We start from the raw sequence: 230,686 nt of genomic DNA, 5'->3' as shown, positions 1-230,686 counted from the left end.
CCGCATCGACAAACGGAGCAGCCAGTTCGTGATCCTTGGTAATCGTCACGGCGAGCAGCTCGCATTCGCCCCGACTCTGCAGCGCGTGAATCAAGCCGAGAGCCAGCACGTCGTCGATGTCGTTCCCACTGTCAGTATCGAAAATCAACGGCACCGGCTCGCCGGCTGCACTAAAGTTGACCAGCCCACCCGAGACAATCGCTCCGGCGAGAAGAACAAGATAAAGAGGCTTCCAGTTCATGAGTTTGCTTTCTGAATAGGTGTCTCTCACGACTCAATCGATGCGATGGAGCCGCGCTGATGAATTTGAACAGGGATGCGATGGACTTTCTTGCGGGGCTTTTTCCCCGATGTCATTTGATCAATCAGCAGCCGGGCGGCCGTCCGGCCAATTTCGCTTACGTTCTGTGAGGCGACCGTCAACGGCGTGGCGACGTACTCGGCGAAGGGATGATCGTCGAACGTGACGAGCGACAGGTCTCCCGGAACCGTCAACTCGGCTTCGCGAATGGCTCGCATGCAGCCGAGGGCGATCTGATTGCTGAATGCGAACAGGGCGGTGAGTGATTTCTTTCCGGACTTCAGCAGCATTCCGGCAGCCCGATAGCCGGACTCTTCACTGAAATGCGTCCCGACAATCTGCTCTGGATCCCATTCGATGCCGGCTCGCTCGAATTCAGACTGTACGCCTTCGAGTCGCTCTTCGTTCGGCAGCGTCCCCGGTTCCCCCTGGACGATGCCGATGTGGCGATGGCCGGCTTCAATCAGCAGCCGCGTCAGTTGAGCCGCCCCGAGGGTATGTTCGGACGTAACGGTCACGGTAGAACCGTCGGAGAAGCCGCGGTCGACATGCACAAGCGGAATGCCCGCTGCCTCGAGCCGCTGAAGATGACGCGATTCGTGCCCCACGGGGCAGACGACCAGCCCTTCGACCTGCCGGGAGAGAAACTGTTCGACCGCCCGCTGTTCGGTCGCCGTCTGCTCACCGGTGTCGGCCAGCAGGACGGCATAGCCATTCTCCTCGGCGGCCCGGGTCACTTCACGAGCGATCGCGGCAAAGAAGGGATTGGCCACATCGGGCACAACCACGCCGAGCAATCCGGTCTTCTGAGAACGCAGCGCCTGAGCCGTTCTGCTCGGACGAAACTTCAACTTCTGAGCCGCCTGCTGGACGGCGGCTTCGGTCCTCGAACTGATGCGATACTCCCGCGCCTTCCCGGCCAGGGCGCGAGAGGCCGTCGACACGCTGACCCCAGCGGCATCGGCGACCTGTTGCAACGTCGAGGGTGAAGAAGACACGGCGGAATTCCGGAAATGACTTAGAACAATCGTTTGTGCAAGATGGCAAACCAGAGACAGAATTGCAAGCGTTGATGGGTCTCTGGGGGTGTCGATGTTCCAGTCGACGTGAAAGAAAGGCCTCCTGTTGCGTTGCAACGTCGAACCGTTCACGGTGCGCATTCAACACAGAGATGAATCTCTGTGCCATCCCTGCGATCCCAAATGGCTGGGCTTCATTAAAGAGGATGGCTCAGACGCGTGCGTCTGAGTGGCGCAGCCACAAGAGGTCGCTCACCGGCATTGATCCAGAAAGCCCACCCAGTCCACCCGGGTGGCCCCGAAAGATTCTTTCGGGGCGGCGCAGCCGTCGGAGTACGGAGTTGGACGGCTTATTGTGAAGTGACTTCGTTGTCAGGAGGGAAGACGGGGGAGGGTCGAGATTTCACCCTCGTCAAACGGCGGTCTCCTACGGCTGCGCCGCCCTGATAGACAAGCTATCAGGGCCACCCCTGCAGTGTTCTTCCCGGGACTTCGTCACCCAGACGGGTGGGGTGACTTTCTAATCAGTGCGAACGGAGGTACTGGACTTCGTAGTCTTCGGGAAGAGGCGTGACCTGATTCGCTTCGGCCCAAGTGTTCCATTGCTGGTGCAGATCGGCGGCGATTTCGGGATGCGCGCGGATGAGGTTGTTCTGTTCAACGCGGTCGCGCTGCATGTCGTACAGTTCCCACGGCCGATCGCGGAAGGCGACGAGTTTCCAGCGGCCGGCGTGAATTGCTCGATTGCCTTCGTGTTCGAAGAAGAGCGGTCGCTCCACGTTCGTGGACTTCACATACTTCTGCAGACTTTGCCCCGGATAGCGGTCATCGACCGTTCCGCCCGCCGCTGTTACGAGCGTGGGGAGAAGATCAATCAGGTGTAGCGGGATGTCGCTGATCTGTCCGCCATCCGTATGGTTTCGAGGATCGAAGACAATACAGGGCGATGTGATTCCTCCTTCATGGACATAGTGCTTATACATCCGGAAGGGCGTATTGCTGGCGTTCGCCCAGCCGGAGCCGACACTGTGGAAGGTGCCGGGCGTTCCCATCTGATCGAGTTCGTCGCCGCGATGCAGAATGTTGTTCGGACTCGAAGAGATGTCGAAGCCGTGCGGGTCCCATTCGGCACAGGCTCCGTTATCGGAGAGGAACACAATGACGGTGTTATTAAGTTGATCGGACTGTTCGAGTTGCTCGACCACGCGACCAATCTGTTGATCCATGCGGTCGATCATCGCGGCATAGATCGCCATGCGTCGGGCGAGATCGGCTCGGCGGTCCTCAGGGAGATCGGTCCACGCCGGGTTGATTCCCGTTTCCGTTTCTCCGTAGTTCGCGTAGGGAGAACGAGCCGTCAGCGGCGTCTCGGGCGGCAGGATGCCAAGCTCTTTCATACGAGCCAGCCGCTCTTCGCGAATAACATCCCAGCCGTCGTGATAGCGGTCGGCATAGCGGGCGATGTCTTCCTGCGGAGCCTGCAGCGGAAAGTGCGGAGCGTTGTAGGCCAGGTACAGAAACCAGGGCTGATCCGGATTGCTCTGCGCGATTTCCAGAAACTGCAACGCATGATCGGTCACCGCATCGGTTGCGTAGAACTTGTCGGCGGGGTACTCGATTCGTTTTCGATCCGCCGGAAGTCGCGTGAAATGATCGGGATCCCAGAAGGTCTTTGCACTCACGAGGGTGCCGTAGAATTCAAGGAAACCGTGAGCGGTCGGATCGTCGGTGCCGAGATGCCACTTCCCCGCAAGATAAGACTGATAGCCGAGCGGCTCGAGCACCTCGGCGATGGTCGGAACGCCGGGAGTCACGCGGCCCCGATAGCCGGGCCGCTGGAGATCCTGCGTCATATGGCCCAGTCCAACCGCGTGCGGATACTGCCCCGTCAGCAGGGCTGCTCGCGACGGACAACAGCGTGAAGTCGTGTAGAAGCGGGTGAACCGCGTCCCCTGCCCGGCCAGTCGATCGAGATTGGGCGTGTTGATTTCTCCGCCATAGCATCCGAGGTCACTGAAGCCGAGGTCGTCTGCGACGATGACGAGGAAGTTCGGCTGCTCGGCGGCGAATGTCGGCACGAATGGAGCGGCGGCGATTCCAAGGAGAAGGATCAGGGAGCGGATGCCGAACGGCGGATTCATGAGCCAACCTCGGTTGAATTTCGGATTTCAGCGCGAACAACACCACGCTGTCCGGGACGGATGAGTCGTGACTGAGGAGAAGTTGATGGACAAATCGTACACGGCGGCCCGTCTGCTTCGCATCTCCACGTGTTGATTTTAACGATTAGGCAAGAACGTCCGGCACTGGGCGGCAAGCCGATTGCGTTCATGGCAGGCCCCTTAAATCGGCAAAGTCGCGAATTCCCGGAATTCCGATTCAAGGAGTACCCGACCAGTTTCGCGTTCTGAACGAGGCGGGTCCGGAGAGACCGATCACGAGGGTCGGCCGCTCGGGCGTCGCGAATGTTGAAGGAGCAACGTTCCAGGTCCATCCATGACCGGCGGGTTTCAGGGAGGAGCAGAGGTTGAGGCAAACGCCCCGCGCGAAGTGCCTCCACGAACTCCCGCATTGACACACTTGCTCTTCGATTCGTTCGAACTTCCAGGAAGGAATTCAGATGTTGTTTAAGAAACTCGCCCTGGCCACCGGGGTCGGCGCTTTACTCGGCGTCTGCTTTGCCGACTCGCTGCCAGCCGCAGAAACGAGCGGCAGCGACATCCGCCTCGTCTCCTGCTCGACGGAGGACTGCTGCGACGACTGTGTCGACCGCTGCGTGGATGACTGCGTCGACGGCTGCTGCTCAATCGATGTCTTCGAAGATTGCGAGAAGCCGTTTCTCCCGGAACTCGAACCTATTACGTTCGAGAACTGTGTCTGGAAGGGCGAAGCCGGGATGGCGCTTCGTTATCGCTATTTGCATGAGATGAACCGTCTGCGACCGGGCGGGCCAGGCTTGAGCAGTTACGATCAGTGGCGCTGGACGCCGCACGCCTCCGTCACCTGGAACGATATGGTCACCGGTTACGTCGAAGCGATCGACTCCAGCACCTTCGGCGAAGAACTGCCGATCCTGCCGATCGATGAAAATCGGGCCGACCTGCTGCAATATTATGTTGATGTCAAACTGATGGAGCTGGAGAACGGCGAAGTCCACGGCCGCTACGGACGGCAGACGCTGCTCTACGGCGACCAGCATGTGATGTCGCCTCTCAGCTGGGCCAACACCTTTCGGAACTTTGAAGGCTACAAAGCCTACTACAAAGGAAAGGAATGGGACATCGATGCCTTCGCCGTCCAGCCGGTCAACGGGGCGGCTCGGGGCACGGTCTTCAAAACGGAATCGTTCGACACGCCCGACCAGAGTGAATGGGTCAACGGCGTTTACGCGACCTATCGTGGCCTCGACGAAGGGACGATGGATCTCTACTGGATCTGGGATGTGGAGAACGAGCCGGCTCTGAATCGTCAGGACGGGAATCGTCACACATTCGGTGCCCGCTACTACGGGAAGAAAGAAGTCAAAGACTGCTGCGACACCGTGGAGCGAACCTGGGACTACGATATTCAGGGAGCCTTTCAGGTCGGCGAAGATGACTTCCAGTCGGGGGGACCTGATCTCGATGTCTTCGCGGGATTCTTCAATGCGACCGTGTCCCACACCTGGAACAAGGTCGACATGAAGCCGACGGTCTTCGCCCTGTACTACCTTGGCTCGGGCGATGAGGATCCAACCGACGGACGCGACAGCACCTACTTCTCGCTGTATCCGCTGGGACACGCTTACTGGGGTATTCTCGATAACCTCGGCGGGCAGAACATGGTCGACTACTCGATTGGCTCCAGGATCGCACCGACGGAGAAACTGTCGCTGCTCGCTCAGTGGCACTGGTTCGACAAGCACCGGGCGCAGGATTACGTCTACAACATCGCCGGCGCTCCGCTGGGCCCGCGGTCCACAGACGTGGGCGGCACCGAAGACAGCCACATCGGGAACGAGCTCGATCTGATTGCAACGTACGTCGTCAACAAGAACCTCACCCTGCAGAGCGGCTACTCCTGGTTCTGGTATGGCGGAGCCGTGACGAACACCGCACTGAACCGGGACGATGCCCGTCAGTTCTACTTCCTGGCGAACTATCAGTTCTGAGATTCGCGATAAGAACACGCAAACCTTGTCTCTCGACGAAGCAGGGCCGGACCTTCCGGCTCTGCTTTTTTTGTTGCCTGCGGAATGCTGCTGACGTGCGCACAAACTATGCGAACCTGCTGCCTCTTTCCCCAGCACAAAAGGACCGATCAAAGTTCTCGCGTCCGTCAAACAGGCACTGAAGATGAATTAACAGGCACCGCTGTGGGAGACCACGTGTCGCCTGATCCGCGCTGTTCGGTCGGCCACGGGGATGGGAGTTCTGCTGCCGTGAATGGCACAACCATTGCTTTTCCACCCATTGTCTTCGACGCGCTCTCGTGAGGACAAACAAGTTGGAATTATTCAGGCAATCGTTGTGAGACTCCTTCACGAAAGCGCCCTGCTGATGATCTGCACTCTCCGTGCTTCACTGTTTCTTTCTGCCCTGGCTCTTTGTGCGTGCCTTCCCGGATGCAGTACCGGCGAAGGAGCCGTGCCACTTCAGCTCGAACTGACCGAAGCGGATCTCGCGGAAGCCGACAAGCTGGCTCCTGAAGATCTCGAGATCGCCACGAGCGGCACGAAAAAGCTGACACTCGAAAAGACCGATCTCAAGTTCGGCTTCATCAAGCTGACCGACTGTGCTCCGATCGTCATCGCCCGCGAGAAAGGCTTCTTTGCCGATGAAGGACTTTCGGTCGAAGTCGTCGCTCAGCCGAACTGGAAGACGCTGCTCGACAACGTCATCAGTGGCAACCTCGACGGAGCCCACATGCTCTCCGGCCAGCCGATCGCCGCCACGATCGGGTTCGGCACCTCCGCTCACGTGATAACCCCATTCACGATGGATCTGAACGGAAACGGCATCACAGTTTCCAACAGCATCTGGGAGCAGATGCAGCAGAACGATCCTGCTCTGCGATCCGAACAGCCGCCACACCCGATTACCGCCGACTCGCTGGTGCCGATTGTGAAATCGCGTCTCGCCTCGGGCGAGAAACTCCAGATGGGCATGGTCTTCCCGACCTCAACGCACAACTACGAACTTCGCTACTGGCTGGCCGCTTCGGGGATTAACCCGGGGATGTATACCGAAAGCGATATCGGGGGTCGGACCGATGCCGAGGTCGAACTTTCTGTCACGCCTCCTCCCATGATGCCGGCCACTCTCGAAGCCGGCAACATTCAGGGTTACTGCGTCGGCGAGCCGTGGAATCAACAGGCGGTCGCCAAAGGCATCGGCGTGCCGGTTTCGACGAACTACGACATCTGGAAGAACAACCCCGAGAAAGTCTTCGGCGTCACCCAGGAATGGGCCAACGCGAATCCCGACACGATGGTCGCCGTGGTGAAGGCGTTGATTCGAGCTGGGAAATGGCTCGATGAAACCGACGACACCGGCAAGCTGGTCAATCGCGAAGAAGCCGCCCGCATCCTGTCGCGATCCGATTATGTCGGAGCCGACTTCGACATCATCCGCAACTCGATGACCGGCTACTTCTACTTTCAGAAGTCGGACAAACGTCCGATGCCGGACTTCAACGTCTTCTACAAGCACTACTGCACTTACCCCTGGTACAGCGATGGCGTCTGGTTCCTCACGCAGATGCGTCGCTGGGGGCAGATCACCGAACCGAAGCCCGCCGAGTGGTACGACGAGATCGCCCGCAAGGTCTACAAGCCCGAGATCTACCTGCAGGCCGCCCAACTGCTGCTCGATGAAGGTCTGATCGAGAAAGACGAAGTCCCCTGGGACTCCGACGGATACAAGCCGCCGACTTCGGACTTCATCGACGGAGTGAAGTACGACGGCCACGATCCGATCGGATATCTGAACTCGCACAAAATCGGCAACAAAGATTCCCTCTAAGAGCACCGAATCCCCAGCGGCGTTCCGAACTTGAAACAAGCCTGCCCACGCGAGCGTGAGCATCCCAGACAACCGAGAAACGATCTCTTACGAAAGTAAGTCATGGAAAGCCTGAAATACACACTGCTGAAGATCATCCACGTGAGTGGACTGACGTTTCTCGAGCCGGTCGTTCGTCTCTGCTATGGCGAAGAGCCGCAACTGCAGCTCAAGAAGATCGGTCGATTCATCGTCATCCCCTCGCTGACCTTCCTCGCGTTTCTGGTCGCCTGGGCGCTGATTGCTCCCGTTTACAAAACGAAATCGGGCGAAGTGCCAACGCCGGCCGTGGTCTGGGATGCCGCTCAGGGAGTGAAACGATTTCACGAACGCGAAAGCGATAAGCAGGTCGCCTACGGATTGAGCGGCGAGGAACGGGAAGCCAGCCTGGCAGAAGTGTCGGAGCAACGGGCGGTTCTGAATGCGATGAAGGCCAACGCCGATGAGCAGGTCGCCGCGGCAAGCGAAGAACGCACGACTCTCATCGCCGAAGAAATGGAACCGCTGGCTACCGCTTACGAAACGAAAAAAGCCGAATTCGAGCAGGCTGAGAAACGCCGCGAAGCCGCTCTCATCGTGAAGGCAACGCAGATCGACCAGCGGGACATCGAGGCCAAGAACGAACTGCTCGCCTACATTCGCGGCCACAAGTTCCAGACCGAACAGGAACGTGAACTCCTCAAGACGCTCAAAGCCGAACAGGACGACGTTCGCAATCTGACTTACGCTCCGCTCCAGAACGCGATGCGGTTTCAGACCGAGATCGCAGAAGAAGAGCAGTACCTCGCCAAGAAGGAAGAGATCCTTTCAAAGGCCAACCGGAGTCTGAAACTCGAGGAAGAAGCTGCCAGGCTGAAAGAACTCAAACTGCAGTATGCCGCGACAACCGGCCCCGACCTGATGCCGATCGCTCAGCAGATGCTGCAGATTGAAGGCCGGATGCAGAAGATCGTCGACTCGGAATATGCCAAACCGTGGACACTGCCGATGCAGATCATGCGATCGCTGGCCTGTGTCTTCGCCGGCTTCTTCCTGGCGACGGCGATCGCGATTCCGATCGGAGTCCTCTGCGGCGTCAGCCCGACGTTCATGGCTGCCGTGACACCGTTCATCGCTCTGTTCAAACCGGTCTCACCGATCGTGTGGCTGCCAATCTCGTTGATCATCGTCGGCGGCGTCATCACCGATCCCGAAACCCACTGGCTGATGGTCGGCATGTCGAATCTGCCGCTCATCGGCTGGCTCCAGATCAACCCCGCCTTCATCGCTTCGGCAATCACGGTCGCTCTCTGCTCGCTCTGGCCGACTCTGGTCAACACGGCTCTCGGAGTCGCGTCGATCGACAAAGATCACCTGAATGTGGCTCGCGTGCTGCGGCTCAACTTCTTTCAGCGTCTCACCAAGATCGTCATCCCTTCGGCTCTGCCGCTGATCTTCGCCGGTCTGCGAATCTCACTCGGCGTCGGCTGGATGGTGCTCATTGCCGCCGAGCTGCTCAGTTCGAGTGAAGGAATCGGCAAGTTCGTGTGGGACATGTTCAACAACGGGTCGTCGGAAACCTTCGCCCAGATGTTTGTCGTCGTCTTCGTGGTCGGAGTCATCGGCCTGATGCTCGATCGCATCATGATCATCTTCCAGCGACTCGTCAGCTTCGACGGAGCCCCCGCCGCAATCTGATCCACGAATAACATTTATTCCCAGTCGGAACTTTCTCTCATGCCCATTCTTGAATTCGACAACGTCTCTTTCGGCCACGGGATCGGCTCGGACAAATACGAAGTCCTGACCGATGCCAGCCTGGCTGTCGAAGAGAACGAGTTCGTTGCCATCATCGGCTTCTCCGGCTCCGGCAAGAGCACGGTTGTCTCGCTGCTCGGCGGGCTGATCGAACCGGATCAGGGAACCGTCAAGATGCACGGCAAACCGATTGGCCCTCCGGGTCCCGATCGCGGCATCGTCTTCCAGAACTACTCGCTGCTTCCCTGGCTGTCGGTGCACGGCAACATCGAACTGGCCGTCAAGCAGGTCTTCCCCGGCATGTCGCCGACTCAGCGGGAAGATCACATTCAGCATTACATCGATCTGGTCAGCCTGACGGGAGCTGAGTGGAAGAAGCCGAACGAAATGTCGGGCGGAATGCGGCAGCGACTTTCGCTGGCCCGCACCCTGTCGATGCAGCCGGAAGTGTTGCTGCTCGATGAACCCCTTTCCGCTCTCGACGCCATTACCCGTTCGGTGCTTCAGGATGAAATCACGCGGCTCTGGGAACAGGACAAACGGACGGTCGTCATGATCACCAACGATGTCGACGAAGCCGTGCTCATGGCCGACCGGATTGTCCCGCTCACTCCGGGGCCGCGGGCCACATTCGGCAAAGAATTCGCCGTGCCGCTCGAACGCCCGCGCGATCGAGCCACGCTCAATTTCAATCCCGAGTTCAAGCACATTCGCAACGACGTGACCCGTTACATGATGGACATCAATGCCGAGTCGAAACGGCTCAACGTCGCCGGAAACCTGAAGCTGCCGCAGATCCAGCCGATCTCGCTGGATGCTGCCCCGAACATCGAAATCAGCGTCGTTTGAGTTTGTCGCCCGTCCCTTGTCTCCCGGACAGAAAGTATCAGTCATGAGCAATCCAGCCGAAGAGCGATACGTCGAGATGTCCAATCTCATCAAGGCGTACCCGAATCCCTACGGCGACGACATCAAGGTCATCGACGGCTTCAACCTCAAAATTCGCAAAGGCGAAGTGGTCGGCGTCATTGGCCACTCCGGCTGCGGCAAGTCGACTGTCCTCACCATGCTGGCCGGCCTGAACCCGATCACCTCCGGCGGGATTATTGTCGATGGCCGGGAGATCTCGGGACCGGGACCTGACCGAGCCGTGGTCTTTCAGTCTCCCTGTCTACTCCCGTGGATGACCGCGTACGGCAACGTAAAGCTCGGCGTCGATCGCGTTTATCCGCATGCCACCCCGCAGATGCGACACGACCTGATCGCCTACTACCTGGGAATCGTAGGACTCTCGGACGCAATGCACCGCTATCCCCGCGAGCTGTCTGGCGGGATGCAGCAGCGGGTCGGCATCGCGAGAGCGATTGCTTTGCAGCCGAAAGTGCTGCTCCTTGACGAACCCTTCGGCCGGCTCGATTCGCTCACTCGTATGGAACTGCAGGATGTGATTCTCGAAATCCTCGATCGCGAACAGCTGACCACGGTGCTGATCACTCACGATGTCGACGAAGCGATCTACATGTGCGATCGCGTCTGCATGATGACCAATGGACCGGGAGCCAAAGTCGGCAATCTCATGTCGATTCCGTTTGAACGCCCCCGCCGGCGAGCCGAGATCCTCGAGCACGCCGACTACTACAACTATCGCGGCGAGTTGATCTGCTTCCTCGAAGAACAGGAAGAACTCAAGGGCGACCGTCCGGCGAAGTCCGAACCGAACAACGGTGTCGGCGAAGACACCCGCACGGACCTGGCGGCCCAGGAAGACACTTCGACCGAGATTCCGGTCCTCAACGACGAACTGGAAAGCCGCGTTGCTGACACTGAGATGGTGAAGGTGAACTGAGTGATGAATTCTCCCATGCCTGTTGAAAACTGCGCTTCGCTATCACGAGCTGCCTGTATCGGACTCTGGCGGATCGACCACAGTCACGTCGTCTTCGAATCGGCGATGACGTCGGATGCCGAACCGCTGGCCGAGCTCCGCCTTCTCCAGGGGCTCGCTGAACAGGCCGCCCGGACGCAGGCTCCACAGATCCGATCGCTGCAGCCCCGTGATGACATCCGTCTGTTCCTGCTGGCGATCCCGGTTGTGCACCGCGATCGAACCCGGTCCGTGGTCGGCTTTGTCCTGGGAGAACCGGTCGTTCGGGGCTCCGCTCTGGAACGCTGGGAACTGGTCGAAGATCGGGCCGAACTGAGCCTGACCGATGGCTGCTATGGCGAGCTGAACTACTTTCAGGAGATCAGCCGCGAAGTTCGCTTTCCGCTCGGCACCGGACTTCCGGGCATGACCTGGAAGACGGGCGTCCCCCGTTTACTTCATCCGCTCGCCACATCGCCGGAGTTCCTGCGAGCTGGCGAAGCCGGAGAAGCCGGACTCGAAATCGGAATCGGCTTTCCCATTCTCGGGGAAGGCAGCGAAGTCCAGTCGGTTCTGCTGTTGCTCTCCTCTTCGGGAATCTCGTTCGCTGGTGAGTTTCAGATCTGGACCGAATCAGCCGGTCGCTGCACGCAAACCGACCGCCTCATCGTCGAACAGAGTCCCGTCGCGAACTCGGAAGAACAGAAGATGCTCGATGGCGTCATCGAGGACCTCGTGCTGGAAGCCTTCGCCCGGAAGACCGCCATCGTCGAACGCATTCCGGCTCCCTCCGGTCGCGAGACCGGACTGGTCGTTCTGCCTGTGCTGTACGACTTCGGAATCTCTTCGGCTCTCGTCCTGGTCATGAACGGAAAGTAAACGCGATCAACCATGATTAACGCCGTCCTCAATCCTGAGAATGACTCGACGATCGGTGCCCACAGCGATCTGCTCGGACTTCTGCTGCGCGATCAGCAGGAGATGTCCGCCGTCGAACGCTTCTCGATGCGGCACGACGAACAGAGTTCCTGCCAGGTCAGCCAGTATCGCTCCCTGCTCCCGGTCAGCCCGCTCGAAGAAGGCGAACAGTACGCCTTCTCGGTCGATCTCGATCGCTGCTCGGGCTGCAAAGCCTGTGTCACGGCCTGCCACAACCTCAATGGTCTCGACGATCATGAATCCTGGCGGGATGTCGGCCTGCTCTACAGCACTTCGACCGAACTGCCGATGATGCAGCACGTCACGGCGGCCTGCCATCACTGCGTTAATCCGGCCTGCATGAACGCCTGCCCGACGAACGCGTACGAGAAAGATCCGATCACCGGAATCGTGAAGCATCTCGATGACCAGTGCTTCGGCTGCCAGTACTGCACTCTGGCCTGCCCATACGGAGTGCCCAAGTATCACGAGAAGAAGGGCATCGTTCGCAAATGCGATATGTGCAGCCAGCGGCTCGCCAACGACGAAGCCCCCGCCTGTGCCCAGGCCTGTCCGCACGAAGCCATTGCGATCACCAAAGTCAGTGTGACGGAAGCCCGCAGTCGCGCCACCGAAGGTGAGTTCATCACCGGAGCCCACAACCCGGCTTACACCACGCCGACAACCGTTTACAAGTCCCGCAAACCGCTGCCGAAAGATCTGCTCAAAGGCGATCAGCACGATCTGACGCCGGAACATGCTCACCTGCCGCTGGTCATCATGCTGGTGCTGATACAGATCTCCGCTGGAGCCTTCCTGTTCCTGCAGCTGGCACGAATGCTGAACCCGGCCGCAATTGTCGACCCCATGTTGCCGCTCCTGACAGTCGGCATCTTCGGCGTGAGTCAACTCGCGTTGGCGGCCAGCACGATTCATCTCGGGCGTCCGTTGTACGCCTTCCGCGGAATCCTGGGCATCCGCCATTCCTGGATGAGCCGCGAGATTGCCGCCTTTGGGGCCTACTCAGCCGCCGCCGGGACTTATGCCGCCAGCTTCTGGATGCCGGAATTCCTGATGCCGTTCCAGCCGCTGTTTCAGCAGTATCTGGGCTATGCAGCCGTCCTGACCGGATACGTGGGACTGGCCTGCTCGATCATGATTTACCAGTGCACGCAACGCCGCTTCTGGAATGGAATGGCGACCACGGTGAAGTTCGTCGGCACGTCCCTGTGCGGCGGGACGGCTCTGCTGATGATGCTCGCCCCAATTGTCGCCCTGCTCGCCGGCGATGCTTCCGTTCGCGACTTCGCGAGCAACTGGTCGGGGCGACTCGCAATGGCGGCCGCTGCACTGACGCTGATCAAACTGGCAACCGACGCCGGTGTCCTGCGGCATCTGGTCGAAACGACATTCACATCGCGTAAGAAATCGGCTCGTCTCATCATCGGCCCGCTGCGGTCGATCACGGCGGGACGAGTTATCTGCGCCACGCTGGGGATTCTCCTGGCCGGTGCACTGGGGGTGCTCGAAGGCTCGCTGCCCCTGATGGGAACTGCTGCGCTCGCGGCGGTCTCTGGATCGCTGATTCTGGCTGGAGAGTTCGCGGAGCGATACCTCTTCTTTGCTGCTGTTGATGCCCCGCGAATGCCCGGAGGTCTGACGTCATGAGTTCCGCCCTGACAAAACCTGTCTCGCTGGTGCGGGATCTGATTCACCAGAAATCAGGTCCGCTCACCCGCGAACTGATTCAGCAACCCGGAGGCTTCGGCCTCGGCAACATCCCCGCCAGTGCCAGGCCCGATCGCACCACCATGATGGTCTGCGGTTTCTGCTCGACCGGCTGTGGACTCAACATCCATCTCAAGGACCGCCAGGCCATCGGATTGACGCCGGCGAAGAACTCTCCCGTCAATCTGGGAATGGCCTGCCCGAAAGGCTGGGAGGCTCTCGAGGTTCTCAAAGCCAAAGATCGCGCCACGATGCCCCTCACGCGATGTGCCGGCAGTGGAGAACTGCGACGGACCGAATGGCATATCGCTCTCAATGAGTTCTGCGATCGTTTCAAGTCGATTCAGCAGGAACATGGAAACGACTCCGTCGCGTTCATCAGCACCGGTCAGATTGTCAACGAAGAGATGGCCTTCCTCGGGGCACTCGCCAAGTTCGGCATGGGCATGATTCACGGCGACGGCAACACCCGCCAGTGCATGGCGACCGCGGCGACGGCGTACAAGCAATCGTTCGGTTTCGACGCTCCCCCCTTCACCTATCAGGACTTTGAAGAATCGGACGTCCTGGTGTTCGTAGGAGCCAACCCCTGCATCGCTCATCCGATCATGTGGGAACGGGTGATGCGGAATCAGAACAATCCGGAGATCGTGGTCATCGACCCCCGGAAGACTGAAACAGCCATGCAGTCGACACAGCACCTGGCCCTGGCTCCGAAATCTGACCTGACGCTCTTCTACGGTCTGGCCCGACTGCTCATCGACAAGGGATGGATTGATCGCGAATTCATCGACGCCCACACCACCGAATTCGACGCCTTCGCCGAACATGTCGCCCCGTTCACCCTGGAGCGAGTCTGCTCCGAAACCGGAATCTCGCCCGATGCGATCCTGCATCTGGCTCATACCATTCACGAAGGGAAGAAGGTTTCCTTCTGGTGGACGATGGGAGTCAACCAGAGTTACGAAGGGACCCGACTTGCTCAGAGCCTGATCAATCTGTCGCTGATGACCGGCAACATCGGTCGCCCGGGCACGGGAGCGAATTCGATCACCGGGCAATGCAATGCCATGGGCTCGAGAATGTTCAGCAACACAACCGGGCTGTTCGCCGGTCGCAACTTCGAGAACGAGCAGGACCGCAAGGATGTCGCCGAGATTCTGGGCATCAATGTCGAATCGATCCCTCAACAGAACAGTCTCGCCTACAACGAGATCATCGATGGCATTGAGTCGGGCAAGATTCGCGGACTCTGGGTCATCGCGACGAATCCGGCTCACTCGTGGATCAATCAGAACCGCCTGAAGGAGCTCCGCGAGAAGCTCGACTTCCTGGTCGTACAGGACATGTACTCGACCACCGAGACGGCTCAGATCGCCGACCTTGTTCTGCCGGCTGCCGCCTGGGGCGAAAAGGAAGGGACGTTCATCAACTCCGAACGCCGGATCGGACTGGTCAAGAAAGTCTCGGCTGCTCCGGGGCAGGCGTTGTCCGACTTCTTCATCTTCCGCCTCATCGCCGAGTACTGGGGATGCGGCGAGATGTTCGAAAACTGGGGCTCACCGGCCGATGTCTTCGAGATTCTCAAGAAGCTGACCGCCGGTCGTCCGAACGACATCACCGGCATCACCGATTACCACATGATCGACGAAGCCGGCGGGATCCAGTGGCCACTCAAAGCCGGCGAAGAACTGAAGGATTCCCAGCGGCGTCTCTTCGAAGACGGCCAGTTCTATCACGCCGATGGCAAAGCGAAGTTCTACTTCGAAGAGCCCCGCGAGATGCCCGAGCCGCCCGATGACGACTACCCGTTCACCCTGCTGACCGGACGCGGCAGCGCCTCGCAATGGCATACGCAAACCCGAACCAGCAAGTCGGCCGTACTGCGAAAGCTCTACCCGAAAACGATTTTCGCCGAAATCCATCCCGACGATGCCAGCCGCCTCGGCATTCGACCGGAAGACTGGGTCGAAGTCGCCTCCCGTCGAGCGGCCATTGAAGTCAAAGCGCTGGTGACCGTCGCCGTGCAGCCGGGGCAGATCTTCATTCCGATGCACTACAAGCTGACCAATCAACTGACACACGACTCCTTCGATCCCTATTCGAAACAGCCATCGTACAAAGCCTGTGCGGTCACCATCCGTCAAACGCGAGGAGGATCCCGATGATCGATCGAAACGACGCCTTCACCGACGAGCAGAAGAACTATCTGCAGGGCTTCCTGATGGGCTCGGATGTCTCACGAGCCGTCCGTGGCCTGCCGATCCTCAGCGGCACTAACGGAAGCAATGGCAGCTCGATACAGGTCGGCGGACAGAAGAACCTCGCCGACGAGATGCCGGCCGGTCCCGAGCGCGTTCACTTCGAAGCTCAGAACCGTCAGCTGCAGGACGGGAAGAAACTGTGTGCCGAAGAAAATGCGAAGCGGAAGAAGAACCCGCTCGATATGTGGAACGAGATGCAGGCCCACGCCCGCGAGGGCAAGTTTCCCAAAGGGACCGATGTCTTCCTCTTCAAGTTCCAGGGGCTGTTCTACGTTTCGCCGGCTCAGAATTCATACATGTGCCGCCTGCGGATTCCCGGCGGTATCCTGAAGACCGGACAGTTTCGCGGGCTGGCCGATCTGGCCGAACAACATGCCGGCGGATACATCGATGTCACCACGCGGGCCAACATTCAGCTGCGGGAAATCGGTCCGTCCGATGGCGTCCCCCTTCTGATGGGACTGCACGATCTGGGCATCATCAATCGCGGCTCCGGCGGAGACAACATCCGCAACGTAACCGGCAACCCGACCAGCGGCATCGATCCCCAAGAGTTGATTGAAACGCTGCCGCTCGCCCGGGAGATGCATCATCACATTCTGAACCACCGCGAACTGTATGGCCTGCCCCGCAAGTTCAACATCGCCTTCGAAGGGGGCAGCTCGATCAGCAGCCTCGAAGACACCAACGACATCGGCTTCACAGCCGTGCGTGTCAGTGAAGAAAACGCCACAGCCGAGGTTCCGGCGGGCGTTCACTTCCGCCTCACACTCGGCGGCATCACAGGACATCTCGACTTCGCCCGCGACACCGGCATTCTCGTTTCGGCTGAAGAAGCGGTAACCGTAGCCGATGCGATCGTTCGCGTTTTCATCGAACACGGCGACCGCACCGACCGCAAGAAAGCTCGCCTGAAGTATCTGCTTGATGCCTGGGGCTTCGAGAAGTTCATTGAACACGTTCAGGAGAAACTCCCCTTCCCGTTGCGACGCTTCGCTCTCGACCAGTGCGAACCGGCACCGGCTGCCGATCGTTATGGGCATGTCGGCGTGCATCCCCAGAAGCAGCCGGGACTTAACTACATTGGAGTCGTGCTGCCGGTCGGCCGCCTGACGCCCGATCAGGTTCGCCAGCTGAGCGATCTTTCCGAAATGTTCGGCGACCGTACGATCCGCCTGACCGTCTGGCAGAATCTGCTGCTTTCCGGCATTCCGGATGAACGGGTCGACGAAGTCTGCCGTCGCATCGAAGCGATGGGCCTCGACTGGAAAGCGAGCAATGTTCGCGGAGCACTCGTCGCCTGCACCGGGAACGCCGGCTGCAAGTACGCCGCCGCGAACACCAAGCTGCACGCCCGACAGATCGCCGACTATCTGGACGAGCGGATCGAACTCGACTCGCCGATCAACATTCACCTCACCGGCTGTCATCACTCGTGTGCCCAGCACTACATCGGCGACATCGGTCTGATCGCCACGAAAGTCGACGTCGGTGACGACGAAGACATGGTCGAGGGTTACCACATTTTCATTGGCGGCGGCTACGGCCGCGATCAGGGCATCGGCCACGAGTTTCGCACGTCCGTCACGCACGACCAGTGCCCGATCGTGATTCAACAGCTGTTGATGACCTACCTCGAGAATCGCCTCTCGCCGGAAGAACAGTTCGTCGACTTCGTCCGGAGAGTCGACCTCGAAGAACTCCGCTCGATGTGTGATCAAACCGTCGCCGTCGCCTGAGACGAATAAACACAACACTTTCTGATTTAATTGACCTCAACAGGACAGACGAATGTCGATCTCCCTCCTGCCTGACAGTGCTCCCTTCAACGAAACCCAGCGGGCCTGGCTCAACGGATTCCTCGCCGGCATGCTCGGAATCGATGAGTCCAATCCGGCCATGGTCGATGCAGCCGTCGGACTGATGCCCGCACCCGCGGAAGCGGACGTCGCGGAAGGCGACGACGATGCTCCCTGGCACGACCCGGGACTTCCGCTGGAAGAACGAATGGAACTGGCTGAAGGCAAGCCGCTGCCCAGGAAGCTGATGGCCTGCATGGCTCAGCTCGACTGCGGAGCCTGCGGCTATCTCTGTCAGTCGTATTCCGAGAAAATCGCTTCGGGTGAAGAGAAAAATCTCAAGCTCTGCGTCCCGGGTGGCAAGGAAACCTCGAAGATGCTCAAGCAGGTGCTGAGCGAATCGGATGGAGCCGCCACGCCAGCTGAGACTGCCGTCGCCGAGAAGCGTGTCACCAATGGTTTCAGCCGCCAGAATCCGTTCCCCGCGAAACTGATCCGCTCCGACTCGCTCAATGCCGAAGGATCCGCCAAGGATGTTCGCCATGTCGAAATCGATCTGGCCGGCAGCGGACTCAACTACAAAGTCGGCGATGCCCTCGGCGTCTACCCGACGAACTGCAATGAACTTGTCGCCGCGATCCTGACCGAGTTCGAGACCGATGGCTCCGAAGCGTGCGAAGTCAACAGCGAGGCGACAACGTTCGCCGAAGCTCTCAACAGCCGCTGCTGTCTGAAGGATGTCTCCGACGAACTGCTCGAACTGATGATCGACACGGCTCAGGATGAACTGCAGAAATCACAATTGAAAGAGCTCGTCGACAGCGATCTGCTCGATGAGATGGACATTCTCGACCTGCTCAGGGACTACCCCGGCGTCCGTCCGGCACCAGCTGCGTTCATTGAAACACTCACAGCTCTGGCACCGCGACTTTATTCGATTGCCAGTTCCCAGAATATCGTCGGAGAAAGCGTGCATCTGACGGTCGGCCGCGTCATTAAAGATATTCGCAACCGCCCCCGCAAAGGCGTCGCCTCGACGATGTTCTCCGATCGATTGCAGCCGGGCATGGATGTGAAAGTTTTCGTGCATGCCTCACACGGCTTCGGCGTGCCGCCCGCGGATGAGACTCCGCTGATCATGGTCGGACCGGGCACCGGGATCGCTCCCTTCCGCGCGTTTCTGCAGGAACGGCAGGCCCGTAACGCTCCCGGAAAGAACTGGCTCTTCTTTGGCGATCAGAAATCGGCGACTGACTTCCTTTATCAGGAAGAACTCTCCCAGTTCGTCGGAAGCGGGCTGCTCACGCGGCTCGATACGGCGTTCAGTCGGGATCAGGAACAGAAAATCTACGTGCAGAACCGGATGCTCGAGAATGCCGAGGAGCTGTTCAACTGGCTCGAAGCCGGAGCCTGGTTCACGGTTTGCGGCGATGCCCGACGCATGGCCGTCGATGTCGACCGGGCCCTGCATCAGATTATCGAACAGGCGGGCGGCAAGTCGCCCGAAGAAGCCAAAGCCTACGTGAAGGAAATGGCCGCAGCCGGGCGTTATCTCCGGGATGTCTATTAATCGGGTGAACGGGGCTGTTCTGCCTCTGTGATCTCGCTCCCCTCTTCAACTTCGTTATACTCGGATCGTTTCCAACTGCGATGTCCGTTCTCAATTGTCTTTCTGATATGTCCGTTCCCACTCCGACTCCGGAGGAGCTGTTGCAACAGAACCGCCAGCTCCGCCGCCAGGTTGTTGACCTTACCGCCGCAGTGGGCCGGTTGAAGGAGACGTCGGACCTGTATCGCATCGTCGCCGACACAGCTGCCGATGCCATCCTCTGCGTCGATGAACAGGGCGAGATCATCTACGCCAATCCCAGTTCGAAAACGTTGCTCGGATACTCACCCGCTTCGTTGATTGGGAAGTCACTCTTCAATCTGGTCAGTGAAGAACATCGAGCGATTCCGAAGCAGGCCGTCGAGTCGTTTCTGTCGACGGGCGAAGAACCCGGCAACTGGTCGGGCATGGAACTCGACGTGATCAGCAGCGACGGCACACCGGTCCCGGTCGAGGTCTCGTTTGGGGAAGTTCGGGGCGAGGACGGACACTACCGCTTCTCCGGATATCTGAGAGATCTTCGGCCTCGCAGGAAGCTGGAAGAACAGGCCCGCGAACGCCTGTCGGCTCTGGCTCATGCGAATCGCCTCAAATCGGTCGGCGAACTCGCGTCCGGACTGGCTCACGAACTGAACCAGCCGCTGTCTGCGATCTGCCTGTACGCCGATCTCGCGCTGACCCAGGCCCGCGAGTTAACGGAAGACTCTGCCCCGCTGCTCGACGGACTCGAAACGATCGTGACCCAGGCTCAGCGAGCCGCCGAGATTATCAGCATTCTGCGAGAACTGATTCGCAAGAACGAACCCCGCCGCCAGCCGATCGATCTGAACGCAGCCGTCCAGGCGGTGCTGCACCTCTTAAAGTCGGAACTCGAAACCCGTCGCATTCAGGTGACGGTTCAGCTGTCGGACGAAGATCCGCAGATCGACGCCGATCGGACCCAGGTCGAACAGATCGTGCTCAACCTGTTGCAGAACGCCATGGATGCCATGGAAGATGTGATCCCGGCTCAGCGGACCATTCAGATTATTTCTCAGGTGAACGACGATCTTGTGGAGCTGCAGATCGTCGACTCCGGATGTGGACTCCCCGAAGACGGTGAGCAACAGGTCTTCGAGAACTTCTTCACGACCAAGGCTCAGGGAATCGGCATCGGACTCGGGATCTGCCGTTCGATCGCGGAGATGCATCGCGGTCGCATTCTGGCGGAGAACGCCTCCCCGCAGGGAGCCCGTTTCACTCTTCAGTTACCTCGCCATCAGGACGAAAGCGGGGAGACAGCATGAATCAGCACTCCGTCATCAACGTCGTTGACGACGACCCCGCGGTCGCACAGGCGATCTCGGTCGTCTCCCGATCGCTGGGTTATCGCGTCGCCGTGTATCGCTCCGCCGAAGATTTTCTGTACGGGCACGACCCGAACCAGCCCGGCTGTATTCTGCTCGATGTGAAGATGCCGGGCATGTCGGGCCTCGAACTGCAGCGCATGCTGTGTGACGCCGGCGTCACCTTGCCGATCATCATGATGAGCGGCCACGGCGACATCCCGATGGCGGTCGAAGCGATGAGCAGCGGAGCGGTCACGTTTCTCGAGAAGCCATTCCGTATGAAGATGCTGGCCGAGCAGATCGCCCGCGCCATCGAGATTGACGATGCCCGCCGCGAAGAACGCGAACGATGCCAGGACGCCCGCGCCCGGATGGATCAGCTGACCGACAAGGAACGGGTCGTGCTGGAAGAGATTGTCCACGGGCTGACCAACAAACAGATCGCCGAAAAGCTCGGGCTCTCCATCCGCGCCATCGAAGACCGCCGCTCCCGGGTCATGCGAAAACTCGGCACGAATTCGATCATCGAGCTGATTGAACTGGTCAAGCACGTTCCGCCGAACCAGTCCTTCTCCCCGTGAGCGTCACGGCTCCACTAAGGTAGCCCCGTCTCAGCTTCTCGATTCAGGTTTGCGGCTGCGCGCACTTCCGTGTTAAAACGTAGGCACACACTGATATCAAACGTGTTTACGAAGAAGGCGGAGCGATGAAACCAGTCAGATCGGGCGGCGGCTGGCGTGCCATCATGTATACATTCCGGAAGTCGCAGGAAGCGGGCGGCCTCTGGAAGCTGTGGAAGGCAATGCGGAGCAAGAACTCCTGCAAGACCTGCGCGCTCGGCATGGGCGGGCAGAAAGGGGGCATGGTCAACGAGCTCGGCACCTTCCCCGAAGTCTGCAAGAAGAGCCTGCAGGCGATGACGGCCGACATGCAGGGAGCGATTCCGGCTTCCTACTTCAGTACCTATTCCGTCTCTCAGATGCAGAAGTTCACGCCGCGTGAGCTTGAACATGCCGGCCGCATCACGCAGCCGATGCTCTACAAAGCGGGCGAGAATTACTACCAGCCGATCAGCTGGGACGAGGCCTTCGACCGCATCGCCAGCAAGCTCAAAAGCCTGACGCCAGCCGAGACGTTCTGGTACTTCAGCGGCCGCAGTTCCAATGAAGCCGGCTTCCTGCTGCAACTCTTCGCCCGGCTTTACGGCACCAACAATGTCAACAACTGCAGCTACTACTGCCATCAGGCGAGTGGCGTGGGGCTGAGCAACACGTTCGGCACCGGCACGGCGACACTGCTGCTGGAAGATGTCGAGCATGCCGACCTGGTTTTCGTCATCGGCGGCAACCCCTCAAGCAACCATCCGCGTCTGATGAGCACGCTCAAGCATGTTCGCCGTCGCGGCGGCAAGGTGATCGTGATCAATCCGGTCGTGGAGCCGGGCATGGTCAACTTCAGTGTCCCGAGCGATCCAATCAGCCTCGTCTTCGGCACCAAAATCGCTTCGCTGTATGTGCAGCCGCACATCGGGGGAGACCTCGCGCTGCTCACCGCGATCTCGAAACGGATCGTTGAGCGCGGCAATCACGACGAGCAGTTTCTCAATACGCACACCACATCCTGGTCGGAACTTAAGAGTCATCTGGAAAGCCTGAATCTCGATGATCTGTGCGCGAGCGCCGGAGTCGACTCGGACACGGTCGAGCAGATTGTCGACATGTATGCGGCTTCGAAGAACACCGTCTTCTCCTGGACGATGGGCATTACCCACCACGCCCACGGCGTCGAAAACGTCGAAGCAATCGGGAACCTCGCCTGCCTCCGCGGTATGGTCGGGCGTCCGAATGCCGGCATGTTGCCGATTCGCGGACACTCCAACGTGCAGGGCATCGGCTCGATGGGCGTCACTCCCAAGCTGAAGGACGCCATCTTCAATTCGCTCCAGTCGAACTACGGCATTCAACTGCCGACCGACAACGGAATGGATACGCTCGCCTGCATGGAAGCCGCCCATACCGGAGCGATCAAGTTCGGCCTCTGCCTCGGCGGAAACCTGTACGGCTCCAATCCCGATGCCAAGTTCGCGGGCGAGTCGCTCAGCAACCTCGACATGCTCGTCACGCTCAGCACGACCCTGAACACCGGGCACGCCCATGCTCTGGCGAAAGAGACGATTATTCTGCCCGTTCTGGCCCGCGATGAAGAACCGCAGCCGACGACCCAGGAGTCGATGTTCAACTACGTTCGCCTCAGCGACGGCGGACCGGCTCGGCATCAGGGGCCGAAGAGTGAGATCGAAGTCATCTCTCAACTCGGGCGACGCGTTCTCGATGACTCCGGCCCGGTGAAATGGTCCGAGATGGAGCAGACGAGCCGCATCCGTGAAATGATTGGCAAGGTCGTCCCCGGTTACGAAGCGATCGGGCAGATCGATCAGACGAAGCAGGAATTCCAGATCGCCGGCCGAACGTTTCATGAACCGCAGTTCGCCACCGCCGACGGCAAAGCGAAACTGCACGTTCATGACATGCCGGCTCTGCGACCGGATGATCGCCTGCATTTGATGACCGTCCGCAGCGAGGGACAGTTCAACACGGTCGTTTACGAAGATTACGACCTGTATCGCGGCGTCGACCGCCGGGATGTGGTCCTGCTCCACCCCGATGATCTGCAGCGGCTTGGCCTGCAGAAGAATCAGAAAGTCAGCGTCCGCAGCGACACCGGTACCCTGAGCGATGTCCTCGTCTACGAGTTCCCGGGCATCAAAGCAGGCAACGCGCTGATGTACTACCCCGAAGCCAACGAACTCGTCCCCCGAACCCGCGACCCCCGCTCAAAAACCCCGGCCTTCAAGGGGATTCCCATCGAGATCGTACCGTAGGTTGCGGACAGAGTCGCGAAATTGAATTGAACCACGGAGACACAGAGAACACAGAGGTTCCTATTTGGGATTTTCGGTTGATCCCAGAAAAAGCGGATCTCCCAGATCAGAAAAACTTCAGGGTCTCCTTTCGCATCAGACCCTGTATGACAACAATCCCTCTGTGACCTCTGTGGTGAAAACACTCGCGAAACCGTCGCCGATTTGCGGGGACTTTGAATCTTTTCTGAATTTCTTTGTCGGTTCACGATCGGGGCTCCCGCTTTGCAATCCTGTCGCGGTTTTTGATGTAAAAACGACAATCAGATTGCAATCTTTGCCCGTTTGCGACTCCCCTTGCTGCTCATCAGGGAACGCCGGTATCGTGCCTGCCCGAGCGGCTGACGGACCGGCCGTTCGCCGTATTGCTTCGCGCGAACTCTCTGCAGACAAGGATGTCTGGCGATGGCACGCAAAAAATCGCAGCCCAGCTGGTGGATAGCCGTTGGTATCCTCGTGGTCGGGCTGTTTTCGTTTCTGGGCAAGATGCAACTTGGCCCGGTTCTGCCGACCAGTGATCCGGGCAACGGCTCGGCTTCAAGTGGCGGACAATCCGGCCCGACCTCGCCGGCTCTTCCTCCCGCGAAAGCCGCCGATCGTATTCGCATGGCGACTTTCAACATTCAGGTCTTCGGCGAATCCAAGCTGAGCGACGCCAAAGTCACCGAGCAGCTCGTGAAGATCACGAAGCAGTTCGATCTGGTGGCGATTCAGGAAATCCGAGCCGCCGACCAGACGCTGATGGACCGCTTTCTGGCCAAAGTGAACGCCGGTGGCGGCGATTACCGGTATCTGCTGGGCGAACGCCTCGGACGCACGATCAGCAAAGAGCAGTACGCTTACCTTTACAGAGTCTCCGTCATCGAGCCGATTCCGGGATCGCTGTACACAATCGATGATCGCGAAGACCGTCTGCATCGGGAACCCCTCGTCGCTTCGTTCCGCACACGGACTCCCAACGGCAGCGAGCCATTCTCGTTCACGTTGATCAACATGCACACCGATCCGGATGAAGCGGAATGGGAAGTTTCCCAGCTGGCCGAAGTCTATAAGTTCGTGAAGTCACACAACCCGAACGAAGACGACATCATCCTCCTCGGCGACCTGAACGTCGACTCGAGCAAACTACAGCCACTGACCGAAATCCCGCTCCTGCGATCGGTCGCAGGGAACGCACCGACGAACACAAGAGGCACGAAGCAGTACGACCATGTCGTGGTGAATCACCAGAACACACTGGAGTTCACCGGACAGGCGGGCGTCTTCGACATGGCCGGCTTCTTCCAGATCTCTCAGGACGCGGCCCTCGATATCTCCGACCATCAACCGGTCTGGGCCGAGTTCAGCACCATCGAAAAATATGGCCCGGAACGCCTCGCCTCGCCCTTCGATGAAAGCCGAATGGTTCGTTAAGGCGTCGCTTCGGGTTGGGATGTCCTTTAAACCACGGTGTCTCAACAAAAAAAGGCCCCTTCGACAGGGGCCTCGCGTGCTAGTGGTTTCGTCAGTTCGAACTACACCGGTTCGACAGCTCCGGAGGGCAGCATCCGCATGCCCGGGCCGGCTTCTTCCGGCGGACGAGACAGAATGCCCACGGTCACCGCGTCGCTTGTTTCGGTTTCTTTGAGGCAGCCGACGATTTCGATCATGTTGCCTTCTTCGAGTTGCAGATCCAGATCTTCCCGCAGAGTGCGGTAGAGAATCGAGTCCACGCGAGAGAAGCAGTCGAGCAGCAGCTTCAGGTCGAAGTCGAAGGCCATGCGGGCCCGGCAGCCGTCATGTCGGCCGCCAAAGATTTCGGCATCGCCCAGGTAGAACAGGACCTGCCAGCCGCCTTCGTTGTAACGACAGTCATAACCAACACGGCCGGTATCGGCGAGAGGCACGAACAGCTCGGCGGCTTCGTAGATGAACTCGGTCAGCCAGCCGGGACGGATGTCCTTGCGAGCACGTTTCTCCGCGAGTTGTTCCGCTTGCTTGATCAGGAATTCCAGAGACGTGTGTGAGTGCATTGTTTCGGGTCCAAACTAGTTGCGCGTTGTCAATCGAATGGTGCAGTCCATGTTTACAAAATTCCGTCCCGGAACATGCAGTCCATGCATTTCTCGTACCAGCGCCGTTATGCATACCTCCTGAAGCGGTAGCGCGGGTGATGCGAAAAAGAGTCAATCTGCCGACTCCCGTTGGTCCCTCAACTTGCGATCCTGCCTGATCAGAGTGCCCAAAAACCGCGTTCTGCGGCTGCTGCGACCGTGAAGAATTCTTTTCTTCACCAGCGGGTCGCGGGCTGTTCTCTGCTACGCATCCTAAGACGAGTTATCGAACGGGATGCGGGCTTTCCACCACAAAAACTTCGAGACACTTTCCGCGGTCGCTCATTCGCCACGTAATTAAGGGGACGTGCCACGGAAACGGGTCATGCGATTGCATCTCGGGAAATCTGCTCCAAAATGGGTGTCTGACACTGGTTTTGCTACAATCCCGCCGAACCCGTCAGAACCGGAGTGTTCATCACAATGGGGAACCCCGGTCGAGTTTTCGGCCTGTGATTATTTTTCGACTTAATTTTGACCGGACACTATCACGTCATGACCGCATCCACTGAACACTCTTCTCCGCTGTCTCAAGACGATGTCGTCCGTAAAGCGAGGACTCTTGTCGAAGCGGGCGCGTGGATCCGTCAGTTTCGCGATCGCCATGTCGTCATCAAGCTGGGCGGCAGCGCCCTCGAAGAGGAAGACTCGGTTCGCAGTTTTCTCACCGACGTCATCTTCATGGAGACCGTGGGGGTGAAGCCGATTCTCGTGCACGGCGGGGGAAAGTCGATTAACAAGGCCGTGGCGGCAGAAGGAATTGAACCGCGGTTTGTTCGCGGCCGCCGTTATACCGACGAGCAGACCCTCGAAATCGCCGCCCGCGTTCTTGCCGGAGAGATCTGCGAGCATCTCGTTGATGAGATCCGCAGCCAGGGAGGACGAGCCGTCGGACTGAATCATCTCACGCAGCCGGTGCTGAATGGCGAACCACTGCTGATGACCGACGAGAATGGCGAACAGATCGACCTCGGCCGCGTCGGCCATGTGACCGGTATCAACCGCGATGTGCTCCTCGCAACCTGCCGCAGCGACACCATTCCCATTTTGCCCTCGATCGCTCTCGACAGCGAAGGCGGCAAATTGAACGTGAATGCCGACACCGCCGCGGCGGCTGTCGCACAACATCTGCGAGCCGAGAAACTGATCTTCGTGAGCGATGTTCCCGGCATCTTCCTCGATCGCAACGATCCCTCCACGCTGCAATCGCACCTCAACGCCGAACAGTGCCGCGATCTGATCAAGAAGGGCATCATCGATTCCGGCATGATCCCCAAGGTCGAAGCCTCTCTCGATGCCCTGGCCGCCGGCGTGAAGAAGGTCCACCTGATCGACGCCCGCATTCCGCACTCCCTGATGCTCGAAATCTATTCCAACCGCGGAATCGGCACAGAAATTGTTCTGTAGGCCAGCCGTCACATTCACACACTGGCACTCCTCTGCAGTGGCCAACATTGTCGGACATACTCCTGAGTTACCGAAAGGGGGTGGCCCCGAAAGATTCTTTCGGGGCGGCGCAGCCGTTGGCGAAGTGGAATTGGACGTCGAATCAAGAGACAGGATTGTCACCCGAAAAACAGGCGAAAGGGAGCACGTTGAGGCATGCGGCAGTTGCATCTTCCGACCGCCGCGCCGCCCTGATAGCACAGCGATCAGGGCCACCCCTAAGGTCTTCGTCTGCAGAGAATTCCCGAAACTGCCATCTACTGATTCCTGTCTGTAACCGGAAACCGTGACAGCGGAATCAACGTCGTATCAGGGATGGCCCAGACGTGCACGTCTGGGTGACGAAGTCACAGGAAGAAGCGGTGCAGCGTGGGATCTGTTTCGAAGTCTCAAATCAAGCTCTGGCTGTAAACACGAAAACCGCCGGTTAGCGACCTCTTGTGGCTTTGCCACTCAGACGCACGCGTCTGAGCCATCCGCTCAATAGATTCGTCGTGTCCGCCCGGCGGCCACTGGATTGATTTCCATCTCCCAATCTGCCTATAACGGATCATCGATATGAATTGCCGGCGCGATGACTGCGGCCGGGTAGAACTGCCATTCCGATGACGCCCTCATGAAGCGGCGCTGCATCCCTGTTGATCTCACCTCAAGGAACTTTGCATGACCTCGATACGTATCTGTTTGATTCCCGTTCTGGCTCTCGCCCTGTCGGTCTCAACTGCCGCAGCTGGCGAGTGGAAGTCGCTGTTCGACGGTAAGTCGATCGATGGCTGGATTCAGAAGAACGGCACCGCGACCTACCGCGTCGAAGAGGGCGCCATCGTCGGCAAGACCAATGAAGGCAGCCCGAACTCCTTCCTGTGTACTCCGAAAGACTACGGTAACTTCGAGCTGGAATTTGAAGTCAAAGTGGCTGACCAACTGAACTCCGGAGTCCAGATCCGTTCCAAGACCAAGGAGCCAAAGGGCAACGACGAGAAGTTCGGCCGCGTGTATGGCCCTCAGGTCGAAATCGAAGCCAGTGGCGAGAAAGGAGCCGAAGCCGGTTACGTCTATGGCGAAGCGACCGGACGCGGCTGGCTGACTCCCAAAGATCAGCTGATTCCTCACAAGCACATGAAGGATGGCGAGTGGAACAGCTTCCGCATCGTCGCCAATGGACCGAACATCAAGACGTGGATCAACGGCAACATGGTCTCCGACCTGACCGACGAAGCGATCTATGAAACGCATCCTTCCGGTTTCATCGGTCTGCAGGTTCACGGCATCAAGAAGGGCACTGGCCCTTATGAAGTCTCCTGGCGGAACATTCGCATCCGCACAATCGACTAAATGAAGGCAACACCCGCTGGTTCGTTCCAGCGGGTGTTTTTCTTTTGTCCCCCTTGAGGGTCGGACGCCATGGCTGAGCCAGTTCCACCGCCCCCGCAGACCGATGTGCTGAATGACCCGGTCGTCCAGCAGGCAATTTCGCGCTATCAACTCGGCCTGCCCCGACTGCCGACCGCGGGACGAACCGGCGAACTGCTCGGCCGCGGCACCGGAAGCTCGCTTGAGTTTCAGGAATACCGTGAGTACGTGCCCGGCGACGATCTGCGGCACGTCGACTGGGGCGCCTACGCCCGCTCCGATGCCTTGATGGTCCGACTGTTCCGAGAAGAGATCAGCCCGCGCACCGAGATCATCGTCGACGGCTCGATTTCGATGACAACGCAGAACGGCGTCAAACAGCAGTTGGCGCTGCAGTTGACCAGCCTGTTGGCGCAGCTGACCGGCCGTCTCGGCGGCGCTCCTGCGATTCACCTGCTGAACTCCGTATATCCTCCGTTGCGGCTCGATCTGAATTCGCTGGGCAAAGCCCGCCGGTTCTCGTTCGACGGCACGGAATCGCTGTCTGAGCTGCTCAACCAGAGTGCACTCACGCTCAAGCCGCAGTCGATTCGCATCGTCATCAGCGACTTTCTTTTCCCGCACGATCCCGATCAACTCGTCAAGCGTCTGGCGACGCGAGCCAGTGCGCTGTGGTTGATTCAGGTCCTGGCCGATTGGGAATGGAACCCGCAATCAACTGGCGGTCGCCGCCTGATCGACATCGAATCGCTGCATCATGCCGACATGATCGTATCACAGTCCGCGATTCAGACTTACAAAGAACGACTCAACCGCCTGCGCGAAGGCCTGATGATTGCCACGCGGCGTGCTCATGCTTCGTTCGTTGCCCTCACCGCCGAAGACGGCCTCGAACAGGTCTGCCGCAACGAACTCTCGGCCTCAGGCCTGCTCCGCCCCGTATAGACGACTGTCGCGGTGTCGTGACGGGGGTGTCGCGATTCACGTTCAAGGTCGAATCGCGACGTCTATCGAACCCGCTTGTGAATTTCAACGTGCGCTGATATCACGAGCGAATCAAACCCGTTCCGACAACTCTGGGAAGGAAACTTCAATGAAAACGTTGCTCGCATTTCTACTCACGCTGCTGATTCTGCCGGCAGGGCTGATTCGTGCCGAAGACCTCGTCACACCGACGACAGTGGAACTTTGGCCGGACGGTGCTCCGGCGGCCAAAGGCGATGAGCCGGCTGATCGTCCCACGGTCACTGTCTACCAACCGTCAGTGCGATTCGACAAGAAGTGTGCCGTCATTGTCTGCCCGGGCGGCGGGTACGGTGGACACGCCATGGGGCATGAGGGAGCCGAGATCGCAGGATGGCTCAACTCGAATCGCGTGACCGCATTCGTCCTCAAGTACCGGCTCGCGCCCTATCAGCATCCGGTTCCCATGCACGACGTGCAGCGGGCGATTCGGCACGTGCGGGCCAATGCCAAAGAGTACGGAATCGATCCGAACAAGGTGGGCGTGCTCGGCTTCTCCGCCGGCGGCCATCTGGCTTCGACCGCGGTCACGCATTTCGACGAAGGAAATTCCGAAGCCAGCGATCCAGTCGACCAGCAGAGTTGCCGGCCCGATTTTGGCATTCTCTGTTATCCGGTCATTACGATGAAGACACCGACGACGCATGGCGGATCGCGCAAAAACCTGCTCGGTTCCGATCCCCCGGAGGATCTCGTCGAACTGATGTCGAACGAACTTCAGGTGACCGACAAAACACCTCCGACGTTCCTGTTTCACACGTTCGAAGACACAGCGGTCCCACCGCTCAACAGTGTGCTGTTCTATCAGGCGATGATCGAACACAAAGTCCCCGGCGAATTGCACATCTTCCAGGCGGGTCGCCATGGCGTAGGACTGGGCCGCTCGATTCCGGCCACAAACGCCTGGTCCACACTGGCGGAAAACTGGATGCGGAGCAACAGCTGGATCGACTGAAGCGGAATCGCTTATTGCACGGACGCGACGCGCAAAAGAAAACCCGCCGGTGACCTGAAGTCGCCTGCGGGTTTTTTGCTGATTGCAGACTCCTGATCCCCGATGACCGAGCCACCAGGAAGCGGCTCAGTCGGTCGGGAGCAGGGAGACTACTGCTACTCGCTCTTCACTCAGTCAACTAGTTGCAGCACTTGCGGCAGTTCGAATGACCGCAGCGGTTGCCATTGTTGTAGACCTTGCACTCGACGGTTTCTTCAACCATCCGGCAGACCTTCACTTCAACTTCTTTTTCAACCTTGACCGGCACGCAAACGGTGTAGGCCTTGGTCACTTCTTCTTCGACGCACTCACGAACGGTGACGTCGTATTCTTCGGTGCGAGTCTTTTCGACCGGGACCTTCACGGTGTAGGTCTTGGTCTTTTCGACGGGAACCTTCTTGCAGCAGACCACGGTCTTGGTGCGAGTTTCCGGAACGCATTCGGTCACGGTGTACTCGAATTCTTCTTCAACCGGAACACAGTTCACGACTGTGACCATCTTGGTCTTTTCTTCTTCTTTCCACTCGGTGACGCAGTACTCGTACTCTTCTTCGACGCATTCCCACTTGCAAACTTTAACCGTCTTGGTGAAGGTTTCCGGCTTGCAGACGGTCACGGTGTACTCGTACTCTTCGTGGCGAGGAACTCGCTTGCAAACGGTGTAGCTGACTTCCTTCTCTTCGATTTCCGGAACCCAGCATCGCTTGGTGATCGAACCCTTACCGCAGCACTTCGAGCAGACGCTGTTGCAGCAGGAGTTGCAGGGTGCACAGCAGGACTTGCAGGGAGCTTCGGCCTTCTGATCGCCCGCACAACCGCATTCTTCGGTCACGCATTCCCAGTGTCCACGATTGATCGTGACCAGGCGGGTCTTCTCTTCTTTGACGACGTCGTAGACGCAACGGCTACCGGTGCGAACTTCTTCGACCGGAACCATCCGCGTGTATTCCTTCTCGACTTCAACCCAAACCGGCTTCATCACCTTGCGGGTGCCGGTCTTGGTCACTTCGTGAGGAACGCGAACGGTGTACGTCTTCTCGACGTCTTCCCGTTCTTCTTTCATGACGGTACGGGTTCCCGTCTTGACGACGTCACGAGGAACCATGACTTCGTACTCGACTTCCTTTTCTTCCTTTTCAGTTTCGTAAACGGTGTAGGTCTTTTCGCGTTCTTCTTCGGCCCACTCCGTGTACGAGACTTCGCGAGTCCGGGTTTCCGTCTTCGGAACCATCTTGCGGACCGTGTAGGTCTTCTCGCGCTCTTCTTCTGCATACTCAGTGACGTGAATGGTCTTTGTTTCCGTGACCCAACGCGGCTTCATGACCGTCTTTTCGACGATCTCGTACTCGCAGGCTCCGCCCTTGCAGGCATCGTCGCAGCAACTCTCGCATGCCTTCGCGCAATGAGACGCACACGTGTTGCAATGTCCTGCCATCGCTGGAGTAGCAACTGCCACCAGACATGCCATTGCCAGGTACCGCAGCAGCGATGCCTTTAACTGACTACCCATCTTCTGTTCTCCCCTCTCAAGAATCTATAAACCGGCCTGTGATTGCGTATTCCCACTGAGTCGAGCAGCACATCAGCAGTAAACTGGGAAACACAAACAACCTGAGATGGATAATCCATCATCAACAGGCGGGGTGCAACAGGAAAAATGGAGAAGCACGCTAATTTAGCGGACTTCTAACGTTGCACGAAGCGAACAGAAGGGATGATCAGATTGCGCGAAAGAGACGAATCAGCAACCACTGATGCGACCGTTGGGGAGACGTCGATATCGAGACGCAAAAGTGGAGCATCGCCCGGAGAAAACCCGAAGGCATCCAGGCGATCGCGATTGGAGTGAACCTTTGCCGATCAGCGGAGTCCCAGGCAGTGACGGCAACCCGCTGGAACCACGAAATCAGGGCAGACCGGCACGCGAACTTCGGGGAATTGAACCTCGGAGGCCGCCCGCGGAGTGCGACCGATTCCGGCCTGCATCAGAGGAGCTTCCAGCTGGCCGGTTTCAATCGGCAGGCCAGTCAGCCCCATGCGGCGGTCGAGCCAGCAATGGTTGGCCTCCACGTCGAGAATCAGGCCATTTTCAAGGAAAACTTCAGCAATATGTTCACTGGCTGAATAGCCGACTCGTACAAGCGGATAACGGGTCCGTCCATCGTAAGGATCGACCCCCGAAATCGCGTGAATGCAGTTGCTGATTTCAGTGAGATAGACCGGATCGATCGCCTGATACGACAGCAGATCTTTGTTCATGATGCCAATGCGATGAACCGCACGCTGATACGTGTCGCACGAGATCTGATACGGCCCCCACTTCTTCACGTCGGCCCCGTTTTCCCACGCCCAGCAGAGCGTCTGTTTCAGCGAGTAGTTGTCTCCCTCTTCCGGCACCATCTTCCAGGGCTTGATGTCCATCGTCGCCGGGAGCCAACTGATCGTGTGCACTTCCAGATCGTAGTTGCTCCAGTCATCGCCGCACCCGGTCGCGCGGACGAACGTGGCGAACGAATGGACGTACTTTCCTTTCGGAGGCTGACACTGCGACCCGAACACGGTCATGAAGTGGTACGTCTCGGCCTGAACGACGGAAACTGGAGCTGCCAGAATCAAGGTCAGGAGGGCAAGAAGCAGCGAACGCGAGCGGCGTAGAGACATTGTCGTTTTCCTGCCACCCCCAGGAACTTCCATCGGGCGGGCTTCTAGCATTGAGACCGGGAACAGGACGAAAAAACTTCACGTGGCCTGTCCTCTGATTCATCGACGCTCCCTGCTCCACTCGCGTAGACAAACCCGAAAGTTCCGCCCAGGGCGGTTGAACAGAAGAAATCGGTTTTGCCGAATGCGCGTAAAAAAAAGGACGCCCCGGCCAATTGCCGGAACGTCCTTTGACTTCTCGACTTACTGAGTTTAGTACACTCCGACGGTCGTCGATTTGGCGAAGATGTGATAGGGCCGCACGCCGCTCACGCCGTCCCACGGATACTTCTCGTGAGGCAGCTCGCGTTCACCTTCATCCCGCTCCAGGAAGCCCGGAATGAACAATTCCTGCGTGAGCGTGTACAGCTTCACGCGACCGGTTTCATCGTAGCCGACAACCTGTTCGTGATTGTCGAAGTCGACGACTTCAACCACGGCTCGGGGTTGTGGCGCATAATAAGTAATCTTGAAGTTGTCTTCCGGAACGAACGGCTTGCCGCAGGCGAGGCCCATCAGTGTATTCCCGTAGGTCGGCGTGATGTACACATCAGGACCGAGCAATTCCTCGCGGGCAAAGCGGTACCACTGCTGCGTGAACTCGGTCCCGCCGCAGAAGATGCCCTTGATACCGGCTTCGGCAATACTGCTGCCCTCGTCCATCAGTCGCAGAGCGAGCGCTTCGAGCAGCTTCGGCGTGGTGAACATGCACTGAATCTCGTGACCAGCCGAGAGGATCGTCATGGCCTGATCGATTACGTGGGCGCTGTAATCCTTGGCTTCGTCGATTTTTCCCTTCTTGAGCACCTTAACGACCCAGCGGGGATCGAGGTCGACACAGAAACAGATCCCGCCGCGGTACTGGCAGAGATGTTCGACTGCGAGCCGGAGCCGCCGCGGCCCCGAGGGCCCGAGCATCATCCAGTTGGCGCCCTTGGGGAAACTCTCATCGGGCAGCGTGTGGCTGAACTGCTCGTAGTCGATGCGGAAGTCGTCGACGACGCAGCGGCTCTTCGGAATCCCGGTCGTGCCGCCGGTCTCGAAGACGTAAGTCGGCTTGTCGTACCATTTCTGTGGCAGGAAGCGACGCACCGGGCCGCCACGAAGCCAGTCGTCTTCGAAGAGCGGGAACTTCTTCAGGTCGTCAAAACAGTTCACATCCTTGAGCGGATCGAAGTCATAAGTCTTGGCCTTCTCCAGCCAGAACGGAGCTCCCTGCTCGGGATGGAAGTGAAGTTGAACGATCTCGACAACCTGCTTGTCGAGTGCTTCACGGGCCTGCTTGGCCCGATCTGCAAGTTCCGGGGCGAGGGTTGCGTCAGTCACGTAGAGTTCCCGTCATGCATCAAGTGATTCGGAAGGACCTTACCAAGGCAAAGATGTCCCTGATTCTATGCATTTTCAGACCTATTTCCAAATCCACCGGACGAATCCGCCGCCCGGGCGAAATGTGTCCAGAGCGTTGGCTGCAAAGCAGTTCCGCTCAGCACGTCTTGCCCTGTAACCGGGAAATCGTCTAGAACTCCGACGGAAAGCGTCCGGGAGGGGCCCGGGACACGTACGACAACGACGCTTCGCGAGGGGTGGCATGGACGCCAAAACGAGTCCTCTACAATCCAAATCCGTCCGTTTCCGGGCGATTTCCCGCATCAGCTGCAGAAGCAGAAGCTTCTTCGCGGCTCTTCTGATTGCGGTCACCGCTGTCTTCTGGTGCCATCTGCTAATCACCACGTGGGGCTTCGGCTCGATCGTGGGGCTTGGCGGAGCAGTCGGCCTGCTGATCGCCACCGCACTGCCGGGCATCGATCGGACTTGGAGCCGATCCGTTGCCGCCGGCACACTGACACTCCTGACTGCTCTCAGTCCCACATGGTGGCCCGCCTGGCATTCGGCGAGTATGACGCTGGTTTCCGCGACTTCCGGAACCGTCGCAGTCGGCCTTCTTCATGCCCTGCTGCTGGCCGTGCTCTGTTACGCGGCTCGCTGTAGCCTCATCCCGGCTCGAAAGTCCGGCGCTGGAACATCGACTCTACTTGGGTTGACGGCAGGTCTGGCATTGGGAGGCATTGCTCTCCCGGTCGCTCTGCCGACCTACTGGACCGCTGCCATTGCCAGCTGCCTGCTGCTGACGATGCACCTGGCGACATCCAACCGCTCCGCCCTGTTCGCCACGAGAGCGAAGAAACGCCCGCAGTCTGTCCGTTCTGAGTCACTCTGGGTGACTGCGTCTCTGGCCATCATCCTCGGCCTGTTGATTCCGACCGCGTTCCGATATCTGGCTCAGCTGCAGCCGGAGTCGACGTTCCTGTTCTACTGCTCAATTACGGCTCTGCTGTTCGGGGCGTTTGTTTCGGCTCGATTTTTCCGAAACGCTTCGCTCATTCGGCTCGCTGCCGTCATCGTGGTGCTCTATGCCGCGTTCCCATTGTGGATTCGCGCCTACCTCGTCATTTCAGCGACCATCTCAATTGTTCCGCTGGCGATGCTGACACGAGCCCTCGCGATTCACATTCTGCTGATGCCCGTTGGAATTCTCGCCGGTCGTGTGCTGATTTCCTGTACGTCGTCCGGATGTTCGCCCCTGTCCCGTCTGCTGCCGACGGCTGCGTTTCTCGTTGCCTTCGCCATTGCACCGAAGGTGTTGACCGTCACCGGCCTTCCGGTTCTGATGCTCGCCTGTTGTGGTGGCCTGGTACTCCTCGCAACTCGGCTTGAGCCAGTGTCATTCAACTGGAGTGGTTTACGGGAACGTCGGGGCGTATTCAAGCGTGTCGGTTTTGGAGCGGCCGGTGCTGCAGCGGCGGCAATGCCATGGCTCTATGACCCGGCCCTGTCAGCTCGGACTCTGTTCTCCACGAACTCGTTCATCGCCTGGCACAACGGGACCGGACTGGATGAACTGGCCGGACTGGACGACAGCCGGCTGATGAAGATTGAAGAAACTCCGGACGGCACGCTCTCCTACTGGAAGCATCAGGGCACGCACGTCCAGATTCGGATGAACGGCATCCCTCAGGGACGAATCAGCCTCAACGATGAAGTCGTTCCGCAGCCCACGGGCACGCTGCTGAGTGCCGTGCTTCCGCTCTCGTTTCATCCGGCTCCGCGCGATGTGCTGCTGCTCGGCCTCGAAGGCGGACTGGCTCTGGAAACGGCACTCGAGTTCCCGGTCATCAACGTGCAGTGTTGCGATGCGAACTCCCGACTCTGGTCGGAAATGAAAGAGGGCCTCCTGGCTCCAGCCATGGACGTCGCCACCGCTGACGACCGCGTTCGGTTCTCCACCACAGCCGGGTACCATGGTGACCGAAAATACGATGTCATCATCGAGTCGCCTCATCACTCAGCCAGCTATCGGGCGGCTCACGAGTTCAACGAGATTCACTATCAGGAGATGTCGCAGCTGTTGAGCGAGAACGGCATCTACTGCCAGCGGTTCGTCTTCACCGATTACGGTCCCGGTGTTCTCGCGAGCCTCGCGAAAACATTGCAGCGATCCTTTGGCTACATGACGGCCTTCGATACCGCCCCCGGAGAACTCCTCTTCGTGGCGGCTCGCAACAAGGAGAACGTCCTGGCGGAAGGATTGATTGATCGCATTTCTGCTCCGCAGGTCCAGCGCAGCCTGGCTCGAGTCGGCTGGGACTGGTCGATTGCCATGAACCTCGCCCGTTTTGAACTCGAAGACCTCGACGACGCCCGCGACTTCGGACCAGCCTCAGTCTTCCGAGGCACCGAAGCGTTTGGACGCTATGCCGAGATGATGCGGTGGGCCGACAAGTGGAACGAAGTCCGCAACCTGCTGGCCGCCAAACCGCGTCGCTTAATGAACCACTACGCCGGCGACAAAGCTGTGGACGACATTCTGCGTCGACTCTCCGATGTCGCCGCCCGCGAACAAGTCCTTGAAAATCATCCCGACGAGTTCTGGGTCTACCGCAAGTCGGTCAAAAAGCGGCTTCAGGACAACCCGCGTTCGATCATCGAGCCGGTCAAGGGCGAAGGACTGCAGCAGAAAATGCATCCGGAAGACCGACGACGCATTGCCTACTTCGAGAGCCTGGGCAAAGCGACTCAGGAAACCCCGTGCACGTTGTCTTCACTGACCGCGGTCGAAGATTTCGAGGCTCCGTACGATCCACTGATCAGTCATTTCATGCATGCGGAAATTGCCAAACTCTACCAGCGCTGCGAACCGGCTCAACCCGACCGGGAACTGCGTCACTGGCTGCATGCCGTCCACTTCGGTGGACGAAAGGAACGATCTGTCCGAGGCATCCATCGCTCGCTGGAATTGCTCAATGGCGACGTCAACCTGCCCGACGAAGAACGATACGATCAGATGAACGCCCTGCTCGAAGTCCTGAAGGTTCGCTGGCAGATGCGACGCGGTAAGACCGATATCTCGCAGCCTGTGCTGCTGATCGACCTCCAGGACTCGATTGAAGCCTGTCAACAGTCGTTGACGACCATGGGAGATCTCGCATCGAGAACTTCGATTGACGAAACCGAGTTCGAATCGCGCAAGAAACACATCGAACGCACTCTGACCCGCTATCTCCGCAGTTATCGCACGGAGATGCTGGCCAAGTCGTCGCGTCCGGTGCTGCCGCCGCGAGCCGCAGCGAAGTAAGACACGGGAAGTGGGATCCGGCCGTCGCACGGCCGGATCGCCAGACCCCGCGAAGCTGTACCCGTTGCGTGACAGGTCAACAGCAGTTGACTGCAAAAGCATCGCTCAGCGAAGGCACTGCAACCTGAAATCAGACGGTTATCGACCGCGAAATCTCTTCTCATGATGTAACTTGTTCAAATCCACCGGGGTTGTAAAAGATCGCTTGACGCATCACGCCGAATTCTCAAAGATCCGCCCGCGTTGCTCAGACGGGCAACACCAAAGCGGGAACCCCATCTCGAGTACGATTACTTTTCCGTAGCGTGTGAAATACTTCACGACGAAGTCTTTTGCTCCAACGTTCCACAGTACTGGACCGTGTCCAGCCTCCCGCAATACAGATTCACCGGTCGGCAGGAGGCTGACCCTGAACTCCCCTCTCGCATCCCATCACACAAAACGGAACCTACCCAGGAAAGGGACTTAACGATGAAATCACTTTTGACCGGACTGGCCTGCTGCAGTCTGATCCTCGCCCCGATGTTCGCCCAGGCGGAGACTGCTCGCACAACTACCGCGACCAAGCCCGCGATCAACGACGTTGCTCTGTCCGAAGCGGGAACCCTTCAGGGTCGCGCTGTCGATGGACAGGGGAAGCCTCTCGACGGAGCCAAGGTTTCCGTTCGCCAGAACAGCGAAGTCGTTGCCACAGCCGTGACCGACGCCGAAGGCAAGTTCGCCGTCGCCGGTCTCGGAACAGGCATTTACGAACTGCAGGCCGGACAGGGTCAGGGACTCGTCCGTGCCTGGGATACGCACATCGCTCCGCCGGCCGCCAAGAACAACGTTCTGATCGTCAGCGGTGCCACCGCCCGGACTCAGTCGGGTCTGTTCTGCGATCCGCTCGACACCATCACCCTCGGCCTCGCCATCACCGGTACTGCACTGGGTGCAGCCGCTCTGGCCGACGACGGCGGTGAAACTCGTATCATCGTCAGCCCGTAATCACTGCGACTGACAACGCGTCCAACGCAAAAAGAGCACTCGTCTGAATCAGACGAGTGCTCTTTTTCTTTATTGCCCACATCGCCGGACATCCCCCCGGGTGCCATCCCCACGCTCGCGTGGGCATGCTTGTCTTTGAGCTTAGAGCATTTTCATAATTGCCTGCAGTATAACCGCAGTGTCGGAGATAGTTACAGCATTTCGTTCCGCTGTACTGATCCATGACCTCGGGGAGGCGGATAAACCAGGCTGGCATCCGCGGACTCGATCGCTTCTCTGACTCCCGATCGCTTATGGCTGGAGAGATTATCCAAGACCACGATGTCTCCCGGCCGGAGTTCTCGCAGCAGGTGCTGCTGCACGTAGCCAGGAAAGATCTCCCCGTTCATGGCGCCGTCGACTACCAAAGGGGCAATGAAGCCACGTGTGGTCAGACCCGCCAGAAACGTCGTTGTTTTCCAGTGCCCGAACGGGACTTCACTGATCACTCGAGTGGACTTCGGTCCCCAGCCGTAGCGGCGGATCATCTTTGTGTCCAGGCCGGTCTCATCGAGAAAAACAAAGCGATCTCGACTGTGGCCCCAAAAGAAGAACGACAAGCCGCCGCGTCCTCCGAGAATCCGACCGGCCAAACCACAGGAAATCCGCCCGGCCCAACAACTTGGCTTCCACGTCCTCAGGATTTAGTGAACGGCGTTGCATGGCATCCTGCCAATACTGTTCGGCACGGGGGAGATTGGCTTTCAGTCTGGAAGCGAAGTCGTAATGCTAACGGGAGCCTGCTCGTTCTTAATTTCGACACGAAAACAGGATCCCGCCATGATTCGCTCCTTTGCTTGTTCGCTCCTTTTGATCTGCACGCTGTTGACGGCTCTCGATGTTCGAGCCGAGGCGAAACGGGAGCGACCGAATGTCCTGCTGATTGTTTCGGACGATCAGGGGTACAACGATCTCGGGGTGCTCAACGAGGACCTCATCACGCCGGCGCTCGATCGGCTGGCACGGGAAGGGACGCGGCTGACGAACTTCTATGTCGCCTGGCCGGCCTGCACGCCATCGCGGGCCAGTCTGTTGACGGGGCGTTATCCGCAGCGGAACGGCATCTACGATATGATCCGCAACGAGGCACCGGACTACGGTCACAGGTACAAGCCGTCGGAGTACGAAGTGACGTTCGAACGCATCGGCGGGATGGACGAACGGGAGATCATGATTCCCGATCTGCTCGGCGACGAAGGGTATCGATCGGCCATCTTCGGGAAATGGGACCTCGGTTCGCTGAAACGCTATTTGCCGACCGCACGCGGGTTCGATGAGTTCTATGGCTTCGTGAATACCGGCATCGATTATTTCACGCACGAGCGGTACGGCGTGCCAAGCATGTATCGGAATACCGAGCCGACGCAGGAAGATCGTGGGACCTACTGCACCGATCTGTTTGGTCGCGAAGCGTTGCGGTTCGTTGATGAAACCGCCGGGCAGCAGCGGTTCTTTCTCTACCTGCCGTTCAATGCACCGCACAACTCATCGGCTCTGGAGCCGGAGATCCGCACGACCGTCCAGGCTCCCGAGGAATACAAGAAGATGTATCCGCCCGTGGAGCCGGAATATCGTGACGTCGCCGCGTATCGCTATGGAGGCGCGGCCCGTGTTGTGACGAAGGAAGCCCGTCAGCGCGATTACCGGGCGGCTGTTACGTGCATGGATGCCGCGATTGGCAAGGTGCTCGATGAGCTTGAACAGCGCGGCGAACTCGACAACACGATTGTGATTTTCTTCTCCGATAACGGCGGCAGTGGCGGAGCCGATAATTCGCCGCTTCGCGGACACAAGGCACAGATGTGGGAAGGGGGGATTCGTGTTCCCTGTCTGATCCGCTGGCCTGCGGGAGGCATCCCGGCTGGCGAAGTGAATGACGCCTTCCTGACATCGCTCGAACTGCTGCCCAGTCTCTGCATTGCGACCGGGACGGAAATCCCGGCTGACCTGGTCCTGGATGGCTTCAACTGGTGGCCCACGCTCAAAGGCGAAGTCGACTCGCCGAGGCAGGAGATGTTCTGGAAACGGCGAGACCTGCAGGCGGCTCGTGTCGGCCAGTACAAATGGGTCGATGAAAAAGGAAAGGCGGGCGGGCTGTTCGATCTGTCGAAGGACATCGGCGAATCGAACGATCTGAGCGAGTCTCATCCTGAAATTCTGAAAATGGTCACCGGGCGGTATGAGCGCTGGCTGGAGAATATGGAGAAGGCGGAGCCAAGGGGGCCATTCCGGGATTTTTAAAGCCGGGCTCAGCGAAATGCGTCTTTGTCGTTTTCCGGCAAGGAGTTACACTGCATCTGTTGTTGTGTCGAAATGGACTTCCTGAACAAGCAGGAGAACCAGGGATGGTCATCTCTCCGAAATGGCAATACGCGTTTGTCAGCACGGTCAAAGGGGGCACGAACTCACTGTATGAGGTGCTCACTTCCAGCTACGACGGTCACCGCTACGGCGACTTCCATTGCTGCGATGTCAGCGAGATTCCCTCGGACTGGCTGCTCTTCACGACATGCAGAAACCCTTACACCAGAGCGGTTTCGATCTGGTGGAGCACCTGTATGCGGGGCAAGGACCGGTATCAGTTCCGTCAGATGTGCGAGAACCCCGATTCGTTCGAAGCGTTCGCCCGGTGGGCCGCCTCCGTCCAGCCGCATCTGGGAGACATGTCGTCCTCACAACAGCAACTCCTGATGACGCAGTCGGCCCGACATGGCGACATCAACTTCAGCACGATTCTGCGAATGGAGCATCTGGAACGCGATTTCGCTCAGCTCCCCTTTGTCATGGGGCGGGGCGGGAAATTGCCGCAGCTGAATCCGACTGTCGGTCAGCGGGACGGTGCTCATACCTATCTGACGGAGGAAGCGGCACTTGCTGTCCAGAAATGGATGGGCGTTGACTTTGATCGCTACGGTTATTCTCGAGAAATTGCGAAGATTGAAACGCTTGAAGCGAGCCCCCAGCGCTGATTTCTCGGCCTGAGAATTGGGCTGACTGTACGATGAATACAGTCTCGTTTACACTGCCGGCCATTCTCTCGCCCTGAAAAACAGGGCTCCGTCCCCGGCCCCAGTGAAGATTGCCATGCGTAAAGAAATCATCGCCGCCCTGTCGAAACACATGCCGGACGTGATGCGCTGGTCCGGCAGCCTGGCTCGGGAACTCCGCAAGCATAACATTGCGATCACGGCTAAGACGTCCGGCAGCGCGTTGACCGATGCCCTGACGCTGGCTGATCTTACGATTCAGGACCTGCTCATCAATGCCATGCGGGATCGGGCTCCGGAACTGCTCAAATGCCGGATTGAAGCCGAGGAATCGACCGGCGATCTGACCCGGTTTGCCTCCGAAGGCGAATACATCATCGCTCTGGATCCGATCGACGGCACCAAGCAGTTCCGGGACAAAAGCGGCGATGGCTACGCGGTGATGCTGCATCTGCGAACCGTTGATGAGGTCATCTATTCGCTGGTCTATCTGCCGGCGTTCGGCGAACATGGCGGCTGGGTCGAAGTTCATCCCGATCGAATCGTCACCGGAGCAGACGATCCAGCTCGCCCGGCCCGGGATGTCCTCGATTCCCTCACCCCGATTGACGCGAAGACTCGCCCGCATTCAAAGAAGATCTATCTGATCGGCTTCCAGCAGCGGGATGTGGAACGGTCCGAAGATGTGACGCGGGCCGGGCTGGAAGGCGTGGCTCCGGATGATATGCCCGGCAGCATTTACCCGTTGCTGGCGACGGGCGAATTCGGCGGTTCGCTCATTCACACGCCCAATGTGTATGATTACCCGGTCTCGTGGCAGATCGCCCGACAACTGGGAGGCGACTCGGTCTGGGTTCACGATGGTCAGACCGTGAATTTCTCGGAAATGTGGATGGATGAACGGGCCGATATGCTGCGGTTGCCCGGTATTGTGGCGACCTCGGCGGACCAGTCGACGCTCGAGATTCTCTGTGATCTGGCTCGAGAGTGGAGTCGCGAACGGTACGAAAACCGCTAAGAGCGGGCGATTCTGGACGAATTTCGGATGGCGATCCGGTCTTCACGCAAAACTCCGAACAGATTGTTTTCGCCGTCCGGGACGAAGACTGATATCATGTCGGCAACTGCAGACGGCCGGTGACGCAGCGCCTGCGTCAAACGAGCGTTAAATTGGCTTCGGGAAACGAGTTTTGTGATTTTGCGAACCTGTCACGATCTGGACGATAGCGTCGATGCTGGACAGGAAGCGGTTGCGCGGCTCGCGGCTGGCGAGATCGTCGGGGTAGCGACTGATTACGGCTACGCGGCGGCCTGTCGCAGTGCCCGAAAGCTGCACAGTTGCCTCGAAGGGGGGGAGAATTCGGCCGAGATCGTCCTCGCGTTGCGGCATCCCGAAGAGATTCACGATTACCTGCCTGAGTTGCCCAAGCCGGCGTGGCGGCTCCTGTCCCGTTCGGCAGCCGGTTCTCTCGTGCTGCGATTTCCTTCGACGAACAAGACTTTGCTGTTCGACCGACCCGAGGATCTTTCCCTGCTGGAGTCGGAAACGCGGCGGGTCGCCTGGTCCCAGGTGTCGACCAGCCGATCGGTTCTGGCCAGCTCGGGATCTCTGTCCAAGTTTATCCATCCTTACACGGCCTGGCCGCTCTACCTGCTCTGGCCTAGGGAAATCACTGGAAACACGGCGTTTCGCTGCTGTCAAACAGCGTCCAGCCTTGTAGACTGCCTTCCAAACTGTTTGAATTACGTGATCGAGACCGGCATCGTGCAGGCCGATGGTCCGCCCGCTATCGTGGAGTTTTCCGACGAGGGAGTCAGAATTATTCCGTCCAGCGAAATGAATGAATCAACGATTCTGGAGAAAGGTCGCGCCGGCGTGCTTTTCGTTTGTACTGGCAACACCTGCCGCAGTCCGATGGCGGAAGTCCTGTGTCGCAAAATGCTTGCGGAACGATTGAACTGCTCACCGTCCGAGGTCTCACGATACGGAATTGAAGTCGCATCCGCCGGGATCGCGGCGGATTACGGGTTGCCGGCCAGTGCCGAGGCGGTTGAATTACTCGCAGCCGAAGGCGTCGATCTGACGGCTCATCAGAGCCAGCCTTTGACACAATCGCTGTTGGAACGCTCCGATCATGTGTATACTTTGACCAGACATCATCGTGATATCATCGTCACGCATCGTCCCGAACTCCAGGATCGGGTCTCGGTCCTCGGCCGCGACGGCCGCGACATCCCGGATCCAATCGGTGGAGATCTGGCGATTTATCGAGAGTGCAAAGACGTTATTGAGGCGAATTTGAAGCCCATCGTCGATGACCTGATTGCTCACCTGGATAAGTGAGCCGAGTCCGCTGCTTTCAGTGCTGCAGCTGGTGAAATGTCCCGAAATCCGGGATGACTGGAAGCCTCCCGATCTTTCGATCCTTCCGATCGAGGATCGCCCGAACATTGTGAGACAGAATCCGAATGAAAGTAGCCGTCGCAAGCGATCACCGGGGATTTGACCTGAAATCGCGTATTCTTGATCGACTCACCAACCTGGGACACGAATCCGTGGATATGGGCCCGGAATCTGGTGAGAGTGTCGACTATCCCGACTTCGCCATCAAAGTTTCCAAGGCTGTTGCAGCCGGGGAAGTGGATCGTGGTATTCTGATTTGCGGCACCGGCATGGGCATGTGCATTGCCGCCAACAAATTCTCCGGCGTCCGGGCCACGGCCTGTCACGATGAAGTGACTGCGGAAATGAGCCGTCGTCACAACGATGCCAATGTGCTCTGCCTGTCTGCGGAACTGCTCGGCGAACAGCTGGTCGATCGCATGACCGACATCTGGATGACGACCGAATTCGAAGGGGGCCGCCACGCCCGCCGTCTCGGTAAAATCGCCGACTTCGAACAGAAGTAGGGATCCGCGAAGCCCCGGCGACCGCGAATGCCGCTTTTTTGAGCCGGCAGGGTGGCAGAGTCTTTCCCGTCTGTGCAGAATTGACGCTGTTCAACGCGGAAGCTCGCCCGTCCCCGGTTCCAATTGCCCGGATCTGCAGGCGCCGCTTCACACAGTATTCTCTCCTTATTGGCAGACAGGGGTGTTCGGGATGGATCTTTCTTCCCTCCGGTATTCGCAGACGCATGAATGGGTGCACTGGGACGGCAACGTCGCCACGATCGGGATTACCGACTTCGCCGTCTCTCAGCTGACCGATCTGGTCTATGTCGATCTGCCGAAGGTCGGAAGCGAGATCAAAGCGGGCGAAACCTGCGGCGAGATTGAGAGTGTGAAAGCGGTCGGCGAGCTGAATTCGCCCCTCGATGGCACTGTGGCCGAAGTCAACGAGTCGCTCGAGAACGAACTGGAAAAACTGTCGGACAGCCCGTTTGAGGCTGGCTGGATTTTCCGGCTGACTCCGAGTGATCCGTCTCAGATCGATGCTCTCCTCGATCGAGCCGCCTACGAAAAGCTCTGCGACGAAGAAGGGCACTGATTCCCGCTTCGGTCAAATTGTCACAGCTTCAATTTCTCGGGCCGCAGCGACTGTAGCTCGAGGCGGAGTTGTCTATAATGCGGCAGCGCCGGTCGAGAACTCCTTCGCTTTATCCGTGAAGTGATCCCAGGTTTATCCCGCTCATGAAACCGGCTGCCGCCAATGGAAGCTGTCTCGTGGCCCGTTGAGCCTTCCTCCCGGCCTAAACCTTCTTCGATCACCCCACGCACCCAGGATCGAACAGCGTGTCCTATCTATTTGCAACCCCGGAAGAACAACAGCAGATGCTGGCCGCGATCGGGGTCGAAAACCTCGACGATCTTTTCGAGCAGCTGCCCGAAGACGTGCGGCTCAATCGCGAACTTGATCTGCCGCCGGCGCTGTCGGAAATCGAACTCGACCGGATGCTCCGGAAAATCAGTTCCGATTTCGCCACGCACGGAGACCGCGTCTGCTTCCAGGGGGGCGGAGCCTACGATCATTTCATCCCGGCGACGGTCGATGAGATCTGCTCCCGCGGCGAGTTCTACACCGCCTACACGCCTTATCAGCCAGAAGCCAGTCAGGGGACGCTGCAGGCATTCTTCGAATTCCAGTCGCTGATCACCGCCCTCACCGGCATGGACGTCGCCAATGCCAGCCTGTACGAAGGGGCGAGTGCTCTGGCTGAAGCGATCATCATGGCGATCCGCTCGACCAATCGAGGCAGCCGGGTCGTCATCTCTGGAACGGTGCATCCCGAATACATCGAAACTGTTCGCACGTACCTGATGCGAAACGAATGCGAGATCGTCATTGCCGACGCTGTCGATGGTGTCACCGACTGGCAGCAGGCCGGCTCGCTGATCAACGATCAGACCGCAGCCGTCGTCGTGCAGCATCCGAACTTCTTCGGCTGCTTTGAAGATGTGCAGTCCGTCGTTGATCAGGCTCACGCAGCCGGGGCTCTGGCGATCGAAGTCTTCGATCCGGTCAGTCTCGGCGTGATGAAGCGGCCCGGCGACTACGGCATCGACATTGCCGTGGCGGAAGGGCAGTCGCTCGGTATTCCGCTACAGTTCGGCGGGCCTTACCTCGGCATCATGGCCTGTCGTGAGAAGTTCGTCCGCAAGATGCCGGGACGTCTGATCGGACAGACTGTGGATCGCGATGGACGCCGTGCGTTCGTGCTCAATTTCCAGACGCGTGAACAGCACATCCGCCGCGACAAGGCGACCAGTAACATCTGCACCAACCAGGGGCTGATGGCTCTGCGGGCGTCGGTCTACATTTCTCAGCTCGGCCCGAAAGGCTTTGTCGAGCTGGGCGATCAGTGTCACCAGAAAGCAGCCGCCCTGGCCGATCGATTGACGGAAGCTGGCGTGGGACAACTGGCGTATGCCCAGCCGTTCTTCAAAGAGTTCGTTTTCCAGTTCAACCGTCCGGTGGACGAGGTGATCGCCGCTGCTCAGAACGCCGGCTTCAACCTCGGACCTGTTCTGGATCGATTCGAGTTCCCGAATGGTGTTCCGGAAAACTCACTGCTGATCGCTGTCACCGAGAAGCGGACCTTCGACGAAATCGACCGCCTCGTTGCCGCCCTCAGCCGGTAATTCATTTCCTTTTGTGACTCTTTCACGATTTGGCCGCAGCCATGGAAAATCAAATCGCCCTTCAGCTTCTGCAGGATCTCTCCGTTCCCGGACGCCGCGCGACCGCGTTCCCGCCGGAAGAACTGGCCGAAGCCGGCACGAGTTCGCAGATCCCCGATGAACATCGCGCGGATCACACGTTGAGTCTGCCCGAGTTGTCCGAAGGGGATATCGTTCGGCACTATGTGAGTCTGTCTCAGCGGAACATGTCGGTCGATACGCACTTCTATCCGCTCGGCAGCTGTACGATGAAGTACAACCCGAAGCGGCACGAACGCTGGGCGGGGATGAACGGCTTCATCAACGCTCATCCCTATGCCGAAACCAATGATATTCAGGGGCTCCTGGCTGTTCTGTACGAGATGCAGGAAATGCTGGGAGAGATCGCCGGACTGCCTTCGGTGTCGCTGCATCCAGCCGCCGGGGCTCAGGGCGAGTTCGCCGCGATTTTGACGGCTTCGGCTTACTTCGCCAGCAAAGGCGAGGACCGGAAAACCGTTGTCTTCCCGGCGAGTGCTCACGGCACGAATCCCGCCAGTGCGGCTATGGCCGGTTACAAGTGCGTCCAGCTGAAACCTTCTTCGACCGGGCTCGTCAATCTCGACGATCTGAAGCAGCACCTGTCGGAAGAAGTGGCCGTGTTCATGATCACGAATCCGAACACGATCGGACTGTTCGAGAAGGACATTCAGAAGATCAGCGAGATGCTGCACGATGTCGGCGGACTCGTCTACATCGATGGCGCGAACATGAACGCCATTCTCGGCAAGACGCGTCCCGGCGACTTCGGCGGCGACATGATGCACTACAACGTGCACAAGACCTTCACTGGCCCTCACGGAGCCGGCGGGCCGGGTGCAGGGCCGATTGCGGTCCGTGATTTCCTCGGCGACTACCTGCCGGGGCCAATCGTGACCCGTGAAACCGATGCTCAGGGCAAGACGGTCTACAAGCTGTCGAAGCCACCCAAGTCGGTCGGTCAGCTGCGGTCGTTTATTGGCAACATCGGCATTCTGCTGCGGGGGTACTTCTACATTCGCACGCTCGGCGGCGTCGGACTTCGGGAAGTTTCTGAACACGCCGTGCTCAACGCCAACTATCTACTGTCGCAGCTCAAGGATGTCCTCGACGTCCCCAACGGAGATCGCTGTATGCACGAGTTCGTCGCGTCCGCTGCTCCGCTGAAGAAGCAGGGCGTGACGGCGATGGACATCGCGAAGCGGCTGCTCGATTACGGCTTCCACGCCCCGACGGTCTACTTCCCACTGGTCATTCCGGAAGCGATGATGATGGAGCCGACGGAAACCGAATCGAAGCTCACCCTCGATCGGTTTGCCGATACTATCAAGGCGATTCTGGCCGAAGATCCGGAGACGTTGCGGAGCGCTCCGCTAACGACGCCAGTCAGTCGTCCAGATGAAGTCAAGGCGGCCCGCGAGCCGGTGCTGAGCTACTGCCCCTGTCCGACAGCCTTCGAAGTTGAGGCTCCCAAGGGCGTGAAAGAAACGGTCCCGTCGTATATTTAGGGCGTTGAGGACAGGGATGCAGACAGACTTTTCCACAGCCGTCGGCTCCCTGTTTCTCGAGTTCTTCCCGCGCTCCGGCGAAGAGAATATGGCCATCGACGAGCAACTGCTCGCGCGGGCCATCGACGATGAACAGATCTCCTTCCGCTTCTACCGCTGGGCCGAAGCGACCCTCAGTCTCGGTCATTTTCAGGCGAAGCAGCGTGCGCCGCTCGCGGAACGATTTGCCGATTTACCCGCAGTCACACGACTCTCCGGCGGTGGAGCGATTCTCCACGACCGCGAATTGACCTATAGCCTCGCCCTCCCCGCTGCTCATCCGCTGGCAAAGAATCCAACGTCACTCTACGCGATCGTCCATACCGCGTTCATCGCAGCACTGGCCGAACAGGGAATTCCGGTCCAGATGCGGGGGGAAGAGCTGGCCGCTCAGAATGGCGAGTTCCTCTGCTTCCTCCGCGGCGACCGGCATGATGTCCTAAGCAATGGACAGAAGGTCCTGGGGAGTGCCCAGCGTCGTCGAAAGGGTGCGGTGCTTCAGCACGGCAGTCTGATTCTGGAAGCCTCACCGCTGGCTCCGGAAGTCCCGGGGCTGAGCGACCTGTCAGGCCGGGAAGTCCAGGTCGATAGTCTCGTCTTTGGAGTGATGAGCCGGCTGGGAGATCTGGCGGCATCCTGGGAAAATGCCTGAGTTTTACGGGGACCAGCAGGGGCGGGCCGGCCCTCTCGTAGCGGCGGCATCCTGCCGCCGTTTGTGCGTGTTCGACAGCGAACAGGTTCCAGGCTACTGGCGGAGAATCGGTCGAAGCGATTCAACGTGGTCTGAGGTTCCCGCGTCCTTTCGGCGGCAAGATGCCGCAGCTACGAATGAGTTATCAAGTCTCGCTATTCTCTTCATTTTCTTGTCCGGCTCTCGGGAAATCTGGTCTCGCGTCCATTGGCGGGGGTGTGCTAGGATCCGGCTCTTCTCGACAGGGCGATTCTGCGCACCTGCCGAACCGCGAAGGATTTGCGGAATCTGACCGATCAGCCGTTGCGACAAGGATGTTGCCAGCGCGACCATGCTCACCACGTTTGAACGTCAACTTTTTCGACAGTTCCTGTTCGTCAACGCCGTCTATCTGTGCGTGATTCTGGGGCTGTTCACGGTGATCGACCTGTTCGACAACGTGGACGACTTCGTCAATCACAGCGATGGAAAGCCGTTGTCGATCGTGCTGAATATTGCCGCTTACTACGGCAAGATGGGCTTGTTCATTTTTGACGCCGCCTCGGTTCCCATGATCGCCATGTCGGGACTGACGACCCTTCTGCTGTGCAAGCGTCGCGGCCAGGTCAAACCGTTTCTCTCGGCCGGAATTCCGACGTATCGCGTTCTTGCTCCCGCCTTATTGATGGGGGCCTGCGTGATGGTCGGTATGAAGATGGTCAACCGGGAAGTCTTCCTGGGAGACGCCGTGCATCATCTGCATTCAAGCCGTGGCGGAGGCGGAGCCGAAACGCTGCACCTCGTCGCCCCGCGATACGACCATGCGTCCCAGATTCTGATCGACGGCTGGGCGGTTTACCCGCATACACAGCGGATTGAGAAAGCGGCGTTCGTGTTGCCGCCCGAGATTGCCGGCCAGGACATGATCTGCCTGAAAGCCGATGAAGCTGAGTTTTATCCACGGCAGGGGAATCGACCTTCCGGGTGGCTGTTGCGAAACGCGAATCCATCAATGACCGAGATCCCGCTGACCGAACAGGGGAAATCGTATCTGCTGCGTTCCAAGCAGCCGGAGAATATCTTCGTCGTCAGCGATGTGACGCCGGACCTCATTTATAAAGCCAAGGAGTCGAGCGGCTTTCTGAGCACTGCTCAACTTGTCGAGCGGATTAACAGTCCCGCCATCGACAACAACACCGCTCGAGACCTCGAGTTTAATTTCCATGCCCGAGTGATCGAACCGTTTCTCACCGGGCTGATGATCTGGATTGCGATCCCGGTCATTCTCCAGAAGGAAAGCCGGGGAATGATCGTCAATGCGGGAGAGTGCGGCTTCTGGCTGTTCGCCATCATCGGCAGCACCTATGCAGTGCGGTTTCTGCCCGCCCTGCAGGTGGCTGAACCGGTTCAGGCGGCCTGGATTCCACTCCTGTTGACGACGCCGTTGACCGTCTGGATGCTCGATCGTGTCGAGACCTGAACGAATTCATAAGAAATCAAATAGCTGAGAACTGATTCAATGCCTGCCATTACCGAAACCCAACCGTCTCCATCAGGACAGGGGCAATCGCTGGTCGAACGACTCAAAGCGTCCCTGGCACAGAGGCCACTCTCGTGGCTGATCGGGACGCTGCTGCTCGTGCGGCTCGGCTTTATTCTGTCTTCGCCGGTCGATTTGATCGCCGATGAATCCTATTACTGGGACTGGTCGCGGCGGCTCGACTTCGGCTATTACAGCAAGCCTCCGATGATCGCCTGGATCAACTGGCTTTCGACGACGCTCCTCGGCCCGAGCGAATTTGCGGTCCGTCTCCCGGCTGCGCTGCTGGGCACGTTCGGGCTGCTCTGGGTGTATCATCTGGGAGCCCGGCTCTTCTCGTATCGTGTGGGCGTGCTGTCGGTCCTGCTGCTGGCGCTCACGCCCGGGCAAACGGCTCTCAGCTTTCTGATGACGATCGATGCTCCATTTCTGTTCTGCTGGGCCGGAGCGTTGTACGGTTTCTGGATGATGACGTCGGTCAAGACGCCTCCACTCAAGTGGTGTGCAATCACGGCTCTGTTGCTCGGTCTGGGAATCCTTTCGAAGCAGACGATGCTTGGCTTCTTCCCGCTTGCCGGTCTGTTTCTGCTGGCAACGCCCGAACGCCGGGCGATGTGGTTTTCGGGCCGCATCTGGTCGACGGCTGCGGCGGGGCTGGCGTTCCTGGCCCCCGTCCTCATCTGGAACATGCGGAACGACTGGATCACACTTGAGCATACCGCGTCGCACTTCTCCGAGAACTCCGTCACATGGATGACCCAGTTTGCCCGGTTCGCGGAGTTTATTCTGGGGCAGGTGGGCGTCGCCTCGCCGATGCTGTGGTTCGTGATCGTCGTGACCATGTACGCCGCCTTCCGAAAGTTCAAAACGCTGACGCCTGGCGAACGCTACCTCGTCTGCTTCTCCGGCGTGCCGATGTTAGGGATTCTTGCCCTGAGCGCGACCCGTCGACTGGAGCCGAACTGGCCAGCGGCCTGTTATCCGGCCGCGGTCATCCTCGTCTCGGCTGTGCTGCTGGGGCGATCGACGTTGAACAACCTGTTCAAGTCCCGCGAGAAAACGCTGAGTCGCTGCTGGCAGACCGGGCTCGTTTGTACCGCCATTACTTATGCCGCGGTGACTGTCGTTCCCTTGTCTCCGCTGGCGGGAAGTCCGCTCGACATCACCTGCCGATTGCGGGGATGGGAGACGCTGGCTCAGCAGTTCGATGACGTCGTTAAGAACGATGCGAAGTCGACCGGCGTGGAAAATCCGTTGATCATCTCTACGGCTGGCCGGGATATCACCAGCGGCCTCGCTTTCTATCTTCCTTCGCAGCCGTTGATTCCCCTCTGGTCGCAGGATGACGCCGGGGTGCAGTGTCAGTACGACCTGTGGCCCAAGCCGGATACGGACCAGGCGGGAGCAGCCTACGTGATTACCGACGTGAACCCGAAGCTCCCCGCTTCGTTGAATCAGTCGTTTGCCGAATGGGAGTCGCTTGGCACGATTTCGACCGAGCTCGGAAGCGGGCGACTGCGAGAGTATGAGATTTTCCGCACCCGGAGCGCCTCCGCTGCGGAAGCTGACGCGATTGAACGCACTGCCAGGAACCCCGCCTCACGCACCATCAGATAAGACCGACCCATGCTGCAGAGCTTCGTTCAGACCTACCGTAACGCCGGGCAGATTACTCGCCTGCGACTTCCGCTGGCGATCCCTCTCTGCACGCTGCTGCTGGGGACCGTGCTACTGGAGTGGAGTCGATGGGATCTGGAGATCTCGCGGTGGTTCTATGACGTTAATGCGAAAGAATGGCCGCTGGCCGATGTCGATCCGTGGCAGACGATTGATGAATGGTTCGTGTTCCCCGGCGTGGTTGTCGGTGTGATTGCCTTGTTCTGGGGACTGATTGCCTGTCTCCGCTGGCGCTGGGACGATCGCGCCCGAGCTGCGGTGGTGTTGACCTGGGTTTTGCTGATTGGTCCCGGACTGCTCGTGAATGGTTCGTTGAAACCGTTCTTCAGCCGCCCGCGTCCCCGGGAAGTGGTCGAACTGGGGGGCGTGAAAGCGTATCAACCCGCGTTCGGTTTCGGGGACAAAGTCCACTACAACTCGTCGTTTCCGTCCGGACATGCCTCGATTGGCTTTTATCTGATCACGCCCGCATTCCTGTGCCGCACCCGACGCTGGCGCTGGTCGCTGCTGACTGTGGGGCTCTGTTACGGCGGATTGATGAGCCTCTCCCGTATCGTTCAGGGCGGACATTATCTAAGCGACACGCTCTGGTCTCTCGGCATCGTGTATGCGGTCGGGTGGGCGGTATCGACATTTGTGACGGCGATTCAGATTCACCGCATCCGGCCACTGGCTGTAGAGACCACACCCATCGCCGAGCAAACGAGGCTCGCCGCCTGAGAGCAGGGCAGGCTTCCGCCTCCCGTGGGTGGGACGATTTCGGTTCGTCGATCAGCTCGGATCTTCGATCCGATGAATCGTAACCCGAAACGTTAGTAAGGGAATCGCGTTCCCCTGTGCCTGACGGATGCTTCGCGTTAAGAAGGGAGGCTCGTCGGCCGAGGTATGCATCTCACTCCGCGGAGCCCTCGCCGCTGTCGTGGGGGAAGCCGAGTTCGGAGAGGCGTTCCAGCAGGAAAGCTCGAACTTGCTGGAAGTAGGACGGGTCGCCGGAAGCCATGGCAATTTCGAAACTGTCGATAATCTCTTCAAACGCCTGCCGTTCCTGGGGCGAGATTTCCCCCAGGACCCGTTCGCTGAATCGCAGCAGCTGCTGATTCTCAACTTCGTCGCGCGGATAGAACTTGAGGTCCTGCAGTTTGCTGACCGCGTCCTCGATTTCCTTCTTGGAAAGATGCTGGGCGTGGTTGGTCAGCACGGTGCTGAATTTGCGACCGGTGCTGTCGACGAGGGCTTCGACTTCGAGCAGGCCGTTCAGATCGTAGGTGAAGCGAATCCGGATCGGCACGCCGGCGGGAGCGGGGGGGATGCCGGTGACGCGCAGTTCACCCAGAGACAGGTTCCCCTCGATTTTCCGATGCTCGCCCTGGTAGACCCGGATCACCACTTCCCGTTGATTGGCACGCACGGTGGAAACAATTTCTTCGGCCGATACGGGCAGGGTTGTGTTGCGATGGATGATCGGCAGAAAGAAGCCTTCGACATCGTGACCGCCAATGTGCTTGGTGATTTCAACGCCCAGCGTGAACGGACAGACGTCCGTCATCACGATGTCCTGCACCGCTTCATCGTTGGACAGCAGAGCCGCCTGAATAGCTGCGCCGAGGGCGACGACTTCGTCTGGATTGTGGGTGCAGAGTGGTTCCTGGTCGAAGATCTCCCGCACACACGTCTTGAGCACGGGCATGCGGGTTGCCCCGCCGACGAGGATGACGTCCTCGACCTGATCGGGGGAGAGTCCGGCATCGCGAAGGACACGGGCAATGGGGCGACGGACCCGCTCCAGCAACGGCTGGACAATCTCGGAGAAAAGAGCCGTCGTGATGGAAACGGTCCGCGGTGATTCGGCAAAGTGACCATCATCCTCCGGAATGCGAATGTCGATCTGTTCGACGTTGCCCAGTTGACGTTTGGCTCGTTCGCACTCATCCCGCAGTCGGGAGACCATCAGAGGCAGTCGAATCTCAGCTGACTCCAGATGCATCTGCATGGTCTGCAGCACGTGTCCGAGCAGACGATCGGTGAAGTCTTCTCCACCGAGTGTGCTCTCGCCGGCCGAAGCGATGATCTCGAGTGTCCCTTCAAAGACTTCCATCATTGTGACATCAAAAGTGCCGCCGCCGAGGTCGATGACGAGCAGATTCTTCTCGGCATCGCGATCGTGAAATCCATAGGCGAGCGCGGCTGCAGTCGGTTCGTTGATGATGCGGTTCACCCGCAGCCCGGCCAGTTCGCCGGCCAGTTTCGTGGCTCGTCGCTGCAGTTCATTGAAGTAAGCCGGCACGGTGATGACGGCATCGGTCACGTCTTCGCCGAGGTACGCTTCGGCATCCTGCTTGAGCGATTTCAGGACGAGGCTCGAGAGTTCAGCCGCGTTGAGCTGTTTACTGTGGAGCGAAACCGTTTCCTGCGTGCCCATCAGCCGCTTGAACCGGGAGGCGACGTGTTGAGGCCGGGTGACGCGAAGATCGCGAGCCGCGTCGCCGACGAGGAGTTCGCCGGAATCGAGCACGCCGACGATTGACGGGGTGAGGCTGCGACCATGACTGCTGGGAATAATGACCGGTTGCCCGTCCTGAAAAACGGCGCAAAGGGAATTCGTCGTACCCAGATCGATGCCGACAATCATGAAAGAAACTTACCTGCTCAGACGTAATAGAACGACAGTCCGCCGGGAATCCGGTCGAGAGCTGAATGTCCACTGAAGTAGAGGGATCGTTAGGAATCCGTTCCCCAACCAGCAGCGACGTCACTCAAATATGAAGAGTCAACAAAGGGACTGTCAACGATGGAAGGACATCGCGGGGAGGAACCGGTTCGCCAACACGGCCCCCGCGACAAAATGGCGGGTCGTACAAAGGCTCGGTCTCATTTAGAATACCCGAACGAATCCCGAGGTCTGACACATGGATAGCTTCGATGGACGTTCTTCTGCTGTCGCGATTGCAGTTCGCTTTCACGATCATGTTCCATTACCTGTTTCCTCCCCTCACCATCGGGCTGGGAGTGATTCTGGTTTACCTGGAAGGCATGTATCTGCGAACGAAGCAGCCTATCTTCGAGGAGGCGGCTCGCTTCTGGACCAAGATCTTCGGGCTCAATTTCGCACTCGGCGTCGTGACCGGCATTGTGATGGAATTCGAGTTCGGCACCAACTGGGCCGCTTATTCCCGCTACGTCGGCGATGTCTTCGGCTCCGCTCTGGCGGCTGAGGGGATCTTCGCTTTCTTTCTGGAGTCGGGATTTCTTTCGCTGCTCCTGTTCGGCTGGGATCGCGTCGGGCCGAAGATGCATTTCTTCGCCACGCTGATGGTCTGTCTCGGCGGAATTTTCTCGTCGGTCTGGATCACGATCGCCAACTCCTGGCAGCAGACGCCGACCGGTCATGAGATTCGCGAGGTTGTGATTAACGGTCAGACCTTTGAGCGAGCCGAGATCGTCGACTTCTGGGCGATGGTCTTTAATCCCTCGACAATCGACCGGCTGATTCACGTCTGGATCGGCGCGTTCATTCTCGGGGCGTTCTTCGTGATGAGCATCTCGGCCTGGTACATACTCAAAGGTCGGCATCTGGAGTTTGCGAAGCGATCCTTCACCGGGGCGCTGCTGCTGGCGACAGTCTCTTCTCTGGCCCAGCTGGTTTCGGGACATTCGAATGCCAATATGGTCGCCGAATATCAGCCGGCGAAACTGGCGGCGATGGAGGGGCTTTACGAGACGGAAGAGAGCACCGGGTTATATCTGTTCGGCTGGCCGGACGATGAAACCGAAACCGTGAAGTACGGCATCGAGATTCCCGGCATGCTCAGCTTTCTGGTTCACAACAACTTCAAGACGCCGGTCCCGGGATTCGATCAACTCGAAGATCAGTGGGGCCGCCCGCCCGTCTGGCTCACATTTCAGGCGTATCATCTGATGATCGCCATCGGCAGCCTGTTCATCGCCAGTACGCTGTTCGCCTGCCTGCTCTGGTATCGAGGCACATTGTTCGAAACCCGCTGGCTGCTGTGGTATTTTGTGTTCGCGGTCGCTCTGGCGTTCATCGCCAATGAAGCGGGCTGGGTCGCAGCTGAGGTCGGACGCCAGCCGTGGATTGTGGCCCCGAGTCTGATCGATGGCGAACTGGTCGGCGGACTCCGCACGAGTGAAGGACTTTCGGAAGCCGTGCGAGCCGAGCAGGTGCTGGGGTCGATTATCTTCTTCGGCTTCATTTACTTCCTGCTGTTCATTCTCTGGGTGACGCTGCTGCATCAGAAGATTTCGCACGGCCCGGAACTTTCCGACGACGAAGACCCGTACCACGATCGAGCCCACATTGAGAAGGCGGTCTGATGGATTGGAATCTGCTCTGGTTTTTCCTGCTCGGAATTCTGCTGGCCGGCTACGCGATTCTGGATGGCTTCGACTTTGGCGTCGGCATGCTGCATCCGGTGGCGAAGACCGATGAAGAACGTCGCATCCTCATCAATGCGATCGGGCCGCTGTGGGATGGCAATGAGGTCTGGCTCGTCACCTTCGGCGGCGCCTTGTTCGCGGCCTTTCCGGAAGCGTACGCCACGATCTTTTCCGGTTACTATGAAGCGTTGATGCTTGTGCTCGGCTGCCTGATTTTTCGGGCGATCTCGATCGAGTTTCGCAGCAAGCGTCCCGAACGCTGGTGGCGGTCGACCTGGGACACCGCATTCTTTCTGTCGAGCCTGATTGTCTCGTTCGGCTTCGGCCTCGCGGTCGGCAGCGCGATGATCGGGATTCCGCTCGACGAACGTGGTATCTTTCGGGGATCAATCACGGACCAGATCGGCCTCTATGGGCTGTTTGTCGGTTTACTCACGGTGGCCATGTTCCAGATGCACGGGGCCATCTTTCTCGTCTTCAAGACAAAGGACGATCTGCAGCAGCGACTGATCCGCTGGACCTGGCGAGGCTACTACGCTTTTCTCACGATGTTCGTTGTCGTGACCGTTGCGACCTGGCTGTGGATTCCCCGGGCGGTCGCCACCTTCGAGCATTTCCCGATCGGCTGGCTCGTTGTCGTGCTGATGTTCCTCGCCGTCGCCAACATCCCGCGAAGCCTCAATCATCAGTGGTACATGCAGGCGTTCTTCTCCTCCACCTGCACCGTCGCCGCCCTCGTGTTCCTGCTTGGCGTAGCCCTCTTTCCGAATATGGTGACCTCGTCGCCCCATCCGGAGAACAGCCTGACGATCTACAACGCGGCGTCCTCGCAATCGACGCTGAAGCTGATGAGCCTGATCGCACTGCTCGGCATGCCGTTCGTCATCGGCTACACCATCATGGTCTACCGCACCTTCCGCGGCCCGGTGAAACTCGACAAACACAGCTACTGAGGTTGGGCACCCTACGGGAGTCTACGGCAGTGGAGTTCGTGGTCCCCGCCGTTGAGACTTCTTAACCCGAAGCGTGAGCGAGGGCCGGTCCACGTGTGCGACGCCGATTCCCCTCGCTCACGCTTCGGGTTGGGATGCCCCGGGGCATCTGGTTGGTCAATCGTTCTCCGCCTCGTCTTCGTCGTCATCCGGGCGGCCGGTGCGGATTTCGTTCAGTGAGGGGAGCGGGCGGCTGCTGAAGCCTTCCTGGACTTTTTCGAGTTCCCGCTCGAACGGTCCGACTTCGATCGTTCCATCTGTTCGCTGCAGAAGCAGATCCCGATAGCGGAGGGGGCTGACGACGATGTAGCGATCCGGGGTCTCAGGAATCGGAGAAGCCACCAGTTCCAGGCCCTGATAGCCTCGGCTCCACAGGAGTGGAAACCGTGTGATCTCCTTACCATATCTCTGTTCGATGGTGCCGGCGAAGTTGGGGCCGAGGTACTCGAATGGCTCGGCCGTCCAGGGATCCAGCGGAAGAGCGTCCAGATAGTCCGGCACGAGCTCGATCAACGTGGCGGGATACGCCTCGTTCTCCTTCGCGTACGCCAGCAGCGCCAGTTCGGTCGTCAGGAACCGGTAGTCTCGGATCAGTTCGACATAGGATTGATAAAGGTTATTGCGACGATAAATGAGATCGTTGACGGCGAGTGTCGATTCGAACTCTCGTGTGACTTCGTACTCATCGACCTCCGGCGGCAGGGGGAGTGACCAGTTCCGTTCTTCAATCGCCGGCCAGAGCTGGTTCAGCGGAGCATCGACGCGGAGGAACTGGTCGATACGCTCGGCATCGGCGTTTCGTCCCCGCTGGGCGATATCGACCAGCCGCCGTGCTCGCTCGTATTCGGAAGGCAACAGGGTGATCCGTCCATACATGAGCTCGTGCACGAGTTGCTGGTATTGCTGGCTTCTGTAAATCTCGTTCGAGAGCTGAATAAACTTACTGAGGTAAAGCCAGAAATAGGTATCGTCATGCTCAAGCTCGTACAGAATTCCGCAGTAATCGAGCGTCAGCAGGTCAGCCAGCGGAGTGATCTCGTTCTGGCGATCCCTGGCTTCCTTCGCCAGTTCCCGCAATTCTTCCGCAGTCGACTCATGAGCGAGCTGGGCCAGGATCATGCTTTGGTGGAATCCGAGAAACTGAAAATTCGAAACCGGCGTGACATAATCCTGAAAGCGACTGAGGAACTGATGCCCGCGGTCGAGATTCCAGGCCAGGCGCAGCGTCTCCGCGATCGACAGGGTCGAAAAATAACGTTCCTCGCGATCCGGCCGATAGGTCGGACGCAACAGATCGATGATCTTCTCGACGGGCAAGCCGAAGGAGTTCTTCCATTCTTCGTACGGCGTGTGCTGTTGCGGATGCCAGATGTGGCTCAAATCAAGCTGCATCGGCTGGGCGGTGACGTACTGCCGCTGCATGAGAGCCGCGAGTTCCTGAAGCGGTTCGCGGGCCTCTTCCAGAAGCTGGCGTCGGTAACTCCAGTACAGATCGCGTTCTTTCAGCTGGAAGGTGCCTGAATGAGGGCTGACGTTCGCTCCGAGTTGGGCTCGAACGGCCTCTTTGACGATCCGATCGAGATCGTCGTGGTTCGGAAGTTCGTCGACAAGTTCCTCGTAGCGCTGCTGGTACTCGTCATCATGTTGATAGGGACCGCGGCTCAAACCTTCGGGGCCGATCTTAAGAGCCAGTTCGGGGTCGGGCGGAAGTTTGAACGCCGTTCTGGCCGGGATCTCGACCACGGTGACCATGCGATATGAAAAGAAGCCGATTAAAGCAATCACAACGGCGGCGGGCATCGGCAGATCGAACCGTCGCAGCCAGGTCCCCGGTTCATCAAGGTCACGAAGTGTATCGCTGGTCGCGCGGAGATTGTTGATCACAAGGGCAATCAGGATCGGCGTGAAGAAGACCCAGAGCGGGACGTAACTGACCTGGCTGAGATGCATCGGCACGTAGATCAGCAGCGCGAGAGCACAAGCCATTGCGACGGAGAAAACAATGACGACCTTCGGAAGTCGAATCGTCGCCCACTGACCGAGCAGGAACAGCGCCAGAGCGAAGACCCAGGGGTTGGAGGCATAGTCTTCTGTCGAGGGCACGAGAGACTCGATCACATTTTCAAGATGGCGATTCCCCCCCGCGGAGAAGTCGGGCAGAATCATCCAGGGGAGCAGGTAGAGGAACGTGAACAGTGGGAACGTGACCGTCAGCCAGATGGCCGTTTTCATGCTCCAGAACCCGACGGCCGAGCAGCCCCGGTTGTACCAGAAGCGGGCCCGTTCGGGCTGGCGATCCCGATAAGCCGACGCGATTCCCAGAATGAACGGAACCGCGACCCATGTCAGCGACGAACGCAGATCGCCGGCGTTGTGATAGTTGATGAGCGTGTCATAAAGAATCGCTCCCAGCGCCACGGCGAGCCAGATCCAGATGCTCTGCCGCACTTCGAGCCAGAGAAAGCGGCTCGCGAAGCGAGGGAACGGAGATAGGGTGTGCCCCAGTTCGAGCACCCGCGACTGCCGTTCGGTCGATGTCTCCGCCCAGTCCCACGAGAGCCGCTTTCCGGCGGTCCAGCGAGGAAGAGCCAGAGCGTTCGCAACGATCAGAACAAACAGGCAAATCCCATTGACGAGCATCGTCCTGGCAAGCTCGGTATCGGCACTCAGGAACGGACCACCTCGCATCGTTTCGGCGAGGAAAACAACACCGGTGACCATCACAATGACCGTTAAGACGAGTGTGCCGAGTACATTTCGAATCTGCGAGGAAATCAGACTGCCAAGCAGCATCGCTTGCACCGCGACTGTCAGAAACATTAGTGCCTGCGGCAGGTTGGGCTGGAATCCCGAAAGACGCCCCCCGTTGTCGGTGAAGAGCGTGCTGAAGAACAGGACGATGAGAGAGGCGATCGTCAGCGTCGCCCAGAGGACAATCAGAGCCGTGAACGCGGCCGAAAGTTTGGCCTGCCAGATCGTCGGGCGAGGGACGGCGAGCCGCCGCAGGAGCAGATCGGTGCGGTACTCGGTCTCGGACGCGAACATCGCCGCACCGGCGGCCAGCCCCAGCGCGACGGTCAGCAGGCCAATGATTTCGGCGGACCGCTGGTACGCTTCGTGGGGACTGGTGTCGAAGCCGATGCCGATAATCAGGATCGTACCGGCGACGAGCATCAGTCCTCCCAGACGCAGCAGGAGGTACCATTCTTTCCAGAACAGATGTCGAAACGCACGAAGGGATGCAGTGCTCATGATTGGATCTCGAAATCGAATCGACGGGAAGGGATCATGATCAGACAGTCGGTTACGGTGTTGTCGGTTGCGGCGTCTCCCGGGAGGAATCGCTTGCGGCCTTCTGGTCCACACGGGAGGACTTCAGCATCTGCAGCAGAATCTCTTCCAGGGAAGGATGCCGGAGTTCGTAGGTGAGGCCTTCGTACTCATCGAGCCGAAGCTTCAACTGCTCCGCGTCGGCATCGAGCATCAGCCATTGCTGCTGGTGTCCACTCGTTTCCCGATGGATGAGTCGACCGGGAATTCCATGCGGGTCAACCTGAGTGGCGCCCGAGCCGAGGATGATCTCGCAGGCCGAGGACTTCAGTTCATCGAGCCGGGCCTTCAGGATCAGTTTGCCTTTGATGAGGATCACGACGACATCGGCGACCCGTTCGACTTCACTCACCTGATGGCTGGCCAGCAGCACGCCGTGACCGCGGGCGGCGACATCGACCATGCTTTCGAGGAACTCGCGACGAATCAGCGGGTCGAGCCCCGAGGTCGGTTCATCGAGAATCAGCAGATGTGGTTCGTGAGCCAGCGACAGGGAAAGGGAGACTTTGGCCTGCATCCCTTTCGAGAGCGTGCGGATCTTCTTCTTGAGCGGGACATCGAACTTCGTGATCTGAGCACGATACTGCTCGTGATATCCCGAAGCGTAGAACCCAGAGGCGAACCAGCCGAGTTCATCGACCGTCATCCAGTCGTAGAAGGCGGGACGATCGGGGACGAAGCCGACCTGCTGGCGAATCTCGAGGGACTGCCGGCTGCTGTCCATTCCGAGCACGCGAGCCTGACCGGAATCGGGTTTGAGGGAGCCGAGCAGAATGTTGATGGCCGTAGTCTTGCCGGCGCCATTGTCGCCCAGCAACGCCACAACCTCGCCGGAATGACCGGCAAAGCTGACATGGTCCAGAGCGTGCACATTGCGAAACGATTTGGTGACATCATTCAGACAGAAGATGGGTTCGCTCATGATGAGACATCCTGACGGGCGCTGACGGACTGTGACGCCCACTGGTCAAAGCCAGTGGCACACGAATGGATCACTGCGGGTTCTTCCAGAGCCGATTCATCTCGCGTTCGATGAACCGGTTCACATCATCACGTGAAATCTGACTGGCCTTGGCTTCCTGCAGAACGGACGCGATCCGTTCCTGGATGAGTCGTTTGCGTTCCTTCTGACAGAGCTGCGTGGCATCGGTTGCGATCTGCATGCCGGTGCCGCGAACGGACTCAATGATTCCTTCCCGCTGGAGCTCGCCGTAGGAGCGGGCAACGGTATTCGGGTTCACGGCCATCTTCTGAGCCATCTCTCGCACCGACGGAAGCAGTTCGCCGGGAAGATAGGCCTTGTCGGCAATGGCGAATTTCACCTGCCGACAAACCTGCTCGAAGATCGGGATGCCATTCTGAGGGTCGATGACGGGAAACATGACTGGCGAATCCTGCGATTGAGTGTACTAGTTCTCTAGTACGGTACGGCGGCTGGCGAAAGTTGTCAATCACATTCTTTAAAAAATCCTGAAACCGCGTGTTGGGGGCCGGGGCGATCGCGTCGTAAGTTTGCCATTTCCTCAACTGGACAAATCAGTAGGCTGACATGCGTTAAGGGAGCGATTATTATGGGGATCGCTGTTAGATGGCAGCCGGTTCTCGGCTGCAACCAACTCCGGGCCCACTTCCTCTGGTGTGGAAAGAAGTCACCGATGGCGCTCAAGACCAGGTGTACTCACTGCGGAGCCTCTTTTGCGATGAAGAATCGTGATAAAGAAGGGGCGAAGATTCGCTGCAGGAAATGCGGTGAACCATTTGTCGTTCAGATTGAAGAGGCGAAAGAGAAGAAACGCAAAGCATCCCGGCCAGCCTCGACCAAAGAGTTCGCGGAATTGCCAGCCAAGGTGATTGGTGCGAACGCAGTCACAAAGAAGCAGTCCGCCGCGGAGGAATCGGAGGCTTCGGCCAATAAACCGTTCATTATTGTCGGCGGAATCGTGTTCTTTATCGCCGCCTGGACCGGCATTATTTACGGGCTGAGTCTGCTCGACGTCAAAACGGAAACCGGGCCGACGGAAGTTCAACAGGTCGATCTTCCTCTGAAGTTCGGCACCTCGGAGCAGAAGAATTTCGCGGTGCAGTACCCGAGTGAATGGTCCTTCGAAACCGGCGGCGGGACGGGCGGTTCACCAGAGTGGATTCGGGTCCAGGGCGACGATATCTCAGTCAATATCCGGACGAATCTGCGCGCCTCCGCTCTTGGAGACATCACCTCGGGGGGAGGAACGATTCAGGATGAGGAGATGCCTGAAGAGCTGGAGCCGATCGCCCAAGTTCACGAGATGATGAAAGCGGACCTCGTTTCCGAGATGGAATCCTACGAGGAGGAAGCGCCTGAGAAAGTCGAGGCTCGGGCAGGAAACTCCCGCATCTCACGTTTTATCGGGAACCGTGGTTTCGTGGGTGGTGGGATGGCCTATGGCTTTCGCGCGACTGTGCCCCGAGGCAACGATAAACTGAAAGTCACCGCAGTCTGTGAGTCTGAAAAGGTCTTTGAAGCCCACGAGCAGCTGCTTCGCAAAATCATCCTCAGCATCGGCAGTCCGCCGAGTTGATGCAGGGGACTTCTCAATTGCGGCGGGCTGGAGAAGCTCTTATGAGCCGTTCACTCGCATTCGCTGTTGCGCTGTTCGTCGGTTGGTCTCTTCACATGGCGATGGCCGACCCGGGCGGCGAGCCTCAGGCGGAGTCCATGGCTGCGCCGGAGTACCGTGTCATGTCGCTGATTGACATGTTCAAGGAAGACGAGGTCGCCCGGAAGAAGATTGGTGAAATGATGTTCCAGGTTCGCAAGTCGAGCGACTCGCCCAGAGTCACCCGGACCGATCTGGATGTCGCCGATTATCAGCGGGCACTCGATCGGCTGGCGAAGGAGGGCTGGCGGCTGGTGACGGTGAATAAGTCGAACTACTGGGTTTTTATGCGGGAAAATCGAGCCGCGGATTGACTGGCCGGCTCAGGCTGTCGGTCGATGGGAGCGAAAATAGCCCTGAAATCGAGGGATATCCGGGGCAATCGTCCGGAATCGGGACGGCTCCCCGATTCGACGGACCGCACGCTGGAGTCTGCCGGAAGGGGTGGCTACACTGGTGCGTGGGAAACGTCGGATGCTTTCCGGCGTTTTGTTTTTTGCGCGTCTAGATATCAACCGGAAGAGTCTCGTGTCTGCAACAGCGGTCGTAGGGTTACAATGGGGCGATGAAGCCAAGGGAAAAATTGTCGATCTTCTGACTGATCAGCACGAGATTGTCGTGCGGTATCTGGGCGGGAACAACGCCGGGCATACCGTCAAGTTTGATGGCAAAACGTTTAAACTTTCGCTCCTTCCGGCCGGTGTGCTTCGTCCCGGCGTGACATCGGTCATCGCCACGGGCGTGGTGATCAATCCGGAAGCCTTGCTGAACGAAATCGCCGGAGTCGAATCTCAGGGCGTGTCGATCGGCGAGGATCTGCTGATCAGCGATCGAGCTCATGTGATCTTCCCGTATCACATGGCCGAGGAAGCGATCTACGAAAAGCAGAGCGGCTCTTCGGCTATCGGCACCACGATGCGGGGCATCGGCTTCTGCTATCGCGAAAAAGCCGGCCGGAGCCACGCGATCCGAGTGGGCGAGCTGATTCGGCCCGATGTGCTTCGCAGCAAGCTGCCGGAAATCATTGAGTTCAAGAACCGATTGCTCACGGCTCTCGATCCGGAACATACTCCGTTCAAAGCGGACGAAGTGATCGAGAAGTATCTCCATCTCGGTGAAAAACTGAAGCCGCATATCACTGATACCACCGCGTACCTGCACCGTCAGTTGAAGGCGGGACGTCGTCTTCTGTTCGAAGGCGCTCAGGGAAGCCTGCTCGATCTCGATCATGGTACGTTCCCGTTCGTGACGTCCTCCAACAGTTCCGGAGCAGGCATTCACTCCGGTTCCGGTGTGCCGGAACGTCATATCTCCCGGATGATCGGGATCGTGAAAGCCTACACCACTCGCGTGGGTGGCGGACCCTGTCCGACGGAACTGCTCGACGAAGTCGGACAGCATATTCGCGATGAAGGAAACGAGTACGGGACGGTCACTGGTCGACCACGACGCTGCGGCTGGCTCGATGCCGTGGCGACTCGCTACGGGGCCAACGTGAGTGGAGTCGACTGCCTGGCAGTGATGTTGCTCGACGTCTTGAGCAAACTGCCGGAACTCAAGATCTGCGAAGCCTACGAAATCAACGGTCAGCGGGTCGAAGACTTCCCGAGCCAGATTGATGATCTGGCAGCCGCCAAGCCGATCTATCGGACACTGAAGGGCTGGCAAACTGATATCTGCGGCGTGCGGAAAATGGCCGACCTGCCTGCTGAAGCTCTCGAGTATGTGAAGGTCGTCTCGGATCTGGTGGGCGTGCCCGTCCAGATCGTGTCGGTCGGACCGGACCGCGCTCAGACAATTCTCGAGTAGACCGGCTTGCTGCGTGTGCCGCTCAGCGCAAAATGAAAGCCTGCTGGTTGGGACAGCAGGCTTCCGTCGGGAGATTTCCATCTCCGTCAGTAGTCTCGACTGGCTGACCAGTCGTCCAACGACTATTCCTCGTCCATAGCGAGCGAATATTCGGGATTGTTGGCGTCGAACTCTTCTTCGCCAGGGCACTTATCGAGTGTCAGGTCGCTATAGACATACTTCTCGGCGATTCCCGCCGGCTCCCCCTTGTAGTCCCACTCGCAGATAATCACGCTCTGCAGAAGTTTCGTTTCCGCATCGAACTGATATTCACAGGTCGAGTAGGGCGATTCCTGCGGTGAGGGGAAAGCGATATTGAAGACGATCATGGGACGACCGTTGATCTGATTAATGGTGTGACCACACGTCATCGTTTCCGTGCGATGTTCGTCGTAGAAGGCGGTCACTCGCTCGTTCATCTTCTTGATCCCGAGTTCAGTCACCGGATAGCGGTTGTTCTGCATTGCCTTCCGGCTGTCCGGCTCCAGCTTCCAGACCCCTTTCAAAGCGGCAAACCCCTGCGTCGCACGAGCGAGCACGCAGTTGTCGTGCTTCCCTTCGACATACAACGCTTCCTGACCATCGGCTTCCCACTTCAGATAGACACTGAAGGGTTCGTGTCGAATCTTCACGAGCATCTGCTCTTCTTCCTGAAGTTCGCCATCGATTCGAACCTGCTTGGTGAGCATGCCACAGTAGCCGTCCATTTGATCGAGCGTCTGCTGCGATTCATCGAGCAGCGTCCGGAACAACTCGTAGGAGTTCGCGGGATTCCGGGGATCCGGTTGGATCGTGACTTCCTTGCCCGGAATGATTCGCGCCTCAGCCAGTTGAAGCGGCTGATCGGGTTGCCGTTCCTGCCCCTGTGCTGACGTCAGCCCGAGAATTGGCAATACCAAAAGTTGTGCGGCCCAGAATGTCAAATTCGCCCGAATCTTCATGGCTGTTTCTCCCTCACTTCTTGATCCCTCGCGTCGGAAAAGATCTCGCAAACCGCGCGCCAATCGCCCGGGTGCCAATCTAAGCAACGCGCAAGTTGTTTCCAGCAGAACAGTTACCATCGGAAAAATCGTTCGGTCGGGCCGTTCCATGTGACGGCAACGGCCGAACGCAAATCAGCCAGTCATCGGTCGGGCCAACCAGTTGACCGCACGTGATCGTGAAGACGCTCGGGGGAAACCCTCAAGATATCTCGGGGATTATCCGGAATGATCGGAAGAACGATGTCACGGCTGCGTTCCTGTTCCCGCTTGCAAAGCATCCAAATTCATTCCCCACAGGAGACTCACTCTCACCACAAAGGGCCAAAGACATGACTTCGATCTTCAAGAAGGTAAGCCGTTCCCTGCAAACTCTGTTCATCAAGCCCGCCCGGCGACGCTTGAAGACCTACCACGGTCAGGGAGAAACGCTCGAAACCCGTCAGCTGCTGTCGGTCTCCAAGCTCTGGATGAGTGGGTCAACGCTGGTGGTCAAAGCCAATGACTCCGCGACCCATGTTAAGGTGCGACAGAACGGCTCCAAGGTTCAGATTGAAGATGTCACCACCCGTCGAAAGTGGAATGTCTCCAAGAGCAAAGTGAGCACCGTCGAGTTTCAGGGAGGCAGCGGGAACGACCGTTTCGTGAACTACTACCGCTATCTGCCCGTGCGTGCCTTCGGAAATGCGGGGCACGATTATCTGGAAGGCTACCACGGAGCCGACTACCTCAACGGCGGAACCGGGAACGATACGCTCAAAGGCTACGGCGGAAACGATCGCCTGAATGGGAGCTACGGGAACGACCTCATCAAAGGGGGCTCCGGGAACGACACCGTCTGGGGAGGGAGCGGCAACGATCGGATCGATGGCGAGTCGGGACACGATAAGCTGATCGGTCAGAACGGCAACGACATCCTTGAAGGGGGAAGTGGTAACGACACCATCTGGGGCGGAAACGGCCACGACACCCTGCTCGGCGAATCGGGCCACGACAAACTGATCGGCCAGTCGGGTAATGACCACATCAACGGAGGAAGTGGAACCGACAGGATGTGGGGTGGCTCCGGCAACGATATTCTCATTGCCATCGATAACGGAGTGCTCGACTACGTTCAGAGTGACTCCGGCCGCGATGCCGTCTGGGTCGATCGCAACGGACGCAGTTCCGACCGGATGTATGGCAACACCACCAGCGATGCCGTGCAGAAAGTCAGCTACTTCTCCAACAGTGCCGATCGGACTCTGAATGGAGACAATATCTCCGATCCCAAAGTCGCCAACAGCGGCGAGACTTACCGCCGCTTCTCCAATAATCCGCTGTACTCGACCCGGGGACCCCGCGTGACTGATATTCGGCAGGGGAGCATCGGGAACTGCTACTTCCTGGCCGGGCTGGGAGCGATTGCGATCGATAACCCGACCGCTCTGCGGCAGAACATTGTCGATTTCAACGATGGCACCTATGGCGTTCGTTACGGGAACCGCTTCTACCGGGTTGATAACCAGTTGGTCGTGAAGTCGGGCCGGACGACCCCCGCTTATGCCAAACTGGGGCTGCAGGGCAGCATGTGGGTCGCCATTGCCGAGAAGGCCTGGGCCCATTACCGGAAAGGCCAGAACAGCTTCGCCAGTACCGAAGGCGGCTGGTCGGTGGAGGTCAACCGGGCCTTCCGCACGCGATCAGCTGCAGACCGCAGCTTCCGCGGGTTCAGTAATTCCCGGTCACTGGGGAACTACATTGGCTCGCTCTGGAGTCGATCCCAGGCGGTGACGGTCGGCTTCAGCGCCAACTCCACGAAGTCGACTTCGGGCACGATCGTGCTGGGGCACCAGTATACGGTGACCGGCGTCCGCCGAAATTCGGCCGGAACGGTCATCCAGATCACCCTCCGCAACCCCTGGGGGGTGGATGGGGCGTCCGGATACGGCAACAGGAACGACGGCTACATCAAGGTTACCCCGGCTCAGTTGTTCCGACTGGCCGGACGGGTGAATGGCGGACGAGTCTGAGCCGGACTCGTTCGACTGCCGGCGGGCCGAGTCGATCACTGGATCAATCGTGTGCCACAACGTATTCCTGCTCAAGGGGATGCGAATCCAGCGATCGCCGGCCGCGGCTTACGTCTTGAGTCCGCGACGTCAGCCGTCATCACAGGGCTGAGTTGAGCGGAGAGTCTCCGAAAAAAATCTTTTCGGAATTTGTGGAATACAGATGTCACTGCTGCGTTGTCTATGACGCTCCATGATTATCGCAACCACTTTCACACTCTCCAATAAGACAAGGGCCACGGAAATGAAGTCGATCTTTACGAGGATTAACCGCTCGCTTTCCACGATGTTTTCGCAGCCGGCTCGTCGCCGAACCAAAATGTATCACAGCCAGGGGGAAGCTCTGGAAACTCGCGAACTGCTTTCGGTCTCCAAACTGTGGATGAGCGGTTCAATGCTGGTCGTCAAAACCGATAACGCTTCGACCCACGTCAAGGTTCGTCAGGTTGGCTCCAGCGTGCAGGTCGAAGACGTTGGTTCCAGCAAGAAGTGGAACTACTCAAACACCCAGGTGAAGTCGGTCGAATTCCAGGGAGGCAATGGGAACGATCGCTTTGTGAATTACTACCGCACGTTGCCCGTCCGAGCCTTCGGTAATGCCGGCAACGATTACCTCGAAGGTTACGACGGAGCCGACTACCTGAATGGCGGAAGTGGAAATGACACCCTGAAGGGATTCGGAGGCAATGACCGGCTCAGTGGAGGATCTGACAACGACACTATCGACGGCGGCAGCGGGAACGATATCGCCTGGGGTGGAACCGGAAACGATGTGCTGCTCGGGGGCTCGGGAGATGATCAACTCATCGGAGAAGACGGCAACGACCACCTCAACGGCGGTAGCGGAGCCGACAAGATGTGGGGCGGAGCCGGCGATGACATCCTGATCGCAATCGACAACGGGGTTCTCGACTATATCCAGAGCGATTCGGGTCGCGACGCGATCTGGGTCGACAGAACCGGCTCAAGCACCGACCGGATGTACGGCAACAGCAGCAGCGATACCGTCCAGCAGGTCGGCAGCTTCGCCAATGGAGCCGACCGTACGTTGAACGGCGATACCATCACTCCGCCGAAGGTGCTGAAGAGCGGGCAAACCCACACAGCATTCCGCGATCGGCCTTTGTTCTCGACCTCCGGTCCAACCGTGAAGGACATCGATCAGGGGGGACTGGGCGACTGTTACTTCCTGGCGGGACTGGGAGCGATTGCGATCGACAGTCCGACAGCTCTGAAGCATAACATTGTTGACTTTAACGACGGAACCTACGGCGTCCGCTATGGCAACAGCTTCTACCGGGTCGACAATCGTCTGGCGGTCGATTCCGGTTCCTCGACTCCAGCTTACGCCGGGCTCGGGGCTCAGGGCAGCATGTGGGTCGCGGTCGCCGAGAAGGCCTGGGCTCACTACCGCACGGGACAGAACAGTTACGCCTCCATTGAAAGTGGCTGGTCGGTCGAAGTGAACCGGGCATTCCGAACAAGTTCGGCCGTCGATCGGAAAATCAGCAGCTTCTCCAATGCGAAATCCTTCGGGAATTACGTCGGCACACTCTGGAACGGATCTCAGGCTGTCACGATTGGATTCGAAGGCGACAGCAAGAAGGAGACTTCCGGTAAGCTGATCCTCGGTCATCAGTACACGGTCACCGGAGTTCAGCGTGACTCAGCCGGGAATGTGACGTTGATCACCCTTTACAACCCGTGGGGAACGGACGGAGCAGCAGCCGAAGGAAATAAAACCGATGGCTTTGTCACCGTAACTCCCGCTGACCTGTTCAAGCTCGCCGGCCGTGTGAATGCAGGACGCGTTTAACGGGTTTGCGTAAGACCGAAAACGGAATGAAGTGCGGGCCGAACACCGGGCGGGCAGGAATGCCGGTCCGGTGTTCTTCATTTCAGGGGTTCACCGAAAGCCCGTTGGACACCGGTCGCGTTCGAAGAAGACCTCGCGAGTCGCTATAACATCCGCGAAGCCGAATTCTTGACTCAAATCAATGAGAGAATCCATGCGCGCAGAAGTTCTGTCTGAAGTCATTCGCGAACGTTGTACCGAGAAAGTGCTGTCGTCTGAACCATTTCCTGCTTCGGCGGAAACGACGCTGACCGACCAGTTGCTGGAACTAGCCGCCTGGGCTCCCTTTCATCGGCCGGCGGATGCGACGCATCTTCAGGGCAGAGAACTGGCAGCCGTTATGCCCTGGCGGTTTTACGTTCTCGATGCCGCGAGTTGCCGCAGGCTGAGAGATCGGCTGCTGGGAAAGGACAGCTCCAAGATCATGGAGATGCTGGCGACTGCCGACTGTCTGGTGCAGGCGACCTGGCTGCCGAACCCGGCCGAATACCAGACCGACGGTCTGTTTGCTCCGACGCTGGAGAATATGGAACATCTGGCGGCCGCCGGAGCAGCGGTGCAGAACCTGCTGCTGGGAGCGACGGCCAGCGGAATCCGTAACTACTGGTCGAGTGGCGGCATTCTACGGACGCCGGAGGTGTTTGACCTGCTTGGCATCCCGCCACGGGAACTTCTACTCGGTTCTTTGTTCTTCTTCCCGCAGGACGTGAGGAACGCCACCGTGGCGACCAGCAAGTTGCGTGACAAACGGGGGCCGCTATCGGGCTGGGTCGAGCGGGTGTCGGTTCGTTAGAGCATTTTCATGCTTCTCCTGCAGTCGAATCCTGAATTCGCTCTAGACGAACGCGGAGGCTGAAACCCGATTGCGCCTTGCTATTCGTTCACCAAACGTTAAAAAAACAGACCGAGCATCAGTCCTGTCTCTGTTGAAAACCGACTGTTCTGTCGCTTTCCAGTCACTTCACGGCCATTCGCGTCCTGTCCTGCGATGAGGAACCCCTATGATCCCACAGCATCGATTCGCCGCACGTCGTGAGAAGCTCAAGAAGGTTCTCAAGAAAGAGAAGCTTCCCGCAGTTCTCATCTGCAACGAAACGAACATCCGCTATCTCACCGGTTTCTCGGGTGACAGCAGCTGGTTGCTGATTGGAGAAAATGTGGAGCGGATCATCAGCGATGGCCGCTTCACGACACAGCTGCAGGAAGAGTGCCCCGATGTGGAAGCGGTCATCCGCTCGGTTGACCGGACCCTGTTGCAAACTACGGCCGACAATCTTCGCTCCCTCGATGTTCCCGTCTGCGGCTTTGAATCCACCGCCATCAGCTACGATGCCGCCGCTCAACTGGAAGAGGTGGTTGAATCCCCGGATCTGATTCCGGTCAAAGGGCTGGTTGAGCCGCTGCGGGCGATCAAGGATCCGGATGAAGTTCGGGAAATCCGCGAAGCAGTCCGTCAGGCGGAAAAAGCGTTTGACTATTTACGGGCGACGCTGACCAGGGACATGACCGAACTTCAGGCCGCTTTTCTTCTGGAAGAGGGGATGCGCAGGTTCGGAGCGGTGGGTGCCGGGTTCGAAATTATTACCGCGGTGGGCGAGCGAGCGGCGTTACCTCATGCCCGTCCGGGGCAGACAACCATCGGCGAGTCCCCGTTCCTGCTGGTCGACTGGGGCGCCCGGACACACGCGGGGTATGTCAGCGACTTGACGAGGATGATCATCACAGGTAGCATCTCGTCCAAACTTCAACGCATGTATGAGGTTGTGAAAACTGCCCAGGAGGAATCGATCAAAGCGATCGGCCCCGGGGTTCGGGCCAGCGATGTCGATCGCATTGCCCGGAAGGTGATGGAAGATCACGGTGTTGGTCCGAAGTTCAACCACGGTTTGGGGCACGGTTTCGGTCTTCAGGTTCACGAAGCCATTCGGCTCGGTCCGACGTCAGAAGACGTCTTCAAGCCGGGAATGGTTGTGACTGTGGAGCCGGGGCTGTATTTTCCCGGGTGGGGCGGCATCCGCATCGAAGATGACGTTCTGGTAACCAAAGACGGGATTGAGGTTCTGTCCTCACTTCCGAAAGACCTGGAATCAAGTGTAATCCGGTGACGGCAGCACTCGCGCAACGCCCAGTCTGCTGCCACCGCCCGTCTCGAACAGCTCTTCACTGACAGTATCAAGGGCTCTGGTGAGCGATAGAAAGCATATGAACGACAAACCAAAAGGCACTTCCGCAAAGGGCTCTTTCGATCTTGCGCAGCTGCGGCAACTGATCGAGATGATGGAAGCTCATGATGTGACCGAGGTCAACCTGCGAAATGGCGACGAACAGTGGCGTCTCCGTCGTGGCCCTCAGGTGACGGCCATGCCAATGCCAGCGATGCCGGCCATGCCGCAGGCTCCGGCACCAGCCGCCGCCCCGGCAGCGGCTCCTGCTTCTGCAGCCGGCGCAGCTGCGGCCCCTTCGGCCGCTGATGAAGGCCTGATTGAAATCAAGAGTCCGACCGTGGGCACGTTTTATTCATCGCCCAGCCCGGACGATCCAGCGTTCGTGAAGGTCGGCTCAACCGTCTCTCCGGACACCACGGTCTGCCTGGTGGAAGCGATGAAGGTGTTCAACCAGATTCCCGCCGAGTGTTCCGGTGTCATCGAGAAGGTCCTCGTCAAAGATGGCGACGCCGTGGACTTCAACCAGCCGCTGTTCAAGGTGCGTCCGAAATAGTTGTGGAGCAGCTGCGGACGTCCGCCCGCTCTCATCCCGGGGAGACTTACGGAAGCGCGAATCACTCGGGAATCGATTTCGATTTCCGCTCACATTCAGTTCTCATGTCGGATGATGATCCGATAGGCAAACGGGTTTATGTTCCAGAGAATTCTGATCGCGAACCGCGGCGAAATCGCCCTGCGAATTATGCGGGCCTGCCGCGAAATGGGCATCGAAACCGTCGCGGTTTACAGTGAAGCCGATCGCGGCGCCCATTACCTCTCGCTGGCCGACGAGGCTTATTGCATTGGCAAAGCCCCGGCAGGCGAAAGTTATCTGCTGATTGATCGCATCATTTCCGCGGCCGAGATCGGCAACGTTCAGGCGATTCACCCCGGCTATGGCTTCCTGGCGGAGAACGCTCACTTTGCCGAAGTCTGCCGCGAGTGCAGCATCGAGTTCATCGGCCCGCATCACACCGCCATGGAGAAGCTGGGCGACAAGGTCTCGGCTCGCAAGATTGCAGCCGAAGCCAAGGTGAATGTCGTTCCAGGAAGCGATGGCCTCGTGGTCGACGAGAAAACCGCCCTCGAAGTGGCCGGCCGCATCGGTTATCCCGTCCTGATCAAAGCCACCGCTGGTGGCGGCGGAAAAGGGATGCGGGTCGCCATGAACGAGATCTCGCTGAAATCCGGCTTCAGCGCGGCTCGGCAGGAGGCCGAGAAGGCGTTCAAGAACCCGGGCGTTTACCTCGAAAAGTACATCGAACGTCCGCGGCACGTCGAAGTGCAGGTTCTTGCCGACCAGCACGGCAACTGTGTCCATCTCTGGGAACGCGACTGCTCCACGCAGCGGAAGCACCAGAAACTGGTCGAAGAAAGCCCGGCTCCGGACCTGCCGAAGTCCGTCCGCGAAGATATCTGCAAATCGGCCGTTCGGCTCATCAAGACCTGCGGATATTACAACGCAGGGACGGTTGAGTTCATCGTCGACAAGGAGCATCAGTTCTACTTCATCGAAGTGAACGCCCGCATTCAGGTCGAGCACCCGGTCAGTGAAATGGTGACTGGTATTGACCTGATCAAGCAGCAGATCCGCGTTGCCGCCGGCGAAGAGCTGACGGTCAAGCAGAAGAACATCCAGACCAACGGCTCGGCGATCGAGATTCGCATCAACGCCGAGGATCCGGAGAACGACTACCGTGGTTGCCCGGGGCGAATCACGAAACTGCGTGTTCCGGGGGGGCTGGGGATTCGCTTCGATTCGCACGTCCACGAAGGGTACATGATCAGCCCGTATTACGATTCGATGATCGGAAAGCTGATCGTCCATCGCCCGACGCGGGAAGAATCGATCGCCTGCGCACTGGCGGCTCTAGACGAGTTCGTCATCGAAGGCGTGAAAACGACGATTCCGCTGGCTCGCCGTGTACTGGCTCATTCGGCGTTCAAAGAGGGGAAAATCGATACCACGTTCCTCGAACGGACGTTTTGAAATCTCGCTCGCAATTCATTAAGCTCTGGGCGCAACAGAGGCAGCACGCGCTTTGCCTCTTCTGATGGACAGGATTTCGCCATGTCGGCCTGGGGCTGGCACTGGAACCCGGACGTCGGCTGATGGCTGACACGAGAGCAGTTTATTTCGCGGTGTCGCCGTTCCGTTCGCATGGCGTCCTGATTTTCAGGCCCAAACGTTCCTACGCGGCCATACGGTCGAGTGATCGGCTCAAGGCCCACTGTCCATCTGACCCAGGGTACATTCCGTAACGATAACTAGAGGAATCATAACGATGAAAGTTGGTCTGCTTACTGGTGGTGGGGATTGCCCGGGTCTGAATCCCGTGATTCGTGGCGTTGTCAAAGTGATCGACAATGCTGGCGGCGAATGTCTGGGACTGCTGGAAGGATGGCGCGGCGCCATTACCGGCAACCATATCCAGCTGACGCCCGCAAACACCGATTCGATTTTCGACAAGGGCGGCACGATTCTCGGTTCGTCCCGCACGAACCCCTGGAAGAATCCGGCGGAAATTGATCAGATCCTCGAGACCTTCAAGAAGCTCGGACTCGACTGCCTCGTCGCCATCGGCGGTGACGACACGCTGGGCGTGGCCAGCAAGCTGTACTCGGAAAAGAACTTCCCGACCATCGGCTGCCCGAAGACCATCGATAACGACCTGAGTGCCACCGATCAGACCTTCGGTTTCGATACCTGTATCAATATCGTCACCGACGCCATCGATCGCCTCCGCACGACCGCCGAATCGCATCGCCGAATTCTGGTCGTCGAAGTGATGGGACGTCACGCCGGCTGGATTGCCTGCTACTCGGCCATCGCCAACGGAGCCGACTACTTCATGGTTCCGGAAAAGCCGGTCGACCTGGACGACATGGTCGAGACGCTGAAGCGAAAGCTCGATTCCGGCAAGAAGTACGGCATCGTCGTCGTGAGCGAAGGCGCGAAGCTGAGCAAAGACTTCGTGACCAAAGACCAGGAACTGGACGAGTTCGGTCATGTGAAGCTGGGTGGAATCGGCGATCAGGTTGCCAAGATCATCGAAGAGCGGATGGAAATCGAAACCCGTTCGGTCATCCTCGGCCACCTGCAGCGTGGCGGAAGCCCGAGTGCCTTCGACCGCGTGCTCGGAACCCGCTGTGGTGTCCACGCCGGTCAGCTGGCCCTCGACAAAGACTTCGGCAAGATGGTCGCACTGAAGGGGACCCGAATCGTCGGCGTGCCTCTCAAAGATGCCGTCGACAAGATGCGAGTCCTGGATGACTCCTTCTACGAAGAAGCCGCCGTGTTCCTGAAGTAATCTCGGAATACAAACAGAATCCAATAGCACCCGTCAGAATCAGACGGGTGCTTTTTTTTTGCGACCAGCGATCCGAACGAGGGACACTGGACATCCCAACCCGACGCGTGAGCGAAGGCGTGTGAGGTGTGTCCCTCACTGACGTTTTGAGTTAAGAGGTCTACTTTGCAAGCGGGGCGCCGCTAGAGAAGTCGACTCCCGTAGCGACGGCGTAAAGGTTCGTAATATTCCGAATGACAGGGGATTCTTCGCAATCAGGGTGTACGTTATGATAAAATCATGGTCGTATCCTGTACCTCATGATGAACTCTCATTGACGGGCCTGTCTAATGTCTTGCCGCGTTTTGCGAATCATGCTTGCGGTCTGCCTGCCGATTGCTCCGCTTCTGGGGGGCTGTTCAGAGCCGGAGACGCCGCCACCGGCGACGACTTACTCGTACTCTTCGGACTCCGACTACGGCAACGACTACTACAATGTCACGCCGGAGAACATCGTCTTCAAAGACGAGTTGGCCTCGAATACGACTCCGCCTCAGGGGTTGGATGATCTGCAGTTCGTGGACACGGACGGCAACCCGGTGCTGCTGAAGGATGTGCTGGGCGAGAAGAATGTCGTGCTGATTTTCACGCAGGGTTTCTACGGCACACTCTGTCCGTTCTGTACCACGCAGACAGCTCGCCTGATTGCCAATTACGACAAGTTTAAAGAACTTGAGACAGAGATTCTCGTTGTCTATCCGGGGCCTCGGGATCATCTTGATGAATTCATCAAGGTCGCGCAGACCGACAGCAAGGCGCAAATGGATCGGGTCCCGTTCCCGATTCTGCTCGACGAAGAATTCAAAGCCGTCGATTTTTTCGATATCCGTTCACAGAACGCCCATCCTTCGACGTATGTCATCGATAAGCAGGGGAATGTCCTCCTGGCCTACGTGGGGAAAGATCACACTGCCGACCGGCCGTCGGTTAAGAAGATTCTGGAGAGTCTCAAGGCCGCTCAGGACTGAAACATTTCCACACCATGGATCAACAGAGCGCAATTTCTGAAATCACCCTGCTGAATCTCGTCATCCGCAAGGGGTACCTGGATGCCGACGAGGTGGAGCGACTGACGGAAGTCGCCCGTGAGAAGGATCTCGCGACACTTGACGTAGCCTACGAACAGGGACTGCTCGATCCACAACAGGTCGAGAATCTGATTCCGCTGACCGATCCGACCAACTTCATTCCCGATTATGAACTGCTCGACCTGCTCGGCAGCGGCGGCATGGGGGCCGTCTACAAGGCGCGGCAGTTGAATCTCGATCGGATCGTCGCGCTCAAGTTAATGAAGCTGAGCGACGCCAGTTCGGCAACACGAAGTCAGCAGGAAGCCCGGCTCGTGGCGCGCCTGCGGCATCCGAATATTGTCGCCGCTTACGATTACGGCCTTTGTCAGGGCCGCATTTACCTGGCGATGGAACTGGTTGATGGCGAAACTCTCCAGGAATGGATCACGCGGGAAGGTCCTCTTCCGGAACGAACCGCCCTATTACTGCTGCGGCAGGTGACGGCTGCGCTTTCGCACGCCGGGGCCCAAGGGATTACCCATCGCGATATCAAGCCTGCCAATCTGCTGCTGACGCGGGACGATACCGCCTTGCATCGCGATTCGAACCTGCCGCTCGTCAAAGTGGCCGACTTCGGTCTGGCCCGAGCCACGACCAACGAACAGGACAAGACACGACTCACGCTCGATGGCTCAACGATCGGCACGCCGTCGTACGCCGCCCCCGAACAGATGAAGGACTCCCATGTCGACCAGCGAGCCGATATCTATTCGCTGGGAGCGACCCTCTTTTTCATGCTGATGGGGCGGAGTCCGTATGCCAACAAATCGGTGATGCAGGTGATCTCCGCCAAATGGAATGGCGACACCGACTGGTCGCGCACGTTTCCTGCTCCTGTCTCGCAAGGTTGCAGCGAACTGTGCGCAGCGATGACCGCCCCCGATGTCAACGAGCGGATCGCCCGCTACGAGGATGTCCTGCATCGCATCGACGATTTGCTCGAACAGACAACAGTGTCCACTCCGGCGCCTCGACCTGATATCTGGGCTTCAAAGTCGAAACACTTTCTGATCGGCGGCGGTGTGCTGCTGGCTGCTCTCCTGATCGTCGGGTTCGTCATGATTCCGCGCCAGGCCGCCGCCCCACCCGGCCCGGTTCATGTGGACTTGATCCCGGCCGACCGTCCGCTGGCTCCGCTGTTTAATGGAGTGAGCGTGCCACTTCGCGGTGCGCAATCGGGAACATGGGTCACCGCAGCGGAAGACCTGGGCGATGGTCTGACTGGAGCGACCGTCCTGGCCGGGACCGACGGGGCGCACGAGTTCCGCCTTCCCTCTGGCGACATCTCCTACTATCAACTCACGTTGAGCATCAATCCGCTTGAAGGAGCGGAAGTCACGGTTCTGCTCGGCAGCAGCCCGCGGCAACAACCGGCCATCCGGCTCGCGGGCAATCAGATTATCATGGGACTCATCGACGGACCGAGCGGTGAATTCCGTCCGTCCGTGAACCTCGTAACCGTAGCGTTCGACCAGTCGGGAGATCAGCCCCACTACCAGCAGCTCACAATTCTGCATCAGCCTGACGGCTGGGTGGTTTCCGCGAACGGAACGAGCCTCGGCGGCATTCATCATGAGCAGGAGGCGCAAACTCGCACGGTGGAACTGCTGGTTCGGAACGGCACCGCTCACTTCTCCGACTTCGGTGTGCTTCAGCTTGAGCCTCGAAGTGGTAACCGTCCAGAAACGCCCTGACTACTGACTGGTCCACCAGCTCGGCTCGACGAACAGTTGTTCGACGTCACACTCAAACCCGGGCAGCTGGCTTTCCGTCAGCGTGTCACCTTCTGCCAGTCGCTGTTCCCTGCCCGTCTGATCGAGCAGCAGCAACTCGCGGCTGGCCGGATCGATGATCCACAATCCCGCGACGCCCCAGGCCAGATAGTCTTCGGCCCGGCGGGGCAGCGACTGGCGGCGATCGGACGTGGAAGCCATTTCGATCACAATCGCCGGCAGCGTGTCGGTGTAGGTCTTGTCCGTTTCGTCGAAGCGGTTTCCCCGCAGGAAATAACTGGCAGCCGGGAAACGAATCGTATCCGGATCCGTCTCCATCAACAGACCGAGATCGAAGCACGGATAGCCGTGTCGATGAGTCTGAACATAGTCCGCGAGAACTTTCGACAAATTCAGAATCGCAGTGCCATGATCGAGATCGGGCGGCTGAAAGATCTGAACTTTCCCGCCGTGCAGTTCGGCCCATTGTCCGCTTTCCGGCAACGAAAATCGGGAGTCGATGAACTGTTCGGCTGTCAGCAAAGGGCCGTCGAGCATGGATAGATTCTCAGAGTAGCAACAGCGATTGAAGGGAAAATGGACGAGGATTCCGTCTCCAGAATTATAGGCGTTGATCACAAACTCAACCACTCCCTGATGACCAGCGCACAAAGGACAGGGGTTGCGTGGTTCCCGTCGCGTGGGAGAATAAGCCAACCAGCCACCGCGAACCCTTAACGGAAGATCTCCGACCATGTCCACCTGGTTTACGTATCTTTGGGATCTCCTGAAGACTAATTTCGGGATTATCCCGGCCCTGCTGCTTCTGGTAGGCATCATCCTGGGGTTCATCTTCCCGGCTATTGAGATGCAGACCGATCAGCCGATTAAGGAGTGGCTGCCCTACACGCTGTCTCCCGATTCCGACACATTGCTGATGCAATCGATGATCGCGATTCTTTCGACGGTTTCAGGGGTTGTCTTTTCAGTCAGTATGCTGGTGATTGCTCAGGCGAGTTCGCAGTTCGGACCACGAATTATCCGCATCTTCGCCAACCGACAGATCACGCAATGGACGCTGGGAGCGTTTCTCGGCTCGACGCTTTACTGCCTGCTGGTACTCTGGCAGATTCCGATCAACGAATCGACCCGCAGCCTCACCCCGGGAACGGTTCTGCTGGGCCTTCTGGCGGGACTGACAAGTCTACTCCTATTGATTCGTTACATCTGGGCGGTGGCGGAAATGATGCAGGTCCAGGTGGTCATCCGGGCGGTCTCGCACGATCTGAACAGCAGCATCGATCGGCTCTTCCCCAAAGTTCGCGACGAAGACATCCGCCGCAAAGCCCTTGAACAAAAGAACGAACGCGCCGAACAGATCGACTTCTCGGAATCGGGGCAGCCGGTGACCGTCAATTCACGCGGTTATATTCAGGCAATCGCCTACAACGATCTGGCTCATCTCGCGACCGAGAAGAACTTCTGCGTTCAACTTATGGTGCGGCCGGGGGATTTTCTGACGTCCGCCGACACGGCTCTGTATGTCGCTAGCCAGGAGCCGATTGATGACGGCCTGCAGAGCCAGATCGCCGGGCTGTTCCTCACGGGCAAACAACGAACTCCTCGGCAGGACGTGGAGTGCTGCATTCGCGAACTGGTGGAAGTCGCCGTGCGGGCTCTGTCTCCGGGAATCAACGATCCACACACGGCGATGTCGTGCATCGATTATCTGGGAGCCAGTCTGGCCGAACTGGCCCGGCGGGGCGAACAGCAGGCGCAGTTTCTGGATGAGGAAGGCAAGATTCGGATCCTCGCACCTCGCGACGGGTTCAACGAAGCTTTTGTCGTCGCCTTCAACCAGATTCGCCTTTACGGCGGCAGCAATCCGGTTGTCGTGCTCGCGTTGCTCAAGGCGATGCTCAGAATCGCCCGTGCCACCGATCAGCCAATGCATCGGGAGGCGATCCGCCGCGAAGTCGAAACGCTGCGGTCGATCATCACTGAAACCTGGTCGCATGCAATCGATCGGGAACCGGCCATGCAATGGTACGAGCTGGTCGACGCGGCTCTCGAATGCGACGCCGATCAGAAGCAGGATGAAGACGAAACCGATGCAGCATGACGTCCAGGCAACTCGCAGTCGTCACGAAGCCAGATTCCCCGCTCGGCAGCCTCCGTGGCCGCGCTAAAGTGTCACATCGGCCTGCGTGAACTTTCCGAGAGCTGATCTTTACGACCGGCTGTTTCTGCACGACAGTAGCAGAAGCAGGATTCGATTCTCCTTCGAACAGAGAAGACACCGACCATGAGCGAAGAAAACACGATTTTTCAGGATGCCCTGGGGCGTCTGGATGAAGCCCAGAAGTACGCCACGATCGATGAAGAGACTCTCCAGCGGATGCAGTATCCGATTCAGATCCTGCAGGTTTCGATTCCTGTGCGTATGGATGACGGATCACTTCGCATTTTCAAGGGCTATCGCGTCCGGCACGACGACACACGCGGCCCCACCAAAGGTGGAATTCGTTTCCATCCTCAAGTCGATCTCGAAGAGGTCAAAGCCCTGTCGCTGTGGATGACCTGCAAGTGTGCGGTGATGGACATCCCGTACGGCGGCGCCAAAGGGGGCGTGATCGTCAATCCCAAGGAACTTTCGCCGCTCGAACTGGAACGCCTCTCGCGAGGCTTCATCGAGAAGATGGCCGATTTCATTGGTCCCGATCGCGACATTCCGGCTCCGGACGTCTACACGAACGAACGAATCATGGGCTGGATGATGAACGAGTATTCGAACATCGTCCGTCGTCATTCGCCGGGAGTGATTACCGGGAAGCCCATCGCTCTGGGCGGCAGCCAGGGCCGGGCCACCGCCACGGGACGCGGCGCTTACCATTGCATCAAGCAGCTGGAGAAAAAACGGGGCTGGAAGCCGGCCAATACGACCGTCGCGATTCAGGGCTTTGGCAATGCCGGCCAGGGAGTGGCCGAGTTGCTGCATCACGATGGTTATCGGATTGTCGCCGTCAGCGATTCCCAGGGAGCCATCTATCGTGAAGAAGGCTTCGACGTCCCCAGCATCATGCACGCCAAGAACGAATCGCGGGAGTTGAAGGCGGTTTACTGCGAAGGTTCGGTGTGCGAGTCGGTCGATGCTCAGAAACTCTCCAATGAGGAACTGCTTGAACTCGACGTCGACATTCTGATTCCCGCCGCGATGGAGAACGCCATCACGAAAGACAACGCGAAGAACATCAAGGCGAACGTGATCGTCGAAGTCGCGAATGGCCCCATCACCGTCGAAGCCGATGCCATCCTCGGGAAACGGAAGGACGTGCTCGTCGTTCCGGACATCCTCGCCAACGCGGGAGGCGTGACGGTCAGCTACTTCGAGTGGGTCCAGAACCGCTGCGGCGACTACTGGGAGGAAGAGCATGTCTTCCATCGTCTCGAACAGACCATGTGCAAACAGTTCGAGAAGGTCTACGACATGATGAAAGAACACGAAGTCCCCATGCGAACCGCAGCCTACACCCTCGCCCTCAACCGCATCGGAGCAGCCGTGGCCTCGACCGGAACGGTTCGATACTTCTCAGGGCAGGAGTGACTCGCATCGCATCCGGGCAAGGAATGTCTGTCCCACTTTTGAAAGTTGAACCATGACGTCCCATCCCGATCCTCTACAGGTTCGCAAAGCTGACCATCCGATTGAAGAGTTGTTCCTGCGGCGCTGGTCCCCGCGGGCGATGTCGGGGGAGTCGCTTCCGGAAGCTCAGTTGCTCTCGCTGTTCGAGGCGGCTCGCTGGGCTCCGAGTACCTATAACGAACAGGAGTGGCGGTTTCTGTACGCTCATCGCGACAGCAAACATTGGGCGACGTTCTTCAACCTGCTGCTGGAGGCGAACCAGACGTGGTGCAGGAATGCAGCCGTGCTCGTGCTCGTCGTTTCGCACAAGGTGTTCGCGAGGAACGGCAAACCGAATCCGGTGCACACCTTCGATGCCGGAGCCGCGTTCGAGAATCTGTGCCTCCAGGGGGCGGCCATGGATCTGGTGGTGCATGGGATGGCGGGATTCAACCGGGGGAATGCCCGCCGCGAGCTCAAGGTGCCCGATGACTACGAAGTCGAAGCGATGATCGCCATCGGTCAGGCGGGAGATCCCGAACAGTTGCCGGAAGAACTGCAGGCACGGGAAGCTCCCTCAGGACGGAAGCCCGTGGGCGAGATCATTTGTGACGGTCCGTTTTCCTTCTGAAAGGGCGTCGTTTATTGATTTCGCGACCGTCTCTGTGCAGAATCGAGTGATCACCCTTTTGATCTCTACTTCCGCTGACTGAATGTTCTGCAAGGAGAGCTTTCATGATCCGTCTGATCCTTCTCGCCGCCGTGGCGCTATCGACCGCCAGTCTGGCCTATGCCGCCGCTCCGATCGCTCCGGCCAAAGTCGTTTCAGTCGACCTGCTGGTTGCCGGTCTGGAACAGAAAATGGAAACCCTGGGCGAACTGCTCGCTGATCCCGAAAAGTACGACGACAACGAAGAGTTTGTTGTCCGAGCGGGAGGCGTGATTGCCGTGCTGTCTCAGGCCCTGATTGAACACGATGAGAGCAGCAAGTCAAAAATCGCCGCTCCCGCTCTGCGCGATATCGGTCTCGGCCTGCAGGATTATGTCGGCCACGAAGAAGCCTCGGATCTGTACCAGCAGGCTCAGTCCGCGATGAAAGGCGAAGCCGAAGGCGAGCACGAAAAGGACCATCCCTGGGATGAACTGATCGGCATGTACGAAATGATGGAAGAGATGAACGATCGCAACGGGGGCCTGTCCCGTTCGCTGCGACGTTCCCGCGGCAAGGTCGAAGAACAGCTGAACGCCTCGACCAACGCCGTGCTCTCGATCGCCATGCTGGCCGACCACAGCTACCTCGAAGACGAAGACCAGGCCGAACAGTGGGACGAGTGGTCGAAGCAGTGCATTGAAGCGATGAAGGGACTGACGAAAGCGATCGAAGAGAAAGATCAGACGAAGATCGCCGAGTTCTACAAGGCCGCCAATCGTGCCTGCGATCAGTGTCATGAAGTTCACCGGGCGGAATAGTCTGTCTCTGCACAGCGTCCGTTAACCGCGTTGTTCGTTTCAACCTTAAGGAGCGATTGGGATGAGTCAATCAGGCTGGCGGAACGTTACGGTGATCGTGATGCTCGGAATCGGCCTGATGTGGAGCTCGCTGCAGGGTCAGTCTCGACGGTCCTCGCGGTCTGCACAGAGGATTGCCGAGCGAACCCGTTCTTCGCTGCAGGAACAGATTCCCCAGGCCGTTGAAACGCTTCGCGAAGACTACGATGAATTCGCGGCTCAGTATCTGTCTGCCGATTTCCGGGAGCGACACTCCCAGCCGCTCTCGGACTCCGAACAGCAGCGGCTTACGAAGGTGCTGCTGCAGTTTGTCGAGGCTCCCGTCTCGGTCAGTCCAGACGGAAAGGACGCGATCGCTGCTGTTGAGATCAGCTCGGACGCAGCCGCCGCACTGGAACCGCCCGAACCGGTGAAGCCTCCAGGCACCTCGGAGACATCATCATCGGCGCCGGGCTATGGCGAAGATCTTGACAAGGCGATCCGCCAGATGATCGCTGCTCTGGAAGCGCGCGAATTCACAAGCTTTATCCGCCATACCTACCCCCTGGCCGAGTTGAAACAACTGAAAGAGTCCGATCAGCTCGACCTCCAGGCCGAGTACTATTCCGGCAATCCGGGACTGACCGCCCTGCTCGTCGCCGACCTGAGAAAGATGCTGGCTCTGGAGCCCGAACTCGAATCTGATACCGGCAGAGAACTGGCGCTCTACAAAGTGCCGACAGCCCCCCCCGCGGATGCCAAACCGTTCAGTCCGACTCCGAACGACCGGCTCGTCATTCTCGAGAACGTCGCCGGCCACTGGCGGTTCCACGATGGGAATGCCGAGGTTCGCGAAGAGATGCTGAAACAGCGAGCCGGCGTGAGAGGCGAAGACGAGATCTATTTGTACTGGTCCCGCACGGAAGAAGGCTGGCGGATCGATCAGATTCCGTTCTTTTAAACCGCTGGCGAGTTCCCCATCGTTCCCCAGTCAGGAAGCCCGAAGATGTCGTGCGACACGCTCAAACCAGGACGAAACCGCCCGGCCGGTTTCACGGTGCTCGAGTTCCTCATCGTGCTCGGGATTGTCGTTGTCATCACGACACTTCTGCTCCCGGCCGTTCAGGAAGCGCGGATGCAGGCGCGGGAATCTCAGTGCAAGAACAACCTGAGGGCGCTGGCCATCGCGATGCACAATTACCACGACGTGCATCAAACATTTTCACCCGGGTGGATTAACCCGACAGGGGAGGCTCAGTCTCCGGCGGGATTCGGCTGGCAGGTTTTCCTTCTTCCCTACCTGGAAGAGCCCCGCCTCTACGACCAGATTGGGGAGGGGATGCGGGTGCCTCGCGAAGAATCCGCGTTCGACCAGGTCGACCATCAGCTACTGAAAGCCGAGCTCTCGCAGTATCGCTGCCCGGCGGATCCGACGCTCGGGACGAACTCAATGCGGGGCGACTGGGGAACGTCGAACTATTCGGGCAACTTTGGTTCGCTCGCGCCGCCACGACCGGGCAGCCTGACCGCGTCGGTCTTCTGGCCGGGAGCCGCACCGACTCCCTCCATGAGAGCGCTTCCCCCTCGCGTGACTGGCCTGTTCGGCTGGAACAGTAAGATTCGCTTCCGCGACATTTTGGACGGAATGAGCAACACGATCATGTTGGGCGAACGATCGGTCTCGAGTGCCGCCGGCATCTGGCCGGGAGTGCGATCGAACAGTACGGAATCGGATCAGGTGACAGACACCGCGTTTGGACATGAACCGAACGCGCATGCCGATGCCTTTTCGAGTCGACATCGCGGCGGCGTTCACATCGCGCTGGCCGATGGGGCGGTCCTGCTGCTCAATGAGAACGTCGATTCTCACCCTCAGGGCGGGACGTATCAATTGCTCGGCAATCGCGACGACCGCCAGGTGCTGGGAGAGATTCCCACGCTCGACCGAAGGCGTCCATGACACCCGGGGTCACTGCCCGGCACTAAAACTGTTCTGCGCTGAAGAGGAACCGGATCGAGGGCGTCAGACTCGTTTCGGCCAATGCCGATCGAAGTGCCGGAATCCCTCAAGCTCTCCGCTCTTCATTTCGGAAGAGCGATCGACAGCCGTAGCCTGCCGGAAGGCGACTTCCGTGTCGACTTCATCAGCAGCAATGGCCCGGCCTGGCCCGCGGATTCGATTAATAGGTCGGCAGTGGATCCATCGCGTAAGCGGTCGTCGTGTATGGCGACTGCGGCGTGCCGTAGACCGGGTAGCCGTAGGCCGTCGGGCCGTTTCCTGGAACGCCGAGATTCACGCTCGAACCAGTCGGGCTGTAGTAGCCACCGCCGCCGGTTGGGGCACCATAAACACCTCCGCCACCAATGGGCGCCGGGCAACCCGTGTTGCAGCCACCACCACAGGCAGGAGCATAGCCGGCACATCGAGACCGGAAGCAGCCGACGGTGGACGTGAGGAGAAGACAGGTGATCGCGAGTGTGGTCAGGCGAGTCATTTCAGAAATCCTTTTGAGAAGGGGCGAGTCGCGAGATCAATGATTTCGCGGCTCCAGTTTCAGGGTCTGAGATTTGTGATGCGGGATCCGCATCTCATCAGGAAGGGTCGGTCGACAGTTGCCTCACAGTCCGACTGCAACGCGTCCGTCTCGTTGAGGCGGCAAAGTACGAGAACGCCTGCAATTGAGCAACGGAACTTTTTGCAATTCACATTTGCGTCGAGATTTCGATTCAAGTTTCGAGTCCCGACAGCCGAATCGCCTGTTTTTCCAGTGTTTTTCGCTCGTTCACCGCTGCGAACGCATCCCTTGTAAGCGTTACAATCCGCAGCCATGTTGCACTTCCGGAACGAACCGTTGCTGTCCGTCAACCCTGAATCGACGCCGTGAACTACGTTTGAGCGTCCAATGGCGCCGTGTCCGCGCATTCGCCATTCGACCTTCGAGGATGGATTTAACGGACTCAGGACGTATGACTCCGCAACGTGATGCACAGAAAGTCGACTGGACCGAGATTCGCTCTCGGCTGCTTCCCGATGATGCCGAATCGCTACTTCCTCAGATGTGGAAGATGCCGGTTCTGCCGCATTCGGTCTCGCAGTTTCTGCTCCAGGCCAATCGCCCCAACTACGACACCAAAGTCCTGACCAGAATTCTGGAAGAGGACACCACGCTGACATGCGAACTGCTGAAGCATGTCAACTCCTCGACCTATGGCCTGCGACATCGCGTAACGTCGGTGCGGATGGCATTGACGACACTCGGCATTCGTCGCGTGAAGATGCTCATCCTTACCGCAGCCGTGCAGTCGACCGTCCGTAAATTCAACTCGCATCTGTTCGATCTGCATCAGTTCTGGGCCGACAACCTCGAACGGGCGAAGTTTGCCCGGGAAGTCGCCAGAACGCTCGATGCCGATCCCGATCTGTCCTTCACCGGAGCGATGCTGCAGGACTTCCTGCTGCCCGTACTCAGCCACGCCCAGGCGAAGGATTATGTCAGCTACTGGGAAGATGCGAATCGCCGCTCCGCAGATCTGGTGGACTACGAGCAATCCCGCTTCGGCGTCAATCACGCTCAGGTGGCCGGAATCTGTCTGATGAAATGGAACGTGCCGGACGAGCTGGTCTGTGCCGCGCTCTGCCATCACATGGACTACCATCAGCTTGAAACCATGGGACTGCTGGGGACGCACATTCATGCCGTCGCGGCTTCGTCGCTGATCCCGGTTCGCATTCCCCAGCATCGCACTCCGGCGATCCCCCTTTCCGAATGGGACCAGAACGACAACTCGTTCGAACTGTTCCAGATTGCTGAGAAGGTTGACGAGGATTACACGAACGAGCCGGGCAGCAGCGATCGCCAGCCGCTGGCCGACCGGATCGAACAATGCCTCACTAAACATCTGCAGGGACGGACGATTCAGGATTCTTTGATCAACCGTCAGTTCGGACACTTCGTGCTCGAACACTGCATCGGCATCGGAGCCAGCGGTTCGATTTTCCGCGCCCGGCATACAATGATGAATCGGCCGGCAGCCGTGAAAGTGCTCAACAATCAGGATCTGAGCACCTCCGACATCGCCCGCTTCGAACGCGAAGTTCAGATGACGAGCCGGCTCAGTCATTCCAATACCATCTCGATCTACGACTTCGGACGCACAACGGACGGACTGTTCTACTACGCCATGGAATACGTCCGCGGGCTTTCTCTGAAACAGCTCGTGCAACTGCACGGGCCCCAACCGGCAAGTCGCGTCATTCACATCCTGACGCAGATCTGCGGCTCACTTGATGAGGCTCACCGGAACGGACTGATCCACCGGGACATCAAACCGGAGAACGTCGCGATCTCCCAGCGTGGTCCCCATCACGATCACGTCACCGTGCTCGACTTCGGACTCGTGGTCGATCTGCAGGAAGCCGTCGCGCCCGGATCGAAGGGCATATCGGGAACGCCGCTCTACATGGCCCCCGAAGCGATCGATTCCCCCGGCAGCGGACAGACCGCAAGCGATCTGTATGCCATCGGAGCCGTCGGCTACTACCTGCTGACAGGCCAGCCGCTCTACACGGGCAACGACGCGATCGATATCTGTCTGAAGCAACTCTCCGAGGTTCCGCTGGAACCGTCGAAGCGACTCGGGCAACCGATCGCAGCCGACGTCGAAGCGCTGGTCATGCAATGCCTCGACAAGTCGCCGCAGAAGCGGCCGAAGTCGGCGATGGAACTGGCCCGGCAGCTGACGCTCTGCGCAGATGCCCCGGTCTGGACGCCCGATCTGGCACGGAACTGGTGGAACGACAACGCCGATCTGCATCCATTCGATCAGCCGTTGCAGTCTCAGGACGCGACGATGATCGTCGACATGGGCGACACGGTTTAAGAGCCGATCGCGCAGGCGATCCACGTCGGATCAGTTCTGCTCTTCGGCTCCGCAGCCCTGAGTCGCCCCGTCCTCCCCCGCTTCATCGCTGTAAGGAATCGGCTGGCCCTGCAGACTGCGGAGAGCATTGAGGGCGGCCTTCTGCTCGGCTTCCTTCTTATTGCTGCCCCAGGCAGGCGGAAAACGGGTCTCTCCGACGACCGCTGAGACCAGAAAGCACTTGGAGTGATCCGGACCGGTTTCCTCGATCAACGTGTAAGTGGGCGTCTCGCCGTGGTACCGCTGTGTGTAATGCTGGAACTGGCTCTTCGAATTCCGGATATGCTCGGTTTCGGCGGCATGATGGATGAGGTGCTCCAGATTTCGATTGATGAAATTGAAAGCCGCCTCATAACCCCCGTCGAGATAGATCGCTCCGATCAGTGATTCGAACACCCCGGCGAGCACCGACGACGGAATCTCCGGAGACTGATGCAGGCCCTTGCTGAGATGAATGAAGTTCTCAAGGCCCAGCGACAACGCCACCTGCGCACAGGCGGTCCGGCTGACGACTTCCGACTTCATCTGCGTGAGGTGGCCTTCCTCATCGACCGGAAACAGTGAGTAGAGTCGATCGCAGACGACGGCTCCCAGGATCGCATCGCCCAGGAACTCCATCCGCTCGTTGGACTGCAGACGAGTCTGCGCAATCGAGGCGTGTGTCAGGCTGATCTGGAGCAGGCGTTTGTCGACGAAGACATAATCCAGCGCCGCTTCGCAGGCTTCGAGATGCTCGGGATTCAGGGGAGTCGACTCGGAATCGGCAGCCATAGTGTTCTTAAGCGAGGGGCACCCCTTCGTGAGAGTGCGGAAAAATCGAAAACAGCGTGCGCACAGGCATCGCCATCGAAAAATTTTACGAAATCAACAAACCGTTGGACAGGCTTAATTGCCGGGCTCCTCAGATAACGGGCAATCTGAACGGACCAGACTGTCGTGCGGAGAACCGGGTCCACTCACGTTCAGTTTCTCTTCCCGCCGAGCTCCTAAACGGCTGGGACAGGCGACGATTTCTGCGTATGCCGGGAATGGGGAACTCCCCGATCGTTGACCGGGGGTGCCCAGGGGGATACACGTTTTCAGCCGCCTCGAACTGCGGGATTGACCTTGAGGATGAGCCAGAATCGTCTACAACAAAAGAAGTTCTGAAGAAAATCCTCCAGCGCATGGCCGTCGACCTTCGTAAAAAGGAAGCAGCACGTTAACGCGGCGTGGTGATGGATCTGGAAGGCCTTCCGTCCTCCCCGCTGTCGCTTTCTGAAGCCTCGCGAGCTTCCCACCTGTCGGGGACTGAATCCCCGAGCCCGCCTGAGTCTTCAGCCGCACGAACACAACGCATCATGTCTTTCCACGAAAGGACACACAGATGGAATCAAGAGACCAGAAATCGCCTCGGAGATGGGGCATGTCACGCAGCGTGGCGGTCTGGAGCACGGGAGTTTCCTGTGTCTGCCTGGCGATCGCTGCCGCTGTATCAATCGGACAGATTCAGGAAGCCCCGTCCGTTCGCGATGCTGAGACCTACACGGCTCGGGATCTGGCGACCAGCTTCCGCACGATCGCCAAGGAAACGTTTCCTGGCATTGTCGCCATCGAAACCCGTGGCGTCGCCACCGTGCAGACGCAGGGTGGACTCGACCTGGAAGAACTCTTCAAGGGCGATCCGCGGTTCGAGCGGTTCTTCAAGAACATGCCCGAACAAGAATCACCACGCCGCCGCGTCGTTCCTCAGGGACAGGGCTCGGGATTCATCATTGACCCCAAAGGCTTCATCCTGACGAACAATCACGTGGTCGAAGGAGCCGAGACGATCACCGTTCGCCTTCACGACGGGCGTGAGTATCAGGCGGAACTCATCGGAACCGACAGCCGGTCCGATGTGGCCGTGATTAAGGTCGATGCGCCGGACCTCGAAGCGATCCCGCTGGGCGACAGCGAGAACGTTGAAGTCGGCGACATCGTGCTCGCCTTCGGCAGCCCGTTCGGACTCGAGCTGACGATGACCCAGGGCATCATCAGCGCCAAAGGTCGCGGTCCGGGCATTAATGAACGCGAAGACTATCTGCAGACCGATGCCGCCATTAACCCGGGGAACAGCGGGGGACCGCTGATCAACCTGCGTGGCCAGGTGATCGGTATCAACACCGCGATTTCGTCCCGTAGTGGCGGCTACGACGGGGTCGGCTTCTCGATCCCCATCAACATGGCGAAGTGGATCGCCGATCAGATCATGGAATCGGGTGAGGTGAAGCGGGCCTACATTGGCGTCGTGATTCAGCCGGTCAACAACGATCTGGCCAATCAGCTCGGCCTGAACGTCAACGAAGGCGCGATCGTTTCGCAGATCATGAAGGATTCGCCCGCTGACAAGGCCGGCCTCGAAACCGGCGACGTCATTCTGGAACTCGATGGCCGCCCGGTCGGCGGAACCCGCCAGCTTCAGGGAATCGTCGAGCAGTTGTCGGTCGGAAAGTCTTACCCGCTGTCGATCTATCGCAACGGGAAAGAAAAAGAACTGACAATCTCGATGGCCCAGATGCCTCAGGATCTGGCTCTGCGGGGTGGCGATCCTTCAACTTCGAACCGGGAAGAAGAAACGGAAAGTGTTTCCGTGGAAGATCTTGGCGTGGAGGTTCAGGAACTCACTAAGGATCTGGCCGAACAGTTCGGCTACTCCGACGATGTCGCCGGCGTGGTCATCTCTTCGGTTGAACCAAACAGTGTCGCCGAACTGAATAATCTGCGAGCTGGCGAAGTGATCGAGAAGGTCGGTTCGCAGCGGGTGAAGTCGGTCGACGATTTCACCGCCGCGATCGAAGACGCTGATCTCGCTGAAGGCGTGCTGATGCTCGTCCGACGAGGTCCATCGAGCCGGTTCGTGGTTGTGAGGTCGAGGTAAGGAATTCGCTGAGTGTGTTGACGCTGTGAGTCAAACGCTCTCGTGCCGGGAGTGAACCATCTTTTGGTGGTTCACTCCTTTTTTGATGCGCGGCCTGTCCCCTTCGAAGGCGGAACATCGTTTTCCAGAGTGTTCCGAGGTTGTGGCAATGTCTGCTGAAACCTCTCATCAACAAAAACACGATTGAAAGATCATAGGAGACTCACAATGAACACTCTCAACACCAAAACGTCGGGAACGAAAATGGTCCGCGAAGTCCAGCAGCTGCGATCGAACAAACAGACGCCTCAGGGACGCTGTTGCAGCTCATGTCGCAGCTGTCGCTCCTGCCGAAGCTGTGTCAGCTGCCGGAGTTGTCGCAGCTGCCGTTGCCACTGATTGTTGACGAAATCCGCATCCAGCCGGCCGGAGCTCATTGCCCCGGCCGGCTTTCTCTTTATTATTCCCGGAGTTACGTTCACACAAACATTCACCGAACACCAGGATTCGTGGCTCCCGGGAAGGCTCCCGGTCGACGACTCATCTTGATTTTCACCAGAGCAGCCCAGAAGATTGCAGTTAGGAACACGCAATGCTGATTTCCCCGGCGGGAACAGTCACTACAACCACCCCTCCCGGCTTGAGGCGGTGGCGGACAGCAGAGGGAGCGGAGCTCATGGTGCAGGTGAACATCGAACGACACAACTGGTCGGACAATGACACCGTCGAAAAAGACGAGCCCAGACGCCGTCCTCGCTGGAAGCGGTGGCTGATCGGCACGGCCGTGCTCCTCGTCTGCTGCCTGGTGGGCGTTGTCGCGCTGCTGCCGCAGATTCTTTCTTCAGAATCGGTGAAGAAGCAGATCGCCGATTCGCTGATGCGCGAGTTCAACGGCAAACTCACGATTGGCGATGCCGATCTGGCCTGGTGGCGACCCGCTCAACTCTCGAAGGTGACTGTTCAGGACGATTCCGGCGATCCGCTCGCCACAATCGGTTCAGCCGAAGTCAACACGCCCCTCTGGAAGATGTTCTGGCCGAGCAGCGCTCCGCTCGAACTCAAAATCACCAGGCCGGAATTTGTCTACGAGATCAACACGTACGGCCAGACCAACTGGGACCGCGTGTTTGGTCGCTCCGACGAAAAGGGGCCGTGGAAATGGCCTGAGATGAAGCATGGCGGCCAGCCGCTCCGCATTCGCATCGTCGATGGCAAGGTGACCGTGCGCGATAACGTTTCGGAACGGACGATTGAAACCGAGAACATCGAGATCCAGCTGGAGAAGTCGACCCGACTGCTGGCCGGTCAACTGACTGGAGATACGCTCTTCAGTTCCCCCTCTCAAAAACGGGCCCCGGCCGGCCGCGTGGAAGCTGACTTCCAGCTCGCCATGGCCGACGGAAAGGTCACCGCTGGCGATGTGGAAGGCAAGATTGAAAAAACGCCGCTCGAGTTGATTCAACCCTGGTTGAATCAGGCCGTTCCTCATTTGCATCTGACCGCCGCCAATACCGATGGCAAGTTCGCCACTAAATGGTCGGGGTCGTTGAAAGAGGGCTTCAAGCTCGCCTTTGAAGGCACACTCTCGGCCACCGATCTCCTGATGCGGTCGACCGAATGGCTGCCCGATCAGGAATTGACCTCCACTTCGGTGACGGGAACGGTCAGCATCGACAATACACTTCCCACGGCTGCCGGCAAGTTCGACATCGATTGCCTCCTTGAGAATTGCGTTGTTTCGCCTTTTCGGGAATCAGAAAACGAACCGGCTGAACCGGTCCCCGCCGAGGATCTGTTCGCCCCGCTCTCAGCCGACGAGCGTGAAGACGCCGAGCCTGAATCCGAACCGGTTGAACTGGGACGGGTCCGCCTCGTTTCCACGGGTGTGATTGAGACCTCGAAACGGAATCTCGAACTGACACGTTTCGACTTTTCGACCGATCCGTGGCAGATGGAAATGGCCGGCACCATTGCTGACTGGGTACTCGACCCAGTGGTCGATATCGAAGGGACGAGCCAGGGAAACATTCACCCCCTGCTCTGCATCGCCTTCCCGGGCATTCGGCAGGCCATCGAAGTCGATCAACTGGCTCCCGATGAGTTCGCCATCCATGGTCGCATCCGCACTGCTCCCCCCGAGCAGCCGGAAGGAGCTGAAGGCGAGCCGATCGATTCCACCGCTCCTGCTCCGCTCACCTCCTCGGCCAAAGCCTCGCCGTTCGACGAAGCCGAGGAAGAACGCGAACCGACCAACAAAGAACTTCCCCTGTCAGCGGTCGCTCTCTGGTCCTGGGGCGAGTTGAGCAGTTATGGCGTCGATTCCAAAAACGGAGAACTGTGGACCAAGCTCTCCGAAGAGACCCTCAAGATCGTACCGGTCGAAGTGCTGATCGGAAAGAACGGCTATTACAAAGGCGTCTCCCACATCCATCTCAAGCCGGGCGAACGAACGTTCGTGATGGAACCGGGCGTGATCCTCGAGAACGTTGAGTTTACGCGGGGCATGTGTCGCAGCTGGCTGAAGTATGTCTCCCCTCTGTTCGCGAACGCGACCGAACTGGAAGGCCGCTTTTCGCTGGAGATGAAATCCTTTGAACTCGACCTCGACACCGGCGAGCCGAAAAGCCTGCGGGGGATTCTCAAAGTTGACCATTGCCGCCTCGGGCCCGGCCCCATGGTGCAACAGGCGACCGCTCCAATTCTCGGCGTTGGCGGACTGGTCGGTCGCGATATCGATACCAGTCTGCTGGAGGGGGGAGCGAAGTGGCTTGAGATCCCCAAACAGGATGTCGAATTCACACGTCGGGACGACCGCATCTATCACGATCAACTTCTGTTCCGGAGAGGCGACATCAACGTTACCAGCGGAGGCTCCGTCGGACTCGACCAGACGCTCGATCTGACGATCCGCATTCCACTCAATCTGCTCCAGGATCAGACCGGCCCGCTCGCTCAGTTCCTGCGGAGCCAGCCGCTGGTGATTCGCATCGCCGGCACAATGGACAATCCGCAGATCACCGGCGGAGACCTGAGGAACTACGGTGCCGGTGCCGTCAACAGCCTTCTCCAGGGCATCCTCGAACGCCGCCGCAACCGACAGAACCGCTAACGACCTGGCCGAGAGCCCCAACTCGTAGCGACGCTATCTTGCCGCCGAAGGGACGTGGCTAATACGCCGGATGTTGAACGTCGTCTGAGCGATTCGCCCGCCATCATTCCAGACAACGCGCTCTCGGCGGCAGGATGCCGCCGCTACGGAGGAACTCCCGACGCGTCTCTCAGCAAGAGTCGTCATCTGCTCAGATCCGGCTTGCAATCTCGGTTTTGCTGACTGATAATCGGTGCAGGTCAGCCCCGGGTTCATCTCTTTCTGAGTCTTCTATTCCCTCCGTCGGCTGGCCGCATCGTCAATGCATCAGCATCAGATCTGGTGCGGGTCTCAGGCCGTAACTCTCTCAACGGACTCTCACTCAATCAACTCTCGCGCCGCGCGGCACTGCAGTCGCATGCGCGTTCGCTTCCCGCTTCGTTCTGAAGAAATCATGGAGAGACTGATGCGACGTTTGACGTTTCCGCTTTCGACCCTGCTGGTCGCCGTTCTGCTGAATCCGATATTCCTGTTCGCTGAGGACAACCCCGCGGAGAAGAGTGCGGACACGGAACCGGCCTGGGTCGCCGAGATCGAACGGAACCCGCTGCTCCCGCCGCCGGTCCATGCCGCCGCGGACGAAAAAGACAGGCATCTTCTGAACGAGCTCAATCAGCCGTCCCTTGCCGAGCTCCTGGAGATTCCGTTCTCGGAGTCACTGCAACTGCTGGGTGATGTGCACGACGTTCACATTCATCTCCAACACAGGAATCTGGAAGAACTTGGTCTCGATGCCCGGACCCCGATCGCCCTCACCCTTCCCGGTGAAACGTCGATCTCGATGCGTTCGACCCTGCACCATCAGCTCCGGCTGCTTTCTCCTGAAGTCACGTGGAATATTGTCGATGGCGATATCGTCGTCAGCACTTATGAAAGCAATCACGAGTTCTCCCAGGTTCGCGTTTATCCGCTCTCTTCGCTGCTGCTCGATTCGCCTGAGGAATACCGCTTTGAAGCCGGTCCGGAGAAACGACTCGACAGCCTCGTCCAAATTGTGAAAACGGCCAGTTCCGGATGGTGGGTCGATACCGACGGAGAAGGCGGACAGGCCCGACCGCTGAAGATGTCCTCGGGACATGGTATCGCTGTCCGACAGACACGGCCGGCTCAACAGGAGGTCGCCGTCCTGCTGACCGCTCTGGAATCGATCGAAGCAAGCCATCGCGAGGGGGCCGCCGAAGCGACGCTTTCTCAGCATCCGTTTTGCGGTTACGCGATGAATGTGGAACGACTGCTCCGGAAAGCCGAGTTCCGCATGCGGGACAAACTGCGGACGGAAGTCGAGGCGGACTTCATTGAGGTCTCGCTGCAGGAGGTTGTTGATTTCTATTCCGACTTCTTCCAGCTCCCCATCCGCATCGATCATCCTGCGATGGATGACGAGGGGATTCCGAACGATGCCGAGGTGACGTACTTCGGCAACCAGGAACTCCGTTACGTCCTCGACGGAATCCTCTCGCAGATCGACTGCGACTACTACTTCGATCACGAAATGCTCGTGATCGCCCCCGCGTATCGCTGCGATGAGATGATGTCGACCTGCGTTTACGATGTGACCGACCTGATCGCGGCGAATGAACTCGCCCCCGTCCCGAATCCTGCGGATCCAGACTCTGTCGTGGAAGAGGAAAACCGGAATCCTCAACCTCAGGGCACGGGGGGTGGCGGAGCCGGATTCTTCGATATGGGCAGCCCGGTCATCTCGCTCGAGCCCGCCTCTCTGTCGGTCGATCCGCCAGCACAGCGAACGCATGCCAGTCCATTGAAGAACGAGAACTCTCTCGTTGATGCCATTCTCCACACGACCTCCGGTGAATGGGAGACCATCGGCGGCTACGGCGGAACCGTCCAGTTCTACGAAACCGCCAACGCCCGCATGTTGATTGTCCATCAGAACCGTCGGACACAGGAAGAAATCGCTGAGTTGCTCGAAAGTATGCGGCAGTTGAAGGGGGAATAGTCGAGGAGCCTGAGTTCTCAAAACTTTCGTCATTTCCCGGGATTCTGGAGAAGAACGAGCCGCCAGTCTCGTTTCTTCTCCAGATGCGGGATTGGACAAGAACTTGGGAGAACTCAAATGAAAAAGATAGCAGGTCTGGGAATCGGACTGGCCGTTTTACTGGCCGTGGCAGGGTTTTCGTTCGCCGAGCTGGGCGAATATTCACAGGTCTTCCGCAACCGGGTCAACGGTGCGGTACATGATCGGATTCCGATGTCGGTCGATATCGATCGCATGGAAGTGCTGATTCGCAAGCTCGATCAGCAGGTCGAATCGCAGAAGTATCTGGTGGCGAAGGCGAACATCAGTCTGCAGGATGCGCGGATGGAACTGCAGCAGAAGCAGTCTGTCAGCGAAGGACTGCTGACCGAAATGCGGCACCTCCGCGGCTGGCTCGACACGAGCAGTTACGCCACGATTCAGGTCGGCTGCCACGAAGTCGGTCGGGATGATATTTCGACCGCCCTGAGGCACAAACTGGCGGCCTGGAAAGAAGCGACGGCGACCGCCGAAGCCTGTGCCGAAACCGTGGCTCAGCACGAGCAGGCTTGCGACGCTTTGAACCATCAGTTCACCGAATGGCAGTCGCAGCGGCAGTTGCTCACGCATCGTCTCGAAAAGCTGAAGGCGCAGTACCTGACGCAGCAGATGAAGCAGGAGTCGACGCCGGCTCTCGATCAGTCCGATCTGGCCCGGGCGACGGAACTGGCCGATTCGATCGAAAAGGAACTGCGAGTCGCGGAAGCTCAAGCCGCCCTCGGCACCACGCCGCTCGATCAAATCCTGAGTGACCAGCTGAACGCCAACACCGAGGACGTCGAAGCCGAGGTCGATGCCATTCTGGGCAAGAAACGGGAACCGACGACTCGAACCGCCCGCAGCCGCTGAGACGAGCGTGCGTTCGTGACGAGCGACAGAAAGCGGATCTGCTCCGGCGGGTCCGCTTTCTCTATTTCCACAGGCTCTTTCATCTTGCCTCCGGTATGAATGCTCAAGCGGTTGTGCCATGGCGCGACACGCATCATTGCGGCGGACGCTTAAGACAGTCCTCCTGTTGCCCGGAACGTGGAATGTATGACTCCGAGGGTTGTGACCAAAAGATGCAATAGACTGGCCATTTCTCGTAGCGAGGCGGATCGTGTCCCTTCGCCCCCTTTAGGGGGAGAAGGTGCCCGAAGGGCGGATGAGGGGGCGATCAACCAGCGATGCTCCATACAAGTAAGAATCAATGGCCTGTGGAGCATGTCGCCCGCATTTCCCCCTCACCCTAGCCCTCTCCCCCAAGGGGGCGAGGGAACTTACGTCCCCGGGCGCCTTCTAATCATTGCTCGACAATCTCCCTGGGTCGCATAAATCTGCGAAACCCTCGCCACAATAGATCCCACATTCCCTGCAACACAGAGATGAATCTCTGTGCCATCCTTTGCTCCCTGTCTCGAATGTCCTCAGTGGCATCGGCTGGCAAGCATGTCACCCGCATTCCCCCGCTTACCCTAACCCTCTCCCCCATGGGGCGAGGGAACAAGGTGGGCCTCCGCGCAACCGTATCTTGACCCATTCTCGGGAATCGCCGATAGTTCGGCTTCGAATCTTCAGAGCCAGGGCAAGGATGCGGGGCATGGAAATCTTCTTCTCAGTGGGCGAGCCGAGCGGTGATGAACATGCCGCTGCGCTGATTCAGCAGCTCAAAAAGCGAAATCCGAACGTCCGCTGCGTCGGTTATGGCGGCGAAGAGATGGCCGAAGCCGGCTGCGATCTTCACTTTCCGCTCACCACGATGGCCGTGATGGGCATCATGAAAGTGCTTCCCCTGCTCCGGAAATTCTGGGGGCTCGGTCAGGCGGCGAAGCGGTACTTCCGCGAACATCGCCCCGACGCCGTGGTCCTCGTCGACTTTCCCGGCTTCAACTGGTGGATCGCCCGATATGCTCATCAGGCCGGTATCCCGGTCTACTACTACATGCCGCCGCAACTCTGGGCCTGGGGCTCGTGGCGGGTCAAGCGGATGCACAAGTACGTCGATCACGTCCTCTCGGGCCTGACGTTCGAAACCGAATGGTATCAGCAGCAGGGCGTGCAGGCGAAATTCGTCGGGCATCCCTTCTTCGAAGAAGTCGCCGAGCACCCGGTTCCAGCGGAAACTCAGGCCGAGTTGCGCGGCGGTGCCTCTCAGGTCATCGGCATTCTACCCGGCTCCCGCACGATGGAAGTGACGATGAACTGGCCCGCCATGCTCGAATGCATGCGACGGCTGCATCAGTCCCATCCCGACTGCCGATTCGTGGTCGCCAATTACAAACCGCATCATCTCGAATTCTGCAAAGCCGAGCTTCAGAAGGCCGGCTACGATCTGCCGATCGAGTTTCACACCGGGAAGACATCCGAAATCATCGCTTCGGCCGACTGCTGCCTGATGGTCTCCGGCTCTGTCAGTCTGGAACTGCTCGCCCGGAACACGCCCGCCGTCGTCACCTATAAAGGCGGACTGGTCATGGGTACGCTGGTCAAGCTGCTGGTCGTCTGCAAATACATGACGCTGCCCAATCTCATCTGTGGTTACCAGATGCTGCCCGAGTTTCCGTACATGTCTGGCGAGCCGAAGGTCATCGACGAGATGACCGAGATCCTCGACAGCTGGCTGTCGCAGCCGGAGCTTCTGGCTGAAAAGCGTGACGAAATGCGGCAGCTCGCCGAGAAGATCACCGCTTCACAGGCCTCTGCCGTGACCGCATCGTATCTGCTGGAAACGATCGATCAGCCACGAACGCTTTCGCGGGCGGCTTAGCAGAGCGACCGGAATTGAATGGCGGGTCGTGGTCCGCTAGTGTGATGCTTCGCGGGTGATCCCCGCCACTGGCTCGGCCGGTGGGACGCTTTTCTTTTCAGCATTGCGAATACAGGTAGCTCAGATGTCACTGCAAGATCAGACGGCTGTTGTCACGGGTGGAGGTTCTGGAATCGGGGCGGCGATCGCCCGCAGTCTGGCCGATGCCGGCGTGAAGGTCGTGATCAGCGGACGGAACCTCGACAAGCTGAAAGCTGTGGCGGAGCACAACACCGACAAAATCATTCCGGTCGAAGGCGATGTCGCCGATCGCGACAGTGTGAAGGCGATGTTCGACACTGCGAACAAAGAGCTCGGCCAGATCGACATCCTCATTCAGGCCGCCGGCATCAACGTGAAGAACCGGATGATGCACAATCTCGATCCGGCTGATTGGGATCGGATGATGGACATCAACGGCACGGGCGCTTTCAACTGCATGCGAGCCGTGCTGCCGCAGATGCGGGAACGCAAGGCGGGCACCGTGATTACGATCTCATCCGTCGCCGGCATCCGGGCCGCTTCACTGGGGGGCGTCGGCTACAACGCCTCCAAGTTCGCCGTCACCGGCCTCGGCATTTCCGCCGGCGATGAAGAAAAAGACCACGGCATCCGTTTCACGAACATCTACCCGGGTGAAGTCGAGACGCCGATTCTGGAGCAGCGTCCCAACCCGGTCACCGACGAACACAAGGCCCGCATGCTGCAGCCGGAAGACGTCGCCGCAGCCGTGATGATGGTCCTGCAACTCCCACCCCGCGCCCGCATCCCCGAACTGACGATCGTTCCGCTGTATCAGTCGTTCGTGTAAGCGGGGGGCGTCGACGGGAAAACGCACTGCCAGCAGTGGCAGCCCGTGGAACGTTGAAGGATCGTGCACTCCGTAGGGGCCGCTGGGCGGACGCGGAATGCGTGTCGGATTCTCTTCCAGTGGTCAGTGCTTCACGGGACGACTGCGATGGAATCACTGAAGGACCAACGCACCCATCCTCTGTTTCGGAACGTCTAATACGCGTCCGCACAGCGGACCCTACGGGAGTGGACTTAGTTCTTTTTCTGGAATTTGGGGTCGGGTTCGGCGACGGGGTTGCCGATGACGATTGGCTTTTCGCCGGTTCCTTCGTAGCCTTTTTCCGGCTCGCCGTTCTTCTGCAGATGATCGGTCGCCCAGAGGACGCCGCGGGCGACGGTGTCGAGCCAGATGTCGTTGTTCATGGTTTCATTGTGATGCCCGAGGGAGGTGCCGAACATTTTGGTGCCGCCGAATTCGTTGGCCCAGATCACGACCATGTCGCGTTCTTCCTGAACGCTGTAAGCCGTCGCGAGCGGCGTGCAGTTGTCCCAGACGTGTTCGATGTTGTAGAGCTCGCCGTTCGGGGTGTCCCAGGTTTTCGGGAAGTCCTTCATGATCGGATGATCGGCCGCCTGATTGACCACCTTCAGCGAACGCTTCCCCTTGTCGTGTTTTCGGGATGTCACGCCGATCGCCTCGCGCCAGGAATCGGCTCCGCCCGTCGAATTGCGATAGCTGTGCAGTGCACAGTGAATAAACACGGCTGGCTTACCCATGTAATGAGCCGCGGCGATTGACTTCACGAACTCGTCATCGGTCACGCCGCCAAAGCATTCGTTGTGAACGATGATGTCGTAGTCATCGGCCCAGTTTTCCTTCTTGTAGATGGAGACCTGGTGGTCACGGCCGTCGCCCCCTTCGTGGGCGATGTCCCAGGAAATGCTGATCCGCTGGCTGAGCCCTTCGCTGATGATTCGCTTCTGATTTTCGTAGTCGTGGCAGCAGCCGCCGGTAATCAGCAGGCCCTTGAGTTTCGTCGGCTTCGCTCCGTCCGGCTCGGCTGCCTGAGCAGTGGGAAGCAGAGTCGTCAGGCAGAGAGCGGCCAGAGCGTACGGCAGGTGTCGCATCGAGTGAGTTCCTGAAAGTGGTGTCGTTGGCATGGAAGATCGGCCAGCATGCCATATTCTGGAAACAGGGGCAACGATGGGCACCTTGCTGGACAAAGAGCATCGATTGACGCCGCCGCAATGCTCCTCCATCATGAACCGCAACCCGTTCCGAGATTTTCATTCCCGTCTACGAGGAATCCGATGTCGCTCCATCACCGCCTGCTGCTCGGCTTGATTCTGATGCTGTTCGCCACGACCTCGGTCGAGGCCGCCGAACGTCCGAACATTCTGTTCCTGTTCGCCGACGATCAGCGAGCCGACGCCGTCGGAGCCTGGGGCAATCCGCATATTCAGACGCCGCATATCGACTCGTTGGTCAAGCAGGGCTACAGCTTTCGGAACAACTACTGCTTTGGCTCCGACAGCGGAGCGGTCTGCATTCCGAGTCGGGCGATGGTGCATTCCGGTCGGACCTGGATGCACTCCAACCATCAGATGAAGGGCGAAGTTACACTCGGCGAACTGCTGCGGAAGAATGGTTACGAGACCTTCGGCACCGGCAAATGGCACAACGGGGGACCGTCGCTGCTGCGAAGTTTCGACCGGGGTGAGAACGTCTTCATGGGCGGGATGTGCGATCACACCAGGGTCCCAATCTCAGAGATTGTCGATGGCAAACTGGTCTCTCACGGCATTCAGGAAAACGAATTCTCCAGCGAACAGTTCGCCGATGCCGCCGTGAAGTATCTGCAGACCCGCGATGAGCAGAAACCGTTCTTCGCGTATGTCGCGTTCACTGCTCCGCACGATCCGCGCAATCCGCCGGAGAAGTTTCGGGAGATGTACTACAGCAAGCGGCCGCCGCTGTCGGAGAATTTTCTCCCCCAGTTGAACTTCAACAACGGCAGCCTGGTCATTCGAGATGAGATGCTCGCCGCCTGGCCGCGGGATCCCAAAGTTGTGAGCGATCAGCTCTGCGAATATTACGGGCTGGTCTCGCACATGGATGAACAGATCGGCCGCATTCTGAAGGCTCTCGACGAAACGGGCGAACGGGACAATAGAATCATCGTTTACGCCGCCGATCACGGACTCGGCATGGGCAGCCACGGGTTGCTCGGCAAGCAGTCGGTCTTCGAACACAGCATGAAATGCCCGCTGGTCTTCGTCGGCCCGGGAATTCCGAAGAATGAATCGAGCGAGGCGTTCTCCTATCTGCTCGACATCTATCCGACGCTGTGCAATCTACTCGGCATCGAACCGCCAGACCGGGTCGAAGGGGAAAGCCTGGCCGGGATCTGGAAGGGAGAGACGAGCTCAGTCCGTGAGACCATCTTTCTGCCGTACCAGCAAACGCAGCGCAGTGTGCGGGACCAGCGCTGGAAGCTGTGTGTCTATCCGAAGATCAACTTTCAACAGCTGTTCGATCTGCAGAACGATCCTCACGAGCAGCACAATCTGGCCGACGATCCGAAATATGCGGCTCACAAGGAACGGCTGATGTCGAAACTCGAACAGTGGCAGGAGAAGATGGGTGATGAGACTCCGCTTTCGGTCGAGAAACCGGCTCCTCAGTTCATCGACCTGACCGGGCACAAGCGGTCGCCCGATTCGCATCAACCCGAGTGGATCGTCGAAAAATACTTCGAATAAGCCGTTCGCGCACAACAACGAATGACAACGAGTAAGTCTGGGAGTTCATGACAGAGCCAATTATTGCAGACCAGTCCGTTCGGACCCGGCCGATTCGCGACCCGCGGGTCTGGCTGGCGGTCGGACTGGGAACCGGGCTTTCGCCGTTCGCTCCGGGAACATTCGGTTCCCTGCTGGGGCCTCCTCTGGTGTGGGGACTGGTCCTGCTAGGCATTCATGGGTTGTGGTTCATCCCGGTCACCGCGATTCTGTTCGGAATCGGCGTTCCGCTCTGCAGTGCCGGCGCGAAACACTTCTCGCGGAAAGATCCCCCGTGGGTGGTGTTCGATGAGATCGCCGCTTTCCCGCTGATGTACGCCCTTTCGCCGTTCAACATGTGGACCGCCTGTGTCGGATTCGTCCTGTTTCGCTTCTTCGACATTCTCAAACCCTGGCCGATCAAGCGGTTCGAAGCCCTGCCGGGCGGCGTCGGGATTATGATCGATGACCTTCTGGCCGCCGCTCACGCCTGCATCGTCCTGCGAATCCTGGTCGAAGCGGCGACCTACGGAAAGCTGTTCTGAAGTCAGTTCTCCGTGAATCTGATAGAAACGACGCAAACGATTGCCTAAAATCGGCAAGACGTGTGGTGAAATCGAAAGAGGAGGCTTCAACAGCGATCCCTTGCTCCCTCATCCGCCCTGCGTCCTCCGATCGAAATTGCCGTCGACCGACAAATAGCCGCCATCAGCGAAGATCTTCCCAGAGGAAGTCCCATGTCCGGAGTCAAAATTCCCTGCCCGAAATGTCAGTCGGTTCTCAAACTGAAGGACCGGAGCATGCTCGGCAAGACCGGGAAGTGCCCGAAGTGCGGCCACAAGTTTGAGCTTCAGGAGCCGACTCCTCAAAAACCGGATGCCCCGGTGAAATTTGAGCTCGTCGACGAACAGCCTGCTGTCGGGAAGAACGTACAGTGGATTCCCGATTCGCCCACGCCGGCTCCTCCCACTACTCCGCCCACTGCCGAACCAAACTTTTCTTCACTGATCGGTGAGCCGACGGCTTCGTCGGAACCAGTCGCGAATCCGCTCTCGTTTCTGGAGAAGGAATCCCCTGCTCCAGCCGAGAGCGTGCCGAGTTTCGCAGCCGAGGAACCGGCCGCTTCACCGCTGGCGGATATCACCAAAGGCTCCGATCCGGTCACGCCCCGTCGACGTCGCAAGCGTCGCCGTAGTTCCGGAAACTGGATCGTCGTGGTTGTGATGCTGGCCATCGTCGGAGGAGGCGGTTACTTCATCTACCAGCAGATGCAGCCCGGCACTTCAGGAATCGTGAAAGTCAAGACGCCGGGGGCCGTTGCGAATGCGACGCCCGCAGTCGCGCCGACCGCGACGGCCACAAACTCCGATCAGCAAGTTGCGAGATTCGATCCGGTTCTGGCCAAGAGTCCGACGGCTGGTCAACCGATACAACTCCTGCACCTGCCGGCCGGCGTTCGGGTGGCGATCAACCTTCGTCCGGCCGAGCTCTGGAGCAACGAACAGCGACACGCTGAGTTCCGCGCGTCTCTCGGACCGCTGGGAACGTGGCTGGAGAATCAGATTGTCGAAGTCTGTCGGCAACAGCCGAGTGAAATCGAAGAGTTGCTGGTCGGGCTGATCCTGGGACCAACCGGCACGCCGCCTGAAATCGCAGCCGTGATCCGCCTGAAGAATCCGCAGGTGCGGGCGGATCTGCTTACGACCTACGCGGGAGAAGCCTTCCAGGAGTTCAATCCGGAGATCCAGATCGTCGGCGAGCGGGCCTATCGAATCGTCGATGATCGCACGGTCTCGTTCTGTCCCCGGCAGTACGCCGAAGACATGCTGAGTTTCGAGTCGGCCCCCGCCATCACGGCTGGTCACATCGAACAGATTCTGAAAGCGACGGATCGTCAGCGGCTCATCACGCTCGCCTTCGATCCCTCCGATATCGATCAGCATCTGGAAGCTCTCTTCCCTCCCACGGCTCATCTGGCGATCGAGAAGATGATCCGCTGGCTGGGACCGGAAGCACAAGCGGCGACCTGGAGCCTGCACATCAACGACGACTTCTTCACCGATCTGGCCGTCCTGGGGCAGAACACGACGAAGCCGTTCGTCCTGAAGTCGGAATACCAGAAGCGGCTCAGCGCCGTGCCGGAGATCATGCTGACCTCGGTGCAGAAGATGAACCCGCAGCGGTCCGGTTACCGCAAGATCATCGGTCGATTTCCCGCCATGTTGAAGGTCCTGTCGATGACAACCGCCGTCGCAGTCGACGGGCAGTATGTGCGACTCGGCACTCTGTTGCCCGCTAAAGCCGGACCGAATCTGGCGCTGGGATCGCTGCTGACGTGGGACGAATCGACGCGGACCGATTTCTCAGTGGCTGCCGTCGTGACGCCGCCTCCCAAAGCAGCTGCTCCCAAGACGTTTGCGGAACGTCTGCAGACGAAAATGGACGTCGATTTCCGTCGAATTCCGCTGCAGGAAGCGATCGCCTTCATTTCCGATGAAGCGAAAATCCCCATCGAAATCGACGGCGATGCCCTGAAACTGGCCGGCTTCACCAAGAATATGCCGCAGACGCATCAGGAACAGAACCTGACGACAATGCAGGCGATCAACACGATTGTCAGCAAGTACGCGGAAGAAGCCGATCCGCTGGTCGCCCATGTTTCCGAGAAGGACAACCTGATCACAATCCTGACGAAGAAGGCTGCCACCGCTCGGAATCTGGAAACGTACGACTTCAGCAAGCTGCCGCAGAACTAACGGAATCGGTCGCAGCGACTGGAACGATTCTGCCGTCTCCGCTGACGCGTTTCCCTATACGTGCTCTGGACTTCCGGCAATCACACCGGACGATTCCCGCTCAGATCGCTCCTGCCTGGTGCGGAATTATGGCGACTGATCAGGCCGCACGCTGGTCTTGGATCGACCTTTATCAGATCTCTGAAGATGCTCAAGGGGAACTTCTGAGATTTCTCCAATCTTTGGAGGATTCACGACCTGCGGATTGTGCCGGACAGGAGGGGCATCGCCTGCCGCGACCCGCGCCCTCCCGAACGCCAGATGTTGCGGAGCTTCCCAAGCCAGTCAGACGCGGCCGCAGCCGTCCTTCTTTGCTTTAACTATCTTATCACGAACGACTTGCGCGTTTGCGAGTTTTCAGATGACTCAGATGCCCCTGGCTTTCCCCCAGTGGAGGATTGAGCTTCTGCATGGAACCCGTGATTGTCAGCGACGGCGTTCTGGCCCATAGGGAGTAAGGGCCTCAGGGGTGAACAAAGTTTGAGGAGATAAGACTGGCACGGAAGATGCGGAAGGGCAAATTGCCAAAGCGACAACAAAGTGGGGTTGCTGGACCAACTAGACATAAATCGGATGAGAAATCAAAGGGGAAGTATCATGTTAGGCTGGGCACTTACGTTTCTGGTTATTGCTCTGGTCGCTGCCATGCTGGGATTTGGAGGCGTGGCGGGGACTTCGATGGGAATCGCGAAGATTCTGTTCTTCGTCTTCCTGGTCCTCTTCGTCCTGACACTCATCTTCGGACGCCGAGTCCGAGTCTAATGTGAATCAATGACTACGCTGCATCGCAAAAGGGTCCGTCCCATGAGCACTTCAACACTGAGTCATGATTCGCTCTGGGGTGATTTCCTCAAGCTGTTCCTGGCGGTGGTCGCTCCGCCGGTGAGCGTATTCATTGAGAGCGGAATTAGTAAGGATTTATTCCTGAATGTTGTTCTAACGCTTCTCGGGTTTTTCCCGGGGATCATCCATGCGGTTTACGTGAGTGCCCGCAAGTAGCATCACAGAACAACCTGGCACCAACGAACTGGGGGGAGCCCGTGCTGAATCTGGAAGATTCGCGCGGGCTTCGTTCGTTTCCAATTAGCCGCGGGTGCGGATCGCGTGGGGAAACGCCTCTCATCGCTTCTCTGGCACGCCACGTGCATTAAAGACTGCTGCACTCCCGCTGGGATTGAATAACGTTTACCCCCCCTCCCCTGTTCCGAAGGCTCCCCATGAAATCCCGACGCCTCGTACTCTGGAATCCGAATGCGCGTCAAAGTGACTCGAGTGAAGCCCTGCTCGCTCGAATCTCTGAAGATGAGAACACGGTGGTGGCGATCCTGGAAGACTCGGATTCCGCTGCGCGTGCCTTTGACGAACATGGTGCAGGAGCGCACGTAATTATCGCGGGCGGAGATGGCACCGTTCATCGGGCGTTGAATTACGCCGTCGAGCACAATCCCGACTCGACCTACTCCATTCTTCCCCTGGGAACCGGGAACGACTTCGCCGCAGCTCTTGGGCAGACGAAATCTCCCTGGGAAGCCTGGGCGGCGATCGAGAACGACGAGCTCAAATTACGATGCGTCGATATCGCCCGACTGGTTCTCGACGGCAAGCCTCGTTTCTTTTTCAACACGGTCGCCGCGGGTATCTCGGCCGAATACTCCGAGAAAGTAACGTCCGAGGAGAAACGCCTGCTCGGTCCGCTCACTTATCTCAAGGGATCTTTCGACGTGATCGTGAATCAAAGAAGCTTTCCGATCCGCTATGCTCTGGAAGATGGGGAATGGAACGACATTCAGATCGCGAACTGCTTCGTCTCCAACAGCAGCGCCTGTGGAGGAGGAATCCAGATCGCCCCGGGCGCCGAGGTTGATGACAACCTGCTGCATTTCGTGATGTACCACGAAATGAACAGCGTCGATCGCATGTTACTGATTACGGATTACCTTGCCGGTCGGTACAAGGAAAATGAAGCGGTCAGTATTCATCAATGCCAGAAAGTCCGGCTGCAATCGAAGTCGCCGCTGCCACTCTCCATTGACGGCGAGATCGAGCACGCTCGCGAGATCGAAATTGAGTTGATCCCGCACCGGCTTGATATCCTCGTCCCGAAAAGCGAACGTCTGGCTGAAGAATCGATTCCGACGCTGCCCCTGTAGAAACTTTTCATGCTGCTCCTGCAGTTGAATCTGGAATCTGCTCCAGCGTGACAAGCTTGCGTCGCGACGACGGTTTGACTTCGGTCTTCAGCCCGGTACCATCCTGCAAGTGTTTCCGGTACACCTTCGCAGGATGTTGAACTCATGGCCCGTCTCGATCTTCCAGAATTTCTAAATCAGCTGGATGAGCATTTCGATGCGGGAGAACTGGTTTCGGTATCGATCTCCGGTCGGCATGAACGAAGCAGTAATCCCTCCTCGCGTTACGATGTGCGGCCCGTGGTCATCCGGGACATGGTGCAACTGCAGTGGACCTGCCGGGACGAATCCCGCCGGCAGACTCACGAAAACCTTTCCTGGGACGAAACCCGCGACCGCTTCGCCGAACTCTTCCCGACCGACTTTCGCAATGCACTGGTTCGGCTGCAGACTGAAGATCTGCAACTTCAACAGACCAAGAAAGGTCAACTGCAGTTACACCGTCATGCGTCGGCCCGGAAGGCGGCCGTGCCGCTCCAGCACGACGCCAGCCGTCAGTACATTTTTCCCCCGGGCAAGCCAGTTCCGTTTCTCGTCGAACTGGGCATCATGTCGGCTCAGGGCAATGTGCGGAAGCCGATGTACCGGAAGTTCCGGCAGATCAATCGCTTCGCGGAGTTCATTCTCGATCTGGACGACCGCTTCACGCGTGAACGTCCACTCCGCATCGTCGACTACGGCTGCGGCAAGAGCTACCTGACATTCGCGATTCGCGAAGTGCTCGTTAATCATCTCGGGCGATCGGTTGAGATTCACGCCTTCGATCGGAATCCGGAAGTCATTCAGACCTGCGAAGAGATCCGCTCAAAAATCGGCGTCGACGATATCCGGTTCGAAACCGCCGACATTGGCGAAGCCATGATTGATGCGCCACTCGATCTGGCGATCTGGCTCCATGCCTGCGACACGGCCACGGACGATGCCCTCGCGAAGAGCATCGAACTGCAGGCCGAAGTGATTCTCGCCGTCCCCTGCTGCCAGCATGAGCTGCATCACCAGCTCGACAGCGAAGATTTCGCCCCTGTCCTCAAGCACGGCATTCTGCGGGAGCGACTGGCCGCTCTGACCACCGATGCATTGCGGGCTCAATACCTGGAAATGTGTGGCTATCGCACGCAGGTCATCGAGTTTATCGACCTGGAGCACACCGCCAAGAATTTGCTGATTCGAGCCGTCCGCGGCGACCAGTCAGACTCTCAAGAGCAGGCGGCTCGCGAAGGATTCGAGCGACTGAAGCAGTCACTCGGAGTCGACCGCTTTCACCTCGAAACCGTGCAGGCGAACAGGTCGACTAACGGATCACCTTGATCTGACCGCCGACCGGCATATCAGGCCACAGAGCGCCCGTCTGTTCAATTCGCAGGGGAACGGAAGGTTCTCCCAGACCGGTCAGGGAATTGTTCTGGCTGGTCGAAATGGCGACACGAGTGACCACGCCGGTTCGCACCTCTCCATTGGGGAACCGGCAGCGGACCGGCATCTCCACTTCGAAGTTGTGCGAGTGCGAACTCGGTACATCGGCGACGACGTACGACTCCTCCATCAGGAACAGTTCCGCGAGTGTCTCGCCGGCTTTGACGTACTCTCCCGGACGACGGCGCAGATTGGCAATCGTCCCCACCGCCTGAGAATGGACAACCTGTTGCTGGAGCTGTCCTTCCAGTTCTTTGAGTTCCGCTTCGGCCTGAGCGAACTGCAGTTCGACTTCCGAGAGACCGACGGCCTGACGGACTTTCTCCTGCATTTGTTCCTTCTGTTTCTGGAGCTTTTCCAGACGAATCGTGCAGATCTCCAGCTGAGCGTCGGTCGCCTCGATCGCGTTGATCGCGGCTTCCTCCTTCAGCATGGCATTGATGACCGGATCTCCGACTTCACCGCCGTTGGCTTCCGCTTTCGGCTTCAGATTGTAATTGGGAGTCTCGAGCGACGCCGACTTCTTGCTTTCCCGCAGGTCGCGCCAGGCCATCGCTTCCAGCTCGTAGTAGTAACGCTTTTGCAGCAGATCGGCTGACTGCAATTCGGCCTGATAGATATCGCTTTCCAGCGTTCGCAAGTGCTCGTGCAGTTTAACGTCGACTTCGGCCTGCAGCGTTTTCAGGCGAGCAGCCAGCCGGGCGGTTTCCTGCTTCTGAATCTGCATCTGACGATTCAGGTTCTCTCCGCCGATCCGGCAGATCAACTGATGCGGATCGACCGTATCCCCTTCGGCGACTTCCCAGGCCTGCAGAATGCCATCGACGGGAGCGCGAACGGTGAGCGAGTCGACCTGAACATGACCGACGTAGTCATTGCTCGATGTCGCATACAGCCAGCGGTTCGTCGCGGTTCCGGCGAACACGGCCAGTACGGCAATCACGGCCAGCCGCAGCGGCGGACAGACAGATTCGGGAGTCGAGTGTTCGCAAGCGTCCTGGTGCACAGTCATTTCCGTCGACCATTTTCCATGAAGGACCGACTGCCTCGGCCTTGGAGTTTCGGACCGGGCGCGCAGCCTGAAGAGTTGTAACGGTTATCCGAATTATCGGCCCGAATCGCTGTTCGGATTGACCTCTTTTCCGCCCCCGGCGAATGAATTCATTCTCTCGGTAAACGCAAAAACCCGAGCTTGTGTATTGATTTTCACATCAAGACATCTGTACATTACCTCTCGCTGCGAATTCAGTCGGAAGGATGAAATCATGTGGAGCACAGCGGAATGGTGTCGGGCGGCCGAACGAGTGGCCCAGGATGTCTTGAACCATGGCGACTATCATTACGGAGCCGTGGACGGACTCAGACTGGCACATCGACTCGGGTTCGACGTCATTTATGATCGTCAGCAGACGACCCGCGGGCGGTTGAAGCAGTTCGGAATCCGACGTTCGATTTTCATCAAGCCCGATCAGCGGCCTGAACGGATTCATTGGGCGGTCTGCCATGAACTGGGAGAATCGTTCGCCGTTCAGGTCTTTCGCACCCTGGGAGCACGGCCCGACGACTGCGGCCCCGGTACCCGCGAACAGGTGGCCAATCTGCTCGCCAGTCGACTGCTGTTGCCGACCGCGTCCTTTTTCAGGGAAGCGGAGCGACTTGAAGAGTCTCTGCCTGAACTGAAAGCGATTTTCGCGACCGCGAGTCACGAACTGATCGCCACCCGTCTGCTCGATCAGGATCGCTCCCGCTGTATGACGATCGTCGATCAGGGTCGGATTACAAAACGCCGCGCCAATCGAGCCGCCTGCAGCCGAGAGTTCCTGCCGCTGGAACGGGAGTGCTGGGAAGAAGCCCATGAACAGGGTCGCCATTCCGAACGTGTTCTCGAAGAACTCCGAGCCCGCTGCTGGGCCATTCACGAACCCCACTGGAAGCGCGAAATCCTGCTGATGAACCCCCTGCACGAGGTTTCCGTCTGACCGGGATTCGACGGCAACCGAGCACAGCTCGATCTCTTTGACTCGAAGGCGGCGTCCCCCGTCGGACGGAGTGATTCCAATAAAAAAGCCCCAGCCAGGTCTGGCTGAGGCTTTGTGTGCGCCGTGGTTTGCTGACTTCAGCTTACGGCATCATTCGCATTTCAGCCGACGTACCGCCGGCTGCCGGGATGTAGGTGTTGGTCACGTAGTCCATCACCATCCGGTCAGCGTTGTAACGCCAGCCGAGCGTTCGCACGGAATGCTTCATCCGGCTGATCCATCTCTGCGGCAGATCATCGGTGTCCCGTTCGTAGTAAATCGGCACGATCTGGTTTTCAAGAACTTCGATCAGGCTTTCGGCATCACGCTGGTCCTGAATGTCATTGTTGACGTGAATGTGGCCGTCGCCAATGGCGAAGCCGTTCATTTCGTCGTAGGCTTCGGCCCACCAGCCATCGAGCACCGAGAAGTTCAGTCCGCCGTTCAACACGACCTTCTGACCGCTCGTTCCGGAGGCTTCGAGAGGACGCCGCGGGTTGTTCAACCACACGTCGACTCCCTGCACCAGATGCCGCGTGAAGTTGATGTCGTAGTCTTCGAGGAAGACGATCTTGCCCTTGAACTCCTTCGATTCCGACAGCTTCACAATCCGCTGCAGAATCGACTTGCCGTATTCATCAGCCGGGTGTGCTTTTCCGCAGAAGATGAACTGCACCGGTCGATTGGCCGCATTGGCGATGCGGGCGAGCCGTTCGGGATCGTGCACGATCAGATCGGCTCGTTTGTACGGAGCAAACCGGCGGGCGAAGCCGATGGTCAACGCGCGTGGATCCATCAGTTCAGACAGCTCGTTCAGTTCCGCATCGCTGGCGTTCTTTCGAGCCGCCTGCTTCATGAGACGGTTACGGGTGTAAACGATCAGCCGGGCTTTCAGCGCCTGGTGCGTTTCCCAGAGTTCGCCGGGCGTGACCTGCTCGAAGCCGGCCCACACTTCGGGTTCCCCGGTATGCAGATACCACTCAGCTGGCAAAACGCGGTCGTAAATGACTCGCATTTGCGTGGCCAGCCAGGAGTTCACGTGCACCCCGTTGGTAATGTGGCCGATCGGAACTTCTTCTTCACTCCGCCAGGGCCACAGGCAGGCCCACATCTTCCGGGAGACGACGCCGTGCAGATTCGACACGGCATTGGCCCGACGTGATGTTTTGAAGGCCAGGACCGTCATGCAGAACGATTCGCCATGGTTCTGAGGATCGACGCGGCCGAGAGCCATCAGTCCGTGGTGATCGAGTCCGAGAGCATCGCCCATCGGGCCGAGATGTTCATCGACGAGGCCATCATCGAAGCGGTCGTGGCCAGCGGCGACCGGAGTGTGTGTGGTGAAGACGCCTGTCGCGGCGGTTTCCTGCAGGGCATCGTTGAACGTCATGCCATCGTGATGCATCCGATGCCGAATGACTTCCAGTCCGGCGAAGGCGGAGTGCCCTTCGTTCATGTGAATGACGCGGGGATTGATGCCCAGAGCATGCAAGGCCCGCACGCCGCCGATTCCGAGCAGCAGTTCCTGACGGATACGAATCCGCTGGTCACCGCCGTACAGACGGGCGGTCAGCTTGCGGTTCTCTTCGGTATTCTGAGGGATATTGGCATCAAGCAGGAACAGCCGAACGCGACCCACCATGACTTTGATGATGCGGGCGAAGATCTTTTCGTGCCGCGTTTCGACGGAAATGACAATATCTTTGCCATCGCTGCCAACCACGGGGGCCAGCGGCATCGTGCTCGGGTCAACTTCGGTATAGGTTTCCTGCTGCCAGCCGTTTTCGTCGATCGTCTGGGAGAAGTAACCTTCGTGGTAGAACAGGCCGACACCAACGAGCGGCACGCCGAGATCGGAGGCGCTCTTGAGATGATCGCCGGCGAGAACGCCGAGACCACCCGAGTAGACGCGCAGTGATTCGTGCATACCGAATTCGGCGGAGAAATAGGCCACCGGGCGGAAGTTCAGCAGGCCGGCGTGAGTGTCGCCCCAGGTGCTGCGGTTCTTCAGGTATTCCTTGAACCGGCGGTAGGCCCAGTTGATTTTTGAGTGCAGGACTTCTTCGCGGGCCCGCTTCTCCAACTTGTCCGGCGGATACTCTTTGAGCAGCTGGACGGGGTTATGACTCAGCTCGGTAAACCGCTGCGGATCGATTCGGCGAAAGATGTCGTCGAGTTCGGGCTGCCAGCTCCACCAGAGATTGTTGGCGATTTCGCTCAGTTTCGCGTGAACCGACATTTCAGTTGGCATCGTGGAAATCCCTCCTCGTTCGATCTTGATGTTCGTCACTGTCCGCCCGTCGGTCGCTGTATCGAGCGCGGAAAACAGCGTAAACTGCCTGAGCTGACGGAACTTGCCCTCCAATATGCGCAGATTCCTCCCGTCGGCCGCCCGGATTATAGTGGCTGACTGCCGATCTCTGAAAGTTTGTCTCCACGCCGCGAGCGAAAAGTTTCTCACGTTAATACTGCCCGATATGTCCGTAGAAAAGCCTTCCTCCCCCGCCGTCTCCTCGCGATTTCTCGCGATCGGCATGACCGCGATCGCTCTGACGATGTGGTTCTGGCTCGATCTGTGGCTGGGCGGAGGCCTGATCGGCGGCGATATCTACACGTATTACTTTCCGCAGAAGGCGTTCTACGCCGAGCAACTCGCCGAGGGGATTCTGCCGACCTGGAACAATCTGGTCGGCCATGGTTACCCGCTCGTCGCCGAGAGCCAGACGGGTGTTTACTATCCGCCGAACGTGCTGCTCTACAGCCTGCTGAAGGTGAATACGGCTTACAATATCAGCCATCTGCTGCATTATGTGGTCGGATTCGCCGTCACCGCTCTGCTCGCTCTGGAACTGGGGCTGTCGCTTCCCGCAGCGTTGCTCGCGTCGCTGGCCTTCATCTACGGCTGGTTTGCTCCTCGCTCCTGTCTCGAATGGGCCATCGTGACGGGAATCTACCTGCCGCTGAACCTGTGGCTGCTGATCCGTTTTTTCCGCAGCCGATCGCTGCTCTGGCTCTGGCTGCTGGCCGGGGCTCTGTGCCTGCAGCTGCTGCCCGGGCACTATCACCTGGCGTTTATCACACTGCTGACACTGGCCGGGTGGTCTCTGGCGGAAGTCTTTTTAGGGGATCGTCTACAGCGCAAAGAAAGTCCGACTCCGCCAGCAGTTTCGCATCGCCTGAAATGGCTGGCGGGCCCGGCGGTCGCCGTGACTCTCGGATTCATCCTGGCCAGTGTCCAGCTGCTGCCGACCTGGTCGCTGAAGCAGAACAGTCAGCGGGAGACATCGAGCTCCGCCGATTTCGATCCGGGGTATGGACACATCCCGCCGCGATACATTTCGCAGATGATCGTTCCATGGGTTTGGTATGCGGATGCCGTTGAGCTGAGCGATCGTCTCAACCAGAAGACCCCGCTCGATTTCCCCTCCGCAACGAACCCGGTCGAAGCTCACCTGTACTTCGGCTTTCTTCCCTGCCTGCTGGCCATCTATGCGGGGGTGACGCTCTGTCGACCACGAAATTCGCAGCAATGGTCGCTGGCTGTTCTCGGTGTGCTGGGACTGCTGGCGGCTGTTTATGCGACCGGCTGGTTAATCCCCTGGTTTCAACATCTGCCGGGCTTCGGATTTTTTCGAGGATCCGGACGTTTCGGTCTGGTGACGACGCTGGCGGCTGCATTGTGGGCGGGATTTGGACTCGACCAATTGCGAAGAAAGCTCCCCGCGAACGTCGGCCTCGTATTGTTCGTGCTTACGGGCGTCGTCACGCTGGTCGACCTTTCTCTGGTCAGTCAACGAATCACGTACGCCTTCATGGTTGCCGAGACGCCTCTGACCCGAATCGAAGACAGCCCTGTCCGGCAGCTGCTGAAGGAAGCCTCTCCGCCCGCGCGGCTGTTCGCTCCCGGTCCGAATCTGCCGACAATCACGGGCATTGCCGCCACCCCGGTCTATCTGGGTTTGGGCCCTGAAGAATACTTCGATCCGGAACTGAACTATCCCGTCGCCGAGAACGAGTCCCCCACTCCGTGGCAGAGTTTTACGCCGGAACAGATCGACTGGCTCCGCCGTGCGGGAGTGACTCACATTCTCGGCTTTTCGCCTCCCAATCCGAACAGCGTCGATATTCGACTGGTCTGGCAGGGAATCGATCCGTTGCTCAACGGGGCGTGGGGCCGGCCGGAACCGATTTACCTGTCAGAAGTGACCGGAACACGTGGTCGCGTCGCCTGGGAGGAGCCACAGGAGGGGGCCACGATCGAGTGGAATGTTGGAAGTCCGCACGAGATTGAACTGACGGCCTCGACGCCGGTTCCCCAGACATTGATCCTGACGGAACTGTTCAATGACGACTGGCTGGCGACTGTCGACGGACAAGCCGCCCCGTCTCTGCGGATCGACGGAATGTTTCGCGGCGTCGAGGTCCCGGCTGGGAAACACCAGGTCCGCTGGAGCTATGAACCGGCCGCTCTCCGGGCCGGCAGCGTGGTTTCCATTGCAGGAATTACAATCTGGCTGATGCTCGGCGGCTGGCTGCTGACAAGACGAAGACGCCCCATCCTCTGAAATGAGTGCGACTTACGTCATTTCAAGCCGAATCCTCGCTGTTCAGCCTCGGTATTTTCACCGAGCCACTTGAGGCCGTCTTTCGTAAAATCTGGACGCACCTGCTTATTCCGGGTACAACTCCGCCCGACCTCACGTCTCCGGACGTGGATCACGTCTTCTCCTCGCGACTTCGCACCGGAAAGATGTCGCATCTTTCCCATGGTCTCTTTCTTCCTGACGAAAACTGGAGCGTGACGTATGCGCCACAGACTGGCCATCATTCTCCCCGTTTATACGCTCTTATTGACAGCCTCGCTGTTTTTCGCGTTCTGCCTGCGATTCGACTTCGCGATGGGAGCTTCGGAATGGTCCTGGTTCCTCCGGACGGTTCCGCTGGTTGTCGTCGCCAAGCTGGGTCTCATCGGGCTGGCCGGAGAATGGAAGCGCTCTTACCGCCACGCCTCCGTGATGGACGGACTGGTGACCGCTGGCGTCTGCGGAGCTTCCGCAGCATTGCTGCTTACGGTCTATTACCTCGACGCCCCGCGAGCGATGGTTCTGCCCCGATCGGTCCTGCTCATCGATACGATGCTGAGCATGCTGTTTATCATGGGATTCCGTATCGGCTGCCGCCTGGCCTGGTCGAAGCGAAATGTCTCCGAACGTCAGCAGCCGACCGAAGCCGCTCTAATTTATGGTACCGATGAAACCGCTATCGGCATCTGGAAGATGCTCATGGCCAGCAATGGACACCTCGGTCGCTTCCGTGTCACCGGGTTCATTGATCCCGGCCCGGATCGTCAGCGATCCCTGATTGGCGGCCAGCCGGTCTATTCGCTCGATGAGTGCTGGAGTCCGCGAACGACTTCTCGTGTTCAACACATTCTCGTGCCGACGACCACGTCCGGTCGCGTCGTGCGAGATCTGCTGCATCGCTGCCAGGAAGCCGACATCGATGTGCATAAGATTCCGACCGTCGAAGAGATTGTCGAAGGTCGTTTCCGTCTGGCTGTTCGTGAACTCGATATCGACGACCTGCTGCGACGTCCGCCGACGAAGCTCGATCTGGACAGCATTGCCGACTCAATTACCGGAAAAAGCGTGCTCGTCACCGGCGGAGCGGGCAGTATCGGCAGCGAACTGTGCCGCCAGATCCTCGAATTCAAACCGGCCAAACTCGTCATCTACGATCATTCCGAGTTCGGCGTCTTTCAGATGGAACGCGAGTTCGCCCGGCAGGACTGCGGCGAAACCGAACTCCATTACGTCACCGCGACGATTCTCGATCCCGATGCCCTCAACGGGGTGTTCAGCACGCATCGTCCGGAACATGTTTTCCACGCAGCCGCCTACAAGCATGTCCCATTGATGCAAGACAATCCGTATGCGGCCATCCGAAACAACTTCATGGGTACCAAGGCGGTTGTCGATGCCGCACACAAGCACGGAGCAGAACGCTTCGTGTTGATCTCCACCGACAAAGCGGTTCGCCCGACATCGGTTATGGGAGCCACCAAGCTGCTGGCCGAGAAGTATCTGCAGGCGATGTCGCAGGGCTCCGCGACGACCTTCATTACCGTTCGCTTCGGCAACGTGCTGAACTCGGTCGGAAGTGTGGTGCCGATCTTCCGTCAGCAGATCGAACGGGGCGGCCCGGTCACGGTGACCCACAAAGACATGGTCCGGTACTTCATGACCATTCCCGAAGCCGTGCAGCTCGTGCTGCAGGCGGGAGCGGTTGGACAGTCGGGACAGGTTCTGATCCTCGACATGGGTGAACCGGTCAAGATTGTCGACCTGGCTCGCGATATGATCGCGCTCTCCGGCTTGAACTATCCAGACGACATCGAGATCGAATTTACCGGACTGCGTCCCGGTGAAAAGATGTACGAAGAACTGTTCTACGCGCACGAGCACGGAGCTCCGAAGATTCACGAGAAGATTATTCTCGGAGCCGGACACCCCCCTTCCATGATCCAGATCCACGCCGATCTGCAGCAGTTGCAGAAGACGTTGAACGGCTCTGCCGATCAGATCACCAGCTCACTCTGGAATGTGGTCCAGCGTTATGTGGCGATCGACGATGCGGAAGTGACCCCGGAAGAGATCCGCTCGGCTGCCTGACGGCTCGTCTTTTCTGGCATGGCCAGCAGGCACGTGCTACAGTGATTCCTCCAGAACCGCGGTGGTGCCGCGGTTCTTTCATTCGTGAGGAGCACACATGCAACGCCTGCTGCGGAACTCGATTTTCCTGCTCGTTCTCTCGGTCGGTCTTTCCGCTGTTGCCGCCGACAGCTGGCCGCAGTTTCGCGGCCCGGGGGGACAGGGACATGCGACCGAATCGTCGCTCCCGCTGAAGTTTGATGAAGAGACCAATCTCCGCTGGAAACAGGCAATTCGCGGCGAAGGCTGGTCGTCGGCTGTCGCTCGAGACGATCAACTCTGGTTGACCACTGCCGTTCTCGAAGACGAGCCGAAACCGCTGCTTCGTCTCTATGCCGTTGGGCTCGATCCTGAAACGGGTTCGATCCGGCACGAGATCGAGCTCTTTCAGGTCGAACAACCTGAAAAGATTCACGACGACAACAGCTACGCGTCCCCCACGCCGGTGATCGACGAGCACGGTGTCTATTGCCACTTCGGCACCTTCGGCACGGCGGCCATCGATTACCGGACCGGGAAGATCCTCTGGAAGAACGATTCCTTCGAGATTGATCACCAGGGAGGACCGGGCAGTTCTCCGGTGCCCTACGAGAATCTGTTGATCCTCACCTGCGACGGTGCCAATGTTCAGTTCGTCGTGGCACTCGACAAGCAGTCTGGGGAGGAAGTCTGGAAGACGACTCGGACCGCTCCGTTGCGGGACAACTCGATTACGCATCGTGCGTTTGCAACACCGCTGATCTGGAATCACGGCGGCCGCGACCTGCTTATCAGCCCGGGCCCCGACCAGGCGCACGCTTACGAGCCGGCGACTGGCAAAGAGTTGTGGCACGTGCGCTATGTCGGCTTCTCGAACGTGCCCGCTCCGGTCACCACAGACTCCCTGGTCTTCCTCTGCACCGGTTTCTTTGAAACCGAACTGCTGGCGGTCGAACCGGGCGGCTCCGGAAATGTCACTGAGTCTCACGTGAAATGGACCTACACGCGGAGCGTGAGCACGGTTCCTTCTCCGATCGTCGTCGACGACAAACTGTTCAGCATTAATGAAGCGGGGCTGGTCGCCTGTCTCGACTGCACCACCGGAAAGGTGCTGGGAAAACGACGACTGATCGGCAAGTACTCCGCCTCGCCCATCTACGCGAACGGGCGGCTCTACTTTTGCAGCGAAGAGGGCAAGATCTCCGTGCTCGCTCCGGACAGCGACATGGAACTGCTGCAGGTCAACCGACTCGACGGTCTGATCAAAGCCTCCCCTTCCGTAGTCGAGGATACACTCTATCTCCGGACGGCGACGCATCTGTATCGCATTGAAGACACCGCGGTTCGCAGCGGACCATAAGTGCTGCCCGGGCGGTCACGGACGATTCGACGAGGGATCGCATGGGCGCCTATCCCCTGCCATGCTGAGTTTGCTCCAGCAAATGCCTGCAGTCGAATTTTGGAAATGCTCTATGAATCCGCGTACGGCCTGGGCTCGTCGAGGGCGGCGTTCAGAACGTCTTTGAGATGTGCGTCGAACGATCCCGGCAGATCCTGTTCGTAGAGTTCTCCGAACTGCTGCCGGGAGCGGGACGTAAGCGGGCGGTCGATGAGGATCAGGGTCGCAGCGAGGTCTTCACCGGCGACTTCAATCACATCGTACTCAGCCAGCAGCGGATGAAGCTGTTGCTGGCGTGCATGGGAAAGCTGACCGAGGCTCACCGTAAGAGGACGGCGACGGAGCCGGTCTCGCAGCTGGGCGAACGTCTGATTCAGGACGGGATGGCGTAGACCCGCCGCCACATCACACAGGGGATCGAGGACAAAGCGGCGATACCAGCAGGCGGGGTGCGGAATTATCAGCCGTTCGGTTTCGAGGATCTCCGAGCCGAAGAAGATGAGATCAATATCGAGCGTTCTGGGTCCCCAGTGAATCTCACGCACCCGACCGGCTTCGTGCTCAATCCGCTGGCAGACATCGAGCAGAGCCTCGGCTGCGAGCGAGGTCTCGATGAGGATGGCGGAGTTCACGAACCGGCTGCCCGCGGCTGCGCCAACGGGTGAGGTTGTGTAATTCCGGCTGACGTTCAGGACACCAATCTCTGGATGTTCATCCAGCAGTCGGGATGCGGTCTGCAGCAGGGCGACGGTGTCGCCGAGATTTCCGCCGAGAGCGAGACCTGCTTTCACCACGACTGCACTTTCGGGAATTCGTCAGGCGGCGTTCTGTTCCTGAGTCGCAGCCAGGGCCTGAAAGCCGATGTCGAGACTGAGCGCTGCAGTGGACCGATCCGTGCGTCGAACATCGACTCGAAACCCATGCGGGTACACTTCGCCGATGGCGGCTTCGATTTCCAACGCTCCGATCGGCTCGCATTCAATTTCGGGAACCGAACCCAGAGAAGGTGTGAAAACGACGTGCCCGGAAACCTGCTTCTGCCCTGCGGCCAGTTCCAGCCGAAGCATGCCTTCGACGGTTTCCGAACCATCGGTCTGACGACTGCGGGACAGCCACTGCACGATTTCCCCGGAGTGGACCGCCGGCTCTTTTACTGAAGGAGAAGTGTCCACTGAAGTAGACTCCACTTCTTTGGGCGTCGCTTCAACAGCTGATGTTGTTTCAAGGCCGAGGAGATTCAAGCCGCGACTGGCGAGCACCACGGTGACTCCCGCCATCACGAAGGCGTGCAGAAACACAGACCAGAAACTGCGGAGAGGTGTCAGAGCCAGGCTGCTGAGCAGAATGCCACCCAGCGTGATAGTGGCGAGCAGCAGAACCTGAGACCGGGCTGAAGGCGTGAGCGGACGGGAACGCAGCAGATGCGTGGACGACATCAGACCGAGACCGGAAAGACCGAGAATCGAACCGGCAGCGCGAATGGCGTCGGTATCGGGAATGAAGCTGCCAAGAGCGCGGGCGGTCAGCAGCACGAAGCCGACGATGATCCACGTCAGTCCACAAGCCCAGCAGTACTGCAGATCCCGAGACTGTTCGGTCTCGCGAGCCCAGCGTTCACAGGTTTGACCCAGCGACATGGCGACACTCCTTCGCTCGCCGATTGCGGTTCCACCAGTTTGATCAGGTTCGGAAGATCGACTCGCGGAAACTGCATCCGTTCCGCGAGTCGTTTCCGGGTTCCATTAGCTGATGACGAATTCCGTCTGAGGCACGTCGCTGCTCAGGCCGCATGCCTGACGCAGAGCCGATGCCCGATCGATGGCTTCCCAGGTGAAGTCCGGATCGTTGCGGCCGAAGTGACCACCCCAGGCGGTCTTGCCGAAGATCGGACGACGCAGGTCGAGCGTTTCGATAATGCCCTTCGGAGTGAGCGGGAAGATCTCGCGGATCGCCCGTTCAATCTTGGACTCGTCGACTTCGTGGGTGCCGAACGTATCGATGTGCACGCTGACCGGCTCGGCCACGCCGATGGCGTAAGCGAGCTGGACTTCACATTCGCTGGCCAGACCGGCTGCGACCACGTTCTTGGCCACGTAACGGGCCATGTAAGCGGCAGAGCGGTCGACCTTTGTTGGATCTTTTCCACTGAAGGCACCACCCCCGTGACGGCCCCAGCCGCCGTAGGTGTCGACGATGATCTTCCGTCCGGTCAGACCACAGTCGCCGTGAGGACCACCGATGATGAACTGGCCAGTCGGGTTGATGTGGTACTTGGTCTGGTCGTTGAGGTACTCAGCCGGGATCACATCCTTGACGATCTGATCGACCGTGAACTCGGTGATTTCCTTCTGGGAAACCGAAGCAGCGTGCTGAGTCGAAACGACGACAGCGGAGATGCGAACCGGCTTGGAGCCGTTGAACTCAACGCTGACCTGGCTCTTGCTGTCCGGACGCAGCCAGTCGACTTCGCCCTTCTGACGAGCTTCGGTGAGGCGATTCAGAACGCGATGCGACAGAGCGATGGGGACCGGCATGTATTCTTCGGTCTGGTTGCAGGCATAGCCGAACATCAGACCCTGATCGCCGGCTCCGTCGCGGTCGACACCCATGGCGATGTCGGCCGACTGCGAGTGCAGCAGGACATCGACCTTGCAGCTATCGGCGTTGAAGCCGATGTCGTCGCTCGTGTAGCCGATGCCGCGAATGACGTCGCGGGCGACCTGCTCGTAATCGACCTTGGCATTGGCGGTGATTTCACCGGCCAGACAGACATAATCGGTCGTGCAAAGCGTCTCGCAGGCCACGCGGGCCCGGGCGTCCTGGGCCAGCAACGCGTCCAGGATTCCATCCGAAACCTGATCCGAAACCTTGTCCGGATGGCCCATGCTCACCGCTTCGCTGGTGAAAATATAACTCGACATTCTTCTCCCTCACCACTGTGTTTGCGCAAACTCTAAGCCGCGCATTCTAAGCAAGTTACAAACGTTCCGGAAGCGAAGCAGAGCCGGTTTTCACGTATTCCACAGCGATCTGCCGGCGGGATCCCGGCGGCGTTCGCTTCCGCGAGAAGCCTCCAACCGGCGTGCTTTTCCTCCGCATCCTCTCGCACCCCGGCCTGCGCTCGCAGGGAGACGAGGGAGATCTGATCATGTCCAGCGGCAAATCCGTAGAGAGACGCAATCCTGATCACGCCGCGGGACGAATCGTCTCCGGCTGCGTGAGGTGCAGCGTTTTTTCGATCTCGTTGAGGGTCAGCGTGGTTGCACCCTGCTTGCTGAGCACGTAATTCTGGGCGGCTCGACCCAGTCGCTGGGCGGACTGTGGAGACCGCAGCAGTTCGCCGATCTGGGTGATCAGTTCGTGCTGATTGCTGACGATCCGGCAGGCCCGAGCCTGTTTCAGATCCTCGACCACGTCGGCAAAATTCCAGGTATTCGGGCCAAAAAGCAGGGCGGCTCCGTAGCCGGCCGGCTCCATCATGTTCTGTCCGCCCCGCTGGTTCAGACTGCCACCCACGAAGGCAATATCGGCCAGTCCCCAGCAGGCGGAAAGTTCGCCGAGTGTATCGAGCAAATACACCGGCGGGATCTGTTTCATCGATTTGCGTGGTTTCTCGCCGAGTTTGGACCGGCGGACGGCGTGGAACCCGGCCCGCTGAATCAGCTCGGCGACTTCCTCGAACCGCTCCTGATGCCGGGGGGCGATCAACAGCTGTAACTGTGGAAACTGCTGCCGCAGCGAGATCCAGGTGGAGAGAATGATCTTCTCTTCCGGTTCGCCTGTGCTGCCAGCCATGAGAATCGGAGCGTCGGGCTTGATGCCGAAGTTTTCCCGCAGCTGACGGGTGGCCGGACTGTTCCGGTCGGTCGACAGCCGATCGAACTTGATCGACCCGGCAACATGCAGTCGATTCTTCGGGACGCCGAGCTTATGGAAACGTTCGCCGTATTCTTCGTTCTGAGCGGTGACCACAGCGAGCCGCCGCATGAGTGAGGCAACAAGCGGGCGAATGCGACGGTACCCTCGATAGCTCTTCTCACCGAGCCGCCCGTTGATCAGCAGCAGAGGAATCCCGGCACGATCCACTTCCAGAATCAGGTTCGGCCAGAGCTCCAGTTCGACCAGCACCACGCAGCTCGGTTTGAGTCGTTTAAGCGTATTCCGCACGGCCCAGCTGAAATCGAGTGGGCAGTAGAACAGGTGCGCGTCGGGATAAGTTTTCTTCGCGACCTGCATGCCGGTTTGCGTGGTCGTGCTGATGGCGATGTCCCAGTCGGGGAAGCGTTCCCGCCAGCCTTTCACAATCGACTCGAGCTGCAGCACTTCGCCGACACTCACAGCGTGCAGCCAGACACAGGGGGCTTCGCTGTTACGGGGTTCGATGCGGCCCCAGAGTTTTTCTGACCAGCCTTCGCGATAACGGCCGGTGGTCCATCTGCGATAAAGCAGCATCGGAGAGACTGCGGTAACGAGCAGAACATAGACGCAATTGAGCAAATATCGCACGAGAGAGCTTCCATTCACTCCAGTGGACTCAGGCGACCAGCGATCGCCCGCGAAATCAAGTTTCGACCCGCTCCGCGAGTCTTCCGGCTCAGTAGGCTGGAATCGCGGTGTCTCTGTGGTTTTCCAATTTGCAGGATGAACCAGAGGCGGTTCACAGGTCACGCGGATCATATCCGCATCGCAATTCTGCTGCGACAGCGATTTTAGTCGTCGTCGCCCCAGCTGTCGTCCGGGTACACGACCACGACATTGGTTCGGATTCCGCCGCGGGCCGTGAACTCGGCTCGCAGTTCCATGGATCGGGGCTGCGTCGCGGCGACCAGGTCGTCGAGGATCTGGTTGGTCACCTGCTCGTAGAAGGCTCCGTGATTCCGGTACTGCTGCAGGTACATCTTCAGCGACTTCAGCTCGAAGCAGAGTCGATCGGGAATGTAGGTGATATACAGGGTGCCGAAGTCGGGCTGACCGGTTTTCGGGCAGACCGAGGTGAATTCCGGGCAGACGGTTTCGATCACGTAGTCCCGCTCGGGGTACGGATTGTCGAAGGTTTCAAGCAGATCGGACGTAGGTTCAGGCATGGGCCGTTCAATCAGGAAGAGGCGAAAGCGGGACGAAGTCGTTGCCGTCTATGATTCGACGCGGCAGGCGATTCGTCAACAATCGGCGTGAGCACGAGCATCGCAACGGGGTCGCACTGGCTTTGCAGTACGAGTGGGATTGTGACCGGGTGGCACGGACTAACCAGTGCCACCCGGGTGAACCCCGTCTTATTCGCCGTAGACTATCACCTGCTCCTGATGTTTCAAGGGAGCCGAAATCTGGTCGGCCATCACCTCGAACTCGACACGACCGTCGCCGGCCGCCCTGGCGTTGAAGACGACATCAAACTCCGCTTCGCCGTTCGGCTTCAGGCTCTCCATCGCTTCAAATTCGATGACGTCGCCCTTCTGAACGCCGGTCACCGGGCCGTTGGCGGAGATGTACTCCAGCTGCGGCGGCACGTGACAGCGAACAATCACCTGAGAGGCTTCAGCCGATCCCTGGTTGGTCACCTTGAAACGGAGTGAAACCCGCTCACCCTGAGCAGCAGGCCCCCGATTGTCCGGGCTGCGGACCGCCAGAGACGGGAAGCCTTCGACTTTCACAGCCGTGCTGACTTCGGCTCGATGCCCGCGGGCATCTTCGACGGTCGCCAGGATGCTGTGAGTGCCGACATTGGCCGGGAGCAGTTTCGTGGAAACCACCTGCTCTTCATTAGGCTGCAGCTGGGGCAGAACCCAGGTGACCAGTTTCATCTGGTCGTTGTACATCCCTTTGTCGCTGGACGACTGGAATTTGAAACCGGCCGGTAGCTGGGCCACCACGGTGACCTGTTCCAGGACGCGGCTCGAATTGTTGCGAACGGTCGTCTGGTACTCGGCAACATGGCCAACGAAGCGACGCGTCGGACCGCGATGGCTGATGCTCATCACCGATTCGATGACCCGAACCGTGGCTCTGGCTTCAGCCGAGACACCACTGGAAGACTTCACGGTGGCGACGTTCTCAAAATCACCGACGCCGCGACCGATCATGGTCAGAGTGACTTCCTTCTCGTCGCCCCCTTTGAGCATGCCGACTTCATATTCGAGGTCGGAACCCGCCGGATGCTCCAGGCCTTCTGGAATCAAGTTGCGGAGGATGACGTCGTGAGCGTCGCCCTGTCCGGTGTTTTTGATCACGAAGTGAACCTGAGCGGTCTCATCGAGGGCAATTTCCGGCGTCGCGGTCAGGTCGATTTCGAGTTTCGGAGCTGTCACCATTGTCTGTGCGGAAACCGACGACTTGTAGGCGACCGTGGAAACCGATCCGATCTTACCGGGCTCGATTGGAACAACGCGGACAAGGATCTTCTTCCGCTCGGACGGTTTGAGTTCTTCAAATCGCCAGATGAGCGTCTTTTCAACGAGCTCGGCTCGTGGAATTGTTCCGGTCAGCTTGGTCCCAGCCGGGAACTTGTCCTCGACAACGACGTCGGTCACCCCGACTTCGCCGGTGTTCTCAATTTCAATCGAGTAGATCAGCGGTTGACCGAGGACAGCATTATCTGGAGCGGTCTTGAACAACTCCACCTTGGGCTGCAGGACTCGTTCGGGAACATTCTGGTCGAGACGGGCGCCGCCCATGAGAACTTCATCGTTGGGCTTGGACTGCCGGAACTCCGTATCACTGGCCATATTGGCCGGAGCCGGGGCCTTATTCATTTCGACGGGAGCCGGAACCGGCTTGTTCATCGGAACCGGAGCGGGCTTTTCCGCAGGGGTGTCCGCAGTCGGGAAACCGGCACCTGGCTGTGGGCTCGGTGCGGGAGAAACATCAAATGGAGACGGCTGCTTCTGAGGCTCAGCCCGCATTTCCACTGCGGGGGTGGCCGGTTCCGGAGCAGGATTCATCTCTTCGGGCGGAGTCAGTTCGAACTTCGGCGCCGGCTTGGTTTCAGGAGCTTTTTCAGTCGGGATTTCCGGAGCCGGAGCGGGTTTCATCTCCGGAGCGGCATCGAACGGCGATGGGCCTGGGGTCGGTTCGTCCTGGGGATCGAACGTCGGAAATCCGGACGGACGTTCGGGCGTCGGAACAGGCTCGGTTTTCGGTTCCGGTTCTGGCGCAGGTTCCGGCTTCATATCGGCTTCTGGTTCCGCCGGAGTCTGAGGACTGTCCGGGGGCGTCAAAGCAAACGGAGACGGAGACGAGTCGGTTTCAGGCTTTGTGCTCGGCATTTCCTGATTGAACTGCGGCACGAGGCGATAAGGATCATCGGCTCCGGCGGCACTGGTTTCGGTCGCAGGCTCGCTGGGGAAGAACGACGCCGGTGGAGCAGAATCAGCTTTCGGCGCGCTGGCAGCCGGTTTTGTCGGGAACGACTTGTTCGCGGCAGCATCAGAATCAGCGACGCGGGCGGGAGTGATTTCCGGCATCGAATCACCCGGCGAAATCGAGGGAGCGGATTCCTGAGTCGAATCGGCACCCGGGAACTGAGCGCCCGGAGTAATCTTCGGCATCTGCTCGGCTTGCGGAAATGCGAACGGTGAAGCCGATTTTGCAGGAGCAGGCTCGTTCACGGCGAACGGATCTTTCTGTTCACCCGCAGGCGGCAGCGGCGCGGGAGCATCGCTGGCGGCGACCGGAACAGTGACCGGTTCGGAGTCTGCAACCGGCTCGTTCTGCGAATCGATTGGCTTGGCGTTTTCCGCGTCGAACGGCAGGAACGGGGGCGGTGTGTCGCCATTCCTGCTGTTTTTCGAGGAGTTAAACTGGGCTACCGGTTTGGCATTGGTCCGTCCGGCCAGCTGAATCAGTTCCTGGGCGGCTGAGCTACCGCCGCCGGGTCCTGCGAGAGTGACCCGCATCTCAGGAGTTGACTTTGAGGTTTCCTCAACAGCCGTGGCGACAGCATTGATCAACTGCCCCGGCTCGCTCTGTTCCAGCTCGCCGCGAACCTCATTGGCGGTTTGAACGATCTGGCTCTGCCAGGCATCGGCTTTGGTCTCGGCCTCCGCGACGCGTTCATCGACCTGCTGCATGGTCTGCTGAACGGTATTGTTCAGATTCCTTCCAGCCTGAGTGACTTCCTCTCGCACCTGATCGGCGGGAGCGCGAAACGCGGAAAAGGGATCCTGGTCGGTCGATTGTGACGGATTTGCTGAAAATCCAGCAAATGGATCCGTTGCCGGGGGCGTAGTGTTGTTCTGCGGGGTTGGTTCCGACTGGGCCTGAAGGGGGGCGTCTGTGCGTCGAAAGGGAGCCGCCTCCGTGGTTCCGGACATTTCTGACGGAGGAGCAGAACCAAACGGATCAGGGCTCGGCTCGCCGAGCTCTGCGACCGCAAAGTCTTCTGCCGTAAGGAGTCCCGACTCTTCGACCGTCGGATCCGAAGATGAATCGACCTCGCTGGATGGGGTCGAATTGGACGCTGTCTGGTCCAAATGTTGCTGAACTTGCATCAGGCCAAAGAAACCAATGGTCAAACTGGTGGCCAGTGCTGTCAGCTTCCAGGCTGCACCCTGCATGGGATTCCCTTCCCGAGTGATAGCAAAAACTTACGATAATTTCCGGCGTCCCTGTCTTCCTGGCAGAACACCGAAGCGATTGGCTGAGAGGAGGCAGAAATATCAGGTTTGGCAATTTTTGCAAAGCCCAATTTCCTCTTGAACGTGTTTTTTACCGCATGGCCGTCACTTGACTGAACCGTGTGGCAGAATTGCCGTTGGGGATTGACTCGGATGTTCAGAACCTGCAGGCAGGTTTCAATGAGTCCCAGCCCGACAAACTGGATTCACTCGATAAGCTGTTGAAACAAAAGGACTTACACATCCCGGTAGGGCCGCCGGATTGACTGACTCGAAGATAATTCTCTAAAAAATGGTTCGTATGCGAACTTTTTTCAACCAGGTGTCGTCTTAATTGCGTATTAAGGGCAAGTGGATGAAAAGTGGAATTTCAGTTGAAGCCGGGCAAGACGTCCGGAGTTCTCTCAAGAGCAACTGTCACGAAGACGGTATCTCTCATGGGGAATAGCAATGGCCAATTATGCAAATCCTGCCATCAGGCAGCTCAAAGATCAGCAGGTTCGATATGCGCCGAAGAAGGTTCGGCTGGAGCAGATCCAGCGGACCGAAAAGCTGTTGGCGCAATTGGACCCTGAACAACAATACGAATATCCCGAACTGCACGAGCAGATTACGGATCATGCGTCCAGTCAGTACCCCGATCTCCGGATCGACGGGAAAGACGCCGTGCATGACCTCTGCCGGTTCGTGGAAGATCTCTCCGAGAGCGTCGATCAGGCGGTTGAAGAACTGCCGGAACCGACTCTCACCGTGGACGATCTGAGCGAGCGGTTTCACGTTTCGACGAAAACCGTTGATCGCTGGCGTCAGCGTGGACTCGTCGGCCGAAAGGTCAAAGTCGGCTCGCGGAAGCGGGTGGTCTTTCTGAAGTCCAACGTTGATCGCTTCGTGAAGCAAAACGCAGTCGAAATTCGACGGAGTTCACGCTTCTCGCAGCTGACCGCTCAGGAACGTCTCGAAATCATTCGTCGGGCCCGCAAGCTCGCCGATCATGGGGCCTGTCTGTCGGAGATCAGCAATCGGCTGGCTCGCAAGATGGGGCGCTCGGTCGAGACGATCCGGTACACCTTGAAGAACCATGACCGGGACTATCCGAACTCGGCCATTTTCCCGCACGCTCGTGGTCCGATGACCGACGAGACCAAGCGGGAGATCTGGTACAAGCATCAGCGGGGAACCCCGATCGAAGAACTGGCTCGTCAATACTGCCGAACTCGTTCCAGCGTGCACCGTATTATTAACGAGGTGCGAGCTGCTCGGATCTTCGACGTTTCGCTGGACTTCATCGATAGCGAAGAGTTCCATGTGAGAAGCGCTGACAAAGCGATTCTGGGACCTCCGCCGGAAGTCGAGAAATCGGAATCGCGTCAGAAGGTGCCGCCGGGACTGCCAGCTTACCTGGCCAGTCTGTACGAACTGCCGCTGTTGACGCGTGAAGAAGAAGCCTACTACTTCCGGAAGATGAACTATCTGAAGTTCAAAGCCGGTAAGGTGCGTGACAAGATCGATCCGGCCAAGCCTGCCGCTCGCCTGATGAAGGAAGCGGAAGAGCTGATCCGGGAATCGGTTTCGGTCAAGAACTTCCTGATCCGCAGTAACCTGCGGCTGGTCGTGTCGATCGCCAAACGGCACTTCAAGCCGAATACGAACTTCTTTGAAATGGTCTCGGACGGCAACATGTCGTTGATCCGTGCCATCGAGAAGTTTGACTACTCGCAGGGGAACAAGTTCTCGACATACGCCACCTGGGCGATCATGAAGAACTACGCCCGCTCGATTCCGACCGAGATGAAACAGCTCGATCGCTATCGAACCGGACACGACGAACTGTTCTCACAGTCGACAGACGCGCGGGATAACCCGTTCCAGCAGGAACTCACGCAGAAGCATCAGCACTCTGCCATTATGAGCATCCTCGATCAACTCGATCGTCGAGAACGGGACATTATTCTGCACCGCTTCGGTTTGAACCCGGGGACGGAGTCGGAAACCCTGGAACAGGTCGGTAACCGGTTCGGCGTCACCAAGGAACGGATTCGTCAGATCGAATCCCGAGCCCTCTCGAAGCTGAAGAAGATCGCTGTCGAAGAGAAGCTCGAAATTCCCGGTATTTGATCAAACCGAACTTTCGATAGAAAAAGAAGCCCGCGTTTCCTCGGAGACGCGGGCTTCTTGCGTTTCCCCAGACCCATTCAGCAGCCGGCCAGATTGATCGGCGACAGTGATGGTGAGTGCAGTCGATTCTGTACGCCGACGGCCTGCTCGGCGAACTGGAGAATGGCCGTCCGAACGGTGTCTGCCCCCGGTTCATTCAGCACTTCATGGTACCAGCCGGGAAGCGAATGGAACTGGATTAACGGCAGGCGATTCCCGGAAACGGGTCCTTCGATCGTGCCGCGTGCCTGAACCTGCTCGACCCAGGCACGCGTCGCGAGCGGATCGACCACATGATCGGCTCCGCCCTGCAGAACCAGCGTCGGAACCCGAACCGAATCGGCTTCCGCGAAGGCATGTTTCAGAGCGCGATCGACTTCGCAGTACCAGCGGGCGGTCACCGTACTGCGGATCAGCGGATCCTCGACTTTGCGCCGCAGGATCGCCGGATCGTGACACAGCAGGCTGTTATCGATCGTGCTGCGAAAGCGGGTTCGCGGCAAATACTTCGACAGCGTCCCGGACACCGCCTTTTTCCAGTTCTCAATCGGATGCTTGATCGCCAGCAGCGGTGAGGTGAGGATCATTCCCGAACAGAGATTGATTCCCTTCTCCCGCCAGAACGACTGGACGGTGCGGAGAGTAATCAATCCTCCCATGCTGGCACCGAGAAGGACGGTCCGATCGGGCGGCAGCTGTTGATCTTCGCAAACCGCTCGGAGATCGTCCGTGTATTCGTCAAAGCGATCGACGTGCACATAGTTGCCCGTTGAGTTGCCGTGGCCTCGGAGATCGACCGCGATGGTCGTCCAGCCGGCAGCCGCGGCTTGTTCTCTCAGCTGAACATAACGGCCGCCGTGTTCGCAGGCGCCATGCGTGATGACCAGATATCTCGGCAGGACCGGCGTCGATTCCGGCTCCCACCTTCGACCGTGCAGAACAATTCCGTTCTGCCGATTCAATTGGAAGATAAACTTGGACACTGGCGCACCGCTGTGGGTGATCGTGCTGACTTGGATCACAAAATCTCTCCACTGGAGGTCGATTTTAGTTGATATCGGGTCAGCTGAGGGGCTCTGACCGCACTATTCCTCGAAAAACAGGCCGCAGGGGCCGGATTTCTGCGAAGGGTCGTGCTGGTGAGGAGGTGAATACAATGGTCCGATTCCGCAACTCGCGGGTGAATCAGACCTTTTCGATCGCTCTGCAAGTCGTCGCGGGACAGGGAATTGGGCGAGATCTGCTTGAGATCCCCCATTTTTCCGGGTATCGTGAACAGGCGGCTCCGAGCAGCCGCAGGCGTGGAGAGAGGATTCTCCCGGTTTATTTCCACTATCAGGAACTGCGTGGAGTTTGCATTCATGTTGAATAAATCTCCCCAATCGTTTATCGACCGGGCCAAGGATGCGCCCGCCTGGGCGATCAGTCTGGCTGTTCACGTCGTCATCATGATGCTCATGGCGAGCATCACATACGTCGCACAGAATCCAGATCGGAATCTGCTGCTGAGCAGTGCAATTGACGAGCCACTCGACGAAAAATACATCTTCGACGTGACTGTGGCCGATCAGCTCGGCACTGAAGCCAATTTCGATACGCTCTCTGCTTCACTGGCAGCCACGCAGGATCCTCAGCAGGCTGAACAGGATCCCGTTCAGGAAAAGCTGGAAGAAGAGCTGCTCGAAGTCGAAATGCCAAACACCGACCTGGTCAGCCGTCCCAGTGACGCCGAACTGGTTGAAGCAGTCGAAGTCGCCGGTCAAACGGAGCACACCGGTGGCGTTGAAGGAGCGATGGACCGGCTGACGCTCGAGATCGCCACCTCTCTCAACGACAAGCCGACGCTCGCGATCTGGCTGTTCGATGCCTCCGGTTCTCTTGAAGAACGCCGTGAAGCGATCGCCAAGCGATTTGAAATCGTTTACAAGCAGCTCGGCATGCTCGATGCCGCCAAGAAGGACAAGATCCCTCTCGAAACGGCTGTCGTCAGCTATGGGGAAACAACCAAGTTCATCACTGAGAAGCCGGTGACCGATGTCTCCGAGCTCATCAAGGCGATCCGCGAGATCGAGTCGGATACGAGCGGCAAAGAGTTCGTGTTTGATGCCGTAAGCAAGGTGTCCAATCGCTGGCAGAGTTATAAGACTAAGCTGCGTCGCAACGTCATGCTGATCATCGTCACTGATGAAAAGGGAGACGACGTCGAGTTGCTCGAAAAGACGATCAACTTCAACAAGCGACTCGGCATGCCCGTCTACTGTGTCGGCAATGCCGCCGTCTTTGGCCGCGACCAGGCTTACGTAACCACCACGTGGGAAGAGAATGGCCAGACTTTTACGATGGATATCCCGACCGACCAGGGTCCGGAAACGATCTATCCGGAGCGGCTCAACCTGCCATTCTGGGGCGGCAATCAGCGGCAGTACGACCAGATGTCGGCCAGCTTCGGTCCCTATGCATTGACTCGACTTTGTGCCGAAACGGGCGGGCTGTATCTGGTCTCGGCTGACGTGCAGGACGCCACGAGTTTCGATCCGGCCATCATGCGAAGCTACTCGCCGGACTATCGTCCGATTCGGCTGGTTGACCTCGAACTCAGGCAGAATAAGGCCAAAGCCGCCCTGCTGATGGCTGCGCAGCAGTCGCGCGTCAATTCGATTCCGATTCCGACCCTGCAGTTCCGGGCCGATACCGACAACATTCTTCGGCAGCAGGTCTCGGAAGCCCAGAAACCGCTGGCCGTGCTCGACTATCAGCTGCAGCAGTTGATGGGCATTCTTGAAAGCGGCATCAAAGATCGCGACAAGCTCAACGAACCCCGCTGGCGGGCCGGCTTTGACCTGGCCGTGGGACGCGTGCTGGCCATGCGGGCCCGGGCTCTCGGGTATAATGAAATGTGTGCCGAAATGAAGTCGTCCCCGAAGAAGTTTGAAGACGACAAGAACAACCACTGGCGGCTCGTTCCTTCCGAAGAGATCTCTTCCGGCTCGACGGTGAAAAAGCTCGCCGAACAGGCCGACGAATACCTCACCCGCGTGATTACCGAGCATCCCGGCACGCCTTGGGAAATGCTGGCACGACGCGAGAAAGAACAGGCCCTGGGATGGGAGTGGCACGAGTTCTTCCGCGATGTCCCGAGCATGAACGGGGCCGATCCCAACGATCCGATGCTGCTTCTGGCTGAAGAAGAAAAGAAGAAGCAGATGATGAAGCAGCCGCCCAAGCCGAAGAACATCCCCAAGCTGTAGGGCTGCGGCATCCACATTTATGCCCCTCCGAATTTATCTCACACCGTTATCAGCGACGAGCAGGATTATGTCAAAAAAATCGAGCGAATACACCGCCCTCTCGATGTCGGTCGGGGTCCATGTGGTGATCCTGTTGGCGATGGCGTTAATCAAGTTCACATTGCTCGATGACGGCAGTGAAGTGGCGGTCGAAACCGTCTTCACGGATGAACGGACTCAGCAGGAGTTTACTCAGGAACTCGACCTCAACACCGAAGTCTCTGAGAGCCTGTCGGTCGTTTCCGGAGCCGCGATTTCAACGGCTTCTGGGGGCTCCTCGGCTCCTGCCGTCAGCCAGACGAAAATCGAAACTTCCGAATCGCTCAAGGAGCCCGAGATTCAGGTCAACGTTGCTCAGGTCTCGATGCCGGGCGCGAACATGCTCGGGGAAGACCTTGGGGAATCGGAGATCAAGGGAGAAACGGGCGCTGTGGTGGAAGGGTACGGAGCGGCCATGAGTCGTCTGACCCAGGAAATCGTCCGCCTGATGCGGAACGACAAAGTGCATGTCGTCTGGCTGTTCGATGAGTCGGAAAGTATGAAAGACGACCAGGCCGAGATTCGCGATCAGTTCCACAAAGTCTACGAAGAACTTCAGATTGCCCAGGAGCAGGATGACAACCTGAAATCCAGGAAGGATTCCGACGCGACACTGCTGACGACCATCCTCAGCTATGGTGCGGGAATTAACACGCATACCGCGAAGCCAACGACCGACATCCCGGAAATCAAGAAAGCCATCGACCAGATTCCCATCGATACGACCGGGGAAGAAAACCTCTTCCAGTCGATCATGGCGGTCTGCGACAAGTACGGCCCGCTGGCTCAACGGGGCCATCGGAAGCTGGCGATTGTTGTTCTGTCCGACGAAGGGGGCGACGACGGTCAGGCCGTTGAAGAAGCCATCGAGCGCTGCAGGCGATTCAAGGCTCCCGTTTACCTGATGGGTCGCGAAGCGATCTTTGGTTATCCGTATGCCCGCATGGAATGGACCGATCCCAAGTTCGGCCTGAAGTTCTGGATCGACGTGCGCCGCGGGCCGGAAACCGCCTTCCCGGAAGCTCTACAGTACGATGGCCTGCATCGTCGCTGGGACTCCTTCTCCAGCGGCTTCGGCTGCTACGAACAGGTTCGTCTCTGCCGCGAATCGGGTGGGATTTACTTCATGCTGCCCGGTGATGAAGAGAACCTGGCCGGTCGAGCCCGCCACCTCGAACGCAAGTTCGAGTTCCTGGCCATGAAGGAGTATCAACCGCTCCTGCTGGCCCGCCGTGAGTACGAACAGGAACGAGGCCAGAGCAAGTTCCGTCAGGAAATCTGGAACGTGATCTCCGTGCTGAATCCTTATCAGGACGACAAACTCAACATCAAAGAGCACTGGTATGCGTTCACTCCGGAAGAGTTTCGGCCGGAGGGATTGGAGAACGCCAGCCGGGCGTTGCGAGCCTTCGGCATTCTGAACGAAGCCGTCCGTCGACTCGAAGCGATCGCACCGCTGCGAGCGAAAGAAGACTCCCAGCGATGGCGAGCCGCTTACGATCTGGCATACGCTCAGTGCCTGTCATTCCGCGTTCGACTGTTCCAGTACATGCTGGCGGTCGATTCGCACCTGAAGCAGATGCCCGAGCCCAAGAAACCGAATGCCAACCGCTGGAACGTCAACCGAACCAAGAAAATGCGCGAGCCGGATGAAGAGCAGATTCGCCGGACCAAGGTCGATATGGATGAGCTCAACAAGCAACTCGACAAGGCCAAGGAGCAATACGAATTCGTGAAGCAACAGCATCCGGGTACGCCGTGGGCTCAGCGAGCTCAATGGGAACTCAACAGCGGCTTCGGCTTCTACTTTGTCGACGTCTTCCGCGATCCCCGCTACGACACCATGCGGGACCAGATCAAGGTGCCCAACCTGTAAAAGGGAGCACGGTCTTTCTCTCGAAAAAAGCACTGCCGGAAAACTGGCAGTGCTTTTTGTGCGCGCATCACAACGGCCGAGGACTGAACCGCTCCGAGCATCGACGCAGAAACTGAACGAAGAGAACGGGCAGCGATCCGGCTTCAGAGGACGTCACGCTGCGGCACGGCAAGCACTCTCACATCCCTGCCTGTGCACAATGCACACCCAGCTTGCGAGCCCGATGGGGAAGCATATTTCCGGGAAGCCTTTTCGAGTTGAACACTGCGTGAGTATCAGTAGCAGCGACTGTGACGAGAACCCACTCGTGCGTGGACGTCGCGGCGAACGCTCGTCCTCAGCAGTCGCCACTCCTCTGGAGTGAACCATCCCTAGAGAGCAGCGTCGGGGTTCACCCAGACTCATGAACCAGGCCGGGCGAGCGAGAACTGCGTGAAGACGCTGTGCGCTCTCCATCAACGGACGTGCAACTTACTCGACGGCGATGGCGTGCTGCTGCAGTTCTTCCAGTGAGACGAACTCGAGCGTGGCGATGTGGGTCGCTTCAAGAACAACGCCGGGTGCTCTGCCGGCTTCGAAGGCTTCTTTCCAGCGGGGAGCGCAGAGGCACCAGCGATCGCCGGGGTTCAGGCCGGGAAAGTTGTACTCGGGAATCGGCGTGATCAGATCGTTGCCTTGACGCCGACTGTATTCGAGGAACTCTTCAGTCACCTTCACGCAGACGGTATGCACGCCCATGTCGCCGGAGCCGGTGTCGCAACAGCCGTTCCGATAGAAACCGGTCATCGGAGACTCGCTGCAACTCATCAGCGGTGTCCCCAGAACATTCTTCGCGCCCGAACTCGACTGCCGACTCATCTTCTGACTTTCTTCTTCCCGAACTGCCCTGCCGTCTGATCCAGTGACGTCAGGCGCAGTCCGATTGTATCAGTTGCCGGACAATCGCACGAGGCCCGGAAAGCGGGCCGGGTTCAGACCGAAGTCAGCCGTCCCGATTCAATACTCTTCAACTCGGCATGGCAGAGCTTGAGAGCATTGACGGCGTGAACGCCGGACAGATCCGCCGGGACTTCGCCGGTCTTAAGAGCCTGGGCAGCGGCCTTCATTTCTTCCGCAAAGGCGCTGTACCACTCGCTGCCTCCCTTGAGGGTCGGCGTCTGAATCCGGCCGGTCTTCGTCAGCACAGTCAGAGGGCGGTTCACGACCCAGTCCTTACCGTACGTTCCTGCATCGAACTCGATCGTGGCGTCTTCGAAGAAGGCCTGGTAGCCGTGAGCGAACTCCAGCCCGGGAGCAGCAATCGCTCCACTCACACAGCTAATCGCTGGCCCCTTGTCGAAGATGTAGTTGGTTTGCGTATGGTTCACGAAACCGGCTTCAAGCTGACCGACGGAGAAAACCTTTTGAGGAAGCCCGCAGGTCGCCGAGATGAAGTGGTTGTCATGAATGTGCAGATCGATCCCGAAGCCTCCCAGCGATGGCAGATCGTCCGGAAGATTCAACCACTTCGGCGGACAAATCACGCGGCGAAGATTGAGAGCCTGCAGTTCGCCGTACTTCTTCTGACGAATGCACTCGGCGAGGAAACGATACTCCGGAGAGAACGGCAGGACGTGGGCCACCATGAGGTGCTTCCCGGCGGCGTCGGCTGCCTTCAACATCCGCTTGGCAGCCGCCAGTTCGATCGTGATCGGCTTCTCGACCAGCACATGCTTGCCGGCCTTCAAAGCTTCAATCGTCACCTGTTCGTGCTGAGGAACGGGGAGGCAGATGTCGACCAGATCAATGGCCGGATCGTTGAGCAGGTCTTGATAGTTCTCGTAGGTCACCACATCGGTCAGGTCGACCTTGTTGCTGCCCCGAGGGCCAAAGTTGCCCTGGATCGAAGACCAGTTCCCCTTCCGCTTCTTCGGATCGCGAGTCGAAAAAGCGTGCACCTTCACCGACTTGACTGAACGGGCCGCCTCGAAGTGCGTCATGCCCATGAAACCCAGTCCGACAATGCCAATATTCATGCTGTTCCTCTGCGGCTCACTGCGGGTGAATGAAAGGGAGATCTCTCGCGCGTTTTGGGGACAGAAACCATTCTGCATATCCGCTTCGGAATTACCACCAACCGAGCCCTCTCAGCAACGCCGGACAGGAATTTCTCTCTCCCCAGCTGATGTATCCCGAACTTCGAGAGCAGGCAGTCTGCGCCTCTCGAAGCCCCTCCCGACTTTGCCGCACAACAAGATGCCCACCATTTAAGCAGCGCACCCAGCAACAACATATGCCCAAAAACAGGGCACCCCCACGAGAGTCACGCCCGAACCTCCCCAGAGCACCCCTGGCGAGTTGTCGCAAATGCGACACTCGTCGACCAGAACGCGCACCGGACAGGCAATATGCCTTAACCACAGACACCAAATGCATGAAATGCGGGTTGTAACTCCCTTGCGAGTTAATGCGGTTTTCGCACGAACTCGTCTGGATTCTTCGCCGCCGGAGTTGTAATCTAATTGATGATATCATCAATCTGATCTCGGGATGGCGATAACTAATATCACGGCCGGGTGTCGCCTCGAAGAACTCCCTTCTTTTTGAGGCCGCCTGCCGCCCCCCAATCACCATTCAAGCCGCATCAGGCGTTAGCTGGAGGAAGAGCAATGCTGGTACTTTCAAGGAAGTCGGGTGAGAAGATTCGCATCGGTGACGACGTCGCCATCACCGTTGTCCGCATCGGACCGAACACGGTCCGGCTGGGGATCGAGGCGCCCCGCGACATGAGCATCCTTCGCGAGGAACTCTGCAATAACGCAGCGGCACCTCAGGATGACGAACGGAAAGATTCCTCGGCGATCGCCGGGTAACACCTGTCGTCTGCAATTTGAATCAACGAGGGGGAACGCCCGGCCACGCGGTGTCCCCCTTTTTCCATGCGCTGCCCGGCTCACTCATCGGCGAGTTCCGAATTGAATTCGGCGACGGGCGGATGTATCTTGGATTGTTGAGGAAGGGGTACGACGACCGCGGTTTCTAGCGACTTTCCTGTCGAGAACCGCCCGGCTTTCCCGGCCGTACGACGCACCCCGAAGAGGACGTAATGCGACAGGTGCAACCATGCTGGACCTTCTTGGCCGGGGAACCGCCCATACATGCGATGGGATGACGCGACGGGATCTGCTTAACGTGGGAAGCCTGAGCGCAGTCGGGCTCTCTCTTCCCCAGTTGCTCCAGGCCGAACAGGCCTCTCGAAAGGATCAAGACAGCGATCGCTCCGTGATCATGATCTTCAACCTCGGAGCCCCCAGCCAGATCGACTGCTTCGACATGAAGCCGGACGCTCCCGCCGAGATCCGAGGCCCCTTCAAACCGATCGCCACGAAGAACGCCGACTTCGACATCAGCGAGATCCTGCCCGAACACGCCCGGCTGGCCGACAAGTTCTCCCTTGTGCGCAGCTGCTATCACACAGCTGCAGCCGTGCACGACACCGGACACCAGATGCTGCAGACCGGCCGGCTGTTTACCGGCGGCGTTGAGACCCCGCATGCCGGCTGCGTGCTCAGCTATCTTCGCGGCCGCAAAACCGACCTGCCCGCTCATGTCGTTCTGCCGGAGATGATGGGACGCACCGGCGGAAATCTTCCGCACGGTCAGTCGGCTGGATTTCTCGGCAAGGCCTACGATCCTTTCGTGCTGAATGCCGATCCGTCGAAACCGAACTTCAAAGTGCCCGACCTGCTGCCGCCAAGCAGCCTGGGCGAAGTGCGCCTGGAACGCCGGCGGGCGCTGCGGGATATTGTCGAATCGAAGTTGTCCGCGTTCGAGTCGAGCGAAAACGCGAAGCTGATGAGCGACAACTTTCAATCCGCATACCGCCTCATCAACAGCCCGCAGGCCCGGGGAGCGTTTGACCTGGAGAAAGAGCCGAAGACCGTTCGCGAACGGTACGGCATGTCACGCTTCGGACAGTGCTGCCTGCTTGCGCGCCGTCTTATCGAAGCCGGAGTCCGCTTCGTCACGGTCAACACGTTCATGACGGTGTTCGATGAGATCTCCTGGGATATCCACGGCACCAAGCCGTTCGCTTCCATCGAACAGATGCGCGACCAGGTCGCTCCGATGTACGACCAGGCTTACGGAGCACTGATCACGGATCTCGAAGAACGTGGACTCCTTGAAAAGACACTGGTCTGCAATCTCGCGGAATTCGGCCGCACGCCGCGTGTGAATCCCGCTGGCGGGCGCGATCACTGGCCGCAGTGCTTCACGACCTACTTCGCGGGTGGAGGCGTGAAAGGAGGCCGCGTGGTCGGCAAGAGTGACTCTATTGGAGCCTATCCCGACGAGCGTCCGGTCAACCCCTCCGAAGTCGTCGCCACGATCTTTCACAGCCTGGGACTCGACCTGGAAACCCACCTTCCCGGCCCGGCTGGCCGCCCATTCCCGCTGGTCGACTTTGGAACCAAGCCGATTCACGAACTGTTCTGATGCAAGGGAGTGACTGCACTCTGCGAGGGTGGCCACGCAAAAAAATCGTTGCCTGCCCGATCCCAAAAGGATGGAACAGAGATTCATCTCTGTATTGCGGAGCAACAGGAGGCCTGTCTTGAGCGGCGGTTACTCCCTAAACCGACCATCCAGAATCTTCATGGAGGTCCGGCCGAACAGACGAAGTGCGTCGGTCAGCGACTTCTTGTGGCTCCGCCACTTAGACGCACGCGTCTGAGCCATCCGGCCAGCCTCGTGCAAATGCGATGCAAGCGTGGTCGAGGGGTGGCCCCGAAAGATTCTTTCGGGGCGGCGCAGCCGTGGGAGCACGGGATTGGACGGCTTCTTGCTGAGGAACTTTCCGAGGGGAGGACACAGCAGGGCTGAATTCTCGTCCTTGCCAAACTGCGTCCTCCGACGGCTTCGCCGCCCTGACCGCAGAGCTATCACGGCCACCCCTGCAGGCGATTACTGTCAGTTCTCCCCGAAGCATAGCTGGGGTCTGGCTACCGGTTGATTGCGGCGGTTCGTTCTTCCGAGGTCTCTTCACGGAGCGTCGTGAGCAGTTCGCGCTGGGCGGCGGTCAGTTCGTGCTTGCGGCGGCCCATCGCGGTGGCGGCTGTATTGAGGGCGGCTTCAAGATCGAGTTGATCGTCGAGAGCTCCGTGCCATAGCCGCGTGAAGCTGGGGATGTGCTTAGGACAGAGTCGGCCGGCTGGCAGGACCATCGACATCACACCGACATTGGAACCGGTATTAAACAGTGTGCCGATGGCCGTCTTGGCGTGGTCGCCGATCAGGCAGCCGATCTTCTTCTCGCCGGTGGCAATGTACTCCGTTCCGAGAGGGAATTTGACGGTCGAGTAATCGTTCTTCAGGTCGCTGTTGGAGGTGAGTGCACCCAGGTTGACCCACGGACAAACATAACTGTGCCCCAGGAAGCCGTCGTGATACTTATTGGCGTAGCCATGAATGATGCTGGCTTCGATCTCTCCCCCAACGCGGCAGACCGGCCCGAAGGAGGTCTCTCCACGGACGTTGGCTCGAAACAACTGCGTCTCCCGGCCGATGTAACAGGGGCCCTCCAACCGGGTGAAGGACTGAATCACAGCCCCTTCGTCGACAATCACCGGACCAGCTTCCGCATTGATCGCAACAAACGGCTCGATGCTGGCAGTTGGGTGGATGAAGACCTGATCTGCGCTCGATCCGCTGCTTAATGAACCCGGCGGGATCTCCTGGCCGGCTGCTCGCTGCGATTTCAGCAGTTCGAAATCGAGAGTGATCATCTCACCATTGTGATTGATCAGCTCCCAGGGGTACCGCAGGACGTGTCCCCTTCCCTCCGCTGATGAATCCGCTGAAAAAAGCTCGGAAATCTGCTCCAGCGATTCGAAGGCGGCTGTTTTCGGCTCGAATTGCCGGACGAACGAAGTGTCGGTGCTGGCCGCGGCGGCTAATTCTCGGGGATCGCCCAGCCAGGTTCCGTCGACCAGCACGGTCGCTCCCGCGTTGATCCATTCGAGGTCATTCACCCGGGCCTCGGGGAACTCTTCGGCGTAAACTGCCGCCAGGCTGGGACGTACAACCACGCCCCACTCGTCCGGCTGGAGAGTGTCGAGCACGCGCTGACGCATGGATCGGGTGCCGCAGAGGAGTTCGAAGACTGGACGCAGCAGGGCAATCGGTGAGAATCTCCTGCAGCGGGGCGATTCGACAAACAGCACTCGCATGAAGGCATCCTTGTTTTGCTGGGGGCTGGGACCTCCGCATCATAAGAACTCGGGAAATCCCGTCCAGTGGAGCCCGAAGGGCAAGGATACGAGCCTGCTGATACGTTTCCCCGACAGCCCCGCGTTGGTTGAGGGGACCACGGGGACGCGATATACTTCGCGGCTCAAAGCATCGGAAAAACGTTGCAAATCCCGAGCAGATCGTCTCGGAACCCCTGGGGCTGAATCCCGGGGACACAATCGTCTCAAGCACACACCATCCAGAAAGGGGACTCGCCGTGGCTGCAGTTCGCGTTGGTATTAATGGTTTTGGCCGTATCGGCCGTATTTCGTTCCGAGCCATGGCTGCTCGCCCAGAAGAGTTCGACATCGTCGCCATCAACGACCTGGGCGATCCGAAAGCTCTGGCGATGCTGCTGAAGTACGACTCGGTTCAGGGTCGCTTCCCCGGCGAAGTCGGCGTCGACGGCGATTCGCTGGTCGTCAATGGCAAGAAGATCAAGGTGATCGCTGAGCGCAATCCTGCCGCTCTGCCGTGGAAAGACATGAAAGTCGATGTCGCTCTGGAGTCGACCGGCATCTTCACCGCTCGGGCTGCCAATGGCAAACCGGGTTACGACAGCCACCTCGAAGCGGGCGCCCGCAAGGTCGTCCTGTCTGCTCCGGCCAAAGACAAGCCGGACCTGACCGTGGTTCTGGGTGTGAACGACAAGGACCTCAAGCCAGAGCACCAGTGCATCTCAAACGCGAGCTGCACGACGAACTGCCTGGCTCCGATGGCCAAGGTTCTGCAGGAAAAGTTCGGCATCGTCAGCGGCCTGATGACTACCGTCCACGCTTACACTAACGATCAGCGTGTTTCGGATCAGTACCACTCCGATCCGCACCGTGCTCGCGCGGCTGCTCTGAACATCATTCCGACCTCGACCGGTGCCGCCAAGGCTGTTGGTCTGGTTCTGCCGGAACTCAATGGCAAGCTGACCGGAATCAGCCTGCGGGTCCCAGTTCCTTCCGGAAGCGTGACCGACCTGGTCGCGACCCTGAGCAAGGAAGTGACCGCTGAGCAGATCAATGCCGCCATGAAGGAAGCCGCCGAAGGCGAACTCAAGGGCATCCTCTACTACAACGAGGACCCGATCGTCTCCAGCGACATCGTTGGCAGCACCTACAGCAGCATCTTCGATTCCAGCTGGACCAGCGTGATCAATGGCAACATGGTCAAGGTTCTGAGCTGGTACGACAACGAATACGGCTACTCCTGCCGGACCGCCGACCTTATCGCCAAGATTGCTACCATGTAATCTGACCGCGACGAAATAAAAAAAGGCTCCGCTCGTTTTCGGGCGGGGCCTTTTTCATGCGCGGTTGAAGACCGCACGGCTCACATCTGCAGGTCCGACAACTTCTGGGGCTGCGGACGTTCGCCGGTTTGAACTTCGCCCAGGATTCGCTGCAGATTGTGCGTAATCTGATCCGCGGGATTCAGCTGCAGCGACTGGTTGATCGTCTCTTCGGCTTCCTGCAGATCGCCGCGAATCAGCAAGGCGAGGCCAAGATTGGCGATGAGCCCCGCGTTGTCGGGGACCAGTCCGACCGCGTGCCGTGCGGCGCGGACCGCCGGATCGGTTTTTCCCAGCTTAAGGCACTCGAACACGTACTCGCGGGCCACATCCGGATTGGTCTTCTCCAGGGCATAGGCCTGTTTGAACGCCTCGCAGGCTTCTTCGGATCGATCCAGAGCCTGGCAGGCTTTGCCGATGACCCAATAGGCAGCCCAGTTGGCCGGGTTGATCTGTATCACGGCTCGCAGGTCCTGAATCCCCCGCTCCAGATCGTCTGTCGCTTCGGGCGTGTCGGGCGTCTTCGCCTCGCGACCGTTCAGTTTCATATAGGGATCGATGAGGGCGGCCCCGGCTTTATAGAGGCGATCATGCTCCTGCGATTCCGCCGACCATTTCACAGGTTCCTCATCGATGTTGACGCACAGATCGCAGCCTGAGAGCGTGAGCTGAACGTCGCTTTCGTCTTCGCCCAGCTTCTGCATCACAGCCGATCCGCCTGAAACGGAAACAACCTTTCCCCCGCGATTGATCAAGCCGTTGACTTTCTCGATGCCGAAAAACTCCAGGCCATCAGGGGTAATGCGAATACCGACACGAATTTCCTGCATAATGATCCTTCCGATGGATGTGCGAAATAAACAGTCCGAATCAAGTGAATGTTCGGCTCGATGATCAGACGATCGATGTCCGGGATTCGTCGACCACGGGGGAGAGATCGACCTTCTCAATCAACTTCTCGAAAGCCTGAGATCCGTGCTGCCGTGCGTATGCACGCTCGCTGTCAGTAATCGGAATCAACAGGAGAACGTCGACCAGATCGTCTTCTATTTTCAGGTCACCAAACTCGACAGCCTCAAAATACGGGGGAACAAAAAAATACGAGGTCAGCTCCGAAGGCTCTGCCGTCATCGGCTTGCCATTCGGAACCGTATGCCACCAATGGAGGAATGTGTCGTGGTCAAAGGGCATCTCCGCGAGGCCCTTCAGAACATCGAACATCCACGGCTTCGGCTCGGTGACGTACATCATGATTTCCGACCGGGGCGACATATGCTCGGCACAGTCTTCCGGCTGGATCTGCCGCTGATCGCTCATTCCGCCTGTGATCAACGTCCAGTACGGTCGCTCCTCGGTTGGCTCGAACTGGTAGATGTCGATATGCACCGGTTTGACATCCGTCGAATGCATGACGTTGTCGTTCATCGGCCCCAGGAAACGCTGGTAGTGCGCTTCACGAGCCAGCATGCGCGGATCATCCGAAGACATGAGCCGAGGTATCCTGAAGAAGGGGGACCAGAAAGGAGCGAAAGAACTCGCGTTCTGCCAGTTTAATCCCCCTGCTCCGGAATCGCGAACCGCGACAGACACTCGCCCAATAAAAAACGGGACGTGCCGTTCAGCACGTCCCGTTTGAGTCTGATTTCAGCGGAGAAATTACTCTTCCTGCGACTGCACCATCCACAGATGTTTTTCCAGGCCGCCGGTGATGCCGATCAGCAAATCCTCGCTGATGGGATCGAGGTCCCCCAGAAGTTCGATCGATTCCCGCAGCCCATTGATCGTGGTCTGCAGATGATCGGCCACAATGGTGACGGTGTGCGAAGCCGAGACGAAGTCCGCTTCCATCTTGGCCAGTGAAGACGTTTCCGCCACGGTCGAGGCACGACCATCTGGAGCGATGCCGAGGGTTGAGATTCGTTCGGCGACTTCATCCGATCCCATGCGGACATCGTCGATGATTTCATCCAGCTGCAGGTGCACGGCTCGGAAGTTGTGGCCGACGACGCACCAGTGGGCCTGCTTGAGCTGCAGCGACAGATCAATCAGGTCGACCAGACGTGTCTGCAGGGTTTCAACAACCTTCGCGTTCTTACCGTCCGGAAGGACTTGCCGCTTGAATTCCGTCATTAGTTGTTCCTTCGATTCAGGTGGGGACTCATCAGTAGAAGCAACCCGCGTACGATGCGGGGAGACTGTTCTCGTTGGCCGTTACTTCGGTTATAGGCAGCCCTGACTGAAAGGCAAGACGGTTCGCGACGGTTGGGCCTATTTGGCCTCTTCGGCACGAGCGATCCAACGTTCCGGATCCTCTTCGAAGGCCGCCTTACAGCCTGTGCAGCAGACGTAGAACGTTTTGCCCTGATAGCTGACCGTCATCGTTCCGAGTCCGCCCGAGATGATGCAGGTCCGTTCGCCGTATCCCTCATCGATGAGGGCCATCGAAGTCCCTTCGCGCTGGGTGGAAACAGTATCAATCCGGAAGAAACGGTCGCCGCTGCCCCGCTGTTCATACACTTCGAGCAGATAACGATTGTTGTTCTGCTGATTCAACACGAACCGACGTGGCTTGTCGGCATCTCCCGTTTCGGTGAACTGCAGCTTGTAAGTCCGTTGCGGCTTGTCGTCGTCGCCCGGTTCGTCAACGATCTCCGCGGTAAACTCGCCCGTAAAGTCAGCAGTCGTCCCCTCGGGGTCAGTCAACTGCAGTTGATACTGCTTCTGAGCCGGATCGTAAGTCATCCGCGCCTGGCGATAATACGGGTTCGCCCCCGAGGCCATGATCAGTGCCGGACGAGCCTTGTCGGTCTTGAAGTCCCAGACCCAGTTGGTTTCGTCGAGCGACTTGGAACCATCGAAATTCTTCTGCGTGATGCCTCGCCAGGTTCCGAGCAGAATCTGCAAGTCCTTGAGAGCGGAGATGATTGTTTCGGCCTGCTGTTCGCTCGCTGCTGGCGAGCCAGATGCCGTCGCGGACTGGCCCGGCTGCATGGCCTCCTCGCCCCCTCCAAAGGTGATGACCGGCAGGCCCGGAGCAGGCTCTGGTGTGGCCGCCGGTTCGCGATCGACCGGTTCCTGTTCCGGACTCTCAAGAGCACCCGATGCTGGTGCGGGAGAAGCGGGCTCGGCACTGACCGAGACGGTCTCGGTGGCGGGCTGAGGTTTCTCCGCGCAGCCTGCGGTGAATGCGATCAGCAGAAGTAACGAAAGGCGAGACGAAATCAACATGAGCGGTCTTTCCGTCGGGGGTGGAGATTTCCCGAATCGAGAGGCGGAGTCCTGCAACGGATGTTGTCCAATTCTACAGTCCCCGCCTGCGGAAACCAAACTCCTCCGCCGACGGAACCCGATCGTGGACGCTCGACACTCGGCTTCTTTATAATCGCTCCGCTCTGCTGAAACCCGAGTCCCTTGAATCTTGCGCTGGAGTGCCCTTTGGAGATTTCTGCTTCGGTCCAGTGGATGCTTGGGATCACGATTCTGATTTATCTGATCGTGATGTACGCCATCGGCTACATTGCTCAACGCAGAATCTCCAACGCCGAAGACTTCCTGGTGGCAGGGCGTCAGCTCCCTCTTTCACTGGCATGGATGACGCTGCTGGCGACCTGGTTCGGAGCCGGGACGCTGCTTGCTGCCGCCGATGAAGTTCGCAATGAAGGGCTTCAGGCTGCGGCTCTCGACCCGTTCGGGGCTGGTTGCTGCCTTCTCCTGGCTGGACTGTTTGTCGCCGGTCCAATCTGGCGGATGAAGATCCTCACCGTGCCCGATCTCTTCCGCATCCGCTTCGGCCCGTCTGCCGAATGGGTCTCGTCGTTCATCCTCGTACCAAGTTACTTTGGATGGATCGCCGCTCAGTTCACCGCCCTTGCCGGGATGCTGGAGTTGTTCTTCGGCTTACCTGTCCCCTATGGACTGGCCCTCGTCGCCGTCGTCGGAACCGGTTACACGCTGATGGGAGGCATGTGGTCGGTCACCCTGACAGACGCTGTGCAGATCTCGCTGGTGCTGCTGGGGCTGGTCATCTTGACGACGGTCGTGCTGACAGACGTCGGCAATGGCAATCCAGCGACCGGTGCGGCAGCAGTCTGGGCACAAACTCCGGCGGAACACAGAACGCTCATTCCGTTCGACGACCTGGCCCTGTTCTGGGGATGGCTCGGACTGTTTCTCACCGGAGCACTCGGCAATCTCCCGGGGCAGGATTTGATGCAGCGGATCTTCGCCGCTCGATCTGATCGGACGGCCCGCAATGCCTGCCTGATCGCCGGCGGGGTCTATCTGTTGTTCGGCACGCTCCCGCTCATCCTGGCTCTCGCCGGAAACCTGCTGTTTCCGGAGGACGTCAACCAGGCCATTCTGCCGGCACTGGCCCATGCGTTCCTCAACCCCGTTCTGGCGATCGTGTTTGTCGTCACCGTGATGTCGGCGATTCTTTCGACGATCGACAGTGCGATCCTCTCGCCCGCCAGCGTGCTGGCACAGAACGTGGGCCGCCGGTTTCTGGAGGGGGACCTGCTCAAACGGAATCGATATGCGGTGCTCTTCGTCGCGTTGTGCAGCCTGGCTGTCGCGTATGCCGGCGAAAGCGCCTATGCCCTGCTGGAAGAGGCGTATCTGCTGACGATGGTTGGGCTGTTCGTCCCGATGATGTTCGGCCTCTACACCCGCCCGCGGAGCGAATGGCCCGCTGTGGCGAGCATGAGTGTCGGATTCGCGTTATGGGCCGGTCACTACTTCAAGAACTGGGAGAGCTTTCTGGGGCCGCATCTGTCGCCAGAACTCTGGCCAGTCCCGCTGTCGCTGACAATTACCGGGCTGGCCCTCGCTACCTATCTGATCTTCGAGCCGCCTTGGCGGATCCAGTGGCAAAATCCACGCCCGACCGAGCCGGTCAGCGAGACTTGATCAAAGCGCGCAACGAAAAACGCCTGCCGGACGTGGCAGGCGTTTTGATTTCAGCATGTGCTCGACTCGGGCAGCCTAGCTGGCGGTCGATGTCGACGTCGCAGCGTCCTTGAGCACCTTGTTCAGGCGGCTCTTCGTACGAGCGGCAGCATTGCGGTGGATCATGTTCTTGGCAGCAGCCTGATCGAGACGCTTCACAGCGTAACGGTAGGCCGTCTGTGCGTCTTCCAGCTTGCCTTCAGCAACCAGCGAACGGACCTTCTTGATCGCGGTTCGCAGGGAGGAACGCTGCGAACGATTGTGAACACGTCGCTTCTGACTCTGACGCAGTGCCTTTTTGGCGTTTGGTGAATTAGGCATAACCTGTTTCCGGACAGTCTGTTATGGAAATTATCTTCGATCGTATTTTCGTCGGCTTGATTCGAGCCGGGGATTCTAGCAAATCCACCCGTGGAGTTCAAATCTCTCGGCAAAAAAAGTGTGGCACTCCAGTGCCAGACGGTCGAAGATCAGCAAAATTCCTTAGAAAAGGCTCAATCGCTCCGACTGACATGTCAGTCAAGGATTGTCCCATTTTTGCAATGCTTCGCTAGCCACGCGTAAGTCACCCGCTTTTTCCAATCCCGCCCGATTCTGATTGACGATATGCCGATAACAAGGTGGACTGGTAGTGCGACTCCATTTTCTGCTCCCGGAGACGCGATAATCGACGATTCTCTGTAAGTCCTACAAAAGTGCGGTGCCAATTGCTTCGTGAAAGGAGCTTCGGCCTGCCGCGTGCTGTGATTACTGCTGGAGCCGGTCAGGCCGGATTCCGCCGTTTCATCGCCTTTTTTACACTGCGGTCAGCATCGAAAGCTTCCGACGTGAAGAGCCTTTTCCGCGGAACTCGCGACTCATTGTCCTCACTGGCACTCGTGCTCGCGCTGTTTTGCGCCGCAATCCTGACCACCCTGGCTGCTCCGGCGGACTTATCCGCTGCGGAGTGTACGGGCAACTGCCAGCACGGTGGCTACTGGATTGTCAGCACGTACCGGATGCCGCAGGAACCGGGATGCTGCCCGAAGTCGATGAACTTCAGCTGCTACTACAAGCCAGTCTGCAGTTCGATGCGTCCCAGCTCAATGTCGGAAATGCAGGCCTCCCTCATCCCGGGAGCCCCAACATGCATTTTCGTGCACGGCAGCTTCGTCGGGATCGACCATGCCCTGGATGAAGCCCGTTACACATACCACTGGCTGCGGCGGGGGAAGCCCCAATGCCCGCTGAACGTGATCTGTCTCGTCTGGCCGAGTGATGATATCGACGCGCTGCTGCCCGCCGTCAGCGTGATGCACAATGGCCTGCTCGCCGATCACAATGGCATCTACCTGTCGCATCTGATTGATTGTCTGCCGGCGGAGTCGCCCCTGTCGTTGATTGGACACAGTCACGGCACGCGTGTCATCTCCTCCTGCCTGCACTTCCGCGGCGGGGGTGATGTTCTCGGCTGCAAACGGACCGGCCCGCCCTGCCCGAACCGGTCGATCGTCGGAATTTACGCCGCAGCGGCTATCAATCACGAATGGCTGGTTCCGGGAGATAAATTCGGCCAGGCACTGACCCAGGTCGACTGCATTCTGAATCTCGTCAACCGGAAAGACATCGCACTCACCGTCTATCCGCTGGTGAGTCCACGGTACGGAAGGGCGCTGTCTCAGACCGGAACGACGATGATCGATCGCCGGAGACTGGGCCCTTACAACCAGAAAATGCACGAAATGGACCTGACGTTCGCTGTCGGCATTCGGCACGCCTGGTCGCTGTATTACTCCAACATCGAAATCTCCCGTGCAATTTCGCCCTACATCCATCGACACCGGCGTCCCGCAGGAGCGAACGACTTCGCCGAAGAGTGCGATCAGCCGGAACTGCAAACGTCCGATGGTTCCCTGCCGATCGATCTGCCCGAACCGGCTTCACGGGACAAGCGCATTTCGATCATGCTTCCCGGTCCGACGCCCGCCGCAGTGACGTCTGCTCTTTTCCCGGAAGATGAGCCGCTGCCCCCTGCTCCAGAGGCTGAAACGACCACGAAGTAGGCGTTGGACGGCGCCCTTTCTGAAGGTTCTGCGCTCTCGGAACGGGACCTGCACTTCAGGTCGACCGTCTGACGGTATGATTGGGACCTGGAGCAACAGCGGGAGCGAAGGCTATGTGGCGCGACTGGATTCTCACGGACTGGACCGAGATCCAGATGACGGCGATCTCTTCGGTCGTGTTCTATATCGCAATCATTCTCTTCACGAGAATCGCCGGACTGCGCAGTTTCTCGAAGATGTCCGCGTTCGACTTCGCGATGACGATCGCCCTCGGCTCGCTGTTCGCCAGCACGATCGCGACGCCGTCCCCTTCCCTGCTGCTGGGGTTGGTTACTCTTTCACTGCTGTTTGCCGGACAAACCCTGATTGCGGTGATCCGCAGATCCGAGTTTATGCAAACCCTGATCGACAACGAGCCGATTCTGCTCATGGTCGAAGGCCAGATACTGGAGAGCAACCTGAGTCGTGCCAATGTTACAAAGGACGACCTGCGGGCCAAGCTGCGGGAAGCGAACGTGCTCCGGTACGATCAGGTCAAAGCGGTTGTCTTTGAAACAACTGGCGGCATCAGCGTCCTGCACGGAGAACCGAGTGAGGAATTCGATCCCGATCTGCTGAAGGATGTCCGCACCGCCCGGGAGTTCTTCACCATCGACTCCTGACGATCAGCCGCAAAGGCTCTCTACGCCATCAGCTCGGCGATTTCTTCCTTCGTGAACGGTCGCTCCAGCCGTGCTCCCAGCTGGGAGACAACTCGCGAGGCGGCGTGCGAAGCGAGATGTCCGGCCTGATGCCAGGAGAGCCCGTTCGTGATGCCATACAGCACGCCGGCGGCGTACATGTCGCCGGCTCCGGTCGTGTCGACGGCTTTCGTCGGCACGCCTTCGATCGGAATGACCTTCTGCTCGTGCATCAGGATCGAACCGTCCGCACCGAGGGTCATCGCCACATTCTCAGCGTACTCGTGGATGATGTGAGCACACTCGATCGGATCCTGCTTGCCGGTCAGACTGCGGGCTTCGTCAAGATTGCAGAACAGCAGATCGACCGGGCCTTCGATGAGTTTCCAGAACTCATCGCGGAACAGATCGATCAGAAACGGATCGGAAACCGTGAAGGCGACTTTGACGCCGTTCTTTTTGGCGAGATCGATCGCCTTCAGAGCCGCCTGCTTCGTCGAATCCCCTGTGAACAGGTACCCTTCGACATACACGTATTGCGACTGGGCGATTTCCGCTTCGTCGATGTCATCGGGACCAAGCTGTGAGGAAACGCCGAGATGCGTCAGCATCGTTCGCTGAGCGTCGTCGGTGATCAGAATCACGCACGTACCGGACTGCCCCTGAATGGCTGGCACTTCAATGCGGATCCCCTGGTCCCGCATGTCGGCCAGGAAGAACTGTCCGATCTCGTCATCAGCCGTCTTACCGGCATAAGCCCCTTTGCCGCCGAAGTCGACGAGGCCCATCATTGTGTTCGCAGCCGAACCGCCGGCACACCGAGTGATCTTGGCCGCTTTGCCGTTGTTGAGCGACTCGAGCACCTGAATCTGCGTCGGCTCATCGACGAGCGTCATCCCGCCCTTGGGGTATTTCAGCGAAGCCAGGAAGTCGTCGCTGACATGAGCCTGAATGTCGACCAGAGAATTACCGACGCCGTAAACATCGTACTTCACGATAAGGGAACTTTCTCTCAGTGTTCGCAATAGACTGGATTCGTAGTCGACGAAGGAAGTCAGGCGGGAGCCCTGTCCTGCTTGCCCGACTGCTCCATGTGCGGTTTACGGGGTGCCACTGCTGGCTCGCCCAGCAGTGCGATCTCCCAGGTGGCACGCTCATTCAGCGGCAGGATGCCGCCGCTGCGAACGCCACAGGGATCAGCCGTCGACCGGCTCGCTGCGGGGATACGAACCAAGGACACGCAAGGCGACCGCCTTCTTCTCGAGGGCGTTCAGCGTCTTCTTAGTCTTGGCGTCGTTCTCGTGCCCCTCGAAATCGAGGAAGAAGAGATACCCCGATTCCGGTCCACGCAGCGGGAACGATTCGATCCAGGTCAGGTTGACCTTATTCAGCTTGAACGCGTTGAGAGCATCCGACAGCGATCCCGGAGCGTGCGTAATCTGCAGCAGAATCGAGGTCCGATCGTGCCCGGTTGGCTTGGTCTCGACATCGCCGATGACCGCGAACCGCGTGATGTTGTTCGGGTTGTCTTCGATGTTGTCTGCGACAATTTCCAGATCATACTGTAGAGCCGCCTGACGCGACGCGACAGCTCCTGCTCCCGGCTTGTCGCGGGCCAGTTGAGCAGCGGTCGAGGTGCTGGTCACTTCGATCAGATCAGCATGCGGCATGTTCCGGGACAGCCAGTCGCGACACTGTGACAACGCCTGCGGCTTGCTGTAGATCTCGCTGATTTCACTTCGCGGCGAGCGCGACAGCAGGTTGTGATGCACGGCGATCTGCAGTTCCCCGCAGATTTTCAGTGGCAGCCGCTGGAACATGTCGAGCGTGTCCACGATCCGCCCGTCGGTACTGTTCTCAATAGGAACAATGCCGAATTCGGTGTGGCCGCGATTCACTTCCTCGAAGACGGATGCGATCGTATTCACGGCGACCAGATCGGCATGTCCGCCGAACCGTTCGAGAGCGGCAAAGTGCGTAAAGCTATACAGGGGGCCAAGATAGGCCACTCGCTGCCGCTTGATCCGCTGCTTGGTGGCGCTCAGAATTTCGCGGAAGACAGCTCGCAGTGCACTGTCGGGAAGCGGGCCGCGATTCAGTTCGGCCAGCTTTGACCAGAGCTCGTCATCGGCATGCGGATCGAAGAGCGCTTCGCGAGGAACGGCCTGCTTCTGCAGCAATGCCAGCGTCAGCTCGGACCGCTGATTCAGCAGATCGACCAGTTCTTTGTCGATCCGGCGGATCTGGACGTCGGGAGCGACATTCCGGGAACCGGATGCCTTACCGGCAGGGGTCGTACGCTTCTTGGCGGCAGTACTCTTCGACTTGCTCGCGGCGGCTTTGCTCGACTTCGACGCTTCCGCCTTCGAGCCCGACCCCTTCTTCACGCTGCTCTTTTTCGCCATGACCTCTTCCGCTGGTTCAAGTTTCCAGATGCGCGTCTGCTGCGGCCCTTCCTCCATGAAGATGTCAATAAGTCGGTCTTTGTATCCTGCTCTTCCAGCAGTGTCAAGGAACCGCAACAGCTGAATAGATCCTAATTCATTGTCATGACACGATTTCTGACACGATCACCCCGTAACACCGGTGGCACACGGACGAAGTGCCAAAATGGCACCAGGCGGACAGCTTTTCGACGAAAACCACCAATGCCAAAATGGCACTTGCTGATGTATTCGCGACCGGGTTCTTAGTAGAAAACCTGTGGAAATCGAGCTGTTTCCCGGGCCTTGGCCATTTGAAAAGCGATTGGTACAGGCGTTGCTTAATATCCTGCCCAGTCGCACAGCATGCCAATCTGTCCGGTCTCCTCCAGCTCCGGCTGAACCGATCGGAACTCATAGATCAGAATCAACCGCGAAATTGAAACTCGAAAGGATATTCAGCGATGGCACTTGAAGGCGAAAAAATCATCGGTATCGACCTCGGGACGACGAACTCGGTCGTTTCCGTCATGGAAGGCGGCGAAGCCAAGGTTATCACCAACCTCGAAGGCAATCGCATTACCCCGAGCGTCGTCGCATTCACGGATAAAGGCGAGACCCTCGTCGGCGAGCCGGCCAAGCGTCAGGCCGTCACCAATCCGCAAAATACCATCTACTCGGTGAAACGCTTCATGGGGCGGCGTCATAAAGAAGTCGCTTCCGAAGAAAAGATCGTGCCGTACACCGTCACCGGAAGCGAGTCGGACTACGTCAAAATCAAAGTGAAGGACAAGGAGTTCACTCCGCCGGAAATCTCGGCCAAGGTGCTGCAGAAGCTTAAGGAAGCTGCGGAAAGCTATCTCGGCCACAAAGTGAAGAAGGCCGTAATCACCGTCCCGGCTTACTTCAACGACGCTCAGCGTCAGGCCACGAAAGACGCTGGCCAGATCGCCGGTCTCGAAGTCGAGCGTATCGTCAACGAACCGACGGCTGCCGCTCTGGCTTACGGCCTTGAGAAGAAGAAGGACGAAAAGATCGCCGTCTTCGACCTCGGTGGGGGAACGTTCGACGTCTCGATCCTCGAAGTCGACGCCGAACTCGTTCAAGTGCTGAGCACGAACGGGGACACTCACCTGGGTGGGGACGACTTCGACGAAGTCCTGATCGACCACATCGCCGACAAGTTCCAGTCCGACGAAGGTGTCGACCTGCGGAAAGAGCCGATGGCTCTGCAGCGTCTGCGGGAAGCGGCTGAAAAAGCGAAGAAGGAACTTTCTTCCTCACAGTCGACCGATATCAATCTGCCGTTTATCGCCGTGCAGGACGGAAACCCGAAGCACCTGCAGATGTCGATCTCACGGTCCGACTTCGAACGGCTCGTCGATCCTCTGGTCGAACGCTGCCGCAAGCCGGTTATGGACGCTCTCAAAGACGCCGGCCTGAAGCCGAGCGAAATTGATGAAGTCGTTCTGGTCGGTGGTTCGACCCGAATCCCGAAGGTTCAGGAACTTGTCAAGAAGATCTTCGACAAGGAGCCGCATAAGGGTGTGAACCCGGATGAAGTCGTCGCCATCGGAGCCGCCATTCAGGGAGCGATCATTGCCGGTGCCGGTGAGTACAAGGACATCCTCCTGCTGGACGTGACGCCGCTGTCCCTCGGTATCGAAACCGAAGGGGGCGTGATGACCAAGCTGATCGAACGCAACACCACGATTCCGTTCGAGAAGAAGGAAACCTTCTCCACCGCAGCCGACAACCAGACCGCTGTGACGGTGCGTGTCTTCCAGGGAGAACGGGCCATGGCCGCCGATAACCGGCTGCTCGGTGAGTTCAACCTCGACGGAATCCCGCCGGCCCCACGCGGCATGCCTCAGATCGAAGTTGTCTTCGACATCGACAAGAACGGTATTCTGAACGTGAAGGCTTCCGACAAGGCCACCGGAAAAGAGCAGTCGGTCAAGATCGACAACTCGAGTGGACTCTCGGAATCCGAAATCGAACAGATGCGGAAAGACGCCGAGTCTCACGCGGAAGAAGACAAGAAGAAGCGTGAACTGGCCGAGGTCCGCAACCGTGCTTCGACCATGGCTTACGACACCGAAAAGCTGATCAAGGAGCACGCCGACAAGTTGGACGAAGGCTCCAAGACGGCGATCGAAGCCTCGATCGAAAAGGTGCGGGAAGCCGAGAAGGGCGACGACATCGAGAAGATCAAGTCGGCCATCGAAGAACTGACTCAGGCATCGCATGCCCTTTCGAAGGCGATGTACGAAAGCCAGCAGGCCGAAGGCGGAGCCGAGGAAGGCTCAGCCGAAAGCAAACCGGCTGACTCCGACGAGGAGGTCATCGACGCCGAATTCGAAACCAAGGAATAACGAAGAGAACCGGGCCCCGGAGTTCTCTCCGGGGCTTTTTTTACGCACCGACATAACTGCAGTTGAGCAATATCATCAACGGGTGCCATGCCCACGCGAGCGTGGGCATGGCACCCCGAGACTTTGATCCCTTTCCTGAATTCCATTCATAAACCTCTCCATTTGGAGTCATCATCATGGCCTTCAAATTCGACAAATTGACTGTGAAAGCCCAGGAGGCCGTGCAGAATGCACAGCGTCTGGCTGAGCAGCGGGATCATCAGCAGATCTTGCCTCTGCACCTGTTGATGGCGTTGCTCGAAGAATCTGATGGCGTCGTCAAACCACTTCTACAGAAGATCGGCGCCAATCAACAGCAGTTGAGCACGATGATTGATGGTGAGCTCAAGCGGCTGCCTTCGGTTTCCGGCTCGAATGCCCAGGCCGCCGGAGCTTCGCGAGCGCTCATGGACCTGCTCGACAAGGCGCAAACACTGGCCGAACAGATGCACGATCAATTCGTGTCGACCGAGCATCTGCTGCTCGCGCTGGCTGAACACGACGATCAGGCCAAACGCCTGCTCGAACTTAACGGCGTGAAGAAACAGGACATTCTCACGGCTCTGCAGACCGTCCGTGGCGGACAGACCGTGACCGACCAGAACCCGGAAGACAAGTACCAGTCGCTCGAACGCTACGGCAAAGACCTCGTTGCCCTGGCCAAACAGGGGAAGATCGATCCGGTCATCGGCCGCGATTCGGAAATCCGCCGCGTGGTTCAGGTCCTCTCCCGCCGCCGCAAGAACAATCCGGTTCTCATTGGCGAACCGGGCGTCGGAAAAACGGCCATCGTGGAAGGGCTGGCCCATCGCATCGTGCTGGGTGACGTGCCTCAGGTGCTGAAAGACAAAAAGGTCGTCGCACTCGACATGGGGGCTCTGGTCGCCGGGGCGAAGTATCGCGGCGAGTTCGAAGATCGTCTCAAAGCCGTGCTTCGTGAAGTCGAACAGTCGAACGGACAGATCATCCTCTTCATCGATGAACTGCACACCGTCGTCGGAGCGGGAGCCTCGGAAGGAGCGATGGATGCGTCCAACCTGCTCAAGCCGGCTCTGGCTCGGGGTGAAGTCCACTGCGTTGGAGCGACGACACTGGACGAGTACCGCAAGTACATCGAGAAAGATGCCGCCCTCGAACGGCGATTCCAGCCGGTCGTCGTCAACGAGCCGACCGTCGAAGATACGATTGCGATTCTGCGGGGGCTGAAAGAACGCTACGAGAAACATCACGGCATCAAGATCCGCGACTCGGCTCTCGAAGCCGCGGCGACTCTGTCGGATCGTTACATCAACGACCGGTTCCTGCCCGACAAGGCGATTGACCTGGTCGACGAAGCTGCCTCGCGTGTGTCGCTCGAGATGCACAGCGTGCCCACGGAGATCGATGTTCTCCAGCGTCGTCTCACTCGCCTCGAACTGGCTGCTCGGCAGCTGGCCGAGGAAGACGAAGAACATGCGGCTCGCGAACGTGATGAGATTCAGACTGAGATGGACAGCGTAAAGCGACAACTCGCCGAACTCAACGAGCAGTGGGAAGCCGAGAAGCTCGGGCTGGGCGACGTCAAAGGAACCCGCCAGACGCTCGAACAGGCCGAGCTCGAATACAATCAGCTCGAAGCCAAAGTTCGTGAAAAGCAGGCTTCCGGCCAGATGGTCGACGAGCAGGATTATCAGAAGCTGTTCGAACTCGACAGCCGGGTTAAGTCGCTGCGGAAAAAGCTCGACGAAGAAGCCGCCGCGAGTGAGGCTCAACAGGCGACTGACTCATCGAAGCCGCGACTGCTGCGAACCGAAGTGGGCCCGGAAGAGATTGCCGCGATCGTCAGTTCCTGGACCGGCGTGCCGGTCACGCGGATGATGCAGACCGAGCGCGACAAGCTGCTCAACATGGAAGCTGAGATTCATCGCCGAATGATTGATCAGTCGGAAGCGGTGACCGCGGTCTCGAATGCCGTGCGTCGATCGCGTTCCGGCCTGCAGGACAAAAACCGGCCTGTGGGGTCGTTCATTTTCCTCGGGCCCACCGGCGTCGGGAAAACCGAGCTCTGCAAGGCACTGGCCGAGTTTCTGTTCGACGATGAACGCAACATGATCCGCATCGACATGAGCGAGTTCATGGAACAGCATTCGGTCGCCCGATTGATCGGGGCTCCTCCGGGATATGTCGGCTATGAAGAAGGCGGCCGGCTTACGGAAGCGGTTCGTCGGCAGCCGTACTCGGTGATTCTGCTCGATGAAGTCGAAAAGGCGCATCGGGACGTCTTCAACGTTCTGCTGCAAGTCCTTGACGACGGGCGGCTGACTGATGGCCAGGGACGGACGGTCGACTTCACGAACTCGATCATCGTGATGACGTCGAACATCGGATCGACTCAGATCATGAACTACTCGGGCGAACTCGACGACGAGACCGTTCGCGACACGGCCATCAAAGAACTGCGGAAGCACTTCCTGCCGGAGTTCCTGAACCGCGTCGATGAAGTGATCGTGTTCCATCCGCTCGACCGGACCGTCATTCGGCAGATCGTCGATTTGCAGATCAGCAAGCTGCAGAAGCAGATGGCTCAGCACGACTTCAGCCTGGAAGTCTCCGATGCCGCCCGCACTCTGCTGGCCGAAGAAGGTTACGATCCGCAATACGGGGCCCGGCCTCTCAAACGGGTGATCCAGAACCGCCTGCAAAACTCGCTGGCCAACGCGATCCTGACGGGCGAATTCGGAGAAGGAGCGACGATCTTCGTCGACGAACAGAACGGCGATTTGACCTTTGCTCAGAACTGAGCATGAGGTCGCCCCGCAAACCACACGCAGCTCGGGAAGCTCCCGGGCTGCGTTTTTTCATGCGCCACAAGGCAGACTTCCGACTCAATCCGCTCACTCATCGGACAAGACACTTTCGGGACCATGCAGCCTCCTCCAAGGAAGCCATCAGCTTGACCAAATGTGTTACCTATGTCTCCGGTCTATACACCCCCACGGGGGCGAGGGAACCTGACGAGGCGGCTGCGGGATGCAACCAAGGTGCGATAAACGCTGCACTCCCGGCTGCCTTACTGAATTGTGCTCAAGGCGTTACCCGCACTCAACTGCTGTTGAACCACAGAGAAGTTCACACCTGCACGGCCTGCAGATCGCGGGCGTAGTCGATAGCCGGATGGATTGTCTTCGTGTGAGCCAGATCCCAGGGAGCATCGTTGTTTTCACGGGGATCGATGTGAGTCAACAGGAGTTGTCCGCTTCCTGTTCGCTGAGCCAGTTCCGCAACCTGGGTGAGATAGCTGTGCCCGGTTTTCTCCGCCCATTCGCTGGTTTCGTCGCTGAAGTAACATTCGTGAATCAGCAGGTCGACCCCGCGAATAAACTCGTCGTACGTTCCATCGACATAGGTGTCGGTGACGTACGCGAATCGTTTGTCGCCGTCATCAACGAGATAAGCCATCGAGCCGCCGGGATGACTCGGAAGTGGCTGCCAGTGGACGGTCGATGCTCCGATGGTCAACTGCCGTGACTCGATGGCATCGAGTTCAACCAGCTGAAAGTCGGGCATGTGTGCGAATGTCGGCTCGGAGAACAGACAGGTTTTGACCGCATCGAGCGTGTGGCGGTTTCCGTAGAGATGTACGGCTTCGATCTGCTTGAGCAGCATCGGCACGTAGAGGTACGTCAGCCCGATGATGTGGTCCCAGTGCGGATGCGTGAGGAACAGGTGCAGCTCTTTGCTCTGCAGACGTTCGGTCAGGCGGAAGGCAGCTGTGCCGGCGTCGAAAGCGAGGTCCAATTCCGGCAACAGAAAGCAGGCGGTGTGGCGGACTTCATTCGGGTGATAACCGCCGGTGCCGAGTGGTTCGATACGCATGAGAACTCCAGACTCAGATCATTGTTTCGCAGCGATATCATAACAGACAAAGCCGCACGTGAAGGCCACGTGCGGCTTTGGTGTCGTTTCGATATCGCCCGAAGACGGCATGCTTGCCCTGCTTCGCGATGCAAGCATCGCACCCGTCGCGGGTTAGACTAGGTCAGCTTGCGCGCACGGATCCAGTCGGTGTGGAAGGTTTCGCCGCGTTCCTTGTCGGTGCGTTCGTAGGTGTGTGCACCGAAGTAGTCGCGCTGAGCCTGCAGCAGGTTGGCCGGCAGGCGATCCTGACGGTAGCCGTCGTAGTAGGTCAAAGCGGCACTGAAGCCGGGGACCGGCAGGCCGTTGTTGACAGCCGAAGCAACAACGCGACGCCAGGCCGGCTGTGCTTCTTCGATCGCCTTCTTGAAGAAGTCATCGAGCAGCAGGTTTTCGAGGTCCGGGTTCTTGTCGAAGGCGGCCTTAATGTCCTGCAGGAAGCGGGAGCGAATGATGCAGCCGCCACGCCACAGCAGAGCGATGTCGCCGTTGTTGAGGTTCCAGCCGAACTCCTCGGCGGCTGCGTCGAGCTGCACATAACCCTGTGCATAGCTGACGAGCTTGGAGGCGTACAGAGCCTGACGGACATCGTCGATGAACTGCTTCTTGTCGCCGTCGAACTTAATTTCCGGTCCGTTCAGCACCTTCGAGGCACGAACGCGGGCGTCCTTCTGGCCAGAAAGGCAGCGGGCGTAAACAGCTTCGGTGATGAGTGTCGTCGGCACGCCGAGATCGAGAGCGTGCTGGCTCATCCACTTGCCGGTGCCCTTCTGCTTGGCGGTGTCGAGGATCATGTCGACCAGGTCGTTGCCGGTGTCCGGATCCTGGACGGTGAAGATGTCGCGGGTGATCTCGATCAGATAGCTTTCGAGTTCGCCTTCGTTCCATTCCTTGAAGACGTGATACAGCTCGTCATTGGACAGGCCGAGGGTGTGCTTGAGGATGTAGTAGGCTTCGCAGATCAGCTGCATGTCGCCGTACTCGATGCCGTTGTGCACCATCTTCACGTAGTGCCCTGCTCCATCTTCGCCGACCCACTCGCAACACGGAATGTCGTTGTTCGGACCGACCTTGGCGGAGATCTTCTGGAAGATGTCCTTCACGAACGGCCAGGCTTCCTTGTGGCCACCGGGCATGATGCTCGGGCCCTTCAGAGCGCCTTCTTCGCCGCCGGAAACACCGGTGCCGATGAAGCGAAGACCGGCATCCGCCAGATCCTTGCTGCGACGGTTGGTGTCGGCGTACTCGGAGTTACCGCCGTCGATGATGATGTCGCCCTTATCGAGCAGCGGTTTGAGCTGTTCGATGACGGCATCAACCGGGCCGCCGGCTTTGACCATGATCATCACACGGCGGGGCGTCTGCAGATTCTTCACGAAGTCTTCGATCGAATGATAGCCATCAATGCGATCGACGGTGCCGGAATGGACGACGTCTTCTGGACGATCCGGCAAGCTGTTAACGAACTCATCGGTTGTTTCCGTGGTCCGGTTGTAAACGGCGACGGAGAATCCGTTGTTGGCCATATTCAGAACAAGGTTCTGGCCCATCACAGCCAGCCCGATCAAACCGATATCGTGTTTCATGAGAGATCATTTCGTTTCAAAAGAATTATGGGTAGTTGCGATGACTGGGTCAGGAATGAATTCAGCCGTCGACGCTATAGTTTTCCGGGGATGACGTCCGTAATCCGGTTCAGCATCAGTCTGCGGATCGAGTCGTAGCCCCGATCGTTAGGGTCTTCGAGATTGTCGTAGTACCAGTAGCCCGGGTCTTCGGAGTGATAAAAGGACCGCCAGAACTGGGTGGAATGAATTCCGTGTCCCATGAACTCCTGATAAATGTCGACCAGGGTGGTGTCGTCCCGTTTCTTACAGGTCGCTTCGATGACGTCGTTGTAAGCTCCATGCACAGCTCGGGCGTCTGACCAACTCGGTAGGCCGGCGTTGACGACATCGCCAATCCCGTCCGTCGGATCGTAGATGTTCATCAGAAAGATGTGATAGCCACCCGGAAAGTGAGTGCTGATTTCGTCGAGAATGTGCGTCAGTCGGGTATCGAAATTCTCGATCCACGGCTGAGCGTCTTCGATCGTGGCTCCGTACATCGCTCCTTCGCGGGGCGGAGTTCGACCATACATGTGGATGACATCATTGCCACCGATCGATGCGATGACGATGCCGAATGTATCCTCAGGATAGGTTTCGATTTTCGGCAGCAGGACGTCAACCATTTCAAGCGAGGTCGAACCCGACAGGGCGATGTTGATTCCTTCGATGTTGGGCAGCACTCTTGTCAGCGTGATTTCTTTCAGGTCTTGAAACTCGTCCTCGGGATTCTTAAGCAGTCGCTGGAAGAACGACTTCCCGGGAGAGGCGCCAAATCCAGCGGTGATGCTGTCGCCAAATCCGAGCAGGACCACCGGGCGTTCGCTCCAGACTTCCTGATAGTTCTCGACAGCGACTTTGGGACTGGCAGGCCCTGAACCGATCGGGTGCGTCAGCCAGAAATAGACGTAAAACCCTGTCCCTCCAGCGAGCACCACACCCAGGACGAGCAGAATCGTCAGACGCCTTGGAAAGCCATGCTTCCGCGGTGCTGGTGGATCATTCTCGATGTTGATGTCGCTATTTGCCATTGGGGAGTGCGATTAACCGTCGGGATCGTCAATGAGTTGTTGCAGTCGGTCGTTCAAGGGTGACGCAAAGCGTGGGGGCCATGTTTCGTCGATCAACTCCAGCTCAAGAAGGTCACGGAGGTGAGTCCGATCCTTATCCCGAAAGGAGGTCAGCTTCATGCGAACCAGGGCTTCCAGTGAGAGTACGCGAAATGCATTCGAGAACTCTGACTCGCCAACATCCGGTGTTGGCAACACATATTCAGGCCGGACTTTCTCCCCCGCATAAACCACGTGAAGAGCGTCGCGGGCTTTCGCATCCGGTCCATCGAGGAACATGTCGATTCCGGCCGCATGCCGATAGACAAATCCCGCTGTTTCTAACGCTGTGGTCGCTGCCGACAGGTCGCTCCTGCGAAGCAGGATGTCGACATCACGCGTATTCCTGACTGCCGCCTCATCCACTCGGGAGACCCAGGCCGCCACGGCGTTCCCGCCCACGACGGCATAATCGACGCCCGCTTTGTTCAGAGCCCGGGTGGCTCGTTCCAGTCGTTCGCGTACTTTCTCCACGGCTCCGATCATCCTTTCCCAGGAAACTTCACCGTAGTTCACCATACATCACCGACTGGAACAGAACCGTTCAGGAGTCCATTACTTCTTCCACGAGGGGTTTTCGGGGAGGAAGGTTTCGAATTCGGCGATGACTTTGTCCATGTAGGCACCGCGGTATTCGCCCTTGAAGAACTTGTCGATTGCTTCGTTGTTGAAGCGTTCCCAGCTGTCTTCTTCTTTGCCGGGGTTGATCGGGTAGAAGCAGGCGCCGACGGCCAGAGCCGCTTTCATGTCGCCCGGGGCATCGCCGACCATCAGCATTTTGTCCGGCTCGTAGCCGAGCTTCTGAGCAGCGGTGAGGATCTCCGTTTTGCTGCCCGCTTCCTGGCCGCAGATTTCTTCGACCAAGCCAGCGATGCCGTGCTCATCCCACTCGGCTTCGAGTGCAGCGGTCGGGGTTGCCGAACAGACGATGACATCGGCCTGTTCCTTCAGCTTTTCCAGAGCCGACTTCACGCCGGGGAACGGCGGGACGCCTTTGACCATATCGGCGACGGTGGCGTCGACGGCAGCGGACCACTCGTAGCAGAGCTTGAGATCGGCGTCGCCGGTTTTCTCGGCTTCCGGCTTGATAGTCTTGGTGCCGAGCTTGGTTTCACGGCTGATCCAGTCGCGGAGGCCCTGGAGCTTTGGCAGTTCGACGTTACGGGCCTTCACTTCCGGACGATCCTTCAGCATGTCGATCGCCAGCAGGTAAGACACGAAACGGTTGGCACCGCGCGTCTTGGAATACAGGTTCGTGAATGCGGCGGTTTCGCGAGCGAATCGCGAAATTGGCTGCAGGCCGAAGTACTTGATGAAGTTCGGAATGAAGCATTCCTGGTGCTTGATCTCCATCGAGTCGAACGCACACCCATCGGAGTCCACACCGACGAGATACTCTTTGCTTTTGGAAAACGTAACTGCCATTTGGTTCCCTGAAGTGATTTAAGTTGCTTGAGTCATTTCCAGAAGCGGAATGCTTCTTACGTTATTTGTCTGGCGAGTATCCCAGTCGAGCCACGAACTCTTTGTGGTCGGGCTGGGAAAGGCCGTCGAGCAATACATCTCGAAAACCTGACATGTCTCCAGTCAGCAGGTGTCTCGAGGACAACCACAGCCCGGGAAACTGCCGACTCCGGTAAACCCCATCGTCGCCTGAAGACTGCTCCGTGAATCGGTCGGACTCCAGTTGGAACCACTTCAACTCGCGAGCAGAAACATTCCAGACCACATACTCTTTCACACCAGCCTGTTCGTACGCCGCCTTCTTCTGGTTCAAATCCCGACTGGCGCTACTGGCTGCGATCTCAACCACCAACTCGGGTGGACCGGCAAGAAGTCCCTGTCTGTTGACCCGCGTTGCTCCTCCGCATTCCGGTCGCAGATAAAGACACCCGTCGGGCTGGACAATATTTGCCGCGTTCAATTCGACCGTCGTTTCCGATGCCGACGATACGCCCGGCGTAGCCGCGGTGTATGTCCACAGCCATCCGTGGATCCAGTTGGAAGGAATTCCGTGTTCTTCAACCCGCGAGGCCGCGTTCGTATAGACCACTCCGTCAATCAACTCGGCGTGCTTCAGGTCGGGTGTGTTGTCCCAGCGACGCAGAAATTCGTCGCGTTCGAGACAGTCGCCGTTTTCCAGAAACAGCCGCTGGCGGGCCAGATCGTGTTGCTCGATTGTCGACATGACGGATTGGCCTTCTCAAAAACTGTCGTACGTCCCGGTTTCTATTCTACCGGGATGACCAGACAGGCGGCACCCCCTTATCGATCGGCCTGCGGGACGTACTTGTCCAGCTTCTGATCGGCAAAGATCGGCTTCATGCGAGCCAGGCGGATGCGGCCATCGATGACCGGAACGCTGACCCAGTTGTCGCCGATGAGCGGACGGGCGTACTTCACAAAGTCGTCGGTCACGTCGGTGCCGCACGGAGTGATCCAGTCAGCCGGGAAGTGACGTTCGCTGTTGGCAACTTCCGGCAGTGGGGCCTTGCCGTACTCGACGGTGTAGTTCTCGCGGTCGGCTCGCAGAATCGAGGCCATGTAGCCGTGCTCGCCAGCTGCGGCCAGCAGAGCGGCTTTCTGTCCGACGTAGTACGATTCCGCCAGGTCGACGTTCGAGGCGTGAACGATATCGTTCCGCTGATGCGTGCCCGAGACGTTGCAGCGGGCCTTGCCCTTCACCGGGAACGGCTTCTCGTTCAGAGCGTTGGTCAGCATCTGACCGACGGTGATTTTGCTGGAGGAGAGCATCGCGTGGCCGAAGGAGTCGCGGACGACGAATTCTTCCGGAATCTGGAGGCCTTCGATGTCCAGACCTTCGCTGACCACGACCATCGCCCGGCCGTGCTCCTTGAGCATCTTGTTGACGTTCTCGCGGATCTGCTCGATGTTGACCTTCTTCTCGGCCAGGTAGATCTGCAGCGGCATTTCCCGCTTCGGATCGGCCAGACGGGCTGCGGCCGGGATGTAGCCAATCTTGCGGCCCATCGCCTGCAGAACGAGAACAGGGTCAGCCGGGCAGCTGCCGTTGTTTTCCTCATTTGACATCTGAATGTAGTTGCTCCAGTAACGAGCCGTGGAGCCGTAACCGGGCGTATGGTCGATGAGCTTGAATTCACTGTCCCCGACATCGTTGTCGATCGTCTTCGGACCGCCGATGCCGACGACATCGAGTCCGCGTTCGCGAGCGATGTTGGCCACCTTATTGGCGGTATCCATCGAGTCGTTGCCGCCGATATAGACGAAGTAGCCGATGTCGTGGGCCTTGAAGATATCGATAATGCGATCGAAATCTTCGTTCTGACCGTCTTTCAGCTTATAACGACAGGTGCCGATCGAACCGGCGGCTGGGGTCGTGCGGAGCAGAGCGATTTCGTCCGGACACTGATCGCTCAGATTGAGCAGTTCTTCCTTCAGCACCCCTTCAATGCCGTGCCAGCCCCCGTAAACGGTGCCGATTTCCGACATTTCCCGAGCGGTTTCGACGATACCGCGGAGTGTGTTGTTAATGACCGGAGACGGCCCGCCCGACTGGGCGACGATCATATTCTTCGCCATGACAGTTTTTCTGCTATTGCTAAGAGGAAGAAGGTTGGGAACAGCCACCATTCATTCAGTCGCCGGAGAGGCGGCGACGAAAGCAGAACTGGTAAGACCAGTTAAGTGCACGTAGTTTACTACACACTATCGTCACATTCTGCCAGATTCAAGAGTATTGAACGGCAAATCCCTGCAGAATTCAGGCTGTCCCCCGAATGTCGCAAAGCCTGAGGCGGTCTGGTGAAGCGACCTGTTAGAGACCGGAGATATCCGGCAGCACGAGTTCCGGGTAGCGTGACGACTTCGAGCCGGGCACGGGTTCGTTCTCCGGACCGTGGAACGTGAAGACGACGGAATACTTGGTCTGATCGGAGAAGTTCCGCGTCGCCGCATGGAAAGTGCGTGCGTGGAACAGCAGCAGGTCGCCGGGAGCGAGTTCGACAAACTGCACGGTATCGAAGAGGGGCACGTTTTCCGGATGTTCGCTGTCGAGAAACTGCAGATCATCGAGGCGATCCTTGCCGATCTCCATGCGATGCGAGCCGGGAATTACCTTGAGGCAACCATTCTCCGGACGCTCTTCCCCCAACGCCAGCCAGGTATTGACGAGATCACCCGACTGAAAGTTCCAGAAGCGAGTGTCGCGATGCCAGCCGGTTTCACTGCTGAACCGCGGATGTTTGGTCATCACACAATTATGATGCGCCATGGGGCAGTAGACGGGAGCGCCCAGCAACTGCTGCAGACAGCCGACCAGCGGCGGATAGCTGAGCCACTCCTGAAAGACCGGATCGCGCGAGAGCGCCTGCCTTAATCTGCGGACCGTGCGGCCTCCCGGAGCGTCGAGCGATTCGGGGGAGCCGGGGTACTGCACATCGGCTTCGTACTCAATCGGCTCCCGCAATTCGGCCACGTCTCTGCGGGTCACGTCCATCATCCGCTGACGCAGCGCAGCCGGGACGAAGCCTCGCAGCACGGCAAATCCGTCGCGTTCGAACTCGGTGGCGATGTCACTGGCGGCAGCAGTTGTGCGAGTAGTCAATCATTGACTCCTTGAGGGCGGGCACGATCGGAGGTAGTGCCATTATTACTGAATTCAATAAAAGGGAAACTGAATTCCCCTTGGCGTTTGTATCAATTCCGTTTAAAGTAAGAACCGGCGGCGCTGGTATGTGATGTTTGTATCCCGCGGGCAGCCGCGAAGCCGCGACAGCTTGTCGGTCACGCCGGCCGATGTCAATTCCTGGATTCCGCTGGTCGGAATCCAAGTCTTTCCCGGCACTGTTCCGGGCTAAGATTCCCCCATTGGAGAGTCAACACACAGACGAAAGGGCAGGCAGTTTATGGCCAAAGAGGAGGCCATCGAGGTCGAAGGTACCGTTGTTGAAGCTCTGGCCAACACGCAGTTTCGCGTGGAGCTGGAGAACGGCCATCTGGTCATGGCGCACGTCGCCGGCAAGATGCGCAAGCACTTCATTCGTATTGTTCCGGGAGATAAGGTTGTCGTCGAGGTTTCTCCGTACGACCTGAGCCGGGGCCGCATTACGTTCCGAGAACGTTAGGCCTTGCAGGCCTTTGTGCAGTCGCATGGGAGTCGATTGTTCATCTTCGTCGCGTTTGCTGCTGCGAACGTCGAATCTGAAGTGCAGTCGCGCTCACGGTTCCCGTTGAACGTCTTCCCTGCTGACATCTGCTGCTGAAAGCAGGTTCGCTGTCATGACCTCATCTGCCGACACCCCGGCTGACTCGTCCGAGCCGGTGGTCCTGCTGTTTACCGATGGAGCCTGCAAAGGCAATCCGGGCCGCGGCGGCTGGGCGTACGTCCTCAGACACGTGCCGACCAGTCAGGAACGCGAAGCTTCCGGCGGCGCCGCCGTCACCACGAACAACCAGATGGAACTGCAGGCCGTCATCGAAGGCCTTGAGGCGCTCACGCGGCCCGTCTTCGTGGAAGTGGTCACCGACAGCCAGTATGTCGCCAAGGGTTGCTCCGAATGGCTCGCCGGCTGGAAGAAGAACGGCTGGAAGCGGAAAGAAAAAGGCCGCCTGAAGCCGATCAAGAACGAAGAGCACTGGCGGAAGCTCGATGCCCTGCTCAACAAGCATAAGGTCAAGCTGACCTGGGTCCGGGGACACGTCGGACATCCCGAAAACGAACGCTGCGACCAGCTTGCCGTCGCAGCCGCTGAAGCGGTCGGAAACGAGTAGAGCCGCTGCTGCCAGACCGTTTCTCAATCCCCTGCCGTTCTGGGGAAGTCGCGCAATTTCCGCCCGTGGAAGCACTCCCCGGCTTGGCGCCGCGAGACGACGAATCAGAATGAACGGAGAGAAACGTCCACGCTTCGAACAATCTCTGGAAACTCGCCGCGTCGGTATGGTTTGCTGTACCAGTCCACTATGCTGACCGGAAGTCCATTCACTTTTGAGACCCGATGACAGGAGACTACGCTCATGATGAAACACCTCGCACTCGCTCTTACCCTCGCGGTTCTGGCACTGCCGGCCGCTGCTCAGGCTCAGCCGAAGGATGCCCACGCTCACGCCGAAGGCGCCCCTCCGATGCCGACCGAAGCCGTCGCCGTGCTCGCGCCGACGGAAGGCAACAAGGTCAAAGGGCTGATCATGCTCACCAAGAAGGACGGCTACGTGCATGTCTGGGGCGAAGTCCACGGACTGACTCCGGGCGAGCACGGCTTCCACATTCACGAGTTCGGCGATCTTCGTAAGCCGGACGGCACCTCGGCCGGTGGCCACTTCAACCCGGATGGACATGACCACGGCGGCCCTGGCGATGACAAACATCACGCCGGTGACCTCGGTAATATCACCGCCGGCGAAGATGGCGTCGCCAAAGTCGACATCAAAGCCAAAGGCCTGCACCTGCACTTCACGCTGGGTCGCTCGATCGTCGTTCACGCTGGCAAAGACGACCTGAAGAGCCAGCCGTCCGGAGACGCCGGTCCCCGCGTCGCTGTCGGAGTCATTGGCGTCGCTCAGGGTAAATAATCCGAGCCGCTGATCCCTGAAATAAACGAAGCCCTTCCGATGCCACGCGAATCGGAAGGGTCTTTTTGTGCGCCTGGGGAATCGGAAATCAACCGGAACGAATAAGAAAGCCTCGATCTGACACCCTCGTTCCGATATAGTCAAGACTAGCACTCCCGCCTGGCTCTCCGGAACTGCTTCCCGGTTTGAGGATTCCCCGCAATGCGTATTTCTGCCTGTCTGCTTCTCTGTCTGCTCGCGCTGCCGCTGTCGTGGTGCGCCGCTTCCGAGGAACAGGACGCTGCCCAGATCGAGTTTTTCGAGAAGCACGTTCGTCCGCTGCTGATCGAACGCTGCCAGTCCTGTCATGGCGTCGACGAACAGGAAGGAAGCCTCCGGCTCGACTCGCGACATGGTTTGCTTGAAGGGGGCGACACCGGTCCGGCGATCGTTCCCGGAAAACCCGACGAAAGCGAACTTGTTCTCGCCATCAGCTACGATCCGGACGGCTACCAGATGCCGCCGGATGGCAAACTGTCCGACGAAGAAATCGGCATTCTGACGCAGTGGATCGCGAACGGAGCCGTCTGGCCGGGCGGCGATGAACCGGTCGAAGCCGCGGAGGAGGGATTCGATCCCGCGTCACCCGATCACTGGTCGCTCTATCCGCCGAAGATGCCGGCGATCCCTCAGCCAGCTCAGCAGGAGTGGAGCAGCCACCCGATTGACGCGTTTATCCTGCGAAAGCTGGAGGAGGCGGAGCTGTCCCCTTCCGAGCCGACGAGTCGGGAACTGCTGCTGCGTCGTGCCACGTTCGATCTGACGGGACTTCCGCCCACCGCCGGGCAGCGGGAACGATTTCTCAACAGCGACGATCCGCAGGCGTACGAACAGCTGATCGCGGAGTTGCTGGCTTCTCCCCGCTATGGCGAACACTGGGGACGGCACTGGCTCGATCTCGTCCGTTACGCCGAGACGATGGGGCACGAGTTTGATTATCTCATCAACGAAGCCTGGCGGTATCGCGACTACGTCATTCGGGCTTTGAATAACGATGTCCCGTACGATCAGTTTGCCCGCGAGCATATTGCCGGCGATCTGCTGACCGAACCACGATTCGATCCGGAAACGGGACTGAATGAATCGATTCTCGCGACCGGCTTCTACTGGTTCGGACAGGCCAAACACTCCCCGGTCGATATCCGAGCCGAGCAGTGCGATCTGCTCGACAACCAGATTGATGTGCTGACGAAAACCTTCCTCGGCATGACGGTCGCCTGCGCCCGCTGTCACGATCACAAGTTCGACCCGATCCCCACCAGCGACTACTACGCGATGGCCGGGATCCTCGAGAGTTCCCGCCGCAGTTATGTCGATCTCCGCGACGCCGAGACGCTCGATGCGACGGTGATCCGCATGCTTCAGCTCAAGGAAGAGCACAAAGGGAAGGTGCTCGATCATGCGGTGGCACAACTCCGAAACACCATGCCGGCCGACCTCGAAGGCTTTGCGATCGCCGACCCGGCGGCCAAAGATCTGTCGCAGCCGTGGACCGTCTGGAAGCGACTCGCTTCCCTGAATGACGGCAAGCAGTTCCAGAATGCGAAGCAGAAACTGCTCCGGCAATTGCGGGAGCACAACGCCGCCTGTGCCGCCTACGAGAAGCAGTCGAGCGTCTACGAGGATTTCCGAACGGGGATGCCGACGTCGTGGATTCCGCAGGGACAGTCGTTCGCGGCGACCGGGGATCGAGTTGACTTCCTGTTTTCCGCCGACCCGTGGCATCCACTCGAGCGGATCGTGCCGCGGCATCAGGTTCACTCCGGGTCCGCCAGCGGCCTGACGTACGGCGTCCTGCGGACACCGACCTTTGTCATCGACAAGCCGTTCATCGATTACCATGTCACACGAACCAACGGCAGTCGCCTGACCGAAGTTCGGCACGACGGCCGACTCAAGGATGGTCAGATCCATCTCGTCATCGACTGTTTCCAGCAGGCGCGCTCGCCCATTTACGGTCAACTCTCGTTGAAGGTCGAAGCCAACGGTAAACCGCACTGGACACGGCAGGATGTTTCGAAGTGGGTCGGACACCGGGCCTACATTGAGTTCATGGACGAAGACCGCGGTCATCTGGCCGTTGATGAAGTCCGCTTTTCAGATGGCCAGACTCCGGTCACTCCTGCTCATGAGGAATTGATCGCCCTGCTCGACAATCCCGCCATCGATTCTCCGGCGGCGTTTCGCACCGCCTTCGCGGAACTGGTTTCGGGGAGTCTTGAACAGGTACGAACGATGGCCGGCAGCGGCCAGCAGCCGGATGCCCTCGCGATCGATCTGGTCAATGGCCTGCTCGATCAGCAGCAGACCGGCGACATGACGCAGCCACGACCGGAATGGCTCGATGCTCTGTATGTCGAACGGACATCGCTGGAGAAGCAGCTCGACACTCCGGTCCTTGGCGTCGCCATGGTCGACGGTAGCCCGATCGATTCCCCGCTGCTGATTCGCGGAAACCCGGGCAAGCCGTCCGACGAAGTTCCCCGACAGTTTCTCAGCGTGCTCGGCGGCACGCCCGAAGACATTCCAGCCGATCAGAGCGGACGGCTGCAGTTGGCCGAAGCGATGACCTCGCCGGAGAATCCCCTCTTCGATCGCGTCATCGTCAACCGCATCTGGAAGCATCACTTCGGTCGCGGACTCGTCCCTACGCCAGACGATTTCGGGCGAATGGGAACGCCGCCCTCGCATCCGGAACTGCTCGACTGGCTGGCGATCGAATTCCGAAAGAATGGCCGCTCTCTGAAATGGCTGCATCGCGAGTTGATGACGACCGCCACCTATCAGATGAGCAGCGACATTCGCCCCGACTGCCAGGAAGCCGATCCCCAGAATGTGCTCCTGCATCGGATGCCGGTTCGTCGGCTCGGTGCCGAAGCGATTCGCGATTCGATGCTCGCCGTCGCCGGGACTCTCGATGAAACGCAGTTTGGCCCGCCGGTTCCCACGTATCTCACCCCCTTCATGCAGGGGCGAGGACGCCCGAAGGCCTCCGGCCCGCTGAACGGCAGCAACCGCCGCAGCATTTATCTCGAAGTCCGTCGGAACTTCCTCTCGCCGATGTTCCTCGCGTTCGACTATCCACTCCCGTTGACCACCACCGGACGTCGGAGCGTCTCGAATGTTCCCGCTCAGGCCCTGGTGATGATGAATAACGAGTTCGCCTGGCTGCAGGCCGATCTGTGGGCCATGAACGTGCTCGAACAGCCGGAACGTCCGCTCGAACAGCGGATCACCGACCTGTATCTGACCGCCTACAGTCGAAAGCCGACCGAGATCGAAGTGAACACCGGACGCCAGTTTATCGAAGACGAACTGGCAGCCGGCCGAACCGAGCGGGAAGTCTGGCAGGACTATTGCCAGGTCCTCATGAACGCCAAGGAGTTCATGTTCATTCGATAGACAACAGAGACCGCACCCCCAATCGGGTGGGCATGCGCAACAAGACATTCCACACTGAGATTGAACGCACAATGGCCGGGATCCGCCTGCGGCGATCCCAGTCTACAAATTGAGACAAGCTGAGGTGTTGAGATGAGATTTCGATCAGCGATGCCGCGACGGGAGTTCCTGCAGAAGTCGGCGAACGGCTTCGGGGCGGCTGCTCTGAGTGCGCTCATGAGTGATGCGTTCGCCGCGGGCGATCTGCGGACCACCGGAACGCACCACACGCCGCGAGCGAAGAGCGTCATCTTTCTCTACATGGACGGCGGCGTGTCGCAGGTCGATTCGTTCGACCCGAAGCCGCTGCTCGAGAAAGAGCACGGCAATCCGATCAAAGCCAAGGTGCAGGCGACGCAGTTCGACAACATCGGCAAGGTGCTCAAGTCCCCCTGGAAGTTCCGCAACTACGGCGAAAGCGGGCTGCCGGTCAGCGAGCTGTTTCCCAGAACCGCCGAATGCATCGATGACCTCTGCATCATCCGCTCGATGACCTCGGCTTTCCCCGAGCACACCAACGCCAACTACTTCCTGCACACCGGCCACGGCCTGCAGGGGCGGCCGAGTATGGGAGCGTGGACCTGTTACGGACTTGGCACCGAATCGCAGAATCTGCCCGGCTTCATCGTCCTGAATGGCGGACTGATTCCGCCGGGTGGACTCGACTGTTTTCACAACGGCTTCCTGCCGGCCACTTATCAGGGGTCGCTCTTCAAGCAGGGCTCGGTCCCGGTCGCCGATATCGTGCCTCGGGAAACGTCGTCCGATCGGCAGCAGCGGAAGATGGCCCTGATGCGTCAGCTCGACAATGCGCTGCTGCAACAGACCGGCCCGCACGATGCGATTGAATCGGCCATCGCCAACTATGAACTCGCCTATCGCATGCAAACTTCGGTTCCCGGGCTGATGGACATCACCGGCGAGTCGAAAGAGACGCAGGAGCTCTACGGCCTGACAGCCGAGTTCCCGCAGACGCGGACTTACGCCCATCAATGCCTGGTCGCCCGCCGGCTCGTGGAACGGGGCGTCCGCTTTATCGAACTGACCTGCCCGGCTGTTCGTGGCGATCGCTGGGATCAGCATTCCAGGCTGAAGGAGGGCCACGAGAACAACGCCCTGGCGGTCGACCAGCCGATCGCCGGACTGCTGAAAGATCTGAAGCAGCGGGGCATGCTCGATGAAACGCTCGTCATCTGGGCGGGCGAATTCGGCCGCACGCCGATGGCCCAGGGCACCAACGGCCGCGATCACAATCCGTCCGGCTTCACCGTCTGGATGGCTGGCGGCGGCGTCAAAGGGGGCATGGCTTATGGTGCGACCGACGAATACGGCTACTACGCGATCGAAAACAAACTGCAGATTCACGACCTGCACGCGACCATGCTGCACCTGCTCGGCATCGACCACGAACGCCTCACCGTCCGCCACAGCAGCCGGGATATGCGCCTGACCGATGTCCACGGTAACGTCGTGCATGAGATTATCAGCTAGACGTTGCGACTTTCGCCCAAGGGGACCATGTTTGCATCGCATTGAAGATGCAGGGCAAGCATGCCCAATGGACGCCCTTTGAGAGTTGGGGTCGGAGGAAGCTACTATGACTCGACTCGTTTCGTTTCGTCGTGTGACGACGGTCCCTCATCAGTTCTGGAAGTAGCTGACGTTTCTGGCATGCTTGCCCTGCTTCGCGATGCAAGCATGGCACCCGGCACGGCGACGTAATTTATTTCTCGCTCGCACGACCGATGACTGTCACGGCCCGATTTTCTTGCTTGAAACGGCGCGATCGATCGTGGACAGAAACGGCCAGGTGTTCGGAGAAAGCTAAAGACAAGCCGCTTGTTGCTGGGCAACGCAGAGATGAATCTCTGTGCCATCCCCGGTTGGTTCTCGCCCCTTGACCAGGTGCTCACTAGAATGCCGGCATGGACGATGTCATTTATCTTGATCATGCCGCCACGAGTGCCCCGAAGCCGGAGCGTGTTGCTGCGCGGATTGCCCGGTATCTGCAGATGGAAGGGCTTTCGGCTGGCCGCGGAAGTTATCGCAGAGCCGTCACGATCGGGCAGGAGATTGAGGGCGGACGCAAGAAGCTGGCGTCGCTGATTCATGCGGAATCGGCCGATCGCGTGGTCTTCACCACCAGTGGAACGGAAGCTCTCAATCTGGCGCTCGGCTGTCTGGGCCAGGAGCCGGGCCATGTGATTGTCACAAGCTGGGAGCACAACTCGGTGCTGCGCCCTCTCGCCGCTGCTGCGGATCGCGGGGTGACGATCACTGAAGTGGAGCCGGGAGCGGATGGGCGAACTGATCCCGGCGATGTTCGAGCGGCGATCACTTCTGAGACGAAACTGATCTGCTGCGTGCATGCCTCGAATGTCACGGGCGTGATTCAGCCGGTCGGCGAGATTTGCCAGCTGGCGAAGGAGCGCGGGATCCTTTCGTTGATCGACGCGGCTCAAACGGTTGGGCATCTGCCGATCGATGTGCAGGAGATGGGCTGCAGCTTGCTGGCCGCTCCGTGTCATAAGGGATTACTCGCTCCACTCGGGACCGGGTTTCTTTACCTGCAGCCGGGCCTTGAAGACCGGATTCCTCCCCTGCAGTTCGGCGGCACCGGAACGCAGAGTGAACAGGCGGTGCAGCCGGCGGAGTTGCCGTATCGTTACGAGTCGGGCAGCAGAAACGTGCCGGGACTGATCGGGCTGGCCGCCTCGCTCGAAGCAATGTCGCCGGAATCGATCGCGGACGACGCCGCTCATCAGCGGGAGTTGACTGCGTTCTGCCTCGACCGGCTCAAGGGGATTCCGGGCGTGACAGTCTCTCTCCCCGACCTTCCCGGGGAACTGCGAGTCGGCGTCCTCAGCCTGAATGTCGAGGGGCAGGATCCGCGGGTTGTCGGCACGATTCTGGATGAATACTTCCAGATCGAAGTCCGCACCGGGTTTCACTGCGCCCCGCAGGCTCACCAGTGGCTGGGAACAGCCGAGCTGGGAGGAACTGTGCGGATCAGCTTTGGCAGCACGACGAGTGAATCAGAAATTGAGAAACTGGCGGACGCTCTGCAGCAGATTGCCGGTTCGTTTTAGCGCATTTTCGAGCTTCTCCTGCAGTCGTCTGCATCTGGATTTCGAATTCGCTCTCGCGGCCTGGCGCGGTTCAGGTCAGTTGAATTTGATGCGACGGCGAACCAGTGGTGACAGGCGGGCGGGTGTCTGCCATAATCCGGGCTCACTGCTGCCCGCGGGGGCGGCTGTTTTTATTCACGCCTGCTCACCAGTTGAAAACGTATCATGCTCGATCTGCAGTTTATCTGTGATGAACTCGACCAGGTTCGCCAGAATTGTGAAAACCGTGGCATCCGTGTCGACCTCGACGCTCTGATTGCACTCCGCGATCAGCGCCGCGAATTGATCACCAGCGGGGACAAACTGCGTTCCGAACAGAAGGAAGTCTCCAGCCGCATTCCGAAGGCCTCGAAAGACGAGAAGCCGCAGTTGATCGCTCAGGGAAAAGAACTCCGCGAGCAGGTCGGCAAGGTTGAAGAACAGCAGAAAGAGGTCGAGCAGAAGCTGCGGGAAATCCAGTCACAGATTCCGAACATGACGCATCCCGACGCCCCGGTCGGTCGCAGCGAGGATGACTCGGTCACGGTTCGGGAAGTCGGAGACAAACCGCAGTTCGATTTCAAGCCGCTCGATCACGTCGACATCGCGGAGAAGCTCGATCTACTCGACCTGAATGCAGGTGGCAAGGTCGCCGGGCATGGCTTCTATTTCTTGAAGAACGAAGCCGTTCTACTCGAACTGGCTCTGGTGCAGTATGCTGTCGAAAAGCTGCTGGCCGAGGGCTTTACGATCATGACAACCCCCGACCTGGCCCGCGATGAGGTGCTCGAAGGGGTCGGCTTCAATCCCCGCGGTGACGAGGCCCAGATCTACTCGATCGAGAATACCGATTTGAATCTGGTCGCCACGGCCGAGATTACCTTGGGCGGGATGCTCAAGGACGAGACGCTCGATGTCGACAAACTGCCGATTAAAGTCGCCGGGATTTCGCACTGCTTCCGCACCGAAGCCGGCGCTCATGGACGGGCAACCCGCGGGATTTACCGCGTGCACCAGTTCACCAAAGTCGAAATCTTCGGCTTCACTGCTCCCGACACGAAGCTGTCCGACGAGTTCCACCAGCAGATCCTGAAAATCGAGGAAGAGATTTTCCAGGGTCTGGGAATTCCCTACCGCGTGCTCGATATCGCAACCGGCGATATGGGCGGCCCGGCTTATCGCAAGTTCGACCTCGAAGCATGGATGCCAGGACGAGGGGAGTCTGGCGAATATGGCGAAGTCACGAGCTGCTCGAATTGCACGGATTATCAATCCCGCCGCTTGAATGTCCGCTGCAAGACGCAGGGCACGAAGGGGACTCAGTTCGTGCACACCCTGAATGGGACCGCCGTTGCGGTGACGCGAGCCTTGATCGCTCTGCTGGAAAACAATCAGCAGGCCGATGGCAGTGTTGTGGTGCCAGAAGTGCTGAGGAAGTGGGTCGGCAAGGATCGGATCGAACCGCGATAAAATTCACTTTGCCCAAATGTGCGAACTTCCACTATACTCCGCCACGAGTTCGCCCCGGAACCCTTTGTTCAGCGCACTAAAGTCCTCCACAACAGGAGTTTAGGCGAAACTCCGTCCGAAATTGGGCGTTCGCGGCGAACACTGATTTACAACGCATTTGTAGACGCTTATTATTTCATATCGCGTCTACATTGCCCGTGACTCGCCTCCGGCAGGTTGAGTCCGCACATTGTCAAGTCGTGCTGATTGATCGGTCTGTGTGCTCACTCAGGGAGAATCGATGGCACCCGGCATGCTGGAACAGACGAAAACAGAAGCGATGACGCTGATACGTCAGCGTCAATACGCGGAAGCACTGGAGGTGCTCGACGCGGTGAGCGGACTGCCTGCTCACGAGATGCTCGATGTGCTCGAAATGCGTGCGATGTGCTACTTCCGCACCAAAGATTTTGCGCAGGCGTGTGCCTGTTATCAGCAGATTGCCGATGAGGATCCCACGAGTTCCAAACCGCTGACCAATCTGGGTGCGGTTTACAATCGTCTTAAGCAGTATCCGGAAGCAGTCTCTGCGTTGCGGAAAGCGATTCAGCGGGACAAGCAGAACTTCGATGCCTACTACAACCTGGGCTTTGCGCACCGCAACTCCGGGCATCCGGAACTGGCTGTTCCGGCGTATAAGGAAGCGATCAAGCTCAATCCACAGTTCGATCAGGCTCATCTGAATCTGGCGAACGCGTATCTGGATCTCAACAACAATCGTCTGGCGATTGCCCATTATCAGGCGGCTCTGGCAATCAATCCGGAACTCGAGGCGGCAAGCCGGGGACTGAAGAAAGCTCAGGAGCGGGAGATCAGCTCCACATCGACGCAGAACCCGTTCGGGCGGCTGGTTGATGTCACGCAGTTGTCCCATAAGAAATGTTCGACGGCGATGCGGCAGCTGTCGGAAGCGGATCGGAAGGCCGACCGTGAGGACGTACTGAAGCTGACGAAAGCTCTTCGAAATGCGGCTCGGCATGTCTCCGAGGACATTCGTGAGAAGATGGAGCCGGCACTGCTCGCGTTGACGCGATCGCTGATCGATGGAGAGAATCGTCCCGACCTGATCGCCCAGAACTACGATCAGTTCCGGGCCCAGATTCCTCGCTTCGACGAAGGCCGCCGCTATCTCAAACGCGCCGTCCTCGAACTTCGTGGACACGAAGAAATGATGAATACTCCCGACATCAGCGAACTCTGAATCACACTTCTCCATAAACGAAACGGTCTGGTCTGTCAGGATGGACGAACCGGGCCGGTTCGGGAGCACCGGAAAGTAAGAACTCATGCATGGTCATGGACGACGTGCCCGGCCTGGCAGCTGGCTGCTGCTATTTCTTTGTCTCTGCTCCGTTCCGCTGGCCGCCGCCGACAAATCGACGGCTCCTCCGCTGACGCCGGAAGAAATCGTGCTGCAGGACGATGCGACTCTGCACGATGTTTCCTTCGTCGGTCCATCGCTCGGCTTCGCGGTGGGCACACGGGGAACGGTTCGAAAAACCACCGATGGCGGTCAGACATGGACGCTGTTGCCGACTCCCGTGGCCTGCGACTGGAAGGCGGTCCAGTTCCTGACCGATCGCATCGGCTGGGTTGCCGGGGGAGCGGTCTCCGCGGATGGACGCACGACCCAGGGATGCGTTCTGGCAACGCGCGACGGCGGAGAGACATGGTCGATCCAGGCCCCCGTCGATCTCGGCTACGTGCAGCATCTGCAATTCTTCGATCTCAGTCACGGCGTCGTCTGTGGAGAGCCCTCTCCGCAGAATCCGTCGGGCATCTGGCGGACCTCCGATGGCGGCAAGACCTGGCGTGGTGTTCAACATCCTCGTCAGTTCCGCTGGCTGGCCGGGAGTTTCACCGATCATGAGAGCGGCGTGCTGGTCGGTGAACAGGGTCGCGTGGCACTGTTCGGCGGCAATCAGCTGTTTCTCGACCCCGGCATCAACTGGGGCCACAAGGCGATTCGATCAGTCGCCGTCGACGACTCGGCCCGAGGCTGGCTGGTTGGTCAGGGCGGGTTGATCCGCTACTCACCCGGCGGCGCTTCCTGGCAGGATCCTCCGCGAGAAATCCCTGAAGAGTTGCAGCGGATCATGGACTTCCGCGACGTGGCTGTCCGCGGCGATTCGGTCTGGATGGTCGGGCACCCTGGCAGTGCCATCCTGCGATCGACCGATGGCGGACAGACCTGGCAAATGGTGCCGACGCCCTCCACAGTCCCATTGAATGCGATCACGTTCGTCGACGATTCCCACGGCTACGCAGTCGGCGAGCTCGGAACCGTGGTGAAGACGTCCGATGGAGGCAGCACCTGGCAACTCGCCGGTGGTCCGTCGCGGCGACTGGCGCTGCTGCAGTTTGCGACTGTTCCCGATGAGTCCTCGTTCAGTCTGATCGCTCGCTACAGCGGGCATCATGGGTATCGGTCCGGCATCGTGGCGTTGTCTTCGGCAAATGACCGAGAAGAGACCCCACAGGCGGTTGCGACGTCGTTGCGGTTCGAAACGGCCAACCAGATCTCGGCGGGCAGCACAAGCCTGACCGGCTGGACGCTGCCACTGGATCTTCCCGAGTTGAGAGAAAATCAACAGCAGTTGATTTCCCGCTGGAATCAGGCGACAGACGGACTGCTCTCCGAACAGGTCCTGATCCATCTCGTTCGCGATCTGAGAACGTATCGTCCGACCGTCGTCGTCCTGGATGCTCCGGTCGAAAACGATCAGGCCGGCAAGATGATGCAGCAGGCTCTGGAGAATGCCATCCGCATGGCTGGAGATCCCACAGCTGTGCCTCAACTCAAAACCATGACCGGGCTGGATCCATGGCCGGTCGCCCGGGTCGTTCTGCGGAATCGATCCGGTCAGGGGGGCGACCTTGTGCTGGACAATAGCGAGTACCTGCCGCGACTGAAGCAGTCGGTCCGTTCGGCAGCGGTTCCTGCATTCCGCATGACCGGCGGTCCCGAAGCACTGCCGCCCCTGTTCGAGAGTTACGCCGTTTCGAGCCTCACTCCGATTCCTCAGAATCTGCGAATGCACGATCTGTTTACCGGAATCGTACTCGGTCCCGGCAGCGATGCCCGGAGAGTCCTCCTCCCCACCGACGAGGCGGATCAGCGGGGCGAGGAAGTGGCCCGCCGCCAGCGGAACTTGCATGCGTACGTCAAGAAGAATCTTTCCGAAGAGCAGACCGCTGCTCAGACCATCGCTCAGCTCAACGACTTCGTGCGAGGCATGACGCCACAACAGGCGGCAACGCAACTCTACGAACTCGCCTGCGAGTATCGCACGAATCACGACTGGGACTACTGCGAAGCGGTCCTGTCCCGCATTGTCGAAGACTACCCCGCCCAGCCTCTGGCCGGAACAGCTGCACTCGAGTTGATTCAGTTCTGGAGTTCGCGGGAGATGCGGCAACTTCGACTCCAGGGACGCGGCGCTGGCAAACTGCGGAACGAATTTCAGACGTCGACTCCCTCCAGGAGTTCTTCCGGCATCGAACAGGTTGCCGGCGAGAAGATCGATGATTCACTGGATCCTGTCACCCCGGCCGTTTCCACCTCGGAAGTCGCGGCTTCCCTCTCCAGTGGCAGCCAGCAGGAGAAGTCGGCCTGGGAAGCCACCTGGCGACAGCGAGCAGTCGCGCTCTATGAGTTTCTGAAAAGCGACCATCCCCAGGTCGCCGCCACGGCTGAAGTGCAGTTTCCTCTCGCCGCCCTTCTTCGCGAACAGGGAGCCGAGCGGGCCGCCAACGACTTGTACGGGCACTTTCTGCTCGTCGAAGAACTGGATGAACGACAGATCCGCAACCCGCGTCTTCGCATCGCCGTGGGCGAGTTCTGGCTGCAGAGTCAGCAGGGGTTGCCACCCGGCGTGTTCAGCCTCTGCCTGAATGCGACGAAACCGCCACGACTGGACGCCGAGATCACCGAAGAATGCTGGGTCACCGCGGAAGAACTCCGTCTGAAACCAACTGTCGGGCAGCCTTCGCTCATGAATGCCCCCGGCGAAGAAACGCCGATTGTGCTCTGCACGTTCGATGAAGAGTACTTCTACGTGGCGGGACGCTTTCCGCGGCGGCCGAATCTTCCGGACGATTTGCCGATCCGAGGGGGACGCTACTATGATGCCGATCTGAGTGGCTTCGACCGATTGCAGTTCTCGATTGATGTCGATCGGGACTATCAGACGTCGTACGTGTTCGAAGTCGATCAGCGAGGATACACGAAGGAACGTTGTGGACAGGATGAAAGCTGGAATCCGGAATGGTACGTCGCCTGTGATGGTGACACCGAGAGCTGGCAGGTCGAAATCGCCATCCCGCGGGCTCAACTCGAACCGCCGGGAGGCGCTCGCAATCCCGTGTGGGCAGTTTCGCTCTCACGAATTCTGCCGGGTGAAGGGGTTCAAAGCTGGAACGGCCAGACGACAGCTGAGCCCCAGTTCGGAGCCGTCGGCCTGCTGCGACTGCAAACGCCCTGACCGCATTCTCTGGCGAAAGGCGGTGAGTCGATGAGCACCGTTGCTGCGCCTAATAAACGCTATCTCATCGGCCTGGATGAGGCTGGTTACGGGCCGAAGTTGGGGCCGCTGGTGATCGGAGCCACACTCTGGTCAGTTCCAGCGCGACTGCCTGTCGACTCGCTCTGGGAAAAACTGGAGCAGGTGCTGACCAACCGGCCCTCCCGTGACGATTCCCGACTGCATGTCGGCGACTCCAAAGAGGTTTATTCCTCGAGCCGCGGACTGGCTGCGCTTGAACGGTCCGTCATGAGTCTGTTCCATGCCCTCGATGTCCCCGTGCAAAACCCGACCGATCGACTTGGTTTCGCCGGGCTGGTGAGCACGCTGCTGGGAGGTTCCCTGCCCCATGCGTTCGACCGGCAGCCCTGGTATCAGTGCGAAGACTTCGGTTTGCCACTGGCGGCTGATGAGTCGGAGATATCTCTGGCCTCTTCAACGGTTCGCCGCGGTTTCACACAGTCGCGCGTTCGGCTCGAAGCCGTTCGGGTGCGGGTGGTTTGTCCAGAGGTCTTTAACGAGTTGACCGTGAAGTATGGCAACAAGAGCGAAGTCCTCACCCGGGAAACACTCGCCCTGCTGCAGAACATCTGGCCGGACGACGCGGCGAAGGTCGAAGTGATGGCCGACAAACATGGCGGACGGAATCGATACCTGCCTTATCTGACCGAAGCCTTTCCCGATCACTTTTTCATGACCGAAGCGGAGTCGCAGAAGTTGAGTCGGTATCGTTGCCAGAACATCTCTCTGTCCTTCTCCGTGAACAGCGAACGCTACCTTCCGGTCGCCGTCGCTTCGATGATGGCCAAGTACGTGAGAGAGCTGTGCATGGAACAGTTCAACCGTTACTGGAGCGAACACTGTCCAGCCGTGAGAGCCACTCGCGGCTACCCGGTCGATGCCAGCCGCTTCCGGAACGAGATCGAAGAGACGTGGCGTTCGATGAACCTCCCGGAAGCAATCCTCTGGCGCGAGCGCTAAGTCGATACGCCCTCGAGCTGAACGCCAGAACCGACATTGTGGGGGCGGCTGCAGCGAACTTTACGGGCGGGATTTGAGTTCGTAGTCGGCGAGGACGGGTTCGGCTGCGACGGTCAGGACGTACTTGCTGCCGGTTTCGCTGGCCGCCGTGAGATGGGGAGGCAGGCTTTCGACGGCTCCGACGTCGGCGGCGGTCTGTCCTTCGGGAATCGGGCTGCCGTCGGGCATCGCGATTTTGGAGAAGGTCACGCTATACGTTCCCGGCTCCACGCCTTCGGTTTGCGAGTACTGCTTCGCGGTGAACTTGCCCGCTGCGTCCGTGACGCCGTACGCGCCTTGAGTGGTCGTCCCTTTGGTGGGCTGGAAATTGACGGCTGCGTTCGCGAGCGGTTCGCCATCGAGCAGAATGGTGCCCGTGACGGGGATGAGGATCTTCTCCGGGCCGGTCTCTTCCGAAGCAAAGCAGCCGGTCAGGAAGATCAGGGTGAAACAGGCCAACACGAGGCGGTGGGAGTGGGCGAAGGAAACCATGGAGCGATTCTTTGTCTTCACAGAGGTCAGAGAGAAGACTCCCCGCTGGCGGGGATGCAGCCAGCGGGGAGCGGTCGGTCATCAAAGGAGTGTTACGGGGATCGCTGCTCGAATTACAGCTCGCCCATCACCTGGCCATCGGCAATGCGGGCCAGATAGCGTCGCGTGTTGGTGTCGATGTTCTCCGAAATGAAGCGGACAGAACCGTCGGCCAGGGCGACCTGAATGCCTCCCTGATGCAGCGAGCCGGGTTCGCCCCATTCTCCGTTGCGGCCGTACTGATACTGCTGATCGGGCGGCGTCCGCCAGGAACAGCAGCGGAAGTTGTTAATGCCTCGCGAAGCGGTCAGGTTCACGCCTTGTCCCACGTGCGAGGAGCAGCCCCATGAGAGCGTTTCACCATCGTCGACTTCGAGGGTCGTTTCTACGAAGGCGACCGTATTCGATGTCCCGTCTTTGATGTCCCGCATCTTGCTCCGCGAGTTGAGTCCGAACAGAGCCCGCGTCGTTTGTCCGGTCGACGACCACAACGTGCCGCCATTGCCGTAAGCGACACTGAATCCGTAGGAGGCCCGGTAGGAATCGGTCACGCCGCAGCCATACGAGGCATTCGCCGAGCCATACGTAGCCGAACCGGAATCGGAAGGACAGAGGAAGACTTCGACCCGCGTCTTCGAGAGATTCAGGTTCGTGTTGACGTTGGGATCCGTGCCGCCCGCCACCACGCCGCCGCTCTCATTGCGAATGCCATAGGCCCAGCTGTGGTTGTACTGATCGTACAGCGCCGGCTGCTCGAGGTACGGAAGCAGCAGCACGTAGCCGGAATGGTTCAGCACGTTCGAGCCTGTCGGCGTGCCGGCGTTGGACGAGGCGTTGGCGGTCGAGTAGGGAAAGACGCTGTGCACATCGTGATAGTTGTGCAGGGCCAGACCCATCTGTTTCAGGTTGTTCTTGCAGGAGCTCCGTCGAGCCGCTTCGCGGGCCTGCTGAACGGCCGGAAGGAGCAGTGCGACAAGAATAGCAATGATCGCGATCACTACTAGAAGTTCAATGAGCGTGAAGCCGGAGGGCTTGTGGAGAGTGCGGCCCATGTCCGCAGACTTGCCAGTCATTCCGTAGGTCTCCTGATAGAAGGTCCAGAAAAAGCGAAAAAGAAATCGGCCCTCGTCGAAGAAAGCAAGTCGCCCGGGCATCGTTGCCTATCCTCAATGCATGATTGAGACGCTCAATCCCTCACAGACCGCTTACTTTCTTCTGGAAGCGGCACACGCATCTTGCATGCCGAACGCCTGCGGCATTTCCGCTCATGGAGGATCGTTCAGGAATGGCGGGCCCCGGGCAAGGGTGTTGTGATAGGATGAAAGGTCCGCGAAAGGAGTTCGGTGGGATTGCGGGCGATCTGCGGAAGCCATCTTGTTCCGGGGAGTTCAGATGATCAAGTTTCGCAAATCCGATTATCGGCTCGAGCGAGTCCCTCAGATGGCGTTGTTCTGGTCAGCCATACTGATTCTGCCGGTGGCACTGGCGAGTGCAGCGTTCATGGTCTTCTCGCCGTATGCGCTCATGCTGATCTTTCCGGAAGGCAAGTACATGCCGTTCCTGTATCGCGGGTTCCCGCTCATTGTTTTCGGATTTTGGGGCCTCGGAGTGTGGGGGGCTCACCGGTGGCATCACTCCTGGCCGACGAGCGGACTGCTGACCCTCGTGGGGATCATGCTGACGATCTTCTCTCCCTTCGGCTTCTACCTCGTCTTTGTGTTTCTTTGACGAGCAGCAGCCCGGCTCACCGAATCTCGCTCACGAACCGACTGGTCACGACTTTTCGCTGGCTTCCTCAGGTGAAGACTGGTCTTCGTCTGTATGCCGGCTATAGAAGTTCATCAGCGGGGTGACGGTGATACCGTGAACCAGAATCGACGTGGCGATCGTGGCGAAGGCGAGATTGACGACCGTTTCGACCGGCGGGGAATGGAAGCCGTGTTCGATCGCATACGTGAGATAATAGATCGAGCCAATCCCCCGGATGCCGAACCAGGCGATGTAGGCTCGCTGAATCCGTCGGATCGGCATGCCCGCAATTGCCAGCAGAACGGCGACTGGCCGGACTACGAGAATCACTGCCGCGACAGTGGCGACGAGTTGCCAGCTCGCCATTTCTGGTCGCAGCAATGCGCCGATCAGGATGACGAGAGTCACTTCGGCGAAGTGTTCCAGATGCGAATTGAAGTTCACAATCGCCTCCGCCAGATAGGCCGGAGCCGTTTCTTCCGCAGTCGCGAGCTGCTCCTCGGTTTCCGCTCCGGCGGCGTTTCGCAGAGACTCGCTCGGCGGTTGGGTTTCGGCTCTTCGTTCGAGATGTCGCAACGCCAGTCCGGCTGCAAAGACGGCCAGGAATCCATAGGCATGCATCCACAAAGCGGCTCCGTACGAGATCGCGATCAGCCCCACGCCGAGGAAATTGTTGAGACCGAGAGCTTCCTCCTGACGACGCAGGTACAACACGACATGTCCGACTGCGGTTCCCAGAGCCGCCCCGATACTCAGCCCCGCGAGCACAGCCCAGATGACATCGACCATCCACCACCGCCAGCCCCAGTCGCCGAGTTCGTGCAGACCCAGCAGACCCAGACCGAGCATGACAAACGGAAAGGCGGCTCCATCGTTGAAGCCGGCTTCCCCCGTCAGGACGAACCGCAACGGATCGTCGTCCGTGGAATGCTTGACCTGAACGTCGGAGGCGAGGACGGGATCTGTCGGGGCGAGCACGGCTCCCAGAATGACGGCTGCTCCAATCGGCAATCCGATCAACACGCCCAATCCGGCGATCAGACCGATCGTGAGCACCATTCCCAGCGTCGCCAGAGTCAGCGACAGGCCCCATTCCCGGCGGTCGAATGGCAGCCGCAACTGCAGGCCGGCCGCGAATAGAGAGATGATGACCGCGACTTCAGTGAGCCGCTCGATCAACGCGGCATCCCGAATCAGTTCGAGCTCCACCAGTCCGATCCCCATCGGGCCGAGCAGGATTCCGAGAACTAGACAGACCACAGAAGTGCTTAACGGCAGGCGGCTCAAAAATGAGGATGTGAGCGCAAGGATGATCAGAATCGCTCCGACCGCGACAAACCAGGGGACTGCACTCACTGGGGACTCCTCTTCTCTAGGTGAATCTCCCATCATAGGCGGCCGAACCGCGTGCACCAGCCGGATTCCGGCCAGGCAGATTTCAGAATCGACTTGCGCAATTCCGGGCGGAGACGTCCGCGCAGATACGCAAACGTATCGACATGAATTGCGTCGCCTGAACAGATGACGGCGTCGGGCCCTCCTGTCGGAGGCATCCGGGAATTTTTCGAAACCCCACGTATCACACGACTTCAGAAATAATTCTGCCAGTAAGGCGTCGGTAACATCGGTTGATGGCACACCATCTGCGATGAGGTCTGTTGCTCAACGGCGCGGTGCTCGCGTTCCCTCCCCACTCAGTGATGCGGCGACTCCCCGGCATCACCCCACCAACACGGGCTCCGTTTCCACAACGGAGCAAGCGACAAGGAGCAAGGATATGAAGAGGACCCTGACCTCTCAGCACGGGCTGTTACTCGACATGGATGGCGTGATTTATCGAGGCAGCGAACTGATTCCCGGAGCCGACGAATTCGTGGGCCACCTGCTGGACGTTGGCCTTCCGTTTTCGTTTCTCACCAACAACAGCCAGCGAACCCGCAGAGATGTCGCCACGAAGATTCGGCGGATGGGCATGCCGGTCGAAGACTATCATGTCTACACCTGCGCCCAGGCGACCGCCACGTTTCTGTCCGAACAGAAGCCGAACGGCACGGCGTATGTCATCGGCGAAGGAGGACTGCACAGCGCTCTGCACGACGTCGGCTACTCGATCGTCGATTCGCATCCCGACTACGTCGTGGTCGGCGAAGGTCGCACCTTCACGATGGAAATGCTCGAACGAGCCTGCAACCTGATCAAAGGCGGCGCCAAGCTGATCGCCACCAACATGGACCCGAACTGCCCGACCCAACATGGACTGCGTCCCGGCTGCGGGGCGATTGTTGCCATGCTGGAATCGGCAACCGGCATGAAAGCGTTCAGCGTCGGCAAGCCGAGCCCGATCATGATGCGTTCGGCTCGCAAGGAACTCGGACTTTCGGCGTCACAGACCACGATCATCGGCGACACGATGGAAACCGACATCCTCGGCGGTGTCCAGCTCGGCTACCAGACCGTTCTCGTCCTCAGCGGCGGCACCCGTCGTGAAGACCTGAAGAACTACGCCTTCCAGCCGGACCTCGTCGTCGACTCCATCGCCGACCTCGACCTCGACATGCTCATCAGCCCGGAACCCCACCTGACCACCGCCATGCATTCCGTCGGATAGAAAACCCGGGTGCCATGCCCACGCTCGCGTGGGCATGTTTATTTCGATGATGCAGTGTCCGAAGGGTGCCACTGGCGTCCCGCCAGTGCTTCATGGGATGTGATACCGATTCAATCATGTGGTTGATTGTTAAGCCGCACTGGCGAGACGCCAGTGTCACCCGCCGATTGTGTCGTCGCGATCGTGGTTGCCTCTCAGCCTTCATCGTCAGCTCGCATGTCCAATGGCGGCTTCGAACACGTCCGCATGAGTCGCGACGAATTTCGTGGCATGGCGGCTAATTTTTGAATAGTCGATCTCCGATTCAATCGTGTCGATTTCGGCGCACGCTGCGTCCCATTTGTCGCCATGCAATTCGGAAAAACTGGTCACCGCGAACAGACCCAGACCGGAGCGTTCCTGCTGGATGGCCTCACGCGTCATTCCAGCGGTCTCGGCAATATCGAGTATCTGTTGAAGTTGAGCGGCCTCGGGATCACAACCAATGATCTGTAAGGCTCTAACGATTTCATGAGCGAATCGCCCGGTACTGTTGCCTAGAAAGTTGTTTATCCCATTTATCGAGACTTCAGAATCGAAGTCAATGATCAGCATGATGACCGATAGGGGATTCGAGAGATCGCGAATCGTGCCATCCTCGCGCGAGTGAATTAACGGAGGCTCATAGATCATGATCGAGTATTGTTCGATTAAATCGTTTGGATTCATCGCAGCGATCTGCCTTTCTGCGAAACGTTATTGTACTAGCGGGAGCTGGCTGCACCGTGACCTGACCAGCGAATCTGTCCAATCGATTCCATTGTTGCTCTCGTAGGTCAGGCACCGCCTGACGCGATTGCTTCGAACGACGTTCAGTGCTCGTCAGGCAGTGCCTGACCTACGGCTGATTACTCCATCGTCTCGAGCAGAGCGATTACCGCCCACGCCGTGCCCCAGTAGGTGGCGGTTTCTTCCACCTGATCCTTCTTCTTCGTTTTGGTGCCGTGGACGGGCCAGGAGCCGTCTTCGGTCTGGGTGTTGATGAGGTACTGTTGAGCGCGGACGATTGCCGGATCCTGCGAATCAACGCCGACGGCTGCGAGTGCATACAGGGCCTGGCCGGTGGCGAGGGCGTCGCTTTCGGCGTCGATCAGCCAGCCCCAGCCGCCGTCTTCCCGCTGCAGCGATCGCAGTTGTTCCAGCTCCATTTCGCGAACCGACTCGTTGTTCTCCATATCGGCCAGCAGCAGACGGACAGCGTGCCATTCCGAGCTGACAGCCGGTTTGGCCTCAGCGATCCACGCCTTGGCGCGCTCAATCGCCGCGTCCACTGCCGTGGAGTCACCAGCCGTGTGGAGGGCGAGGAGGTTCCACATCGTACTCACTTCGGCGGTTTCGCGTTTGGGACGTTTCTGCATCGGCAGCTGACCGGCGGCAACCCAGGAGCCGTCTTCGAGTTGAGTTTTCAGAATCAGTTCGACGAACTGCTGCTGTTCGTTCTCCTTCATCGGCACGGCTGTCCCGGCCCGATGTCCGAGCAGAAGCTGAGAGAGTCCATCGATGTTAGTCTCGCCGGAGATCTTTTCAGTCTCCGGATTCGGTTCCAGCGACTTGGCTACCGACCAGTCGAGCCAGGTGCGGGCCCTGGCTTCGGTTTCTGAAAAGCCCCGGGAAGCCGCGGCATTATAGCTCCAGCTCTGAAAGCTGACGCGATGACACGAAACGCAATCCTTCTCCTCAATCCAGGCGACGCCAGCCGTTTCAAGATAGGGGAGACTCTTCGCGATCGTGTTTCGGAGTGATTCGGGGGAGACTGCGGGAGTCTCTTCGGCGAACACGCCCTGCGCAATCAGACAACAGAAGCTGAGGATGAGCAGCGGGAGGCGAACGGTAGTGTTCATGGTTGGTGCTCTGGAAAGTGATTGGAAAGCGCATGCCCACGCGAGCGTGGGCATGGCACCCGATGATTGGTTTAGCCCTTCAAGCTCCAGCCTTTTCGGGGTTCTCTGCTGAGGTACTGGTTGGCTGAAGAGACGTTGGTCACCTTCATCGCTTCGGCGTCCCAGTGAATCTTCTGGCCGGCTCGGAAGGCGACGTTGCCGAGGTGGTTGGCTTCGGTCAGTGGGCCGGCGTAGCTGAAGGGGCTGCCGGTCGGGGTGCCGTTCTTGCAGGCGTTGACCCATTCCTGATGCTGCCCCGGGGAGTCGCCAAGGAACTGCTCGGGCGGCTCGTAGTCCTTGAACTCGCCTTCAGGCAGCAGGACGTGTTTGCCGTAGTCGGAGAGCAGCATCCCTTTCGTGCCGATGAACAGCACGCCGTTGCCCCATTGCGGAATCTCGCCCTTTGTCCAGATCTCCGGCTTGTCGGCTCCCTGATACCAGGTGAGCGAACAGGGGGGCAACTTTCCGCGGGAGCCGTACTCGTATTTCACGTGCATCGAAGCGGGGGCGATCTCGGGATGCGGTTCCGGGCCGAACGCTTCCACAGTCAGCGGAGCATCGAGCTGCATCGCCCAGTAGGGGAGATCGACCCAGTGGCTGCCGAGGTCGGACATCGTGCCGTTGCCGAAGTCCCACCAGCGATACCATTTCGGGCCGGGGAAGTAGACGTTGTTAAACGGACGCTCTTTCGCAGGGCCGAGCCACAGGTCCCAGTTCAGATAATCGGGAATCGGATCGGCTTCAGTCGGACGCTCCATGACATGCACGCGGTCCTTGTTCTTCGCGGCGTCTTCAGCCGACTGGCGTCCCCAGGCACGCGAGACCCAGACATGACATTCGGTGACATCGCCAATCGCACCAGACTGAATGGCTTCGACCACGCGGCGGTAATTGGAGCCGGCGTGAATCTGCGTTCCCATCTGCGTGGCGACATTGGCCTTGGCGGCGGCCTGCGTGATGAGCCGGGCTTCTTCGACGTTATGCGTCAGCGGCTTCTCGCAATAGACATGCTTCCCACGAAGAAGAGCCGGCATCGTCGCATAAGCGTGTGTATGTTCGGGCGTGCTGACGACGACGGCGTCGATGTCGTCTGTGCCGTCTTCGTAGAGTTTGCGGAAGTCGATGTACTTGCGGGCCTGGGGGAAGAGCCGGGCGGCGTTCTGCAGGTTCTGTTCGTTCACATCGCAGAGAGCAACGACGTTGACATCTGGATCGGCGGTCACTTCTTTCAAGTTCCGTCCGCCGCGTCCGCCAACGGCGATGAAAGCGACGTTGAGTTTCTCAAGTTGACTGGCTCTGAGAATGGCGGGCGACCCGAACGTGGCGAGAGCCGCAGCTCCCGCAGCAGACTGAAGAAAACCTCGACGAGACGTCTGGAAGGAAGCAGCTGGCATAATCGCTCTCCGATAGGGGGGACGGTTGAGGGTGGTTTGCCGATGTGAAAATCATAACCGAATCCGAGGTGGCGTTCCCAGCCTGAGGCGGAGAAGTCGCAGTGGCACGGGATGTGCGTTATTGCCTTCCAGATTGATTACGCCTCCTTTTTCTCCGGTGAATCCTTCCTTTTGACCTCACGAGACTCGATTCCTGCCTCACTGAGACGACCAGGAATTAAGCAGCTTTGCAGAAATGAGCAGCAGTCTTCGCGGGTCTGAAACTGAAACTTTCCCTCCGACCGAATTCATTCCGTAATTTCCTGATCGGGCAATAAGGACATGTTGATGAAACGCTCTCCACACTTCTCACGCGGCTTCACGTTGATCGAACTTCTCGTTGTGATCGCGATTATTGCTATTCTTGTAGCTCTGCTGCTTCCGGCCGTTCAGCAGGCGCGCGAGGCGGCTCGCAGAACTCAGTGTAAGAACAACCTGAAGCAGCTCGGACTGGCGCTGCACAACTATCACGATGTGCACTCAGTCTTTCCTCCCGGCGGACTGCAGGTGACAAGCTATCGCATCGGCTGGGCCGCCCGCATCTTCCCGTTTCTGGAAGAAGGGGCGATGTATGATGAGATGAATTCACTGTCGCCAGATGCACTCGTGACATCGACGCCGTACCGTTACACGTCGGCTCCGCACTATGGCGATTCGGTTCCTTACACGACTCCCGTTCCGACTCTGGCCTGTCCCTCGTCTCCGCTCGGAAACACGAGCCCGGACATTCAGCACTCGACCCTCACCTGGCTCGTCAGTCATGGCGCAATGCATTATCGCGGCAATGGTGGTTCGTCCGATGTAGGGATCATCGCCGGTTCGAGTTCGAGCCGCGATTACAGCACGTCGGGAATTATCTATCCCACCAGTAAGGTGCGGATGGCCCACATCACCGACGGAACGACCAACACGATCCTGCTTGGCGAATCGTCCAGTTCAAAGGGTTGGACCGATGCCCAGAAGAAGGGGTGGGGCGGAATTCAGCCGTGGACTTGGGGCTATTACTACTACTCGGGAGGCGGCTTCCTGCAGATCGACAACAAGTACATTCAGTACCCGATCAACTACACCGGTTCATTCGCCACGAACAACACGCCGTTCACGAGTCCCCACGCTGGGGGTGCTCACTTCCTGTTCTGCGACGGGAGCACGCAGTTCCTCAGCGAATACATGGACCTGGACGTGCTGAAGCGGCTGTCGACCCGCGGTGAAGGCGAAGTGATCGGCGAGCTGTAAGGCCCGCTGATCAACGTCAAGGTTTCTTCCTTTACACTTCGTTCAAAGAGTTCCACTTATGTTTGGTCTATTGCGTTCTTGCGTTGTGTCGTCTGTTAGTCTCGCTGTTATCCTCACCGGTCTGGTCGGGTGTGAATCGTCCAGTGATCTGGCCCAGACCGCGCGGGTTCAGGGGACTGTCAGTTATCAGGGCAAGCCGGTGACCACCGGCACGGTGATGTTTATTCCGGTGGGGGGCGGTCCGCCGGCGACCGGCCAGATTCAGCCCGACGGGTCTTATGTCATGAAGACATATTTCAGTGCCGACGGCGCTGTCCTCGGGGAGCACAAGGTGACAATCACTGCTCTCGATATGGGGACGGGACTGCCGGAAGACGAGGCGACCGAGCCGAAGGCGTTGATTCCGGAAAAGTACAGCCGGGATGCGACCTCGGGACTGACCGCCACGGTCGGTGATGACGAAAACGAAATCGACTTTCCGCTGGAGTAACACGACTTACGGGAATCTGCGATGTCCGAACGACGGGCATCGCCTCCCGCGAGTTACTTCACACGCTGCCCGGTTCCCTGCATGAAGGTGATCCACTGGCCATCCTTACCGAGCATGCGTGAGGAAATGAGGACCTCGTCGTCGGACTTGAACTCGTAGATGTCCTGGAACTGCATCATTTCGCCGCCAGCCATAATGTTGGGCCCTTCGGCGGAGAGTGTCAGCGTCGTCCCCGATTCGTTCAACGTTCCTTCATACTGCCACATGTGGTTGGTCATCGAATCGACCCAGGTGCCGACGAACTTCTTCTTTTCCGGATCGTAGCCGATCGTCTGGACGCCGCGGCACGTCATGCCGCCCGCTTCGCTGATCATCTCGTTCAGCACCCAGAAGCCGCCCAGCATCTGCGATTTGATCGTGCCCGAGCATTCCATCGCTGGCATATTCGGCCCGGCTTCCGCTTTGGCCTGAGTCTTCCAGGTCCCTTCAAACTTCTTCAACCACTGATGCTCCTCAGCCGGCTGCGGGAGTTGAGGCGTTTCCTCGGCGAGCAGAGTTCCGGCCAGCAGGAACAGAAGCATTGTCGAAAGACAGATCGTACGCGGATTCATCGCAGAACTCCCTGAAGAGAAGTATTGAGGTCAACACTCAGTAGACGATCGGCCCGGATCGAAATCGACAGGCGGTCGAAAATTCTTGCCGATTCTTCAGACTACTGTCTCGTTGAAATATGTGCAGCAAGAAAGTGGTGTGATATCTCCCGAGTCTCAGAATGCTGTAAGAAGCGATTGCCGCCTTCTGGGAGAGCGGATGGCAAGCGTGCGGAGGAGACGGAATGATCACGGCGGCAGCTATTTCTCAGTGCGTATTCTCCGGGAACAGATTTCAATCAGCACTCCCATCAGAAAGCCACAGAGTGTCCCGGTTGCGATTGTGACTGCGCGAAGATAGTAGATGGACTGCAGCGGTTCGCCCTTCAGCATGGGGGCCAGATCGAAGTAGCCAATCAGACCGCCTGAAATTGTCAGGACAACGATCCAGCCAGCCCGAATCCAGATTGCGAGCAGCGAGAGGAGCGCCAGGACTGAAAATGCGAGCGCGAACCGTGGATACTCGAGGCTGCCGGCTGCGATTGTGGCGGTGAAGATGGTCAGGATTCCCAGGCAGACTGTCGGCCCGATCCGCTTTCGCGGTCGTCCACTCGTTGCTTCAGGAATCTCGGGCATCATTCCACCACGCAGATCAGACACTTCAGGTAAGCACTCTCAGGGCAGAAGACGTTGACCGGATGGTCCGGAGCCTGGCCGCGATCTTCGAGGATGCGGAGGAAGCGGCCCGACTCCACAGCGGCTGAACGGAGCGTATCGAGGAACTCGTCGTGAGACACCAGCCCCGAACAGCTGCAGGTGACGAGAATTCCACCCGGGTTGAGGCGTCGCAGAGCCGCGACGTTCCACTTGAAGTAGGCTTTGAGAGCCCGGTCAATGCCCCGGCGGCTGCGGGCGAACTTTGGCGGATCGAGAATGATGCCGTCGTATGTTTTGTTGCCCGACGTCAGATACTTCAGAGAGTCGGCTTCGACAAATTCACAACGGTCGCTCAGTTCGTTGAGACGTGCGTTCTCTTCGGCCAGCTGGAGTGCGGCTGCCGAGGAATCGACTCCCGTGACGTGCGTCGCGCGACCATGCTTCAGGGCATTGAAGGTGAACCCCCCGGTGTAGCAGCAGACGTCGAGAATGTCTCCCTGCAGATAACGGGCCGCCGCCCGGCGGTTGTTTCGCTGGTCGTAGTAGAAGCCGGTCTTCTGACCTTCCTGCAGGTTGATGTTGTAGTCGATATCGTTCTCGACGATGAACAGCGGCGAGGGAGGTGGATCACCCAGCAGCGAGCCATCCTGCAGGATCAACCCTTCGGCAGCCGTCATGCCTTTCTCGGTTCGCAGGTAGATTCCAAGCGGGTCGAGCTGATCGTCGAGTTCCTTGACGAAGATGTCTTTGCGAGTCGCCAGAGCCTGACTCGTCATTTGAACGCTGAGCCAGTCGCCGAACCGATCGACAACGAGCCCCGACAGGCCGTCGGCTTCACTGAAGACCATGCGGCAGGCGCGGAACGAGTTCTCATCGGGAAACAGCTGACGGCGGAGAGCAACGGCGGCTCGGATTCGGTCCTTCCAGAACTGCTCATCGAGTGGCTGGTCGATATTCCACGAGTAGAGCCGCACGCGGATCTGGCTTTCGGCGTTGTAAAGCCCGCGGGCAATCCCCTTCCCTTCGCGGGAGACGAGCAGAACTTCGTCGCCGACTTCGAGTCCGTCGGGGATCTCGGCGATGGCGCCGGCGAAGACCCAGGGGTGCCCGGAATAGAACGGCTGAGCGCGCTGCGGCTTGAGAACGATCTGCGGCAGATTCGGCAACGACATGAGCTTGTCTTCTAATCGACACGACGAAATGAGGAGAACGGGAGCGCCCGACTTTGTGATCAGTCGTACCGAGCTGTAAGATGTGCGTGGGAACGGGTGTAGAATAGCAATCTTGAAGAACAATCAACAGTATTCCCGCGGAGAGCAGCGAACGTGGATTGGGAGGGGAAACGGATCTGTGCGCTCGGGTTAGGTCGCTTCGGCGGGCAGCTCGCAGCCATTGAGTATCTTGCTCGAGCCGGTGCGGACATTCTCGTGACCGACAGCGGCGATCCGGCCTCGCTGCGGGACTCCCTCGATCGCCTCGCCGATTACCCGCAGGTTCGCGTCCAGTTCCGGCCCCAGGTCGAAGACGACGTGCAGGACTGCGATGCGGTTCTGGTCTCCCCGGCCATTCTTCCCCGGCACCCCTGCGTGCAGGCGGCCATCGCTCAGAAAATCCCGTTGCTGACCGAAGTGGGCCTGTTTCTCGAGGCCTGTCCGGCTCGTGTAATCGCCATCTCCGGCACGGTCGGGAAATCGACCACCGGGGCGATGTTGACTCATATCCTGAGAGCAGGTGGTCTGGGAGTCCATTTCGGCGGGAATATCGGTTCCAGCCTGCTCCTTAAGCTCGCCGAAATTCACAACGAGGACTTCGTCGTTCTGGAGTTGAGCAGTTTCCAGCTGCATTACCTGCAGGCGCAGTCTCCCCGCTTTATCGCAGCCGCCCTGACCAACCTCAGTCCGCACCATCTCGAATGGCACGTTTCGTTCGAGAACTATCGCGACGCCAAAGCGGGCCTGTTCGCAGCACAGACACGGAACGATGCCGCCATCCTTCCCCGCGAGGTCTCAGGACGCGAATGGCCGGGTGAAGCAACGCGGATCTATTTCTCTCAGGTCCACTTTCCGGAAGTCCCGGAACATTGGCCGGAACACGATTGCCGCAACGCGGCTGCCGCCTTGAGCATTGCCGACTGGCTCGGTGTGGATGTCGCCGCCAGTCGGCGCGCTCTGCACTCGTATCGCGGATTGCCCCATCGACTGCAGCGGCTTCCGAACTCGTTGCAGCGAATCGTCATCAACGACTCCAAAGCGACTTCGCCCATGGCGACTCAGGCCGCTCTTCAGTCGTTGACGGGTCCGGGCTGGCTCGTGCTCGGCGGGGCCAAATCGGCGGACGACACCGACGAGCTTTTGCAGAGCATTGTCCGCTGCCCGCATCTTCGCGGCGTCGCCTGTATGGGACCGGCTGGCGAAACGCTGATCGAGGATCTGCACGAACTCTCCCCTCAACTGCAGTTGGGAGAAGCCGAGACGCTCGGCGAAGCCTGGGACTGGTGCTGGCGGCATTCCGCAGACGGTGACACACTTCTCCTCTCGCCGGGATTCCCGAGCTTCAACGAGTTCATGCATTACGAAGCCCGGGGAGATTGCTGGGAGCAACTGCTGCGGGAAACCGAGGACGAGCACCGGCAGGCGTAACCGGCACGTCGATTCGCCTACGGTTTGACGTCGGCGAGTCGGTGAACTGCTTCCCATTCTTCTTCGGTGACTGGCTGCACCGAAAGCCGGGAGCCCCGGGCGAGCACCATCATGTTCTTCGTGACCGGATCTTCCTTGAGCATGTCGCGCGTGACTGGCTCGGGGAACTTCTTCACCAGTTTGATATCGACCATGTACCAGGTCGGGTTGTCCGGATTGCTCTTGGGATCGTAGTGCTTCTCGACCGGATCGAACGCGGTGTGATCGGCGTAGCCTTCCTTCACCACTTTGGCCGTGCCGGCGATGACGAGCGGATCGCAGTTGCTGTGGTAGAACAGGACACCATCGCCCTTTTTAATGTCGTCCCGCAACATATTCCGGGCCTGATAGTTGCGGATGCCGTCCCAGAAGGTCGTCTTGTTCTTCTCGGCAGCCAGATGATCAATGGAATAGCAGCTCTCTTCTGATTTCATCAGCCAGTAACGGCGGCCGGTCGATGGCGAGGAAGTCGAAGCAGCTTTGGAAGCGGTCTTTTTCTTGGCAGGCATGTCGTCAGAGATCAGTTTGGAGTCGTTGTCGAAAAACTTGGAAAAACAGGGCTGCATTATGCGCCGCACGTGCCCAAAATTCAGTAGTGGCAGCGAATTTCGGCAAATAAACACTCGCCGTTATGTTTGTTCGCTGGTAAGATGGGGCGTGATATGACATCCTTCCTGCGGGAGATTGGACGGTACAGAACGTGCATTCCGGTCTCCATCTCACCAGTTGATGGTGCCACGCGACCCCACCCTCCGGAAGCCTGCCGTTTGCGGCGTGCGCGGAGCCCCCACCGGTGCGGTCGGCTTAAATCGTGAAACATTCTAGAAGAGATCTGAAAGACGAGGAGTTTCTCATGAGAAAATCTCTGGCATTCAGCCTGATGCTCGCTGTTGTTGCAGCCGCCGCGCCCTGTTTCGCCGAAGGCTGGGGAACAGTCACCGGGAAGATCGTCGTTAAGGGCGATGCCCCCAATCCGCCGGAACTGGTCGCCAAAGGCGCCAATGTGAAAGATGCTTCGGTCTGTGCCGTGAATGCCGTTCCCGACCGCTCGGTCGTCGTCGGCGAGAAGGGCGAACTGGCGAACTGTTTCGTTTACCTGTATCAGCGTCGCGGCACCCCGGACATTCATCCGGATCTGGAGAAGTCGGCCGAGCCGAAGGTTGTCTTCGACCAGAAGGGCTGTGAATTCTTCCCCCGCTCGCTGGTCGTGCGGACCGATCAAAAGGTCAACGTGATCTCCAACGATGCCTGCGGACACAACGTTCACACTTACCCGCTGAAGAACTCGCCGCACAACCTGCTCGTCGGTGCCAACGACACCAAGGGCGTTGAGCTCGAGTACCCGCAGAGCGAACTCCTGCCGATGCAGGTCAAATGCGACATCCACCCCTGGATGACCGCTTACTGGCTGGTCGTCGACCATCCGTACGCCGTCGTCTCGAACGACAAGGGTGAGTTCAAAATCGAGAACGTGCCGGAAGGCGAACACACCTTCCGCATCTGGCACGAACGCGTCGGCTACATCGAACGCGGCCTCGACGTCGAAATCAAAGACGGCGAAACCGTCGACGTCGGCACCATCGAAGTCGACGCCGACGACCTCGAAGGCTAATCGCCGCACTGCGGTTGAAACGACAAATCACGCCTGTGCAAACAGGCGTGATTTTTTTGTGCGCGGGGTGCGCCTCCAACTGTAGGGCAGGCTCCCGCCTGCGGTTCGTGGAATGCTCCAAACTCGCGTGCTGTTGTCAACGGAAGTGGTGGACCAAACTTCTCATGCCCATCGACTCTGCATCGGGGCTCACACGAAGCCGCAGACTCTCCGACGGTGGCACGCAATCAACTTTCCATCGTGATGGACTCGATCTGCCCGTCGTCGGTGAAGTAGACCGAGATCATGTAGTTGGTTGCGTCGGCTGGGAGAGTGAAGTCGAACGTTTGAATTCCTTCCTCGTCGTCCTCATCCCAGTGGTCAGCGAGGACGAGGAGGTCAAGCACCTGCTGATCCGTCGGCTGGGGCGTCCCGGCGTGTTCTTGCCAGTAAGCCTCTTCAATCTCTTCGAGATGGTGAGAAACGAAGAGGGTGACTGCGTCGTCGCCCTCAGCGAACGCCTTCTGGATGGCGTCCAAAGCCGCGGCTGTTCGCCGTGTGATTTCCGCTTGATCCTGACCCACCTGGACGCTCCTTAGATTTCTGTCGGACGCTGAACGACCTGGAAACGTTGTCACCGCGTTTAACAAGTGTGAATCTTACCACAGAGGCACAGAGAATACAGAGATCCCCTGCTCGACGGACACGATTTGCATCAGCACTTCGCCGTGACCTCTGTGCCTCTGTGGTTGACCTGAACTTCCATCGCGCAAGCGGCTCTGCGGCGCACAGCCGTGTTTATAGCACGACGAGGAATTGGTACCTCAAGACGCAACTTACTTTTGGGCGGGGGCGACCAGAAGTTCGGGCTGCTCAAGGACGAGGTAGTGGCCGTGGTCGGCGGTGACGATCAGGAGCGATTCGTCCCAGTTGCTTTCGGCTTCGACCCAGTCGGTGATCACCTTCACGGCTGCATCGCCACTCAGGACCGCTCCGATGGAGTTGTCGATATTGTTGTCGTGGTTGGCCCAGTCGACGTCGCCGGCTTCGACCATCAGCCAGAACGGCTGGTCTTCATGCGAAAGTACACGGATCGCCTGACGGGTGAAGTCACTCAGCGTCGGGTTCTCTTTGATGTCGCCCTCGGAGTACTCCTCTTTCTTGTTGGAGCGTCCGACCGTTGGAGTGAAGTCGCCGTTGGCGGTCTGGAATGGCAGGTGGCCCTTGGCGCTGCCGAAGAAACCGAAGAGGCGCTTGCCTTGATCGATGGCGTCGGTCGCTTTCACTTCCAGCAGTTCCGGGCCGGGCATGCCTTCGGTGCGAGTCGCGACCACATAGTTGCCGCCGGAGCGGACATCGATCGCCAGCAGATCCTGCTCGGCCAGATACGCGTTGCCGGGGACGAAGTTCTCGCCCTGTCCGGAATCCTTGTTGCGTTCCACGCCGTAGCCGCACCCGATGAGAACATCGAGCCCCGGCCAGGTCGATTCCGGATGGCTGACCGATTTGAGTCCGAGCAGATCGCGCGTCAGATCCTGATAGTCATCGCGGGCGACATTGTGAGCGTAAGCGGCTGCCGGGGTGGCGTGGCTGATCGGCACGCTGGTGACGGCTCCCGCCTTCATGCCTCGCAGTTGAGCGATGCGGGCGATCGTCGAAACCTGCATACCTTCCGGATCGACGTTCACACTCGAGTTGAACGTCTTGATTCCGGCTGTCATCGAACTGGCCGAGCTGGAGGAGTCGGTGTAGGCGTGGCGGAACGTCTCGTTCTCCGCTTTGCCGACGAGGTACTGCAGATCGGTCGAGGAGGACCACGGAAACTCGCCAGCGATCTCGGCTGCATAGCCGCCAAAGTTGGGGTTCACATCGTAGGCGACGGTCTGTTTGTCGACATCGATTTTGATGTCGTCGGCCCAGGGGGAGGTGACCATCCAGCCGAACTGTGTGTTCCCGCCAGCCGTGTAGTCCTGCATATGCAGTCCAGAACCGCGACCGGAATCGTAGGCGACTTTCCCGGTCTTGTGGATGCTGGCGGCTCGGGTTGTCTGCCAGTCCATGCCATCGAAGACAACCAGAAAGACGTGCTTCTTCCCGGCTCGCAACGCGGCGAGCTGAATGTCGTAAATGTTGGTCTGATCGAAATAGTCGGCTTTGGGGTTCACGGTGCCGTCGGGAACCCGGCCGTAAATCTGACGCACGGCTGCCGGATTCCGATACGGACTGTTTGCTCCCTGATAAGACGTCAGATCAACCCCCGGACCGGCATTGAGCGTGCCGAACGTGTAGACCGGAATCAGACGGTTCGAGTGGGTGCCCCACAGTTTGTAGTTGTCCTGTTCCCACCCCCAGTGGCCAAACTCGGCCTGGCCATCTTCAATGGCTTTCGTCTGCAGATCGCGGACATGATCCTGCGCGATCGCGGCGGAAGAACAGAGCAGAACGGCCAGTGAGAACAACAGCAGCGAGAATCGGCGGGGCATGAGTCGAATCCGGGCGGGGGGGGAGCGGACGGGTCTTTCGTACCATCGTATGCTTGTGGACCGGGGGGCGGAAATCAAGCCACCCGTCGGTGGAACAGCATTCATTCAGGAAGGGGACGACGTGGAACAGCTGTCGAGCGAAACGGTCTCCGGACCACAGCAGCCCGCCTGAGCATACAGCTCGTCTTTGGCGTCAGCCTGCAGAACGACAAAGACTTCCCACTTGTGCCCGTCCGGATCGATCGCCCAGACTTTATCCTGCACCGCGTAACAACAGGTGGTCGCTTCTTCGGTGATGGTCCGAAAACCGGCCTTCTCGAATCGCTCCTTCGCCGCGTGCACTTCAGCGACGCTCTTCACCTGAATGCCGAAATGAGCCGACGCGCCTTGGACGGCAAAGTCTTCGGTCACTTCATTCAGCGTCAGATTGACCGAGGGGTCAACCGGTTCGAACTTTGCGTAGCGGGGGCGTTCTTTGCTCGGTGCGGTACCGAGCAGGAGTTCGTAGAACGGCTTCGATTTCTCAACACTCTTCACGTTGAGTGCGATGTGGAGACGGAACTGACCGGGAAAATCGACGGCGGATTGCTGAGTCATGGGTCACCTCACTTGGTGGAAGGATTATCGAGGTACTGTTGAATGCGCTCGCGGATCTCGTCGCGGACGCGGCGGAAGACCACCAGCTGTTCGTCTTCGCTGCCGGTGGCGTGAGCCGGATCGAAGAAGGGCCAGTGAAAGACTTCGCCGCCACCGGGGAAGACCGGACAGGCTTCCTGGGCGTTGTCGCAAACCGTGACAACGAGATCGAAAGGCTCCTCGCGGAACTGATCGAGCGACTTGCTCTCGTAGTTCGAGATGTCGATATCGAGTTCCTGCATCGCTTTCACGGCCAGAGGGTGCACATAGCCGGCGGGCTTCGACCCGGCCGACTCGGCCTGCCATTCGCCATTGCCGAGCGTCTGCCAGAGAGCTTCGGCCATCTGGGAACGACAGGAGTTTCCGGTGCAGAGAATCAGGACGCGTTTACTCATGAAATCAAAACCCTGTGTCAGGAGATGGGGGACGTGGTGACGGTTTCCGGTTGCGGCTCGCGTTCGTTCGTGAACCAGTTCTGAGTCCGAAGGCAGACACGAACAAGCAGCAGCATCAGCGGGACTTCAATCAGGACCCCAACCACGGTGGCCAGAGCCGCCCCGGAAGAGAGTCCATACAACATGACCGCAGTCGCGATCGCAACCTCAAAGTGATTCGAGGCGCCAATCATCGCCGTCGGAGCGGCGTTTTCATAACTGAGGCCCATCATCAGGGCAGCCGCGTAGGCGACAGCGAAGATGAGCACGGTTTGAATCGTCAGTGGAATGGCGATCCAGAGGATCGTCAGCGGATTGGAGAGAATCATTTCTCCCTTGAAGGAGAAGAGCAGGACCAGTGTGGTCAGCAGCGCGACAATCGTAACCGGCGTGAGGTAATGCAGAAACTTCTCGCGGAACCAGTCTTCTCCCTTTGCGGCGATGATCCACTTCCGCGACAGAAACCCGGCGACCAGCGGCAGGGCGACATAAACCGCGATCGACAACAGCAGCGCCTCCCACGGCACGGGGAGTTTGCCGACGCCGAGCAGAAAGCCGCCGAGGACGCCGTAGAGCACGAGCATCGTCAGCGAGTTAATGGCAACCATTACGAGCGTGTGTCCGTCGTTGCCGCGAGCGAGGTATCCCCACACGAGCACCATCGCGGTACAGGGGGCGATGCCGAGCAGAATGCAGCCGGCGAGATAACTCCGCCAGAGCGGCACTTCGAGCATCTTCGCGCCGTTAATCAGAACGACTTCGCCCGAGCCGTACTGGGCTCCGACGGCGAGGTCCTGTCCGAGCGGCAGCTTCACATGATCGACGGCGTCCGGGCCGATGAATCCAAGAAACAGTGTTCCCAGAAAGAAAGCGGCGATCGCATACATTGTGAACGGCTTGATGAGCCAGTTAATAACGAGTGTCAGCCCGACTGGCTTCATCGCCTTGCCGGCTCGGACCACTTCGCCAAAATCGATTTTGACCATGATGGGGTACATCATGAAGAACAGGCAGAGGGCAATCGGAATCGAGACGACCGGTGCGCCGTTGACCATTAGCGCCATGCCATCGAGTGACTGCGCGACGCCGGGGGCGAACTTGCCGAGCAGAATCCCGGCAACGATGCACAGCGCGACCCAGAGTGTGAGATAGCGTTCAAAGAAACCCATGGAACCAGCCGGTTCTTCGGTGGCGGGACAGGGAGCGGACATGCTTTTTCTCCTGGTGTGTGGCTGCCTTGAATGTTACTGCGGTGGAGCAGGCGAGATTCCCGACTCATGGCTGGAGTTCGGGATGGCCTGAAGCCATTCGAGGATCCGTTGTTCGATCTGATCGCGTACGTCGCGGAAGGCCTGCAGGCGTTCTTCTTCCGTTCCTTCAGCCGCAGCGGGATCGGGGAAGGGCATGCAGAACGACATGAGAGCAAACGGCCAGACCCGCGGGCAGGATTGCTCGGCATTCTCGCAAACGAAAATGACATATCGAGCGGGGATCTTGCCGAGGTACTCAGTGAGTGATTTCGAGTGCTGCCCTTCCAGGCTGATGCCGACTTCGTCCATGACGGCGATCGTCAGTGGATGCACGCCTTTCGGCTCCAGCCCGGCACTGCAGGCTTCGAACCGATCGCCGGCGTGGGTTCGCAGGAAGGCTTCGGCCATCTGGCTGCGGGCGGAGTTACCCGTGCAGAGGAAAAGCACGATCGGTTTGTCGGAATTGATTTCCACGTTCGTCCCTTCAAGTTGAATTTCGCGGTCAGGGAGACGGATTACGAATGACTGGTGAGTTCGAGGGCCCAGCGTGAGATGCTCATGATGCAGAGAATCAGAATGAGCAGCGGCGCCAGGAACCGACCCACGCCCCGGCTGGTGTCCTCCGTCATCTCCCTAATCCTCTTTCCGAAATGGACGCATTGCCAAATCGCCATATAGCCATGTAAATGGCGAAAAAAATTTATTCGACCGACGCCCGTCGCATCGTGAGATCGGTTAACAGGACCGTTTCCATGCAGTTGAAGAAGCCATCGAGGCAGCCGCACTGCAGGTTGTAGTAACTCAGAGCGCCCTCTTTCCGAACGCTGACCAGTCCGACGTCCTTCAGGACCGCCAGATGCTTGGAGACCGTCGATTGATCGGCTCCGACCGCTTCCGTCAGTTCCCCGACGCACATTTCCCGCTGCTGGAGAAGATCGAGCATATACAGACGGCTCGGATGAGCCATCGCTTTGGCGATCTTCGCCCGGGCTTCGTAGCGTCGGCGGTCTTTTTCGCTTATGGTCATATTGCCATGATCGGCAGCCGAGGGCGTTTCGTCAAGGGAATCTCGTCCGCTGAGATGATTCTTCACGAATCACTGAGCTCCATTACAATCGGGTTTTCGAGTTCGATCTTCCGGAGCAGCTTGTGATGATGGACTGGTTTCTCGCACTCAACCCGATTCTCCAGGCTCTGATTGCGGGGCTGGGAACCTGGATGCTCACGGCTCTCGGTGCCAGCTGTGTCTTTTTCACCCGCAGCGTGAATCGCAAGCTGCTCGATTCCATGCTCGGATTTTCCGGCGGCGTGATGCTGGCCGCCAGTTACTGGTCGCTGCTCGCTCCCGCGATCGAGATCTCGGAACAGGGGCCGCTGCCGAGCTGGTTTCCGCCGGCGGTCGGGTTTCTGCTCGGCGGAGGAGGAATCTGGGCCTTCGATAAACTGCTGCCCCATCTGCACTTAGGGAAGTCGATTGAAGACGCCGAGGGGCCGCGGACGACCTGGCGTCGAGCCGTGCTGCTGGTGACGGCCATCACGCTGCACAACATCCCGGAAGGACTTGCCGTCGGCGTCGCCTTTGCCGGGGCTCTGTCCGGACTCGAGGCGAGCAGCACGGCTGCCGCGATTGCCCTGTCGATCGGCATCGCGATCCAGAACTTTCCGGAGGGAATTGCGGTCGCAATGCCGCTGCGAGCCGAGGGGATGAGCCGGGGCAAGAGTTTCTGGTACGGCCAGCTCTCCGCACTCGTCGAGCCAGTCGCGGCGGTGATTGGAGCAACCGCGGTCGTCTTCGCTGCCCCGATTCTCCCCTACGCCCTGAGCTTTGCCGCCGGGGCGATGGTCTTCGTGGTGGTCGAAGAACTGATTCCGGAGGCTCACGACGGAGGTCACATCGATCTGGCGACCATCAGCCTGCTCGTCGGCTTCACTGTCATGATGATTCTCGATGTCGGTCTCGGGTGACGGGCCGGCTTCGCATGTTCGGCTTCTGATGGATCGTTGACGCGTGCGATCGTTCCGTTGATACTGGCGGGAACCCATTGCGAAATCATTCTCGAAACGGAACTCAGCCCATGTTGCATACACTCCGGTTACGTACGTCCCTCTTTTCTCTGCTGCTTGTCGCTGCCGCTCTGGTCATTACCGGCTCGGTGGCTTCCGCCGCGGAACCGTCGAAGCCGAATATCATTTTCATCCTCGCCGATGACCTCGGTTACGGCGACCTCGGCTGCTACGGTCAGGAGAAAATCAAGACGCCTCATCTCGATCAGATGGCCGCCGAGGGGATGAAGTTCACACAGTTCTACGCGGGAGCCACTGTCTGTGCTCCCTCCCGCTGCGTGCTCATGACCGGACTGCATACGGGCCACTGTCAGGTGCGGGGAAATGGCTCTTCGGACAAGCAGAAACTGCGGGATGAAGACGTGACGATTGCCGAAGTTCTCGACGATGCCGGCTATTACAACGCTCTGATCGGCAAATGGGGCCTTGGCGAGCCGGGGGGCGGAGAAGCCGGTTTCCCCAGCAAGCAGGGCTTCGACTACAGCTTCGGCTACCTCAGCCAGCATCACGCTCACAACTACTATCCCGAGATTCTCTGGCGGAATGAAGAGAAGGTGCAGCTCCGGAACGTCGTCGAGAAAATGAAAGTCGGCGAATGGGGAGCAGCCGGTTATGCCACGAAGCGGGTCGATTATTCCCACGATCTGTTCATGGAAGACACGCTCAGCTATCTCGATGAACGGAAAGATGGCCAGCCCTTCTTTCTGTATCTCGCCCTGACAATTCCCCACGCCAACAACGAAGGGACTCGCGGCACCGGCAACGGCCAGGAAGTGCCCGACTACGGCATTTACGCCGATAAGGACTGGTCCGATCCCGATAAGGGACAGGCCGCAATGATCACGCGGATGGATTCCGGCATCGGCCAGATGTTCGAGAAACTCAAGCAGCTCGGCATGGATCAGGACACGATCGTCATGTTCACCTCCGACAACGGGCCGCACAAAGAAGGCGGAAATAATCCGGACACCTTCGATCCGAACGGCCCGCTCAAAGGCATGAAACGGGATCTGACCGAAGGGGGCATTCGAGTCCCGTTCATCGTCCGCTGGCCGGGCAAGGTGAAGGCGGGAACGGTTTCCGATCACATCGGCTACTTCGGTGACTTCTTCGCGACCGCCTGCGATCTGGCCGGCGTGGAGACGCCGCAGGGGCTCGACAGCATTTCGTTCCTGCCCGAACTGCTCGGCAAGTCGAAGCAGCAGAAAGAACACGACTATCTGTACTGGGAGTTCTACGAACAGGGGTCCCGACAGGCGGTTCGTCAGGGCAAGTACAAGGCGATTCGCCAGCCGATGTTCGATGGCGATGTGCAGCTGTATGATCTCTCCAAAGATCTCGGCGAGGAGAACAACATCGCCGATGAGAACCCGCAGCTCGCGAATAAGATGGCCGGAATCATGGACAAGGCTCACGAGCCGCATCCGGCCTGGAAAGTCGGCGGTCGCAAGTCCTCGAACAAGAAGTAGTCTGTCGGTTTGAGCCGACTGCGAAGACTGAGGCCGTGGTTTCGCGTCACGGCCTCAGAACTTTCACTTTCCCCGGAATGATCAGTTGGGCTGCCGTGCGATCTGCTCTAGGATGCACGCCACGGTCGGTACTCTTTTCTCGGATGCTCACCCATGAGACTACTGGCAACAGTGTGCAACGGTTGCGGAGCTCCGCTGGAGGTTCCCAAAGGAACGCGTTCCGTTCGCTGTGGCTACTGCAACACGCATCTGCGGATTGAAGACCGACATACCGAGAAGATGGCGGACGATGAACCCGACGCGTCGACGCTGGAGAAAATTCGTCAGCAGAACGAGCTGGAGCGACTCGATCGCGAATGGATGATGCGGCGAGAGAACTTCATGGTGAAGGGCAAGGACGGGGAAATGTCTCTGCCCGGCAAAGCCCATCTGTTCGGAACCGGCTTCATTGTTCTGTTCGGACTCTTCTGGACGATCTTCGCCGGCTCGATTTTCCCCCCGATGGCGTTGTTCGGAATTCTCTTCATCGGAGGAGCCATCTTTCAGGGAATTCACGTTCAAAAGAAACTCAACGACTATACCGAAGCCAATCGCTTCTACCGTCGGAGCCGGCAGCAGATTCTGCAGGATCTGGATGTGAACGACGCCCCCGGCATCGATGACTACCTGAAGGACCTGTCGAAGTAACCCAAACCCATGCAACTCGATCGACTGATCCTGCAATCACTGGAGTCCTGGCAACGAGCCGGGATGTCTCATCTGGACAAGTTCCAGGGAGAGGCCTCGCTGCTGGACGATCTGGCCGCCGCTGCCACAACCGCGGCCCCGGAGCCGCCTCAGCCCGCTCGACCGACTCCGTCTGCTCCACCACCGGTCGCGAAACAGCCCCCCGCGCCTGCTGCACCGCAGCGCCCTGAATACACCGAGCCGCCTCGGGTTCAGGCTCCGCCTCCCGAAGTGACTCCGCCGTCCGCCGAAGGACCTCGACGAACAGAACGCCAAACGATGAAACATGCTGAACGTGTCCAGTGTCTCGCTCAACTTGCCGACACGGTTTCCAAATGCACCCGTTGCCCGGAACTGGCTGCGGCTCGAACGCAAACCGTTTTTGGCGTCGGCAATCCGGAAGCCCGCGTCATGTTTATCGGCGAAGCTCCCGGAGCCGACGAGGACAAACAGGGCGAACCGTTCGTGGGCCGGGCGGGGCAGCTGCTGAACAAGATCATCGAAGCCTGCGGCTGGACGCGCGAAGAACTCTACATCTGTAACATTCTTCGCTGCCGCCCGCCGGGGAACCGAAATCCGTCTCCCATCGAAGCCGGCAACTGCCGCGAGTATCTGCTGGGGCAGATTGCGACCGTCGATCCCGATTACATCGTCTGCTGGGGCACGATCGCCGCTCAGAATATTCTGCAGACGAAAACACCGATTGGCCGGCTGCGGGGCGAACTGTTCGACTACGAACATTCCAAGGTCCTCTGCACTTATCACCCGTCGTACCTGCTGCGGAATCCTCCTGCGAAAAAGCTGGTCTGGGAAGACCTGAAGATCCTGCTGCGAGAAATGGGAATCGATCCAGAGAACCCGAAGAAGTAATCGGGGCTCCTTCCGAATCGGTCTGCTTTTCCACAGACACGCCATCCGATATGTTGATCGGCTGATGAACCACTGCGAAATATTGACTGGGACTGTGTGACATGAGTGAGCAAGTTTACCTCGGCGTCGATCTGGGAGCGGAAAGCGGCCGCGTGATGGCGGGCCGATTCGACGGCCAGCGGCTGCAGCTGGACGAACTGCATCGCTTCCCCAACGGCCCGGTTAATGTCGCCGGCACGCTTCGCTGGAACGTGGTCGGCCTCTGGAAAGAGATCCTCGCCGGGCTCACAATTGCCGCGGAACGCTATGGCGATTCGATCGTCTCCGTCGGCGTCGATACCTGGGGCGTCGATTACGTCCTGCTTTCCAAGACCGGCGAACTGCTCGGGCTTCCTTACAACTACCGCGATCCCCGCAACGAAGGGATGGTGCAGCAGGCGTTCTCTCGCGTGCCGCAAGAGGAGATCTTCGCCAATTCCGGCCTGCAGTTCATGGAGATCAACACGCTCTACCAGCTGCTCGCCACGCAGCGGGATCACGCCGAGATGCTCGGTCTGGCCGACAAAATTCTGATGATGCCGGACTACTTCCACTGGCTTCTCAGCGGCAGCCGGGTTGTGGAATTCACCAACGCGACCACCTCACAGTGCTTCCACCCGACGGACAACGACTGGGCCTTCGACATGCTCCGCAAGTTCGATCTGCCGACCGAAATGTTCCCGCAGGTCGTGACGCCGGGCACCAAGCTCGGCACCCTGCGTGATGCCATCTGCAAACAGACCGGCCTCGGCAAGATCTCCGTTGTCGCCCCGCCGACCCACGACACGGCGGCTGCCGTCGCGGCGATTCCAACCGAGAACACCGGGAAAGCAAACTGGGCCTACATCAGTTCGGGAACGTGGTCTCTGATCGGCGTTGAAGTGCAGGACGCGATCCTGACGGACGCCGCTCTGAAGATGAACGTCACCAATGAAGGGGGCGTCGATGGCACGTACCGTCTGTTGAAGAACGTGATGGGGCTCTGGCTCGTCCAGGGCTGCAAGCGGGCGTTTGAAGCGCAGGGACAGAACTACGATTATTCCGAGCTGACGATGCTCGCCGAACAGGCCGAGCCGTTCCGTTCGATCGTCGACCCCAACGACTCGGCGTTCCTGCATCCGGATAACATGGTTGAAGCGCTGCAGGGCTACTGCAAAGCGCACGGCGAACCGGTCCCGGAATCAGCCGGCCAGCTCGTCCGGTGTGCACTGGAAAGTCTGGCTCTGAAGTATCGTTCGGTGCTCGACGGCATTCAGGAACTGACCGGCGAGACGATCGAAGTGATGCACATCGTCGGAGGCGGCTCCAACAGCGATCTGCTCAACCAGTTCACAGCCGATGCCTGTGGCGTCCCGGTCATCACCGGCCCGGTCGAAGCGACCGTAATGGGCAACCTGCTCATCCAGGCGCGTACCGCGGGCGAAGTCGCTTCTCTGGAAGACATCCGCCGCATCGTCCGCCAGTCAACCGAATCCCGCCGCTTCGAACCCCGGGATCAGTCCGCATGGCAGAACGCCTTCGCCCGGTTCCAGAAGCTGATCAAGAAATAGTCCACTGCAGTAGGGGCCGCGATACGGACGCGTAATGCAGGTGGTTCGACTCTCTGGGTCCACTGAAAGAGAAACCTCGCACGCTCTTTCACTCACGACAAGCCTCCTGTTGCCTGGCAACACAGAGATGAATCTCTGTGCCATCCGGGGTGGACAGTCCACTGAAGTGGATTCACGCCGTTTCGGTGGCTGGGACTGCTTCTTCTGTGGTGAGCTTTTCGATGACCGCGCAACCGCAGGAGTCACTCCAGACATTAACGGTCGTGCGGCACATGTCGAGCACGCGGTCGACGGCTATGATCACCCCCTGGGCATCGAGCGGTAGTCCGACGGCCTGCAGGACAATCGCCATCATCACCAGACCGGCGTGGGGAATCCCGGCTGCCCCGACGCTCGCCAGCAGCGCGGTCACGGCGACGATGATCTGTGTGGAAAGCGACAGTTCAAAGCCGGCTGTCGCCTGAGCGATGAACAGCACGGCGACGGCTTCGTACAGGGCCGTGCCATCCATGTTGATCGTCGCTCCCAGAGGCAGCACGAAGGAACTGGTCCGGTTGGAAACGCCGGCGTTCTTCTCGACGCAAGTCATTGTCAGCGGAAGGGTGCCGTTGGAGGATGCGGTGGAAAAGGCCGTCATCAACGCGGGGCTCAGGGCTCGGAAGTATTCCCACGGAGACCGACCGGCAACGAACTTGAGCAGGATCGGCATCGTGACCGTCGCGTGAATGAGGAGCGCCAGGAAAACCGTCAGCATGTACCACGCCAGGGTCATGAAGATGTCGAGTCCCTGGGAAGCAGTGGCGTAGGTCATGAACGCCAGCACGCCGATGGGAGCCAGATGGATGACGAACATGGTCAGTCCCATGATGGCTTCGAAGAACGCGGCGAAGAAGTTCGTCAGCGTTTCACGAGCCGCGTCGCCGGCTCGGAGAATGAAGATCGCGAACAGAATGCTGAAGGTGATGATCGACAGGAATTCGCCATTGGCGAGGGCGGCGACCGGGTTAGACGGAATCATTTGGCTCACCAGCCCGGCGAAGATGCCGGGAAGCGATTGATCCGTACCGAGGTGGACGGTCTCCCCTGCCCCGGGGATCACCGCTCCCACGCCGGGACGAATGATGTTGACCATGATAATGCCGGTCGTGATCGCCAAAAAGCTGGTCACGACGTAGTAGCCGAGCGTCTTGCTGAACATCGACCCCAGTTTGCCGGTGCCGCCCAGTCCCGTAACGCCGGTGATCAGCGATGAAACAATCAGTGGAATCGTCACCATTTTGAGCAGGCTCAGAAACAGATCGCCGACCCACTTGGCGACGATGGTTACAGTTCGGGAGACCGACTTGCTGTAATCGTCGTAGGTGCCGAGAAACAGCGGATACTTGTGAGCCAGTTCGGCCCGGGTTTCGAAATGATCGTTCGTCAGCAGCGGGTTGCCGTTGTAGTTCCGTGTATAGCTGACCGAGATGCCGGTCGAATCTTCGAAGACACGAAACTTCTGATCGGTGACCGCGATGGACTGATCGATGCCTTCGAGGTTGCCACCTTCTGGAACTTCGATGAACGGATAACGCCGCACAAACTGATCGGAACTCAGATGCAGGGTCGGAAAGACGGCCCGTTCTTCTCCGGTCTCTGATCGGGCGAGTTCCGTCACATGAATGTGACCTTCAAACTGCTCAATCTCGACCTGTGTCTGTTCCGGGAACTCGACATCCCCGGGATTCACAAGCACTCCGACAATCGCTCCCACAATGAGAGCCACGAGAATTTGAACGTGAAGCGGAGCCTTGAGCGGATTCATGGCTGTTCCTGGACCGGGATCTGGAGGGGACAATCGAGCGGGCTGAACAGAGTTGCAAGTTAGCCGGACGAGCCCGATTTCTCCAGTGGGCTGTAAAAGAAGATCAACAATTTCCGGTTGTGGAAATCTCCGGGATCTTCGACAATAGGGCGGCGCAAAGGATCTCACACAGTGAATAAAGGATGGACCGGGATGGCCGCTTTTGATTTGAAGATGCACGGGATTCATGTCGAGGACGTGATGCGGAATCCGTCGCCTTCAACGCTTTACGAGGAAGCGATCCGTTTCGATCGCGGCACGACACTCTCCGATACGGGATGTCTGATTGCCTATTCCGGAGACAAGACGGGCCGCTCGCCCAAAGACAAACGAGTCGTCAAGAACGAAGGCTCGGAGAACGATGTCTGGTGGGGACCGGTCAATTTCCCGCTCGACAAACTGACGTTCAACATCAATCGCGAACGAGCCGTCGATTATCTCAATACGCGAGATCGGCTTTACTGCATCGATGCGTTTGCCGGCTGGGATCCGAAGTATCAACTCAAGGTCCGCGTGATCTGCTCCCGACCCTACCACGCTCTGTTCATGACCAACATGCTGATCCGTCCGACGGAGAAGCAGCTCGAGTCATTCGGCGAACCGGACTACACCATCCTCAACGCGGGGCAGTTTCCGGCGAACCGTCACACGACCGGGATGACCTCGAAAACGAGCGTCGATCTGAACATCGAGAGCGGAGAGATCGTGATTCTCGGCACTGAATACGCCGGCGAAATGAAGAAAGGCGTCTTCACCGTCATTAATTACTGGGGACCAAAGAACGACATCCTCTCGATGCACTGTTCCGCCACCGCGGACAGGGAAACCGGACGTTCGTCGGTCCTCTTTGGCCTGTCCGGCACCGGGAAGACGACGCTTTCGGCAGACCCGAATCGGTATCTCATCGGCGATGACGAACACTGCTGGACTGATGATGGTGTCTTCAACGTGGAGGGGGGCTGCTACGCGAAAGCCATCTACCTGTCCCGAGACAGCGAGCCGGAAATCTTCAATGCGTTGAAGTACGGAGCCGTGCTGGAGAATGTCGTTTACGACAAGGAAAGCCACCACGTTGATTTCGACAACACGACCATCACCCAGAATACACGAGGCGCCTATCCGATCGAGCACATGACCAATGCCTCGATTCCGTGTGTGGCCGGTCCTCCCTCGGATGTCATCTTCCTGACCTGCGACGCCTTTGGCGTGTTACCCCCGGTCAGTAAGCTCACTCCGGAGCAGGCGATGTACCACTTCATCAGTGGATACACCGCCAAGGTGGCCGGAACCGAGATGGGCGTCGACGAACCGGAAGCGACGTTCTCGCCCTGCTTCGGCGGGCCGTTCCTGGTCTGGCATCCAGCCAAATATGCCGATCTGCTGGCCGAAAAAATTCGTAAACATGATGCCAATGTCTGGCTGGTGAATACCGGCTGGACCGGCGGCCCGTACGGCGTTGGCTCCCGTATTGCTTTGAAGCAGACGCGGGCTCTCATCGATGCCATTCATTCCGGGCGACTCACCGATGCGCCCACCGAAGCCGATCCGCTCTTTGGATTCGAAGTGATCACCGCCTGCGAGGGCGTCCCTTCTGAGATTCTCGTCCCTCGTAAAGCCTGGAAGACAGAAGCCGCTTATCTGGAATCAGCCGGCAAGCTGGCCGAGCGATTCCGTAAGAACTTCGAAAAGTACGCGGAGGGGGTCAGCGAAGCGGTTCTGGCAGCGGGGCCTCGCTCCGAAGCCGTGGCCTGATCATTTACGCCTCGCGTGCGTCGGCCCGCTCCTCGGCGGCACTCTTGCGAACGTAGATCGGCGTGACCTGAAACGGGTCGTCGCCCCCTTCCGACTCGTATAGCCGCCGACCGAGTGTGGCGACCTGCAGCGCGTCGGGCATCCATTCGTCTTCCGGAACCCGGGGCCAGTCAGCGGGCCATTCCCGATCTGGGAGCTGCGTGGCGAGACGTTCAAGCCCGGCACCGGCGTGATAGACATGGGTGTGGTCGCGCTGTCGCCAGCTGTCGAGGTCTTCCATCTGCAGGGAATTGACTGATCGCCACGTCTGGTCGGCAAACTCGAATCTCTGCCAGGCGACCTGACCGCGTCGGAGATCCTCCACGACTTCGACGATCTTTCGTTCCGCCGGCATCCCCTCAACGGTCGCAGCGAAGGTGGGGATCGCTTTGAGAATGCAGCTATTGGCCCAGGCGAACGTCTTGGCAAATGTGAGGCCGATGCGAAGTCCGGTGAAGCTTCCGGGGCCTTTGGTGATGGCCAACAGCTCCAGTTCCCGGGGGTTGATGCCCGAATTCTGACAGAGTTCCCTGACCGTCGAGACGAGAAACTGGGTCGCCGGCTTACCGTTTTGCATCAGTGAACGGACGACCGGCGGTTGCCCGTCGCGCAGCAGTGCGACAGAGCTGCGGCGTCCGGTGCATTCGATTCCAAGAAGATTCATGACGAGAGGCTGAAAGTGAGGGAACGGGAGTGGCTCCTTGAAGCCGGGTCAGGACAATGATAGTGTTCGACATAGTCAATGTAAAAACGCCTTGCTCTCTCTTCCTCCCGGCTACTTCTCCATGGATCTTCTTCGTGACTGGTTGACTCGATTCGTTCACCGAACGGAGTCGGCTGAGTTTCAGGTCTCGGGGAAGTGGTTCCTGCTCTCCATTCTGCTCGGGATCTCCGCCGGTCTTGCCGCGATTATCTTCGACCACCTGACCACTCTGATCGGTTCGGTCTGCCTGCGGATGGCCGCTGGCTTCTACCCCGGCAGTGCGATTGGCGAGTTCAATCCCTTTGAAAGCTGGATTCCCGAACTCATTGCGTTCAACCCCTGGATCCTGCTGCTCGTGATTACGGTCGGCGCTTCACTGTCCGGGTTGATCGTTCAATACTTCGCTCCCGACGCAGCCGGACCGGGAACCGGAGCGGCGATCACCGCGTTTCATCATCAGCGAGGTTACATTCGTTCCAATATCATCTGGGTGAAGACTGTCGCCACGGCAATCACGCTGGGGACAGGAAGTTCCGGGGGCCGCGAAGGCCCGATCGCTCAGATTGGAGCCGCTATTGGTGTCTGGCTCGGACAACGGCTGCATCTCACAAAACGGGATCGTCGGATTCTGCTGGCGGCCGGAATGGGAGCCGGTGTCGGGGCGATTTTCCGTGCTCCGCTGGCGGGAGCTCTCTTCGCGGCTGAGATTCTCTACCGCGATGCCGAGTTCGAAGCCGAGGTGATTGTCCCGGCTGCCATGTCCTCGATTATCAGCTACGGCATCTACTCGATGCTGCTGCCGCCTGAGATTCGCTACACACCGATGTTCGGCGAACAACTGCGGTTTCAGTTCTTCACGCCGCTCGAACTCGTGCCGTACACCATCATGGCGGTGGCTCTGATTCTGGCCGGCATCACCTTCATCACCAGCTTTCACGGACTGAGGACGTTCTTCGATTCCCTGAAGATTCCATTCTGGACGCGAGTTGCCTGCGGAGCGTTCCTCTCTGGTGTGGCGGCTCTGATTCTTTACTACAGCTTCGACCAGCAGGGGACGGTGCTTGGAGTTGTCGGGACCGGTTACGGCACGCTGCAATATGTGCTCACCGGAGAACAGCCGGTCGCGATTCCGATTCTGCTCGTGGTCGTATTCGGCAAGATCCTTACCACATCGCTGACCGTGGGGTCTGGCGGTTCAGGCGGCCTGTTCGGACCGTCGATGGTGATCGGCGGATGTACGGGAGTGGCGGTCGCTCAATTTCTGCAGCCGCTCTTTCCGGACGGACTGATCCATCAGACTCAGGCCTACGGGATCGTCGGCATGGCCGGATTCTTCGCCGGCTGCGCGAACGCTCCCATCTCGACCATCATCATGGTTTCGGAACTGACCGGGGAATATAAGCTGCTCATCCCCACGATGTGGGTGTCAACGCTCTGTTTTCTGCTGATGCGGCGGCACAATCTGTATCGTCAACAGGTGCCGACCCGGCTCGAGTCGCCGGCCCATCGTGGTGATTTCATCATCGATGTGCTCGAAGGAATTCCGGTTGAAGATGTCTACCGCAAGGGAACACTGCGGATGATCGCTCGCTCAACGCCTCTCGAAAAGATTGTGCACATCGTGGCCGATACTCAGCAGCACTCTTATCCGGTCGTCGACGACAACGGACGGCTTGTCGGCATTTTCTCGTCGGATGACGTCCGGGCCTATCTCTACAATGAAACAATCTGGCGGCTCGCCAATGCCGAAGATGTGATGACGCTCAACCCCATCACCATTACGCCGGACGACAACCTCAACACAGCTCTGCGGCACTTTACATCGAACAACCTCGATGAGCTGCCGGTTGTTTCCTCGACCGACAAAGGCCGCATTCTCGGAATGCTGGGGCGCAAAGAGACGATCTCCTGCTATAACCGGCGCGTCGTTGATCTGAAGAAGACTTACGACGAAGAAGACTCGGTGATTCTTCCGCCGGGACGAGGTCCGTCGGCTCGCGCGTAGTGATTCAGCATCCCGCGTGCGTGACGTTCGATTTTCTCCCGCAGTTCATGCGGTTCCAGAACCTCAGCGGTGTCACCGTAGCCGAGAATCCACCAGGAGATCTCGTCGAGGCCCTCGACATCGACATGAAAATCGATACTGCCATCGTCATGGGAGACGATCCGCTGTGTCTTGTGCCATTGAACTTCAGCGACATTGCCAGCAGTTTTCGGCGCAAAGCGGACCACGACATGACGCGGCTGGCTCTTTTCGCGAATCATTCGCCACGCGTTGCCGAAGTAGGATTCCAGCGAAAAGCGGGCAGGAATCTTGTACGTTTTCGTGGAGAGGACGCGAACACTTTCGAACCGTTTCAGATGAAACGTGCGGATCTGTCGATGCCGCGATGACCGACCAATGACATACCAGCTGCGATGGCAGAAGTGAAAGCAGTAGGGACTGAGCTGTGTCGAAACCGGTCGCTGATCCGTGAAGCTGTCGTACTTGATCTGGACGGGTGACCGGGCTTTCATGGCCTTCCCGATCTGCTCGTAGAACGTGCGGGTATCCTCGAGGTTCGCCCGGGCATCGAGCGTGACCTTATACATATCCAGCACTTCAGAGACGGTCTGCCGAATTTCACGGGGGAGAACACTGGCCAGTTTGAAGGCCGCGGTGCGGGCGGACTCCAGATAAGGAATCCCGGTTCGGGCATCAGCCAGATCCTGACAGACCACGAGCAGGGAAAGGACTTCGTCCCCTGTGAGATCGGCCGGCAGGATAAACCGAGACTGTTCGAAGCGATAGGTCTGCTTCTTCTCGTCAAACTCGATCCGGAGACCGGAGTCCCGAAGGTTCTCGATGTCCCGAAAGATCGTTCGCCGGGAGACCCCGCACTCGCGTGCGAGGTCGGGGGCGTTGACGGTCTTTCCCGATTGCAGGAGTGCTACAATTTGCAGCAGGCGTCGAACCCGCTCCATGGCCGGCATGCTGGTACCCTGTCAGTCCACTCTGGTTATAGCGAATTTGCGAGCGGGCATGCAGGCAGATCCCTGACAGGATCATCATTGAGTCTGCAGATGACTCCGGAAGAATCGATCCGTATCCTCGACCACCTGGTCGAACCACGGGAGTTGATTCCAGCAGCCATGTCGAGCGCCCGCATAAATCGTTACATCGGTTGCGATAGAATGCTTCTTGAGTCGCTCACGCGACAGTTCATTGCGTTCCGGATGATCCAGTTCTCCGACGAGGAACAGGATCGGACAGTCGTCCGCCGAAATCTTTTGACACACATCGGCAAGCTCATAGAGTTCAGGAGCCTGATCGATGGATTGTCCCAGCCAGACGTTCGAAAACGACTGCGGTTGAGTGCGCGACCGATCCGCCACGCTCCCGGTTGTCATCTCCAGTGGACCAGCCATGACGATAGCCGCCTGAAGGCGCGACGGTTGATCGTTCCAGCCGCCAGAACCCTGCAACTCGCTGACATCGGACCCGGTGGCCATGAGTCCCACGAGGTGTCCGCCTGCTGATCCTCCGATCGCTCCGATCTGATCAGGATTAATACGGAACTGCTCGGCGTGGGCACGCAGGAAACGCACTGCGGCACTGCAGTCATGGCTGGCAGCCGGGAACTTCTCCTCACCACCGAGTCGATACTCAATCGCCATCGTGGTATAGCCGCGTTCCGCCAGCGCAATGGCCATGGCCCGAAATTTGGTTTTGTCGCCTTTCACCCAACCTCCGCCATGGACAACGATCACAGCCGGGTTCTGACTGGCCGCGGTCGGAACGAACAGGTCAGCCAGCAGCTTCCGCGAGCCGTACTCGGCATACGGGACGTTGCGATGGGCTTCGATTCCGTCGGGGATCACCGTATTGAGGCGTCGGTCCTCCCGGGAAGAAGTCTTCTGCTCGGGCTCCGGAGAGCGACCACTGATATTCATCGCCTGTCGGTAGAGTCCGCCAAAGCCCGTGATATACAGAGACTGCATCTCGGGATCGCCGAAGGTACAGTTGATCGGACGTGTCGGCGTTGTGAGTTTGTCGAGCAGTTTTCCTTCCGGATTCCAGATCCAGACATCGGTGGCTCCACAGCAGTAGACATTCCCGGCGCGATCGGTGCACATGCCATCGGCACCTTTTTCAGGACCATCGTCCATGACCGCGAACTTGCGTCCTTCCGAGAGAGTGCCGGGCTCCTTAACGTCGAATGCCCAGATTTCCTTGGCCGCATAAGCCGACACGTACAGGATCGACTCGCTCGGCGAGAGGATAATCCCGTTGGGAGCGTCAACCTTTCCGACTACGGTCGAGGTCTTGTGATCCGGGGTGATGTAGCAAACCTCACCGCGAGCAGTCAGCGTGTAATAGATCCCGCCATGCACATCGACGACCAGGTCGTTCGGGCGAGCGGGGGGCTTGATGTCGGGATCGTGCTGATAAACGGTCTTCAGCTCTTTGCCATCCAGCACGGCGATACGGCTGTTCGCGTTGTCAGAGACGTAGAGTTCTCCGCCGTTGAAGAACGTCGCGCTGATCCGGAACTCGTCGGAAAGCACGCTGGTCCACTTCTGTTGACGCGGCGAGTACTGGAACAGCTTCTGTCCCTTCACGTCGGGCACGTAGAGCACGCCCCGGTCATTCCAGGAAGGACCATCGGCAAGACCGAAGTCGCTGCGGATGAGTTCCAGGTCCTGATCGCGATCGACGACCGGTTCCGCTCCGTACGCCGCAGCCACCGCCAACAGCGCGACAGAAAAACCAATCAGCAATATACGTATCATCAGTGAATCTCCTCAGAGGGGTGGCTTGTAGCATAAACGAGAATTCATGCTAATCGTCCACGCATAAATTGGCGGACATGCGACACAGATCGTCCCCAATCCGGTGCAGTTCGGCAAGTCTGCCGCGATTTCTCAGGGACGCCTGCACGAAGATGGGATAGATAGGTCGAGATGACAAAGCGAACTGGATTTGTTCAGGTGGCGCAATCGGCCTCGTCGATACACGTCATGAGACAGGAATTTCCGTGTTGTTCGGCAATTCGGTCATTCTCAGCAGAAAACGTCGGACATGAACTTCGCCCTAGCGATGTCGGTTCCCGGAGGAGTCGTCAGCGTCGGAATTCCCGGGTCGGTTCGGCAACCGTAATGCGCCCCGCAGGCCGACAATTTTTCATGAGGAAGAGTACGATGCCTGGATTAAGCCTTGGCCGTCGACAACTTCAACCGATCAGCCTCGCATTGAGCCTGTCGCTGGCTGTCTGTATCTGCGGATGTATCGGGAAGGGGTTCAGCTTTCCCGGGTTCGGCTCCAAAGCTGAAGAGCCCGGCACGGCGGAAGTCGAGCTGGAACGACCGCTTGAGTCGACTCCGGTTTCCAGTGCCGATCTGCCGCATGTCGCTCAGAATCAAATCAACCTCGGAGAGGGACACGCCGAGCTCAGCTATGAACAGCTGGAAGCGGAATTGAACACAGCAAGTTCAGGGGTTCTCAATGTTTCCCGCTCCCAGAGCGAATCTTCCGACGAACTCGATGCCGCTTTCCTGATTCAGGAAAAGATGGCCGACTCTGGAAAAGCCGAGTCGACGAAAATCGGGACCTATCAGGAACTCGTCTCGTCGGTCGATGCAGGAGAGTCGAATCTGGATGCACTCCGCAGCAGCCTCGAAGAGTTGAACTCCACGACAACTAAGCTCGATTCGCTCCCCTCCTCCACTGAACAGAGCCAGCCCGCCGAAGAATTCGTCGTGCAGCTGGAAACCTCGGTCGCGGATGTGGCCTCCATTGAACCAGTCATCACACCGGCTCAGACTTCTGTTACCGAAGCCGAACCGATGGCTTCCGGCGATGAAGAATTTCCCTGGGCGACCGGAACAGCCAACGCTGCTCCCGTGGTCGATCGGATGAAAGACATCCTGTCGAAGGCCACCAATGTGGCACATGAAGGCAGCCGGATCGGATCCCAGAAGATCGCGGAAACCGCTCACACCGTCATTCAGAAAACCCAGTCGGTGCTGACGCCGGAAGAAGTGACTGCTGAACAGGTTCTGGCAGAAATGAAGGCTCGGCAGGAAGTCCGCGATCAGCGTCGCACGGCCGCCGTGGTCATCCAGCCGCAGCCCGGAACCGCACTGGTCGAATCCGAATTGCCTGCTCCGGTCGTCATCGATCTGAGCCGTGACTGGATCAACACGCCGCAACCCGCCCCGGAAAAGAAGGACTCGATCGCGCAGTTTGCCGAATCAACGGTCCTGGCCAACCGCCCGGCTCAACTGCCCGTGATCACGCCGGCCGGACAGGAGCCCGTTTCGCAGCCGAAGCTACAAAATTCGACGCCGCAGCCGCCGGTGCTCGGATCCCCGCAAACGCCGCGGAAACCTGAAACGATCCCACGTGATGAAGACATTGTTCGCCTCGGAGACGTCCCGGTTGAAGACGACGCCCACCAGATGATCAGCGGGACAGCCGATTCGGTTCCCATGCTGGGCGCGCCCCAACTCGAGACGTCTTCCGCTCCCCCGATCGTTCTGGGAGACAGCGGATCGAAGGCCCCCCTGCTGATCGCTCCGGGAGGAGCCGCCTCGGCTGAGCAGGACGATAATTTCGATGAATTCGCGGCCTCCTTCGGCGACGCCACCGTGACCACCGCTCCTGTAATCAGGGAATCGCCCCTGCTGATCGACGAAGATGAGCTTAAGCAGAACGCTCAGCTCGAAAACGCGGTCTCATCGACCCATCTGACAATCATCGTCTGCGGCACAGCCTTCCTCGCGATGTTGCTGGCTCGCTGGCGACGCTGATTTCCGACAATTCTCGACACGGATAGAGAACGCGGACACGGGAAGCAGAAGCAATTCTGCTTCCCGTTCTGCATTGGTGGCCGGCAAGATCCGTTCGATTCGGTCAGTCGGTTGTGCAATCTTTGTAAGTCGGGCCGATCGCGCCGAAAACGACTGGTCGGATGGTATCGATTGCGCCGATTTTGAGTGAGGGGATCGGCCTGCTTCATGGGGGGGTAGCCGGATCCCGCAATCGATGTGCTCACGGCTGGGACTGCAAGACGTGGATCGACTCGGCGCTGTTCGCACGCGCGCTGCTCGCCCATTCCTCTATTGGCTGGCGAGCGGCCTTTATCGGATTTCCTACCAGGTTGGCCCAATGAACGTTACGCCTGCCATTCTCGGCGGAATCTTTATGGCGACCTCGATGGGGTTGCTGCATGCCGGCGAGTTGACGCCGGGTGAATCTGAACCCCAGGTTCAGGAACAAATTCGCGACAGCGTCAATCGACTGCAGACGTTCGACAGCGATGTGGACCGCCGCAAGGTCTATGGCGATGCCGACCGCGATCGAGAAATCGAGCGGCTGCTTCCGAATTTCCGGGTCACCCAGGAAGGAAGCTCTGATCGCCAACTCAAGGAACAGGCGATCGATCGGCTGCAACGCACGCGACTGACTCCCTCGGGACGACAGACCGCCGAGCAGATGATTGAGAAAATGAGCCTGTTCCGCCGTCTGCCGGAAGTCCGCTTCGAAATGGATCCCGCCGCCTACGACTACTTCATCGGAAACCCGGATGTCGTCGTGGGACTGTGGCAGTCGCTCGGCATCTCGGCGATCGAACTCCGCCCTGCGGGCAAGTACCAGTTTCAGATGAATAACGTCGATGGAACCAACAGCAAGGTCTTCTTCCTGAAACGGAGTCAGACGTCGAACATCGTCTACTGCGAAGGAGAATTCCAGAGTCCGTTCCTGAAGAACCCGATTACCGCCAACGGCCTGATCTGCATCAATGCCCGGTTTGAGAAAGCCAAAGATGGAACTACGTTCGTCCGTCATTCGGCCGACGTCTTCGTGGCCTTCCCGAATCTGGCGATCGAAGCAGCCGCCAAAATGATCTCGCCGGTCAGCAATTACATCGCCGACCGCAACTTCCAGGAGATCAGCCTGTTCCTGCATTCGATGTCGCTCTCGATGGCCCGTCAGCCGCGCTGGGTCCAGGAACTCGCCGGCAAACTGCAGGGCGTGATGCCGGAACAGGCCGCCGAACTGAACGAGGTGACGCTCAAAGTCTACGAGAACGACCAGGCTCGGCTCGCCCGCCGCTGGGACGAGTTCGAAGAGCCGATTCCACTGAAGTGAGACTCGGCGGCTTCTTGCGGCCGGCACGTCCGGCAGCCCATGGACGCCGCTCCCGAACCGCCCTATGATCGGACTTTGGAGAAACCTGAGTTCAAGTAGGGACAGTTCCGTGCGAGAGTTGCTTCTGATGCTGGTCGCCTCGATGGCGGCCTTTGTGATTCCCTTTCAGGCCATCGTAAACGGGCGTCTGGGAATCGCACTCAACAATCCGTTGTTCGCGGCCTTCTTCTCGTTCCTCGGCGGGACCGTCGCGCTGATCATCCTGCTCCTGGTCACAACGCCCGGCATCCCCTCCTGGCCTCAGAATTCCGTTCTGCCCTGGTACTACTTTATCGGCGGACTGTTCGGCGTCGTCTTCGTGACCACCGTTCTGGTCGTGACCCCCAAAATCGGACCGGCCAACGTCCTCGCCGCGACCGTGGTCGGGCAGCTGTTCATGGCGATCATCATCGACCACTTCGGCATCCTCGGCGTCCCGGTCATCCCCGTGTCTCTCCCCCGAATCCTCGGCTGCCTGATGCTCCTCGGCGGCCTCCTGCTAATCCAGACTCGATAAGCAACCCGCTGCCTCGACGCCCCACTACAGTGGACTCACGTGCTCAGCCACTCGCTCGACCAACAAAGGGTGGCTGGACAACAAAGGATGGCCCGGAAGTTCACTTCCGGGTGACGAAGTCACAAGCAGCCGCCCGTGGAACGCTGGTGAATAGCACGCCGGGGGACCACTACAAGACAGCATGTTTCTCGTCCGAGAGTGAACGCTTCACAGACCGAAGTTCGTCAACGGGCAACTGCTTGTTGCGGAGCAACAAGAGGCCTGTCTTCAACCCGGAAGTTCGCTTCGGGCCATCCCGTCGAGTTCCCCCGAAGTTCGGACATGCTTCATTTCAGTTGAAACGTGACCCGTTTAATCTCTCCGGTGAATGTGAAGGGGGACTGATAGCTCTGTGTCACCGGTTGTCCCGAGTCTTCGCCAATGCCAAAGGTGTCGATGCCGAAACGCCCTGGAACAGTGACGGCCATTTTCTTTTGTGCGACTTGTCTGCCATTGATGCTGAGAGTGATCGTGGCAGGACCGCCCGGCGTTTCCCCACCTTCATAACTGAAATCGACGCTGACAGTGGCTTTTCCCGCAGGCAGGACGCTGTCCCCTTTGAGAACCGTGTGTTCGCCAAAGTAGTTGTAATCGAATACCGGAGTGCCGCTTTCGAGGTAGAGCGCGATTCCGGCGGCCACACCACCGAAACCCACGATGACCCCTTCGGTGTTCTCGCCTGTGGTTTTCACCTCGGACCTCATGGTCCAGGAACGATTCTTAACGGGCGGGGCGGCCGCCTCTGGAATGCGGATGGCGCCGGGGTAATAGGTGTACGTTTTCGAGTTCGGGTCAAACCCGGGCACCGGCGGCTTGGGAATCGCGATCCTGGCCGAAAACCGATCATCAAGTGGATAGACCTGATGCTCTCGGGCAGCTCGTTCAAACGTGGCTTTCAGTTCAGCCAGTTTCTCAGGGTGTTTTCCCGCCAGGTTGACCGCTTCGGAAAAATCATCGGGGAGATAGTACAGTTCCCATTCATCTTGATCCCAGTTGCCCGGGGCATAGTCGCCACGCCAGGGAAAGCTGTGATGGGCATTCGCCTTCCAACCGTCTTCGTAGATCGAGCGATTACTGACGATTTCGAAATACTGCGAACTCCGTCCTTGAAATTCTGGATCATTGAAACTGGCGAGAAATGATTTGCCGGAAAGGGGCTTCTGTTTGACGCCGTTCACCGACTCCGGCATTGGCACGCCAACCGCTTCCAGAACCGTCGGGAGAACATCCACCACATGCAGGAATGCGTCCCGGGGTTCGTCGTCATGTTGGATCTTCGCTGGCCAACTGACGACCATGGGGTTACGTGTTCCCCCCAGATGCGAGGCAATCTGTTTCGTCCACTGAAATGGCGTGTTCCCCGCCCAGGCCCAACCGATGGGGTAATGCGGCTCCGTCTCGGGACCACCGAGCTTATCGAGATCCTGGAGGACGCTTTCGATCGGCGTCGTCAGCCCGTTGAGATTTCGAATCTCATTAAGCGTGCCGTCATGCCCGCCTTCGGCGCTGGCACCGTTGTCGCCAGCGATGTAAATCACAAGCGTGTTGTCTGCATCGGGCAGTTCATTCACGGCGTCGAGTAGTCGACCGATTTCATGATCGGTATACGCAAAGTAACCCGCAAAATTCTCCATCAGCGCCGCATAAAGCTCCTTCTGCTGATTGTTCAAACTATCCCACGCCGGCACCCACTCGGGGCGTGGTGTCAGCTTCGTCCCTTGAGGGATGATGCCCATCGCGAGTTGTCGCTGATACACCTGCTCGCGGTACTTCTCCCAGCCCATGTCGAACTTGCCATCGAACTTCTTACGCCATTCGGCCGGCGCATGATGCGGCGCGTGCATTGCACCGGGAGCGAAGTACATAAAGAACGGTTTCTTCGGCGCGACCGACTTGGAGAACTTCATGCGTGCAACCGCCCGATCGGTCATGTCCGCCATGAAGTGGTAACCCTCTTCGGGGGTTTTCTTCGGCTCGACAGCAACCGTGTTCTCGAAGAGAACGGGATAGTATTGATGCGTCTCCCCTGCATTGAAGCCGTAGAAGTAATCGAACCCCAGCCCTGTGGGCCAGCGGTCGAAGGGACCGGCGACGGTTGTTTCCCAGTCGGGCGTGTTGTGGTTCTTGCCAAACCACCATGTGGCATAGCCGTTGGCTTGCAGCACCTGGCCGACGGTCGCGGTCTCTTTGGGAATCATCGTGGAATAGTTCGGGAATCCAGTGGCCCATTCCATCAGAAACCCGTTGCCGCACTCGTGATGATTGCGACCGGTCAGCAGGGCTGCCCGAGTCGGTCCGCAGATAGCCGTGGTGTGAAATCGATTGAACCGCAAGCCGTTCGAGGCAAGCTTGTCGAAATTCGGAGTCGGAATCAAACCTCCAAACGTTGACATCTGCCCAAATCCAACGTCATCGAGCAGGATCACGAGCACATTGGGCGCCCCTTCCGGGGGCGCGGGCGGATGCTGCCAGTCGCCTTGGGATTCTTTGTATGTTCTCCCAATCTTGCCTTCGAATGGCGCGAGGGGAATCGGCACCTCAGTGCGATCCGGGCCCTGGGCCATGGCCATCTGCGAGCCGATAATCGCCAGCAAAACAATCAAGGCGGTAGTACGAATCATTGCAACTTTCTTCCTGTCCACGGCATCGGTGATGAGAGCCTTGTACGAGAACACATTCTAATTTCAACCGCAGGCGTCGCTTGCGTAACCTTGACGCCTCCGTTGTGCTGGATTACGAGCGGCCACCCCAGACACAGGCCATCGCGGCCACAGTCTCGGAGCATTCGACAGGCGTATTAACTTCAGCACTTGGCTGCGGGAGAGCAACTGCCGATTGACAGCAGAGCCAAGATGACAGAATCGTTGTTCATTCCCGCGGCGAATTGATATCTGGATATCGTAACCGGGTTTTTTCAACCTTGCGAGTTTGAACAATCATGACCATCGCTGGCCCGTTTCAGGACGCACGCTACTTTTCTCAACCTGTCGACTCTGACAATCCCAGCTGCAAATCTCTTCAACCGGCCAGTTTCACAGGCAATACAGTCTCGACGGCAAGCGGCCCGATCCATTCCCTGGCCCTTTCCGAGCGACGACACCTGACGTCGATGCCAAAATACTCACAGAGAATTAACGGGCCTCGCGGAATATTCACTAGACAACCGCGAACTTTGCTGACGTGTCCCCGTCCGTGAAATAGCCCGCGGTTCATCTCAGAGACGAAGTCTAGACGCGACAACATGCTCGTTGAACTGGACGCCTCAGAGTATAGGCTCATCAATGGGTGACTGCCTGTTGATGAGCAACCCGGGGGACTGGTGAGATACGCCACCGACTACTGCTGGAGCTCCGCGCGCTGGTACGAACAACGCAAGTTCATCGGCGTGAAGATCACCCCAATCGACTCCCTCAGCTAATCAACACCCCCAAGGATGGCCCGGAAGTTCACTTCCGGGTGACGAAGTCACAAGCAGCCGCCCGTCGGACGTTGGTGAATAGCACGCCTGGGAGCCGATGCAACACAGTTGGTTCTCATTGAGATTGGACGCCTGACGGACCGAAGTTCGTCAATGGGCAACTGCTTGTTGCTGCGCAACCCGGAGGTAAACCTCCGGGCCATCCGTTCTCGTTCTCGGCAATTCAAAACGAAAAATCACCCCGGCTCAAATGAACCGGGGTGATCTTCGGAAAGTCGGCAAACCTTTTTGGTTTCTACTTCACGTCGAGTTCGACGAATTCCTTCTGAATTCCCTTGGCCGTGTCGGCGTCCACGTAGTCGCTGTGGCAGTTGGCTTTGCCTTCTTTGTCGGCGGCGAGTTTGCTGACCGTTTTTGAGGCCAGCTTGTGGATCTCGTCCGGGCTGAGGACGCCGCGTTGTTCGAGGATGGCCTGCTGTTCCGGCGTGAGGGCGGCTGTTTTCTTCGCCTTTTCCCAGCCGTATTTCTCTTCCTTGCCGGAGGAGAACTCGACGATCTCGCGGCTGATGCGAACGCTGCACCAGTCGTGGCCGCACATGGCGCAGAAGTCGGTGTCGACGTCCAGGTCTTCGTCGTGGTAGGCACGGGCCACATCGGGATCGAAGCTGAGTTCGAAGTGCTTCTCCCAGTTCAGGGCGGCTCGGGCCTTCGTCAGCTCATCGTCACGATCACGGGTGCCGGGGATGCCGAGGGCGACATCGGCGGAGTGAGCGGCGATTTTGTAGGCGACGCAGCCCTGCTTCACATCGTCCTTCTTCGGCAGGCCGAGGTGTTCCTTCGGCGTGACGTAGCAGAGCATGCTGGCACCGTGGTAGGCAGCAGCCGTCGCTCCGATGCAGCTGGTGATGTGGTCGTAGCCGGGGAAGATGTCGGTCACCAGCGGGCCGAGCACGTAGAACGGAGCCCCGTGGCAGAGGGTCCGCTGCAGCTTCATGTTGTATTCGATCTGATCGAACGGCACGTGCCCCGGGCCTTCAATCATGACCTGCACGCCCTGTCGCCAGGCCCGTTCGGTCAGTTCGCCCAGCGTGGAAAGCTCGGCCAGCTGAGCCTGATCGGACGCATCAGCGAGTCCACCCGGGCGGAGTCCATCACCAATACTGAAGGTGACGTCGTACTCCCGCATGATCTGGCAGATGTCTTCCCAGAGGACGTACATCGGGTTTTCTTCGTTGTGATCGAGCATCCACTTCGCGAGCAGCGAGCCGCCGCGGGAGACGATGCCGATGAGCCGCTGCTTCACGAACTGCAGATGATTCTTCAGCACGCCGGCGTGAATGGTGAAGTAATCGACCCCCTGCTTGGCCTGATGGCGGAGCGAGTCGAGAATCACTTCGTGGGTGAGGTCATTCAGCTTGCGGCCGATGATCATCGAGTAAATCGGCACGGTCCCGATCGGGGCGGTGCTGTTCTGCACGATCGCTTCGCGGCACTGATCGAGATCGCCGCCGGTCGAGAGATCCATGATCGTGTCGGCACCCCACTTGAGTGCCCAGCGGAGCTTTTCGACTTCTTCATCGGTGCCGGACGACACGGGCGAAGCGCCCATGTTGGCGTTGATTTTGGTGAGCGAAGCCCGGCCAATGCACATCGGATCGAGTTGATGGCCCAGGTGCACCTTGTTGGCAGGAATGACCATGCGGCCGGCGGCGACTTCATCGCGAACCTGCTCGGGCGTGAGATGCGGTTCGCGTTCGGCGACGCGGGTCATTTCCGGCGTGACGATGCCGAGACGAGCCGACTCGAGCTGCGTGACCGGTTCGAAGCCGGCGGGCGCTTCCCAGGCTTCGGCCTGATGGTAGTTCGTTTCGTAGCCCGGCTTGCGGGTCCAGCCTTCCGGCATGAAGTCCCAGGCGGTTTTTTCCGAGGGAGCGGGCATGCCCGGGGTATCGGGCGAAGAATAGGTGAGCGCCCCGGCCGGTCCGGCCTGAATCTGGGGTCGCTTGGCGAACGCTCCCGGGTTGGTGCCGGCGGCGACACTCGACGGATTCCCGCCGATGGGAGGAAGCGTGTATCGCGTCTGGGATTCGTTCTGGTTCATGCGAAGTCCAATTCTTATCTGAGAAGCTGCCGTGCAGCCAAAACGTGCGGTGCAGAGAGCGGCAAGGTCACCGCCTCGAATTATAGAGTCTTCTGAGGGAAAATCAGCCGTTCCCACGCCTCGTTTCGCAAACCACCGTAGTTTCCCGAGTTAGAAAGGTCTATGATCTGCGATCGGAACGAGGGAAACCCTGTCGGGGTCTGGCTTTCCATCCGTGTCAGGCAAACCGTGTCCCTTCAAGGGAGCGGCTCGAGACCTCTGCCAGATGCAGTGGACCTGAAGGGCGGATGAGGCGGCGAGCACTCAGGGACGTATTCATTCAGAATGAAATCAGCGGCCTGTGAAGCATGTTGCCCGCATTTCCCCCTCACCCTAACCCTCTCCCCACGGGGCGAGGGGACGTTGAATGACTGAGATTTTCCGATCGACAATCCATTACACTTTGATGGACAGCTGATGGCGACGAAACGAGCACTGATTACTGGAATCACGGGACAGGACGGGTCTTATCTGGCCGAACATCTGCTGAGCCTCGGGTACGAAGTTCACGGCATCGTGCGGCGGGTCGCGCTGGAAGATCCGTCGAACCGGCTCAATCGACTCTCTGGAATTCTCGATCAGCTGCATCTGCACTCGGCTTCACTGGAGAGTTTTCCGAGCCTCTACGGCGTCCTTTCCGAAGTCCGCCCCGATGAGCTGTATCACCTGGCCGCTCAGAGTTTCGTGTCGTACTCGTTCGAAGATTCGTTCTCAACATTCCACACGAATATCGACGGCACACATTATCTGCTCGAAGCGGTGCGGAAGCTCGTTCCCGAGTGCCGGTTCTACTTCGCCGGCTCCAGCGAGATGTTCGGCCACGCCCCCGAAGTGCCGCAGAGTGAACAGACACGATTCTATCCACGGTCGCCGTACGGCATCTCGAAAGTGACCGGGTTCGATCTGTCGCGAAACTACCGCGAGTCGTACGACATGTATGTCGCTTCGGGGATCCTGTTCAATCACGAATCGCCCCGCAGAGGCTTTGAGTTCGTCACGCGGAAAATCACCTCGCACGTGGCTCGCATTAAACGGGGCGAACTGACAAAGCTGCCGCTCGGCAATCTCGAAGCCAAACGGGACTGGGGTTTCGCCGGCGACTACGTGAAGGCGATGCACCTGATGCTGCAGCAGGAGAAGCCGGACGACTTCGTGATCGCCACGGGCGAGACGCACACCGTCCGCGAATTCTGCGAACTCGCCTTCGCCGAAGCAGGCCTGAACTACGAAGACTACGTCGTCGTCGATCCCCGCTTCTACCGCCCGGCCGAAGTGCACGTGCTGATGGGCGACGCGAGCAAAGCGAAGCAACAATTCGGCTGGGAACCAACGGTCCTCTTCCCGGAACTGGTCAAAATGATGGTCCAGCACGACCTGGAACTGTTCCAGGCGAAGTAGTTGGTTCCGGTCAGGGGTGCCATGCTCCCATCGCGCAGCAGGGGGAGCATGCCGCTGGAGTGGCCTTCTCCTTTCGCGGCGATGGAGAGCTCGATAAACGTCGTTCGGGAAACGCCAAGACACTTCCCTCCACCCGGATGAGCAAGGGGAGGCGATTGGCATGCTTGCCCTGCTGCGCGATGCAAGCATGGCACCGCCGGTCGAACGAAGAATTACGCCGTGGCGGTTTGCTTCTCGCCATAGATGCCGGTCAACAGGAGCGGCAACAGAACCAGGTTTCCGAGCAACCCGCCGAGCATGGCGATGCTGACGAGGACGCCGAAGTAGACCAGCGGAACGAACTGCGAGAGCGTCAAGACGCTGAAGCCGCAGATGAGAGCAATGTTGGAGAAGACGAGCGACAGACCAATCTGCGACTGGGTGATCTCCAGCGCCTCGGCGTGAGAGCGGCCAACCTGTTTTTCGCGGAAGTAGGACGACAGATAGTGGATGCTGGAGTCGACCGTCAGGCCGATGGAAACACTGGCGATCATCGCGGTGCCGATGTTGACCAGCGAACCGATCCAGCCGAGTGTGCCGATCAGCAGAACAATCGGGAACAGGTTCGGCACCAGGGCGATCAGGCCGGCTTTCCAACTGCGGAAGGCGATCGTCATGCAGAGGAAAATGCCAATCGCGGCCAGCGAAAAACTCATGACCTGATCGCTGAGCAGGCTGAGAATGATGTTGGCGAGCAGGACGTAGAGGCCGGTCGTCTTCGCATCCGGGAAGTACTCGCGGGCCACGCGGTTCACTTCGTCGATCATCTGCAGTTTCCGCTCGGCCGGCTGTCGTTCGAGGGCTCGCAACAGAACCCGCATTCGTTGCTGATCTTCATTAAACAGACTCGGCTCGAACTCGGGCTGCATCTTTTGAAGCGTCGAACGTTTCGCGGAAAGCGAGTTTCCAGCCGCGGACGGGATGAAGTCGACGCCGTCGGTGTAGGCGATGACTTTCGTGAGAGCCGGTGCTCCGTCGACTTCGATGGCTCGGAGGTCGTCGGCCATCGCGCGAAGTTTGTCCATCGCATCCGGGTCGGTCACGTCTTCAAACGTGAAGTTGACTTCGTA

General features: G+C 58.7%; 177 protein-coding genes (2 of these 177 cut by a window edge). 109 read left to right on the top strand and 68 right to left on the bottom strand.

The genetic code is table 11. From position 1 onward, the window contains the following. From L1A08_RS05160 to L1A08_RS05150, 3 genes are all read right to left on the bottom strand, one after another. Positions 1–241, bottom strand: the 5' end (the start) of a protein-coding gene (locus L1A08_RS05160; protein ID WP_238754968.1) for a nucleoside hydrolase. 803 nt of this gene lie to the left of the window's left edge; 241 of the gene's 1,044 nt are visible here — the first part of the coding sequence; it begins with the start codon at positions 239–241; its stop codon lies off the left edge, out of view. A gap of 26 nt (positions 242–267) precedes the next feature. After that, the gene (locus L1A08_RS05155) at positions 268–1,299 is read right to left on the bottom strand and encodes a LacI family DNA-binding transcriptional regulator (protein ID WP_238754966.1); all 1,032 of its coding nucleotides are present in this window, start codon (positions 1,297–1,299) and stop codon (positions 268–270) included. Positions 1,300–1,844: 545 nt separating this feature from the next. Further along, positions 1,845–3,461, bottom strand: coding sequence for an arylsulfatase (locus tag L1A08_RS05150; protein ID WP_238754963.1), 1,617 nt, complete (start codon positions 3,459–3,461; stop codon positions 1,845–1,847). A gap of 479 nt (positions 3,462–3,940) precedes the next feature. On the opposite strand from L1A08_RS05150, the gene L1A08_RS05145 reads away from it, so the two are divergent. From L1A08_RS05145 to L1A08_RS05080, 14 genes are all read left to right on the top strand, one after another. Further along, entirely contained in the window at positions 3,941–5,470 is a 1,530-nt protein-coding gene (locus L1A08_RS05145; RefSeq protein ID WP_238754962.1) for an alginate export family protein, read from the top strand. A 388-nt stretch (positions 5,471–5,858) separates the two neighbouring features. Beyond that, a complete protein-coding gene (locus L1A08_RS05140) occupies positions 5,859–7,322 on the top strand; it encodes a CmpA/NrtA family ABC transporter substrate-binding protein (protein ID WP_261362764.1) in 1,464 nt (487 codons plus the stop codon). A gap of 102 nt (positions 7,323–7,424) precedes the next feature. Continuing rightward, positions 7,425–9,038: an ABC transporter permease gene (locus L1A08_RS05135; protein ID WP_238754958.1), complete on the top strand. Its 1,614-nt coding sequence runs from the start codon at positions 7,425–7,427 to the stop codon at positions 9,036–9,038. 39 nt (positions 9,039–9,077) lie between these two features. Further along, a complete protein-coding gene (locus L1A08_RS05130) occupies positions 9,078–9,947 on the top strand; it encodes an ABC transporter ATP-binding protein (protein ID WP_238754956.1) in 870 nt (289 codons plus the stop codon). Positions 9,948–9,990: 43 nt separating this feature from the next. After that, positions 9,991–10,944: an ABC transporter ATP-binding protein gene (locus L1A08_RS05125; RefSeq protein ID WP_238754953.1), complete on the top strand. Its 954-nt coding sequence runs from the start codon at positions 9,991–9,993 to the stop codon at positions 10,942–10,944. A 15-nt stretch (positions 10,945–10,959) separates the two neighbouring features. After that, complete coding sequence (locus tag L1A08_RS05120; protein WP_238754951.1) at positions 10,960–11,841, top strand: hypothetical protein; 882 nt, start codon at positions 10,960–10,962, stop codon at positions 11,839–11,841. A 12-nt stretch (positions 11,842–11,853) separates the two neighbouring features. Then, positions 11,854–13,548, top strand: coding sequence for a DmsC/YnfH family molybdoenzyme membrane anchor subunit (locus tag L1A08_RS05115; protein ID WP_238754949.1), 1,695 nt, complete (start codon positions 11,854–11,856; stop codon positions 13,546–13,548). After that, positions 13,545–15,776 carry a molybdopterin oxidoreductase family protein gene (locus L1A08_RS05110; RefSeq protein WP_238754947.1) on the top strand — a complete coding sequence of 744 codons (2,232 nt, stop codon included), beginning with the start codon at positions 13,545–13,547 and terminating at the stop codon, positions 15,774–15,776. Before L1A08_RS05115 ends, L1A08_RS05110 begins: the two co-directional genes overlap by 4 nt. Beyond that, complete coding sequence (locus L1A08_RS05105) at positions 15,773–17,611, top strand: NirA family protein (RefSeq protein WP_238754944.1); 1,839 nt, start codon at positions 15,773–15,775, stop codon at positions 17,609–17,611. The genes L1A08_RS05110 and L1A08_RS05105 overlap by 4 nt, the downstream gene beginning before the upstream one ends. Positions 17,612–17,663: 52 nt before the next feature. Continuing rightward, positions 17,664–19,241, top strand: coding sequence for a sulfite reductase subunit alpha (locus L1A08_RS05100; RefSeq protein ID WP_238754942.1), 1,578 nt, complete (start codon positions 17,664–17,666; stop codon positions 19,239–19,241). Between the two features lie 107 nt (positions 19,242–19,348). Then, a complete protein-coding gene (locus tag L1A08_RS05095; protein WP_238754940.1) occupies positions 19,349–20,566 on the top strand; it encodes a two-component system sensor histidine kinase NtrB in 1,218 nt (405 codons plus the stop codon). After that, positions 20,563–21,189 carry a response regulator transcription factor gene (locus tag L1A08_RS05090; RefSeq protein WP_238754938.1) on the top strand — a complete coding sequence of 209 codons (627 nt, stop codon included), beginning with the start codon at positions 20,563–20,565 and terminating at the stop codon, positions 21,187–21,189. Before L1A08_RS05095 ends, L1A08_RS05090 begins: the two co-directional genes overlap by 4 nt. A 125-nt stretch (positions 21,190–21,314) precedes the next feature. Further along, complete coding sequence (locus L1A08_RS05085) at positions 21,315–23,489, top strand: FdhF/YdeP family oxidoreductase (protein WP_238754935.1); 2,175 nt, start codon at positions 21,315–21,317, stop codon at positions 23,487–23,489. 444 nt (positions 23,490–23,933) lie between these two features. Next, positions 23,934–24,941, top strand: a complete 1,008-nt coding sequence (locus tag L1A08_RS05080; RefSeq protein ID WP_238754932.1) for an endonuclease/exonuclease/phosphatase family protein — start codon at positions 23,934–23,936, stop codon at positions 24,939–24,941. 101 nt (positions 24,942–25,042) lie between these two features. Here the strand turns inward: L1A08_RS05080 and L1A08_RS05075 are convergent, their stop codons facing one another. Next, positions 25,043–25,540 (bottom strand): hypothetical protein, encoded by a 498-nt coding sequence (locus L1A08_RS05075; RefSeq protein ID WP_238754930.1) that lies wholly within the window; start codon positions 25,538–25,540, stop codon positions 25,043–25,045. A 576-nt stretch (positions 25,541–26,116) separates the two neighbouring features. Between L1A08_RS05075 and argB the strand changes: the two genes are divergently transcribed. The 4 genes from argB (at position 26,117) to L1A08_RS05055 (ending at position 30,398) form a co-directional block, all read left to right on the top strand. Beyond that, a complete protein-coding gene (gene argB, locus L1A08_RS05070) occupies positions 26,117–27,028 on the top strand; it encodes an acetylglutamate kinase (protein ID WP_238754928.1) in 912 nt (303 codons plus the stop codon). A gap of 702 nt (positions 27,029–27,730) precedes the next feature. After that, positions 27,731–28,402: a 3-keto-disaccharide hydrolase gene (locus tag L1A08_RS05065; RefSeq protein ID WP_238754926.1), complete on the top strand. Its 672-nt coding sequence runs from the start codon at positions 27,731–27,733 to the stop codon at positions 28,400–28,402. A gap of 69 nt (positions 28,403–28,471) precedes the next feature. After that, complete coding sequence (locus tag L1A08_RS05060; RefSeq protein ID WP_238754924.1) at positions 28,472–29,365, top strand: DUF58 domain-containing protein; 894 nt, start codon at positions 28,472–28,474, stop codon at positions 29,363–29,365. A 148-nt stretch (positions 29,366–29,513) separates the two neighbouring features. Continuing rightward, positions 29,514–30,398 carry an alpha/beta hydrolase gene (locus tag L1A08_RS05055; RefSeq protein ID WP_238754922.1) on the top strand — a complete coding sequence of 295 codons (885 nt, stop codon included), beginning with the start codon at positions 29,514–29,516 and terminating at the stop codon, positions 30,396–30,398. 178 nt (positions 30,399–30,576) lie between these two features. Here L1A08_RS05055 and L1A08_RS05050 read toward each other — a convergent pair whose 3' ends face one another. From L1A08_RS05050 to L1A08_RS05040, 3 genes are all read right to left on the bottom strand, one after another. After that, entirely contained in the window at positions 30,577–31,947 is a 1,371-nt protein-coding gene (locus tag L1A08_RS05050; protein ID WP_238754920.1) for a hypothetical protein, read from the bottom strand. Positions 31,948–32,297: 350 nt separating this feature from the next. Then, positions 32,298–33,098, bottom strand: coding sequence for a hypothetical protein (locus L1A08_RS05045; RefSeq protein WP_238754918.1), 801 nt, complete (start codon positions 33,096–33,098; stop codon positions 32,298–32,300). A gap of 252 nt (positions 33,099–33,350) precedes the next feature. Further along, positions 33,351–34,463, bottom strand: coding sequence for a hypothetical protein (locus L1A08_RS05040; protein ID WP_238754916.1), 1,113 nt, complete (start codon positions 34,461–34,463; stop codon positions 33,351–33,353). A gap of 262 nt (positions 34,464–34,725) precedes the next feature. Between L1A08_RS05040 and L1A08_RS05035 the strand changes: the two genes are divergently transcribed. Continuing rightward, positions 34,726–37,770: a hypothetical protein gene (locus L1A08_RS05035; protein WP_238754914.1), complete on the top strand. Its 3,045-nt coding sequence runs from the start codon at positions 34,726–34,728 to the stop codon at positions 37,768–37,770. Positions 37,771–38,241: 471 nt separating this feature from the next. Further along, complete coding sequence (locus L1A08_RS05030; protein ID WP_238754912.1) at positions 38,242–38,757, top strand: carboxypeptidase-like regulatory domain-containing protein; 516 nt, start codon at positions 38,242–38,244, stop codon at positions 38,755–38,757. A gap of 191 nt (positions 38,758–38,948) precedes the next feature. Here the strand turns inward: L1A08_RS05030 and L1A08_RS05025 are convergent, their stop codons facing one another. After that, entirely contained in the window at positions 38,949–39,356 is a 408-nt protein-coding gene (locus tag L1A08_RS05025; protein WP_238754910.1) for a transposase, read from the bottom strand. 220 nt (positions 39,357–39,576) lie between these two features. Between L1A08_RS05025 and L1A08_RS05020 the strand changes: the two genes are divergently transcribed. The 12 genes from L1A08_RS05020 to L1A08_RS04965 all read left to right on the top strand — a co-directional run bounded on the left by L1A08_RS05020 (position 39,577) and on the right by L1A08_RS04965 (position 53,073). After that, positions 39,577–41,037 carry a sulfatase-like hydrolase/transferase gene (locus L1A08_RS05020; RefSeq protein WP_238754908.1) on the top strand — a complete coding sequence of 487 codons (1,461 nt, stop codon included), beginning with the start codon at positions 39,577–39,579 and terminating at the stop codon, positions 41,035–41,037. Between the two features lie 104 nt (positions 41,038–41,141). After that, complete coding sequence (locus L1A08_RS05015; protein ID WP_238754906.1) at positions 41,142–41,765, top strand: sulfotransferase family 2 domain-containing protein; 624 nt, start codon at positions 41,142–41,144, stop codon at positions 41,763–41,765. A gap of 115 nt (positions 41,766–41,880) precedes the next feature. Continuing rightward, positions 41,881–42,801 carry an inositol monophosphatase family protein gene (locus L1A08_RS05010; protein WP_238754904.1) on the top strand — a complete coding sequence of 307 codons (921 nt, stop codon included), beginning with the start codon at positions 41,881–41,883 and terminating at the stop codon, positions 42,799–42,801. 174 nt (positions 42,802–42,975) lie between these two features. Further along, positions 42,976–44,127 (top strand): low molecular weight protein arginine phosphatase, encoded by a 1,152-nt coding sequence (locus L1A08_RS05005; protein WP_238754902.1) that lies wholly within the window; start codon positions 42,976–42,978, stop codon positions 44,125–44,127. Positions 44,128–44,252: 125 nt separating this feature from the next. Beyond that, positions 44,253–44,693 (top strand): ribose 5-phosphate isomerase B, encoded by a 441-nt coding sequence (gene rpiB / locus L1A08_RS05000; RefSeq protein WP_238754899.1) that lies wholly within the window; start codon positions 44,253–44,255, stop codon positions 44,691–44,693. A 190-nt stretch (positions 44,694–44,883) separates the two neighbouring features. Continuing rightward, the gene (gene gcvH / locus L1A08_RS04995) at positions 44,884–45,270 is read left to right on the top strand and encodes a glycine cleavage system protein GcvH (RefSeq protein WP_238754890.1); all 387 of its coding nucleotides are present in this window, start codon (positions 44,884–44,886) and stop codon (positions 45,268–45,270) included. 245 nt (positions 45,271–45,515) lie between these two features. Then, positions 45,516–46,862 (top strand): aminomethyl-transferring glycine dehydrogenase subunit GcvPA, encoded by a 1,347-nt coding sequence (gcvPA, locus tag L1A08_RS04990; RefSeq protein ID WP_238754887.1) that lies wholly within the window; start codon positions 45,516–45,518, stop codon positions 46,860–46,862. A 41-nt stretch (positions 46,863–46,903) separates the two neighbouring features. After that, the gene (gene gcvPB / locus L1A08_RS04985) at positions 46,904–48,427 is read left to right on the top strand and encodes an aminomethyl-transferring glycine dehydrogenase subunit GcvPB (RefSeq protein WP_238754881.1); all 1,524 of its coding nucleotides are present in this window, start codon (positions 46,904–46,906) and stop codon (positions 48,425–48,427) included. Between the two features lie 16 nt (positions 48,428–48,443). Further along, positions 48,444–49,118 carry a lipoate--protein ligase family protein gene (locus tag L1A08_RS04980; RefSeq protein ID WP_238754879.1) on the top strand — a complete coding sequence of 225 codons (675 nt, stop codon included), beginning with the start codon at positions 48,444–48,446 and terminating at the stop codon, positions 49,116–49,118. 370 nt (positions 49,119–49,488) lie between these two features. Continuing rightward, positions 49,489–50,616, top strand: coding sequence for an LptF/LptG family permease (locus L1A08_RS04975; RefSeq protein ID WP_238754877.1), 1,128 nt, complete (start codon positions 49,489–49,491; stop codon positions 50,614–50,616). A 39-nt stretch (positions 50,617–50,655) separates the two neighbouring features. Then, entirely contained in the window at positions 50,656–52,293 is a 1,638-nt protein-coding gene (locus tag L1A08_RS04970; RefSeq protein WP_238754875.1) for an ArnT family glycosyltransferase, read from the top strand. Between the two features lie 9 nt (positions 52,294–52,302). Next, positions 52,303–53,073: a phosphatase PAP2 family protein gene (locus L1A08_RS04965; protein WP_238754873.1), complete on the top strand. Its 771-nt coding sequence runs from the start codon at positions 52,303–52,305 to the stop codon at positions 53,071–53,073. Between the two features lie 172 nt (positions 53,074–53,245). On the opposite strand, the gene L1A08_RS04960 is transcribed toward L1A08_RS04965, so the two are convergent. Continuing rightward, positions 53,246–54,982: an Hsp70 family protein gene (locus L1A08_RS04960; protein ID WP_238754871.1), complete on the bottom strand. Its 1,737-nt coding sequence runs from the start codon at positions 54,980–54,982 to the stop codon at positions 53,246–53,248. Between the two features lie 290 nt (positions 54,983–55,272). Between L1A08_RS04960 and L1A08_RS04955 the strand changes: the two genes are divergently transcribed. Beyond that, positions 55,273–56,685: a cytochrome ubiquinol oxidase subunit I gene (locus L1A08_RS04955; protein ID WP_238754869.1), complete on the top strand. Its 1,413-nt coding sequence runs from the start codon at positions 55,273–55,275 to the stop codon at positions 56,683–56,685. Further along, positions 56,685–57,701 carry a cytochrome d ubiquinol oxidase subunit II gene (cydB, locus tag L1A08_RS04950; protein WP_238754866.1) on the top strand — a complete coding sequence of 339 codons (1,017 nt, stop codon included), beginning with the start codon at positions 56,685–56,687 and terminating at the stop codon, positions 57,699–57,701. The genes L1A08_RS04955 and cydB overlap by 1 nt, the downstream gene beginning before the upstream one ends. A gap of 156 nt (positions 57,702–57,857) precedes the next feature. Here the strand turns inward: cydB and L1A08_RS04945 are convergent, their stop codons facing one another. From L1A08_RS04945 to L1A08_RS04935, 3 genes are all read right to left on the bottom strand, one after another. Further along, positions 57,858–60,992 carry a hypothetical protein gene (locus L1A08_RS04945; RefSeq protein ID WP_238754864.1) on the bottom strand — a complete coding sequence of 1,045 codons (3,135 nt, stop codon included), beginning with the start codon at positions 60,990–60,992 and terminating at the stop codon, positions 57,858–57,860. Positions 60,993–61,044: 52 nt separating this feature from the next. Beyond that, a complete protein-coding gene (locus L1A08_RS04940; protein WP_238754862.1) occupies positions 61,045–61,992 on the bottom strand; it encodes an ABC transporter ATP-binding protein in 948 nt (315 codons plus the stop codon). 70 nt (positions 61,993–62,062) lie between these two features. Further along, entirely contained in the window at positions 62,063–62,452 is a 390-nt protein-coding gene (locus L1A08_RS04935; protein ID WP_238754860.1) for a GntR family transcriptional regulator, read from the bottom strand. A 318-nt stretch (positions 62,453–62,770) separates the two neighbouring features. Between L1A08_RS04935 and L1A08_RS04930 the strand changes: the two genes are divergently transcribed. The 3 genes from L1A08_RS04930 (at position 62,771) to L1A08_RS04920 (ending at position 65,515) form a co-directional block, all read left to right on the top strand. Beyond that, entirely contained in the window at positions 62,771–63,628 is an 858-nt protein-coding gene (locus tag L1A08_RS04930) for a hypothetical protein (protein ID WP_238754858.1), read from the top strand. A gap of 41 nt (positions 63,629–63,669) precedes the next feature. Further along, entirely contained in the window at positions 63,670–64,020 is a 351-nt protein-coding gene (locus L1A08_RS04925) for a DUF4177 domain-containing protein (protein ID WP_238754856.1), read from the top strand. Positions 64,021–64,234: 214 nt separating this feature from the next. Beyond that, positions 64,235–65,515 (top strand): adenylosuccinate synthase, encoded by a 1,281-nt coding sequence (locus tag L1A08_RS04920; RefSeq protein ID WP_238754854.1) that lies wholly within the window; start codon positions 64,235–64,237, stop codon positions 65,513–65,515. 122 nt (positions 65,516–65,637) lie between these two features. Here the strand turns inward: L1A08_RS04920 and L1A08_RS04915 are convergent, their stop codons facing one another. Beyond that, complete coding sequence (locus L1A08_RS04915; RefSeq protein WP_238754852.1) at positions 65,638–66,495, bottom strand: DUF1571 domain-containing protein; 858 nt, start codon at positions 66,493–66,495, stop codon at positions 65,638–65,640. 371 nt (positions 66,496–66,866) lie between these two features. On the opposite strand from L1A08_RS04915, the gene L1A08_RS04910 reads away from it, so the two are divergent. The 9 genes from L1A08_RS04910 to L1A08_RS04870 all read left to right on the top strand — a co-directional run bounded on the left by L1A08_RS04910 (position 66,867) and on the right by L1A08_RS04870 (position 78,758). Continuing rightward, the gene (locus L1A08_RS04910) at positions 66,867–68,546 is read left to right on the top strand and encodes a C2 family cysteine protease (protein ID WP_238754850.1); all 1,680 of its coding nucleotides are present in this window, start codon (positions 66,867–66,869) and stop codon (positions 68,544–68,546) included. 283 nt (positions 68,547–68,829) lie between these two features. Next, positions 68,830–70,401 carry a C2 family cysteine protease gene (locus L1A08_RS04905; protein ID WP_238754848.1) on the top strand — a complete coding sequence of 524 codons (1,572 nt, stop codon included), beginning with the start codon at positions 68,830–68,832 and terminating at the stop codon, positions 70,399–70,401. Positions 70,402–70,594: 193 nt separating this feature from the next. After that, entirely contained in the window at positions 70,595–71,233 is a 639-nt protein-coding gene (locus L1A08_RS04900; RefSeq protein ID WP_238754846.1) for a nitroreductase family protein, read from the top strand. A 208-nt stretch (positions 71,234–71,441) separates the two neighbouring features. Continuing rightward, the gene (locus L1A08_RS04895) at positions 71,442–72,545 is read left to right on the top strand and encodes a M24 family metallopeptidase (protein WP_238754844.1); all 1,104 of its coding nucleotides are present in this window, start codon (positions 71,442–71,444) and stop codon (positions 72,543–72,545) included. A 97-nt stretch (positions 72,546–72,642) separates the two neighbouring features. Next, entirely contained in the window at positions 72,643–73,158 is a 516-nt protein-coding gene (gene accB / locus L1A08_RS04890; RefSeq protein WP_238754842.1) for an acetyl-CoA carboxylase biotin carboxyl carrier protein, read from the top strand. Between the two features lie 138 nt (positions 73,159–73,296). Then, complete coding sequence (accC, locus tag L1A08_RS04885; RefSeq protein ID WP_238754839.1) at positions 73,297–74,634, top strand: acetyl-CoA carboxylase biotin carboxylase subunit; 1,338 nt, start codon at positions 73,297–73,299, stop codon at positions 74,632–74,634. Positions 74,635–74,929: 295 nt separating this feature from the next. Further along, positions 74,930–75,955 (top strand): 6-phosphofructokinase, encoded by a 1,026-nt coding sequence (locus L1A08_RS04880; RefSeq protein WP_238754838.1) that lies wholly within the window; start codon positions 74,930–74,932, stop codon positions 75,953–75,955. 329 nt (positions 75,956–76,284) lie between these two features. Beyond that, positions 76,285–76,962 (top strand): peroxiredoxin family protein, encoded by a 678-nt coding sequence (locus L1A08_RS04875; protein WP_238754836.1) that lies wholly within the window; start codon positions 76,285–76,287, stop codon positions 76,960–76,962. A 14-nt stretch (positions 76,963–76,976) separates the two neighbouring features. Next, the gene (locus L1A08_RS04870; RefSeq protein WP_238754834.1) at positions 76,977–78,758 is read left to right on the top strand and encodes a serine/threonine-protein kinase; all 1,782 of its coding nucleotides are present in this window, start codon (positions 76,977–76,979) and stop codon (positions 78,756–78,758) included. Here L1A08_RS04870 and L1A08_RS04865 read toward each other — a convergent pair whose 3' ends face one another. Continuing rightward, the gene (locus L1A08_RS04865) at positions 78,759–79,334 is read right to left on the bottom strand and encodes a Uma2 family endonuclease (protein ID WP_238754831.1); all 576 of its coding nucleotides are present in this window, start codon (positions 79,332–79,334) and stop codon (positions 78,759–78,761) included. Between the two features lie 196 nt (positions 79,335–79,530). Between L1A08_RS04865 and L1A08_RS04860 the strand changes: the two genes are divergently transcribed. From L1A08_RS04860 to L1A08_RS04835, 6 genes are all read left to right on the top strand, one after another. Beyond that, entirely contained in the window at positions 79,531–80,898 is a 1,368-nt protein-coding gene (locus L1A08_RS04860) for a DUF2254 domain-containing protein (RefSeq protein ID WP_238754829.1), read from the top strand. A 183-nt stretch (positions 80,899–81,081) separates the two neighbouring features. Further along, positions 81,082–82,380 (top strand): Glu/Leu/Phe/Val family dehydrogenase, encoded by a 1,299-nt coding sequence (locus L1A08_RS04855; RefSeq protein WP_238754827.1) that lies wholly within the window; start codon positions 81,082–81,084, stop codon positions 82,378–82,380. Positions 82,381–82,432: 52 nt separating this feature from the next. Next, the gene (locus L1A08_RS04850; protein ID WP_238754825.1) at positions 82,433–83,029 is read left to right on the top strand and encodes a nitroreductase family protein; all 597 of its coding nucleotides are present in this window, start codon (positions 82,433–82,435) and stop codon (positions 83,027–83,029) included. Between the two features lie 104 nt (positions 83,030–83,133). Continuing rightward, positions 83,134–83,868, top strand: coding sequence for a hypothetical protein (locus L1A08_RS04845; protein WP_238754823.1), 735 nt, complete (start codon positions 83,134–83,136; stop codon positions 83,866–83,868). A 61-nt stretch (positions 83,869–83,929) separates the two neighbouring features. Further along, positions 83,930–84,847 (top strand): hypothetical protein, encoded by a 918-nt coding sequence (locus tag L1A08_RS04840; RefSeq protein ID WP_238754821.1) that lies wholly within the window; start codon positions 83,930–83,932, stop codon positions 84,845–84,847. A 45-nt stretch (positions 84,848–84,892) separates the two neighbouring features. Continuing rightward, complete coding sequence (locus tag L1A08_RS04835) at positions 84,893–85,846, top strand: DUF1559 family PulG-like putative transporter (RefSeq protein ID WP_238754819.1); 954 nt, start codon at positions 84,893–84,895, stop codon at positions 85,844–85,846. A 220-nt stretch (positions 85,847–86,066) separates the two neighbouring features. Here the strand turns inward: L1A08_RS04835 and L1A08_RS04830 are convergent, their stop codons facing one another. Beyond that, positions 86,067–86,381 carry a hypothetical protein gene (locus L1A08_RS04830; protein ID WP_238754817.1) on the bottom strand — a complete coding sequence of 105 codons (315 nt, stop codon included), beginning with the start codon at positions 86,379–86,381 and terminating at the stop codon, positions 86,067–86,069. Between the two features lie 472 nt (positions 86,382–86,853). Between L1A08_RS04830 and L1A08_RS04825 the strand changes: the two genes are divergently transcribed. Further along, positions 86,854–88,767 carry a protein kinase domain-containing protein gene (locus L1A08_RS04825; RefSeq protein ID WP_238754815.1) on the top strand — a complete coding sequence of 638 codons (1,914 nt, stop codon included), beginning with the start codon at positions 86,854–86,856 and terminating at the stop codon, positions 88,765–88,767. 30 nt (positions 88,768–88,797) lie between these two features. On the opposite strand, the gene rnc is transcribed toward L1A08_RS04825, so the two are convergent. After that, positions 88,798–89,577, bottom strand: a complete 780-nt coding sequence (rnc, locus tag L1A08_RS04820; RefSeq protein ID WP_238754813.1) for a ribonuclease III — start codon at positions 89,575–89,577, stop codon at positions 88,798–88,800. Positions 89,578–90,211: 634 nt separating this feature from the next. Here rnc and L1A08_RS04815 point away from each other — a divergent pair. The 6 genes from L1A08_RS04815 to L1A08_RS04790 all read left to right on the top strand — a co-directional run bounded on the left by L1A08_RS04815 (position 90,212) and on the right by L1A08_RS04790 (position 100,466). Beyond that, complete coding sequence (locus L1A08_RS04815; protein ID WP_238754811.1) at positions 90,212–91,705, top strand: Do family serine endopeptidase; 1,494 nt, start codon at positions 90,212–90,214, stop codon at positions 91,703–91,705. Between the two features lie 655 nt (positions 91,706–92,360). After that, positions 92,361–94,793, top strand: coding sequence for a DUF748 domain-containing protein (locus L1A08_RS04810; protein ID WP_238754808.1), 2,433 nt, complete (start codon positions 92,361–92,363; stop codon positions 94,791–94,793). A 445-nt stretch (positions 94,794–95,238) separates the two neighbouring features. After that, entirely contained in the window at positions 95,239–96,792 is a 1,554-nt protein-coding gene (locus L1A08_RS04805) for a hypothetical protein (RefSeq protein ID WP_238754806.1), read from the top strand. A 117-nt stretch (positions 96,793–96,909) separates the two neighbouring features. Further along, complete coding sequence (locus tag L1A08_RS04800; protein WP_238754804.1) at positions 96,910–97,719, top strand: hypothetical protein; 810 nt, start codon at positions 96,910–96,912, stop codon at positions 97,717–97,719. A gap of 730 nt (positions 97,720–98,449) precedes the next feature. After that, the gene (gene lpxB, locus L1A08_RS04795; protein ID WP_238754802.1) at positions 98,450–99,616 is read left to right on the top strand and encodes a lipid-A-disaccharide synthase; all 1,167 of its coding nucleotides are present in this window, start codon (positions 98,450–98,452) and stop codon (positions 99,614–99,616) included. A gap of 124 nt (positions 99,617–99,740) precedes the next feature. Next, entirely contained in the window at positions 99,741–100,466 is a 726-nt protein-coding gene (locus tag L1A08_RS04790; protein WP_238754800.1) for an SDR family oxidoreductase, read from the top strand. Between the two features lie 233 nt (positions 100,467–100,699). Here L1A08_RS04790 and L1A08_RS04785 read toward each other — a convergent pair whose 3' ends face one another. Then, entirely contained in the window at positions 100,700–101,575 is an 876-nt protein-coding gene (locus L1A08_RS04785; RefSeq protein WP_238754798.1) for a ThuA domain-containing protein, read from the bottom strand. A gap of 183 nt (positions 101,576–101,758) precedes the next feature. Here L1A08_RS04785 and L1A08_RS04780 point away from each other — a divergent pair, with 183 nt between their 5' ends. The 7 genes from L1A08_RS04780 (at position 101,759) to L1A08_RS04750 (ending at position 109,520) form a co-directional block, all read left to right on the top strand. After that, positions 101,759–103,210 (top strand): sulfatase-like hydrolase/transferase, encoded by a 1,452-nt coding sequence (locus L1A08_RS04780; RefSeq protein ID WP_238754796.1) that lies wholly within the window; start codon positions 101,759–101,761, stop codon positions 103,208–103,210. 47 nt (positions 103,211–103,257) lie between these two features. Next, positions 103,258–103,773 carry a phosphatidylglycerophosphatase A family protein gene (locus L1A08_RS04775; RefSeq protein WP_238754794.1) on the top strand — a complete coding sequence of 172 codons (516 nt, stop codon included), beginning with the start codon at positions 103,258–103,260 and terminating at the stop codon, positions 103,771–103,773. 192 nt (positions 103,774–103,965) lie between these two features. Next, entirely contained in the window at positions 103,966–105,984 is a 2,019-nt protein-coding gene (locus tag L1A08_RS04770; RefSeq protein WP_238754792.1) for a zinc-ribbon domain-containing protein, read from the top strand. Between the two features lie 636 nt (positions 105,985–106,620). Next, positions 106,621–106,785 (top strand): DUF1328 domain-containing protein, encoded by a 165-nt coding sequence (locus L1A08_RS04765; RefSeq protein WP_238754790.1) that lies wholly within the window; start codon positions 106,621–106,623, stop codon positions 106,783–106,785. Between the two features lie 42 nt (positions 106,786–106,827). After that, positions 106,828–107,022: a YqaE/Pmp3 family membrane protein gene (locus tag L1A08_RS04760; protein ID WP_238754788.1), complete on the top strand. Its 195-nt coding sequence runs from the start codon at positions 106,828–106,830 to the stop codon at positions 107,020–107,022. 218 nt (positions 107,023–107,240) lie between these two features. Next, the gene (locus tag L1A08_RS04755; protein ID WP_238754787.1) at positions 107,241–108,173 is read left to right on the top strand and encodes a diacylglycerol/lipid kinase family protein; all 933 of its coding nucleotides are present in this window, start codon (positions 107,241–107,243) and stop codon (positions 108,171–108,173) included. Between the two features lie 144 nt (positions 108,174–108,317). Beyond that, positions 108,318–109,520 (top strand): class I SAM-dependent methyltransferase, encoded by a 1,203-nt coding sequence (locus tag L1A08_RS04750; RefSeq protein WP_238754785.1) that lies wholly within the window; start codon positions 108,318–108,320, stop codon positions 109,518–109,520. Here the strand turns inward: L1A08_RS04750 and L1A08_RS22840 are convergent. Next, the gene (locus L1A08_RS22840) at positions 109,504–110,631 is read right to left on the bottom strand and encodes an HlyD family secretion protein (RefSeq protein ID WP_238754783.1); all 1,128 of its coding nucleotides are present in this window, start codon (positions 110,629–110,631) and stop codon (positions 109,504–109,506) included. The two genes, L1A08_RS04750 and L1A08_RS22840, sit on opposite strands and share 17 nt — an antisense overlap. Positions 110,632–110,890: 259 nt before the next feature. Here L1A08_RS22840 and L1A08_RS04740 point away from each other — a divergent pair, with 259 nt between their 5' ends. Beyond that, positions 110,891–111,604, top strand: a complete 714-nt coding sequence (locus tag L1A08_RS04740; RefSeq protein ID WP_238754781.1) for an ImmA/IrrE family metallo-endopeptidase — start codon at positions 110,891–110,893, stop codon at positions 111,602–111,604. A 142-nt stretch (positions 111,605–111,746) separates the two neighbouring features. Here L1A08_RS04740 and glgP read toward each other — a convergent pair whose 3' ends face one another. Further along, positions 111,747–113,894, bottom strand: coding sequence for an alpha-glucan family phosphorylase (gene glgP / locus L1A08_RS04735; protein ID WP_238754779.1), 2,148 nt, complete (start codon positions 113,892–113,894; stop codon positions 111,747–111,749). A gap of 226 nt (positions 113,895–114,120) precedes the next feature. Here glgP and L1A08_RS04730 point away from each other — a divergent pair, with 226 nt between their 5' ends. The 3 genes from L1A08_RS04730 to L1A08_RS04720 all read left to right on the top strand — a co-directional run bounded on the left by L1A08_RS04730 (position 114,121) and on the right by L1A08_RS04720 (position 119,692). Further along, complete coding sequence (locus L1A08_RS04730; RefSeq protein WP_238754777.1) at positions 114,121–116,208, top strand: YfhO family protein; 2,088 nt, start codon at positions 114,121–114,123, stop codon at positions 116,206–116,208. A gap of 240 nt (positions 116,209–116,448) precedes the next feature. Continuing rightward, positions 116,449–118,314, top strand: a complete 1,866-nt coding sequence (locus tag L1A08_RS04725; RefSeq protein WP_238754775.1) for a polysaccharide biosynthesis protein — start codon at positions 116,449–116,451, stop codon at positions 118,312–118,314. A gap of 97 nt (positions 118,315–118,411) precedes the next feature. Then, a complete protein-coding gene (locus tag L1A08_RS04720) occupies positions 118,412–119,692 on the top strand; it encodes an outer membrane protein assembly factor BamB family protein (RefSeq protein WP_238754773.1) in 1,281 nt (426 codons plus the stop codon). Positions 119,693–119,802: 110 nt separating this feature from the next. Here L1A08_RS04720 and folK read toward each other — a convergent pair whose 3' ends face one another. The 6 genes from folK to L1A08_RS04690 form a co-directional block, all read right to left on the bottom strand. Then, complete coding sequence (gene folK, locus L1A08_RS04715) at positions 119,803–120,522, bottom strand: 2-amino-4-hydroxy-6-hydroxymethyldihydropteridine diphosphokinase (protein ID WP_238754764.1); 720 nt, start codon at positions 120,520–120,522, stop codon at positions 119,803–119,805. Between the two features lie 24 nt (positions 120,523–120,546). After that, the gene (locus tag L1A08_RS04710; protein ID WP_238754762.1) at positions 120,547–121,368 is read right to left on the bottom strand and encodes a hypothetical protein; all 822 of its coding nucleotides are present in this window, start codon (positions 121,366–121,368) and stop codon (positions 120,547–120,549) included. Between the two features lie 105 nt (positions 121,369–121,473). Next, the gene (gene metK / locus L1A08_RS04705; RefSeq protein ID WP_238754760.1) at positions 121,474–122,652 is read right to left on the bottom strand and encodes a methionine adenosyltransferase; all 1,179 of its coding nucleotides are present in this window, start codon (positions 122,650–122,652) and stop codon (positions 121,474–121,476) included. A gap of 265 nt (positions 122,653–122,917) precedes the next feature. Continuing rightward, positions 122,918–124,237, bottom strand: a complete 1,320-nt coding sequence (locus L1A08_RS04700) for a 3-deoxy-D-manno-octulosonic acid transferase (protein WP_238754758.1) — start codon at positions 124,235–124,237, stop codon at positions 122,918–122,920. A 203-nt stretch (positions 124,238–124,440) separates the two neighbouring features. Then, positions 124,441–124,815 carry a preQ(1) synthase gene (gene queF / locus L1A08_RS04695; protein WP_238754756.1) on the bottom strand — a complete coding sequence of 125 codons (375 nt, stop codon included), beginning with the start codon at positions 124,813–124,815 and terminating at the stop codon, positions 124,441–124,443. A 189-nt stretch (positions 124,816–125,004) separates the two neighbouring features. Beyond that, positions 125,005–127,797: a hypothetical protein gene (locus L1A08_RS04690; protein WP_238754753.1), complete on the bottom strand. Its 2,793-nt coding sequence runs from the start codon at positions 127,795–127,797 to the stop codon at positions 125,005–125,007. Positions 127,798–128,793: 996 nt separating this feature from the next. Between L1A08_RS04690 and L1A08_RS04685 the strand changes: the two genes are divergently transcribed. After that, positions 128,794–130,458, top strand: coding sequence for a sigma-70 family RNA polymerase sigma factor (locus tag L1A08_RS04685; RefSeq protein WP_238754751.1), 1,665 nt, complete (start codon positions 128,794–128,796; stop codon positions 130,456–130,458). A 77-nt stretch (positions 130,459–130,535) separates the two neighbouring features. Here the strand turns inward: L1A08_RS04685 and L1A08_RS04680 are convergent, their stop codons facing one another. After that, positions 130,536–131,480: an alpha/beta hydrolase gene (locus L1A08_RS04680; RefSeq protein WP_238754749.1), complete on the bottom strand. Its 945-nt coding sequence runs from the start codon at positions 131,478–131,480 to the stop codon at positions 130,536–130,538. Between the two features lie 173 nt (positions 131,481–131,653). Here L1A08_RS04680 and L1A08_RS04675 point away from each other — a divergent pair, with 173 nt between their 5' ends. The 3 genes from L1A08_RS04675 to L1A08_RS04665 all read left to right on the top strand — a co-directional run bounded on the left by L1A08_RS04675 (position 131,654) and on the right by L1A08_RS04665 (position 135,699). Continuing rightward, positions 131,654–131,869 (top strand): hypothetical protein, encoded by a 216-nt coding sequence (locus L1A08_RS04675; protein ID WP_238754747.1) that lies wholly within the window; start codon positions 131,654–131,656, stop codon positions 131,867–131,869. Then, positions 131,859–133,745 (top strand): vWA domain-containing protein, encoded by a 1,887-nt coding sequence (locus L1A08_RS04670; protein ID WP_238754744.1) that lies wholly within the window; start codon positions 131,859–131,861, stop codon positions 133,743–133,745. Before L1A08_RS04675 ends, L1A08_RS04670 begins: the two co-directional genes overlap by 11 nt. Positions 133,746–133,812: 67 nt before the next feature. Further along, entirely contained in the window at positions 133,813–135,699 is a 1,887-nt protein-coding gene (locus tag L1A08_RS04665; RefSeq protein WP_238754742.1) for a vWA domain-containing protein, read from the top strand. A gap of 471 nt (positions 135,700–136,170) precedes the next feature. Here L1A08_RS04665 and L1A08_RS04660 read toward each other — a convergent pair whose 3' ends face one another. Both L1A08_RS04660 and L1A08_RS04655 read right to left on the bottom strand, forming a co-directional pair. Then, positions 136,171–136,557 carry a DUF2237 family protein gene (locus L1A08_RS04660; RefSeq protein WP_238754740.1) on the bottom strand — a complete coding sequence of 129 codons (387 nt, stop codon included), beginning with the start codon at positions 136,555–136,557 and terminating at the stop codon, positions 136,171–136,173. Positions 136,558–136,670: 113 nt separating this feature from the next. Further along, the gene (locus L1A08_RS04655) at positions 136,671–137,714 is read right to left on the bottom strand and encodes a Gfo/Idh/MocA family protein (RefSeq protein WP_238754739.1); all 1,044 of its coding nucleotides are present in this window, start codon (positions 137,712–137,714) and stop codon (positions 136,671–136,673) included. A 633-nt stretch (positions 137,715–138,347) separates the two neighbouring features. Between L1A08_RS04655 and L1A08_RS04650 the strand changes: the two genes are divergently transcribed. Continuing rightward, positions 138,348–138,551: a carbon storage regulator gene (locus tag L1A08_RS04650; RefSeq protein WP_238754737.1), complete on the top strand. Its 204-nt coding sequence runs from the start codon at positions 138,348–138,350 to the stop codon at positions 138,549–138,551. A 250-nt stretch (positions 138,552–138,801) separates the two neighbouring features. Next, positions 138,802–140,175, top strand: coding sequence for a DUF1501 domain-containing protein (locus L1A08_RS04645; protein WP_238754735.1), 1,374 nt, complete (start codon positions 138,802–138,804; stop codon positions 140,173–140,175). Between the two features lie 506 nt (positions 140,176–140,681). Here the strand turns inward: L1A08_RS04645 and L1A08_RS04640 are convergent. After that, positions 140,682–141,908 (bottom strand): putative sugar nucleotidyl transferase, encoded by a 1,227-nt coding sequence (locus L1A08_RS04640; RefSeq protein WP_238754733.1) that lies wholly within the window; start codon positions 141,906–141,908, stop codon positions 140,682–140,684. Between the two features lie 278 nt (positions 141,909–142,186). On the opposite strand from L1A08_RS04640, the gene gap reads away from it, so the two are divergent. After that, on the top strand, positions 142,187–143,209 hold the full coding sequence (gap, locus tag L1A08_RS04635) for a type I glyceraldehyde-3-phosphate dehydrogenase (RefSeq protein ID WP_315860550.1): 1,023 nt from the start codon (positions 142,187–142,189) through the stop codon (positions 143,207–143,209). 80 nt (positions 143,210–143,289) lie between these two features. Here gap and L1A08_RS04630 read toward each other — a convergent pair whose 3' ends face one another. The 4 genes from L1A08_RS04630 to L1A08_RS04615 form a co-directional block, all read right to left on the bottom strand. Next, the gene (locus tag L1A08_RS04630) at positions 143,290–144,078 is read right to left on the bottom strand and encodes a tetratricopeptide repeat protein (RefSeq protein ID WP_238754729.1); all 789 of its coding nucleotides are present in this window, start codon (positions 144,076–144,078) and stop codon (positions 143,290–143,292) included. 64 nt (positions 144,079–144,142) lie between these two features. Next, entirely contained in the window at positions 144,143–144,736 is a 594-nt protein-coding gene (locus tag L1A08_RS04625) for a suppressor of fused domain protein (protein ID WP_238754727.1), read from the bottom strand. A gap of 168 nt (positions 144,737–144,904) precedes the next feature. Further along, positions 144,905–145,378 (bottom strand): Dps family protein, encoded by a 474-nt coding sequence (locus L1A08_RS04620; protein WP_238754725.1) that lies wholly within the window; start codon positions 145,376–145,378, stop codon positions 144,905–144,907. Between the two features lie 138 nt (positions 145,379–145,516). Continuing rightward, on the bottom strand, positions 145,517–146,476 hold the full coding sequence (locus L1A08_RS04615; RefSeq protein WP_238754723.1) for a hypothetical protein: 960 nt from the start codon (positions 146,474–146,476) through the stop codon (positions 145,517–145,519). A gap of 207 nt (positions 146,477–146,683) precedes the next feature. Between L1A08_RS04615 and L1A08_RS04610 the strand changes: the two genes are divergently transcribed. After that, on the top strand, positions 146,684–148,156 hold the full coding sequence (locus L1A08_RS04610) for a sodium:solute symporter family protein (RefSeq protein ID WP_238754721.1): 1,473 nt from the start codon (positions 146,684–146,686) through the stop codon (positions 148,154–148,156). A gap of 75 nt (positions 148,157–148,231) precedes the next feature. Here L1A08_RS04610 and rpsT read toward each other — a convergent pair whose 3' ends face one another. After that, positions 148,232–148,516: a 30S ribosomal protein S20 gene (rpsT, locus tag L1A08_RS04605; protein ID WP_238754718.1), complete on the bottom strand. Its 285-nt coding sequence runs from the start codon at positions 148,514–148,516 to the stop codon at positions 148,232–148,234. Positions 148,517–149,022: 506 nt separating this feature from the next. On the opposite strand from rpsT, the gene L1A08_RS04600 reads away from it, so the two are divergent. Together L1A08_RS04600 and L1A08_RS04595 are read left to right on the top strand one after the other, a co-directional pair. Further along, positions 149,023–150,237 (top strand): hypothetical protein, encoded by a 1,215-nt coding sequence (locus L1A08_RS04600; protein ID WP_238754716.1) that lies wholly within the window; start codon positions 149,023–149,025, stop codon positions 150,235–150,237. A 113-nt stretch (positions 150,238–150,350) separates the two neighbouring features. Further along, a complete protein-coding gene (locus L1A08_RS04595; protein WP_238754715.1) occupies positions 150,351–150,899 on the top strand; it encodes a DUF421 domain-containing protein in 549 nt (182 codons plus the stop codon). Between the two features lie 20 nt (positions 150,900–150,919). Here L1A08_RS04595 and L1A08_RS04590 read toward each other — a convergent pair whose 3' ends face one another. Together L1A08_RS04590 and pheA are read right to left on the bottom strand one after the other, a co-directional pair. After that, entirely contained in the window at positions 150,920–151,912 is a 993-nt protein-coding gene (locus L1A08_RS04590) for an adenosine kinase (protein ID WP_238754713.1), read from the bottom strand. Positions 151,913–152,113: 201 nt separating this feature from the next. After that, positions 152,114–153,322, bottom strand: a complete 1,209-nt coding sequence (gene pheA, locus L1A08_RS04585; RefSeq protein ID WP_238754711.1) for a prephenate dehydratase — start codon at positions 153,320–153,322, stop codon at positions 152,114–152,116. 482 nt (positions 153,323–153,804) lie between these two features. Here pheA and dnaK point away from each other — a divergent pair, with 482 nt between their 5' ends. Both dnaK and clpB read left to right on the top strand, forming a co-directional pair. Further along, positions 153,805–155,715: a molecular chaperone DnaK gene (gene dnaK, locus L1A08_RS04580; RefSeq protein WP_238754709.1), complete on the top strand. Its 1,911-nt coding sequence runs from the start codon at positions 153,805–153,807 to the stop codon at positions 155,713–155,715. A 176-nt stretch (positions 155,716–155,891) separates the two neighbouring features. Beyond that, positions 155,892–158,534, top strand: a complete 2,643-nt coding sequence (clpB, locus tag L1A08_RS04575; protein WP_238754707.1) for an ATP-dependent chaperone ClpB — start codon at positions 155,892–155,894, stop codon at positions 158,532–158,534. A 328-nt stretch (positions 158,535–158,862) separates the two neighbouring features. Here the strand turns inward: clpB and L1A08_RS04570 are convergent, their stop codons facing one another. The 8 genes from L1A08_RS04570 to L1A08_RS04535 form a co-directional block, all read right to left on the bottom strand. Further along, positions 158,863–159,609, bottom strand: coding sequence for an MBL fold metallo-hydrolase (locus L1A08_RS04570; protein ID WP_238754705.1), 747 nt, complete (start codon positions 159,607–159,609; stop codon positions 158,863–158,865). A gap of 158 nt (positions 159,610–159,767) precedes the next feature. Next, on the bottom strand, positions 159,768–161,234 hold the full coding sequence (gene gnd, locus L1A08_RS04565) for a decarboxylating NADP(+)-dependent phosphogluconate dehydrogenase (RefSeq protein ID WP_238754703.1): 1,467 nt from the start codon (positions 161,232–161,234) through the stop codon (positions 159,768–159,770). 74 nt (positions 161,235–161,308) lie between these two features. After that, positions 161,309–162,286: an SGNH/GDSL hydrolase family protein gene (locus L1A08_RS04560; protein WP_238754700.1), complete on the bottom strand. Its 978-nt coding sequence runs from the start codon at positions 162,284–162,286 to the stop codon at positions 161,309–161,311. A 12-nt stretch (positions 162,287–162,298) separates the two neighbouring features. Beyond that, positions 162,299–162,838 carry a nucleotidyltransferase family protein gene (locus tag L1A08_RS04555; protein ID WP_238754698.1) on the bottom strand — a complete coding sequence of 180 codons (540 nt, stop codon included), beginning with the start codon at positions 162,836–162,838 and terminating at the stop codon, positions 162,299–162,301. 81 nt (positions 162,839–162,919) lie between these two features. Continuing rightward, positions 162,920–163,789 (bottom strand): HAD family hydrolase, encoded by an 870-nt coding sequence (locus tag L1A08_RS04550; RefSeq protein ID WP_238754696.1) that lies wholly within the window; start codon positions 163,787–163,789, stop codon positions 162,920–162,922. 61 nt (positions 163,790–163,850) lie between these two features. Beyond that, entirely contained in the window at positions 163,851–164,552 is a 702-nt protein-coding gene (locus tag L1A08_RS04545; RefSeq protein ID WP_238754694.1) for a Uma2 family endonuclease, read from the bottom strand. Positions 164,553–164,629: 77 nt separating this feature from the next. Continuing rightward, positions 164,630–165,925 carry a diphosphate--fructose-6-phosphate 1-phosphotransferase gene (locus L1A08_RS04540; protein ID WP_238754691.1) on the bottom strand — a complete coding sequence of 432 codons (1,296 nt, stop codon included), beginning with the start codon at positions 165,923–165,925 and terminating at the stop codon, positions 164,630–164,632. A 235-nt stretch (positions 165,926–166,160) separates the two neighbouring features. Then, positions 166,161–166,949: a phytanoyl-CoA dioxygenase family protein gene (locus L1A08_RS04535; protein WP_238754688.1), complete on the bottom strand. Its 789-nt coding sequence runs from the start codon at positions 166,947–166,949 to the stop codon at positions 166,161–166,163. 301 nt (positions 166,950–167,250) lie between these two features. Between L1A08_RS04535 and infA the strand changes: the two genes are divergently transcribed. The 10 genes from infA (at position 167,251) to L1A08_RS04485 (ending at position 182,513) form a co-directional block, all read left to right on the top strand. Beyond that, positions 167,251–167,469 (top strand): translation initiation factor IF-1, encoded by a 219-nt coding sequence (infA, locus tag L1A08_RS04530; RefSeq protein ID WP_238754685.1) that lies wholly within the window; start codon positions 167,251–167,253, stop codon positions 167,467–167,469. Positions 167,470–167,623: 154 nt separating this feature from the next. After that, positions 167,624–168,115, top strand: coding sequence for a ribonuclease HI (gene rnhA, locus L1A08_RS04525; RefSeq protein ID WP_238754683.1), 492 nt, complete (start codon positions 167,624–167,626; stop codon positions 168,113–168,115). A gap of 243 nt (positions 168,116–168,358) precedes the next feature. Continuing rightward, a complete protein-coding gene (locus tag L1A08_RS04520; protein WP_238754681.1) occupies positions 168,359–168,913 on the top strand; it encodes a superoxide dismutase family protein in 555 nt (184 codons plus the stop codon). Positions 168,914–169,114: 201 nt separating this feature from the next. Then, positions 169,115–172,354, top strand: coding sequence for a PSD1 and planctomycete cytochrome C domain-containing protein (locus L1A08_RS04515; protein ID WP_238754678.1), 3,240 nt, complete (start codon positions 169,115–169,117; stop codon positions 172,352–172,354). A gap of 132 nt (positions 172,355–172,486) precedes the next feature. Further along, positions 172,487–173,884 carry a DUF1501 domain-containing protein gene (locus L1A08_RS04510; RefSeq protein ID WP_238754675.1) on the top strand — a complete coding sequence of 466 codons (1,398 nt, stop codon included), beginning with the start codon at positions 172,487–172,489 and terminating at the stop codon, positions 173,882–173,884. Between the two features lie 434 nt (positions 173,885–174,318). Next, on the top strand, positions 174,319–175,482 hold the full coding sequence (locus L1A08_RS04505) for an aminotransferase class V-fold PLP-dependent enzyme (protein ID WP_238754674.1): 1,164 nt from the start codon (positions 174,319–174,321) through the stop codon (positions 175,480–175,482). Positions 175,483–175,686: 204 nt separating this feature from the next. After that, entirely contained in the window at positions 175,687–176,970 is a 1,284-nt protein-coding gene (gene serS / locus L1A08_RS04500; RefSeq protein ID WP_238754672.1) for a serine--tRNA ligase, read from the top strand. Positions 176,971–177,250: 280 nt separating this feature from the next. Then, complete coding sequence (locus tag L1A08_RS04495) at positions 177,251–178,210, top strand: tetratricopeptide repeat protein (RefSeq protein ID WP_238754670.1); 960 nt, start codon at positions 177,251–177,253, stop codon at positions 178,208–178,210. 85 nt (positions 178,211–178,295) lie between these two features. Further along, the gene (locus tag L1A08_RS04490; RefSeq protein ID WP_238754668.1) at positions 178,296–181,493 is read left to right on the top strand and encodes a YCF48-related protein; all 3,198 of its coding nucleotides are present in this window, start codon (positions 178,296–178,298) and stop codon (positions 181,491–181,493) included. Between the two features lie 30 nt (positions 181,494–181,523). Next, positions 181,524–182,513, top strand: coding sequence for a hypothetical protein (locus L1A08_RS04485; RefSeq protein ID WP_238754666.1), 990 nt, complete (start codon positions 181,524–181,526; stop codon positions 182,511–182,513). A gap of 60 nt (positions 182,514–182,573) precedes the next feature. On the opposite strand, the gene L1A08_RS04480 is transcribed toward L1A08_RS04485, so the two are convergent. Next, positions 182,574–183,044: a carboxypeptidase-like regulatory domain-containing protein gene (locus tag L1A08_RS04480; protein ID WP_238754663.1), complete on the bottom strand. Its 471-nt coding sequence runs from the start codon at positions 183,042–183,044 to the stop codon at positions 182,574–182,576. A gap of 113 nt (positions 183,045–183,157) precedes the next feature. After that, a complete protein-coding gene (locus L1A08_RS04475) occupies positions 183,158–184,156 on the bottom strand; it encodes a DUF1559 domain-containing protein (protein ID WP_315860549.1) in 999 nt (332 codons plus the stop codon). 319 nt (positions 184,157–184,475) lie between these two features. Here L1A08_RS04475 and L1A08_RS04465 point away from each other — a divergent pair, with 319 nt between their 5' ends. Then, positions 184,476–184,811: a hypothetical protein gene (locus tag L1A08_RS04465; RefSeq protein WP_238754661.1), complete on the top strand. Its 336-nt coding sequence runs from the start codon at positions 184,476–184,478 to the stop codon at positions 184,809–184,811. A 45-nt stretch (positions 184,812–184,856) separates the two neighbouring features. Here the strand turns inward: L1A08_RS04465 and L1A08_RS04460 are convergent, their stop codons facing one another. Then, positions 184,857–186,188, bottom strand: a complete 1,332-nt coding sequence (locus L1A08_RS04460; protein WP_238754659.1) for a cation:proton antiporter — start codon at positions 186,186–186,188, stop codon at positions 184,857–184,859. A 421-nt stretch (positions 186,189–186,609) separates the two neighbouring features. Between L1A08_RS04460 and L1A08_RS04455 the strand changes: the two genes are divergently transcribed. Continuing rightward, positions 186,610–187,440 (top strand): HAD-IIA family hydrolase, encoded by an 831-nt coding sequence (locus L1A08_RS04455; RefSeq protein WP_238754656.1) that lies wholly within the window; start codon positions 186,610–186,612, stop codon positions 187,438–187,440. Positions 187,441–187,647: 207 nt separating this feature from the next. Here the strand turns inward: L1A08_RS04455 and L1A08_RS04450 are convergent, their stop codons facing one another. The 3 genes from L1A08_RS04450 to L1A08_RS04440 all read right to left on the bottom strand — a co-directional run bounded on the left by L1A08_RS04450 (position 187,648) and on the right by L1A08_RS04440 (position 190,753). Continuing rightward, positions 187,648–188,148 (bottom strand): DMP19 family protein, encoded by a 501-nt coding sequence (locus L1A08_RS04450; RefSeq protein ID WP_238754654.1) that lies wholly within the window; start codon positions 188,146–188,148, stop codon positions 187,648–187,650. Between the two features lie 179 nt (positions 188,149–188,327). Continuing rightward, on the bottom strand, positions 188,328–189,320 hold the full coding sequence (locus L1A08_RS04445) for a prenyltransferase/squalene oxidase repeat-containing protein (protein WP_238754652.1): 993 nt from the start codon (positions 189,318–189,320) through the stop codon (positions 188,328–188,330). A 71-nt stretch (positions 189,321–189,391) separates the two neighbouring features. Then, complete coding sequence (locus L1A08_RS04440) at positions 189,392–190,753, bottom strand: Gfo/Idh/MocA family protein (RefSeq protein WP_238754650.1); 1,362 nt, start codon at positions 190,751–190,753, stop codon at positions 189,392–189,394. 327 nt (positions 190,754–191,080) lie between these two features. Between L1A08_RS04440 and L1A08_RS04435 the strand changes: the two genes are divergently transcribed. Both L1A08_RS04435 and L1A08_RS04430 read left to right on the top strand, forming a co-directional pair. After that, positions 191,081–192,028, top strand: coding sequence for a DUF1559 domain-containing protein (locus L1A08_RS04435; protein ID WP_238754648.1), 948 nt, complete (start codon positions 191,081–191,083; stop codon positions 192,026–192,028). A gap of 85 nt (positions 192,029–192,113) precedes the next feature. Then, positions 192,114–192,518, top strand: a complete 405-nt coding sequence (locus L1A08_RS04430) for a hypothetical protein (protein ID WP_238754646.1) — start codon at positions 192,114–192,116, stop codon at positions 192,516–192,518. Between the two features lie 53 nt (positions 192,519–192,571). Here L1A08_RS04430 and L1A08_RS04425 read toward each other — a convergent pair whose 3' ends face one another. From L1A08_RS04425 to L1A08_RS04415, 3 genes are all read right to left on the bottom strand, one after another. Then, positions 192,572–193,129, bottom strand: coding sequence for a DUF1579 domain-containing protein (locus L1A08_RS04425; RefSeq protein WP_238754643.1), 558 nt, complete (start codon positions 193,127–193,129; stop codon positions 192,572–192,574). Between the two features lie 240 nt (positions 193,130–193,369). Then, positions 193,370–193,744, bottom strand: coding sequence for a hypothetical protein (locus tag L1A08_RS04420; RefSeq protein ID WP_238754641.1), 375 nt, complete (start codon positions 193,742–193,744; stop codon positions 193,370–193,372). Further along, entirely contained in the window at positions 193,744–194,937 is a 1,194-nt protein-coding gene (locus L1A08_RS04415; protein ID WP_238754639.1) for a class I SAM-dependent rRNA methyltransferase, read from the bottom strand. Before L1A08_RS04415 ends, L1A08_RS04420 begins: the two co-directional genes overlap by 1 nt. Positions 194,938–195,090: 153 nt before the next feature. Here L1A08_RS04415 and L1A08_RS04410 point away from each other — a divergent pair, with 153 nt between their 5' ends. Next, entirely contained in the window at positions 195,091–196,404 is a 1,314-nt protein-coding gene (locus L1A08_RS04410; RefSeq protein WP_238754636.1) for a Mur ligase family protein, read from the top strand. Positions 196,405–196,421: 17 nt separating this feature from the next. Here L1A08_RS04410 and L1A08_RS04405 read toward each other — a convergent pair whose 3' ends face one another. Beyond that, positions 196,422–196,877: an EVE domain-containing protein gene (locus L1A08_RS04405; RefSeq protein ID WP_390896848.1), complete on the bottom strand. Its 456-nt coding sequence runs from the start codon at positions 196,875–196,877 to the stop codon at positions 196,422–196,424. A 419-nt stretch (positions 196,878–197,296) separates the two neighbouring features. Between L1A08_RS04405 and L1A08_RS04400 the strand changes: the two genes are divergently transcribed. Beyond that, entirely contained in the window at positions 197,297–198,055 is a 759-nt protein-coding gene (locus L1A08_RS04400; protein ID WP_238754632.1) for a hypothetical protein, read from the top strand. A gap of 227 nt (positions 198,056–198,282) precedes the next feature. Here L1A08_RS04400 and L1A08_RS04395 read toward each other — a convergent pair whose 3' ends face one another. The 7 genes from L1A08_RS04395 to L1A08_RS04365 all read right to left on the bottom strand — a co-directional run bounded on the left by L1A08_RS04395 (position 198,283) and on the right by L1A08_RS04365 (position 203,930). Further along, complete coding sequence (locus L1A08_RS04395; protein ID WP_238754630.1) at positions 198,283–198,618, bottom strand: DUF2004 domain-containing protein; 336 nt, start codon at positions 198,616–198,618, stop codon at positions 198,283–198,285. Between the two features lie 252 nt (positions 198,619–198,870). Then, positions 198,871–200,517, bottom strand: coding sequence for an alkaline phosphatase (locus L1A08_RS04390; RefSeq protein ID WP_238754628.1), 1,647 nt, complete (start codon positions 200,515–200,517; stop codon positions 198,871–198,873). Positions 200,518–200,622: 105 nt separating this feature from the next. Next, positions 200,623–201,114, bottom strand: a complete 492-nt coding sequence (locus tag L1A08_RS04385) for an ArsI/CadI family heavy metal resistance metalloenzyme (protein WP_238754626.1) — start codon at positions 201,112–201,114, stop codon at positions 200,623–200,625. A gap of 8 nt (positions 201,115–201,122) precedes the next feature. Beyond that, positions 201,123–201,548, bottom strand: a complete 426-nt coding sequence (locus L1A08_RS04380) for an arsenate reductase ArsC (RefSeq protein WP_238754624.1) — start codon at positions 201,546–201,548, stop codon at positions 201,123–201,125. A gap of 17 nt (positions 201,549–201,565) precedes the next feature. Then, positions 201,566–202,798: an ACR3 family arsenite efflux transporter gene (gene arsB, locus L1A08_RS04375; RefSeq protein WP_238754622.1), complete on the bottom strand. Its 1,233-nt coding sequence runs from the start codon at positions 202,796–202,798 to the stop codon at positions 201,566–201,568. 33 nt (positions 202,799–202,831) lie between these two features. Beyond that, entirely contained in the window at positions 202,832–203,305 is a 474-nt protein-coding gene (locus L1A08_RS04370) for an arsenate reductase ArsC (protein WP_315860570.1), read from the bottom strand. Between the two features lie 232 nt (positions 203,306–203,537). Further along, positions 203,538–203,930 carry an ArsR/SmtB family transcription factor gene (locus L1A08_RS04365; RefSeq protein ID WP_238754620.1) on the bottom strand — a complete coding sequence of 131 codons (393 nt, stop codon included), beginning with the start codon at positions 203,928–203,930 and terminating at the stop codon, positions 203,538–203,540. Positions 203,931–203,992: 62 nt separating this feature from the next. Here L1A08_RS04365 and L1A08_RS04360 point away from each other — a divergent pair, with 62 nt between their 5' ends. The 5 genes from L1A08_RS04360 (at position 203,993) to L1A08_RS04340 (ending at position 209,555) form a co-directional block, all read left to right on the top strand. After that, the gene (locus L1A08_RS04360; protein WP_390896847.1) at positions 203,993–204,802 is read left to right on the top strand and encodes a ZIP family metal transporter; all 810 of its coding nucleotides are present in this window, start codon (positions 203,993–203,995) and stop codon (positions 204,800–204,802) included. A gap of 110 nt (positions 204,803–204,912) precedes the next feature. Next, on the top strand, positions 204,913–206,370 hold the full coding sequence (locus tag L1A08_RS04355) for an arylsulfatase (protein WP_238754618.1): 1,458 nt from the start codon (positions 204,913–204,915) through the stop codon (positions 206,368–206,370). 153 nt (positions 206,371–206,523) lie between these two features. Further along, complete coding sequence (locus L1A08_RS04350) at positions 206,524–207,057, top strand: LSD1-type zinc finger protein (protein WP_238754616.1); 534 nt, start codon at positions 206,524–206,526, stop codon at positions 207,055–207,057. A 9-nt stretch (positions 207,058–207,066) separates the two neighbouring features. Then, on the top strand, positions 207,067–207,966 hold the full coding sequence (locus L1A08_RS04345; protein ID WP_261362722.1) for a uracil-DNA glycosylase: 900 nt from the start codon (positions 207,067–207,069) through the stop codon (positions 207,964–207,966). 101 nt (positions 207,967–208,067) lie between these two features. Then, positions 208,068–209,555: a rhamnulokinase gene (locus L1A08_RS04340; RefSeq protein WP_238754613.1), complete on the top strand. Its 1,488-nt coding sequence runs from the start codon at positions 208,068–208,070 to the stop codon at positions 209,553–209,555. A gap of 172 nt (positions 209,556–209,727) precedes the next feature. Here L1A08_RS04340 and L1A08_RS04335 read toward each other — a convergent pair whose 3' ends face one another. Continuing rightward, entirely contained in the window at positions 209,728–211,359 is a 1,632-nt protein-coding gene (locus L1A08_RS04335) for a dicarboxylate/amino acid:cation symporter (RefSeq protein WP_238754611.1), read from the bottom strand. 192 nt (positions 211,360–211,551) lie between these two features. On the opposite strand from L1A08_RS04335, the gene pckA reads away from it, so the two are divergent. After that, positions 211,552–213,150, top strand: coding sequence for a phosphoenolpyruvate carboxykinase (ATP) (gene pckA / locus L1A08_RS04330; protein WP_261362752.1), 1,599 nt, complete (start codon positions 211,552–211,554; stop codon positions 213,148–213,150). A 4-nt stretch (positions 213,151–213,154) separates the two neighbouring features. Here the strand turns inward: pckA and tsaB are convergent, their stop codons facing one another. Next, on the bottom strand, positions 213,155–213,853 hold the full coding sequence (gene tsaB, locus L1A08_RS04325; protein WP_238754607.1) for a tRNA (adenosine(37)-N6)-threonylcarbamoyltransferase complex dimerization subunit type 1 TsaB: 699 nt from the start codon (positions 213,851–213,853) through the stop codon (positions 213,155–213,157). A 121-nt stretch (positions 213,854–213,974) separates the two neighbouring features. Between tsaB and L1A08_RS04320 the strand changes: the two genes are divergently transcribed. Beyond that, complete coding sequence (locus L1A08_RS04320) at positions 213,975–215,897, top strand: chloride channel protein (protein ID WP_238754605.1); 1,923 nt, start codon at positions 213,975–213,977, stop codon at positions 215,895–215,897. Here the strand turns inward: L1A08_RS04320 and L1A08_RS04315 are convergent. After that, positions 215,837–216,865 carry a helix-turn-helix transcriptional regulator gene (locus tag L1A08_RS04315; RefSeq protein WP_238754602.1) on the bottom strand — a complete coding sequence of 343 codons (1,029 nt, stop codon included), beginning with the start codon at positions 216,863–216,865 and terminating at the stop codon, positions 215,837–215,839. The two genes, L1A08_RS04320 and L1A08_RS04315, sit on opposite strands and share 61 nt — an antisense overlap. Before the next feature lie 75 nt (positions 216,866–216,940). Beyond that, positions 216,941–218,665: an SMP-30/gluconolactonase/LRE family protein gene (locus L1A08_RS04310; protein WP_238754600.1), complete on the bottom strand. Its 1,725-nt coding sequence runs from the start codon at positions 218,663–218,665 to the stop codon at positions 216,941–216,943. A 408-nt stretch (positions 218,666–219,073) separates the two neighbouring features. Between L1A08_RS04310 and L1A08_RS04305 the strand changes: the two genes are divergently transcribed. The 3 genes from L1A08_RS04305 to L1A08_RS04295 all read left to right on the top strand — a co-directional run bounded on the left by L1A08_RS04305 (position 219,074) and on the right by L1A08_RS04295 (position 222,582). Then, positions 219,074–220,684, top strand: a complete 1,611-nt coding sequence (locus tag L1A08_RS04305; RefSeq protein WP_238754598.1) for a hypothetical protein — start codon at positions 219,074–219,076, stop codon at positions 220,682–220,684. A gap of 358 nt (positions 220,685–221,042) precedes the next feature. Continuing rightward, positions 221,043–222,026 (top strand): hypothetical protein, encoded by a 984-nt coding sequence (locus tag L1A08_RS04300; RefSeq protein ID WP_238754596.1) that lies wholly within the window; start codon positions 221,043–221,045, stop codon positions 222,024–222,026. 109 nt (positions 222,027–222,135) lie between these two features. Beyond that, entirely contained in the window at positions 222,136–222,582 is a 447-nt protein-coding gene (locus L1A08_RS04295; RefSeq protein WP_238754594.1) for a DMT family transporter, read from the top strand. A 326-nt stretch (positions 222,583–222,908) separates the two neighbouring features. Here the strand turns inward: L1A08_RS04295 and L1A08_RS04290 are convergent, their stop codons facing one another. Beyond that, positions 222,909–225,242, bottom strand: a complete 2,334-nt coding sequence (locus tag L1A08_RS04290; protein ID WP_238754591.1) for an arylsulfatase — start codon at positions 225,240–225,242, stop codon at positions 222,909–222,911. Between the two features lie 1,092 nt (positions 225,243–226,334). Then, positions 226,335–228,140 carry a phosphomethylpyrimidine synthase ThiC gene (gene thiC / locus L1A08_RS04285; protein ID WP_238754589.1) on the bottom strand — a complete coding sequence of 602 codons (1,806 nt, stop codon included), beginning with the start codon at positions 228,138–228,140 and terminating at the stop codon, positions 226,335–226,337. 456 nt (positions 228,141–228,596) lie between these two features. Between thiC and L1A08_RS04280 the strand changes: the two genes are divergently transcribed. Next, entirely contained in the window at positions 228,597–229,577 is a 981-nt protein-coding gene (locus L1A08_RS04280) for a GDP-mannose 4,6-dehydratase (protein WP_238754587.1), read from the top strand. Between the two features lie 212 nt (positions 229,578–229,789). Here L1A08_RS04280 and L1A08_RS04275 read toward each other — a convergent pair whose 3' ends face one another. Further along, positions 229,790–230,686, bottom strand: the end of a protein-coding gene (locus tag L1A08_RS04275) for an efflux RND transporter permease subunit (RefSeq protein WP_238754585.1). It continues 1,467 nt past the right edge of the window; the window shows 897 of its 2,364 coding nt (coding positions 1,468–2,364); its start codon lies beyond the right edge, outside the window — the gene reads right to left on this strand; the stop codon is at positions 229,790–229,792.

The sequence above is a fragment of the Rubinisphaera margarita genome (assembly GCF_022267515.1).
Taxonomy (GTDB): Bacteria; Planctomycetota; Planctomycetia; order Planctomycetales; family Planctomycetaceae; genus Rubinisphaera; species Rubinisphaera margarita.
This window is presented reverse-complemented; position numbering and strand designations above follow the sequence as displayed.

Bases quoted from the DNA above. Each gene is read 5' to 3' on its own strand.
- L1A08_RS05150 (WP_238754963.1), bottom strand. From the start codon at position 3,461: ATGAATCCGCCGTTCGGCATCCGCTCCCTGATCCTTCTCCTTGGAATC.
- L1A08_RS05145 (WP_238754962.1), top strand. From the start codon at position 3,941: ATGTTGTTTAAGAAACTCGCCCTGGCCACCGGGGTCGGCGCTTTACTC.
- L1A08_RS05140 (WP_261362764.1), top strand. From the start codon at position 5,859: ATGATCTGCACTCTCCGTGCTTCACTGTTTCTTTCTGCCCTGGCTCTT.
- L1A08_RS05135 (WP_238754958.1), top strand. From the start codon at position 7,425: ATGGAAAGCCTGAAATACACACTGCTGAAGATCATCCACGTGAGTGGA.
- L1A08_RS05130 (WP_238754956.1), top strand. From the start codon at position 9,078: ATGCCCATTCTTGAATTCGACAACGTCTCTTTCGGCCACGGGATCGGC.
- L1A08_RS05125 (WP_238754953.1), top strand. From the start codon at position 9,991: ATGAGCAATCCAGCCGAAGAGCGATACGTCGAGATGTCCAATCTCATC.
- L1A08_RS05120 (WP_238754951.1), top strand. From the start codon at position 10,960: ATGCCTGTTGAAAACTGCGCTTCGCTATCACGAGCTGCCTGTATCGGA.
- L1A08_RS05115 (WP_238754949.1), top strand. From the start codon at position 11,854: ATGATTAACGCCGTCCTCAATCCTGAGAATGACTCGACGATCGGTGCC.
- L1A08_RS05110 (WP_238754947.1), top strand. From the start codon at position 13,545: ATGAGTTCCGCCCTGACAAAACCTGTCTCGCTGGTGCGGGATCTGATT.
- L1A08_RS05105 (WP_238754944.1), top strand. From the start codon at position 15,773: ATGATCGATCGAAACGACGCCTTCACCGACGAGCAGAAGAACTATCTG.
- L1A08_RS05100 (WP_238754942.1), top strand. From the start codon at position 17,664: ATGTCGATCTCCCTCCTGCCTGACAGTGCTCCCTTCAACGAAACCCAG.
- L1A08_RS05095 (WP_238754940.1), top strand. From the start codon at position 19,349: ATGTCCGTTCCCACTCCGACTCCGGAGGAGCTGTTGCAACAGAACCGC.
- L1A08_RS05090 (WP_238754938.1), top strand. From the start codon at position 20,563: ATGAATCAGCACTCCGTCATCAACGTCGTTGACGACGACCCCGCGGTC.
- L1A08_RS05085 (WP_238754935.1), top strand. From the start codon at position 21,315: ATGAAACCAGTCAGATCGGGCGGCGGCTGGCGTGCCATCATGTATACA.
- L1A08_RS05080 (WP_238754932.1), top strand. From the start codon at position 23,934: ATGGCACGCAAAAAATCGCAGCCCAGCTGGTGGATAGCCGTTGGTATC.
- L1A08_RS05075 (WP_238754930.1), bottom strand. From the start codon at position 25,540: ATGCACTCACACACGTCTCTGGAATTCCTGATCAAGCAAGCGGAACAA.
- argB (WP_238754928.1), top strand. From the start codon at position 26,117: ATGACCGCATCCACTGAACACTCTTCTCCGCTGTCTCAAGACGATGTC.
- L1A08_RS05065 (WP_238754926.1), top strand. From the start codon at position 27,731: ATGACCTCGATACGTATCTGTTTGATTCCCGTTCTGGCTCTCGCCCTG.
- L1A08_RS05060 (WP_238754924.1), top strand. From the start codon at position 28,472: ATGGCTGAGCCAGTTCCACCGCCCCCGCAGACCGATGTGCTGAATGAC.
- L1A08_RS05055 (WP_238754922.1), top strand. From the start codon at position 29,514: ATGAAAACGTTGCTCGCATTTCTACTCACGCTGCTGATTCTGCCGGCA.
- L1A08_RS05050 (WP_238754920.1), bottom strand. From the start codon at position 31,947: ATGGGTAGTCAGTTAAAGGCATCGCTGCTGCGGTACCTGGCAATGGCA.
- L1A08_RS05045 (WP_238754918.1), bottom strand. From the start codon at position 33,098: ATGTCTCTACGCCGCTCGCGTTCGCTGCTTCTTGCCCTCCTGACCTTG.
- L1A08_RS05035 (WP_238754914.1), top strand. From the start codon at position 34,726: ATGGACGCCAAAACGAGTCCTCTACAATCCAAATCCGTCCGTTTCCGG.
- L1A08_RS05030 (WP_238754912.1), top strand. From the start codon at position 38,242: ATGAAATCACTTTTGACCGGACTGGCCTGCTGCAGTCTGATCCTCGCC.
- L1A08_RS05020 (WP_238754908.1), top strand. From the start codon at position 39,577: ATGATTCGCTCCTTTGCTTGTTCGCTCCTTTTGATCTGCACGCTGTTG.
- L1A08_RS05015 (WP_238754906.1), top strand. From the start codon at position 41,142: ATGGTCATCTCTCCGAAATGGCAATACGCGTTTGTCAGCACGGTCAAA.
- L1A08_RS05010 (WP_238754904.1), top strand. From the start codon at position 41,881: ATGCGTAAAGAAATCATCGCCGCCCTGTCGAAACACATGCCGGACGTG.
- rpiB (WP_238754899.1), top strand. From the start codon at position 44,253: ATGAAAGTAGCCGTCGCAAGCGATCACCGGGGATTTGACCTGAAATCG.
- gcvH (WP_238754890.1), top strand. From the start codon at position 44,884: ATGGATCTTTCTTCCCTCCGGTATTCGCAGACGCATGAATGGGTGCAC.
- gcvPB (WP_238754881.1), top strand. From the start codon at position 46,904: ATGGAAAATCAAATCGCCCTTCAGCTTCTGCAGGATCTCTCCGTTCCC.
- L1A08_RS04980 (WP_238754879.1), top strand. From the start codon at position 48,444: ATGCAGACAGACTTTTCCACAGCCGTCGGCTCCCTGTTTCTCGAGTTC.
- L1A08_RS04975 (WP_238754877.1), top strand. From the start codon at position 49,489: ATGCTCACCACGTTTGAACGTCAACTTTTTCGACAGTTCCTGTTCGTC.
- L1A08_RS04970 (WP_238754875.1), top strand. From the start codon at position 50,656: ATGCCTGCCATTACCGAAACCCAACCGTCTCCATCAGGACAGGGGCAA.
- L1A08_RS04965 (WP_238754873.1), top strand. From the start codon at position 52,303: ATGCTGCAGAGCTTCGTTCAGACCTACCGTAACGCCGGGCAGATTACT.
- L1A08_RS04960 (WP_238754871.1), bottom strand. From the start codon at position 54,982: ATGATTGTCGGCATCGATCTGGGTACGACGAATTCCCTTTGCGCCGTT.
- L1A08_RS04955 (WP_238754869.1), top strand. From the start codon at position 55,273: ATGGACGTTCTTCTGCTGTCGCGATTGCAGTTCGCTTTCACGATCATG.
- cydB (WP_238754866.1), top strand. From the start codon at position 56,685: ATGGATTGGAATCTGCTCTGGTTTTTCCTGCTCGGAATTCTGCTGGCC.
- L1A08_RS04945 (WP_238754864.1), bottom strand. From the start codon at position 60,992: ATGAGCACTGCATCCCTTCGTGCGTTTCGACATCTGTTCTGGAAAGAA.
- L1A08_RS04940 (WP_238754862.1), bottom strand. From the start codon at position 61,992: ATGAGCGAACCCATCTTCTGTCTGAATGATGTCACCAAATCGTTTCGC.
- L1A08_RS04935 (WP_238754860.1), bottom strand. From the start codon at position 62,452: ATGTTTCCCGTCATCGACCCTCAGAATGGCATCCCGATCTTCGAGCAG.
- L1A08_RS04930 (WP_238754858.1), top strand. From the start codon at position 62,771: ATGAAGAATCGTGATAAAGAAGGGGCGAAGATTCGCTGCAGGAAATGC.
- L1A08_RS04925 (WP_238754856.1), top strand. From the start codon at position 63,670: ATGAGCCGTTCACTCGCATTCGCTGTTGCGCTGTTCGTCGGTTGGTCT.
- L1A08_RS04915 (WP_238754852.1), bottom strand. From the start codon at position 66,495: ATGAAGATTCGGGCGAATTTGACATTCTGGGCCGCACAACTTTTGGTA.
- L1A08_RS04910 (WP_238754850.1), top strand. From the start codon at position 66,867: ATGACTTCGATCTTCAAGAAGGTAAGCCGTTCCCTGCAAACTCTGTTC.
- L1A08_RS04905 (WP_238754848.1), top strand. From the start codon at position 68,830: ATGAAGTCGATCTTTACGAGGATTAACCGCTCGCTTTCCACGATGTTT.
- L1A08_RS04900 (WP_238754846.1), top strand. From the start codon at position 70,595: ATGCGCGCAGAAGTTCTGTCTGAAGTCATTCGCGAACGTTGTACCGAG.
- L1A08_RS04895 (WP_238754844.1), top strand. From the start codon at position 71,442: ATGATCCCACAGCATCGATTCGCCGCACGTCGTGAGAAGCTCAAGAAG.
- accB (WP_238754842.1), top strand. From the start codon at position 72,643: ATGAACGACAAACCAAAAGGCACTTCCGCAAAGGGCTCTTTCGATCTT.
- accC (WP_238754839.1), top strand. From the start codon at position 73,297: ATGTTCCAGAGAATTCTGATCGCGAACCGCGGCGAAATCGCCCTGCGA.
- L1A08_RS04880 (WP_238754838.1), top strand. From the start codon at position 74,930: ATGAAAGTTGGTCTGCTTACTGGTGGTGGGGATTGCCCGGGTCTGAAT.
- L1A08_RS04875 (WP_238754836.1), top strand. From the start codon at position 76,285: ATGTCTTGCCGCGTTTTGCGAATCATGCTTGCGGTCTGCCTGCCGATT.
- L1A08_RS04870 (WP_238754834.1), top strand. From the start codon at position 76,977: ATGGATCAACAGAGCGCAATTTCTGAAATCACCCTGCTGAATCTCGTC.
- L1A08_RS04865 (WP_238754831.1), bottom strand. From the start codon at position 79,334: ATGCTCGACGGCCCTTTGCTGACAGCCGAACAGTTCATCGACTCCCGA.
- L1A08_RS04860 (WP_238754829.1), top strand. From the start codon at position 79,531: ATGTCCACCTGGTTTACGTATCTTTGGGATCTCCTGAAGACTAATTTC.
- L1A08_RS04855 (WP_238754827.1), top strand. From the start codon at position 81,082: ATGAGCGAAGAAAACACGATTTTTCAGGATGCCCTGGGGCGTCTGGAT.
- L1A08_RS04850 (WP_238754825.1), top strand. From the start codon at position 82,433: ATGACGTCCCATCCCGATCCTCTACAGGTTCGCAAAGCTGACCATCCG.
- L1A08_RS04845 (WP_238754823.1), top strand. From the start codon at position 83,134: ATGATCCGTCTGATCCTTCTCGCCGCCGTGGCGCTATCGACCGCCAGT.
- L1A08_RS04840 (WP_238754821.1), top strand. From the start codon at position 83,930: ATGAGTCAATCAGGCTGGCGGAACGTTACGGTGATCGTGATGCTCGGA.
- L1A08_RS04835 (WP_238754819.1), top strand. From the start codon at position 84,893: ATGTCGTGCGACACGCTCAAACCAGGACGAAACCGCCCGGCCGGTTTC.
- L1A08_RS04830 (WP_238754817.1), bottom strand. From the start codon at position 86,381: ATGACTCGCCTGACCACACTCGCGATCACCTGTCTTCTCCTCACGTCC.
- L1A08_RS04825 (WP_238754815.1), top strand. From the start codon at position 86,854: ATGACTCCGCAACGTGATGCACAGAAAGTCGACTGGACCGAGATTCGC.
- rnc (WP_238754813.1), bottom strand. From the start codon at position 89,577: ATGGCTGCCGATTCCGAGTCGACTCCCCTGAATCCCGAGCATCTCGAA.
- L1A08_RS04815 (WP_238754811.1), top strand. From the start codon at position 90,212: ATGTCACGCAGCGTGGCGGTCTGGAGCACGGGAGTTTCCTGTGTCTGC.
- L1A08_RS04810 (WP_238754808.1), top strand. From the start codon at position 92,361: ATGGTGCAGGTGAACATCGAACGACACAACTGGTCGGACAATGACACC.
- L1A08_RS04805 (WP_238754806.1), top strand. From the start codon at position 95,239: ATGCGACGTTTGACGTTTCCGCTTTCGACCCTGCTGGTCGCCGTTCTG.
- L1A08_RS04800 (WP_238754804.1), top strand. From the start codon at position 96,910: ATGAAAAAGATAGCAGGTCTGGGAATCGGACTGGCCGTTTTACTGGCC.
- lpxB (WP_238754802.1), top strand. From the start codon at position 98,450: ATGGAAATCTTCTTCTCAGTGGGCGAGCCGAGCGGTGATGAACATGCC.
- L1A08_RS04790 (WP_238754800.1), top strand. From the start codon at position 99,741: ATGTCACTGCAAGATCAGACGGCTGTTGTCACGGGTGGAGGTTCTGGA.
- L1A08_RS04785 (WP_238754798.1), bottom strand. From the start codon at position 101,575: ATGCGACACCTGCCGTACGCTCTGGCCGCTCTCTGCCTGACGACTCTG.
- L1A08_RS04780 (WP_238754796.1), top strand. From the start codon at position 101,759: ATGTCGCTCCATCACCGCCTGCTGCTCGGCTTGATTCTGATGCTGTTC.
- L1A08_RS04775 (WP_238754794.1), top strand. From the start codon at position 103,258: ATGACAGAGCCAATTATTGCAGACCAGTCCGTTCGGACCCGGCCGATT.
- L1A08_RS04770 (WP_238754792.1), top strand. From the start codon at position 103,966: ATGTCCGGAGTCAAAATTCCCTGCCCGAAATGTCAGTCGGTTCTCAAA.
- L1A08_RS04765 (WP_238754790.1), top strand. From the start codon at position 106,621: ATGTTAGGCTGGGCACTTACGTTTCTGGTTATTGCTCTGGTCGCTGCC.
- L1A08_RS04760 (WP_238754788.1), top strand. From the start codon at position 106,828: ATGAGCACTTCAACACTGAGTCATGATTCGCTCTGGGGTGATTTCCTC.
- L1A08_RS04755 (WP_238754787.1), top strand. From the start codon at position 107,241: ATGAAATCCCGACGCCTCGTACTCTGGAATCCGAATGCGCGTCAAAGT.
- L1A08_RS04750 (WP_238754785.1), top strand. From the start codon at position 108,318: ATGGCCCGTCTCGATCTTCCAGAATTTCTAAATCAGCTGGATGAGCAT.
- L1A08_RS04740 (WP_238754781.1), top strand. From the start codon at position 110,891: ATGTGGAGCACAGCGGAATGGTGTCGGGCGGCCGAACGAGTGGCCCAG.
- glgP (WP_238754779.1), bottom strand. From the start codon at position 113,894: ATGCCAACTGAAATGTCGGTTCACGCGAAACTGAGCGAAATCGCCAAC.
- L1A08_RS04730 (WP_238754777.1), top strand. From the start codon at position 114,121: ATGTCCGTAGAAAAGCCTTCCTCCCCCGCCGTCTCCTCGCGATTTCTC.
- L1A08_RS04725 (WP_238754775.1), top strand. From the start codon at position 116,449: ATGCGCCACAGACTGGCCATCATTCTCCCCGTTTATACGCTCTTATTG.
- L1A08_RS04720 (WP_238754773.1), top strand. From the start codon at position 118,412: ATGCAACGCCTGCTGCGGAACTCGATTTTCCTGCTCGTTCTCTCGGTC.
- L1A08_RS04710 (WP_238754762.1), bottom strand. From the start codon at position 121,368: ATGTCGCTGGGTCAAACCTGTGAACGCTGGGCTCGCGAGACCGAACAG.
- metK (WP_238754760.1), bottom strand. From the start codon at position 122,652: ATGTCGAGTTATATTTTCACCAGCGAAGCGGTGAGCATGGGCCATCCG.
- queF (WP_238754756.1), bottom strand. From the start codon at position 124,815: ATGCCTGAACCTACGTCCGATCTGCTTGAAACCTTCGACAATCCGTAC.
- L1A08_RS04690 (WP_238754753.1), bottom strand. From the start codon at position 127,797: ATGCAGCAGGTCGATGAACGCGTCGCGGAGGCCGAGACCAAAGCCGAT.
- L1A08_RS04685 (WP_238754751.1), top strand. From the start codon at position 128,794: ATGGCCAATTATGCAAATCCTGCCATCAGGCAGCTCAAAGATCAGCAG.
- L1A08_RS04675 (WP_238754747.1), top strand. From the start codon at position 131,654: ATGGTCCGATTCCGCAACTCGCGGGTGAATCAGACCTTTTCGATCGCT.
- L1A08_RS04670 (WP_238754744.1), top strand. From the start codon at position 131,859: ATGTTGAATAAATCTCCCCAATCGTTTATCGACCGGGCCAAGGATGCG.
- L1A08_RS04665 (WP_238754742.1), top strand. From the start codon at position 133,813: ATGTCAAAAAAATCGAGCGAATACACCGCCCTCTCGATGTCGGTCGGG.
- L1A08_RS04660 (WP_238754740.1), bottom strand. From the start codon at position 136,557: ATGAGTCGGCAGTCGAGTTCGGGCGCGAAGAATGTTCTGGGGACACCG.
- L1A08_RS04655 (WP_238754739.1), bottom strand. From the start codon at position 137,714: ATGAATATTGGCATTGTCGGACTGGGTTTCATGGGCATGACGCACTTC.
- L1A08_RS04650 (WP_238754737.1), top strand. From the start codon at position 138,348: ATGCTGGTACTTTCAAGGAAGTCGGGTGAGAAGATTCGCATCGGTGAC.
- L1A08_RS04645 (WP_238754735.1), top strand. From the start codon at position 138,802: ATGCTGGACCTTCTTGGCCGGGGAACCGCCCATACATGCGATGGGATG.
- L1A08_RS04640 (WP_238754733.1), bottom strand. From the start codon at position 141,908: ATGCGAGTGCTGTTTGTCGAATCGCCCCGCTGCAGGAGATTCTCACCG.
- L1A08_RS04630 (WP_238754729.1), bottom strand. From the start codon at position 144,078: ATGCAGGAAATTCGTGTCGGTATTCGCATTACCCCTGATGGCCTGGAG.
- L1A08_RS04625 (WP_238754727.1), bottom strand. From the start codon at position 144,736: ATGTCTTCGGATGATCCGCGCATGCTGGCTCGTGAAGCGCACTACCAG.
- L1A08_RS04620 (WP_238754725.1), bottom strand. From the start codon at position 145,378: ATGACGGAATTCAAGCGGCAAGTCCTTCCGGACGGTAAGAACGCGAAG.
- L1A08_RS04615 (WP_238754723.1), bottom strand. From the start codon at position 146,476: ATGTTGATTTCGTCTCGCCTTTCGTTACTTCTGCTGATCGCATTCACC.
- rpsT (WP_238754718.1), bottom strand. From the start codon at position 148,516: ATGCCTAATTCACCAAACGCCAAAAAGGCACTGCGTCAGAGTCAGAAG.
- L1A08_RS04595 (WP_238754715.1), top strand. From the start codon at position 150,351: ATGTGGCGCGACTGGATTCTCACGGACTGGACCGAGATCCAGATGACG.
- pheA (WP_238754711.1), bottom strand. From the start codon at position 153,322: ATGGCGAAAAAGAGCAGCGTGAAGAAGGGGTCGGGCTCGAAGGCGGAA.
- dnaK (WP_238754709.1), top strand. From the start codon at position 153,805: ATGGCACTTGAAGGCGAAAAAATCATCGGTATCGACCTCGGGACGACG.
- clpB (WP_238754707.1), top strand. From the start codon at position 155,892: ATGGCCTTCAAATTCGACAAATTGACTGTGAAAGCCCAGGAGGCCGTG.
- L1A08_RS04570 (WP_238754705.1), bottom strand. From the start codon at position 159,609: ATGCGTATCGAACCACTCGGCACCGGCGGTTATCACCCGAATGAAGTC.
- gnd (WP_238754703.1), bottom strand. From the start codon at position 161,234: ATGAAACACGATATCGGTTTGATCGGGCTGGCTGTGATGGGCCAGAAC.
- L1A08_RS04560 (WP_238754700.1), bottom strand. From the start codon at position 162,286: ATGGCAAATAGCGACATCAACATCGAGAATGATCCACCAGCACCGCGG.
- L1A08_RS04550 (WP_238754696.1), bottom strand. From the start codon at position 163,789: ATGGCAGTTACGTTTTCCAAAAGCAAAGAGTATCTCGTCGGTGTGGAC.
- L1A08_RS04545 (WP_238754694.1), bottom strand. From the start codon at position 164,552: ATGTCGACAATCGAGCAACACGATCTGGCCCGCCAGCGGCTGTTTCTG.
- L1A08_RS04540 (WP_238754691.1), bottom strand. From the start codon at position 165,925: ATGGCGAAGAATATGATCGTCGCCCAGTCGGGCGGGCCGTCTCCGGTC.
- infA (WP_238754685.1), top strand. From the start codon at position 167,251: ATGGCCAAAGAGGAGGCCATCGAGGTCGAAGGTACCGTTGTTGAAGCT.
- rnhA (WP_238754683.1), top strand. From the start codon at position 167,624: ATGACCTCATCTGCCGACACCCCGGCTGACTCGTCCGAGCCGGTGGTC.
- L1A08_RS04520 (WP_238754681.1), top strand. From the start codon at position 168,359: ATGATGAAACACCTCGCACTCGCTCTTACCCTCGCGGTTCTGGCACTG.
- L1A08_RS04515 (WP_238754678.1), top strand. From the start codon at position 169,115: ATGCGTATTTCTGCCTGTCTGCTTCTCTGTCTGCTCGCGCTGCCGCTG.
- L1A08_RS04510 (WP_238754675.1), top strand. From the start codon at position 172,487: ATGAGATTTCGATCAGCGATGCCGCGACGGGAGTTCCTGCAGAAGTCG.
- L1A08_RS04505 (WP_238754674.1), top strand. From the start codon at position 174,319: ATGGACGATGTCATTTATCTTGATCATGCCGCCACGAGTGCCCCGAAG.
- serS (WP_238754672.1), top strand. From the start codon at position 175,687: ATGCTCGATCTGCAGTTTATCTGTGATGAACTCGACCAGGTTCGCCAG.
- L1A08_RS04495 (WP_238754670.1), top strand. From the start codon at position 177,251: ATGGCACCCGGCATGCTGGAACAGACGAAAACAGAAGCGATGACGCTG.
- L1A08_RS04490 (WP_238754668.1), top strand. From the start codon at position 178,296: ATGCATGGTCATGGACGACGTGCCCGGCCTGGCAGCTGGCTGCTGCTA.
- L1A08_RS04485 (WP_238754666.1), top strand. From the start codon at position 181,524: ATGAGCACCGTTGCTGCGCCTAATAAACGCTATCTCATCGGCCTGGAT.
- L1A08_RS04480 (WP_238754663.1), bottom strand. From the start codon at position 183,044: ATGGTTTCCTTCGCCCACTCCCACCGCCTCGTGTTGGCCTGTTTCACC.
- L1A08_RS04475 (WP_315860549.1), bottom strand. From the start codon at position 184,156: ATGACTGGCAAGTCTGCGGACATGGGCCGCACTCTCCACAAGCCCTCC.
- L1A08_RS04465 (WP_238754661.1), top strand. From the start codon at position 184,476: ATGATCAAGTTTCGCAAATCCGATTATCGGCTCGAGCGAGTCCCTCAG.
- L1A08_RS04455 (WP_238754656.1), top strand. From the start codon at position 186,610: ATGAAGAGGACCCTGACCTCTCAGCACGGGCTGTTACTCGACATGGAT.
- L1A08_RS04450 (WP_238754654.1), bottom strand. From the start codon at position 188,148: ATGAATCCAAACGATTTAATCGAACAATACTCGATCATGATCTATGAG.
- L1A08_RS04445 (WP_238754652.1), bottom strand. From the start codon at position 189,320: ATGAACACTACCGTTCGCCTCCCGCTGCTCATCCTCAGCTTCTGTTGT.
- L1A08_RS04440 (WP_238754650.1), bottom strand. From the start codon at position 190,753: ATGCCAGCTGCTTCCTTCCAGACGTCTCGTCGAGGTTTTCTTCAGTCT.
- L1A08_RS04435 (WP_238754648.1), top strand. From the start codon at position 191,081: ATGAAACGCTCTCCACACTTCTCACGCGGCTTCACGTTGATCGAACTT.
- L1A08_RS04425 (WP_238754643.1), bottom strand. From the start codon at position 193,129: ATGAATCCGCGTACGATCTGTCTTTCGACAATGCTTCTGTTCCTGCTG.
- L1A08_RS04420 (WP_238754641.1), bottom strand. From the start codon at position 193,744: ATGCCCGAGATTCCTGAAGCAACGAGTGGACGACCGCGAAAGCGGATC.
- L1A08_RS04415 (WP_238754639.1), bottom strand. From the start codon at position 194,937: ATGTCGTTGCCGAATCTGCCGCAGATCGTTCTCAAGCCGCAGCGCGCT.
- L1A08_RS04405 (WP_390896848.1), bottom strand. From the start codon at position 196,877: ATGAAATCAGAAGAGAGCTGCTATTCCATTGATCATCTGGCTGCCGAG.
- L1A08_RS04400 (WP_238754632.1), top strand. From the start codon at position 197,297: ATGAGAAAATCTCTGGCATTCAGCCTGATGCTCGCTGTTGTTGCAGCC.
- L1A08_RS04390 (WP_238754628.1), bottom strand. From the start codon at position 200,517: ATGCCCCGCCGATTCTCGCTGCTGTTGTTCTCACTGGCCGTTCTGCTC.
- L1A08_RS04385 (WP_238754626.1), bottom strand. From the start codon at position 201,114: ATGACTCAGCAATCCGCCGTCGATTTTCCCGGTCAGTTCCGTCTCCAC.
- L1A08_RS04380 (WP_238754624.1), bottom strand. From the start codon at position 201,548: ATGAGTAAACGCGTCCTGATTCTCTGCACCGGAAACTCCTGTCGTTCC.
- arsB (WP_238754622.1), bottom strand. From the start codon at position 202,798: ATGTCCGCTCCCTGTCCCGCCACCGAAGAACCGGCTGGTTCCATGGGT.
- L1A08_RS04360 (WP_390896847.1), top strand. From the start codon at position 203,993: ATGGACTGGTTTCTCGCACTCAACCCGATTCTCCAGGCTCTGATTGCG.
- L1A08_RS04355 (WP_238754618.1), top strand. From the start codon at position 204,913: ATGTTGCATACACTCCGGTTACGTACGTCCCTCTTTTCTCTGCTGCTT.
- L1A08_RS04350 (WP_238754616.1), top strand. From the start codon at position 206,524: ATGAGACTACTGGCAACAGTGTGCAACGGTTGCGGAGCTCCGCTGGAG.
- L1A08_RS04345 (WP_261362722.1), top strand. From the start codon at position 207,067: ATGCAACTCGATCGACTGATCCTGCAATCACTGGAGTCCTGGCAACGA.
- L1A08_RS04340 (WP_238754613.1), top strand. From the start codon at position 208,068: ATGAGTGAGCAAGTTTACCTCGGCGTCGATCTGGGAGCGGAAAGCGGC.
- L1A08_RS04335 (WP_238754611.1), bottom strand. From the start codon at position 211,359: ATGAATCCGCTCAAGGCTCCGCTTCACGTTCAAATTCTCGTGGCTCTC.
- pckA (WP_261362752.1), top strand. From the start codon at position 211,552: ATGGCCGCTTTTGATTTGAAGATGCACGGGATTCATGTCGAGGACGTG.
- tsaB (WP_238754607.1), bottom strand. From the start codon at position 213,853: ATGAATCTTCTTGGAATCGAATGCACCGGACGCCGCAGCTCTGTCGCA.
- L1A08_RS04320 (WP_238754605.1), top strand. From the start codon at position 213,975: ATGGATCTTCTTCGTGACTGGTTGACTCGATTCGTTCACCGAACGGAG.
- L1A08_RS04315 (WP_238754602.1), bottom strand. From the start codon at position 216,865: ATGCCGGCCATGGAGCGGGTTCGACGCCTGCTGCAAATTGTAGCACTC.
- L1A08_RS04310 (WP_238754600.1), bottom strand. From the start codon at position 218,665: ATGATACGTATATTGCTGATTGGTTTTTCTGTCGCGCTGTTGGCGGTG.
- L1A08_RS04305 (WP_238754598.1), top strand. From the start codon at position 219,074: ATGCCTGGATTAAGCCTTGGCCGTCGACAACTTCAACCGATCAGCCTC.
- L1A08_RS04300 (WP_238754596.1), top strand. From the start codon at position 221,043: ATGAACGTTACGCCTGCCATTCTCGGCGGAATCTTTATGGCGACCTCG.
- L1A08_RS04290 (WP_238754591.1), bottom strand. From the start codon at position 225,242: ATGATTCGTACTACCGCCTTGATTGTTTTGCTGGCGATTATCGGCTCG.
- thiC (WP_238754589.1), bottom strand. From the start codon at position 228,140: ATGAACCAGAACGAATCCCAGACGCGATACACGCTTCCTCCCATCGGC.
- L1A08_RS04280 (WP_238754587.1), top strand. From the start codon at position 228,597: ATGGCGACGAAACGAGCACTGATTACTGGAATCACGGGACAGGACGGG.